Below are 228,976 nucleotides of genomic sequence, written 5' to 3' on the forward strand. Positions count from 1 at the left end.
CCAAAGCCGCCTTCGCCCTCTTCCGGCAAGGCGGCACGGGCGGTGGCCAGCGCCTGCCGCGCGGCATCGGGATAGCGCGCTTGGAGATTGGCGAGGGTGACAACACCGCCGGCGGCGCTTTCACGCAGGGTTTCGGGTATGTCCTCGACCCCGGCCTGCTGCAATTCGGCCAGCGGCGCTTCGAAGGGGCGACCGGCGCTGATCGCGGCATTCATCTGGGTCATCGCAGTCTGGGCACGGGCCGCTTCCGCCGCGGCGGCTGTTGCCTCCTCAGCAGTTTGGGCATTTTCCAGCAGGCTCTCGATTTCGCTGCGCTGTTCGGCGACAGAGGCGCGCAGGGCTTCCATCTCACGCTCAAAAGCCGCGACCGCGACTTGGTTGTCACCGCCGGTGGCGGGTTGCTTTTCAACCGTGGTGAGGCGGCTGTCGATCTCGGCCAATTGGCTTTGCAGCGCCGAGAGGGCCTCGCGGCTGGCGGTCAGTTCTTCGCGCAGCGCGTCGACCTGCGGCAGGCGTTCCGGCAGGGTGGCAGGCTCTTCGACGCGGGCTTCCAGTTCCGCGATACGAGCCTGCTGCGCTTCCATCGCGCTCTGCAATTCTGCCGCGCTTTGTGCCCGGGTGCCCAAGACATCATATTCCGATGCGGCAAAGCCGAGGCCCGCAGCGATGGCACCGCCGAGCAGCATGGGGAAGAACACGCTGCGCTTGCGCTCTTTCGGGGCAGGCTCAGGGACCGGGGTCGATGCAGGTGGGGACGTCGGTTTGGACGTGGCAGCGCTTGGCTTTTCAGCCTTTTCCGGCGCGGGTTTGGATGAGCTACCGCTCGGCTTAGACGCAGCCGCCGAGGCGCGTGAGGGCGCGGGATCAGCGGCCGGTTTGTCCTTGGCAGCCGGTTTGTCCTTGGGTGCAGCGCTGGTGGCGCTTGTCTTGGGATCGTCCTTGGGCGAAGCCGTCTGGGGCTTCGTCTCTTTAGCCGGTGTGGCGCTCTCGGGCTTGTCTTTAGCCGGCGTTGCGCTTTCGGGCTTGGCCGGGGCTTTGTCGTCCGGCTTGGCCGCAGCGGCGGGCGTTGCCGTTGCTTTATCCGTAGTGGGCGTGGTGCTGGATGTTTTCGACGGGTCGGCCTTGGCCGTTTCGGTTTTCGCCGCGTCGGTCTTCACATCCTCGGTTTTCGGCGTGTCGGGTTTTGCCGTCTCCGCCCCCTTACCATCGGTCTGGCTGGGTTTCGCGGCCTCGGCCTTCTCTGCCGTGGTTGCCTCGTCCGCCGCGGGAGGCGTCTGATCGGCTGTGGTCTTGTCCGCTTCGCTTTTGCTGACCGTCTTCTTGGGTTTTGCCACGCCTCACGCCTTTCGATTCTGAACCTGTCATTCACTCGCAATGGCGAGCTTACCCGGCATACCTATGCCCCTCAAGGCAAGGTGGTGCAGCGGAAAAGTTTTTCAACGGCCTCTGCCATGGCTTCGCCGGTGGGTTCTGCGGCGACATCATGCGCATAGAGCGGCAGAGCTTCAAGCGCCTGAGCGGCGGCGCGGCTGATCGACAGGGCCATGACCCGTTCCGTCGAGCTTGCCTCCCGGGCGAAATGCTGTGCGCTGCGCGGGGAAAACAGCGGCACGATGACAGGGTTAGGGCCCTTTAGAAGGGTCTGCGCGGCGGTGGAGAGCGGCAGAAGGGTCTGATCATAGACCGTGGCGGTTTCCACTTTCAGACCTGCGGCGCCTAAAATTCCGGCAATATCTGCCCGCCGGTGCCGCCCGGCAAGGTGCAAGAGCGGGCCGGTCTGGGCGCGCTTCGACAGGGTCGCGATCAGCGCCTCGGCATCCAGCCCGACCATCTGCGCCTGCCAGCCCGCTTTGCCCGCTGTCGCCGTGGTCTGCGGGCCGACGCAATAGGCAGGCCGCCCCTCCCCCAGAGGCGCATGGGCCACGGCATTGGCCGAGGTAAAGATCACCCCGGCATAGGGCGAAAGATCGACAGGGTCATCCGTCGCGGTAATCTCGATCAGCGGAGAGATCACGGCCCCGTCGCGCAGCGCAGGCGAAAGCCGATCCAGAAACTGCGCGGCACCGGGCTGGGGACGTGTCAGAAGCAATCTTGGCTGCGGCATCGCAAGGCTCCGGCATTGTTTGCGCGTGAGAGCGGTGTTACCTGCGGTACAGGTGCCTTGCAACGGAAAGCCCCCATGCCCTCTACCCAGTCTCAGACCCGCTTGATCCTTGGTTTGGAAAGCAGTTGCGACGATACCGCCGCCGCCGTGGTGCGCATGGAGGAGGACGGGCGCGGCAGGGTGCTGGCCTCGGTCGTGGCGGGCCAGACCGAGTTGCACGCCGACTTTGGCGGCGTCGTCCCCGAAATCGCCGCCCGCGCCCATGCCGAGAAATTGGACCACTGTGTCGAGGATGCCTTGGCCGAAGCCGGGATCGGCCTGCCGCAGATTGACGCCATCGCGGTGACCGCCGGGCCGGGGCTGATCGGCGGCGTGGTGTCGGGCGTGATGTGCGCCAAGGGGCTCTCGGCGGCGACGGGCAAACCGCTTTACGGGGTGAACCACCTCGCGGGTCACGCGCTGACCCCGCGGCTGACCGATGATGTGCCCTATCCCTATCTGATGTTGCTGGTCTCGGGCGGACATTGTCAGTTTCTACTGGTGCGCGGGCCGGAAAGTTTCGACCGTCTCGGCGGTACGATCGACGATGCCCCGGGCGAGGCGTTCGACAAGGTCGCGCGGCTGTTGGGCCTGCCCCAGCCGGGCGGGCCGTCGATCGAAAAATGCGCCCAAGAGGGCGATGCGAAACGCTTTGCCCTGCCGCGCCCTCTGCTGGATCGCGAGGGCTGCGACATGTCCTTCTCGGGTTTGAAAACCGCTGTGCTGCGCGCGCGCGACAAATGCGTGGCAGAGCGTGGCGGGCTGACGCGACAGGATCAGGCGGACCTCGCCGCAGGGTTCCAAGCCGCCGTCGTCGATGTGCTGGCCCATAAAACGCGCCGCGCCTTTGCAGAGTACCCCGCGCAAGGCGCGCGGAGCCTGTGCGTGGCGGGGGGCGTGGCGGCAAACAAGTCCATCCGCGCCGCGTTAGAGACTGTTGCGGCAGCGCAAGAGGCCACCTTTGTGGCGCCACCCTTGGCGCTTTGCACTGACAACGCCGCGATGATCGCCTTCGCGGCGGGAGAGCAAGCCACCCTGCGGGATGCCGATGACCTGACCCTTGCCGCGCGGCCCCGCTGGCCGCTGGACACCGCGCGCCCGTCGATGCTGGGCAGCGGCAAGAAGGGGGCCAAGGCATGAGCGTTTCCGTTCTCGGCGCAGGGGCATTCGGCACGGCGCTGGCCATTTCGCTTGCGGGCAAAGGGCCGGTAACACTCTGGGCGCGTGACGCGGGGGATATGGCCGCGCGGCGCGAGAACGCCAAACGCCTGCCCGGCCGCCCTTTCCCCGAGACGCTCAGCGTGACCGAAAGCCTTGCCCAAGCGGCTGAGGCCGAGACCCTTTTGCTGGCCGTGCCGATGCAAAAGCTGCGCAGCGTGTTGGAGGAACATCGCGCAGCGCTTCACGGGAAACATTTGGTCGCCTGCTGCAAAGGGATCGAACTCAGCAGCGGCGTGGGGCCGGTCAGGGTGATCGAAGAGACCATTCCCGAAGCGACCGCCGCGATCCTGACGGGGCCCAGCTTTGCCGCCGATATCGCACGGGGCCTGCCCACCGCGCTGACCTTGGCCTGTGCAGACCCTGCGGCGGGCGAACAGCTGCAAGCGGAACTCACCACGACGAACCTGCGGCTTTACCGCACCACGGATACCACCGGCGCGGAATTGGGCGGGGCGCTGAAAAATGTCGTCGCCATCGCCAGCGGGCCGCGATAGGGGCCGGATTGGGCGAAAGCGCCCGCGCCGCGCTGATGACCCGCGGCTATGCCGAAATGCAGCGCCTCGCCGCCCATCTGAAGGCCGAGCCGACAACGCTGGCCGGGCTTTCGGGCTTTGGTGATCTCACGCTGACCTGCACCTCCGAGCAATCGCGCAACTACCGTTTGGGGCAATCGCTGGGCCAAGGCACCCCTTTGACCCATCGACCACGGTCGAAGGGGCCGCGACCGCCCGCGCCGTCGATGCGCTGGCCCGCGAAGCGGCGCTTGATATGCCGATCACCCGCGCGGTTGCCGGATTGCTCGACAACCAGTTAGATGTGGCTGGTGCCATGAAATCTTTGCTGACACGCCCCCTAAAGGAAGAATGATATGTTTGTTGCCCTGATCGCCCATGACAAAGCCGATGGCCTGCCGATCCGTCAGGAAAACCGGCCCGACCATCTGGCCTATCTGAAATCCAGCGATGCCGTGGCACAGGCTGGCCCGCTTTTGGATGCAGAAGGCGGCATGATCGGTTCGCTCATCATTCTGGACGTGCCCGATATGGCCGCGGCCGAGGATTGGGCCGCGAATGACCCCTATGCCAAGGCCGGCTTGTTCCAAAGCGTTACCCTGACCCATTGGAACCGGGTGATCGGCTGATGGCCTATTGGTTGTTCAAATCCGAACCCGCAACTTGGAGCTGGGCCGACCAAAAGGCCAAGGGCGACGCGGGTGAGGAATGGGACGGCGTGCGCAACTATCAGGCGCGCAATTTCATGCGTGAGATGAAGGTCGGCGACCTCGGGTTCTTTTACCATTCGCAAAAGAACCGTGAGATCGTCGGCATCGTAGAAGTCTGCGCCGAGGCTCACCCCGACAGCAGCACCGATGACCCGCGTTGGGAATGTGTGGACATCAAAGCGGTGCGGTCGTTCAACCAGCCGGTCAATTTGGATACGATCAAAGCGGACCCAAGGCTGGAGGACATGGTTCTGGTGAAGAATTCGCGCCTATCCGTGCAGCCCGTGACCGATGCGGAATGGCAGCTTATCTGCGCCTTGGGCAAGACCGCGCCCTAATACCGGCGCGGCCATCGGAAAAACGAAAAAGGGTTCCGGCACCCCGCCAGAACCCTTCTCACCCCATGTGCTCCCATAACCACCACACATGTTCGTAACTCTTACCAGCCGCTCTGGCCGATATAAGAGAGATAGCAGAAACCGGTGATTTACTCAACTTTCGACTGTGTCAAAGCCCGCGCAAAAACGAAACGCGCGCTTAACCAAGCGCGCGTCTGAGGTAAGGTTTTAGTAGGGTTTCCCACCGCCCTTCAGGCGTAGACGGCCTCTTTGCCGAAGTGTTTGACCAGCATGTAATAGACCACCGCGCGGTATTTGTTCCGCTCGGACCGGCCATAGGTCTCGATCACTTTTTGAATGCCGCCCATAAGATGCTCATCATCCGGCAGACCGAGTTTCTTGATCAGGAAGTTGTCCTTCACGGTGTTCAACTCAGCCGTATCGCTGGAAGACACCGTCTGCGCGTCGGCGTTATAGATCGACGGACCGCAGCCGATGGTCACCTTGGTCAAAAGGTCCATATCCGGCTCCATGCCGCATTTGTTCTTCAGGTCTTCGGCGTATTTGGCGATCCATTCGTCACGCTTGCCCATAAAATCTCTCCCAATAGTGTCTTCGGCCCGTCAGGGGTTCCTGAGACCGGAGCCTAAGGCCATATCCCTGTATTGCAAAAGATTTATTTCGGGCGCGGCGGGCTGACCCCGGAGCCGCCAGAAAAAGAGGCGCCCGAATTGGGCGCCTCTCAGTCAGGATATCGGCTGTCGCTTAGGAAGCGTCGTCAAGGCGGACGTCGTCTTCGAGCCCTTCGATGTTGCCTTCATCGACCTCCGGCTGGGCTTCCAGCTCGGCTTTGGTCCAGGAGCTCAGCTTCAGGTCGTTCTCGGCTGCCATGGAAATTTCCTCAAGCGGTACGGCGACGGTGTGTTCGCCAAGGCCAAGGAAGCCGCCCACGCCAACAACGGCGGCATAGCCATCGTCGGTCTTGATGACATAGTCGACGTCACCAATGCTGTCGCCATCGGCTTCGACCACGGTCAGGCCGACCAAATCACCTACGACCATGCCGGAGAATGCGTTGCTCATGCCGGTGTCGGTGCGTGTCACATCTGTTTCCATGTCCGCTTCGGTGTTGGAAGCGACATTCTCATCCAGATCGGTCTCGGCTTCGCCTTCGATCTCGGCAGTGGTTTCATTGTCGAAATCGGCATCTTCATCGGCTGCGAGATCGGTGTCAGTCTCGGTGGTGACGGTGCCGCTGGTGTCGGTGCTGAGGGTCGAATTCGACTCTGAATCGGCGTTCCCGGCCAGATCCGCTTCGGCATCGGTTGTCGGCGTCACGCCATCGGTCTCGGCGGTCAGTTCCGCTTCGTTGTCGACTTCGGTATCACCTTCAAATTCTGCGCCCTGTGTCGGTGCGGTCAGGATTTCGTCGGTGGTGTTGGGGTCGTTGGTCCCCTCGTAGTCGTCGGAATTTTCGCGCGACATCTCAGCGGTGCGCTCGGCCTGCTGCTCAACAGTGGCGGTCAGATCGTTGGCCGTGTTGGTGACGCTCTCGCCCGAGATGGTGGCCTCGGCTTCCGCGGCGGCACCGGCTTCGGTGTCGGCGGTCTGAGCGAATGCGGTACCCGCAGTCAGAGCGAGGGCGGCGACGGTGGACTTCAGGAATGTACGTTTCATCTTCGATACTCCTTTTGAATGGTCTGGGGATGAAACACCGCCCGATTGACTATGTTCCGCCCGCCCTCCGCCGCTGGTGGATATGTGCTTGAATCCGCCGATTGAGCTGATTTTCCTATATATCGCAGTCTCTTGATAGAGAAACGCCGCCCCGGTGATCTTCGGGGCGGCGTTGAAAATTGCTGAAAGAGGGAACTCTTCGCGGCTTAGTAGCGGTAATGCTCGGGCTTGAACGGCCCCTCGGGCGTCACGCCGATATAGGCCGCTTGCTCCGGGTTCAGCTTGGACAGTTTCACGCCGATCCGGTCGAGGTGCAGACGGGCGACTTTCTCATCCAGATGCTTGGGCAGGATGTAGACATCGTTCTCGTATTTGTCGGTGTTTTCCCACAGTTCGATCTGCGCCAGCACTTGGTTGGTGAAGGACGCGGACATGACGAAGGATGGGTGCCCGGTGGCATTGCCGAGGTTCAGCAGACGGCCTTCGGAAAGCAGGATCAGACGATTGCCATTCGGCATCTCGATCATGTCCACCTGCTCTTTGATGTTGGTCCACTTGTGGTTTTTCAACGCGGCGACTTGGATTTCATTGTCGAAGTGGCCGATGTTGCCGACGATGGCCATGTCCTTCATCTCGCGCATATGCTCGATGCGGATCACGTCCTTGTTGCCGGTGGTGGTGATAAAGATATCTGCGGTGCCGACCACGTCTTCCAGCAGCACGACCTCGAAACCGTCCATCGCGGCTTGCAGCGCGCAGATCGGGTCGACTTCGGTGACCTTCACGCGGGCACCCGCACCGCGCAGAGACGCGGCGGAGCCTTTGCCCACGTCGCCATAGCCCATGACAACGGCGACCTTGCCCGCCATCATCGTGTCGGTGGCGCGGCGGATACCGTCGACGAGGCTCTCTTTACAGCCGTATTTGTTGTCGAACTTCGACTTGGTGACAGAGTCGTTCACATTGATCGCGGGGAAGGGCAACTGGCCCTGTTTCACGAGGTCATAAAGACGATGCACGCCGGTCGTGGTCTCCTCAGACACGCCCTTGATCTGGTCGCGCATCTTGGTGAACCAACCGGGGCTTTCGGCCATACGCTTTTTGATCTGCGCGAAAATTGCCTCTTCCTCTTCGGACTTCGGCACGGCGGTCAGCTCGTCTTCGCCATTTTCCACGCGCGCGCCAAGAAGGATGTAGAGCGTCGCATCGCCGCCATCGTCGAGGATCAGGTTCGGCCCTTCGGGGAACATGAAGGATTTATCGAGGTAATCCCAATGCTCAACCAACGACTGGCCTTTGATGGCGAAGACCGGCACGCCCGCTTCGGCGATGGCCGCGGCCGCGTGGTCTTGGGTCGAGAAGATGTTGCAAGATGCCCAACGCACATCTGCGCCAAGAGCGACCAGCGTTTCGATCAGAACGGCGGTCTGGATGGTCATGTGCAAAGAGCCGACGATCCGTGCGCCTTTCAGCGGCTTGCTGTCACCGTATTCATCGCGCAGCGCCATCAGGCCCGGCATTTCGGTCTCGGCGATGTCCAGCTCTTTCCGCCCGTAGGCCGCCAGATTGATATCCTTAACAATATAGTCGTGGGCCATGCGGCGCTCCTGTTTAAAGTGTTGCAGGGCGGTTAGCACCTTCGCCGCGAATTCTCAACGTGAATGGGGAAAGGCCGCGCCGGATCAGTCCAGAAGAGCGGCCAGTTGCTTATCGCCCGAAAGACCCGCCATCCAATCGTCGCCCTGGGCCAGCACGCAGGCATTGCCATCGGCCAAAGTCTTGACCAAGGTCCATGTCCCCGACTGATCCGATGCCCAAAGCTGGCTGTTGTCCTCACGCTGACCCGGCACCGGCTCTTCACCGTACCAATCGATCAGGGCAGACTTCATTTCCTTGGCGGGCATGCAGACTTCTTCTGCCTGTGCAGCACCGGCGAGGGTGGCCAAGGTAACTGCAACTATCGTACCGGAAAAAACGGGTTTCATGATCATCTCCTTCGTGGGATGAACAGGTTTGACAGGGATTTGTTCCCAAGGCTCACGAGGTAAGGACCCCGCGAATGGCGCAGAAACCACGCGCATGGCAAAGGATGCTGTCAGGTCGGCGGCTTGACCTGCTCGACCCCACGCCGGTCGATGTCGAGATCGAAGACATCGCCCATGGTCTGGCCTTTGTCGCGCGCTGGAACGGGCAGACACGGGGCGACTATGCCTATTCGGTGGCCGAACATTCGCTATTGGTGGAAACGATTTTCGCCCGCATCGCCCCCGCGCGCCTGCGAAATGGCGCCTCGCCGCGTTGCTGCATGATGCGCCGGAATATGTGATCGGTGACATGATCTCACCCGTGAAGGCCGCCGTAGGGCCGGATTATCGCGCTTTGGATGAGCGGTTGACCACTGCCGTGCATGTCCGCTTTGGCCTTCCCGCCAGCTTGCCCGTGCGGGTCAAGCAGCAGATCAAGAAAGCCGACCGCGTTAGCGCTTGGATGGAGGCCAGCCAGATCGCAGGCTTTTCCGAGGCCGAGGCGACCCGTTTCTTTGGCCGCCCCGATGCGGCGCTGATGGAGGGGCTGAGCATCCTGCTGCGCCCGCCGGTTGAGGTACGGGCCGAGTTCACCGAACGCCACGCGGCGCTGCTGCGCGAAATGGCGTGATCCACATCCGCCGTGCCGGGGCGCTCGATACCCGCGCCTTGGCCGATTTGCTGAACGCCATTATCGCCAAGGGCGGGACCACCGCCATGGTCAGCCCCGTCACCCCGCACGAGTTGCAAGGTTGGATGGCCGCGCCCGACAGCGCGTGGCATCTGGCGGAGGACGAGCAGGGCGTGCTGGAAGGCTTTCAATACATCGAACCCCACCCCGACCTGCCCGAAGGCGGTGTGGATGTCGCGACTTTCGTGCGGTTGGGAGAGACGGGTTTGGCATCGGCTCGGCCCTGTTCGAACAGACAAAGCGGGCCGCGCGTGACTTGGGCTATGCCCATATCCACGCCATCGTCCGCGCAGACAATCAGGGCGGGCTGGCCTATTATCAAAGCCGCGGCTTCGAGGATTTCAGACGGCTGCCAAACTGCACATTGGCCGATGGCACCCGCGTTGATAAAATCTGGAAACGGTTCGAGCTTTAGCGCGGCGAGCGTTTGGCCAAGATGCGCTGCAAGGTCCGCCGGTGCATGTTCAGCCGCCGCGCAGTTTCCGAGACATTGCGGTCACAGAGTTCATAGACCCGCTGGATATGCTCCCACCGCACGCGATCCGCGCTCATCGGGTTTTCCGGCGGTTCGGGCAGGTCCCCTCCGGTGGCCAAAAGCGCATTCACAATGTCATTGGCGTCAGCGGGTTTAGACAGGTAATCCGTCGCCCCGGATTTCACCGCCGCCACCGCCGTGGCAATCGCTCCATAGCCCGTCAGCACGACGACCCGCGCATCGGCGCGTTTGTCGCGCAGCACTTCGACCACGTCGAGCCCATTGCCATCCTGAAGCCGCAGATCGACCACGGCAAAGGCCGGGGGGCGCGCGGTGGCGATGGCTTTGCCCGCAGCGACAGAGCCTGCGGTTTCCACCTCAAAGCCGCGTTTCTCCATCGCCTTGGCCAAACGGCGCAGAAACGGCTCATCGTCATCGACCAAAAGCAAGCTGCGGTCCGCGCCTAAGTCAGAAATATCCTGCATCAACATCCCCTCTCAAAGGCTAATATGGGGCGGCCAAGGCGGCGGGTCAATTTCAGCGTTGATCCAGAAAACAACCGATGCTGTCGGCCATCTCTTCGGGGCGTACTTCGCGGCGGAAAAAGTCGACAACGCCTTCTTCGGGCATGACCAGATAGCTGAAGGTCGAGTGATCGACGAGGTATTCGCCATTCTCATCTTCGGGGTGCACCTTGTAATAGGTGCGATACGCTTGGCTGGCGGCTTTGACCTGCTCGGGCGAGCCGGTCAGCCCGACCATGCGCGGATGCATCACCTCGGCAAAATCACCGACCACTTCGGGCGTGTCGCGCGCAGGGTCAACGGTGATGAAGACCGGCGTGATGCTCTGGCCGCGCTCATCCAGAATTTCGGTCGCCGCCGCGTTGCGGTCCACGTCCAGCGGGCAGACATCGGGGCAGGAGGTATAGCCGAAATAGAGCAAGGCCGGCTCTTTGATGACATCGGCATCGGTCACGGTCTCGCCCGCGCTGTTGACCAGTTCGAACGGCCCGCCGATATCGCCGCCCGCCACTTGGCTCGACCGGCAAGAGGCATAGGGATCGTCCTCCCCCGCAGCACCATGAAAGCCGTCCCGGCCAAAAATACCGCCGCAACCCCAGCCGCGCCAAATGCAATCATTCGTTTCATGTCAGTCCTCCGCCGTGCTGGCCGGTCTTGATCGTGTTTCGCCGCAGACCTACGCTAGATGGCAGGTGATGCAAGACGCAATAAAGTGATGGGGCTAAGATGACGCAGGCAAATATCCGGCCCCTCGATGGGCGCACCCGCGCCAGTTGGATCCGCCTGCGCACGATGATCCTGCTGCGCTGGTTCGCCATCGCCGGACAGTTGACCGCCGTCACCGTGGCGCAATGGGCGCTTGGGCTGCAACTGGCCTTTGGCCTATGCTACCTGACGATCGGGGCCTCGGTGGTTGGCAATCTCGTGGCGGCCTTCGTCTTTCCGCAGAACAAACGCCTGTCGGAGCGCGAGAACCTCGCCATGGTGCTCTTCGACCTGCTGCAACTGACCGCGCTTTTGGCGCTGACCGGCGGGTTGCACAATCCCTTTGCGCTGCTGCTGCTGGCCCCGGTGACGATCTCGGCCACCGCGCTCAGCCTGCGCTCGACACTGGTTCTGGGCGGCACGGCGATTATCGCGGCCTCGGTGCTGGCGCTGTGGCATCTGCCGTTGGTGACGCAATCGGGCGATGTGCTGCGCCAGCCCGGCATCTTCGTCTTTGGGCATTGGGCGGCGCTGCTCATCGCCATCGTCTTTACCAGTGCCTATTCGCGGCGCGTCACGACCGAAGTCCACTCCATGGCCGACGCGCTCTCAGCCACGCAGATGGTGCTGGCGCGAGAGCAGAAACTCTCGGACCTCAGCGGCGTCGTCGCCGCCGCCGCGCATGAATTGGGGACGCCGCTTGCCACGATCAAACTGGCCAGCACCGAACTGCTGGGCGATCTGGAAGACCGCCCCGATCTGGCCGAAGACGCCGCGCTGATCCGCGATCAGGCCGACCGCTGCCGGGATATCCTGCGCGATATGGGCCGCATCGGGAAAGACGATCTGCACATGCAGCGCGCGCAGCTGACCGCCGTGGTGAAAGAGGCCGCCGAGCCGCATCTGGAGCGCGGCAAGACGGTTATGTTTTCCGACAATCCGATGGCCCGAGACCCGGCCCGCGCCCCGACAATCCCGCGCAAGCCCGAGATCATCCACGGGCTGCGCAATCTGGTGCAGAACGCCGTGGATTTTGCCGAAACCACGGTTTGGATCGAAACCGAATGGTCCGCAGAGGATATCTCGGTACGGATCATCGACAACGGGCCGGGCTTCCCGCCGCAGCATCTGGGCCGGATCGGCGATCCGTTTTTGCGCCGCCGAGGGGGTGCATCGAGCGAGACGGCGCGGCCCGAATACGAGGGCATGGGGCTGGGGCTGTTCATTGCCAAGACCTTCCTCGAACGCTCGGGCGCGCGGTTGCGCTTTGCCAATGGGTCCGACAGCGGTTGGCTGCGCGGGCTGCCCCCCGCTGGCAGCGGCGCTGTGGTCGAAGTCGTCTGGCCACGCCGCCTGTTGGACCTTGGCCCCGATGACAGCGTGATGGGCGAGAACCAGCGTCTGACGGCCTGACGGCGGGATTGGCGCGTTTGTTAACCCACCGTTAACTATTGGGGCTCAAAATAGGGCGTCGCATTTGCCGAAAGGGGTCTCAGTCATGGCATTGCCGGATGTCATCATCATGCTTGCCGCCGCCTCCGTCACCGCGCTGGCCGCTCTTTGGTGGCTCGGCGCGGCTGCGGGGCGACCTGCGACGGCACCCCCCGGCATCGACGACATGAGCCTGCTGTTCGAAGAGGGGCAGTTGGTTCATGGCTCCGACAACGCGCTGACCCGCTTTGCCCTCGCCCCCGGCTACCACCAGTGGGAGGATATTCGCGATGCGCTGCTGTCGCGATTTCCCGAATTCCCCCGCACGCCCCGGCATGGGGCCACCGGCAAGCTGACCCTCAGGGCAGAGGATGGCGACAGCCCGTCGGAGCTGCGCATCACATGGCGCGACGCGCTCTGTTGGCTGCACCTGCCCCAAACCCGCGCGGCCGAAGAGATCACGGAAGAGACGTTTCAGAAACTCGCCGCCCTGCGCCGGGCCAGCGAAACCAGCCCGAACCCCGCGTGGCAGACCGACGCAGGCGGGCGGATCATCTGGCACAACCGGGCCTACGGGGCCTTGAAACGCAAAGCTCAACCCGACCCGGACTGCGGCGGCGCCGCCCTGTTCAGCACCCCCTCGCCCGACCACCCTAACCGCGTCTGCCTGCGCCGTAGCGATGGAGAAAAGCCCGATTGGTACGCGCTCACCACCACGACCGAAGACAATGTGCAGGTCTATCACGCCACCTGCATCAATGCCGTGGTCGCCGCCGAAGAGGCGCAGCGCAACTTTGTCCAAACCCTCGCCAAAACCTTTGCGCATCTTTCTATCGGGCTCGCGATTTTTGACCGCAACGGGCAATTGGCCCTGTTCAACCCCGCGCTGGTGGACCTGACCGATCTGCCTGCCCCCTTTCTCAGCGCCCGGCCTACGATGGTCTCTTTCTTTGACCAATTGCGCGAAAGCCGCCGCATGCCGGAGCCGAAGAATTACAAGAATTGGCGTCACGAGATTGCCGAGGTTATCGCCGCCGCAACCGATGGCCGCTATCAAGAGACTTGGTCGCTGGAGAACGGCCAGACCTACAGCATCCGGGGCCGGCCCCACCCCGATGGCGCCACCGCTTTCCTGATCGAAGACATCACCGCCGAGGTGACCCTAACCCGCAATTTTCGGGCCGAACTTGAACAAAGCCAAAGCCTGCTCGACACGCTCGAAGATGGTTTCGCCGTCTTCTCTGCCTCCGGCGTGCTGACCTTTTGCAACGCCGCCTATCGCGCCCGATGGAAACAAGACCCGGACAAAAGCTTTGCCGAGATCACCATTAACGATGCGATCCGGGTCTGGCAGGAAATGTCGGCGGCCAATCCGCTCTGGCCCGATGTTGTGGAATTCGTCATGGGCAGGGGCGACCGCGCGGGCTGGAACATGCCTATCTACCCGCATCAGGGCGCGCCGCTTTCTTGCGAGGTCTCGGCCATCGCATCGGGTGCCACGCTCATACGCTTTCGTCCGATCCCCGTCGGCGCGGACCGTTCGGAGCCTACCAATGTCCCTTCGGCGGGCGACCGGCGGCAACCCTCCAACTAGGTCACTCCCAGCCGCTTTAATCTTGCGGCTGCGCGTCGGGACGCTAAGCATGGGGCATGTCCGACGATACCCTTTCCCTCCTGCTCAGCGGCCCCGATGACACCGCTGGGCGCGCCCGGCAACTGGCCCGCCGCCTGTCTCCCGGCGATGTCATCCTGCTCAGCGGCGATGTCGGCGTGGGCAAGACCCATTTCGCCCGCGCACTGATCACCGAATTGCTCGACCACCCCGAGGATATCCCCTCACCCACCTTCACCTTGGTGCAGACCTATGACACGGCAAGCAGCGCGATCTGGCACGCCGATCTCTACCGGCTGACCTCCACCCATGAGATTGAGGAGCTCGGGCTGATCGACGCCTTTCACGATGCGATCTGTCTGGTGGAATGGCCGGATCGGCTGGGCCCCCTCGCGCCCGCCGACGCGTTAGAGATCAGCCTGAGCCCCTGCACCGAAGAAGACAGCCGCAGGCTGACCGCAGAATGGTCCGGCGGCGATTGGGCCGAGAAGCTAGCCGCGTGGCGCAAATGACCGAACGCGCCGCATTGATCAAAGGTTTTTTGCGAACCGCGGGCTGGGCCAAAGCCTCCCGCAAGCTGCTGGCAGGCGATGCCTCCAACCGGCGCTATGACCGGTTGCGCAAAGCGAATGGCGCGCGGGCCATCTTGATGGACGCCCCACCGGAACGCGGCGAAGACGTGCGACCCTTCCGTCATGTCGCGGCGCATCTGGCAGGCTGTGGCCTCAGCGCGCCCGAAATTTACCATGCGGACAATGACAACGGTCTGCTGCTGATCGAAGACCTTGGCGATGACCTCTTTGCGCGGCTCATGGCGGCGGATCCGGCTCGGGAACTCCCCCTCTACCGCGCGGCAGCTGACGTTTTGGTCAAACTGCACGCCGCCCCCCTGCCGGAACTGTCGATTTGCGATGCCGATTGGCTGACCGATATGGCCTCCCCCGCCTTCGACTTTTACGCGCCCATAGGCGGGCAGAGCGCAAGCGCTGCTTTCGCGCGGGTTTTCCGCCCCCTCGCCGCAGCGCTGGATGACAGCCCGAAGGTCGTGATCTTGCGCGATTATCACGCCGAGAACCTGCTTTGGCTGCCAGAGCGCGAAGGGGCGGCGCGGGTCGGTTTGCTGGATTTTCAAGACGCGCTGCTCGGCCACCCGGCCTATGATCTCGTCTCGATCCTGCAAGACGCCCGCCGCGATGTGCCCCGGGCGGTAGAGGCGCAGATCATCGACGATTATCTTGCCCAAACCGGACAGGCGGAACCCCCCTTCCGCCGCGCCTATGCACTGCTTGGCGCCCAGCGCAATCTGCGCATCTTGGGCATCTTTGCGCGCCTCTGTCTGCGCGACGGCAAACCGCATTACGTCGATCTGATCCCCCGCGTCTGGCAGCATCTGCAACATAACCTGCGCCATCCCGCGCTTGCCGATGTGGCGGAGGCAATCGCAGACGTGCTGCCCCCGCCGACCCCGAATTTCTGGAGCAACTGAAAAGCCAATGCGCGACAATCCCGACGCCATCATGATGTTCGCGGCCGGGTTCGGCACGCGTATGAAACATCTCACCCAAAACCAACCCAAGCCCATGGTGCCGGTCGCGGGCCGCCCCTTGATTGACCATGCGCTCGATCTTGCCCGCGGGATATCCCCTGCGCGGATCGTGGCGAACCTGCACTACTTGCCCGACCAGTTAGAGGCACATCTGAAAGCGCAGAATGTGCAAACGGTGATCGAAACGCCCCAGATCCTCGACACCGGCGGCGGGCTGCGCAACGCGCTGCCGATGTTGGGGACTGGTCCGGTTTTCACCATGAACAGTGACGCGATCTGGGCCGGGGTGAACCCGCTCGAAATGCTCCACAACGCATGGGATCCGGCACGGATGGACGCGCTTTTGATGACCGTGCCGTTGGAAAACACCCTTGGCCATGGCGGCACGGGCGACTTTACCCGCGCCGCGGATGGCCGCCTGCAACGGGGGCCGGGCGAGGTCTATGGCGGGGTGCAGATCATCAAGACCGATCTGCTGGCCGATATCGACGCCGAGGCATTCTCGCTCAACCTGTTGTGGGACATGATGCTGGCACGCGGGACGCTGTTTGGCCTGCCCTATAGCGGGCGCTGGTGCGATGTGGGGCACCCGGGCGGCATCCCCCTTGCCGAAAGCCTTTTGGCAGGTGCCGATGTTTGAGCCGCAGGACAGCCCCCGCGTCTTTGGCCTTGCCCCCGGTGTCGATTTCCCGCGCGGATTGGTGCGCGGGCTGTGCGACCGGTTGGAGAATGGCCCGCCCGAGGCAATGGCCCGTGTCGAGTTGCTGGTGAACACCAACCGCATGGCGCGTCGGCTGCGCCATGATTTCGACGCGGGTCCGGCAGGATTTCTACCGCGCATCCGGCTGATCACTGACCTTGATGCACTGGCCCCCGGCATCGCGCTGCCCGCCCCGACACCGCCGCTGCAACGGCGGCTGGAACTCATTCAACTCGTGTCCCGCCTGCTGGATGCCGCACCCGATCTCGCGCCGCGCGCCTCGCTCTATGCCCTTTCGGACAGTCTTGCGGGGCTGATCGACGAAATGCAGGGCGAAGGCGTCTCGCCCGAGACGGTGGCCGGGCTAGACGTTGGCAACCTCTCGGCCCATTGGGAGCGGGCGCAGCGGTTCCTCGCCATTGCGCATGACTATCTGGGCCAAACCACCACCCGCCCGGATGCCGAGGCACGGCGACGGCAGCTGGTCGCCCGGATCATCGCCCGCTGGCAGGACGCGCCGCCGCAGCACCCGGTGATCCTTGCCGGGTCCACCGGGTCGCGCGGGACCACCGCGCTGTTGATGGAGGCCGTGGCCCGCCTGCCGCAGGGCGCGATCATCCTGCCGGGGTTCGATTTCGAGATGCCAACCGCCGTTTGGAACGAGTTGGATCAGGCGCTTCTGGCCGAGGATCACCCGCAATACCGCTTCCGCAAGCTGATGAATATGCTCGGCGTGGCGCGTGGCGCGGTCGCGCCGTGGTGCGAGATGCCCCGGTATCGACCGCCCGCAACAAGCTGGTGTCGCTCTCGCTCAGGCCTGCGCCCGTCACCCATGCTTGGCTGAACGAAGGGCCGAAGCTGGAAGACCTGCAAGGTGCCACCGCTGGCATTACCCTGATCGAAGCGCCCACCCCACGGGTCGAGGCTTTGGCCATCGCGCTGCGCCTGCGCCAAGCTGCCGAGGATGGTGTGAAGGCCGCCTTGATCACCCCCGACCGGATGCTCACCCGGCAGGTCACCGCAGCGCTCGACCGGTGGGGCATTCTGCCCGATGACAGCGCCGGGATGCCGCTGCAACTCTCCCCGCCGGGGCGGTTCTTGCGCCATGTGGCAGCGCTTTTTGTCCGGAAACTGGATGCCGAAGCGCTGCTGACCCTGCTGAAACACCCGCTGACCCACAGCGGCGCGGGGCGGAATTTCCACCAGCTCTATACCCAGCGCTTGGAGGCTGAGATCCGCCGCCACGGGCTGCCCTACCCCGACGCCGAAGGCTTGGCCGAGATTGCAGAGCGCGCCGCGAAACGGATGGAAGACCCCAGCGGTTTCCGCGATTGGGTCGCTTGGCTGGGCGAGGTTTTCCCCGGCCATGACACCCCGGAGAGCGGCCCCTGCCCGAATGCGTCGCCGCGCATTTGGCGCTGGCTGAAAGGATCGCCGCCGGGCAACCCGCCGATCCCGACCACCTGCTTTGGCAGCAGGGCGCGGGCATCGCGGCCGAGGCGGTGATGGCGAACCTCACGGAACATGCAGCCCACGGCGGGGCGATGAACGCCGCCGATTATGCCGATCTCTTGGGCGCACTCTTGGCCCAAGAAGAGGTGCGCGAGGCCGATACCCCGCATCCCGACATCATGATCTGGGGCACGATGGAGGCGCGGGTGCAGGGGCCGAGCTGGTCATCCTTGGCGGTTTGAACGAAGGTACATGGCCCGAAGCGCCGCCGCCCGATCCATGGCTCAACCGTCAGATGCGCGAGAAGGCCGGGCTGCTGCTGCCCGAACGGCGCATCGGCCTGTCGGCGCATGACTATCAACAGGCCATCGCCAGCCCCGAGGTTTGGATCACCCGCGCGATCCGCTCGGACGAGGCCGAGATGGTGCCGTCACGCTGGCTGAACCGCTTGGGCAATCTGCTGGGCGGCTTGGGCGACACCGGCGGGCCGGAGGCATGGAAGGCCATGCAGCAGCGCGGCAACCACTGGCTGGATCAGGTGCGCGCCTTGGAAGCGGTGGAGCGCACCGCCCCGGCCACGCGCCCCTCGCCCCGCCCGCCGCGCGCGGCGCGCCCCCGCAAACTGTCGGTGACCGAGATCAAGACGCTGATCCGCGATCCTTACGCGATCTATGCCAAACACAGCCTGAAACTGCGCCCGATCAACCCGCTGGTGCAATCGCCCGACGCGCCGGTGCGCGGCATCGTCCTGCACCGCATCATGGAAGATTTCGTCAAACTGGTGGCCCGCGATCCTGCGCGGCTGACCCGCGACACGCTGATGCAAGTGGCCGCCGAGGTGCTGGAGGAAGAAGCCCCCTGGCCCGCCGCCCGCGCCATGTGGCTCGCCCGTATCGACCGGATCGCCGATTGGTTCATCGCCCGCGAAAGCCAACGCGCTGAGTTCTCTAGCCCCGTCGCTTTTGAACAGGGCGCGCGGGGCAGCTACACCTTTGCCGACCTCGGCTTTACCCTCAGCGGCTTTGCCGACCGGATCGACCAGACCGATGACGGCGATGTGCTGATCTACGACTACAAAACCGGCACCCCGCCCGGCAAAAAGGAGCAGCGGCTGTTCGACAAGCAACTCTTGATCGAAGCGGCGATGGTCGAACGGGGCGGTTTTCCCGAGGTGGGCGTGGCCCATGTGGCCCATGCTGCCTTTATCGGTCTAGGGTCGAAACCCGTCGAAGTCCCCGCCCCGTTGGAGGAGGAAAACCCGCAAGAGGTGCTGGCCGGTCTGCACGCGCTGCTCTCGCGCTACCTCGATGAGGGGCAGGGCTTTACCGCGCGGCGGATGGTACAAAGCGATGCCTTTGCCGGAAACTTTGACCAATTGGCGCGGTTCGGGGAATGGGATGGCACCAGCCCCGCCCGACCGGAGGATCTGGAATGATGCGCGATTTCAACGATGCCACCCGCGCCCAGATCGAAGCGGCGCGGCCCGATGCCTCCACCTGGCTGACCGCGAATGCGGGCTCGGGCAAGACCCGCGTGCTGACCGACCGCGTGGCGCGGCTGCTGCTCGACGACGTGGAGCCGCAGCATATCCTTTGCCTGACCTATACCAAGGCGGCGGCCTCGGAGATGCAGAACCGCCTGTTCAAACGCTTGGGCGAATGGGCGATGCTGAAAGATCAGGCACTGCGCAGCGCCTTGGCCGATCTTGGCGTTCAGGGCGAATTGACGCCCGAGCAACTGCGCAATGCCCGCACCCTTTTTGCCCGCGCGATCGAGACGCCCGGCGGGCTGAAAATTCAGACCATCCACTCTTTCTGCGCGGCCCTTCTGCGCCGCTTCCCGCTGGAGGCGCAGGTCAGCCCGCAATTCACCGAGATCGAAGACCGCGCCGCCGATCTGCTGCGGGCCGAGATCGTCGATGAGATGGCCGAAGGCGAAGACGCCCCGCTGGTCGCCGAGATCGCGCGGCACTACACGGGCGAAGATTTCGCCAGCCTCACCCGCAGCATCGTGGGCCAACGCGATGCCTTCAGCACCCCCCGCACTTGGCCCGAGATCCTAGCGCTTTTCGCCCAGCCTGAAGACCTCACCGAAGACAAGATCGCGGCCTCGGTCTTCCTTGGCAGCGAAGCGGCGATGATGGCCGAGATCATCCCCCATCTGCTGGCCAAAGGCGGCAATGACGGCAAGGCGGGCGCGGCGCTGCAAGAGATCGACCGCTATGATCTGTCCGCCCTGCCCCAGCTAGAAAACATCCTTCTGACCGGCAGCGGCGCCAAGGCGCCCTTTACCGCCAAGATCGGCAGTTTCCCGACCAAGCCGACGCAAAAGGTTATCGCCGAACAGATGCCGCAGCTTGAGCAGTTGATGCAGCGCGTCGAAGATGCCCGCGAAGCGCGGCTGGCGCTGAAGGCGGCGCGCAAATCCTATGTGCTGCACCGTTTCGCGGCCCGCTTTCTTGAACGCTACGCAGATGAGAAACAAAAACGCGGCTGGCTCGACTTTGACGATCTGATCCTCAAAGCCCGCGCCTTGCTGACCGACAAGGCCGTGGCCGCTTGGGTGCTGTTCCGCATCGACGGCGGCATCGACCATATCCTTGTCGACGAGGCGCAGGACACCTCGCCCCGGCAATGGGACGTGATCGAACGGCTGACAGATGAATTTTACTCCGGCGCCGGGGCGCGTAACGAGGTGGATCGCACGCTCTTCGTCGTGGGCGATAAGAAGCAATCGATCTACTCTTTTCAAGGCGCGGACCCCGAAGAGCTGGACCGCAAAGGCACGACATTCGAACAGAAGATCGGTGAGGCCGGCCAGTTTTTCCAGCGCCGCAGTCTTGCCTATTCCTTCCGCTCCTCTTCGGCGATTCTGCAAGCGGTCGATGGGGTTTTCGACCCCGCGATCCAGACCGGCTTTACCAATGACGGCCATATGGCCTTCAAGGATCGCCTGCCCGGCCGCGTCGATCTTTGGCCCTTCATCGAAAAGGCAGGCCCTGACGAGGAAGGCGATTGGACTGACCCCGTCGACCGACGCAGCGCGCGGCATCACACGGTGCAACTGGCCGAACGCATCGCGCGGCGCATCAAGGAGTTGACGACCGAGGAGCATTACCTCCCCGACGACAGCAAGGGCGGCTTGGCGCGGCGGCGCATTCAGCCGGGGGATTTTCTGATCCTCGTGCAGCGCCGCTCGGCACTCTTTTCCGAGATCATCCGCGCTTGCAAGGCGGCGGAACTGCCCATCGCAGGGGCCGACAGGCTCAAGGTTAGGGCCGAACTGGCGGTGCGCGATCTGGCGGCGATCCTGTCGTTCCTTGCAACGCCGGACGACGATTTATCGCTTGCCACCGCGCTGAAATCGCCACTTTTCGGCTGGTCGGAACAAGAGCTTTTCACCCTCGCCCATCACCGTAAGGAGGATCACCTCTGGCAAGCGCTGCGCAACCAGACCGAGGCCCACGCCGCCACCCTCGCCGTGCTGCGCGACCTGCGCGGGCAGGTCGATTACCTGCGCCCCTACGATCTGATCGAACGCATTCTCACCCGCCACGATGGGCGCCGCAAACTGCTCGCGCGGTTGGGGCCCGAGGCTGAGGATGGGATCAACGCGATGCTGAGCCAAGCACTGTCCTACGAGCGCGGCACGGTGCCCAGCCTGACCGGGTTCCTGCAATGGATGCAGACCGATGATCTGGAAATCAAACGCCAGATCGACAGCGCGTCGAACCAGATCCGGGTGATGACGGTGCATGGTGCCAAGGGTCTGGAAGCGCCGATTGTGATCCTGCCCGACACCGGGCGGCGCGATGTGACGATCAAGGATGAGATCATCACCGTTGACGGCACCCCCGTCTGGAAAGCCCCGGCGGATGACATGCCCCAGCCCATGCGCGCCCGGCTGGACGAGATGAAAGAGGCCGCGCTGCAAGAACGGCTTCGCCTGTTCTATGTCGCCATGACGCGGGCCGAGAAATGGCTGATCGTGGCCGCGGCGGGGGAATTGTCGAAAGATGAATCCTCTTGGTATCAGATCACCGCTGCCGCTTTGGCGCGGCTCCGCGCCGAGCCTTTGGGCGACGATGGCACGCTGCGCTATCAACAGGGCGATTGGGATGCGCTTGACATCATAGAGACGCCTAAGAAAACCGTCACAACGCCCAGGTTAGACCCTGTTTTCACCCGCTCCGCCCCCTCCCCCAAGGGAGAGGATAAGACCCTCTCGCCCTCAGATCTCGGCGGAGCCAAGGCGCTTGCCGGTGAGGCCGGGCTCGATATGGACACTGCGCTGAGCTATGGCACGCTGGTCCATGAGCTGCTGGAACATCTGCCGCTGATGGGGACGGATGCCCGGGAGATCTTTCTAGAGCGGTTGGCCCGCACACACCCCGCCGAGATGATCGCCCGCGCGGAAGATGAGGCGGAAGCGGTGCTGAACACCCCTGCCCTCGCCCCGCTGTTTGCCGAGACAACCCTCGCCGAAGTGCCCGTGACCGGCAGCCTCGGAGACCAGCGCCTGCATGGCACGATCGACCGTTTGGTGATCGCCGAGGGTCGCATTCTTGCCGTCGATTTCAAGACGAACCGCGTGGTCCCCGGCGCGGCTGACGCCTGCCCCGACGGGCTGCTGCGTCAGATGGGAGCCTACGCCCATATGCTGCGCCAGATCTACCCGGATCGGCGGATCGAGACGGCCATTCTATGGACTGCCACCCCCGCGCTTATGGTGTTACCCAACGATATCGTGACAAATGCCCTGCGCGCCCTGCCATATCTTGACGCCACTGCCGCGCATTCATAGGTTCAGGCCTCAACCCATTCCTGTCAGGAGAGCATCATGGCAACCGTCGCAGTCACCGACGACACTTTCGACGCCGAAGTCAAAAATTCGGACATTCCGGTTCTGGTCGATTTCTGGGCCGAATGGTGCGGCCCGTGCAAACAGATCGGCCCTTCGCTGGAAGAGCTGTCGGATGAAATGAACGGTCGCGTGAAGATCGTCAAAGTCAACGTCGACGAAAACCCGAACTCGCCCGCCCAAGTCGGCGTGCGCGGTATCCCGGCGCTGTTCATCTTCAAGGACGGGCAGGTCGTGTCCAACCTCGCCGGCGCGCGCCCCAAGGCGGCCCTGCAAAGCTGGATCGAAGAATCCATCTAAGGCCAACGCCTTAGGCATTGAGTTACGAAAACGGGCGTCCTTCGGGGCGCCCTTTTCATTGTGGCAAAGCCGCTGGCCACTGCACCGCAAGCCTGCCCCCGCATCACAAGCGGCGCGCCTGCCCCACGCGCAACCGGCGCTGCCCTTGTCCTGCCCTGCCACGGGGGCCATATAGAGCGCCAAGCGACAGGAGGCCCCATGGCACAGAACGACGATTTCCCCGGTTGGCACGGGACCACGATCATTGGCGTCAAAAAAGGCGGCGAAGTGGTGATTGCCGGTGACGGACAGGTCAGCCTCGGCCAGACCGTGATCAAAGGCACCGCGCGCAAGGTGCGCAAGCTCAGCCCCGGCGGCTATGACGTGGTGGCGGGGTTTGCGGGCTCCACCGCGGATGCCTTTAGCCTGCTGGAACGGCTGGAGGCCAAACTGGAAGCGACACCGGGTCAATTGGCCCGTGCCAGTGTCGAATTGGCCAAGGACTGGCGCACCGATAAATACCTGCAAAAGCTCGAAGCGATGCTGATCGTGACCGACGGCAAAGACCTGCTGGTCATCACCGGTGCGGGCGATGTGCTGGAGCCGGAGCATGAGGTCGCGGCCATCGGATCGGGTGGGAACTATGCCCTCGCCGCCGCGCGCGGCATGATGGACAGCGACCGGGACGCCGAAACCATTGCCCGTGATGCCATGGCGATCGCCGCCGACATCTGCGTCTACACCAACGGCAAACTCACCGTGGAGAAAATCACCGCATGACCGACCTGACCCCCCGCGAGATCGTATCCGAACTGGACCGCTATATCATCGGCCAGAACGACGCCAAACGCGCTGTAGCCGTGGCCCTGCGCAACCGCTGGCGCCGCAAACAATTAAGCGATGACCTGCGCGACGAAGTCTACCCGAAGAACATCCTGATGATCGGCCCCACCGGCGTCGGCAAGACCGAGATCAGCCGCCGCTTGGCGAAGCTCGCCCGCGCGCCCTTCATTAAAATTGAGGCGACGAAATTCACCGAAGTCGGCTATGTGGGCCGCGACGTGGAACAGATCATCCGCGATCTGGTAGACAGTTCCATCGCCATGACCCGCGAGTTCATGCGCGAGGACGTTAAAGCCAAGGCCGAACAGGCCGCCGAGGACCGTGTCATCGACGCCATCGCCGGCACCGATGCCCGCGACGGCACGCGCGAGATGTTCCGCAAGAAGCTCCGCGCAGGTGAGCTTGACGATACGATGATCGAGCTTGAGGTCGCCGATACCTCCAGCCCCTTCCCGATGATGGACATTCCCGGCCAGCAAGGTATGGGGATGATGAATCTCGGTGATATTTTCGGCAAAGCCATGGGCGGGCGCACCACCAAGAAACGCATGGCCGTGGCCGATAGCTATGACGTGCTGGTGGGCGAAGAGGCCGACAAGCTGCTCGACGACGAAGCCGTCAACCGCGCCGCCATTGAAGCGGTTGAGCAGAACGGCATCGTTTTCCTAGATGAGATCGACAAGGTCTGCGCCCGCTCCGACGCGCGCGGTGGCGATGTTTCCCGCGAGGGGGTGCAGCGCGACCTGCTGCCGCTGATCGAAGGCACCGTCGTTTCCACGAAATATGGCCCGGTGAAGACCGACCATATCCTCTTCATCGCATCGGGCGCGTTCCATATCGCCAAGCCTTCGGACCTTTTGCCCGAATTGCAGGGCCGTCTGCCGATCCGCGTCGAACTGCGGGCGCTGACCGAGGATGATTTCGTCCGCATCCTGACCGAAACCGACAATGCGCTGACGCGGCAGTACACCGCCCTAATGGGGACCGAGGAACTGACCGTCACCTTCACCGAAGAGGGGATCGCGGCACTGGCCAAGATTGCGGCAGAGGTCAACACCTCGGTCGAGAACATCGGTGCGCGGCGGCTTTATACGGTGATGGAACGGGTCTTCGAAGAAGTCTCCTTCGACGCGCCTGATCGCTCGGGGCAAGAGATCACCGTCGATGCTGATTTCGTCGAAAAGAACCTTGGCGAATTGACCCGCTCCACCGATCTCAGCCGCTACGTTCTTTAGGGCTTTCCTTTCTTCCATGCCCCGGCGATGAAAGGGGCATGGAATACCTCTCATTTCTGCGGCGCAACTGGCTGTTTCTGCTGGCCGGTTTCCTGCTGACCTTCACCTCGTCCTATGGGCAAACCTATTTCATCTCGCTCTTTGCGGGGGCGGTGAAGGGCGACTTTGGTCTAAGCGACGGCCAATGGGGCGGCATCTATACCGTCGGCACGACATTGTCGGCCATCACCATGGTCTGGGCCGGGGTGCTGACGGACCGCTTTCGTGTGCGGGTGCTGGCCCTTGGGGTGATGCTGGCGCTGGCGGGGGCCTGTCTTGCGATGGCGGCAGTGCCGAATTGGATCGCGCTGATCTTTGTCATCTACGCCTTGCGGCTGACCGGGCAGGGGATGATGTCTCAGCTAGGGCAGGTCGCCATGGTGCGCTGGTTTGAGGCCTCGCGCGGCAAGGCGCTTTCGCTCTCTTCGATGGGTTTCGCCGCCGGTCAGGCGTTCTTGCCGGTGATCTTCGTGGCCCTGTTCGCCAGCTTTCACTGGCGCAGCCTTTGGGTACTGGCCGCGGTGCTGGTGCTGCTGACAATCCCGGTGATCCTGATGCTGCTGCGGCAAGAGCGTACCCCGCAAAGCATGGCCGATCAGGCGCAGCGCACAGGGATGAGAGGGCGGCATTGGACCCGGGTCGAGATGTTCCGCTCGGGTCTCTTCTGGATGATCATCCCGTTGGCCATCGGCCCCGCGGCATGGGGCACGGCCCTGTTCTTTCAGCAGGTGCATCTGACCCAAGTGAAGGGATGGGCCTTGGTTGAGTTCGTGGCTTTGATGCCGGTCTACACGATCTCGGCGGTGGCCTCGACCTTCCTCTCGGGTTGGGCGATCGACCGTTTCGGCGTCAGCCGCGTTGTGCCGGTGATGATGCTGCCCTTTGCCCTGTCATTCGCGGTGCTCGCCTATGCCGACACGCTCTGGATGGCCGGGATCGGCTTGCTGATTTTCGGCATGGGGCAGGGCATGCAGTCCACCGCGCCGGCGGCCTTCTGGGCCGAGTATTTCGGCACCCGCCATGTGGGGTCGATTAAAGCGGTGGCGGCGGCGCTGATGGTCTTCGGTTCGGCCATCGGGCCGGGAGTGACGGGGCTGTTCATCGACCTCGGCGTCGATTTCCCGCAGCAGATGCTGCCCATCGCGCTTTATTATCTGATTGCCGCAGGCTTGGCCGCATGGGCGATTGCGCGCTACAAACCACTGCTGCGCGGTTAACGGTTGCGCCGTAGGTAGACGTAATAGGCCCCGCCGCCGCCGTGGCTGACATGGGCCTGCGCGACCTGTAGTACGAGACCGCTGAGCGGTGGCATCGACAGCCACTGGGGCACCTGATGACGCAGCACCCCATCGCGCACGGGGATCGGGCCACCGTCATCGCGCCGCTTGCCCTTGCCGGTGATCACCAGCACCAGCCGTTTGCCCCGGGCATGGGCATCCATGATGAAACCATTGAGCGCCGGATGCGCCCGGTCGAGGGTCATGCCATGCAGGTCGATCCGGCCCTCGGGCCGCAGCTTGCCGCGTTTGAGCTTGCCGTAAGCCTTGTGGTCCATCTGAACTGGTGCGGCTTTCATCTGCTCGGCCAATGAGGGGCGCAGATCGTTGCCGCGCTTTTTCATGTTAGGCTGCGGCTTGTTGCCTTGCAGGGCGATCTTGGCGCGTCGAACCTGCGGTGGGGCAGGGGCGGGCGCGTCGATCTCGGGCGTGAACAGCTTGTTCAGCTCCAGCTTCTCGGTCCGCTCGGTCACCCGGCGCCAGAGTTCGAGATCGTCTTCGTTCAAGCGGCGCCGTTTCATATCGCGCTCTCCGGCAGGAAAGCATAGGCGCGTTGGATGGGCATCAAGACCATCATCCGCCCCGGATCACGCAGACGGCCCGCCGCGCGGCCCGCTTTGTCACCGGTGCCAAAGAATACATCCGCCCGCTGCGCGCCCTTGATGGCCGAGCCTGTATCCTGAGCGACCATCAAACGCCGCAGAGGCGCCTTCCCGTCCTTTTCGATCCAGACCGGCGCGCCGAGCGGCACATGCGACGGGTCCACCGCGATGCTGCGCATGGCGGTGATGGACCGGTTCATCGCCCCCAGCGGCCCCTTGTCGGCGGGCACGCGGCTGACTTCGCGGAAGAAGACGTATGACGGGTTGTGATAGAGCAATTCGCGGCCATCTTCGGGGTTGCGGCGCACCCAATTCTTGATGACATCGGCGCTGACCTGATGCGCCTCATAGACCCCACGCCGCACCAATTCGACCCCGACCGAGCGGTAATCATGGCCATTCGCGCCGCGATAGCCCACCCGAAGATAGCTGCCATCAGGCAGGCGAATACGGCCAGAGCCCTGAATTTGCAGAAAGAACAGCTCAACCGGGTCATCGACCCAAGCGATCTCAAGCCCGCGGTCGCGCATCACGTCGCCATCTAGGATCTCGCGTCTGGTGAGCCATGGGCGGATCTGCTCGGCCTCGGGGGCATGGCGTAGATGGGATATTGAAACCGGGCAGAGGGGTAGAGATCGCCGTCCAATTCAGGCTCGAAATACCCAGTGAAAAGCGCGTCATTGCCGTCTTCCATCAGAACGGGGCGAAAGAACAATTCGAAGAACTGCCGCGGGTCGGGGCCATCTTTGGCCAGCTGGCAGAGCGCGCGCCAATCGACGTCTTTCATGTCGCCGCAGGTGCTGGTGAAAACCTCGAAGGCAGCGGCGTGGTCATCTTCGGCCCAGCCCTCAAGCTGGTCGAAATCCATGACGGTATAATGCACCTCTGCTGCGGACGGCGTGTTCATCGACACACCGCCCAACAGCGCCAGTGCGCCAAGCGCACGCGCTACCCGTCTGTGGAAACCAACAGCCAATTCGGATCGTCCGAGCCCATGACACGGGCGAAGACCCATGTATCTTTTTGGCGTTTGATTTCGGTGCTGCTGCCCTCGACAATCTCGCCCTCACGGTTGCGAACCTCCGAGGTCAGCTCGCCGACGAAGCGGATGGTGAGTTCGGCTTCTTTCGTGGTCTCGTCCATCTTGGCGTCGATCAGTTCCATCTCGCGCACGCCGATGAAATTCGCCTCGATCGTCAGACCTTGGTCCTCCCGCGCGGCGACGCCGTCAACGAAGCTTTCATAGACGTCATCGGCCAGAAACGGCTGAATTTCGGCCAGATCGCCCCGCTCATAGCCCATGACGATCATCTCATAAGCGCCGCGCGCGCCTTGCAGGAAATCGCTGACGCCAAAGGACGGCTCGACCCGCTTCATCTCGGCCAAGGCTTTGCCCGAGGGGCTATCTTCGGGAACGTGGTCGCTGATATCGAGATCCGGGCCACCTTCGATCACTTCAAACGCGGGGCCGCTGCGCGGGCTTGGCGTTTGATCGGTCACCGGGGGCTTTTCAAAACCCTCACGCGTGCCAAGCACGTTTTTCAGCCGCAGGATCAGGAATACGGCGATACCGGCGAGGACCAGAAGCTGTATCAGGGGAGAATTCATCGAAACCTCATTCAGGGGTGGCATGGAAACATGCGAGTTAAGCTCTTATGTAGGTGTTCGACCGGGGCAAGTCCACTCTGCCCCAGCGAAAGGACTCCGCCGCATGTGGCTATTGATCGCATTTATCGCCGTGCCTCTGATCGAGATCACGCTTTTCATCCAAGTCGGTGGCGCCATCGGCCTTGGCTGGACGCTGGCCGTGGTGGTTTTGACCGCCATTTTGGGCACATGGTTGGTGCGGTCTCAGGGTGCGCTGGCGCTTGGCCAATTGCGCAGTTCCTTCAATGACTTGCGCGACCCGACCGAGCCTTTGGTGCATGGCGCGATGATCCTGTTTTCCGGCGCGCTGCTGCTGACGCCGGGGTTCTTCACTGATGCCGTCGGCTTTGCTTTCCTGATCCCACGCTTCCGGCAGGCGGCCTACCGTGCGATCCGTGACCGGGTGAAGGTCCAAAGCTTTGGCACCCCCGGCGGCATGGGGCCGCGGCCCGGGCCGCAACGCCGCGGCGATCCGCGCGGTGACGTGATCGACGGGGATTTTCACGAGATCCCCGAACAGCCGCGCCAGACCAAGGGCCCCTCGGGCTGGACTAAGGATTGAGCGGCCCGTGCCGACCTGTTAAGTCCGGGTAGATTTAAGAAATTCACCACAACAGGACACAGAAAATGGCAGAAAACGAAACCGCACAACCCAAGCAACCGCAGATGCGCGTGCTGGGCCAGTTCATCCGCGACATGTCGTTCGAAAACATCATGGCGCAGAAGGGTGCCCCGGCGGATGTACAGCCCGACGTGCAGGTTCAGGTCAACCTCGACGCGAAGAAGCGTTCGGGCGAGAACCAGTATGAAACCGCGATTAAGCTGAACATCACCTCTAAAGCGAAAGACGGCGACGCGACGCTCTTCGTGTTGGAAATCGACTATGTCGGTATCTTCCAAGTCGAAAACGTGCCGGAAGAGCAGATGCATCCCTATCTGCTGATCGAATGCCCGCGCATGATTTTCCCCTTCCTGCGCCGCATCGTCAGCGACGTGACCCGTGACGGTGGCTTCCCGCCGCTGAACCTTGAGAACATCGACTTCCTGTCGCTCTACCGCAACGAAGTGGCACGCCGTCAGGCCGAAAACCCGCCAAAAGCCGACGCCTAAGCGTTAGCCAATCTGTTTCCACAGCGCGTCGTCGCCCAGTTTACCGACAAATTCGGCATGGGCGGCGGCTTCGGCCTCAGTCAGACGCGAGGGCAGGGGCGTGGGCCGCGGTTTCGGGGTCCAGCGCGTTTCCGGCTCGCCCGTCTTGCGCTCCGGCGCCGAAGACAGCGCGAAATCCGGCTGCCGCCCCCCAATCAGTTCCAGATAGACTTCGGCCAAGATCTCACTGTCGAGCAAGGCGCCGTGCAACGTCCGCGAGGTGTTGTCGATCCCGAAGCGGCGACAGAGCGCATCAAGCGAAGCGGGTGAGCCCGGAAAGCGTTTCCGCGCAATCTCGAGCGTGTCGAGCGCCTGTTCCCACGGGATCTGCGGCAGGCCCATCCAGCGCAGCTCAGCATTCAGGAATTTGATGTCGAAGGCCGCGTTGTGAATGATCAGCTTTGAATCGCCGATGAAGTCGAGAAATTGCCGCCCGATCTGCGCGAACTTGGGCTTGTCGCGCAAAAAGTCATCGCCCAGCCCGTGCACCTGAAAGGCTTCATCGGGCATCGAGCGTTCGGGGTTGATGTATTGGTGATAGGTCTCGCCCGTGGCCATGTGGTTCATCAGCTCGACCGCGCCGATCTCAACGATGCGGTCGCCGCTTTCGGGGTCAAAGCCGGTGGTTTCGGTATCGAGCACGATTTCACGCATGGCGCTGTCTTTCCCTGATGTCGCGGATCACCGCCCGCACCTGCGCGCGGGCATGGTCGAGCGTATCGGTCACTATCACATAGTCCGAGCGGGCGCACTTCTCTTCGGCGGGCATTTGCTTGGCGCGGATGGCGTCGAACTGGGCCTCGGTCATCGTGCCGCGTGCGAGTACGCGCTCGCGCTGCACCTCTGCCGGGATCGTCACGCAGGCCACCGCGTCCATCGCAGCCTCGCCGCCGGTCTCGAACAGCAGCGGGATGTCCAGCACGGCAATGTCGCTATCCGCCTGCGCCAAAAACGTCGCCCGGTCTTCGGCCACCAGCGGATGCACGATGGTTTCGATCCGGGGCAGGGCGGTCGGATCGGCGGCGATGATCTCTTTCAGCGCGGCACGAGAGACACCACCGCCCTCGATAGCCTGCGGGAAAGCCGCCTGCATCGGCGTCACGGCAGCCCCGCCCGGGGCATAAAGCCGGTGCACCGCCGCGTCGGCATCCCAAACGGCGCAGCCTTCCTCGGCGAACATCTTTGCTGTGGTCGATTTACCCATGCCGATGGAACCGGTGAGCCCGAGGTGGAACATCAGCGCAGCACCGCCGTTCGCGTGGCGCGGTCGACCTCGGGCCGCTGGCCGAACCAACGCTCGAACGCCGGGACGGCCTGATGCAACAACATGCCCAGCCCGTCGACCGTGACGCAGCCCATATCCTCAGCCGTCTCAAGCAGATGGGTCCGCAGCGGGGCATAGACGAGATCCGTCACCACCGTGCCGGGGCGCAGCCCATCCAGCGGCACCCGCAAGGCGCCTTTGCCAATCATGCCAAGCGATGTGGTGTTCACCAACAAACTTGCGTGATCGATCATATTGCCCGCTTGCACCCAATCGACGACTTTGACCCGGCCGCCGAAATCGCGCTGCAACTGCTCTGCCCGGACGCGGGTGCGGTTTGACAGGCAGATCTCAGGCACGCCAGCATCCAACAGCGAGGAGACAACTGCCCGCGCCGCGCCCCCGCGCCCAAGACCGCCGCCGGTCCGGCCTTCGGATCCCAATCCGGCGCACCAGCTTTGAGGTTTTCGATGAAGCCGTAGCCATCCGTATTATCCGCATGAATCTTGCCATCGGCGCGAAAGATCAACGTATTGGCCGCGCCGATCAGAGTGGCCCTGTCGGTGATAAGATCCGCGATTTCCATCACCGCTTCTTTATGAGGGATTGTCAGGTTCACCCCAACAAAGCCCATCTTGGGCAGCGTTCTCAGCACCTCTTCCAGATCATCGGAGGCGACATCAAGCGGCACGTAATGACCGGCGATGCCATAGGTCTCCAGCCAATGGCGATGCAACTGCGGGGATTTGGAATGCGCGATGGGCGATCCGATCACACCGGCGAGGGGGATTTTGGGCAGGCTCATGTCGTGAGGTCTCCGCGCAGCGTCAGGTAATTCAGCAGTTCAAGAAATGGCATACCGAGGACGTGAAAGTAATCCCCCTCAATCTGGGTGAAGAGCCGCACGCCTTCCTCTTCCAGCTTGTAGCAGCCCACCGCGTGGCGAATGCTTTCCCAGTTTCGCGCGACGTAGTCTTCTATATAGGCGTCGCTGGCCTCGCGCATGCGCAGCCGCACCTGACCGACGTGCCGCCAGAGCGGTTCACCGTTTTCATAGAGCACGGCGGCGGAAAGCAAGGAATGCCGATCCCCGCGCAGCCGGTGAAGCTGCGCGATGGCTTCACCCTTATCACGGGGCTTGTGCAACATCTCGCCGCGATGCTCCAACACCTGATCGCAGCCCAGAACCAACGCGCCAAAGTGCTTTTCGCTCACCTTCCGGGCTTTCATCTCGGCCAAGGTATCGGCGATGTCGCGCGGCTTGGCCTCTTCGGCCCGCAGCGCAGCAGTTATCATCTCTTCGTCGATCTTGGCCGGGATCACCTCATGCAGGATCGCGGCCTGCGCCAAAAGCTGCGCCCGGATCTCCGAGCCGGAGGCGAGGATGATTTTCTGCGGCATGTGGATAACCCTGTGATGATCTGGCGCAAATCTTGAGGATTTGTTCTGCGAGATAAAAGTTGACAGCACAAGCCCGCAGATCTCGCCCCGAGTCGCGGTTTTTGTCGCCGATTCCCACCCCGATGAATAGGGATAAGCTGCTTGTGCGTATAACCACGAGACTTCACCGGTTATCCCCGCTTTGATACATTTTGTCCCCCAGAAAATACGCCAGCAAGATCCTGAGAAAATTCAACATTCGCGAATCGGGGCCGGCTTATCCACAGGAGGCCGCGAAGTTTGTTCACCTGTTGATAAGCGGCGGTATAAATCATTAATCCACAGGATTCAGACGCCCTACAATCAACTACATCTTTTCTCTTTTCTTATTTATTAAGAAAGAAGCACGCCCACCGGAGCCTTCCCCATGTTCGATCTTCTCAGCCTCGCTTATCCATGGATCAAAGCGCTCCATATCGTGTCGGTCATCAGTTGGATGGCAGCGCTTTTCTACCTGCCGCGGCTCTTCGTGCATCATGTCGAACAGGCGGGCTCCGCCGGGCGGATGCATGAGACTTTCGCGATGATGGAATTCAAGCTCGCACAGTTCATCATGCGGCCCGCGATGATGGCGACATGGGTTTTCGGCCTCGCGCTCGTTCTGACGCCCGGAATCGTGGATTGGACGATGATCTGGCCATGGACCAAGGGTGCCAGTGTCATCGCCATGACGGTTTTCCATGTTTGGCTGAAAAAACAGGTCAAATCCGTCGAAAGCGGCGACAGTACCGTCACGGGCCGTCAGTTCCGCCTTTTGAACGAAGTGCCAACGCTGCTGATGATCGTGATCGTCTTCTCCGTGGTCGTGAAATTCTGAGGCAATTGACTCAAGCCGCGCTGCCGCCTATATCTGCGCCACTGTCCCGTCCGGGGCGGTTTCTGCTTGCCACATTCAAATGATCGACCAGCCCGCATTCTGCTGCGGCTGAACAGGATGCTCCATGACAACCGAAACGCTGAACCTCGCTGATCTCAAGGCGCAGACGCCGAAAAACCTGCTCGCCATGGCCGAAGAGCTGGAGATCGAGAACGCCTCGACCATGCGTAAAGGCGAGATGATGTTCCAGATTCTCCGCGAACGTGCGGATGACGGTTGGGAGATTTCGGGCGACGGCGTGTTGGAAGTGCTGCAAGACGGATTCGGTTTCCTGCGTTCGCCGGAAGCGAACTATCTGCCGGGCCCCGATGACATCTACGTCTCGCCCGACATGATCCGCAAATGGTCGCTGCGCACCGGGGACACCATCGAGGGGCTGATCAAGGCGCCCGATGACACCGAACGCTATTTCGCGCTGACCGAGGTTACCAAGATCAACTTCGAGGCGCCCGAGAAGGCGCGCCACAAGGTCGCCTTTGAGAACCTCACGCCGCTTTACCCCGACGAGCGTCTGACGATGGAGGTTGATGACCCCACGATCAAGGACCGCTCGGCGCGGATCATCGATCTGGTCTCACCCATCGGTAAGGGCCAGCGTTCGCTGATCGTGGCCCCGCCGCGCACCGGTAAGACCGTGCTGCTGCAGAACATCGCCAACAGCATCGAGAAGAACCACCCCGAGTGTTATCTCATCGTGCTTCTGATCGACGAACGCCCCGAGGAAGTGACCGACATGCAGCGTTCGGTGAAAGGGGAGGTCGTCTCTTCCACCTTCGACGAGCCGGCCACCCGTCACGTCGCGGTTTCCGAGATGGTCATCGAAAAAGCCAAGCGTCTTGTCGAACACAAGCGCGACGTTGTCATCCTGCTCGATTCGATCACCCGTCTGGGCCGTGCCTTCAACACCGTGGTTCCGTCCTCGGGCAAGGTTCTGACCGGCGGTGTCGACGCCAACGCCCTGCAGCGCCCCAAACGTTTCTTCGGTGCCGCGCGGAACATCGAAGAGGGCGGATCGCTCACCATCATCGCCACCGCGCTGATCGACACCGGCAGCCGCATGGACGAGGTGATCTTTGAAGAGTTCAAGGGCACCGGCAACTCCGAGATCGTGCTCGACCGCAAGATCGCAGACAAACGTGTCTTCCCGGCGATCGACATCCTCAAGTCTGGCACCCGGAAAGAGGACCTGCTTGTCGACAAGGTGGACCTGCAAAAAACCTTCGTCCTGCGCCGCATCCTCAACCCGATGGGCACCACCGACGCCATCGAATTCCTGCTCGGCAAGCTCAAGCAAACCAAGTCGAATTCTGACTTTTTCGACTCTATGAACACCTGAGTTATTAATTAATAACAATAGGTTAGTAAAATATGGACACGATATTCGCCCAAGCGTCAGCGCCGGGCCGTGCCGGGGTTGCGGTGATCCGAATTTCCGGCCCGCAGGCCTTCGTGATCGCGCAAGAGATTACCGGGAAACGTCCTGAAGGGCGCGAGAGTGCGTTGCGTAATCTCCGCGGCACGGGCGGAGAGGTGATCGACCAAGCTCTGGTCCTGAGTTTCCCCGGGCCGAACTCCTTCACTGGCGAAGATGTTGTCGAATTCCAACTTCATGGCTCCATTGCCGTGATGCGGGCGATGCTTTCGCTGCTGTCGACCTTCCCCGAAGCTCGGATGGCGGAAGCGGGGGAATTCACCCGCCGTGCGCTAGAGAATGAAAAGCTGGATCTCGCGCAGGTCGAAGGGCTGGCAGATCTCATCGAAGCTGAAACAGAAGCGCAGCGAAAGCAAGCGCTTCGCGTTTTATCGGGCCACCTCGGCGCACGCGTCGAAGAATGGCGGAAAGACCTGATCCGCGCCGCAGCGCTTCTGGAAGCCACAATCGACTTCGCGGATGAAGAAGTGCCCGTCGATGTAACCCCCGAAGTGACGGCGCTGCTCTCGAAGGTCGGCAAGGCATTGCAGGCCGAAGCGGAAGGCACCTATGTCGCCGAGCGGGTTCGAAATGGCTTTGAAGTCGCGATCATCGGCGCGCCAAATGCGGGTAAGTCGACGCTCTTGAACGCGCTAGCCGGACGTGACGCTGCGATCACCTCCGAAATCGCAGGCACTACCCGCGATGTAATCGAAGTTCGAATGGACCTCGGCGGGCTACCGGTTACCCTATTGGATACGGCGGGCCTCCGCGAGAGCGAAGATAAAGTTGAAGCCATCGGGATCAAACGCGCAATCGAACGTGCCGAAGCGGCGGACCTGAGGGTCTTCCTTGCCGCACCAGATGAAATGCTGGTCCTTACGCCGCAGGAAGGGGATATCGTTCTTCAGCCTAAGGCAGATCTCCTTGGTATTGTCGCGAACGGTATCTCAGGGAAGACCGGGCAGGGCGTGTCAGACCTTATTGACCGCATCCAATCTACGCTCTCGGAACGCAGTTCAACCATCGGATTGGCCACCCATGAGCGGCATCGCGTCGCTTTGCAGCAAGCCGTCTCGTGTTTGGCTGAAGTAGATGTTATCCTGACTCGTGGACCGGATTTCTATGATTTGGCTGCCGCGGAGCTTCGATTTGCGATCCGCGCATTGGAAACACTAGTTGGCCGCATAGACGTCGAGAACCTGCTGGATGAGATCTTCACCAGCTTTTGCGTGGGTAAATGATGGAGTGTTTCACGTGAAACATTTTGATGTGATCGTGATCGGCGGCGGCCACGCAGGCGCGGAAGCAGCGCACGCTTCGGCACGGCTCGGCGCACAGACAGCGCTCGTCACGATGAGCCGTGATGGAATCGGCGTCATGTCCTGCAATCCTGCGATCGGGGGCTTGGGAAAGGGGCATTTGGTCCGAGAGATCGACGCAATGGACGGCGTCATGGGGCGCGTTGCTGATAAAGCGGGTATTCAATTCCGTCTACTAAACCGTCGGAAAGGTCCGGCAGTGCAGGGACCGCGTGCGCAGGCTGATCGGAAGATCTATCGCACAGAAATGCTGCGCGAGATTGAAGCGCAGTCTGACCTCGATATCATTGAGAGCGAGGTCGTCGATTTTGAGACGGATGGTGATATCGTTACAGGTGTAGTCTTGGCTGACGGTTCATCCATTACCGCATCCTCGGTGGTCCTTACAACCGGGACATTCCTCCGGGGCGTCATTCATATCGGAGATGTGTCGCAGCAAGGCGGCCGCATGGGTGATAAAGCCTCGGTTAAACTGGCCGAACGCATCGACTCCTTCAACCTTCCGATGGGTAGGTTGAAAACTGGCACGCCCCCGCGTCTTGATGGGCGAACGATCAACTGGGATATTCTAGAAGAACAGCCGGGCGATGATGATCCCGTCTTGTTTTCATTCCTATCTGATAAGGTATCCGCACTCCAGGTCGTCTGCGGCATTACGCATACCAATGCAAAAACCCACCAGATTATCCGAGAAAATCTCGAAAGGTCTGCGATGTATGGCGGGCACATTGACGGCGTAGGCCCGCGATACTGTCCTTCTATCGAAGACAAAGTCGTGCGATTTGCGGATAAAGACTCGCACCAGGTATTTTTGGAACCTGAAGGTGCAGATGACCATACGGTCTATCCCAATGGTATTTCGACTTCCCTTCCAGCGGACGTACAAGAAGCTTATGTTCGGAGTATGGTCGGCCTTGAAAACGCAATCATTCTGCAACCCGGCTACGCGATCGAATATGACTATATCGACCCGCGGGCGCTTGCATCGACCCTTGCGGTCCGTACAGTTCCCGGCCTGTATCTCGCAGGACAGATCAATGGCACCACAGGCTATGAAGAAGCCGCAGCGCAAGGGCTGGTCGCCGGCCTGAATGCAGCGCTTCATGCTCAGGGTCGAGACCCGGTAACCTTTAGCAGGTCCGAGAGCTATATCGGCGTCATGATCGACGATCTGACGACGCGTGGCGTCACAGAGCCCTACCGGATGTTTACGTCACGCGCTGAGTTCCGCTTGTCACTCCGGGCGGACAATGCAGACCAGCGGCTCACGCCCCTTGCGATCAAGCTGGGATGCGTTTCTAAATCTCGCCGTGAGCTCTTTGAAGAGAAAACTTCATGTCTAATTGACGTGAGAACACGACTGCAGAGTAGGGAGTACACCCCGAAAGAGCTTGCCAATGCTGGGATCAACGTGAATCAAGACGGTTCAAAGCGGAATGGCTATCAGATATTGGCATTCCCTGATGTTAAGTTTGAAGACTTGCTCACGCTCGATCCAGATTTAGGCGATACCCCAGTTGAGGTTCGACGTCAGCTCGAGCGCGACGCACTCTATGCGACCTACATCGTAAGGCAGCAGAAGGAGATTGATCTGTTGAAGAAAGACGAGAATGTACGCATTCCGGCCGACTTCTCCTTTGAGGCGCTTTCGGGGCTTTCAAACGAATTGAAAACTAAGATCGCAACTGCACGTCCCGAGACAATGGCCCAGGTAGCACGTGTCGATGGAATGACGCCCGCTGCGCTTACATTAATTCTGGCCCGGGTTAAAAGAGGCACCGGGAACAAGACAGCATGAGCGAATTGCGTAAACTCGATGTTTCACGTGAAACATTTGAAAAGCTCGAAGCCTTTGGGGAGCTTGTTCGGAAATGGAACCCGAGGATAAATTTGGTTTCCAAGAGTAGCTTGGAAGACCTTTGGACGCGTCACATTTTAGATTCCGTTCAGGTCTTCAACCTTGCCGAAGGCAGCGGCGTTTGGGTAGACCTCGGTAGCGGCGGGGGTTTCCCGGAATTGTCGTTTCGATCCTTAACCAAGAGGAACGACATTTCGACGTTACTTTGGTGGAGAGTGACCAGCGGAAATGCGCATTCCTACGGACTGCCATTCGAGAGCTGACGCTAGAGGCCTCTGTAAAGAATGAGCGGATTGAGGAAGTAAAAAGCCTTAATGCCGATGTCCTGTCAGCGCGTGCCTTGGCTGATTTGACAAAGCTCTTAGGGTTCGCCGAATTGCATCTTAAGCCCGAAGGAACTGCCCTCTTTCCAAAAGGTCAGAGTTGGCAACGGGAGGGCGAAGAGGCGCGGCTGAGTTGGATGTACGGCCTCGAACCGGTACCCTCCCAGACCAATCCCGAGGCTGCCATTCTAAAGATTAAGGATATCGCCCGTGTCTGACCTTTCTCGTCCGGCTGGACCTAAAATTATCGCAATCGCGAACCAGAAGGGTGGTGTCGGAAAAACGACGACGACGATCAATCTTTCGGCCGCACTTGCTGAGGCGGGTAAGCGCATATTGGTGGTTGACCTCGACCCGCAAGGCAATGCTTCTACGGGGCTGGGCATCGAAGTCGAAGACCGCGAATTTACGACCTACGATCTGCTGTTGGATGATAGCCTGCCACAGGACGTAATTCAGCGGACAGAAACGGAAGGGTTGCTCATCGTTCCGGCGACGGTTGACCTCAGCTCCGCGGATATCGAACTCTTTTCGAATGAGAAAAGAAGTTTCCTTCTGCATGACGCGCTAAGGCAAACCCAGATGGATCAGTTTGAGTTTGATTACATCTTGATTGATTGCCCGCCTTCGCTCAACCTATTGACCGTAAATGCGATGATCGCGGCGCATTCGGTTCTGGTGCCTTTGCAGAGCGAATTTTTCGCACTGGAAGGGCTTTCCCAGCTTATGCTGACGATAAGAGAGGTCCGGCAAAGCGGAAATAAAGACCTGCGGATTGAGGGCGTTCTTCTTACTATGTATGATCGCCGCAACAATCTCTCGCAGCAGGTTGAGAATGACGCGCGGGCGAACCTCGGTGAGTTGGTGTTCCAGACCGTTATCCCGCGTAATGTTCGGGTGAGCGAGGCGCCGAGCTTTGCTATGCCCGTATTGAGTTATGATCCCACATCGAAAGGGGCCCAAGCCTACCGCGATTTGGCGGCGGAGCTAACAAGAAACAATGGTTAATAAGGTGGCAGTATGGCAGACAAACAAGAGCGCAAACGGGGCCTTGGCCGGGGGCTTTCGGCACTGATGGCGGATGTAGCGGAGACCGAGAGCGTGGCCGCCAAGGGGGCCGCGGCGGCGGAGCAGTTCGTTCCGATCGAGCGGATTAAACCGAATCCGGATCAGCCACGTAAGCGGTTTGAGCAAGAGCATCTTGATGATCTGGCGGCCTCAATTAAAGAAAAGGGGGTCATTCAGCCCCTAATCGTCCGCGCTCTGGCCGATGGCAATTTCGAGATCGTCGCGGGTGAACGGCGTTGGCGGGCATCGCAGATCGCAAAGGTCCATAGCCTTCCGGTGATCGTGCGCGAGTTCACCGATGTCGAAGTGCTTGAAGTCGCGATCATCGAAAACATCCAGCGGGCAGATCTGAACTCGGTCGAGGAAGCGGCGGGTTATCGTCAGTTGATGGATAAGTTCGGCCACACGCAGGAGAAGATGGCCGAAGCCCTTGGGAAAAGCCGCAGCCATATCGCCAATCTGTTGCGTCTGCTGAACCTGCCAGATCCGGTGCAAGAGATGGTGCGCCAGAATGAACTAAGCGCGGGCCATGCGCGGGCGCTGATTCCGGCGAAGGATCCGCTGAAACTGGCGCAGCAGGTCATCAAAGGCGGCCTTTCCGTCCGCGCGACCGAGGCTTTGGTCAAGAAAGATCAGGCCGGTGAGCGCGGTAATATGGTAAATAAAGAGCGTCTCTCGCAGCGCCCAGAGAAGGATGCCGATACGCAGGCGCTTGAAGGCGACCTGTCAGCCAACCTAGGTATGAAGGTTAGTTTGGACCATAAACCGGGTCAGGAAGCGGGGAAGGTGACGTTGCACTATACCACGCTTGACCAGTTGGATGAGATCTGCCGCCTGCTGGGCGGCTCTTAAGGCAGAAGCGTTTCGATCACGGCGTTTAGAAGGATAACGCCTTGACCTGAAACGATTAACCTGTCTTTCTCGCGTGTTGCCATGCCGATGTCTTGCAGGTGATTGACGGCTTTGTCGTCAATTTCATGCCCGGCAATGTCGGCGTAGCGGATGAGGTCAACGCCTTCCTTAAGGCGCAAGCCCATGAGGAGAAACTCGGTCGCCTGTTCGCTACGGCTCAGGGCGGTCCGAGGTTTCTCCGCTTCGCCTTTTGCGACACCGTCGAGCCACCGCTGTGGATTGCTATAAGCAACTGTCGCGAATTTCTGTCCGTCCAGCGTCAGCCGCCCATGTGCGCCGGGGCCGATGCCGATATAGTCCCCATAGCGCCAATAGATCAGGTTGTGACGCGATTGGGCGCCATCCCGGGCGTGGTTTGACACCTCGTACGCGGGCATGCCCATGTCATTGCAGATGTCTTGGGTGAGGGTAAACATATCCGCGCCGAGATCTTCGTCGGGCAGGCCGCGAAGTTTTCCGCGGGCGTAACGGTCGCCAAAGGCGGTGCCTTGTTCGATCGTGAGCTGATAGAGCGAAATATGGTCTATCGTGAGGGATAGAGCCTGTTTCAACTCGGCTTCCCATTCCGTGGCGGATTGGTCTTGCCGCCCATAGATTAGATCGAAGCTCACACGGTCAAAGGTATTGCGGGCGATGTCGAAGGCGGTCATCGCTTCTTTCGCCGTATGCAGACGGCCCAAACGTTTGAGATCCGCATCGTTCAGTGCCTGAATGCCCATGGAAACGCGTGATACACCGGCTTGCCGATAGGCGGCGAAGCGGCCCGCTTCGACCGAGCCGGGATTGGCTTCGAGGGTGATTTCCAGATCGTTCGCCGTGGGCCAGTGGCCCCGGATGGCGCTGATGATGTCTGCGACGACATCGGGGTCCATCAAACTGGGCGTGCCGCCGCCGAAAAAGACCGCATTGAGCACGCGCCCCGGTGTCTCATCCGCAGCGCGCTGAAGTTCAGCGAGATAGGCATCGCGCCAAGCGGCTTGGTCGATCCGGCGGCTAACGTGGCTGTTAAAGTCGCAATAGGGACATTTCGCCTCGCAAAATGGCCAATGGATATAGAGGCCGAAGCCGCCCTGTTGCCAATCTTCAGCCAAAACAGCCCGCAATCAGTTTCGCAAAGGCATCCGCGCGGTGGCTGATGCTATTTTTCTGCTCGGCGTCCATTTCGGCAAAGGTGACCTCATGACCGTCAGGTTGGAACATCGGGTCATAGCCGTGACCCTGTTCGCCGCGCATCGGCCAAACCAGCGTGCCGTTCACCTTGCCCGCGAAAACCTCATCATGGCCGTCGGGCCATGCCAGCACCAGCGTCGCGCAGAAACGGGCGCGGCGGGGGTGTGGTGCGTTCTTCTCTTCCAGCAGATTGCGCGTCTTGGTCATGGCCATGACGAAGTCGCGGCCATTCTCCGTTTCGGCCCAATCCGCGGTATAGACGCCGGGCGCATTGTTAAGCGCTTCGACTTCGATGCCGGAATCGTCGGCCAATGCGGGCAGGCCGGTCGCCTTGGCGGCGGCATGCGCCTTGATCCGGGCGTTGCCGACGAAGGTCGTCTCGGTCTCTTCCGGCTCGGGCAGGTTCATCTCTGCCGCGCCGACCACCTCAACCCCGTGGGGGGCGAAGAGCTGGCGCATCTCTGCCAGTTTGCCGGCGTTATGGGTGGCGATCAGAATGTGATTCTCGGTGAACTTGCGGGTCATGCGGTGACCGATTTTTGGATGGTGGCCAGTTCGCCGACGCCTTTCTCGGCCAGGTCCATCAGTTGGTTCATCTGGTCGCGGGTATAGGTTGAGCCTTCGGCGCTCATCTGCACTTCGATCAGCTTGCCGGATCCGGTCATGATAAAGTTGCCATCGACGCCCGCCTCTGAATCCTCGGGGTAGTCGAGGTCGAGCACTGGCTGGCCTGCGTAGATGCCGCAGCTTACCGCCGCGACCGGATCGACCAGCGGGTCAGAGACGACATCGCCCGCTTTCATCAGCTTGTTCACGGCGAGACGCAGGGCAATCCAACCGCCGGTGATGGACGCGCAGCGGGTGCCGCCATCGGCTTGCAGCACGTCACAATCGACGGTGATCTGTCGCTCGCCCAAGGCGGAGCGGTCGACCCCGGCACGCAGGGCGCGGCCGATTAGGCGCTGGATCTCGACCGTGCGACCGCCTTGTTTGCCGGTGGCGGCTTCGCGACGCATCCGTGTGTTGGTGGCGCGGGGCAGCATGCCGTATTCGGCGGTGACCCAGCCCAGACCGGAGCCTTTGATGAAGGGCGGCACGCGGTCTTCGATGGTTGCGGTGCAGAGCACATGGGTATCGCCCATCTTGATCAGGGCCGACCCTTCGGCATGTTTGGTGAAACCTGTCTCGATCGAGACGGCGCGCATTTCATCGAGTTTCCGGCCAGAGGGACGCATGACATATCCTTTTTGATGTTGCCCGGGGATACCGCCCCACAAGGCTTTGATGCAACCCCGATTGACGTTTGCCCGGCTTGTACCTTTATTAGACAAGAGAGCGAGCACCGATGAAAAACACGCCTGAATTGCTGAAAGACATGAATGACCGATCCCGCGAAGTGTTTCGCCGGGTGGTCGAAGGCTATCTGGAAAGTGGCGATCCGGTGGGGTCGCGCACGCTGACGCGGGACTTCAGCGAAAAGGTCTCGGCGGCGACGATCCGCAATGTGATGCAGGATCTCGAATATATGGGTCTGCTGGACAGCCCCCATGTCTCAGCGGGGCGCATTCCGACGCAATTGGGGCTGCGGATGTTCGTCGATGGGATGATCGAGATCGGCGATCCGACGGAGCTTGACCGGGAGAAGATCGACGCGACATTGGGGAATAATTCCTCCGATGTCGGCGGGCTGTTGGACCGGATCGGATCGGCCCTGTCGGGCGTCACGCATGGTGCCTCACTCGTGTTGACGCCGAAGCATGAAGCGCCGATCAAACATATCGAATTCGTCTCTTTATCGCTTGATAGAGCCTTGGTGGTGCTTGTTTTCTCCGACGGCCATGTTGAGAACCGGCTGTTCACGCCGCCACCCGGGCAGACCCCAAGTTCGATGCGCGAGGCGGCAAATTTCTTGAATGCTTTCGTCGAAGGCAAAACCCTTAGCGAGTTGCAGCGCAGCATCAAGCAGGAGATCGCCAAGCGTCGGCAGGAGATCGACGTGCTGGCGCAGCAGCTTGTTGAGAGCGGTGCGGTGCTGTGGGACGCGGAAGGGGAGCATTCCGAGCGTTTGATCGTGCGCGGCCGGTCGAATCTGCTGGGCGGAGAGGCGGAGGCCGAAGACCTTGACCGTATCCGTAGCCTTTTCGACGATCTTGAGCGCAAGCGGGACATCGCCGAATTCCTCGAACTGGCCGAAGATGGGGACGGTGTGCGCATTTTTATCGGCTCGGAAAACAAACTTTTCTCACTTTCGGGTTCCTCTCTGGTCGTTTCCCCTTATATGAACGCTGATCGTAAGGTGATCGGCGCCGTGGGTGTCATTGGCCCGACACGCTTAAATTATGGACGTATCGTGCCGATTGTGAACTACACGGCACAACTGGTGGGAAAGCTGATTTCCGACCGGAACTAGAGGTGGAACATGGCAGAGCCGAAAGAAAACGACTTTTTGGACGAGATCGACAGCGCCGAAGCTGAAGAATACGCCGAAGACATGGCCGAGATCGACGAAGAAGCCCTTGCGGTAGAGGAACTGCGCGCCGAGCGTGATCAGTACCGCGACCGTTTCATGCGCGCGCTCGCCGATGCCGAGAATGCGCGCAAACGCTCCGACAAGGACCGTCGCGAGGCCGAGAACTATGGCGGCTCCAAGCTGGCCCGTGACATGCTGCCTGTTTATGACAACATGAAACGCGCGCTGGAAACCACCACCGATGAGCAGAAAGAGGCCTTTGGCCCGCTGCTGGAAGGTGTGGAACTGACGATGCGCGAGCTGCTGAACGTCTTCAAAAAGCACGGCATCGAAGTGATCGCGCCCGAGGTTGGCGACAAGTTCGACCCCAAGCATCACGAAGCGATGTTCGAAGCGCCCGTGCCCGGCACCGTGGCGGGCGAGATCATTCAGGTCGCCGCCGAAGGCTTCATGCTGCACGACCGTCTGCTTCGCCCGGCGCAGGTTGGCGTGTCTTCGACGCCCGCGAGCTAAGCGTCCAATCAGTCACTTTCGAAAGAGGCGGTCAGGAAGTGGCCGCCTCTTTCAGTTTGTAGATCAGTTCCAGCGCCTCGCGCGGGGAGAGCTCATCGGGGATCACCTCGCGTAGTTTGTCCTCGACCGGCGAGGATTTCACCGGCTGCGGCGCAGGCGTGGGGCTGACGGTAAAGAGCGGCAGATCGTCGATCAGTGTCTTTTGTGTGGCCCCGCCTTCGCGTTCGCCTTTCTCCAATGCCTCCAGCACCACGCGGGCCCGTGCGATCACCGGGGCGGGCAGGCCGGCCAGCTGCGCCACCTGCACGCCATAAGAGCGGTCCGCGGCCCCCTTGCGCACTTCGTGCAGGAAGACGACCTCGCCCTCCCATTCCTTGACTGCCACCGTGGCATTGTCGACCCCCGGCAGCTTGCCGGCCAGTGCCGTCATCTCGTGATAATGGGTCGCGAAAAGTGCCCGGGTCCGATTCACGTCGTGCAGATGTTCCAACGTGGCCCAAGCGATCGAGAGGCCATCGTAGGTGGCCGTGCCGCGCCCGATCTCGTCGAGGATCACCAGTGCGCGGTCGTCGGCCTGGTTCAGGATCGCGGCGGTTTCGACCATTTCCACCATGAAGGTCGAGCGGCCCCGCGCCAGATCGTCCGAGGCACCGACGCGGCTGAAGAGCTGGCTAACAACGCCAATATGCGCCGAACTCGCGGGCACGAAACTGCCCATCTGCGCCATCAGGGCGATCAGCGCGTTCTGGCGCAGGAAGGTCGATTTACCCGCCATGTTCGGGCCGGTGAGCAGCCAGATGTTGGCGGCCTCGGCCTCGGCACTCAAGTCACAGTCATTTGCGATGAAAGGCTCGCCCGATTGCTGGGTCAGAGCGCGTTCCACGACCGGATGCCGCCCACCTTGGATGTCAAAGGCGCGGGACATATCCACGCGGGGGCGGGTCCAATTCTCACTCCGGGCGAGGTTTGCTAGACCTGTGGCCAGATCGACTTCGGCCAGCCCGGCAGAGGCTTGGCCGATCTCTGCGGCATGCTCTAGAATAGCACTCCGAAGACTTTCGTAGAGCCGCTTTTCGATCTCCTGCGCGTGGTTGCCTGCATTGAGAATTTTCGTCTCCAACTCAGACAGTTCGACAGTGGTAAAGCGCACTTGGTTCGCCGTGGTTTGCCGGTGGATAAAGGTCTCTGACAGCGGCGGGTTCAGCATCTTTTCGGCATGGGTCGCGGTGCATTCGACGAAGTATCCCAGCACATTGTTGTGCTTGATTTTCAGCGACGAAATCCCCGTATCAGAGACGAACTGCTGCTGCATACCGGCAATCACGCTGCGGCCTTCGTCGCGCAGCTCTCGCGCGGCGTCGAGGTCGGCGTCATGGCCGGGGGCGATGAAACCGCCGTCGCGCACCATCAGCGGGGGCTCGGCCACCAGCGCGTGATCCAACAGGTCGATAAGCTCCCCATGGCCCTGCAACCCTTCGGCGGCTTCGCGAAGCAGGTCGGGCAGATCCTGTTGTGCCAGGCTTTGGTGCAAAGCCTCGGCTTCGATCAACCCATTGCGGATCGCGGCAAGGTCGCGCGGTCCGCCCCGGTCGAGCGAGAGGCGTGACAGCGCCCGGTCGAGGTCTGGCACATTGCGCAGACGTTGGCGAATGTCCTCGGCAACGCGGGCGTTGTCATAGGCAAAGCTGACCGCATCGGCGCGGGAGGTCACCACGTCGACAACGCGCGAGGGGCTTGAGATCCGCCGCTCCAACAGGCGCGCGCCCCCGGCGGTGACGGTATTGTCCATGATCGACAGCAAAGACCCGGCGCGGCCACCATTTAGGGAGTGGGTGAGTTCCAGATTGCGCCGGGTTGCCGCGTCAATCTGAACGGTGCGGGCCTCTGCCTCTTTCTGGGGCGGGCGGAGCAGGGGCAGCTTGCCGCGTTGAGTGATAGTGAGGTATTCTATTACAGCTCCCATGGCCGAGACTTCGGCGCGGGTGAAGCTGCCGAAAGCCTCTAGCGTGGCGATATCAAACAGGTCGCAGACCCGTTTTTCCGCACTGGTGCTGTCAAAGGCCGAACGGGCCAGACCCGTCAGTGCGATCCCGAAATCAGAGACGACATCGTGCAATTCCGTCTCTTTCGCCTCTGAGACGATCAGTTCCGATGGTGACAGCCGCGCCAATTCCGGCCCCAGCCGGACTTGGGCCAACGGCATCACGTGAAACGCACCGGTCGAGATATCGACCCAAGCCATCGCGCAGGCATCGCGCACCTCGGCAAAGGCGGCGAGGTAATTGTGCCGCCGCGCTTCCAACAGGCTTTCCTCGGTCAGCGTGCCGGGGGTGACCAGCCGCACCACGTCGCGTTTTACCACCGCCTTGTAGCCGCGTTTCTTCGCCTCTGCGGGGCTTTCCATCTGCTCGCAGACCGCCACGCGAAACCCCTTGCGGATCAGCGTCAACAGGTAACCTTCGGCGGCATGCACCGGCACGCCGCACATGGCGATATCCTTGCCCTGATGCTTGCCGCGTTTGGTGAGTGCGATATCCAACGCCTCTGCCGCGGCGATGGCATCGTCAAAGAACATCTCGTAAAAATCGCCCATGCGGTAGAACAGCAACGCGTCCTGATGGTCCGCTTTAAGCTCGAGATATTGCGCCATCATTGGCGTTACTTTTTCTGTCTGCACGGCTGCCCCCTGTTGCCGCGCGGACCCTACAAAACCCCCGGCGCAGCGAAAGGGGGGCGGGGCCTTGGGCGGTCTTTGTCATGCGATTTGCACTGACGCGGGGCTTGCGTTGTGCTGAAGTCGGATCGTGGCTAAGAAGATCCCAAAGCAGAAGAAGGGTAATGTCGTGACGAGAAAGAACCGTATCACCTCTGAAGAGGCGCTTGCCTTTCACCTCGAACCGACCCCCGGCAAGTTCGAGATCTCGGCCACCGTGCCGATGACCACGCAGCGCGACCTGAGCCTTGCCTATTCCCCCGGTGTGGCCGTGCCTTGCGAGGCCATCGCCGAGAGCCCCGAGACAGCCTATGACTACACCAACAAGGGCAATCTGGTCGCCGTGATCTCGAACGGGACGGCGGTGTTGGGGCTTGGCAATCTCGGCGCGCTGGCCTCCAAACCGGTGATGGAAGGCAAGGCGGTTCTGTTCAAGCGTTTCGCGGATGTGAACTCCATCGACATCGAGCTTGATACCGAGGACACCGAGGCCTTCATCAACGCCTGCAAGCTGATGGGGCCGACCTTCGGCGGCATCAACCTCGAAGACATCAAGGCGCCCGAGTGTTTCATCATCGAGCAGCGCTTGAAGGAAGAGATGGACATCCCCGTCTTTCACGATGACCAGCACGGCACGGCGGTGATCTGCGCCGCGGGTCTGATCAACGCGTTGCATCTTTCGGGCAAGAAGATCGAAGACGTGCGCATCGTGCTCAACGGCGCGGGGGCTGCGGGCATCGCCTGTCTGGAACTGCTCAAGGCGATGGGCGCGAAACACGACAACTGCATCATGTGCGACACCAAAGGTGTGATCTATCAGGGCCGCACCGAGGGCATGAACCAGTGGAAATCGGCCCATGCCGCCAATACAGAGCTGCGCACGCTCGAAGAGGCGATGCAGGGCGCGGATGTCTTCCTTGGCGTCTCGGTCAAAGGGGCGGTGACGCCCGCGATGGTGGCCTCCATGGCCGACAACCCGGTGATCTTTGCCATGGCCAACCCGGACCCGGAGATCACGCCGGAAGAGGCCCATGAGGTCCGCATGGACGCCATCGTCGCCACCGGACGCTCGGATTACCCGAACCAAGTCAACAACGTGCTGGGCTTTCCCTATCTTTTCCGTGGCGCGCTCGACATCCACGCGCGGGCCATCAACGACGAGATGAAGATCGCCTGCGCCCATGCGCTGGCGCAACTGGCGCGCGAGGACGTGCCGGACGAGGTGGCGCTGGCCTATGGCCGCACGCTGAGCTTTGGTCGCGACTACATCATTCCCACGCCATTCGACCCACGCCTCATCCACCGCATTCCGCCCGCCGTGGCCAAGGCAGGAATGGACACCGGGGCCGCGCGGCGGCCGATCATCGACATGGACGCCTATGAGGTCGGGCTGAAATCGCGGATGGACCCGACGGCGAGCATCTTGCGCGGCATCAACGCCCGCGCCCGGGCCAATCAGGCCCGGATGATCTTTGCCGAGGGGGACGATCCCAAGGTGCTGCGCGCGGCGGTCATGTACCAGCGCGCGGGCTTGGGCAAGGCGCTGGTCGTGGGCCGCGAGGACGACGTGCGCGCCAAGCTCGAAGAAGCGGGCATGGCCGACGCGGTGCGTGAGTTGGAGGTGGTGAACGCCGCCAACACCCAGCATCTGGCGACCTACAAAGACTTTCTTTATGGCCGGTTGCAGCGCAAAGGTTTCGATCGCAAGGACATCCACCGCCTCGCCTCGCGCGACCGCCATGTCTTTGCGGCGTTGATGCTGGCGCATGGTCATGGCGACGGTTTGGTGACCGGGGCCACCCGCAAGTCCGCACATGTCTTGGAGCGGCTCAACCACGTCTTCGATGCCAATGCCGAGGCCGGGGCCGCGGGCATCACGGCCCTGCTGCACAAGGGGCGCATCGTCTTTATCGCCGATACCTTGGTGCATGAATGGCCCGATGAGAACGATCTGGCCAATATCGCCGAAAGCGGCGCGCGCGTGGCGCGGCATCTGGGGCTGGAGCCTCGGGTCGCCTTCGTCAGCTTCTCGACCTTCGGCTACCCTGTCTCGGAGCGCGCCGAAAAGATGCACCTCGCGCCCGAGGTGTTGGACCAGCGCGGGGTGGATTTCGAATATGAGGGTGAGATGACCGTCGACGTGGCGCTGAACGCGGCCAGTCAGGCGAATTACCCGTTCTCGCGGCTGACGGGGCCTGCGAACATCCTCGTGGTGCCGGCGCGGCACTCGGCCAGCATCTCGGTCAAGCTGATGCAGGAGATGGCGGGGGCGACGGTGATCGGGCCGATCCTTACGGGCTTCGATAAGTCGATCCAGATCTGCTCTTCCACCTCGACGGCGAATGACATCCTTAACATGGCCATTCTCGCGGCCTGTAAGGTGGGCTGATGATCTGGAATCTCGGCTCTATCAACGCGGATAACTTCTATCTGCTGCCCCATCTGCCGGGACCGGGAGAGACCATTTCAGCCCGGAATTTCCGGCAGGGGCTGGGCGGCAAGGGGGCCAATATGTCGGTCGCCGCCGCCCGGGCCGGGACGCGGGTGATGCATGTCGGCGCATTGGGCGCCGATGGCGGTTGGGCGCTGGAACGGCTTTTGGAATACGGGGTCGAAACGGCGCATATCACCTTGATGGAGGGCGTGACCGGTCACGCCAACATCGCCGTCGATCTGGAGGGGGAGAACAATATCGTCATCTTCCCCGGCACCAATCACGAGATCACCGACGAGATGATCGGTGCCGCGCTGAGCGAGGCTTCCTCGGGCGATTGGCTTTTGATGCAGAACGAAACCAACGGGCAGCGGTTCGCGGCGCGAACGGCGAAAACTCTGGGCCTGCGACTGGCCTATGCCGCCGCCCCTTTCGATGCGGATGCGGTGACGGCGATCCTCGAACAGATCGACCTATTGGTGCTGAACGAGGTCGAAGCGGCGCAGTTGCGGGCCGCGACGGGGGGCGAGTTGCGGCAACTGCCGATCGACGACATCGTGGTGACGCTGGGGGCGGGGGCTGTGAATGGGTCTCTAACAAGGCACATCTGGTCGAAAGCTTCCCCGCCTATCAGGTCGAGGCGGTGGATACGACCGGCGCGGGCGATACTTTTACCGGCTATCTGCTGGCCGGGTTGGACCGGGGGATGACCATGCCGCAGGCGATTGATCTGGCCATGCGCGCGGGGGCCTTGATGGTCACGCGTCATGGCACGGCAGATGTGATCCCCGATCTGAAAGAGATCCGGGATCACGATTTTCGCAGTTAATCTACCGGGGCGCGGTTACTTCACGAAGGGGGCCGCGCTGCCCCAAAGCTGTTCCACGCGGGCGTCACGGCCACAGCCCTTGCGGTAGCGTTTGTAGGCGACCGATTTTTTCACAGCCACGCCGACACTGCTGAACGCCAGCCGGTCGCTGCTTTTGTAGTAGTCCTGATGATAATCATCAGCCGGGTAAAAGGGCGCATCGCCAAGGATCGGCGTCACGACCTCGGTGCCGAGGGCGGCCTGCGCTTCGGCCTTGGCAGCCTCTGCCGCGCTTTTCTGGGCGGGGCTGCCCGCGAAGATCGCCGTGCGGTAGCTTTCCCCCCGGTCACAGAATTGCCCGCCCGCATCTGTGGGGTCAATCGAGCGGAAGAAGAGATCAAGCAGTGTCTTGCGGGTGACGACATCCGGGTCGAATTGGATCTGCACCGCTTCGTAATGGCCGGTGTTGCCGCCGGTGACTTCTTTGTAGGTCGGGTTCTTGGTGCGGCCCCCGGCAAAGCCCGAGATGGCCTCTTTCACGCCTTTGACGGATTCAAAATCGGCTTCGACGCACCAGAAGCAGCCGCCCGCCACGGTCAGCACCTCGGTCTCCGCCGCTGCCGCAGGTCGGTTCTGCGCGGCGAGGCCCAGAGTGATCGCAAGGGTCAGAATGGCGGGTTTGAACATTGATTTTTGGAACATATCGGTCCTCCTCAGGCCTAGGGTTGCCGCTGGGACGGAGATAGCGCAAGGCCGGGGCGGGGAAAGTCACGCTCTGGTGAAGGCAATTTACCACTTGGCGCGCGGGCGCGTTCTTTCTAGCGTTCCGGGTTCAACGGCAATGGGAGAAGCCTTTCATGCGTATTGCGATGTGGTCGGGGCCGCGCAACCTCAGCACTGCGATGATGTATAGTTTCGGAGCGCGCGCGGATTTCACCGCGATGGATGAGCCGTTCTACGCGGCTTATCTCAAGGCGACGGGGCTGGATCATCCAATGCGCGACGCGGTACTGGCGGCGCAGGAGCAAGACCCCGCGCGGGTGCCTCTTGGCTTTGTCCAAAACGGCACCCGGCATCTCTATATGAAACATATGGCGCAGCATATGATCGACGGGTTCCCGCTTGACTGGGCCGAGGACTGCGTGAACATCCACCTGATCCGCCATCCGGCACGGGTGATCGCAAGCTATGCGGAGAAGCGCGAAGCACCCCGTTTGGCGGATATCGGGTTTGACCGGCAACTCATGCTCTTCGAGCGGTTGGGCGGACTTGTCATCGACAGCGGCGATATCCGCGCGGACCCGGAGGGGATGCTGCGCAGGCTTTGCGCCGCCATCGACTTGCCCTTTGATCCTGCGATGCTGCATTGGCCCGCCGGGCCGCGGGCGGAGGATGGCGTTTGGGCGCCGCATTGGTATGGGGCGATCCATCGCAGCACCGGTTTCGCGGGGCCGGAGGGGGAACTGCCCGAGCTTAAAGGAGCAGAGGCGGAAGTTCTGGAGGCCGCCATGCCCTACTATGAGCGGCTGTTTGCGGAACGTCTAAAAAATTCCTGAAGACCGCGAAACTATTTCGCGGGGCGGTCGTGACTACGGTGCTATTTCAAACGGAGGGAAAACCAGATGAAAAAATTTGCAAGCACCGCAATCGCCCTGTCCATGATCGCCGGTGGCGCATGGGCGGATGCCCATGCCATGGCCATGGTCGAAGCCTCGGGTCAGGATGTATCGAATGGCGTCGTCACTGCCGACAAGGTGATGGCGGGCGAGAATGGCTGGCTGGTTGTGCACCGCACCGACGCCGACATGAAGCCCGGCCCCGTGGTCGGCTACGCCCCGCTGCGCGCGGGCGAGAACATGGATGTCGTCGCGATCCTGCAAGAGGACGTGGCTTCGGGCGACATGCTGATGTTGATGGTTCATTCCGAAGATGGTGGCATGAAAACCGGGGTGTTCGAATATACGTTGGGCGCCAAGGAAGACGGGCCGATCAAACCGAATGGGGAGCTGGTGATGACGGTTGTCACTGCCGATTGACCCGGTAGGTGGCTCAGAGAAAGGCCCGGGCGGTAGCGTCCGGGCCTTTTGCGTTTCTGTTTGGGGCTGGCCGCCGGGGGCGCTGCCCCCGGACCCCCGTGGTATTTAAGAAAGGATGAAGGGGGATTGGGGTCCCGTGCTTCAGCCTTTGCTGCGTTTGTCGCGGGCGGCGAGGAGTTTGAGGCGCAGGGCGTTCAGTTGGATGAAGCCTGCGGCGTCTTTCTGGTCGTAGGCGCCGGCGTCGTCCTCGAAGGTCACATGGGCCTCGGAATAGAGGCTGTGATCGGACCAGCGGCCGACGGTGCGGACATGGCCTTTGTAGAGCTTCAGGCGCACGGTGCCGGTGACATGGGTTTGGCTCGCGTCGATGGCGGCTTGCAGCATGGTCCGTTCGGGGCTGTACCAGAAGCCGTTGTAGATAAGCTCGGCGTATTTCGGCATCAGCTCGTCCTTGAGGTGCATGGCGCCGCGGTCGAGGGTGATGGATTCGATACCGCGGTGGGCCTCAAGCAGCAGGGTGCCGCCGGGGGTCTCATAGATGCCGCGGGATTTCATGCCGACGAAACGGCCTTCGACCAGATCGAGGCGGCCACAGCCGTGTTTGCCGCCAAGTTCGTTCAGTTTGGTGAGGATCGTGGCGGGGGACATGGCTTCGCCGTTGATGCTGACCGCATCGCCGCGCTCGAAGCCGATTTCGACGTATTCGGGCGTGTCGGGGGCATCCTCTGGGTTCACGGTGCGCTGGTAGACGTAGTCGGGCGCGTCGACCGCCGGATCTTCGAGCACTTTGCCTTCGGAAGAGGTGTGCAGCAGGTTGGCATCGACCGAGAAGGGCGCTTCGCCGCGCTTGTCTTTGGCGATTGGGATCTGGTTCTGCTCGGCGAAGGCCAGAAGTTTGGTGCGGCTCGACAGGTCCCATTCGCGCCAGGGGGCGATGACCTTGATGTCGGGGTTCAGCGCATAGGCGGCGAGTTCAAACCGGACCTGATCGTTGCCCTTGCCGGTGGCGCCGTGGGCGACGGCATCGGCGCCGGTTTCTTCGGCGATCTCGACCAGACGCTTGGAGATCAGCGGGCGGGCGATGGAGGTGCCCAGAAGGTAGAGACCTTCATAGACCGCATTGGCGCGGAACATTGGGAAGACGAAGTCGCGGACGAATTCCTCGCGCACGTCTTCGATGTAGATGTTCTCAGGCGCGATGCCCATCATCTCGGCCTTTTTGCGGGCCGGTTCCAGCTCTTCGCCTTGGCCGAGATCGGCGGTGAAGGTCACCACCTCGCAGCCATATTCGGTTTGCAGCCATTTCAGGATGATCGAGGTATCGAGGCCGCCGGAATAGGCAAGCACGACTTTCTTGGGCGCGGACATGACGGGTTTCCTTTCAAGTTCGCCCTGCGAGGTAGCGGTTTTCGCGGGCGCGGGCAAGATTGAAGCCCGCGTTGACCTATGCTGGCTGCGCGCCTATCGACGAATGGCAGCAAGGAGAGCACAGATGGCGGATGAATTTGCACGAAAAGCACAGGCGGCGGCAGAAGCGCTGCGGGCATTGTTCCCGGCGACACCGCTTTTGCGCAATGAGCATCTGTCGGAGCGGTTTGGCGCGGATATCTGGTTGAAGCGCGAGGATCTGAGCCCGGTGCGCTCCTACAAGCTGCGCGGGGCCTTCAATGCGATGCGTAAGGTGATCCCGGGGCAGGGGTTTTCGTCTGTGCCTCTGCCGGGAACCATGCGCAGGGGGTGGCTTTTGCCTGTAGTCATTTCGGGGTGCGCGGCGTGATCTTCATGCCGGTGACGACGCCGCAGCAGAAGGTGCAGAAGACCCGCATGTTCGGCGGTGAGAATGTCGAGATCCGGTTGGTGGGGGATTATTTTGACGCCACGCTGGCCGCAGCGCAGGATTTCTGTCGGGAGGAGGGGGCGCATTTTCTGTCGCCTTTCGATGATGACGATGTGATCGAGGGGCAGGCGTCGGTCGCGGTGGAGATTGCCGCGCAGTTGGGCCGGGTGCCGGACCGGGTGATCTTGCCGGTGGGCGGCGGCGGGCTGTCTTCGGGGGTAGTAAGTTATTTTGGTGAGGCTTGCGATTATACATTCGTCGAACCCGCCGGTGCGCCGAGCCTTGCGCGGGCGTTGGAAGCCGGGGCGCCGGTTGATGTCTCTCCGATCGATAACTTTGTCGATGGTGCTGCGGTGGCCAAGATCGGTGCGCGGACTTTCGAGCGTTTGCGCGGGGTGAACCCGGCGGATGTGGTGCATCTGCCTGAGGACCGGATCTGCGTGACGATCAATGAGATGTTGAATGTCGAAGGCATCGTGTTGGAACCGGCAGGCGCGCTATCGATCGATGCGCTGGGCGAGGTGGCCGATCAGATCGCGGGCAAGACGGTGGTTTGCGTGGCCTCGGGGGTAATTTCGATTTCGAGCGTTTGCCGGAGGTCAAAGAGCGGGCGCAGCGCTATTCGGGTGTGAAGAAATATTTCATCCTGCGCATGCCGCAGCGGCCCGGGGCGTTGAAGGAATTCCTGATGCTGCTGGGGCCGGAGGATGACATCTGCCGTTTCGAGTATTTGAAAAAATCGGCGCGGAACTTTGGTTCGGTCCTGATCGGGATCGAGACGCGGCGGCCGGAGAATTTCAAACCGTTTCTTGAGCAATTGGGGCAATCCGGCTTTACCTATACGGATATCACCAACGACGAAACCTTGGCGCAGTTCGTTCTGTAGCAGCGGAAGGCCGGAGGGATTCACCTTCTGGTAAGGATTGGCGGGTTAACTCGACAGGGTCTGTCAGGATCGTGTCGCATGAAATTGGATATCCCCAGCCTTTCCGAAGCAGTGGCGACGCCTGCTGTGGCGCCTTTGGTTTTGGTGGTCGAGGGGGATGAGACCCGGCGGGCCTGTCTTTCGACGGCGTTGAAGGGATGGGGATATGAGGTGGTTTCTGCCGCCTCGGAAGCCGAGGCGCCGGCCCTTTGCACGCAGCGGGGGCCTGATATCGTGCTTTGCAGTGGGGCGATATCGGGGCTCGATTTTTGTCGGGCTTTCCGGGAGCTCTCGGAAGCGCGCAGTTATCTCATTCTGTTGGTCGATAGTCAGGAGGGGGTGGTGGACTGCGCTCTTGATGCGGGGGCTGATGATGTTTTGATACGGCCCGCCGGTCTGCCGGAGCTACGCGCGCGTCTTATGGCGGGGGCGCGTTTTCTGGCCATGCAGCGGGAGTTGACGCAGAAAAACCAGCTGATCACCGAGACTTTGGATATTCTGCGGCAGGTGCATGCGCGGATCGACAAGGATTTGGTCGAGGCGAAGAAATTTCAGCAATCGCTGCTTCGCGAGCGTTATCGTGCCATGGAGGGGGGCAATCTGTCGATGATGCTGCGCTCTGCCGGGCATGTTGGCGGGGATTTGGTCGGGTATTTCCCGGTGCGGCCGGGGGTCGTTGGGCTGTTTGGCTTGGATGTGTCTGGGCATGGGATCAGTTCGGCCCTGATGACGGCGCGGCTGGCGGGGTATCTGTCGGCGGCCACGCCGGATCAGAACCTTGCCCTCACGCTTTCGCCCGGGGGACCTACGCGGCGCGTCCACCGGGTGAAGTGGTTGCGGAACTGAACGATCTTGTTCTTCATGAGATGGAGACGGAGCATTATTTCACCCTGATGCTGGCCATTGCGGATCTCACGACTGGGGAGGTCACTGTCGCGCAGGCGGGGCATCCGCATCCGGCCTTGCTGCGCTCGGATGGGCGGGTCGAACAATCGGGCACCGGGGGTTTCCTGTCGGGCTGCTTTCTGGGGTGGGGTTCGAGGACTATAAACTTCAGATGGCGCCGGGGGATCGTTTGTTGATCCTATCTGATGGGGTGACGGAATGCCCCGATCCGGAGGGGGAGATGTTGGGCGAAGAGGGTTTGGCCCGCATGTTGGGCGAATTGCGCCGGTTCAGCGGCCCGGCGCTGCTGAGTGCGCTGGTTTGGAAGTTGTCGGAATTCGCTGATAGCCGCGATTTCCCCGATGATGTCTCGGGGATATTGCTTGAGTATCACGGCAACGCCTAGCCTAGGTGGCGTTGCAGAAACAAACGGTCACCTTCATTGGTGAGGGTTGCCAGCGCTTCGCTGGCCGATAGCACCAGCGTGGCGTGATGCGGCTCTGTCGGGGCGGCGATCTGGCGCACGGGATGGGCGACATAGACGTGGCAGATCTTCTGCGCCCAGAGGTCGTAGTCCTTCATATAGGTAAAGCGGCGGAAGGCTCCCAATCGGCGCGGGCGGGCGATGCGCCAGCCGGTTTCTTCCAGCACCTCGCGGTGCAGCGCTTGAAGCGGGGATTCCCCCGCCTCGATACCGCCGCCGGGCAATTGCACCTCGGTCTCCTCCGCCATTTCCAGCGTCATTAGAAAACGTCGTTGCAGCGGCAGAATGGCATAGACGCCGGGGCGTGGCGTGTAGCGTTGGCCGGGTTGCGGTGTCTCACCTGTACGTCGGATCATATGCTGCCCCTTTTTCCATGGGTTGCTGCGCCTATATAGACGCGGTATGCCAAGCGGCCCCCGATAAGGAAACCCGATGACCCAAGGAACTAAAATCGCGTGGGACGATACCGTTCTGCCCTTTCAGCTTGATGATGTCGACATGCGCGGCCGCGTGGCGCGGCTTGATGGCGTGTTGGAAGGCATCCTGAAACAGCACGACTATCCGCCGCAGGTCGAAGCGCTGGTGGCCGAGATGGCGTTGCTGACCGCATTGATCGGCCAGACGATCAAACTGCGTTGGAAGCTGTCGCTGCAGGTGCAGTCCAAAGGTGCCGTTCGGATGATCGCGACCGATTACTACGGCCCCGAGAAAGAAGGCGAGCCTGCGCGCATCCGCGCCTATGCCAGCTATGATGCGGACCGGCTGACCGATGACGCCCCGTTCGAGCAGGTCGGCGAAGGCTATTTCGCAATCATGATCGACCAAGGTCAAGGCATGACCCCCTATCAGGGCATCACGCCGCTGGCCGGTGGGTCTCTGGCCGCCTGTGCCGAAGCCTATTTCGCCCAATCCGAACAGTTGCCGACCCGCTTTTCCCTGAGCTTTGGCAAATCGTCCGGCCCGGATGAGCCGGAGCATTGGCGCGCGGGTGGCATCATGTTGCAGCATATGCCCAAAGCCTCGCCGTTGGCGGCGTCGGGCGAGGGGAGCGGTGACATTCTCAAGGCCGATGACTTGGTCGAGGGCGATGAGGCCGAGGATTGGAACCGCGTGAACATCCTGCTCGGCACCGTTGAGGATTTGGAGCTGATCGGCCCCAGCGTCCCGCCGACCGATCTGCTGCTGCGATTGTTTCACGAGGAACAACCGCGAGTCTATGACCCCCAACCTGTGCGTTTCGGATGCACCTGTTCCGAAGACCGCGTGCGGCAAAGCCTGTCGATCTACTCGGCCCGCGATATCGAAAAGATGACCACGGACGAAGGTCGGGTCACCGCCGATTGCCAATTCTGCGGCGCACATTACGACCTTGATCCGGCCACGGTCGGTTTCGACGCCAAGGCCTAAGGTGAGCGACCGGTTCCAGTCCTTTCGCGAGGCGCTTGCCCAGACCGGGGTGGAATCCTCTGATTTCGATCTGAACCCAGAGGTTACCCTCCCCGAGGGGCGTGCCCTGCGCCCTGCGGGGGTGCTGGCCCCGGTGGTGGATACCGGTGCGCGGCTGGAGCTGATCCTGACCAAACGGTCTTCGGCGCTGAAACATCACCCCGGGCAGATCGCCTTTCCGGGGGGCAAACAAGACGGCGGCGATGCGGATGTCATCGCCGCCGCCCTGCGCGAAGCCCGCGAAGAGATCGGCCTGCCGAGCGATATCGTGGATGTCTTGGGCGTGCTTCCGGCTCATGAGACGGTCACCGGCTTTAGCGTGACCCCCGTGATCGGCTATGTGACGCGGGATTTCACCGTGGTGCCTGAGCCCGGTGAGGTCGAAGAGGTGTTTCGCGTGCCGCTTGACCATGTGCTCGACCCCAGCAACTACCTTGTGCATTCCCGGCGTTGGCGCGGCCAGCGGCGGTATTATTACGCCGTTCCCTACGGCCCCTATTACATCTGGGGCGCGACCGCGCGTATGTTACGGGCATGGGCGACACGAATGAACCAATGATTCCGACCGGCACGCGCTGGCTACATGACGAAGACGCACAGCGGGTTTGCCGCGTGGTGCAGGAGGGCGGGCATCCTATCTATTTCGTCGGCGGCTGCGTGCGCGATGCGCTGCTTGGCTTGCCGGATAGCGACGTCGATCTCTCCACCGAGGCGATGCCTGAAACGGTGATGGCGCTGGCCAAGGCCGCCGGGGTCAAGGCCGTGCCGACTGGGATCGACCATGGCACGGTGACGTTGGTCTCGGGCGGCAAACCCTTTGAGATCACCACCTTTCGCCGCGATGTAGAGACTGATGGCCGCCGGGCTGTCGTCGCCTTTTCCACCGATATCGCTGATGACGCCCGCCGCCGGGATTTCACGATGAACGCGCTCTATGCCACGCCCGAGGGCCGTGTGGTCGACCCCTTGGGCGGGCTTCCCGACCTGCGCGCGCGCCGGTTGCGTTTCATCGAGGATGCAGGTCAGCGTATCCGCGAAGATTACCTGCGCACCCTGCGCTATTTCCGCTTCATGGCGTGGTATGGTGACCCTGAAGTGGGGCCAGAGCCGGATGCGCTCGATGCCATCGCGTCGAATTTGGATGGGCTCGAGACGCTCTCGGCGGAACGTGTGGGGCAGGAGTTCAAAAAACTCCTCCGCGCGCCTGATCCTGCCCCCGCACTGGCTCTGATGCGGCAAACCGGTGCTTTGCCCGTGCTTTTGCCGGGGAGTAATGACCGTTGGATCTCCATGCTGGTCCATTTCGAACAGGGGCTTGGCCTTGATCCCGATTGGCTGGTGCGTCTGGCCGCGCTGGGCGGGGAGGGTTTGACCGACCGTCTGCGGCTGAGCAAAGCAGAGGTCAAACATCTCACCCTGCTGCAAGAGCAGGGCTTCGCAGGGCCGCCATTGCCTGAGCTTGCCTATCGTCATGGGGCAGGGGTGGCCATTGGGGTGGCTTTGCTGCGGGGCTGTATGGCGGAACAGATGCCCGAAACCGGCATGTTAGAGACGATAAAAGCCGCCGCGGCGGCCCGTTTCCCGGTAACGGCCAAAGACCTGATGCCCGCATTCAAAGGCCCGGCCTTGGGCCAAGAGCTTGCCCGGCTTGAACAGCTTTGGATCAACTCCGGCTTCACCTTGACCCGGGCGGACCTATTGGCCCGGCGCAGCTAGGTCGACATCGCGGTGAAATTCGTCTATCCGAAGCGCATTACAAGGGAGATGGGCGAAATGTACCGCGGGATCTGGTTCAGCTAAGCTGGCATAACCATTGCCCCTTTGCGGCTCTGCTCTTGGGCAGCGCCGAAGATTTTGCACGTCTATTTTTCAAGGTCTCCCCATGTTCCGCTTTTTTGAAAACCTCGTCGATCCCTATGTCTCCTATCGCGAGAAGGACGTGCCGCCCCAAGGGCTCTGGCCCTTCCTGCGGGACTATGCGCAGCCGTTCAAAAAGGTATTCGCCCTCGCCGGGCTGATGGCGATCCTCGTCGCCGCGATTGAGGTTGGCCTGATCTACTACATGGGCCGCATCGTCGATCTGCTGGGCAGCGATCCCGCGCGGATGTGGGCGGACCATGGGACCGAGTTGATCCTCGTAGCGCTGGCTGTGTTGTTGCTGCGGCCCATGGTGCAGGCGGTCGATGTGATGCTTCTGAACAATGCCATCTTGCCGAACTTCGGGACGTTGATCCGTTGGCGGGCGCATCGTCATGTCTTGCGGCAATCCGTGGGCTGGTTCGAGAATGACTTCGCCGGGCGTATTGCCAACCGGATCATGCAAACGCCACCGGCAGCGGGGGAGGTGGTCTTTCAGGTCTTCGATGCGATTTCTTACTCGTTGGCCTATATGATCGGCGCGGCGATCCTGCTCTCTACCTCGGATATCCGTTTATTAGTGCCGCTTTTGGGGTGGTTCATCCTCTATGGCGGCTTGGTGGCTTGGACGATCAAACGGGTCGGCCCTGCGTCCAAAGCGGCGTCGGACGCGCGGTCGCAGGTGACGGGGCGTGTGGTGGATGCCTATACCAATATCCATTCGGTCAAGATGTTCGCGCATCATGATCTGGAGGTCGATTTCGCGGGTGAAGCCATCGAAGAGGCGCGGCGCACGTTTCAAGGTGAGATGCGTATTTTCACCATCATGGATGTGGTCCTGACCCTTCTCAACGGCATGTTGATCGTGGGCGTCGTCGGCTGGGCCTTGGTGTTGTGGATGGGCGCGGAGGCAAGCGTCGGTGTTGTCGCCGCTGCCGCCGCGCTGGCGCTGCGGCTTAACTCCATGACCGGTTGGATCATGTGGGCGCTGTCGAGCTTTTTCCGCGAATTAGGTGTCGTCGCCGAAGGGATGGAGACCATTGCCCAGCCCCTCGCCCTCACCGACCGCCGCGATGCGCCGCCGCTGAAACTCACCGAAGGGCGGATCGAAATGGCGGGGCTGAGCCATCACTACGGGCGCGACAGCGGCGGGGTTCAGGACATCAATATCACCGTGCAGCCGGGCGAGAGGATTGGCCTTGTGGGCCGCTCAGGTGCCGGGAAATCGACCCTCGTAAAGCTGATACTGCGGTTCTACGACGCCGAAACCGGTGAAATCCGGATCGACGGGCAGGACATCGCGCAGGTCCGGCAAGACAGTCTGCGGCGGCATATCGGTGTGGTGCAGCAGGATTCCGCGCTGCTGCATCGCTCGGTGCGCGAGAATATTCTCTATGGCCGTCCCGACGCCAGCGAGGCCGAGATGATCGCCGCGGCGAAACAGGCGCAGGCGCATGAGTTCATCCTCGATCTGACCGATCCTGAGGGGCGCTCGGGCTATGACGCGCGTGTGGGTGAGCGGGGCGTGAAACTGTCCGGCGGGCAACGGCAGCGGATCACGCTGGCACGGGTGATCCTCAAGGACGCGCCGATCTTGTTGCTGGACGAGGCGACAAGCGCGCTCGACAGTGAGGTGGAGGCGGTCATTCAGGAAACGCTCTATGGCATGATGGCGGGCAAGACCGTCATCGCCATCGCGCACAGGCTGTCGACGATTGCCGAGATGGACCGAATTCTGGTTCTGGATCAGGGTCGTATCGTCGAAGAGGGCAGCCATGACGCGCTTTTGCAGAAAGCAGGCCTATATGCAGCTTTCTGGCACCGTCAGTCGGGTGGTTTTCTCGCATTGGATGAAAAAACGTGAGCATTTCGAATTGGATCAACCCGTTTCGCCCCGCCGAAGGGCCGCCACCGCAGACCCTCTGGGCCTTCATCCGCTGGTGCCTTGCAGGCGCTTGGCCGGTGCTCTGGCTCGCGGCATTCCTCTCAGCCGCCGCGGGCGCGATGGAGGCGGGCACGGCGTGGATTTTGGGCAAGGTGATCGATGCCACGGTCAGTGCGGGGCCGGAGCGGTTTTTTGAGGGCAGCAGTCTGGTTTTGGTCTTGGGCGCGATTGCGTTTTTCCTTGTGGCGCGTCCCGTGCTGTTTGGCCTCTCCTCGGCCTCCAACGCGATCATGGTGCAGCCTAATGTGAACCCGCTGGTGCTGTCGCGGCTGCACCGTTGGACATTGGGGCAGAACGTTAATTTCTTTGATGAAGACTTCGCCGGGCGCATTGCGCAAAAGCAGATGCAGGCCGCGCGGGCGGTGACGGATGTGGCCGCCGAAGTGATCAACGTGGTGGCCTTTGCGCTTGCCTCTCTGGTGGGGTCGGTCGCCTTGCTTTTGGCGATCGACTGGCGTGTGGCGGTTGGGTTTTCCGTCTGGCTGGTGATGTATCTGGCGCTGATCAACTGGTTCTTGCCGCGCGTGCGCAAACGGGCCGCGGGGCGGGCCGGGGCGCGGGCGATGGTGTCGGGGCAGGTGGTTGATACGATCACGAACATCAAGACGGTGAAGCTTTTCGCCCATGCCGATCACGAAGACCGCGCGGCACTTTCCGCGATGCAGAGCTTTCGCGCCCGGGCCTTGGAGTTCGGCTATCTCGCCGCCGGGTTCCGTCTGGCGCTGATGAGCCTTGCGGGGCTTTTGCCGGTTCTGCTTTTGGGCGGGACGATCCTGCTGTGGCAGCGCGGATTGGCGAGCGAGGGCGATATCGTCGCCTCTGGCGCCATCGCGATCCGTATCGCGCAGATGACGGGCTGGGTCTCTTTCACGCTGATGGCGATCTATTCGAATATTGGGGAGGTCGAAGACGGCATGCGCACCCTGACGCCGCGCGTGCGGCTGGATGATGAGCCTGATGCGCAGGAACTGGTCGTCGAGGCCGGAGAGATCGAATTGCGCGATCTGGGCTTTGCCTATGGCCGTCAAACTGGGGGGATCGACCGGATATCGCTGACCATCCAACCGGGTGAGAAGCTGGGCATCGTCGGTGCTTCGGGGGCGGGGAAATCGACCCTCGTGGCGCTGCTCTTGCGGCTCTATGAACCGGAGCAGGGCAAGATATTGATCGACGGGGTAGATACCACGACGGTGACCCAAGAGAGCCTGCGCCGCAATATCGGTATGGTCACGCAGGAGACGGCGATGTTCAACCGCTCCGCGCGGGACAACATCCTGTATGGCCGCCCCGATGCGACCGAGGCCGAGGTCATCGCCGCCGCCGAACGCGCCGAGGCGCATGAGTTCATTCAGCAACTCGAAGATCACAAAGGTCGCTGCGGCTATGACGCGCATTTGGGGGAGCGTGGGGTGAAGCTTTCGGGTGGCCAGCGCCAGCGCATCGCCTTGGCCCGCGCCATCCTGAAAGACGCGCCGATACTGGTGCTGGACGAGGCGACAAGCGCCCTTGATAGCGAGGTGGAGGCCGCCATTCAGGAGACCCTAGACCGTGTGATGGAAGGCAAAACCGTGCTGGCCATTGCCCACCGTCTGTCGACCCTGACCGAGATGGACCGCATCATGGTGCTGGACGCGGGCCGCATTGCAGAGATTGGCAGCCATGCCGATTTGCTTGCCCAAGACGGGCTTTATGCGCGCTATTGGCACCGGCAGTCGGGCGGGTTTCTGGATGTGAAGGCGGCGGAATAGGCTTTCCCAGTCGCCTTTGCCGCGCTATGGGCAGGCTATGACTGAACATGAAATCTTGCGTCTCGGCCACCACGGCGATGGCATCGCCCAAGGTCCGATCTTTGCCCCGATGACCCTGCCGGGGGAAACCGTCACCGGCGTTGTCGATGGGCAGCAGCTTCGCGATCTGCGGATCGTCACCCCCTCCGACCAGCGGGTCGCACCGCCCTGTCGCCATTTCAAATCTTGCGGCGGCTGCCAGTTGCAGCATGCCGCGGATGATTTCGTGGCGGCTTGGAAGGTCGATGTGGTGCGCAACGCGCTTTCGGCTCATGGGTTAGAGACAGAATTTCGCCCCATCCAAACCTCCCCCGCGCAATCGCGCCGTCGGGCGACCTTTGCCGCGCGGCGGACCAAAAAGGGCGCTATGGCGGGCTTTCATGGCCGCGCTTCTGACGTGCTGATCGAGGTGCCGGGCTGTCAGTTGGTCGATCCCGCCTTGCTGCCGGGGCTGAAGGTGGCCGAAGAACTGGCGCTGATCGGCACCAGCCGAAAGGCCGAATTGGCCGTCACGGTCACCCTGTCGGAAGAGGGGCTGGACGTCTCTGTCGCCAATGGCAAACCGCTCGACGGGCCGCTGCGCCAGCAATTGGCACAGGCCTGTGAGGCTCTCTCTCTGGCGCGGCTCACTTGGGATGGCGAGGTGATCGCGATGCGCGCGCCGCCCGTACAGCGCTTTGGCGATGCGCCGGTCACGCCGCCGCCGGGCGCCTTCTTGCAGGCCACCCGCCATGGCGAAGCAGCTTTGCTAGAGGCGGTCAGGGACGCCGTGGGCGAGGCCGAGGTCGTGGCCGATCTTTTCGCAGGTTGCGGCACCTTTGCCTTGCCCCTGGCGCAGCAGGCGCGGGTGCACGCGGTGGAAGGCGATGCCGAGATGATCGCCGCGCTGGAAGGGGGCTGGCGTCGGGCCAAGGGGGCAAAACCGCTCACCGCCGAGACGCGCGATCTGTTTCGCCGACCGCTCCTTCCGGATGAACTGGCCAAGATCGACGCCGTGGTGCTCGACCCGCCCCGCGCGGGGGCCGAAGCGCAGGTGGCCGAGATCATCCGCGCCGAAGTGCCGCGCGTGGCCTATGTCTCCTGCAATCCGGTGAGCTTTGCCCGCGATGTGCAGAACATGGTCGCGGCAGGCTATCGGCTGGACTGGGTACAGGTGGTCGACCAGTTCCGCTGGTCGTCCCATGTGGAACTCGCCGCCTGTCTGACCCTGCCTGAAAGCTAATCCACGGCCCCATATGACGCCGCGGATCACCGCTTTTTGAGTGAAATTAATCCCTCTCTATGGTAACGCGGATAAAAATGGCCGGAATGGCCGGGGCGTTGAGGGCACAGTGATGAAACGCAGGACGATGATACTTGGCGGCACCGCTATGGTGGCGCTTGGCGCGTGCAGTAGCAGTAAGTTCAAGCGCTACAACGGTCCTGAAGTGACCTATGTGGTTGTGAACAAAAGCCAACGCCGCATGATGCTGTTGCACCATAACCGCGTGCTCGAAGATTACCGGATTAAACTGGGCTTCGCTCCGGTGGGTCACAAAGCCTTTGAGGGGGATGGCCGAACGCCCGAAGGGCTGTACCGAATCGACCGTCGCAACCCGAACAGCCGTTTCCACCTTTCCGTCGGGATCGATTACCCGAACGCGCGCGATATCGAAAACGCCCGCGCCATGGGCAAAAGCCCGGGCGGCGATATCTTTATCCACGGGCAGAAAGACCCGCGGAAGAAGGAAAAGCACGATTGGACTTGGGGCTGTATCGCGGTCACCAACAAGGAAATCGAGGATGTTTACGCGATGGTGCGGGACGGCACGCCGATCCTGATCACACCCTAAGGGCCGCTTGATACGACACCGGCCCCCGCAGGGGCCGGATCGGTCGGTTAATCAGACAAAGATCAGTTGCCGACGACCATCGTCCACCAGATCTTGCCACCGTTTTCCTGATGCCATGCGAAACCCATCTGGCGGCCATTTGGGGCCATCAAGATGCGGCGCGTGTCGGGTTGCTCCATCCATGCGGCGAGGGTCTCAAGCTCGGTCTCATAGGTTTCCGAGATCACCTCGCCGACCAGACCGCCGGTATAGCCCACGCGCTGGATGCGATCGATCGGCGAGGACCCGTCAGAGCCGAAATGCCAGGGGCGGTTTTGCACCGCCATATCGCGCGAATGGGTGGCGGCAGCGGCGTTCAGCTTGGCATCCAGCGCCAGCGGCGTCACCCCGGCAGAGCTGCGCAGCGCATTGACGGAGTCGAGCATGCGGAATTGGATCGTACCCGCGTCGGAGCGGCTGATGCGGTAGGTGCCGCCAGCTTTGCCGCCGGTCGTGCTGGACGGGGTACAGGCAGATAGCGCAACCGTCAGCGCCAGTAGAATGGACAGGATACGGATCATATGAGCGCTCCACGCAATGAAGTTTTTTCTGCCTTACATCGGGGCGCGTTGCAGTTCAAACGCACATAGGCATGACTCTGCCGTGCGGCCCCGGTTTCAATTGAAACTGCGTCTTTCGAGCCATATAACTGGCATTAATTAGCATAATTTCAGTTTTGGAGACGCTCCATGTCCGCTCCCCGTTTTTCGATCAAGAGCCGCCGTGGCTTCCTTGCTGGCAGCGCCGCGATGCTCGCCACACCCGCGCTGGCGCAAAGCACCTCTTCCTTCAACTCCACCGCCACGACCGAGACGGAGCGTGACCTGACCGAAGCGGTCAAGCGCAATGTCTCAAGTTTCCGGATGCTGGATTGGCGCCCCTATTTCAGCAACACGCGCAATGGCGCGGTGCTGGTCGATATCGACAGCCGGGCGGTGCACTACTGGTCTGAGGATCAGAGCGTTTACAAACTCTACCCCTCTTCGGTGCCGCTGACCGAAGACCTCACACGCCGTGGCCGGACCCGTGTCATCAAAAAGGTCGAGGGGCCAAGCTGGCGCCCGACGCCGTCGATGCTCAAGCGCAATCCCGAATGGCCGCCCTATGTCGGCCCCGGCCCGGACAACCCTCTGGGCACCCATGCGCTGTACCTCAGCTGGACCTATTATCGTATCCACGGAACCCACGACACAAGAAAAATTGGACGTAAGTCTTCCAATGGTTGCATCGGGCTCTATAACGAACATATCGCCGAACTTTTTGCCCTGACGAAGGTCGGCACGCAGGTGTTGCTTATTTGACGACATCCCCTGATTCCTTGATGCAATAGCTGATTCCGGGTTTGCAAACTTTTGCCGATACTGTTTAGAACAGGATTACGAGGTAAGTCTTGGGTGCGTGTATGTGTATGATACAGCACGCCTATTCTGGAGGTTATGTTATGAAGAAACTCGTTCTCGCCGCTGCTCTGTCCGCTGCTGCATCGACTGCTTTTGCTGGTTCGCTGGCCGAGCCGATCGTCGAAGCACCGGTCATCGTGGAAGAAACAACAGGTTCGTCCTCGGGCATCCTGGTTCCCCTGATCCTGCTGGCTCTGGTTGCCGCAGCTGTTGCTTCCGACTAATCGGAACTGACGATCAAACGGAAAAGGCGGTGCAATGCACCGCCTTTTTTGTATTCTGCGTAAGGCTTTGAAAAAGGGGCCGCCGCGGCGACCCCAAGGCGGGGCTTAGTCCAGCCAGCCGCCCAAGTTCTCGGTGATGATCGTGGTCAGCGTTTCGATATGCGCCGCATCGTCGTTCAGGCAGGGAATATAGGTGAAATCCTCGCCGCCTGCCTCTTCAAAGCTTTCCTTGATCTCTTCGTTGATCTCTTCCAGCGTTTCGATGCAATCGGCCGAGAAGGCAGGCGCGCAGACAGCGATGCTTTTCTTGCCCGCCTTGGCCTGACGCGCGACCTCTTCGACGGTATAGGGTTGCAGCCATTCCTCGGGGCCGAACTGCGACTGGAAGGTCGTGATGATCTCACTGTCCTGCCAGCCTAAACGCTCTTTCAGCAGGCGCGTCGTTTTCTGACATTGGCAGTGGTAGGGGTCGCCCTCCATCAAATAGCGCTGCGGCAGGCCGTGGTAGGAGCAGACCAGCAGATCGGGCTTCTTGTCCTTCGCGGCATAGGCCCGCTCGACCGATTGGGCCAGCGCTTCGATATAGTCAGGCCGGTCGAAATAGGGGGCCACGGTGCGCGAAGCGGGTTGCCATTTTTCCTTCGCCAAAGCGGCAAAGAAAGCGTCATTTGCCGTTGCCGTGGTCGCCCCGGCATATTGCGGATAAAGCGGGAAAAACAAGATCTTCTGGCATCCAGCGGCGACCATTGCCTCGACTTTGGAGCGGGTCGATGGGTTGCCATAGCGCATGGCGTAGTCGACCATCACATCGGCCCCGTAGCGCGCCTCAAGCGCCGCTTTGATCTTGGCGGTTTGCGATTTGGTGATCGTCGCCAGCGGGCTTTCGTTCTCGGCCTCGTTCCAGATGGATTTATAGGCCGCGCCGCTGGCAAAGGGGCGTTTGGTGAGGATCACCGTCTGCAACAGCGGTTGCCATTTCCACGGGCTATAGTCGATCACACGGCGGTCTGAGAGGAACTCACTTAGGTAACGGCGCATTGACCAATAGTCATAGCCATCCGGCGTGCCAAGGTTGGCGAGCAGAACACCAACCTTGGGACGCGGGACTTTCGGGTGATCGCCGGGGCCGTGTTCGGGCCGGGTGGCGTCGGCTTGGGCGGATTGGGGCTGGGCTGCCTGCATGGGGGTTTCCTCGCACATGTGATCCGCGCAGAGATAGCCGCTTTGCCGATTGGGTCAATCGGGGAGGGGTTCCTCGCGACTATTCAGCGCATCTGCCAGCCGTTGCTGCGCCGATCCGGGGCGCAGTGGTTTCTGCTGGCTTTCGTCCGGTGCCCAACCGGCAAGAAAGATCATGTCGAAAGTCGCCGTGATCCGGCCCGAGGCGGCGGTGAAATGCGTGGCGTAAAGCTCAGCCGCGCGGGTCAGCACGGCGCGGCCCGTGGGGCGGCGCAGGCGGGCTTGCAGGGCGTTGGTCTCTCCCATCTCGCGCAGATCACGCATCAGGGCCCATGCGTCATCATATTCCACGGTCAGCGGTTGGCTATCGGCCACGGGCAGGGCCAGCCCCGCGCGTTGCAGCAGCGCGCCCAGATCGCGCAGTTCCCCATCGGGGCGATGCGGGGCGACAGGCCACCGGTCACTTCGGCTTCGGCCTGGCCAAGGCAGGCGCGCAGCTCATGCAGGGTTTGCCCGCCAAGCGCCACGGCCTGTAACAGCCCGTCAGGGCGCAGTGCGCGGCGGCATTGGATCAACTGGCCGATGGGGTCATTCGCCCAATGCAGCCCCATGGCGTGGATCACCAGATCATGCGCCTGCGGTTCCAGCGCCAGCACCTCGGCCTCAGGGACGATCTCGGCCTTCGGAAAAGCCTCTGCCCAGACCTGCGGGAAGGCGGTCACGATGGCCGGTGCGGTAAACGTTTTCTTAACCAAACTCAGCCGATCCTGAACCTCATCGGCGGCTGCCTGTTGCAGGAACATGCCCCGCGCCGTCGCGCGGGCGCGGTGCTGGGCGAGGGCCTTGGGGTCGGTCAGGGTGGGCTGTGCTGTCATGGGGAACACATAGAATGCCGCCACGGGGACTTCAAACAGCAGTGTCGCTTATCTATCCGCCGCGTTGTCTGGGCTGCGGGGGCTTGTCGATGCGGATTTCGGCCTCTGCGGCACCTGCTGGCGCGACACGGCCTTCATCGGGGGAACGGTCTGCGATGCCTGCGGCGTGCCCCTGCCGGGCGGCGGGGATGTGGGTTCACCCCATTGTGATGCCTGTCTTGCCACGCCGCGGCCTTGGGCGCAGGGGCGCACGGCGCTCATCTACCGCGATATGGGGCGCAGGCTGGTTCTGGCGCTGAAACATGGCGACCGGCAAGAGATCGCCCGCCCCGCCGCGCGCTGGATGGCGCAAGCGGCACAAGGCATGTTGCCGCAAGAGGCGCTGATCGCGCCGGTGCCGCTGCATTGGCTGCGTTTGCTGAAACGGCGTTACAATCAATCGGCTCTGCTGGCCAAGGCGCTGTCAGCGGAAACCGGGCACCGCTGGTGTCCCGATCTGTTGCAGCGGGTCCGGCATACGCCCTCGTTGGAGGGTTTGGGCCGTGCAGCCCGGTATCGCGTGTTGGAACAGGCGATCCGCGTGCATCCTCGGCGGCGGCACCGTATCATGAGGCGACCGGTGATCTTGGTGGACGATGTCTTTACCTCCGGCGCCACATTGACCGCCTGCACGCAGGCCTGTCTGGCCGCCGGGTCCGGCCCCGTTTTCGTGCTGGCACTGGCGCGCGTGGCCAAAGAGACCTAGATCACTGTGCAACGTTAACTGTTCAAAGGGTGATCCTATGCAACCTGTCGAAATCTACACGTCGCCGCTCTGCGGTTTTTGCCATTCCGCCAAACGCCTGCTGACCCAAAAGGGCGCAGCCTTTGACGAAGTCGATGTGCTGTCGGAGCCAGAGCGCAAAAAAGAGATGATCCAGCGCGCTGGCGGTGCCCGCACCGTGCCACAGATTTTCATCGGCGATGTGCATGTCGGTGGATGCGATGAGCTTTATGCGCTGGACCGTGCCGGCAAGCTGGACGCATTGCTGAGCGACAGATGAAAATCGCGCTGCTGCAACTCAACGTCTCGGATGACCCCGCCGCCAATCTGGTCGAGACCCGCGCTCTGCTGGGCGAGGCGGTGGCGGGCGGGGCCGAGTTTGTCCTGACCCCCGAGGTGACGAATTGCGTCAGCACCAGCCGGTCCCATCAACAGTCGGTGTTGGCCTATGAGGAAGACGACGCCACCCTCGCGGCCCTGCGCGAAGAGGCGGCGAAGGTGGGCATCTGGCTGCTGATCGGCTCGCTCGGTCTGAAAACGCGCGGGGAGACGGGCGCTTTGCCAACCGGTCTTTCCTGATTTCCCCGCAGGGGGAGATCGTCGCGCGCTATGACAAGATCCATATGTTTGATGTGGATATCAACGAGACCGAAAGCTACCGCGAGTCCGCGGGCTATCGCCCCGGTGACAAAGCCGTGGTGGCCGAGACGCCTTTTGGCAAGATCGGCATGTCGATCTGCTATGACATGCGTTTTCCGGCGCTTTATCAGGCGTTGGCCGAGGCCGGTGCGCGTATCCTGACCATGCCAGCGGCCTTCTCTCCGGTCACCGGGGCCGCGCATTGGCACAGTCTGCTGCGGGCGCGGGCGATCGAGAATGGCTGCTATGTGCTGGCCCCGGCCCAGACGGGCACCCATGCCAGCGCCGCGCATAAGACCCGCGACACCTATGGGCATTCTCTGGTCGTGGCCCCTTGGGGGGAGGTTGTGTTGGATGCCGGGACGGCCCCCGGCGTTTACTTTTGTGACATGGACATGGAAGAATGTGACAAGGCCCGCGCCAAAGTGCCCAGCCTTGCCAACCGCCGCCCCTTTGCCGCGCCCTGACCGGACCGAAAATGACCGACGATAAAAACACCCTTGCGATCATGTTGTTCGGAGAATTGCTGGCCGCCGACCAATCGGTGCGCAGTCGCCTGACACGGGTGCTGCCGCGGGGGATGGAGATCTCGCATTTCTCGGTGCTGAACTCGCTTTCGTGGCACGGCGGCGAACGCTCGCCCGCGCAACTGGCCGAGACCTTCAACGTTACGCGCGGGGCGATGACCAACACGCTGAGCAAGCTCGAATGGGCGGGTTACGTTCATATCCGTCCCGATTGGGACGACGCGCGGCGCAAGATGGTCGCGATCAGCCCCGCCGGGCGGCAGGCGCGGGATGCGGCGGTGAATGCGATCACGCCGATGATCTCGAACGTGGTGGGGGAGCTTGGCGAAGAACAGGTCCGCGCCACGCTCCCGATCCTGCGCGCGCTCAGACGTCAGTTGAGCCAGGGTTGAGGCCCGGATTAAGGCTGGCGGTGACGTAGTTCACGCTTAGATCCCGATCCGAAAGCCGCCACGACCATGCAACGGGGTTAAAGACGAAACCTTTGCGATCCACCGGCTCCAGCCCGGCGCGGCTCAGCAGCTCAAAGAGTTCATCTGGGGTGATGAACTTGTTCCAATCATGGGTGCCCTTGGGCAGCCAGCGCATCACATGCTCGGCCCCGACAATCGCCATCATAAAGGACTTTGGATTGCGGTTCAGGGTCGAACAGATGTGCAGCCCGCCGGGTTTCAGCAGGCGGCGACATGCGATCAGATAGTCGATGGGAGAGGCAACATGTTCGACCACCTCCATGTTCAGCACCACGTCGAACTTCTCACCAGCATCGGCCATATCTTCGGCGGTGGTGTGGCGGTAGTCGATCTCCAGCCCCGATTGCTGCGCGTGGATCTGCGCCACGGGGATGTTGCCTGCCGCGGCATCCGCGCCCACCACTTCGGCCCCAAGCCGCGCCATCGGTTCGGACAGCAACCCGCCGCCGCAGCCGATGTCTAGGATGCGCAACCCCTCGAAAGGGGCAGAGCCCGTCAGGTCGCGGTCGAACTCCCCCGCGATCTGGCTGGTGATATAGTCCAACCGGCAGGGGTTCAGCATGTGCAGCGGCTTGAACTTGCCGTTCAGATCCCACCATTCGGCGGCCATGGCTTCGAATTTGGCGATCTCGGCGGGGTCGATGGTTGATTGATCCGCTTGCATTCTGATCTCCCTGTGCTCTTTTGGGTTCAATGACTATATAGGGCGGCAATGGACAAGTATCCCGACCAAAAACGCGGCGCGCCGCATCTTTATCCGCCGGTTGAGCCTTTCGACCAGCGGATGTTGTCCGTAGGGCAGGGGCATCAGGTCTATGTCGAGCAATGCGGCAACCCCGAGGGCATCCCCGTCGTGGTGCTGCATGGCGGCCCCGGCGGCGGTTGCAGCCCGGCGATGCGGCGGTATTTCGACCCTAAGGTTTACCGCGTGGTGCTGTTCGATCAGCGCGGCTGCGGCCGCTCCACCCCGCATGCTTCGGTTACCGACAACACGACATGGCATCTGGTCGCGGATATCGAGCTGATTCGCACCACGCTTGGCATCGACAAATGGATGGTCTTCGGCGGCTCTTGGGGCGCGACGCTTTCGCTGATCTATGCCCAAGCGCACCCCGAAGCGGTGCGCCATCTGATCCTGCGCGGCGTCTTTCTGATGACGCAGGCCGAGCTTGATTGGTTCTACGGCGGCGGGGCCGGGCGGTTCTGGCCCGAACTGTGGGCGCGTTTCGTGAACCTGATCCCCGAAGATGAGCGGGACGATCTGATCGCGGCCTATCACCGGCGGCTCTTCTCGGGCGATTTGCGGGTCGAGCAGGACTATGGCCGCGCATGGGCCGCTTGGGAGAATGCGCTGGCCTCGGTACATTCCGATGGCGTTTCGCATGGCGGGCCATTGGCCTATGCGCGGGCCTTTTCGCGGTTGGAGAACCATTATTTCACCAACAATGGCTTTTTGGAATTCGACGGTCAGATCCTCGAACATATGGGGCGGATCGCGCATATCCCGGGGGTCATCGTGCAGGGGCGCTATGACATGATCTGCCCGCCTGCGGGGGCCTATGCGCTGGCCGAACGCTGGCCCAATGCCGACCTGCGGATGATCCGGGATGCGGGCCATGCCCTGTCGGAGCCGGGGATCAGTGCCGAATTGGTGCGCACGATGGATAGGATCGGGCAGCGATGAGCGGGCGCAACTCTTTGCTGGATCGCCGGGCGCTTTTCACCACCGGTGCGGCGGCGGCCCTGCTGGCCGCGACAGGTGCGAGCGCGGGGGAGCCGCCCCGGCGGGGGGGGCGTTTGCGGTTGGCGCTTTCGGGTGCCACGCGAGAGGACACTTGGGTCAATGGCGATGGGCTCTTCATGCAGGTTGCGCGGCAGGGGATGATCTTTGACACGCTGACCGAAGTCACCGGCAATGGCATCCTCAAAGGTGAGTTGGCGACCGGTTGGCAGGCCAGCGATGGCGCCCGGCAGTGGCAGTTCGATCTGCGCCCCGATGTGCGTTTTCACGATGGCAGCCCCCTGAGCGCCCGCGATGTGGTGGCCAGTTTACGCGGTCTGCTGGCCGGGGCCGAGGTCGCCGTTCAGGACAATCTGCAAGTGCAGGTCACATTGGCGGCGGCGAATCCTGACCTGCCGCTCCTGCTGGCGCAATCGCCCTATGTGATCCGCCCCGCACATGCGCCCGAGGCCGGGATCGGCACCGGGCTTTACCGTCTGCGGCGCTTTTCCGCCGGACGTCAGGTTTTGGCCGAACGGGTAGAGACGCATTACAAGGACGGCACCGCCGGGTGGTTCGATACGGTCGAACTGGTGTCGCTCCCCGCCCGTGAGGTGCGGGCGCAGGCGCTGAGCGAAGGGCTTGTTGATGCAGCGGATTTACCCGCGCGGCCCCGTTACCGCGACCGGGGGATGTGACCCTTCAGGCTGATAGCGCAGGCGGGGTCAGCGCATTGTCGGGCGATCTGCGCCAGCCGCCGAACCCCGGACGCCAAGCGCCGATGGACAACCTGCGCGCGCCCGAGCGGTGGTGGTTCGGCTGAGAGGGGTTGCAGTTTCGCCGCATTCGGCCTATATCCCCTTCAACAGCGGCGCTTTCGGGTCCAAACCGAAGGCTCCACCGAATTCGTGAACGGGCCGCGCGCCCGTTTTTTTGTGCCCAGTGAAAATGGATGTCTCATGTCGAATGACCTGATCGCCAAAGCCGCCATCGACCGCCGCCTGGCCGAGATCATCACCCCGGTGATCGAGGACATGGGCTTTGAACTGGTGCGCGTGCGCCTGATGTCGGGCAAGTCCACCACCCTGCAAGTCATGGCCGACCGGCCCGAGGGCGGGATCGAAGTGGATGAATGCGCCAAGATCTCGCAGGCCATCGGCGCCGTGCTGGATGTCGAAGATCCGATCTTGGATGAGTATTCGCTTGAGGTCTCGAGCCCCGGCATCGACCGCCCACTGACGCGGCTTAAAGATTTCGATGCTTTCGAAGGCTATGAGGCCAAGATCGAGACGACCGAACTGATCGATGGCCGCCGCCGCTTTAAGGGTGAGCTGGCAGGTGTCGAGGGTGGCGAAGTGCTGATCAACGTCGAAGAAGGCACCATCGGATTGCAGTTCGACTGGCTCAGCGATGCCAAGCTGGTGCTGACCGACGACCTGATCAAGGAAATGCTCCGCCAGCGCAAAGCGTCTGGTGCGATCGACGAAACCGATTTTGATGATATCGAGACTGAAGAGTCTGCTGAGGGAGACACCTAATGGCCATTACATCTGCAAACCAGCTTGAGCTGTTGCAAACCGCCGAGGCGGTGGCGCGCGAGAAGATGATCGACCCCGGTCTGGTCGTCGAAGCGATGGAGGAATCCCTCGCCCGTGCCGCCAAGTCCCGCTATGGCGCCGAGATGGACATCCGGGTCGACATCGACCGCAAGACCGGCAAGGCCACCTTCACCCGCGTCCGCACCGTGGTCGAGGATGACGAGCTTGAGAACTATCAGGCCGAGTTCACCGTAGAGCAGGCCAAGCAGTACATGGCCGACCCCAAGGTTGGTGACACTTTCGTCGAGGAAGTACCCCCGGTTGAAATGGGCCGCATCGCGGCGCAGTCGGCCAAGCAGGTGATCTTGCAAAAGGTCCGCGAAGCTGAGCGTGACCGCCAGTACGAAGAATTCAAAGACCGCGCCGGGACCATCATCAACGGACTGGTCAAGCGCGAGGAATATGGCAACGTCATCGTCGACGTGGGCGCGGGCGAAGCGATCCTGCGCCGGAACGAGAAGATTGGCCGCGAAAGCTATCGCCCGAACGACCGCATCCGCGTCTATATCAAAGACGTGCGCCGCGAGCAGCGCGGCCCGCAGATTTTCCTGAGCCGCACCGCGCCTGAATTCATGGCCGAGTTGTTCAAGATGGAAGTGCCGGAAATCTACGACGGCATCATTGAGATCAAAGCGGTTGCCCGCGACCCCGGTTCGCGCGCCAAGATCGCCGTTATCTCGCATGACGGTTCCATCGACCCAGTCGGTGCCTGCGTCGGTATGCGCGGCTCTCGTGTGCAAGCCGTGGTGAACGAGCTTCAGGGCGAGAAGATCGACATCATTCCGTGGAATGAAGACCAGCCCACCTTCCTTGTGAACGCGCTTCAACCTGCTGAAGTGTCGAAAGTGGTTCTGGACGAAGAAGCCGGTAAGATCGAAGTCGTCGTGCCTGAAGAGCAACTGTCGCTCGCGATTGGCCGCCGTGGTCAGAACGTGCGTCTTGCCAGCCAGTTGACCGGTCTCGACATCGACATCATGACCGAAGAGCAGGAAAGCCAGCGCCGTCAGGCTGAGTTCGAACTGCGCACCAAGCTGTTCATGGACAACCTCGATCTCGACGAATTCTTCGCCCAGCTTCTGGTCTCCGAAGGCTTCACCAACCTCGAAGAAGTGGCCTATGTCGAAGTCGACGAGCTGCTGGTCATCGACGGTGTGGATGAAGACACGGCGGGTGAGTTGCAGGCCCGCGCCCGTGACGTGCTCGAAGCGCAGAACAAAGCGGCGCTTGATAACGCCCGCGCATTGGGTGTCGAAGACAGTCTGGTTGAATTTGAGGGGCTGACCCCCCAAATGATAGAAGCGCTGGCCAAAGACGATGTCAAAACGCTGGAAGATTTCGCCACCTGTGCCGATTGGGAACTGGCTGGCGGCTGGACCACGGTCAATGGCGAGCGTGTCAAAGACGACGGCGCGCTTGAGCCCTTCGATGTTAGCCTCGAAGATGCGCAGGCCATGATCATGACCGCCCGCGTCATGCTGGGCTGGGTCGACCCGACCGAGCTTGAGGACGATGCGGAAGAAGACGACGTAGAAACAGACGGCGAAACCGCCGAGGAGGCCGAGGCCTAAGCGGGCCTCGGGGGTTGCACATGGGACGCGGTGGCGCCTCGAATGACCGCTCAGACGGTGCGGAACGCAAGTGCATCGCTACGGGCGAGGTGCAGCCGAAACACGGGTTGATCCGTTTCGTGGTCGGCCCGGACAATCAGGTCTACCCGGATATTCCGGGTAAACTGCCGGGCCGGGGCATCTATGTCGCGGCGGATCGTGCGGCGCTGGAATTGGCCATCAAGAAAAAGGCCTTTTCCCGCTCGGCGAAACAGCCGGTCACCCTGCCCGACGGGCTGGTCGACGAGGTCGAGCAGCAGTTGGCGCGCCGGGTGGTGGAGCTGATCTCGCTCCAGCGCAAGGCGGGCAAGGCGGTCGCCGGTTACGAAAAGGTCAAGGGTTGGTTGCAAACCGAAGAGGCCGAAGTATTGATACAGGCCGTAGATGGGTCAGGGCGCGGTAAGTCCAAGCTGAGTACCCCACACTATGGTCATTACATCGGTTGGTTGACAGCCGATGAATTGGGTTTGGCATTCGGTCGCCAAACTGTGATACATGGGGCGCTCGCCTCTGGTGGACTCACGCAACGTGTTGTAGAGGAAGCCGGTAGACTTAAAGGCGTGCGCGTAAACGAGGGTGGCAACGGCCATCCGAAAGGATAGACGAGCTTCATGAGCGATAGTGACGGCAAGAAAACATTGGGTCTGCGCGGTGGCGCACGTCCGGGGAACGTAAAGCAAAGCTTTAGCCACGGGCGTACCAAAAACGTTGTGGTCGAAACCAAGCGCAAGCGTGTTGTGGTGCCCAAACCGGGTGGCCAGAAATCAACAGGTCCGGGCGCCGGGCCGATTGGCGATCCCAAGAAGCGCCCCGCGGGCATCACCGATGCCGAGATGGAGCGCCGTCTGAAGGCCGTTCAGGCCGCCAAGGCCCGTGAGGCCGAGGAAGCCGCGCAGCGTGAAGCCGAGGAAAAAGCCCGCGCCGAAGAGCGTGAGCGTCGCCGGGCCGAGATTGAGGCCAAGGAACGCGAAGAGCGTGAGCGCGAAGAAAGCCTCAAAGCCAAGGCCGAAGAAGACGCGCGTCGCAAGGCAGAGGCCGAAGCGGCTGCTGCTGCCCCCGCGCCGGAACCTGCCGCTGCACGTGAGCCGGGCAACAAACCTGCGCCCGCCGCCACGCCGCGCAAAACCACGGACCGTGACCGCGACGACAGCAAGAAGCGCAGCAAAGGTGGCGACAGCCGCCGCGCGGGCAAGCTGACCGTCAATCAGGCGCTTGCCGGTGGCGAAGGTGGCCGTCAGCGTTCCATGGCGCAGATGAAGCGCAAGCAGGAGCGTGCGCGTCAAAAAGCGATGGGTGGTCAGGTCGAGCGTGAAAAGATCGTGCGCGACGTGCAGCTTCCGCCCGCCATCGTGGTCTCTGAGCTTGCCAACCGTATGGCCGAAAAGACCGGCGCGGTGGTCAAGGCGCTGATGCAAAACGGCCTGATGGTGACCCAGAACGAAACCATCGACGCCGATACAGCCGAGCTGATCATCGAGGAATTCGGCCACAAAGTGGTGCGCGTTTCCGACGCCGACGTCGAAGATGTCATTAAAGAGGTCGAGGACGATCCGAAGGATCTGCAATCGCGTCCCCCGGTCATCACGATCATGGGCCACGTCGACCACGGCAAAACCTCGCTTCTGGATGCGATCCGCAACGCCAAGGTTGTGGCGGGCGAAGCTGGTGGCATCACCCAGCACATCGGCGCCTATCAGGTGAAAACCGACAACGGCACCGTGCTGTCCTTCCTCGACACGCCCGGCCACGCGGCCTTCACCTCCATGCGCTCGCGCGGGGCTCAGGTGACGGATATCGTGGTTCTGGTGGTTGCGGCGGATGACGCCGTGATGCCGCAAACGATCGAAGCGATTGCCCACGCAAAAGCGGCCAAGGTGCCGATGATCGTGGCAATCAACAAGATCGACAAACCCGCCGCCAATGCCGACAAGGTCCGTACCGATCTGCTTCAGCACGAAGTCATCGTCGAGAAGATGTCGGGCGATGTGCAAGACGTCGAAGTTTCGGCGGCGACAGGCCAAGGTCTCGACGATCTGCTCGAAGCCATCGCGCTGCAGTCGGAAATCCTCGAACTTAAGGCGAACCCGAACCGGGCCGCCGTGGGTGCGGTGATCGAAGCGCAGCTTGACGTGGGTCGCGGCCCTGTGGCGACCGTGCTGGTTCAGAACGGCACGTTGCGTCAGGGCGATATCTTCGTCGTGGGTGAGCAGTACGGTAAGGTTCGTGCGCTGATCAACGACCAAGGCGAGCGCGTCAAAGAAGCCGGGCCTTCGGTGCCGGTTGAGGTGCTGGGCATAAACGGCACGCCCGAGGCCGGTGACGTGCTGAACGTGACCGAGACCGAAGCGCAGGCCCGCGAGATCGCCGAGTACCGCGCCCAGGCCGCCAAGGACAAGCGCGCCGCTGCCGGTGCCGCCACCACGCTGGAACAGCTGATGGCCAACGCCAAGGCGGATGAGAACGTCAGCGAGCTGCCGATCTTGGTCAAAGCCGATGTGCAAGGTTCTGCCGAAGCGATCGTTCAGGCGATGGAGAAGATCGGCAACGACGAAGTCCGCGTTCGGGTTCTGCACTCCGGTGTGGGCGCGATCACCGAGACGGATGTCGGCCTTGCCGAAGCCTCCGGCGCGCCGATCATGGGCTTCAACGTGCGTGCCAATGCCTCGGCTCGGAACACGGCGAACCAGAAGGGCGTCGAGATCCGCTACTACTCGGTCATCTATGACCTTGTGGATGACGTGAAAGCGGCCGCAAGCGGCTTGCTGAGCGCCGAGATCAAAGAGAACTTCATTGGCTACGCCAATATCAAAGAGGTCTTCAAGGTCACTGGTGTGGGCAAAGTCGCAGGCTGTCTGGTCACCGAAGGCGTCGCCCGCCGCAGCGCCGGTGTGCGTCTGCTGCGCGACAACGTCGTGATCCACGAAGGCACGCTGAAGACGCTCAAGCGCTTCAAAGACGAGGTGCCCGAGGTTCAGTCCGGTCAGGAATGCGGCATGGCATTCGAAAACTACGAAGACATCCGTCCCGACGATGTGATCGAGATTTTCGAGCGCGAAGAAGTGACCCGCACCTTGGCCTAAGCCGAGTGCTTACAAGATGAATTCCCCAGAGGCCCGGTCGAATTGCCGGGCCTCTGCTTTTGTGAAGACCTTCTTGCTGTCATCGAAACTAATCCGCGCCAGATTGACGTGTAGGGGCGAGATATCGATCAGGTTGAAGTCATTCGGCTCCCCTCGCTGGCGCGAAGACAGGCTGGTGCCCGCGTGCAACTGGATCGCCAGATGACCGTCATGCTCTGGCGCCGGATGGGCAAAGGTGCCCGCGTGCCAAATGTGCAGATGCCCCGAGAGGATTAGGTCCGCGCCGCAGTCCAAGAGCCGCCTCAGCGCGCGTTTCGCGCCCGGAATGGGCTTTTTGTGGGTCTCGTTGGGGTGATCCAGCGGATGGTGGCAAATGGCGATGCGCAGGGTCTTTTCCCCCCGCGCGACAGGGCGCGGCAGGCGCGGCCCAAACGGCGCAGGCCCAGTTTGCCGGTCTGCCATTTGAACCGATCAACGGTGTTGATCCCCACGGCGACAAAATCCGCCCCCTCATGTACCGGTGTAAGGTCGTGATCGATCCAACGCCGGTAATAGCGCCACGGGGCGAAAAACCGGGTAAAGGGGCGGTGCAGCGGAATATCGTGATTGCCCGGCACGCTCAGCACCGGTGCGTTGATCCTGTCGATAAAGGCCCGCGCGGCGCGATATTCCTTTTCCCGCGCCCGTTGGGTCAGGTCGCCCGAGATGATCACCAGATCGGGGTCATAGCCATTCACCGCCTCTAGGAGCGGCACCAATAGGTCGGGGCGGTCTTTGCCGAAGTGCAGGTCGGATAGGTGGATCAAACGGCTCATCGCACGGCCTTTCCAGCCGTGGAGGGCACAAAGATATGGATGGGCGAACTGGCGCGAGTGAGCTGGTACGGGCCGCGCATCACCGCGATCTCCCCATCCCGCGCGACATAGCGTTTGCGCTGTTTCATGCGTATCTCAATCTCGGACCCGCAGAGCATTTCATAGTCCGTGTGATGCTTCGCGCGGCCCGTCGCCAGCGCCACTGCATGGCGCAACAAGCCGAAACGATAGGTGTCAGGAGCGACCAGCAGCACCATATCACCGCGCGCGATGCAGTCCTGCCCATCAAGCCCCATTTGATCCAACTGGAAGGCGTTGTTCACCGCGAAAACCAGCGGAGTGCGCAACTGGGTCTCTTTCCCGTCGACCACGATGGTCAGTTTGAGCGAGGTGCGGAAATCCATCAAGGCTTTGATCACCGACCAATAGGCGGCGATCCGGCTGCGTCCCCAACGACGGTAGATGCCTTCGCGCGTTTTGAGGATGGCGGGATAGGCCCCGATGCTGGCGTTATTCAAAAAGGTCTCACCATTGATCGTCGCCACATGCACCGGGCGGCTGTCGCCAGCGGCGATGACATCGACGGCTTCTTCAAGGTTCTCTGGAATGCCCATCGACCGCGCGAAATAGTTGAAGGTGCCCTGCGGGATGATGCCGAGCGGGCGGTCGTGGTCTAGCATGGCCGAAGACACGCCCGAGATTGTGCCATCCCCGCCCGCGACGGCAATGATCCCTTGGCCCCAAGACAGCGCCTCGCGCGCTGCGCCGGCAGGGTCGTTGCGTTTGTCGATGTGAATGAATTCCGCCGTGATCCCATGCCGCGCAAAGGCGGAGCGGATCGTGTTTTCGGCTTGGTCACCGTCTTGACGGCCTGAACCGCGGTTCAGAATGACGATAGCGCGCTTCGATGACATAAGTTCCCCTGCCAAATGCTCGGGGAAAACGCGGTGGAACGCCTATTTGTTCACCTCAATAGGCGTTCCGAAGAGATTTTTCAGACAGGCTTGCCTTCGTAAATCTTCCCGTCGACCTGAACGGCCATGCGACCGCCTGCCAACATTTTTACAAAGATACCCTGAACGTAAATGGAACTTCCGATTGCGATGGTTCTCAACATGTCGGCACCCTTTCATACAGATGTTACAACTATGCCTCAGGATGATGCGCATTCGGTTAAAAAATCCGCAACATGCTGAGCGATTGCCGTTCACTAGTGCAATTCTGCCACTCTGCGCTAGAGCCAATCACGCAATATTGATATAAGTGGCACGTCTGCCTCGGGCATCGGATAGGCGCGCATTTCGTTCGGGCGTACCCATTTCAGGGTCTGCCCCTCGCGCGAAACCGGGGTGCCGCCCCATTTGCGACAGGCGAACAGCGGCATCAGAAGGTGGAAATCACTGTAGCTGTGGCTGGCAAAGGTCAGCGGGGCAAGACAGGATTCCCATGTCTCGATCCCCAGTTCTTCGTGCAACTCGCGGATCAGCGCCGCCTCTGGCGTCTCTCCGGGTTCGATCTTGCCGCCCGGAAACTCCCAAAGGCCCGCCATCGGCTTGCCTTCGGGGCGTTGGGTCAAAAGCACGCGACCATCGATGTCGATCAAGGCCGCGGCGGAAACCAGCACTGTCTTCATCTGCTCAGGACCGGTAATCGGCGTTGATGTCGATATAGCCGTGGGTCAGGTCACAGGTCCATACGGTGCACTGCCCCTCGCCAAGGCCCAGATCGACGCCGATGGTGATGTTCTGACCCTTCATATGCGCGGCGGCATCCTCTTCGGAGTAGTCGGGGCTGCGCCATCCGTCGCGCGCGACTTCGATATCGCCGAACCGGATCGACAGACGATCACGGTCCGCCGCGGCACCGGATTTCCCGATGGCCATGACGACGCGGCCCCAGTTGGGGTCTTCGCCCGCGATTGCGGTCTTGATTAGGGGGGAGTTGGCGATGGCCATGGCGTGGATCTTGGCCTCGTCATCGTTGGAGGCACCGGTCACGGCCACCTCGACGAATTTCTGCGCGCCTTCGCCGTCTTTGACGACCTGATGCGCGAGGTCCATCATCACGTCCCGCAGCGCCGCGTCGAAGGCTTCATTGCCCGATACATCGACACCGGAGGCACCTGTTGCGGCCATGATCAGCGCGTCGGAGGTGGAGGTGTCACTGTCGACAGTGATGCAGTTGAACGTTGTCTCGGTATGGGTTGAAAGGCGCTGTTGCAGCTCATCCGTCGCCAGCACCGCATCGGTAAAGATATAGACCAGCATGGTGGCCATATCGGGCGCGATCATGCCCGATCCTTTGGCGATCCCCGCGATAGAGACGGTTTTGCCGTCGATCTCAACCGTGGCGCTGGCCCCTTTGGGGAAAGTGTCCGTCGTCATGATGGCGCGCGCCGCGTCCTCGATGCCCGCGGGGTCAAGCTGAGCATGCAGATCACCCAGCACGGCGGTGATGCGTTCATGCGGCAGGGGTTCGCCGATGACACCGGTGGAGGAGGTGAAGACCCGCGCTTGCGGCACGCCGCAGGCCTCTGCAGCGGCGGCGGTGATCGCTTCGACCGCGTCGGTGCCGCCCCGCCCGGTAAAGGCATTGGCGTTGCCCGAGTTCACGACAATGGCGGCGCCTTCGTCCGAGGCGCCGCCAATTTTTGCCTGGCAGTCCAGCACCGGGGCCGCGCGGGTGGCGGAACGTGTGAACGCCCCCGCCACGGCGCTGCCCGGCGCCAGTTTCGCCAACATCACATCGGTACGCCCTTGATAACGCACGCCCGCGGCGATGGTGGCGAATGTCACGCCGTCGATAACCGGCAGTTCGGGAAAACGGGCCGGGGCGAGCGGCGAGACAGCCAGGGATTTAGCCATGAGTTAGTTCAGCCATTCGATGTTGTTGAGAACGGAAGGGTCGATGCCTTCGGCCGCGCTGCGGTCAACCTCGGCAGAGTCGGTCAGGCTTTCGATCGCCTCTTGCACCTTGGTCTGGCGGATTTGGGTTTCCAGCTCTTCGCGCACGTCTTCCAGCGCGGGGGCTTCGGCGGTGCGTGTCTCGTTCAGTTTGATGACATGCCAGCCGAACTGGGTTTCCACCGGGTCGGACACGCTGCCGGCTTCCATGCCCGCGACGGTCTCTTCAAAGGCAGGCACCATCATGCCGGGGCCGAACCACCCCAAGGAGCCGCCACCGGGGCCGGAGGGACCGGTCGATTTCTCTTTGGCAAGTTCGGCAAAGTCCGCGCCGCCATCGAGTTCTGCTTTGATCGCGTCGGCTTCTTCCTTGGTTTCGACAAGGATATGCGAGGCGTTGAACTCGGGCTCAGGCTCTGCGTCGCTGTATTGCGCGTCATAGGCCGCTTGCAACTCTTCGTCGCTGACCGGCTCGGCCATGACGCCTTCGATCGCCTCACCGGCGGTGAGCGAGCGGGTCTCATTCTCGAGCGACAGGGTCACGCGCGGCGGCAATTCGCCGCTAAAGCTGTCGGCGAGGGCCGTCTGCTGCACAAGCTGGTCCAGAAGACCTTTGAACAGCACGTCCTCGGGCAGTTGTTGGTACTGCTGGGGCAGGCTCGCGCGGGCGACGATCATATGCCCGAGCGTGATTTCAGTGTCGTTGACGGTGGCAACAACCGTGTCGAGACCCGGTTCGTCCTGGGCGGCCACAGGCAGCGCCACAGCGGCGGCAAGCGCCAAAGACGACAGAAATGTGAGGGGTTTTTGCATGGTTGGGTCCAATCGCTTCCTTCGTAGCAGGGCTGCTACATTGACAGTGTATGGCACGCCCCTTACATCGCCTTATGGCGCTGAGAGGCGCGGGCTCATCCACTATCTATGGGCTGCCATGGCGCTCGGCAACCAGATCGGCGCAAGACATCATAACTTCGGCGGGAGATTACATGCTGGGTATCGGAACAATCGCCAAAAAGGTCTTTGGCACGCCAAACGACCGGAAGATCAAGGCGACCCGTCCGCTTGTGGCACGGATCAATGCGCTGGAGCCCGAGTTTGAAAAGCTAAGCGACGACGAGATCAAAGCGCGCACCGCGGAATTGGCCAAACGGGCCGACGGGGGCGAGAGCCTCGACGATCTGCTGCCCGAAGCCTTTGCCAACTGCCGCGAAGCCGCCCGCCGCACCCTCGGCCTGCGCGCCTTCGACACGCAGCTTCTGGGCGGCATCTTCCTGCATCAGGGCAATATCGCCGAGCAGAAGACCGGTGAGGGCAAGACCCTGACCGCGACCTTCGCGGCCTATCTGAACGGGCTCACGCATAAGGGCGTGCATGTGGTGACCGTGAACGAATACCTCGCCAAGCGCGACGCCGAGTGGATGGGCAAGGTTTTCGGCGCGCTCGGTCTGACCACGGGTGTCGCCTATTCCGGTATGCCGGAGGATCAGAAACGCGCGGCCTATGCCTGCGACATCACCTATGCCACCAACAACGAATTGGGCTTCGACTACCTGCGCGACAATATGAAGTCGAACCTGTCGGACATGCTGCAACGCGGGCATAACTTTGCCATCGTGGACGAAGTCGACAGCATTCTGATCGACGAGGCGCGGACGCCGCTGATCATCTCCGGCCCGTCGCAGGACCGTTCCGAGATGTACCAGATCATCGACGCGCTGATCCCCTCGCTCACCGATGAGCATTACGAGCTGGACGAGAAAACCCGCAACGTCACCTTCACCGACGAGGGCAATGAGTTCCTCGAAGAGCAGCTGCGCGCGCGGGAATTGATCGAAGAGGGGATGACCCTTTACGATCCCGAAAGCACCACCATCGTGCACCACGTCAACCAAGGTCTGCGCGCGCATAAGCTGTTCCAGCGCGACAAGGACTACATCGTGCGCGATGGCGCGGTGACGTTGATTGACGAATTCACCGGCCGCATGATGCCGGGCCGCCGCCTGTCGGACGGTTTGCACCAAGCGATTGAAGCCAAGGAAGGCGTCGACATCCAGCCCGAGAACGTGACCCTCGCAAGCGTCACCTTCCAGAACTACTTCCGCCTATACGACAAACTCGGCGGCATGACCGGCACGGCTCTGACCGAAGCCGAAGAATTCGCCGAGATCTACGGCCTCGGCGTGGTCGAAGTGCCGACCAACGTGCCAATCGCCCGTGTGGACGAAGACGACGCCGTTTACCGCACCGCGCGGGAGAAGTATGAGGCGATGATCGAGCGGGTCAAAGAGGCCCACGCCAAGGGGCAGCCCTGCCTTGTCGGCACCACCTCGATCGAAAAGTCCGAACAGCTCAGCGCCATGCTGACCGCCGCCGGGATCGAGCACAATGTGCTCAACGCCCGCCAGCACGAGCAAGAGGCGCAGATCATCGCCGAAGCGGGCAAGCTGGGCGCGGTGACCATCGCCACCAACATGGCGGGCCGCGGCACCGACATTCAGTTGGGCGGCAATGTCGAATTGAAAGTGCTCGACGCGCTGGATGCCGATCCTGAGGCCGACCCGGCCAACATCCGCGCCCAGATCGAAGCGCAGCACGCCGAAGAGAAGCAGAAGGTGCTTGAGGCCGGTGGTCTCTACGTTCTGGCCTCTGAGCGCCACGAGAGCCGCCGCATCGACAACCAGTTGCGGGGCCGTTCGGGCCGTCAGGGTGACCCGGGCCGCACCTCGTTCTTCCTGTCGCTCGAAGATGACCTGATGCGCATTTTCGGTTCGGAACGGCTTGAGAAGGTGCTGACGACGCTGGGCCTGAAAGATGGCGAAGCCATCGTGCACCCGTGGGTCAACAAATCGCTGGAGCGGGCGCAGGCGAAGGTTGAGGGCCGCAACTTCGACATCCGCAAGCAGCTGTTGAAGTTCGACGACGTGATGAACGAGCAGCGCAAGGTGATCTTTGGCCAGCGCCGCGAGATCATGGAGGCGGACAACCTCAATGAGATCGTCACCGACATGCGCGAGCAGGTGATTGACGATCTGATCGACACCTATATGCCGCCCAAGACCTATGCCGATCAGTGGGACACCCAAGGCTTCTATGCCGCGGTGATCGAACAGCTTAACGTCGACGTGCCGATCATCGCATGGTGCGAAGAGGACGGCGTGGATGATGAGGTGATCCGCGAACGTCTGATGAAAGCCACGGATGAGCTCATGGCCAAGAAGGCCGAGGCCTTTGGCGAAGAGAACATGCGCAACATCGAGAAACAGTTGTTGTTGCAAGCCATCGACACCAAATGGCGCGACCACCTGCTGACGCTTGAACATCTGCGCTCGGTCGTGGGCTTCCGCAGCTACGCGCAGCGCGATCCGCTGAACGAGTATAAGAACGAAGCCTTCCAACTGTTCGAGACGATGCTCGACAGTCTGCGGCAGGACGTGACCCAAAAGCTGGGCCAGATCCAACCGATGAGCGAAGAGCAGCGCCGCGAGATGATGCAGGAAATGGCCGCCCGTCAGGCCGCCATGCAAGCTGCGGCGAGCGAGGCGGCGGATGAGGCCTCTGAACAGGCCGAGGCCGCAGCCCCCGGTTTTGACGAGAACGATCCGTCCACATGGGGCAACCCGGGCCGGAACGATCCCTGCCCCTGCGGTTCTGGCAAGAAGTTCAAACACTGCCACGGTCAGATCACCTGAGCGGCGTCACCTTTTCGCCCATAACTTGGCGTTTCAGGGCCATACCCCGGCCCTGATCCGCGCCCATAAAGTCTCTAACGAATCCGTTGAAGGAGACTTGTCATGTGGCGCACGAAAGAAATTCTGACAGCTGTCGGCACTCTGGCCTGTGCGGTGGGCATTGGCTATGTCATGCAAAGCTCCGACACCGCGCAGCAGCGCTATGGCGCGGCTGAGGCGCAGCGCCCGGTGGCCGACAATGGCGCCTTGCTTGAGGTTGAAGGTATCACCCTGACCTCTGCCGCGCTCGACAGTCCCATTGCACTGCCAACACTGGATGACCGCGTGGTCAAGGCCGCAGCACCTCAAAGCCTGCCGCCCGCCCCGGAAAGCCACGGCGCCGCGATCCCTGCGACCTGCGATATCATTGCCGAAGCGGATGCCGTCGCCGCCGCGATGGTGAAACTCACCCTCGATGCCGCCTGCCTGCCGAATGAGCGGCTGACGGTGCACCACAACGGGATGATTTTCACCGAAGTGACCGATGACCAAGGGCAGTTGTCCGTCACCGTCCCGGCCTTGGCGGAAGAGGCTGTTTTCATCCTCGCCTTCGGCAACGGTGATGGCGCGGTGGCGCAGACTTCGGTCCCTGAACTCTCTGATTTCAACCGCGTCGTGCTACAATGGAAAGGCACCGCAGGGTTTGAGCTTCACGCCCGCGAGTTCGGCGCGGATTACGGTGAGGCGGGCCACGTTTGGTCCGGCGCGCCGCGCGATATGACCGCTGCCGTGCTGGGCGAAGGGGGCTTCATGACCCGCAATGGCGACATTGAGGCTTCTGAGCCGCTGATGGCCGAAGTCTATAGCTTCCCGGTCGCCAAAGCGGCGCAGGCGGGCGATGTCGCGCTCAGCGTGGAGGCTGAGGTGAGCGAGGCGAACTGCGGGCTTGAGATCGAAGCACAGGCGCTGGAACTGCGCGGCGATGATCCGGTGAAAACCCAGAACCTGACCCTCGCCGTGCCGGACTGTGATGCGGTCGGCAACTTTCTGGTGTTGAATAATTTGCTCCAAGACCTGAAAGTCGCGCAGAACTGACGCAACCGGGTAGGTCTAGATGAACGGGTTGAAACGTGCGGCGATCAGCGCCGCACTTTTGCTTTTTACGGCGGGCGCATCTGCGGCGCAGGACATCGCACTGACCTCGCGCGATGGCAGCGTCGAACTCAGCGGTACCCTGCTGGGGTTCGACGGCGAATTCTATCGCGTCGAGACGGACTATGGTGAGTTGACCGTCGACAGCAGCGGTGTGTCCTGCGCCGGGCCGGGTTGCCCCAACCTTGCGGATTTCGTGGCCGAGGTGCGTTTCTCGGGCTCCGCCACCATGGGGGCGGTGCTGATGCCCGCGCTGATCGAAGCCTTCGCCGCGCGCCAAGGCTATACCGTCAGCCGTGAAGAGGGGGACAGCGGGCGCTTCGCGCTGCTGCTCTCGCGTGAGGATGACGGCAAGCTCGCCGCGCGGTTCGATTTCCGGGCGAGCAATACCAACGAAGGCTTTGCCGATCTGCTGGCGGATGAGGCCGATGTCGTCATGGCCCTGCGCGAGGTGCGCCGCGAAGAGCGGATCAATGCCCGCGAGGCGGGCTTGGGTGATCTGACCGGTGCAAATCGCAGCCGGGTTCTGGCGCTTGATGCAGTGGTGCCCGTGGTCGCCCCGTCCAATCCGGTGAAACAAATCTCGCCGCTGACATTGGCGCGGGTGTTCTCGGGCGAGATCAAGAATTGGCAGCGCCTCGGCGGGCCGGACGCACCGATTGAGTTGCATCTGCCCACCGCCGATAGCGGGTTGAGCCAAGCGATCGTGGATCAGGTGCTCACCCCGCCGGGCTGGAACTGAGCACTGATGTCACCCGCCACGCCATGCCCGATGCGCTGGCCGAGGCGGTCGCGCGGGATGTTTTTGCCCTTGGAATCACCAGCTATGCCGAACAGGGGGAGACCGAGGTGCTGACCCTTGGCGGCAACTGCGGTTTTGCGCTGGATGCCGCACGGCGGACGATCAAAACCGAAGATTACCCGCTGACCGCGCCGATGTTCCTCTATTTCCCCGCCCGGCGCTTGCCGCTGATCACGCGTGAGTTTCTGGCCTTCACCCGTGGCCCTTCGGCCCAGATCGTGATCCGCCGGGCCGGTTTCGTGGATCAAACGCCCGAGGAAATCCCGGTTGAGGAACAGGGCAACCGCTTTGCCAATGCGATCATCACGGCGGGCGCGGAAACGCCGCTGGAAGAATTGCAGCGCATGACAGCGACGCTGGTGCCGATGGCGCGGCTCACCACCTCTTTCCGCTTCGAGGCCGGGTCGATCCGGCTTGATGCGCAGTCGCGGTCCAACGTGCAGCAATTGGCGCGCGCCTTGGAGCAGGGGCAATATGATGCGCGGCGGCTGATGTTCGTGGGCTTCAGCGATGGCGAGGGGGCCGCGCGGGCCAACCGCGAAATCGCCCTGCGCCGGGCCGAAGCGGTGCAGCGCGCAGTAAGCGCGGCTGCGGTCACCGCCAATCTGTCGCGCATTGATCTGCGGGTCGATGCCTTTGGGGAGGCGATGCCGATTGCCTGTGACGATAGCGAATGGGGCCGCCAAGCCAATCGGCGGGTGGAGGTTTGGGTGCGCTAAACGCACCCCGCTATAGATGCCCCTCGCTGCGAAAGCTGAGCTCGCGCGATTTTCCGATGATCAGGTGATCATGCAGGGTCAGCCCCAAGGCGTCACAGGCGGCGGCGACCTGCCGGGTCATATCAATGTCTGAGCGTGACGGGCTGGGATCGCCCGAGGGGTGGTTATGCACGAGGATGATCGCGCTGGCATTCAACTCAAGCGCACGTTTGGCAACCTCGCGCGGGTAGACTGGCACATGGTCCACCGTGCCTTTCGCCTGCTCCTCATCGGCGATGAGGATGTTTTTCCGGTCGAGGTAGAGGACGCGAAACTGCTCCATCTCCAGATGGGCCATGGTGGTGTGGCAATAGTCCAGCAGCGCATCCCATGAGGAAACGACATGCCGTTGCAGCACCTTCGCCCGGGCCAGCCGCTGTGCCGCGGCCTCAATGATCTTGAGTTCGACAATCACCGCCTCTCCGACGCCTTTGACATCGCGCAGCCGGGCGGCGGGGGCGGTAATGACGCGGTTGAAATCGCCGAACCGGTCCAGCAGTTCGCGCGCCAGCGGTTTCACATCCCGGCGCGGGATGGCGCGAAAGAGGACAAGCTCCAACATCTCATAGTCCGGCATGGCCGCCGCGCCCCCGTCGATGAAACGGCTGCGCAGGCGCTGGCGGTGATCCGCGATATAAGAGGGTTGCTTGCCCGTATTGGACGGCGGCGCTTGCGCTTCGTCCAGCAGATAGGGGAGGGGCTGATCAGCCAAGGTTCTCGGGGCACGGGTCATGCCCGGAGTGTCGCGCCAAAGTGGTTATTATTCGGTTAACGGACGGTTAAAACTTCGTTCACCACGCTGCCGAAAAAGGGGAGCCGCATCCACGGCTCCCCCAATGGTTAACCCTTCATCGAATCCCAGAAGGATTTGACGGAAGAGAAGAAGTTGCTGCTTTCGGGGTTGTTGTTCTGGGCCTCGCCCTCGAACTCCCGCAACAGTTCTTTCTGCCGGTTGGTCAGGTTCACCGGGGTCTCGACCGCCAGTTCGATGATCATGTCACCCACGCCACCGCCACGCAGCGGCGGCATGCCTTTGCCGCGCAGACGCATCTGGCGACCCGATTGGCTGCCCGCGGGGATCTGCACGCGGCCACGGCCCCATCGATGGTGGGCACTTCGATATTGCCACCCAGAGCGGCAGTGCTCATCGACACCGGAACACGGCAGAAGAGGTTCGGCCCGTCGCGTTCGAACAATTCGTGATCGGCCACCTCGATAAAGATGTAGAGATCACCGGACGGCCCGCCACGCATGCCCGCTTCGCCTTCGCCGGCGAGACGGATGCGGGTGCCGGTTTCGACGCCCGCGGGGATGTTGACCGAGAGCGTGCGCTCTTTCTCAACCCGGCCCGCGCCGCGGCATTTCTTGCAAGGATTCTTGACGATCTGCCCCATGCCGGAACAGGTCGGGCAGGTCCGCTCGACGGTAAAGAAACCTTGCTGCGCGCGCACCTTGCCCATGCCCGAACAGGTGGGGCAGGTCGAAGGTTCCGCGCCGCCTTCGGCACCGCTGCCGTCACAGGCGTCACATTGGACGGAGGCCGGGACGGTGATCGACTTTTGCATGCCCGAAAAGGCATCTTCGAGCGAGATGCGCAAGTTATAGCGCAAATCAGCCCCACGTGCGGCACGGCGTCCGCCGCCACCGCCACGTTGGCCCATGAAGTCACCGAAGAGATCGTCAAAGACGTCGGAAAAGGCCGAAGAGAAATCGCCCTGACCGCCGCCCATGCCGCCGCCGGGACGCCCGCCGCCCATGCCACCTTCAAAGGCGGCGTGGCCATAGCGATCATAGGCGGCTTTCTTGTCACCGTCTTTGAGCACGTCATAAGCCTCGCCCACTTCCTTGAACTGGGCTTCGGCTTGGGGGTTGTCTTTGTTGCGGTCGGGGTGGAGGTCCTTCACCTTGCGGCGATAGGCTTTCTTGATCTCGTCGGCAGAGGCCCCTTTGGCAACGCCAAGCACCTCGTAGTAGTCACGTTTTGCCATGGGTTATCATGCTCCTGCGCTGGAACGTGATAGGCCGGCCCGTCTGACGGACCGGCCCTTTCACAGGTTCCGTTTCACACGCTTACGCGCGCTTGTCGTCGTCCAGATCTTCGAACTCGGCATCAAGGATGTCGTCATCGCCACCTTGGGCTTGCTGAGCATCCGAAGGCTGCGCCGTGTCCTCACTGCCGCCCTCTTCCTGAGAGGCCTTATAGATGGCTTCGCCCAGTTTCATGGCGGATTCGGTGACGTTCTGGATGCCGTTCTTGATCTTGTCGGCGTTGTCTGTTTCCAGCTCGTCTTTCAGCGCGGCAATGGCCAGTTCGATCGCTTCGACGGTGGTCGGGTCGACCTTGTCGGAATGCTCTTCCAGCGACTTCTCGGTCGAGTGGATCAGCGATTCCGCCTGGTTCTTCGCTTCGATCAGCTCGCGACGGGACTTGTCCGCCTCAGCATTCTCTTCCGCGTCCTTGACCATCTGTTCGATGTCCGCATCCGACAGACCGCCCGAAGCTTGGATCGTGATCTTCTGCTCCTTGCCGGTGCCTTTGTCGAGCGCGCCGACCGACACGATGCCGTTGGCGTCAATATCGAAGGTCACTTCGATCTGCGGCATGCCGCGAGGCGCAGGCGGGATGTTCTCAAGGTTAAAGGCACCAAGCATCTTGTTGTCGGCAGCCATCTCACGCTCACCTTGGAAGACCCGGATGGTCACGGCGTTCTGGTTGTCTTCGGCGGTCGAGAAGACCTGAGACTTCTTCGTCGGGATCGTGGTGTTACGGTCGATCAGACGGGTGAAGACACCACCGAGGGTCTCGATACCGAGGGACAGCGGGGTCACGTCGAGCAGAACCACGTCCTTCACGTCGCCTTGCAGAACACCGGCCTGAATGGCGGCACCAAGGGCCACGACTTCGTCCGGGTTCACACCCTTATGCGGCTCCTTGCCGAAGAATTTAGAGACCTCTTCGGCCACCTTCGGCATACGGGTCATACCACCCACGAGCACGACTTCGTCGATGTCGGACGCGGACAGGCCGGCATCCTTCAGCGCGGCGGCGCAGGGCTTCATCGAAGCTTTGATCAGGTCACCAACGAGGCTTTCCAGCTTGGCGCGGGTCAGCTTCATGACCATGTGCAGCGGCGAGCCGTCCTTGCCCATCGAGATGAAGGGCTGGTTGATCTCGGTCTGGCTGGAGGAGGACAGTTCGATCTTAGCCTTCTCTGCCGCTTCCTTCAGACGCTGCAGCGCCATCTTGTCTTGCGTCAGGTCAACGCCGTTGGCCTTTTTGAACTCTTCCGCAAGGTAGTTCACGATGCGCATGTCAAAGTCTTCACCACCAAGGAACGTGTCGCCGTTGGTGGATTTCACTTCGAACAGGCCGTCGTCGATCTCAAGAATGGTCACGTCGAATGTACCGCCGCCAAGGTCATAGACCGCGATGGTTTGCGTGTTCTCTTTGTCGAGGCCATAGGCCAGCGCGGCGGCTGTCGGCTCGTTGATGATGCGCAGCACTTCGAGACCGGCGATCTTGCCGGCGTCTTTGGTGGCCTGACGCTGGGCGTCGTTGAAATATGCAGGCACGGTGATAACCGCCTGAGAGACTTCCTCGCCCAGATAGCTTTCTGCGGTTTCTTTCATCTTGCCGAGGATGAAGGCCGAGATTTGGCTTGGGGAGTATTTCTCACCCTTGGCTTCGACCCATGCGTCGCCGTTGCCGCCGTCGATGACGTTGAACGGCATGTTCTTTTTGTCTTTGGCCAGATCCGCATCGTCGTTGCGGCGGCCGATCAGGCGCTTGACGCCAAAGACTGTGTTTTCGGGGTTGGTGACCGCCTGGCGTTTCGCCGGCTGGCCGACAAGGCGTTCGTCGTCGGTGAAGGCGACGATCGACGGCGTGGTGCGCGCGCCTTCGGCGTTTTCGATCACACGCGGCTGGCTGCCATCCATGATGGCGATACAGCTGTTGGTGGTGCCAAGGTCAATACCGATTACTTTGGACATGTTTCGATCCCTCTTTGAATCTAAGGCGATGACACGAGGCGCGGACCCGTTTTGGCATCCTGCCCCGATCTGTTGACATCGAAGACCACGTGCCTTCGACGGTTCGGAGCGTATATAGGGAGGGTATTTGCACCCTGCAACCATTGGCTGGTCTGGATGGTCGCGATTCCGTGATGTTTTTGCTAAACGAGTGAGGAAGAACGAAAAATGACTGCTTTGCGCCTCCGGGGCTTTGATATTCACAAGGAATTTCTAGGAAGAGTGGCCCAGCAGGAGGTGCTGGAGGCGGTGCGCGGCGTGGTGCGTCAGGCGCCGTTCTTTCGCCCCGAAGTGCCGCGCGGCGGGCGCATGTCGGTCCGGATGAGCGCGGCAGGGCGCTATGGCTGGTTTTCGGATCGGCGTGGGTATCGTTACGTTACCGAACATCCCGAAGGCCAGCCTTGGCCCGAGATCCCGGCGCCGATTGTGGCGATTTGGGATCAGTTGACCGGGTTGGAGCGCCGCCCGGAATGCTGCCTGATCAACTACTACGATGCCGATGCGCGCATGGGGCTGCATCAGGACCGGGACGAGGCAGATTTTCAATGGCCGGTCGTCTCAGTCTCTCTGGGGGATGATGGGCTGTTTCGGATCGGCAACCTGACCCGAGGCGGCAAGACGGAATCGATCTGGCTGCAATCGGGCGATGTGGTGGTGATGGGCGGAGATGCGCGGCTGACCTATCACGGCGTGGACCGGATCAAGCCCGGCACCTCGACATTGCTGCCCAAAGGCGGGCGGATCAACTTGACGCTGCGTGTGGTGGAGTAGCGTTTTCTTTGAAAGAAAACGGAGACGGACTTTTTAAAAAAGTCCGTCGCTTCAGTGGCCAAGCGAACAACATCCTGTCTGATGTTGCCAGCCATCATTTCCCTGCAAAAGGAAGTCGACCGCCAGCCCATAGGCGCGGTCCGACATGCCATCGCTACAGGCACGCGCCGTGAGCGTGGCGATGGCCGTGCCCTGCGGCCCCTCGGCGATCATGTGAAAACTGTCGCGCCGCCCCTGCGCCGGGCCAGTCTGCGTGATTCGGTAATCGCGTGCGCCGCCCGCCATGGCGTCATAGCTCAACGTCTCGCCGGTCACCTCAAAAGACCAAAACGGCTCTGTCCCGCCGCAATGGGCCACGGGTGGCATCGCACGGGCCCATTGGCCCGCTTGCCGGGTGAGGAAACGCAGAGAGACCCAGCCGCTCCCTTCGCCCGTATTGACCAAGCCCCAGCCGTGATGGTCATTGGGGCGGATCACTTCGATGTTCTGGGCGTCAGGCTCAAAGCTGCCGATGATCGGGGCGCTGGCACTCGGGGCACGGCGAATGTTCAACACGTCATCCGCCGCGACACCGCTGACGTCATGCAGGGCGGGCCATGCATCCTGCGTCGCCCAGACAGGCAGTGCCCAAAGGCAGAGGAAGAGTGCCAGAAGTCTCATCGCCGGGCGTTCCAACTGATCGACGCATGGCGGCGGGTATAGAATTCGCCCATCAGCCCAATCATCAAAAGCACCAGCCCCACCCAAAGCGGATATTCCCAACTGGTATAGCGCGGGTTGTAATTGATGAAGGCAAAGCCGCGCGCTTGGTCGATGCTGTGAAACAACGGGTTCCAGTCAAACATCGCCAGCATATAGCCGGGCAGGGAGTTGGCGAGGAACATCTTCCCCGAGGCGATCATATTGGCGCGTTGATAGACGGTTGAGAAAATCGTCACGAAGGACGGAAACCACGGTTTGATCGCGAGCATCACCAGACCAAGGGCGCAGCCGGTAAACCACGCGGTCAGCATCATCCCGAAAGCGGCAAAAGGCTGATCTATGGTGATCGGCGTGACCGCCACATGATAGATGAACAAGATCACGAAGAGCGACAGAACTTGGATATAGAGCGAGCCCACCGCCGCCGATGCGATGGCGATGATCGTGTTCATCGGGGCGTGCTGCATCATCGGGCTTGCCGGTCCCTCAGACCCCGCCACCGCGCCCAAAGCTTTCACATGGGTGAGGTAGAGGAAAATCCCCGACATCAGATAGATGAGGAAGTCACCCCGCACGGCGGAGCCGCGCATCCCGAGGATCGAAAACATCACATAGAAGGCCAGTACGAACATCACCGTTTGCAGCATGTTCATCGCGATGGCGATAAAGGCATTGTTGTGCTGTTTGCGCACGTTGCGCACCACGGAATGGTAGACCAGTTCCGCGATGGCGAGGGCAGAACCGATGCCGGATTTCGGCTTTCTGGAAGACTGGAACATGCGCGCGTCCTTGACGAAGCCCTAGCGTGGCACGGAATTCTTGCTGTTCCGTTAGCTCCGCAGCATAAGGGAAACAGTGAATTGAAGCAACGACAGCCCGCAGGGCCGGAGGCAAAATGGATTACGAGAAACTGGTCGCGGAAATGCGGCGGCTGGCATTGGAAGCCGGGGACAAGATCATGGAGATCTACGGTCAGGACGATTTCGAGGTGAAATCGAAATCCGACGACAGCCCCGTCACCGCCGCCGACGAAGCCGCCGATGCGATCATTTCCGAAGGGCTCCGCGCCGCTTTCCCCGATGTGATCTTGGTGACCGAAGAGCAGGCTGCGACCCATTCCGCCAAGGGCGATACCTTTCTCATCGTCGATCCGCTGGATGGCACCAAGGAGTTCGTCCACCGACGCGGGGATTTCACGGTGAACATCGCGCTGGTCGAGGGCGGCGTGCCGACGCGCGGCGTGGTCTATGCCCCCGCCAAAGCCCGGATGTTCTTTACCCAAGCCGACGGCCAGTCGGTCGAGGAGGCCGGCGCATTCGAAAAGGGGCAGGTGAGTGAGACCAAGGCGATCTCGGTCTCTAACCCCGACAATGCGGCCCTGATGGTCGTCGCCTCCAAATCCCACCGCGATCAGGCGACCGATGATTACATCGGCAAGTACGCCGTGCGGGACATGACCTCGGCGGGGTCGTCGCTGAAATTCTGTCTCGTCGCGACCGGAGAGGCCGATCTCTACCCGCGTTTGGGCCGCACGATGGAGTGGGACACCGCCGCGGGCCATGCGGTGCTGAACGGGGCAGGCGGCTCGGTGGTGCGCTTTGACGATCTCACGCCCCTGACCTACGGCAAGGAAGACTTCGCCAACCCTTTCTTCATCGCCCATGCCCCGGGCGTTGAGTTGAAGGCGGGCTGATGTCTGTCCTGATCGTCATCCCCGCCCGCTATGCCTCCACCCGCTACCCCGGCAAGCCGCTGGTGGCGCTCACCGGGGTGTCGGGCCAGAAACAGACCCTGATCGAACGCAGTTGGCGGGCCGCCAGCGCGGTGTCGGGCGTCGACCGCGTGGTGGTGGCCACCGACGACGACCGCATTCGGGAGGCTGCCGAAGGTTTCGGCGCCGAGGTCGTGATGACCTCGGAAAGCTGCGCCAATGGCACCGAACGCTGTGCCGAGGCCCATGCCGCATTGGGCGGGGGCTATGACATCGTGGTGAACCTGCAAGGTGACGCCCCGCTGACGCCGCATTGGTTTGTCGAAGGGCTGGTGCAGGGGTTGAAAGACAACCCCGAGGCCGAGATCGCCACCCCGGTTCTGCGCTGTGACGGGGCCACGTTGAACAGTCTTCTGGCCGACCGTAAGGCGGGGCGCGTGGGCGGCACCACAGCGGTTTTCGGCGCCGACAATCAGGCGCTCTACTTCTCGAAAGAGGTCGTTCCCTATACCGGAATGCCCTACGCAGAGACGGATATGACCCCGGTCTTCCACCACGTCGGCGTCTATGCCTACCGGCCCGATGCGCTGGCCCAATATCCAAGCTGGCCCGTCGGCCCCTTGGAGCAGTTGGAAGGGTTGGAGCAGTTGCGTTTCCTTGAAAATGGCCGCGCCGTGTTCTGTGCGGAGGTCGAGGCCAAGGGGCGCGAGTTCTGGGAATTGAACAACCCCGAAGACGTGCCAAAGCTCGAAGCCATGATGGCGAAAATGGGTCTGGAATGACCGCCACCCCCGTCAGTGCCACGCTTGAAAGCGGCGTGCCTGTCAGCATCGTGATCGTCAGCCGGAAGCGGCCCGAAGCATTGCGGCGCTGCCTGACGGGGGTGGAACAGCTTCAATATACCACTTTCGAAGTCATCATCGTGGCCGATCCCGCCGGAATTGCCGTGGCCCGCGCCATGCATTTCGCCGGGGCGCTGAAACTGGTCCCTTTCGACAGGCCGAATATCTCTGCCGCGCGCAACCTTGGGATTGCCGAGGCCGCGGGGGACGTCGTGGCCTTTATCGACGATGATGCGGTGCCCGAGCCGCAATGGCTGCGCCACCTGCTGGAGCCTGCGCAACAACCCGAGGTCGCGTCGATGACCGGCTTCGTCCGAGGGCGAAACGGCATCTCTTTCCAATATCGCGCGCGTCGGTTGAGTGGTTTCGGAGAGCCGGAAACGCTCAATGTCGACCCTGAAACCCCAAGCATCCTGCACCCTCCGCCCGGGGGGCAATCAAGACCGAAGGCACTAATATGGCCTTTCGGCGCGATGTCTTGGTGGAAATGGGCGGCTTTGACCCGGCCTTTCATTACTATCTTGATGAGACCGATCTGAACATGCGGCTGGCGCGGGCGGGCCATGCCACGGCAATCGTGCCATTGGCCGAAGTCCATCACGGTTTCGCCGCCAACGCCATGCGAAGCGCCAACCGCGTGCCGCGCGATCTTTTCGATATCGGGGCGAGCTGGGCTGTGTTTCATCGCAAACATCTGCCTGCGCAGGACCGTGCCGCCCATTGGGCGCATCTGCGCGCCCAACAGCGCCACCGTCTGCTGCGCCATCTGGTAAGCGGCGGGTTGGAACCGCGTGATGTGCCAAGGCTGCTGCGAAGGTTAGATGACGGCCACGCCGAAGGGGCGAAACGCCCTATCGCCACCGTCACCCTGCCTGAGAAGGCCAACAGCGCTTTCCGTCCTTTTCCGGCCCGCGCCCGGCGCAGCGTGGCCATGTTCACCCGGCCTATTAAACTGGCGCAAGACCGGGCAAAGGCTGCAAAACGGGCATTATCGGGTGAGATCGTGACCCTGATCAACCTTTCGCCGACCGCGCTTTATCATCGCGTTGCCTTTGATCCGACCCACGCTATTTGGCTGCAAACAGGTGGAATATACGGAAAGTCCACACGGGATGACGCGGTTTTCCGCTTAACTCGGCGCCTCGACAGGCTGCAAAGGGAAGTTAAGCGAGTTGCCAGACAGCGCGGTTTCGGCGATGATCATCGCCGGTAGAAAGACGCAGGTAAATTGACCGCGGCGTTCTGTATATTTCGAATAAGTTGTAAGGATTAAAATGCGCAAGAAGGTTACAAAAGCGATTTTTCCCGTTGCAGGCATGGGGACACGCTTTCTGCCCGCCACCAAATCGGTGCCGAAAGAGATTATGACCCTCGTCGACCGGCCTTTGGTTCAATATGCAATTGATGAGGCGCGCGCCGCCGGGATCAAAGAGTTCATCTTCGTGACCTCGCGCGGCAAAGGCGCGCTGGAAGATTACTTCGACCACGCGCCGCAGCTTGAGCAGGAATTGCGCAAAAAGGGCAAGACCGAGCTTCTTGAGACGCTGCAAAGCACGAATATGGACAGTGGCGCAATCGCCTATATCCGCCAGCACAAGGCGCTGGGCTTGGGCCATGCAGTCTGGTGCGCGCGCCGTTTGATCGGCAATGAGCCCTTTGCCGTTATGCTGCCGGATGACGTGATCGCGGCGGAAAAACCTTGTCTACAACAGATGGTCGAGGCCTATGAGGAAACCGGCGGCAGCATGGTCGCTGCGATGGAGGTGGAGCCTTCCCGCACATCCTCTTACGGCATTCTCGATACCAGCGAAGAGCGCGGTGATCTGGTGAAGGTCAATGGCATGGTTGAGAAGCCTGCCGTCGACGAAGCACCGTCGAACCTCGCAGTGATCGGGCGCTATATTCTGGCGCCGACCGTTTTGAAGAACCTGAACAAGCTGAAATCCGGCTCGGGCGGTGAAATTCAATTGACCGATGCGATCGCGCAAGAGATCGAGCAAGACCGCGATGTCTATGGCTTCCGTTTCCGCGGTCAGCGGTTCGACTGCGGCTCTAAAGCGGGTTTCCTTCAGGCGACCGTGGCCTTTGGTCTTGCCCGTGAAGAATTGCGCGACGACCTTTCGGCTTATCTGCAAAGCATCTCGCAAGTCGACCGCGCGGCGCAGTAGTACTGGGAAAACGCGGAATGGAAAAGGTATTGGTAACCGGCGGGGCGGGCTACATCGGCTCGCACGCTTGTAAGGCTTTGAACGCGGCGGGGTTCATTCCCGTTACGTTCGACAATCTCGTAACGGGCTGGCGCGATGCGGTGAAATTCGGCCCTTTTGAGGAAGGGGATTTGTTGGACCGCACACGGCTGGATGAGGTCTTTGCAAAACATCAGCCGATCGCGGTGATGCATTTCGCCGCTTTAAGCCAAGTGGGAGAGAGCATGGCCGAGCCGGGTCTCTATTGGCGCAACAATGTCAATGGCTCCCTGACTTTGATTGAGGCAGCTGCCGCGGCAAACTGCAAGCAGTTCGTCTTTTCGTCGACTTGTGCGACCTATGGGGATCAAGATAACGTCGTATTAGATGAGAACAGCGCTCAGTATCCGATCAACGCTTATGGCGCGTCGAAACGCGCGATTGAGGATATTCTGCGTGATTTTGAAGCCGCCCATGGCTTGCAATATGTTATTTTCCGCTATTTCAACGTGGCCGGGGCGGATCCCGAAGGTGAGGTGGGCGAGTTCCATCAGCCGGAAACACATCTAATCCCGCTGATGCTTGATGCGATTGCCGGCAAACGCGCGGCATTGACCGTGTTTGGGGACGACTATGACACGCCTGACGGCACCTGCATTCGTGACTATGTACATGTCTGCGATCTGGTTGATGCCCATGTTTTAGGTCTGAAATGGCTTCAGCGTGATAAGGGCAGCCGGGTGTTCAACCTCGGCACCGGCAGGGGGTTTTCGGTACGCGAAGTACTTGACCACAGCCGCGCTGTGACCAATCAAACGGTGCCGCACGAGATCGGTGCGCGCCGTCTTGGGGATTGTACCAAGCTCGTGTCAGGCTCATCGCGCGCGATCGAGGAATTGGGATGGACCCCCAAACGCTCAACTTTAGATAAGATGATCGCCGATGCCTGGAGATGGCACCAGACCGGCCACTACGATGGCTAATACCCACGCGCGGCTGTTGGACCTGACGCGCAGTTTGCGTCGGGTTGGGCGGGGCGCGACGGGGGTGGATCGGGTCGAACTGGCCTATCTCTCACATCTTTTGACAGAGGACGCGCCGCTTTTTGGAGTGGCGCGCACCGCTTTGGGCTATGTCCTGCTGGACCGCGATGGGATGCGGGGCTTTCAGGATCGGGTTGCGGGCCGCGTTCCTTGGGGCGGGCGGATCTGCTTTCGCGCCTGCCGCGGGGGCGTGCCGTGGCGCTGAGCCGGGCGGAAAGCGACTTGCGGCGTTTGGCGGTCGCGCGCTGCGTTCCGGCCGGGTTGCCCGCGATGCTTGCCCGGCATCTGCCGCCGGAATTTGCCTATCTGAATGTCGGGCACAGCAATCTGACGGACCGGGTTCTGGGCGCCGTGAAACAGGCGCGGGGGCGAAGTGCCGTTCTCATCCACGACGTGATCCCATTGGAATATCCCGCCTACCAACGCCTCGGCTCCGTTGCGCCGTTTCGGGCCAAGATCGACCGGGTGAGCGCGCAGGCTGATCTCGTGATTTACAACTCGCAAGACACGCGTCAGCGCAGCGAGGCGCAGATGCGCGGGCGGGTTCCGCCTGCCGTCGTCGCGCATCTGGGCGTCGATCTGCCCGCGCCCGATGCTGGTGAGCTGCCTGCGGGGCTTCCGCCAAAGCGTCCCTATTTCGTCGTTGTCGGTACGATCGAGCCGCGCAAGAACCACGGGTTTTTGCTGGACCTTTGGCAAAAGATGGGGCCTGATGCGCCGCTCTTGCTGATCTGCGGGGCGCGGGGGTGGAACAATAGCGCGGTTTTCGACCGGCTCGACTGGCTGCCGCAGAACGGCCCCGTGCAAGAGCTCGCGAACCTTAATGACAAAGGATTGGCGGCCTTGGTGCAGGGGGCGGCGGGGATGCTTTTCCCCAGCCATGCAGAGGGGTTTGGCCTGCCCCCGGCAGAGGCGCTGAGCCTTGGAACGCGTGTTTTATGCAACGATTTACCGGTCTTGCATGAGGTCTTGGGCGACAAAGCCGTTTACGCGCCCCTGAGCGAACCCTATTCATGGATCAGAACAATCGAAGAATGGGCCGCATCTGTGCCAGACCCGCGCCCAGCGACGACTTTTATCGCGCCAACATGGGCCGAACACTTCAAGACCGTGTTAAAGTCGACGTGATAGCGCGGTAGAGGGGCGGTCAGACGCGATAGGTAAGGGGCGGTTTGGGCTTAATTCAGTCATATCGGTTGCGGCTGCAACGCAAGCGCTGGCGCATCCGCGCCTTCCGCAAGCGGCGCGAGTTGACCCCTGTGGCGAACCGGACCGCGCAGATCACAGCCGATGATATTCTGCTGTTCTGCACGCAGCGCAACGAAGCGATCCGGCTGCCCTATTTCCTGAAATACTACCGCGAGATGGGCGTCGGGCATTTCTTCTTTGTCGATAATGACAGCGACGATGGCGCGCTCGACTATCTGGCCAAGCAACCCGATGTCTCGGTCTGGAGCGCCAAGGCCAGCTACAAACGCGCCCGCTTTGGGGTGGATTGGCTGAACTGGTTGCAAATGAAATACGCCCATGGCCATTGGGCGCTGACGGTCGATCCGGATGAGTTTTTGGTCTACCCCTTTTGTGACACGCGCCCCCTGCGGGCGCTGACCGATTGGCTCGATGCCTCTTCGATCAAGAGCTTTTCGGCGATGCTGCTGGATATGTATCCCAAGGGGCGGCTTGACGAGGAACCCTATCAGGCGGGGCAAAATCCGATTGAGATCGCCGCATGGTTCGACAGTGGCAACTACACCATTTCCCGCAATCGGCGGTTTGGGAATCTCTGGATACAGGGCGGGCCACGGGCGCGGGTGTTTTTTCCCGACGCGCCTGCCAATGCGCCCGCGCTGAACAAGGTGCCGCTGGTCAAATGGGATCGGCGCTATGCCTATGTCAGCTCGACCCATATGCTGCTGCCGCGTGGGCTTAATCAGGTCTATGACGAATGGGGCGGAGAGAAAGCCTCGGGCGTCCTCTTGCACGCCAAATTCCTCGACACCTTCGGGGCCAAGGCGGCGGAGGAGTTGCAGCGTAGCGAGCATTACGCGGCTTCTGTCGAATACAAAGCCTATGCCGCACAGCTGAAAGACGACCCGCAGCTTTGGTGCAAATGGTCGGAACGCTACATCAATTGGCGACAGCTTGAGATCCTCGGCCTCATGTCCAAGGGGAACTGGGCATGAGCGTCGGGATCGTCATGTTAGTGCACAACGCTTTTGACCGGGCCGAGCAGGTCGCGCGGCATTGGGCGGCGGCGGGCTGTCCGGTGGTGATCCATATCGACAAGGCGGTGCCCCGGCGGGCGCATGATGCCTTTGTGGCGGCGCTGTCGGATCTCAAGGATGTCTGCTTTAGCCCGCGCAAACGTTGCGAATGGGGCACCTGGGGAATCGTTGCCGCCTCGCAAGGCGCGGCGGAATTGATGCTCTCGCGCTTTCCCAAGGTGCGCCATGTCTATCTGGCCTCCGGCTCTTGCCTGCCGCTGCGCCCGGTGCAGGAGTTGATCGACTATCTTGAGGACCGTCCCCAGACTGATTTCATCGAAAGTGCCACCACGGCAGATGTGCCTTGGACCGTGGGCGGGCTGGATGCAGAGCGGTTTACCCTGCGTTTCCCCTTCTCTTGGCGGCGCAATCGCTATCTGTTTGACCGCGCGGTCGAGGTGCAGCGCCTGCTGCGGTTGAAACGCCGGATGCCGCGCGGGGTCGTGCCGCATATGGGCTCGCAATGGTGGTGCCTGACCCGGCGCACCCTATCGGCGATCTTGCAAGACCCCGACCGGCCGACCTACGACAAGTTCTTTCGCCATGTTTGGATCCCGGACGAAAGCTATTTCCAGACCCTTGCACGGCTCTATTCCAGCAAGATCGAAAGCCGGTCGCTGACCCTGTCGAAGTTCGATTTTCAGGGCAAGCCGCATATCTTTTACGACGATCACCTCCAGCTTTTGCGCCGCTCGGATTGTTTCGTGGCACGCAAGATTTGGCCCCATGCCGACAGGCTCTATGATGCCTTTCTGACCGACCCTGCCGGTGCGATGAAAAAGACCGAGCCGAACCCCGGCAAGATCGACCGCATCTTTGCCAAGGCGGTGGAGCGGCGCACCCGGGGTCGCGCGGGGCTTTATATGCAAAGCCGTTTTCCCAACGAAGATTGGGAGAATGGCGTCACCGCCGCGCCCTATTCGATGTTTCAGGGCTTTACCGAGATTTTCGAGGATTTCGAACATTGGCTCAGCCGGGCCAGCGGGGCGCGCGTGCATGGGCATCTCTTTGCGCCCGACCGGGTGCATTTCGCGGGCGGGGAAACCGCGCTGAACGGTGCCTTGTCGGACAATCCGGTGCTGCGCGATCACAATGCCAGTGCCTTTCTGACCAATCTGATCTGGAACACCCGGGGCGAGCGTCAGTGCTTTCAGTTCGGCCCGATGGACAATCAAGACATCAACTGGCGTGTGGCCAAGGACCCGAACGCGCATATTTCGGTGATCACCGGCGCTTGGGCGGTGCCGCTGTTCCGCTCGAACCTTGATTTCGCCGATATCCGCCGTCTGGCCGCCAAGCTGCAAAAGACGGAAAGCACGCATTTGGATGTGCTGAATTCACCCTACACCAAGGCGCGTGTGCGGGTCTGGACCATGGCCGATTTCATCGAAGCGCCGATGGAGCCTTTGCAAGATATCCTTGACGAAATTGGCCGCCCCCGTCTGCGCCGCCTGTCAGAGGCGCCGCGCATGGTTGATCTGAACGGCTTCGGCCAGTTCCTCCAGAACCTCAAGAACCAAGGCATGCACCCCTATCTGGTCGGCGATTTTTCGGTCGCCCAAGGGGGCAGCGCCGATGCCAAACCTTCCCCCAAACCCTATCTGGTGAAATAACCCATGCGCGACAAATTCGACAGTTTCGTGGTCTTCGCCGAGATGCGGACCGGGTCCAACTTCATAGAGGCGAACCTGAACGCCTTTGCCGGGATCGCCTGTCATGGGGAGGCGTTTAACCCTTTCTTCATGGGGTATCCCAAAAGCGAGCCCATCCTAGGCGTCGATCAGGTCACGCGGGACGAAAACCCCACAAAGCTGCTGGCGGCGATTAGGGGACAGCAGAATGCTTTGGGCGGTTTCCGCTATTTCCACGACCACGATCCGCGTGTTTTCGATGAGATCGTCGAGGATCAGCGCTGCGCCAAGATCGTGCTCACGCGCAACCCGGTCGACAGCTATGTCAGTTGGAAGATCGCGCAGGCCACGGGGCAGTGGAAACTGACCGATATGAAGGCGCAGAAGGTGGCGCAGGCCGTTTTCGATGCAGATGAGTTCAGTGCCCATTTGGATGCCCTTCAGCAGTTCCAGATCACGCTGCTGAACCGTTTGCAAACCTCCGGCCAAACGGCATTTTACGTGGCTTACGAAGACCTGCAAAGCGTTGAGGTGATGAACGGGCTTGCGCGCTATCTTGGCGTGGATGAGCAGTTGGAGGGGCTGGACAAGAACCTTAAGAAACAGAACCCCAGCCCGATATCGGCCAAGGTCAGCAACTATGACGAGATGCTGGAGGCGCTGGCGCGGCTCGATCGTTTCGATCTGACCCGCACCCCCAATTTTGAGCCACGGCGCGGGCCGAATGTGCCCTCTTATGTGGCAGCGGCGACCAGCGGCTTGATCTATCTGCCGATTAAATCCGGCCCGCAGGATCAGGTGCTGGACTGGCTCGCCGCCCTCGATGGCGTTCCGCGTGAGGCGCTGCGCGATAAGATGTCGCAAAAAGAGCTGCGGCAGTGGAAACGCAAAATGCGCGGGCATCGCGGCTTTACCGTGCTGCGCCATCCCGCCCTGCGCGCGCATGACGCCTTTTGCCGCCATATCCTGACCACGGGGGAGGGCAGTTACCGCCAGCTGCGCAACACGCTGATGCGGCGCTACAAGGTGCCGCTGCCCAAGGATGGCCCCGACGCCGAATATGACCGCGAGGCGCATCGCGCAGCCTTTGTCGCCTTCCTAAAGTTTCTCAAAGGCAATCTGGCCGGGCAAACCTCGATCCGGGTGGATGCTGCATGGTGTTCTCAGGCCCAAGCCATTGCGGGGTTCGGGGCGTTCTGCCTGCCCGACCGCATCCTCCGCGAAGAGGAGTTGGCCAGCGAACTCCCCGCCTTGGCCGCGGGGCAAGGCCATGCCACCGTCCCCGCCGTACCCCAGATGGTGGAGCCCGGGCCCTTCACGCTCGGCGATATCTATGACGATGAGATTGAGGCCCTGACGGCGGAAGCCTATCAGAAGGATTATATGACCTTCGGCTTTTCGCGCTGGCGGTGAGGGGCGCAGGCTAGATTGACCTTGCCGGTTCTGACGTAAACTGGAACAACAGGGCATCTTGAGCATCCCGCCAAAGGTCGCGCCGTGAGTTTCCTGTCTGTCACCTCTGTTCCCCGGCTGCGGTGGAGTTCGCCCAAAGCCTTCACACTCAGACCACCATTGGCCTCAATGGTGTTTCTGGTTCTGGGATTGGTGATGTTTGGCTTGGGGGAGGCGCTTTTGGTCACGGCGGGCGTCGGCGTCAGCCCTTGGACCGTCTTCGCCGAAGGGGTGACCCGCATCACGGGGTGGAGCCTCGGCTTTGCGACCTTCCTGATCAGCGCCGTGGTTCTTTTGCTCTGGATCCCGCTGATGCAGACGCCCGGTATCGGCACCATTCTGAACGCGGTGATCGTGGCGCTGGTGCTGGAATATGCGCTGCCAATCCTGCCCCACTTCGACAGCTATCTGGCGAATGCCGTGCTGGCGCTGACCGGCGTCTTTGTGACCGGCTTTGGCGGTGCGATCTATCTTGTGGCAAACCTTGGCCCCGGACCACGGGACGGGTTGATGACGGGGCTGCAACGGGTCACGGGCAAACCCATCGCGCTGGTCCGCATGAGCATCGAATTGTCCGTCGTCGCCATCGGCTGGGCCTTGGGCGGCACCCTGGGCCTCGGCACGCTGCTTTTCGCGGTGGGGATCGGCCCGGCCATGGCGATTGGGATGCAGATTCTGCAACTGCGCAGCGTGGCCCGCTAGGCGGCAGCGCGCAGGCAGCGCTAGGTGACCCGTGCAAAAGGCTGAAATCCGCTTTTTCCTGAAACGACCCCACCGCATACTGCGGTATACCGTCGACCTTCGCCGCCTCTTCCGCTATCAGAGCAGCAAATGCAGCAATTTGGAGCAATCATGTCCGATATCATCTACACCAAAGTTGACGAAGCGCCGGAGCTGGCCTCTGCCTCGCTGTTGCCAATCATCAAGAAGTTCGCCGAAGCCGCCGGTGTGAGCGTCGGCACGAAAGACATCAGCCTCGCGGGCCGTATCCTCGCGACTTTCCCTGAGCATCTGAGCGAAGACCAGCGCCAGTCCGACGATCTGGCGGAATTGGGCCGTCTGGTGAAGACGCCCGAGGCCAATGTCATCAAGCTGCCGAACATCTCTGCCTCGGTGCCGCAGCTGGTCGCCGCGATCAAAGAGCTTCAGGCCCAAGGCTATGCGCTGCCCGACTATCCCGAAGAGCCGAGCACAGACGAAGAAAAAGCCGTGCGTGCCAAATATGACGGCATCAAAGGCTCCGCCGTGAACCCGGTTCTGCGCGAAGGCAACTCCGACCGCCGCGCGGCCAAAGCCGTGAAGAGTTTTGCCCAGTCCAACCCGCACCGCATGGGGGACTGGACCGCCGACAGCAAGACGCATGTCTCGTCCATGTCGGGCAATGATTTCTTCTCCAACGAAGTTTCGGCCACGCTTGATGCCGCGACTGGCGCCAAGATTGTGCTGGAAACCGCGGACGGGGAAAAGGTGCTGAAAGAGGGGCTTGAATATCCCGCCGGCACCGTGGTCGACGCGACCTTCATGAGCGCGGCCGCGCTGAAGGACTTCCTCAACACCCAGATCGAGAAGACCAAAGAAGACGGCATTCTCTTCTCGCTGCACCTCAAGGCCACGATGATGAAGGTCTCCGACCCGATCCTCTTTGGTCACGCGGTCAAAACCTACCTTGCGCCGGTGTTTGAAAAGCATGGCGCGAAGCTCAAAGATCTGGGCGTGAACCCCAACTCCGGTCTCGGCGATCTGCTGGAGCGCGTGAAGGGCGAGAGCGAGATCATGGCCGACATCGACGCCTGCATGGAAGAGCGTCCGCCGATGTATATGGTCGATTCCGACAAGGGCATCACCAACCTGCATGTCTCTTCCGACGTGATCATCGACGCCTCGATGCCCGCGCTCATCCGCGCTGGCGGCAAGGGCTGGGGCCCGGACGGCAAAGAGCATGACGCCAACTGCGTGATCCCCGACAGCTCCTATGCGCCGGTCTATGACGAGGCGATCAACTTCTTCAAAAAGAACGGCAAGCTCGACCCGGCCACCGCAGGCACGGTGCAGAACATCGGCCTGATGGCGCAGAAGGCCGAGGAATACGGCTCCCACCCGACCACGTTTGAGCTGGCCGAAGCGGGCACCGTGAAGATGATCCTCGACGACGGCACCGTGCTGCACCAGCACAAGGTCGACGCCGGTGACATCTGGCGCTCTTCCTCCGCGCGCAAGGCGCCGATCGAGGATTGGGTGAACCTCGCCATCTCGCGCCAGAAGGCCGAGGGCTGCCGCGCGATCTTCTGGCTGGACGCAAACCGCGCCCATGACGCCGAGCTGATCTCCTATGTGAAGCCCATCCTTGAGGCACAGGGCGTGGCCGACAAGTTCGAGATCATGGCCCCCGCGAAGCCACCCGCGCCTCGCTTGAGACCATCACCAAGGGCGAGAACACCATCGCGATCACCGGCAACGTGCTGCGCGACTACCTGACCGACCTCTTCCCGATCTTGGAGCTGGCGACCTCGGCCAAGATGCTGTCCATCGTGAAGCTTATGAACGGCGGCGGCTTGTTCGAGACCGGCGCGGGCGGCTCTGCCCCCAAACACGTTCAGCAGTTGATGGAGCAGAACCACCTGCGGTGGGACAGCCTTGGCGAATTCTGCGCCCTTGGCGAGAGCCTGAAGTTCCTCGCCGATGCCCGCGGCAACGAGAAGGCGCGCGTGCTGGGCGATGCCGTGGAAACCGCGACGCAGGGCATCCTCGATCACGGTCGTTCCCCTTCGCGCAAGGTGGGTGAGCCCGACAACCGCGACAGCCACTATTGGTTCGCGCGCTACTGGGCCGAAGCCGTCGCCGCGCAGAGCGATGACGCGGAGCTCGCCGCAGAGTTCGCGCCCATCGCCAAGGAACTGGCTGCCAAAGAAGCCGACATCCTGTCCGAGCTTGCCGCGGCCCAAGGCACGGCTGTCGATCTGGGCGGCTACTACCACACCGACGCGGAGAAAACCGCCCGCGTGATGCGCCCCTCTGAGACGCTGAACGGCATCATCGGGTAACTCGCCTGATATAAAAATCGCCGCGTCGCTGGTTAAGCGGCGCGGCGGATTATCATTTTAAGACTTGGCAGCGGCGCAGACGCTTTGCGGGCGCCTACCAAATTCCTCGGACATCGTGTAACCACGGGTATTCTCCTTTGAGTCTTCGAAGAGAATAGCTAATTTACGCCAAGCGTTCTCGCTATTCGTACGCCAAACCTCGTTTCCATTCTCGATACGTTCGCTGCTTTAGGACTTGGTTCATCCGCCCCTCTAATGCTGAGAACCTCAGTTCTCAAAGGAGGCCGCGATGCCCATTCTCGATATCTTCGAAGATCACCACAACGGATTAACCGGCCCTATCTGCGGCGGCTTCGACGTGACGCCCAGTGATGCGGCAGACCTTCCTCAGATGACCCGCGGGGTGATGGTCGCTTCTGCTGGCGATCTGGCAGTGGTGCTGAAAAGCGGGGACGCGGTCACCCTGCCCGCCCTGTCGCCCGGCGTGCTCTACCCGATCCGCATCGCAAGGGTGCTGGCGACGGGAACCACGGCCACAGGCATCAAGGGGTTGGTTTAATGCTGGGCGTCGGAATGCACCCCTTCGCGGCATACCGTAGCCGGGTACCTATCGCTTTTCCGGCGGGGTTCAGTTGGGATCGGGTACGCTTTGATATTGGTATCGAACAGATTGGCGGGGCCTATCGTGCGGCGGTTGAACCACGCGATCTGGTCGACCCGGCGATCTGGACCGGCGCAGCGATCCATGTGGATGGCGTGGGGGTGATGACAGCAACAGTGGCCTTGGCGGGCAGGACGGTGATTTCACCAATGCCAAGCGGACGATCCATGCAGCATTCACCGAGGGCAACGCAACGGGTGCGGCCTATCGCGTATTGGTCAAGCCCGGCGATTACGCCGAGGCGGCCTTCACCCGCAACGGCAGTGACGAGCCGAACCAGCACGTTGCCGTGATCGGATGGGGTGGGCCGCTGCGCTATCGTTCGGGGCCGTTCGATGTGACATGGAGCGATGGGGGCGGGACGTTCACGGCGAATGAAAGCTCGGTCCGGCGGGTGTTTCGCAGCGATATGCTGACCCCGGAGGAGCTCTATACCGAGTTGAGCGAAGCCCCGGATGTGGCCAGTTGCGCCGCGACGGTCAACACTTGGGTTCATGACGGGGCATTGCTGCATGTGAATATCGGCAGCGCGCCGGGGGCGCGAGATATTGCGGTGATCCGGTCCTTTCACGGAGCGCGGTTTCTGACGCATGACAAAGATTTCTATCTTGAGAACGTCCATTGTGAGGGCGGGATTACCGGGGCGCTGCATTTCGATGCCGTTGCCACGCGCAATATCGTCGGGGTGAACTGCACATTCCGCTATTCGGCACCCTCGAATCCCACGGCCTTGCAGGATGCCGCGCGGGTGCGGCGCACGAATGGACTGGTCGCGTTTTTCGATTGCGATGCCTCGGGCGGGGCGAAGGACGGTTGGTCTTTCCATGAGGACGGCACGCCGGGGATGCATGTTTTGTTGCTGGGCTGTTCCGGTTGGCGCAATGGGTTCAGCACGGCGACATCCTGCAATGGGTTCACCACGCATGACGGGGTGCGGGCGATCCTATTGGGCGGCGATTTTGGCCTGTCGCGTAATGGCACCGAAGTGCATGTAATCCAATCGACCGAGACTTGGGCCGCCGGTTGCCATGCCGTGGCGCGGGACGTGGATGGCTCATCCGTCGCGTTCAAATGTTCGAATGATGCGCTGATGTGGTTGCAAGACTGTTCGGGCGATGCTGCGGGGCAGACGGAGAACTATGCCTTACAGGCCAATGCAGGCACTGTTTTCACCCGGGGCTTTTCAGCTCTGGCGGGGGCGTGGAGGTCAGCTCGGGTGGCTCTGTTACGCCATTTTGAGAAAGCCGTTCGGCCAGTTCCTTCCAGTCTGGCACGGCCTCGGGCCTGCGCTCCCAAGTTTCGCAGCGTTCGAAGGCATGCGGGCTGTTGTAGCCGATGATCGAAGGAATGCTCGGGTGGCAGAGCCGGTCGGGCCCGAGGGTGGGCAGCCCATGGTGCCGATAGAGCAGGATGCGATTAGAGTTGGTCGTTTGATAGGCGACCCCCGGTTCGTCGCGGTAGGGGGCGAGACCAATATCGGCATGGGCGATATGGGCGAGCGTGGTGTCGAAACTCTGTTCGCCGTGCCAAGTGATGTTAGGCCGCTTGGGTGGCGTTTCTCGTAAGCGGCCAAGGACATGAATTTGCCAGTGAGGGCGCGCGTCGGCCAGCTGGGTAAGGGCAGGAGTATCAAGGAGGGTCGTCCCCGCACAGACGGCGATGGGCCCTTCGCGGGGCTTGCGGTAAGGGTCAGCAGTACTGACCTGTAATTCCGCGTGGGGGATGCCGATTGGGTCCAGCGTGACGTTGGGGTGATCCGCGAAACGGGCGGCGATATGGGGGCTGGCGGTACTGATGCGGGTGAAGGGGCGGTGGTTTCGTTCGGCCCGCAGAAGCACATCCGGCGCATTCAGCAGGCGAATATCATCTGAAACACGGTAAATGCGCGCAGCCTGCGGGGCATGTTCGGCCAAAAGCGGGCCGAGCAGGACCGGCGGGCCGCTTTCGCATATGACAAGGTCAGCTTGGGCGAGCGGCCCCGCAGGCGGCGGCGCCAGTGATTGATAAAGAGTGGGTAGCTGGATTCGAGCCAGCGGTTGAGCCGCGCGCTTTTGGTTTTGATCGGATGGATGGGCGGTAGGCTGTAGATTGATGTGAGGTCCGGTCCGTGATGGTGAGTGCCGTAGTGCGGCGGGCTGTCGAGGGCGGTCAGACGGACGTCGCCGAAGAGTTTGGAGAGCCAACTATAGCCGATGGTGACATGGGTCATATGCCAACCTTCCGCGCGGAGGTGGTGCGAGACCCAAAGCATGCTCGGGCGGCGTTTCTGGAAGGGGAAATGCCCCGTTAGGAGGACGGCGCGCTTCATGTGGCGATCTGCCTGTTGGGAATGAGTATGACTGCGCCATAAAGAGCGCTGCCGAGGACAAGTTGCGCCGGGAGGGGCAGGGGCGGCAGAAACGCGAAGAGTGCCGTCACGGCGGCCGCCGCGCAGAGCGGCAGGGCGAGGGGCGTCAGGGCTGAAACTGTAAGGCGAAGGCGCGGCAGGGCGCGGGTGAGGTGCCACAGGGCGGTCAGGAATGCGGCGATGCTGATGGATGCGGCCAGTGCCGTGGGGGTGGGCGAAAAGGCGGCGAAGGTGCAGCATAGAGGCAGCAACAACGCCGCGCGTTGCAGCATCAGTCGGGTATGGCCCGCCGCGATGAGGGCTTGGTTGATCGGCATCAACAATGCCGAAAGGAGGCCGAAGCCCGCGAGGGCCGTGAGGATCGGTGCAGCGGAGGCTGCCGGGGTCGGGCCAATGAGCAGAGCCAGCGCCTGCGGCGCCGAGAGGAGGGTGACCCCCCAGACCCAAAGGCTGAGCGTTCCGCTGAGGCGCAGCTGTGATGGCAGCACGGCTGCGCGTTCCGACACCGATAGCTGGCGCAGCTGGGGCAGGGCGAGAAAACGCAGGGGCGAGAGGGTGAGGGCTTCGATCAGGCTTACCATACGGGTGGCGATCTGGAAGGCACCGGCAGCGGGCAGGCCGAAGACGAGCGCCGTGGCAAGTTGCATGAGCGGGAAAAGGGCCGCGTTGAGGAAGTCTCGGGCCGAGATCTCGACGATTAATTCGGTCAACCGTCTCTGATATCGCCATTTCGGAAGGCTTTGGGGGCTCCATCCGGCAAAGTGGCAGGCGAGAATCGTGTTCATCCCGGCATGGGTGAGGGCGAAGGCAGCCAAGGCCCAAGGGCCGCTGCCGGTTGAGAGCATCCAGACGGCCATGGCTGCGGCGACGGACTGGCTTGCTATACTGCGCAAGGCGAGAGCGCGGAGGTGCAGGTCGCGGCGCAGGATGCCTTCGGAGACGGCGCAGAGGCCATGGAGAAACGGGATTGCGCTGAGGGCGATGAGCAGCGGGGCGTCCAGCGCGATGCCGATGCAGACGAAACCCAGCGATAGGGCGCAGCCGCTGGCCAGTGATATTGCGAAAAGCGCGTCTCGTCGGCGCCGGCGGGGGGCGTGGATGATCACGCTTTCCCCGATGCCAGCCGTGTGCAGCCCTTGGGTCAGCCGGATGGGAGCGAAGGCGGTGGCGAAGGCACCAAGCTCGGCCAAAGACAGAAACCGCGCGGCGATGAGGAAAAGCGCGGCGTTGATGCCGACGCGGGACCACTGCAGGGCGAACGACCAGAAACGGGGGCTCATGCGGGCGCTCCCTTCGGGCGTGTCATACCCCGCTGGAGAGGGCGTTCCAAAAGCAGGTGGGTTAGGAGGCCAAAGGACAACGCAAGCATGCATGTCGTGGCGACGTAGACCCAGGCGCCGAAGACGGTCGCGGGCAGGAGTGGCAACAGCAGAAGGGTTGCCGCGCGCAGGGCGAAACGGTGCGACAGGTAAAGGCCATAGGACGCGTCCCCGAGCAATTGCCCCGGGATCGGGCGGGCCGGGCAAAAAAGCGTGCCCGCCGCGACGATCAGCGTGGCGGGAAAACCCGCGGCGAGGAAGCGGGGGAGGGGAAGTGACGCAAGGACAATGAGAAGGGCAAAGCCGAAAGCCAGTGCCGCGGCGCAGAGGATGGGATGGGGGTAGGCCCAACCGCTCGCCCATAGCCGGGCGAGGGCGATGCCGAAGAGAAATTCGAGGATAAGAGGGTTCGTCCAGAAAATGAAGGACGGCGATGTGAAGCGGGCCGATAGCCCGAACGCCGCGAGGCCGATCAACAAGCTCGAAACCGCCAATAGGGGGCGGGGCAGGGCGAGGCAGAGGGCCATGAGAGCATAGAAAAAGACTTCGTAATTGAGGGTCCAACCGAGGGACAGAACCGGTGCAATCCGTCCGTCGGGGCGGGCGTAGGGAAAGAAAGCGTAGGAACTGGCGATCTGGGCAGGATCAAACGGTGTGTCTTTGATGGCCCCAGGTACTAGCAGCAGCGTTATAACCATGAGGGTTGTGAAGAAATAGTATAGCGGGGCGACGCGCAGGAAGCGCCGCCAGAAAAAGGCGAGCGGCTGGCCGATATAGCGCTGCGCGGAGAGGGTGATGACGAAACCGGAAATGACGAAGAAGATGTCGACGCCACGGGTCCAAGGAATGGCATCTCCCGGCAGGGGAAGGGCAAAATAATGTTCCGCCTCGGCCAAGATATGGCCCAGAAGGACCATCAAGGCGGCGAGCCCGCGAAGGGCTTGGAGCCCGGGGAGCCTAGGCGCGTTCATGGCGGGGATGCTTTGCTGCGGCTAAGGGGCCGGGGGCCGACAATAGCCCTATGCGGCCTATCAAACTGTTGGATGGCGCTTTGCGGCGGGACCGAAACAACGGCAGGTTTGGCGTTGGCTTAAGGCGGGGTTGTTGGTTGCACAGTTTTAAAAGGCTCAATGTCAGAACGATTGAAAACAACAGGTTATGATGCATGAGATAAGCGGAGTGGCTGGAGAAGAGCAGCGACGCGCCGATCTGCGCATAGGCGACGGCGAAGGCGATTGAATGCTGCGCTTTGCTGAAAATCCACCGAATCCCAAAACCCACGAGCGCAAGAAAGAGCGCGCCAAAAACGGGCCCGAAATCGACATAGGCGGTGGTGAGAAGCGGAAATTCTCCGCCGCCCAATACATCTTGCAATGCTTCCAAGCGGGGCGCGAGGATATGGGTGAAGTAACCGTTGGTCGCGGTGAGGAACATCATGCCCTGAAGGCTTAAACCGCCCCATGTATGCGGGATCTCGACAGCGAGCGGGGCGAAGCCGTTCCACATGTCATTGACAAGGTAAAAGGCCAATTTTTGTGTCCCGATGTCGAGGGTTGAGCGGTCAAACATCGGATTGGTGATTGCTTCCCGCGCCAGCCAGAGTGCGAGGAAAAGCGCGACTGCAAACAGGCTCCATCCCCATCCGACCAGCCGCCCCCGCATCAGGCAGGCGATGAGATAGCACGACAAGAGCAGTTGCAGGAGCAGCAACCGTTGGCTCATGACAATGGGCAGGATGAAAAGCGCCAGCGTGTTGCCGATTAGGATAGAAAGAAGCAGGCCGCGGATGTGACGGGGCAGGGGGCCAAGACATAAAAGCGCGGTGGCCAGGCAGGCGGTGCCAGGCAGGGCCGCGTAGAAAAGACGCATCCCGGTGAAAAGTTTGTTCTCCAACAACAGGTCGCGGGTGGTCAGGCTGTCGATATAGGCCGCGGCGGCAAGGTGGATCAGCCCGCCCGCTTTGGCCGCCGCTGCCGCGATCCAAAGTGCAGTCACCCCGAGCAGAATTAGGTTCAAGGCAAAGGTCAGATAGGCCGCGTAAGTCAGGTTGATCTGTGCTTTGTCGACCGGCACGCGTCTACGTGAAATACGCGCGGCCATATCCCCCACGGCATATGCGAAAAGGGCCAGCAGCAACCAAGCGGCTCCGGTGGAGGTAAAAGCCGATAGGCTGAGTTCTTCGCGGCGCATGAAGGTTTGCACGAGATCGAGGCGGTCAAGGTGGGCGAGCGTCAGGGCGACCCCAGTGCTGGAGAGACCCCAGCAAATCAGGAGCAGCGAGAGGGGGGAGAGCGCCCATCTCATGCGGCGATCCGTGTAGTTCGGGCCGCGCGATACACCGCGATATCGGCAGCGCAAAGCGCCTCGATCCGGGGGCGGAGGCCTGTGGGGATTTCCGTGGGGACCGGAGCCGCATTACGTTGCCAAAGGGGGAAGGGGCTGCCGGTATAGTGTTGTAATCGTTTTGTAAAAACATGCGGCTGACTTAGGTCGCCTACGATATCGAAACGCTTGAGGGCCGCGATGGCGCGGGCGATAAGGGGGGCGGGATCCTGCCCCGGCTGCAAGTTTTGTCCGGCGAAATAGAAGAGGTATTGCGAGGCCAGTCGCATGGCGTCGGCCGTATCGAGGAAATCCGCCAGACAGATTGCGCGTGTCGGGCTGGGATGGCGCCGCTGTAGATAATTGTAATGCGATACGAAGCGCGCCACAGGATCGCGCAGCAGGGTAATGAAAACATAGTCTTTCGCGGCTCCATCGTGGAGCATGTGATCGTATTGTACATGGCCAGAGATCATACGGGTGCCGCGCGCGACCAGCCGGTGCAACTGAGCCCGGCGGCGTTCGTAATCGGCCCGCATTCTTGGCCCGGCGGGTGCCGTTGGATCGCCGGGATCAAGGTCGATCACCGCCTGCGACAGGCAGTACCGCAGCCGAAGCGCTGTGCCAAAGCTGGAGCCGCCGCATTTGGGGACGTGGATATAGATGATCCGGGGCATGGGGGCTCCGTCGATTCGGGTCACAACTCCCCGAAGATTGCAGCGTTTGGTTAATGAGCGCTTAACGAAAGCTGGCGTCGCCGCGCGCTGCGGCAACTCGAAAATAACGGAGGATGTATCACACCGTTTTTGTGCGGTTCTTGAAAAAAATCGCTCCGGTTAAGCATTTGGTAAGATCTGTCGCTTGAAAGTGGCCGCGTTCGAAGAGGGTGGGAGCCCGATTTTCGAGGGACGCCGATGCATATTGTTCACCTGCTTACCCGCCTTCTCAGGGCCGGTTCTGAGGAGAATACGCTTGAAACCTGCCGCTGGCAGATCGCCCAGGGACACCGGGTGTCGCTGATCCACGGCGCCGCGCCCGATCCCTATTGGGAGGATCGCTTGCCACCTGGCCTGACCCGGATCCCTCTGCCCGAAATGGTGCATCCCGTCCATCCGGCGCAGGATCTACGCGCGTTGATCCGGTTGCGGCAAATTTACCGCCAGCTGGCGCCCGACGTGATCCATACCCATCAAAGCAAGGCCGGTATCCTCGGTCGCCTCGCGGCCCGGGCGGTCCCGGATGCAGTGGTGGCGCATGGGGTTCACATCGTACCTTTCGAGGGTGTGTCCCCGGCAAAACGCGCGCTTTACCTTGCTGCGGAGCGCTTGGCGGCGCGGCAGACAGATGTGTTCATCGGGGTCTCCGAAACGGTTGGTCGAGCCTATGTCGCGGCGGGGATCGCGCGGCGCGGGCGGGTGCATTGTGTGCGCTCAGGAATGGACATCGAACGCTTCCGCAACCCGGCGCTGCCCGCCGATTGGCGCGCGCTTCTGGGGGTTGCGCACGGCGATGCACGGCCCCGTGTGGTGCTGATGATGGCCGCTTTCGAGCCGCGCAAACGGCACCTCCCTTTTCTGCGCGCTTTCGCCCGCTTGGCGGATAGGTTGCCGAACCTAAAACTGCTGCTGGCCGGTGCAGGGCCGGAGGAAGCATCAATCCGCGCGGCGGTAGAGGGGCTGGGCCTGCGTGATAAGGTCGTCTTTTGCGGGCATCGGCAGGATCCGGAAGCCTTGTTCGCTCTTGCCGATCTTTCAGTGCTGACCTCGGCCCGGGAAGGTCTACCGCGGGTGGCCGTCCAGTCTATGGCGGCGGGTTGCCCGATGGTTGTGCAGGACCTGCCGGGCATTGGGGAGATTATCGACCATGGGCGGAATGGAATGGTCGCCGAAGGCAGCGACATGGGCGAAGTGGTGCGGGTGATGAACGAATTGTTGTACGACGCGCGGCGCCTCAACCGAATGCGAAAGGAGGCGCTGGCCACGGACGTCAGCGCTTGGGCACTTGACACTCTCGGGCGGCGCACGACTGCTCTCTATGGTCTTCCCGCGCGTTGCGGCGGTGCCGTGGCGGCGGATCACGAATTGGGTCTGGCATGACGGTCTACGTCAATGGCCGCTTTCTGGCGCAGCCGATCTCGGGCGTTCAACGTTTCGCGCATGAGGTGCTGGGAGCACTCGATAGGGAACTTTGCCGATCTGCTGATTTGAGGGACAGGCTCGGCCCTATAGAAGTGCTCGCGCCACGCAGGGTCGAAACACCGGGCTGGCAGAGGCTCAGGCTGCGCCATCTGCCCGGTGGGGCCGGCCACCTGTGGGAGCAGGGACCACTGTGGCGGGCAAGTCGTGATGGCGTTCTGATCAGTCTGGGCAACAGTGGGCCGCTTAGGCATCGTGCGCAAATCATCTGTCTGCATGATGCCAACTTATGGGACATTCCCGAAGCCTACAGCGCGCGCTACCGGCTTTGGCATTGCGCGCTGCGGCCCCGCCTCGCCCGCCGCGCCGCGGCCTTGCTAACGGTAAGCCGTTATTCGGCTAAGGCGCTGGCAGACCGTTTGAGTGTGGCCGAAGCTCGCTTCCGTATCTTGCACAATAGCGCGGATCATATGCTGCGGCTGCCCTCCGTGCCTGATGTCCCTGCACGCTATGGGCTGACGGCGGGGAACTATTTGTTAAGCGTTGGCAACCGCAGTCCTAACAAGAACCTGCGCGCGTTGATCAACGCGCATGCGGCATGCGGTGATGAGGTCCCGCCCTTGGTTGTTGTCGGTGGTAATGTACCCGGTATCGCGTCGCAGGCGGCCGCGGGAGACCGGGTCATCGCCCTCGGCCGGGTGCCGGACTGCGATCTGCGCGGTCTCTATGAGGGGCATCGGCATTTGTCTTCGCGGCGTTACACGAGGGCTTTGGCATTCCCCCGCTTGAGGCGATGCGGTTAGGTGTGCCGGTGATTTGCGCGCGGCGCGGGGCGATGCCGGAGATCCTGGGCGATGCACCGCTTTGGTTCGACCCTCATGATGAAGGGGAGATTGCGCGCGCGCTGAGAGGGTATTTGTACCTTGATAGAGAAATGCGTAGAAAACGCGTCGGATTAGGGCAAAAACAAGCGGAGAAATATTGCTGGCGCGAAAGCGCACTTACTATGGCACAGGTCGTGGCGGAGATGTTGCACGGGCTGGCTCCACGAAAGGAAGTCGCTCAAGCTAGCGGCCTTAAATTGAGCGTGCGTCCCATTGAGCCGTTATTCTAGTATTAATCCGTTTTTGAAAAACGCGTCTTTGATCTGTTTGAGGGTATCGGCGTCTTGCAACTTCCAGGCCGTTAGATTGCTCAGCGCAAAAAGGCGGGGGGGTGCGGTATCGATAATATGCAAATCTTGATCAAAAAACGTCCCAAGGTGGGGGAAGCCACTAGATCGAAAACCTTTCATCCAACGTCGATTGATCAGGGAGTTGCCATCAGGCGCAATCTCTAAGGCTTTCATAATTTCAGGCCGATGACTCGGTGGCGCGTTGTTCAAAAGCGGTTGCGCCCATGCTGTCTCAAGTCCGAGAAAGACCACACAAATCGTGGGTGTATAAGCAATACCGTGAGATACGCTAGCCGCGGGGTCGTAATGGTATTCTTCGCAGCTAACATTCCTCTGGCGTACCAAGTCTTCGGCGAGTGTAAGTAAATCCTCATATTTGCGCCGCAGGCCTGTCAGCCCACTACCCTCGTTTTTGAGCATTGTAAGGCCCACGTTGTGGATCTGGTCCTCCGTTTGGACGAAGAATGATGCTAGATCAGCGCCGATCATGTCTCTTTCACAGGTTTTCCGGACACTTCGCTTCAATTGCGCGCCCTTCGGTGCTTTATCCAATGCTATGAAAGCTTTTCGACAATTTTGTACCTGCCTTGCATCCAGCGGCGCATATGCGTTTGCAAAAACGATGATGTTTTCCACCTGTCGTGCGAGCAGGGGGGCGAGGCCGAGGTTGTCCTCATGGCCCCCGTCACCGTGCGCCCATTCCTTCTGATAAATATTCCCCTTCTCGGCGAAAAGTTTGATTTCGTCCCCGACAGCTTGATCTATCGGCGTATAATGTTCCGGAAAGCCGAAGTTTGAAAGTAATCCCTGAACCACTGGCAAATTTACGAAGGTCTCGACAGGGGCAGCGCCGGAAATGGCGGCCATATTAGAAAGAGAGAAATTTAATCGTGACCGATCTATACGGGCACCATACTGCGGAAGTTTTAATAAAAGCACGGTCTCTTCGCCGACGGTTTCAACACGATGGGTCACGTGATCGTACCCATGCGATTCAACAAAGCCTCCGCCAACGCCTACACCATCGTCATAGGGGAAACGCCGCACCGGCATACCGGTATATAGCGGTGTCATTTCCATCCGGAACTTATTCTGGGGATTGATGGCAATCCTTTGGGTTGACAGCGTGCCGCCAACTATCAAATAGGGCCTGTCGCGCTCGACATAGTGCACCTCGGTCGGGGGCGATTTTTTCGACTTGATCGGATGCGATCCTCATCAATGCGGCGCCACGTGAATAGACTGTCAGGGTCCGACGGCTTGGTGCGCCCCAATCCAAAGGGTTCGAGATAGATTTTGCCCAAAGTCTCGGAATAGGATTCGTCAAACCGACCTGTCTTCCACGCCTTGAACATTTTCCGGGTAACGTTTGCGCGTCCGATCGCGCCCAACATGCTTCCCGGCGCGAAGCCCGGGATGCTATTCACATCAGTCCCTTTGTTTTTGGCTAAAGTGATGATTTGCGGCAGCACTTTCCCCAAAGCCGCGGGAGAGTAATACTTTCCGAGAAAAAGGTCCTCGGCGCAATATACGTTACTGGATGGTGCGCAATGTTCCTTGAGGTAAGTATAGGGTATCGCAGTCCAGCTGCCGCCAGAGATCGCGGAGATATAGCGAATTTTCTCTATCCAACCCAGATTATGCAACGCGCGCAACTGCCCGAGTGCCGCAGGCGCCGCACGGTTGCCGCCGCCTTGGAATGCGACGCCGAACGAAGCACGACTTCGGCGAAAAGCATCATCTTGCATTTCAGGATAGTCGACGCCCCGATCAGGTGTTTTCCAATACTGAGCTGAGAAACAGGTTTCGCACGCGCCCTCGGCGAATACGGCCGAACTTAACACGGTATTCGAAAACATGAATACTCCGGAGAAAGCTATAGCCTTTAGAAGGCGTTTTCTAAGCGTTGTGTATTGCATCAATTAGGCTTCCCGCTGGTGGTATCTGAAAACGGATCGAAGGGTTGGAACGTCGGAATAGACAGAATGGAAATATCTGGATGTTTTCTCGTTAGGTCTTTCAACGCCCGGTGAGAGCGATTTAAATTTTCGTAGATCGGAATAGGAAGGTTCGGAGCTGATGGATCAATAGCAGGAGCATGCGCATCCCAGTGGATTGGAATGACTTTCGTTGCACCGCTGGCGACTACGCCGTTTTGGAGGTAGCGTTCGATTTGCTCACTGGATTGCCAACCCAGCCCGCCTACGCCAAGAAAAAGTGTATCGGCTTTCAGGTTGAGATTTCGTAGGCGGGGCCCAATGTTTCCTGCAGTGGGAAGAATTAAGATCGTTCCGTCAGGTGTCGCTACATGTGCAGCGAGGCTTCTGCCTGACTTTAGGTCTCGGATCGACGCGGGATACTCCCAAGCATCGTTCGCGGGGAGGTATTCCAGTAAAGTGGAAGCGAGGTTGCTGGAATGGGGTAGTTCAAACAACGTCAACCTGATTTCGCCTAGGAATAACTTAAGAAGGGAGGTGCTGTCGGGAAACTCTATGGGATCGGAATTTGAGCAAAGGTCCGGAAACAGCCGTCGCGTGCGCGGTACGGCGGATAGTACTTCGGAGTTCGCGATCAAGGTTGCACCGGTCAAGGCGGCGATAAGCGGAGTATCGAGGGCGTGATCATAGTGGCCATGCATGGCGACAATGGCGTCTAGGGTTTTCTGATTGCTTGCGCGCGCCTGGCAGGGCTGCTCCACGGACACCCCTGCGGCCGATAGGAGCGATGTGACAGTTGGAAGGTCTGGTTGAATTTTCTTGAAAAATGCGTTTGGCGGGCGGGTAAGAAAACCGTCGATCATCAGTGTGGAGTTTCCGCTTTGAATGAGGAAACTTGAGACCCCGAAGAACCGGACCTGCGTTCCGGATGATGAGGGCGCTAGAGGCAGCCGGTGGGCTCTGTCATTCCAAAACGCTTCGAAACCTTGGCTGCATGCGCTGACGGCAAGGGATATGGCCAAAACGTAAAGCCAATGGAGTTGTCCAAAGCTGATCATCCAGCAACTATTACACGCAATATCTACTTTGGCTATTTCGCAGATGTCCGGCTTTCCGAAAAAGTAATGCGAATAATGGGTATTTTTCGGATGCCTTCAAACGGTCTCGAACGTCACGCCATCAGATGAGACCCATGCCGCCGTTAGTCGTCCTGTGGCATAGGCACCCGTGTCGATTGATACACGGCCACGGTCAGCGTGGGGTGTATCAACGATCGTGTGACCATGAAGCACCCAGATATTGTCTTCTCGCTGGGTTGTCTCGAAGTCGGCGTGGCCCCAATGCAGGGTTTCGGTGGTCTGCATATCGATCGGTACGGCTGGGTCCGCCGCCGCATGAACGACCGCTACATTCCCTGATTGCCAAAAAACAGGGCGGTTGCGGAGCCAGAGGATTAGGTCTTCGCCCATAGCCTCGTTGAGTTTTTCGGCGATCCCATCCAGCGCAGCACCGCTTGCTGCTTCGCTTGCCCCTGGGACGCCAAAGCTTGCCAACGTTTGAAGTCCCCCGTAGCGCAGCCAGCGGGGTCCATGTTTTTGCGGATGATCCAAGAAATGGAGCATCATCTCTTCGTGGTTTCCAGAGAGGCAAACCACATCAGGGCGCGCGTAGAGCAGACGCAGGACCTCTGCGCTGTCATCCCCGCGGTCAACATAGTCTCCAACGCAAACGATTTTGGTGTCCTTAATGCTCCTTAGGGCCCGTTTGAGGAGATCCGCTCGGCCGTGGATGTCACCAATTGCGACAAAGGGTTCTTTCGGTGCGGGACGGGGGAAGGGCCTTGTAGGGGAGAATAGCCCTTTGAACCAATTGCTTAGCATAGGCGAAATGTCGTCCTTCGGGGTGTTGCAGCAGGACCGCAGTGCGGGGTTAATTATTAAGTGGTTTGCCAGTTGTTGTGAAGTCGTGGCATCAGGCTGCTATAGGTTCTTTTGAGTTCAGGTTTTTGTCTTAATGCGTGCAAGCAAGTTATTTGGCATTTTCGCTCTGGCCGCCTTGGGGGCTGATAGCATCGCTCGGGCCCAGACCATGTCGACATATGGTACCCGGGTCTTGTCGATATGCCAACGGCAGAAGTTCTGCCGGATGGGCATGTGGCGCTCACCACGAGCATGTTTGGCGCCACCACCCGAAACACAGCTACGTTTCAAGTTTTGCCAAAGCTTTATGGCACTTTCCGCTATGCGATTGTTGACGATTTTGACCCAGGCGGGCCGCAGGACGGCACACGCTATGACCGTAGCTTTGATCTTCACTATCAGATCACTGACGAGACGCTGCGCTTTCCTGCTCTTGCAGTCGGTCTGAGGGATTTTGGCGGTACGGGCATCTATTCCGGTGAATACTTTGTCGGCACCAAAAGCTTCGGCTCGAAGCTCAGAGTAACCGGAGGCATGGGCTGGGGGCGATTGGCGCAACGGGGCTCTTTTTCGAACCCGTTGGGCGTGGTCGCTGACCGGTTCGATACGCGACCGAATGTTGCCGCTGGGGGTATCAACACGACTGGCCAGCTTGATTTCGGCGCCTGGTTTCGCGGCCCGGCAGCCCTATTCGCGGGGGTGGAATATCAGGCAACGGATCGTTTGTCTTTCCAATTAGAGTATTCGTCAGATGCCTATGAACGTGAACAAAGCGTGGGTGCCATCGACATAAAAAGCCCGATTAACCTAGGGTTCAACTATAGCTATCCTAGCGGTTCCAACCTGCGCGCTTTCGTGATCGGAGGCTCTGAAGTCGGTTTACAGTATAGCCTAATCCTGAACCCGGCAAAACGCCGTGCGCCGGGGGGCAGGATGCAGCACCTATCCCACTGGTGCCGCGCGATCAAACGGTGTTTGCAAACCACGACATTCGACAGCCGGCACAAAAGGCCAGAGTGGACCGTACCTTGAAAGCCATGCTTGCGCAGGAGGGATTGGAGCTTCAAGGACTGACCGTCATTGGCCGCCGGGCGCAGGTTCGTTTGGAAAACAATCTGTGGGATATCGAAGCACAGGCCGCGGGCCGAGCTGCACGGGTGATGGCCGTGACGCTGTCCCCGAGGTCGAGGTTTTCGATGTCACGTTTCAAAGCAACGGGATGCCGATCAGCACGGTCACCGTTGCGCGCTCCGATTTAGAAGAGCTCAAGAATGATTATGACGGCGCTTGGCGCACGCTTGCACGGGCTGAGATCAAAGATGCCGCGGCTCAAAGCCGCGAAGGCGAGTTGTCCGAGGCCTATCCAACGTTCACCTATGGGCTTGGCCCCTGTCTGACGTCAGCACCTTTGGGACAGATTTGAGGATTTGAACAACGGAGGGTTTCTGGTTCATCGTAGCCTTTAAGGAGCGAAGATGAACAAGAAGCCCGGAACATCGAAAGACGCAGCTGACAAGCTGGTCAAAAACATCCGCCGCAAGACCCGCCAGACCTACTCGGCGGAGGAGAAGATCCGCATTGTTTTGGCCGGATTGCGCGGGGAGGAAAGCATCTCGGCGTTATGTCGCCGCGAGGGTATCTCTGACAGCCTGTATTATACTTGGTCGAAGGAATTCCTTGAGGCTGGAAAGCGTCGCCTTTCCGGCGACACAGCGCGTCAGGCGACATCGCCTGAGGTGAAGGATCTGCGATCCGAGGCCATGGCTCTGAAAGAATGCGTGGCTGATCTAACCCTTGAGAACCGCCTGCTCAAAAAAAGCATGACAGGGGCTGGGGAGTTCGAGGAATGAGGTATCCAGCAACCGAGAAGCTTGAGATCATTCGCACGGTTGAGGGATCACACCTGCCCACAAAAATGACCCTTGATATGCTGGGTATCCCGCGCACGACATTTTACCGATGGTATGACCGCTACGTCGAAGGCGGCCTTGATGCATTGGCGGACCGCGCGCCTCGGCCGAAGTCGGTCTGGAACCGTATTCCGCAGGACCGGCGGGATGATCTGATCGAGTTTGCGCTGGAACATGAGGCGCTGACCACACGCGAACTGGCCGTCAAATATACTGATGAGAAGCGGTATTTTATCTCTGAATCATCGACTTACCGCATTCTGAAAGCTGCCGATCTGATCACGGCACCCGAGTATGTGGTGATCAAGGCTGCCGATGAGTTCTCGGACAAAACCACGGCGATCAATCAGATGTGGCAGACCGACTTCACCTACTTCAAGATCATCGGCTGGGGCTGGTATTACCTCAGCACGATCCTGGACGATTACAGCCGGTATATCATTGCCTGGAAGCTCTGCACGACCATGCGAGCCGAGGACGTGACAGACACCATTGAGCTGGCTCTTACGGCGTCTGGCTGCGACCAAGCCGTGGTCCGACACAAGCCGCGCCTGCTCAGCGACAACGGGTCGTGCTACATATCCGGCGACCTGGCCAAATGGCTGGGGGACCAGAAAATGGATCACGTTCGCGGTGCGCCGTTCCATCCGCAAACCCAGGGCAAAATCGAGCGCTGGCATCAGACCATGAAGAACCGGGTTCTACTGGAAAACTACTACCTGCCCGGCGATCTTGAACGCCAGATCGGGGCCTTCGTCGACTATTACAACAACCAGCGCTACCACGAGAGCCTGAGCAACGTCACACCCGCTGACGTCTATTTTGGACGTGACAAAGCCATCATCAGAGAAAGGGAAAAGATCAAGAAAATGACGATCCAAAGCCGCCGCTTGCAACATCAAAAACAAGCAGCATAATCAATCACGCAAACGAACCAGAGCCTCCAAAGTTCAAGCCGCTCTGATGTCCCATTTTATATGACGACGGACATCTTCTGGGGGTACCGTTCGTATTCCAAATGGCTGATACCGCCAACTTTTTGCGCAAAGGTCCTAATCGGCTGGCGGTCTACCCGCGTGCGCCCTCGTGGAAGGTATGCGGGATCAGGAGGGTCAGAATGTATGCATACTCTCTGCCCGAAGGGGGGCATGGAAGGCGAATCGGGAGGGTTTAACCGTTGCCCGTCCATCATATCCTAAAGGAGGAGATAGCCGTCGACCGACATCAGAGAGGGAAGGACAGCAGGGGGCGGCAAAAGGTGTGACGATTGCTCGTGATCAAAGCGTATCCCCGCTCGAGTCCGCAAAGGTTATCCATGTGAGTTCCCGAGAGCATGTCTGCGGCGAGTAGGAGAGCGCCTTATGGAAAGCTTCACAACGATAAAATTTGGTCGATGAGATGAGCGAAACAGTCCGAGACAGCGCCGTTTGGGTGGCAAAAGCCGGTCTGTGGTTCTATGCAAGTTCGGCTATCTGATTTCGGCCTAACGAAATCAGAGGTTCAACGTCGTTTCGGGTCGAGAAAGCCGGCAATGGCGCAGATATATTTGCACTGTTCCATCGAAGCCATGGACCGAATGAAATGCGCGGCGCTCTGTGCGATCGCCGCGCAAACCTTTAGGCAAATCGCCCAAATTTAAGAATATCGCGCGCGGCTATACGCCTGCCTACACCCCCTCAAAAATCCAAATTCTCCACGCTCAGCGCGTTCTGCTGGATGAACTCGCGGCGCGGCTCGACCACGTCGCCCATCAGCTTGGTGAAGAGATCGTCGGCCTCAGCCATATCCTCCACGCGGACCTGCAGCAGCGTGCGCGCGTCCGGATCGAGGGTGGTTTCCCACAGCTGGTCGGGGTTCATCTCGCCCAAACCCTTGTAGCGTTGCAGCGACAGGCCTTTCTCGCCCTCGGCAAGGATCGCGTTGAGCAGGTCCATGGGGCCATAGATCATCTGGCTGCGGTCCTTGCGGATCAGCTTGGCGGGCTGGTCGTAGACCTCCTGCAGGTGTTGGGTGAAGCTGCCGGATTTCTTCGCCTCGCCCGAGCGCAGCATGCGGCCGTCGAGCGTGCGCACCTCTTCCACGCCGCGCAAGATGCGGGCGAGGCGGATGCCGTGGTCTTGCGTAATGCGGCCCTGCCAGCCGCGCTCGTATTCCAGCGCGATCAGGTTCAGACGATCGGCGACCTTGTCGGCCACGCCCTGCAGGTCGCTGTCCACCGCGCCCTCGACAAAGGCCCCGGCGATGGCGGCCTGTTCGAGGATGTGGCGCGGGTAGTGGGTCGGGAAAGCCTCCAGCACGCGTTTTAGCTGGCGCGCCATGTCGACCACGCGGGTGAGGTCTTGGCCGGTGATTTCTTCGCCGTTGCCTTGGCGCAGCATGGCGCCGTCGACACCCTGCTGGATCAGGTAGTCCTCCATCGCGGCCTCATCCTTGAGGTAAACCTCGGACTTGCCGCGCGAAACTTTATAGAGCGGCGGCTGCGCGATGTAGAGATGGCCGTTCTCGATAAGCTCGGGCATCTGGCGGTAGAAGAAGGTCAGCAAAAGCGTGCGGATATGCGCGCCGTCGACGTCGGCGTCGGTCATGATGACGATCTTGTGGTAGCGCAGCTTGTCGATGTTGAACTCGTCGCGCCCGATCCCGGTGCCGAGCGCCATCACGAGGTTGCCGATCTCCTGAGAGCCCAGCATCCGGTCGAAACGCGCGCGCTCCACGTTGAGGATCTTACCCTTGAGCGGCAGGATCGCCTGCGTCTGCCGGTCACGTCCGGTCTGGGCCGAGCCGCCCGCGCTGTCCCCCTCGACGAGGAAGACTTCGGTCTTGGCCGGGTCTTTCTCCGAGCAATCCTTGAGCTTCCCGGCGAGGAAGTTGACGTCCATCGCCGTCTTGCGCCGGGTCAACTCGCGCGCCTTGCGGGCCGCCTCGCGGGCCTGTGCGGCCTCGACGATCTTGCCGACGATCTGCTTGGCCTCATTGGGGTTCTCCTCGAACCATTCGGCGAGGCGCTCGTTCATCAGGCCTTCGACCGCCGGGCGCACTTCGGAGGAGACCAGCTTGTCCTTGGTCTGCGACGAGAACTTCGGATCGGGCACCTTCACCGACAGCACGCAGGTCAGACCCTCGCGGGCGTCGTCGCCGGTGAAGCTGATCTTCTCCTTCTTGGCGATGCCGCTGGTCTGGGCATAGGCGTTAATCGTCCGCGTCAGCGCGCCGCGGAAGCCCGCCATATGGGTGCCGCCGTCGCGCTGCGGGATGTTGTTGGTGAAGGGCAGCACCGTCTCGTGGTAGCTGTCGTTCCACCACATGGCGACCTCGATGCCGATGTCGTCGCGCTCCCCGGTGATGAAGATCGGCTCGTCCATGACCGCGTGTTTGTGCCGGTCGAGGTATTTGACGAATTCCTTCACGCCACCTTCGTAGTAGAGCTCAGTCTGCAGCGGCTCGACGGGGCGTTCGTCCTTCAGGATGATGCGCACGCCGGAGTTCAAAAAGGCCAGTTCGCGCAGGCGCTTTTCCAGCGTCTCAAAGCTGTAGTCGATGTTCGAGAAGGTCTCGGTCGAGGCCATGAAGCGCACCTCGGTGCCGGTGCGGTCGGTCTCGCCCACGACTTCGAGGTGTTTGGTGGTGAAGCCACCCTCAAAACGCGCGATATGTTCCTTGCCCTCGCGCCAGATGCGCAGTTCCAGCCAGTCCGAGAGCGCGTTCACGACCGAGACGCCGACGCCGTGCAGACCGCCCGAGACCTTGTAGGAGTTGCTGTCGAACTTCCCGCCCGCGTGCAGCTGGGTCATGATGACCTCGGCCGCCGAGACGCCCTCTTCCTCATGGATGCCCACGGGGATGCCGCGGCCATTGTCGCTGACCGATACGCTGGAATCCGCGTGGATCGTGACCGTCACCGCGTCGGCGTGACCGGCCAGCGCTTCGTCGATGCCGTTGTCCACGACCTCATACACCATGTGGTGCAGGCCTGAGCCGTCATCGGTGTCCCCGATATACATGCCGGGGCGTTTGCGAACGGCCTCCAACCCTTTGAGAACCTTGATGGAATCGGCACCGTATTCCTGTGGTGTCAGATCAGTGTCGGACATGCGGAAAAAACCCTTATCGTTTGCCCGATTTATAGTGGTTTGGCCGGGGATTGTCACGCGAATGACACAAGATTTTGTGTCAGGCGAAGGGGATGATCAGGCCCACGAAAACCAGCATCGCGCCGGAGATCAGATTGATCCGCCGCAGAGTGCGCGGGGCGGTCAGAAAGCCGCGCAGATGGCCCACCAGGAGGGCAATCACGAGGTTGCCGACAAGCGGCACGATGACCGAAGCGGCGAGGATCAGCCCGATGTCGGGGGCGGTGACCTTGCGCAGGTCGAAGAAGCCGGGCAGCACGCCCATGTAGAACAGCACCGCCTTGGGATTGCCGAGGATCGCGATGAGCCCCGCGATGAAACCGGGCCACATGCCGGGGCGGGTGAGGCGGCTGTCGGTGTCGATCTTCGCACCCGCCTGCCGGATCAGGCCCAACCCCATGGCGATGAAGACCAGCGCCGCGGTCCAGCGCAGCACCTCCATAAGCGTGTCGAAGGCCGAGACGATCCAAGTGATCCCCAAGATCGCCACCAGCGGCCAGAGCATGTCGCCGATCGCGACGCCGAGCGCCAGCGGCCACGCCGCCTGAAACCCGCCCGAAAGCGCCCGGGCCATCATCGCCAGCCAGACCGGGCCGGGGGTGAGGAAGAGGATCAGGAGTGCGCCGCAGTAAAGCAGCAGGTCGGTGGGCGAGAGGGTCATGGCTGCCGCGCCACCTGCGACAGGCCGTCATCCTCGGTGACTTCCACGTATTGCGCGCGGTCCCCGAGGCTGTCGAAAAGCTCCGGCCCCGTGCCGGTCATCCAAGCCTGCGCGCCGAGCGCCGTGATCTCGTCGTAAAGCGCCGCGCGGCGGCCCGCGTCGAGATGCGCGGCCACCTCGTCCAGCAGCAGGATCGGCGGGGCGCCGAAATCGGCGGCGATGGCGCGGGCATTGGCGAGGATGAGCGAGACCAGCAGCGCCTTCTGTTCCCCGGTGGAGCAATCCCGCGCGGCGATGCCCTTGGCGGCATAGGTGCCCTCGAGGTCCGCGCGGTGCGGGCCGATCAGCGTGCGGCCGGCGGCGACATCGCGCATCCGGTTGTCCGACAGCGCCCGGCGCAGCCCTTCGGCGCTGTCGGGCATGTCGTTTTGCAGCATCAGCGTGGCGATGGGGAAGGCGGTCTGCGCCTCCTCCTGCGCGTTCGCGAGGGCCGTGAGGGCCTGTTGCCGGTTGGCATGGATCTGCGCCCCGGTCTCGGCCATGCGGTCTTCGAGGGCGGCGTACCACGCGGGCTCGCGGACCATGTCCTTCAGCAGGCGGTTGCGCTCGCGCATGGCCTTTTCATAGCTCAGCGACAGTTCGGCGTGATCGGGCAGCATCGACAGCGTCACCCGGTCGAGAAACCGCCGCCGCCCCTCGGCGCCTTCGATCCAGAGCCGATCCATCGCGGGGATGAGCCAGAGCACGCGGGCTATGCGGCCAAGCGCTGTCTGGGCTGCAGCTTTGCCGTCGATCTTGGTCTGCCGGGCGGCGCCGCCCTCGGACCAGATCTCGGCCTCATGCAGCACGCTTGGCCCATGCAAGACCCCGGTGATTTTCCAGCCCAGAGCCTCGGGACGGCGGGTCATGTCTTGCGCGCTGCTGCGCCGCAGCCCGCGTCCGGGCGACAGGAGCGAGATTGCTTCAATGACGTTGGTCTTGCCCGCGCCGTTGGGGCCGTAGAGCGCCACGGGACGTGCGTCGACCTCGATCACCGCGCGTTTGTGCGAGCGGAAATGCGACAGGCCGAGGTTGGAGAGATACAGCTGCGCCATTCAGACCCCGTTTTCTTTCAAAGAAAACGGCGCGGAAATTTTGAAAATTTCCGCCAGCGTCACACGCGCATCGGCATGACGACATAGACCGCAGAGGTATCGGTGCCTTCGCGCATCAGGGTCGGATCGCCCGAGGAGTTGAATAGGAAGACGGCGTTTTCGCGGTCCACCTGACTTGCGATCTCCAGCAGGTATTTCGCGTTGAAGCCGATTTCGAGCCGCTCGTCGCCATAGGCTACGGCCAGCTCTTCCTCCGCCGCACCGCTGTCCGGCGCGTTGACCGACAGCACCAGGCGGTCTTCGTCGAGTTGCAGTTTCACGGCGCGGGAGCGCTCGGAAGAGACGGTCGCCACGCGGTCCACCGCGCGGGCAAAATCGGCAGCGTCCACTTCCATCTTGCGGGTGTTTCCCTGCGGGATCACGCGGGTGTAGTCGGGGAAGGTGCCGTCGATGACCTTCGAGGTCAGGGTGATGGCGGGGGTGGCGAAACGGATCTTGGTCTCGGACACGGACACCGCGATTTCCATCTCATCATCGTCGAGCAGTTTGCGCAGCTCGCCCACGGTCTTGCGGGGCACGATCACGCCGGGCATCTCAGACGCCCCCTCGGGCATCTCGGCGTCGATCCGGGCCAGACGGTGACCGTCGGTCGCCACGCAGCGCAGGGCCTTGCCACCCTCGGCGTCCGCCACATGCAGGTAGACCCCGTTGAGGTAATAACGCGTCTCCTCGGTGGAGATGGCGAATTTCGACTTGTCGAACAGGCGGCGCAGCACCGGGGCCGGGGCCGAGAAGTTCGAGGCATACTCGGACGACGCCATGACCGGGAAGTCCTCGCGCGGCAGGGTGGCCAGCGAGAAGTTAGAGCGGCCCGCTTCGACCGTCAGGCGGCCAGCGGCGCTGTCGGCGGTGAGGCTAATCAGCGCGCCGTCGGGCAGCTTGCGCACGATCTCATGCAGCAGCGTGGCTGAGACGGTGGTGGCACCTGCGCGTTCAACTTGCGCGGCGACCTTGTCGACCACCTCGATATCCAGATCGGTGGCGCGGAAGGAGACATCGCTGCCCTCGGCCTCGATCAGCACGTTGGCGAGGATCGGAATGGTGTTGCGGCGCTCGACCACGGATTGGGCTTGCGAAACGGCTTTGAGCAGTGCCGCGCGTTCGATGCTGAATTTCATATGCCTTCTCCCATACCGACTGCCGGGAGAGGCAAACTACCCGGTTCCCACGCTTACACAAGAACTTTTGTGGCTTTGTTGAAGTGAATGCAAGAGGGGCGCAAGCTGCGCCCCCGATCGCTGTTTGACCGTGTCCTGAGGACAACCCTCAGGCCGCTATGATTAGGATTCGAGCGCCCGGCGCAGCAGTTCCAGATCCTCGGCGATCTGCCCGTCCGAGACCTTGAGTTCTTCGATGCGGCGCACCCCGTGCATGACGGTGGTGTGGTCGCGCCCGCCAAAGCGGCGGCCGATCTCGGGCAGGGAGCGGCTGGTCATCTGCTTGCACAGATACATCGCCACCTGACGCGGACGCGCGTAGCTGCGCAGGCGCTTGGGGCCGATCATGTCGCTCAGGCGGATGTTGTAGTGGTCGGAAACCTTGCGCTGAATTTCCTCGACCGAAATCTTGCGCTCCGAGGCGCGCAGCACGTCGGCCAGACAATCCTGCGTTAGCCCCATGTCGATCTCGCGGCCCACCAGCGAGGCGAAGGCGAAGAGACGGGTCAGCGCACCTTCGAGCACACGGACGTTCGAGGTGATGCGATGCGCGAGGAATTCCAACACGCCATCGGCCACTTCGAGGTCGGGGTAGGTCTTGCGCTGCACGTCGACCTTGCTTTGCAGGATGCCGAGGCGCAACTCGTAGTCCGTGGGGTGCAGGTCCACGATCAACCCGCATTGCAGGCGCGATTTCACGCGGTCTTCGAGATCCTTGATCTCACCCGGGGCGCGGTCGGCGGAGATGATGATTTGCTTGTGCTGGTCGACGAGCGCGTTGAACGTGTGGAAGAACTCTTCCTGCGTGGAATCCTTGCCCGCGATGAACTGCACGTCATCAACCATCAACACGTCGACGGAGCGGAAGATTTCCTTGAAATCCATCATCTTACGGTCGCGCAGGGCCTGCACGAAACGGTACATGAACTGTTCAGCCGAGAGGTAGAGCACGTTCATCTCGGGCTTGCGCTCATGCAGCTCGCGGGCAATCGCGTGCATCAGGTGGGTCTTGCCAAGGCCGACGCCCCCATAAAGGAACAGCGGGTTGAAGGTCACGGGGCCGCCTTCGGCGACACGGCGGGCGGCGGCATGGGCCAGTTCGTTGGGCTTGCCGACGACGAAATTGTCAAAGCTGAAGCGCGGGTCGAGCGGGGCGGTGCTGAGCTGCGAATTGGCGGCAGGTTTCGCGGCAGCCGAGGTCTGACGCGCAGCCGGGGCGGGCTTTTCGGCGGCAGGGGTGGGCTGCTGATTCAGGGCAAAGTTCAGGCGCGTGGCATCGGTGCCCGTCGCGTTGATCTCATGCAGAATCAGGTCCGAGAAGTTCTGGCTGACGTAGTTGCCGAAGAAGTTCGTCGGCACTTTGAGTGTCACGATTCCGTCTTCGACGGCGCCGGGCACAAGCGGTTCAATCCAGGTGGTGTAGTTGTTCTGCCCCACGGTCTTTAGAAGCCGCTCTTTGATCTCGCCCCAGTGATCTAATGTCATCGTGCCTTACGTCCCGCTTTGCTCTTCGCACAGAGGCCGAGTGGATCCCGGCCCTTAATATTGTTTCACCCGGCAACAGGTCATCCACCCGGTCCCACACGGATGACCGACCTGTGTCCTTCGGACTTTTAAAGAATGGCCTGCCCATGAGCCTTCTGTGCCGTAAACCGGCGCAAGAGGCGCTGAACGAACCGTTCGTGTTCTCATCGACAGGGTAAACGTGCTGGCAGCAGCATTCACGATGGTGCGCGGAACCGTCTGTGAACGGTCACTTGCACCCCCCTGAATTTGGCATTCTGCCAGTTGGCTGACGCCGTGTTCAGGGCCTGTCCCCCCAAGCGAAATGAATCGCTGGACCTTTGGTAGCAAGTGTTTCCGGTTCGCTTCAACATATCTTCCATCTTGACTCAGAGATTGCCGGAAAAGAATCTCTGGCGTGTTTTTTTCGCTGCACCCGCACGAAAAAAGGCGCCGCAATGCGGCGCCTCTTGTGTTTCTAAGGGCTTGGCTATGAAGCCAAATTAGCCCAGTGCTTTGACCCGCGCGGACAGGCGCGACATTTTGCGCGACGCGGTATTCTTGTGGAAAACGCCTTTGGTGACGCCGCGCATCAGCTCGGGCTGGGCGGCTTTCAGAGCGGCGGTTGCGGCTTCTTTATCACCGGAGGTGATCGCCTCTTCGACCTTGCGCAGGTAGGTGCGGATGCGCGAACGGCGTGCTTTGTTGATCGCAAAACGCTTTTCGTTTTGACGGGCGCGCTTTGCGGATTGACGGGTGTTTGCCATGAGTATCAGCCTTCGGGTTCATATGTTGCGTAGCAATGCGTGACGCCAACCCGACCGGAAATCCGGACCCCCTTGGGGTAGGTGATTCTAGCCAGAGCGGGCTGCACGCGCATGTATTGGTGCCGCCTATAAGGCAGCGGGCGCGGCAATGCAAGCCGCGCCGGGGGCGACGCTTATTTGTCGCGGAATTGCGCTTCGCGCTTTTCGAGGAAGGCAGACATGCCCTCTTTCTGGTCTTCGGTGTTGAACAGCGAATGGAACATGCGGCGTTCGAACAGCAGCCCCTCACTCAGCGGCACCTCATAGGCGCGGTTCACGCATTCCTTGACCACGGTGGCCGAGATCATGGATTTCTCGGCGATCTTGGCTGCGGCGCCCATCGCCTCTTCCATCAGCTTTTTCACCGGCACTACGCGCGACACGAGGCCCGAGCGTTCGGCTTCTTCGGCATCCATGAAGCGGCCCGTGAGGTTCATGTCCATCGCCTTGGACTTGCCTACCAGACGGGTCAGACGCTGGGTGCCGCCGATGCCCGCCACGACGCCGAGGTTGATCTCGGGCTGGCCGAACTTGGCGCTTTCCGAACAGATGATGAAGTCGCACATCATCGCCAGCTCGCAGCCCCCGCCGAGGGCATAGCCCGACACGGCGGCGATAATCGGCTTGCGCACCCGCAGGATCTGATCGGTTTCGGGCGTGAAAAGATCCCCCATGAAGACGTCGACAAAGCTTTTCTCGCGCATCATCGCGATATCGGCCCCGGCGGCGAATGCCTTTTCCGAGCCGGTGATGACGATGCAGCGGACCTTGTCGTTTTCCTGCGCGCTTTTCAGCGCCTTGGCGAGTTCACCCAGCAGCGCCTCGTTGAGCGCGTTCAGCGCATCCGGGCGGTTCAGGGTGATCAGGGCCACATGGTTGTCCACGTCCACGGTGATCGTTTCGTAAGCCATCAAGAATGCTCTTTGTTGTTGCGCTCAGGGGAATGTGCATACCACGGCACCCCCATGTTTCAAGTTATCTTTGGCAACGCGGACAATAGAAGGAAGCGCGTCCGCTTTGCACGATGCGCGCGATTGCCCCATCGCAGCCCGGTCTGCGGCAGGCTTGGCCCTCGCGGCCATAGACGTCGAAACTATGTTGGAAATAGCCCAATTCGCCATCCGCCTGCCGAAAATCCTTGAGCGACGATCCCCCGCCGTGATCGCATCGGCCAGCACTTGGCGGATGATCGGCACCAGCCCGGCGACCCGCGTGGCCGAGATGCGCCCGGCCTTGCGGGCCGGGTGAATCCCCGCGCGGTAAAGCGCTTCGCAGACATAGATATTGCCCAAGCCCGCCACGATCCGTTGATCCAGCAGCGCCGATTTGATCGGCGTGTTGCGGCCTTTCAGCGCGGCGACCAGATGCGCTTCGTGAAAGTCGTTGCCCAAGGGTTCCGGCCCGAGCGAGGCCAGCAGCTTGTGTGTCTCGGCCCCGGCGGTGGGCATCAGATCCATCGCGCCGAAACGGCGCGGGTCGTTAAAGGTGATCCGCACACCGTTACCCATATGCAACACGACATGGTCATGTTTCTCGGGCGCGGGGTGGTTGTGCTGAAATTGCCCCAGAGGGTCGCCCGAAACGAGCATTCGCCCGGACATGCCCAGATGCACCAAGAGCGATTCCCCGCTCGCCAGATCGGCGAGGATGTATTTCGACCGCCGCCGCAGCAGGCCGACGCGCTGCCCGGTCAGCCGCTCCGCCATCCGCTCGGGGAAGGGCCAGCGCAGGTCGGGGCGGTTCACCTCGGCGCGGGCGATCACTTGGCCCTCCATCGCGGGGGCCAGCCCCCGGCGGACGGTTTCGACCTCTGGCAGTTCCGGCATCTCGGTTTCCCCTCTGGCTTGCCTGTGACAAAAGGCACGCATTGTCCCTGCCCCCCGGCACCCTATAACAAGGGACAGAACCAGAGGATCGCAAGAGCAGATGACCCAGGACGCTGACAAAACAACCCATTTCGGTTTCGAGACCGTGCCCGAACATGAAAAGGCCGGGCGCGTGCAGGGTGTGTTCAACTCCGTCGCCAGCAAATACGACATCATGAACGATGTGATGAGTATGGGGATCCACCGCGTATGGAAGGAAGCGATGATGGACTGGCTCGCCCCGCGCCCCGGGCAGAAACTGCTCGATGTGGCGGGGGGCACCGGCGATGTGTCTTTCAAATTCCTCAAACGTGCCGGTCACGGCCATGCCACTGTGCTCGACCTGACCGAGCCGATGCTGGTCGAAGGCCGCCAGCGGGCCGAGGCGGACAGGCTGACCGGCAGCCTTGACTGGGTCGTGGGCGACGCCATGGCGCTGCCGTTCCCCGACAACACCTTCGACGTTTACACAATCAGCTTCGGCATCCGCAACGTGACCCGCCCGCAAGAGGCGCTGAACGAGGCGTACCGCGTGCTGCGCCCCGGTGGCCGTCTGATGGTGTTGGAGTTCAGCCAACTGCCCAACCCGGCAATGCAGAAAGCCTATGACCTCTACAGTTTCAACGTGATCCCGCGCATGGGTCAAGCCATCGCGGGCGACCGCGACAGCTATCAATATCTGGTCGAATCGATCCGTAATTTCCCCGATCAAGAGACCTTCCTGTCGATGGTGCGCGCGGCGGGCTTTGGGCAGGCCAAATATCGCAACCTGTCGATGGGGATCGCGGCGCTGCATTCGGGTTGGAAACTCTGATGCGCGGTCCGCACAACATTTGGCGGTTGATCCGCACGGGCGCGACCTTGGAACGCGCCGGGGCGATGAATGTGGTGCTGGATGCTTTCGATGCCTCCCCGCCGCTGCGTTTCGTGGCCCGCGCGCTTGGCCTGCCGTTCAAATGGCTGGGCTACAAGGGCGACCCGACGATGCCGCCCGCCACCCGCGCGCTCACGGCGCTTGGCCCGGCCTACATCAAATTCGGTCAGGTATTGTCGACCCGCCCCGACGTGGTGGGCGACGATCTGGCGGTGCAATTGCGCGTGTTGCAAGACAAGTTGCCGCCCTTTGACATGGCGCTGGCCCGCAGCGCGGTCGAGCAAGAGTTGGGCGAGCCGGTCAGCGCGATCTTTTCCGAGTTCAGCGAACCCGTCGCCGCGGCCTCCATCGCGCAGGTGCATCACGCGCGGCTGGCCGAGACCGGCGAAGAGGTCGCCGTCAAAGTCCTGCGGCCCGGCATCGAAAAAGCCTTCCGCAAGGACATTGACGCCTTCTACCTCGCCGCCCGCATGGCCGAGATTTTCTCGCCCGGGTCGCGCCGCCTGCGCCCGATGGAGGTGATCGAACATTTCGATGGCGTCGTGCGGGGGGAGCTGGACCTGCGGCTCGAAAGTTCCGCCGCGTCAGAGTTCGCCGCCAACACCAAGGATGACGCCGGGTTTCAACTGCCCGAGATCAAATGGAATTATTCGGGCCGCCGCGTGATGACGCTGGGCTGGGCCGATGGGCTGCCGTTGGGCGACAATGCCGCGCTGGATGCGGCGGGGCACGACCGGGTGGCGCTGTCGGAGCGGGTGTTGCAACTCTTCCTTCAGCACGCCCTGCGCGACGGTTATTTCCACGCCGACATGCATCAGGGCAATCTCAAGGTCGCGGCCAACGGCGACATCATCGCCTATGACTTCGGCATCATGGGCCATATCGACAGCTACACCCGCCGGGTCTATGCCGAGATTCTCTATGGCTTCATCCGCCGCGATTACCAGCGCGTCGCCAAGGTGCATTTCGAGGCGGGTTATGTGCCCGCCGACAAGGACGTCGATGAATTCGCCCGCGCCCTGCGTGCGGTGGGTGAGCCGATTTTCGGCATGGACGCCACCCGCATCTCCATGGCGCGGTTGCTGACCTATCTGTTCGAGGTGACCGAGCGTTTCGGCATGGAAACCCGGACCGAGTTGATCTTGCTGCAACGCACCATGGTCGTGGTCGAGGGCGTGGCCCGCTCGCTCAACCCGCATATCAACATCTGGGAAGTCGCCAGCCCCATCGTGACCGACTATATCACCCAGTCACTCGGTCCGCGGGCCATCGTCTCTGATCTGCGCGACACGGCGATGGTCATGGCCCGTTTCGGCCCCCGCCTGCCCGGGCTGGTCGAGCAGGCGCTGAACCGTCAGACCGAAGAGCAGGCCGAGCGCCAACCCCGTTTCTGGGGCTATATCGCGGCGACTGCGGTGATGTCTGGCGTGGCCGGGGCCACCACAATCGCCCTAATCGGCGCACTGCTTTAGGGCAGGGGGCCGCGAGGCCCCCCGGCCTTTAGGCGATACGTTCGATGGCCATGGCGATGCCTTGCCCGCCGCCGATGCACATGGTGATCAACGCGCGTTTGCCGCCGATCCGCTCCAACTCATACAGCGCCTTCACGGTGATGATCGCGCCCGTCGCGCCGACCGGGTGACCAAGCGCGATGGCCCCGCCGTTGGGGTTCACCTTTGCCGGGTCGAAGCCAAGCTCCTTGCTCACCGCCAGCGCCTGGCTCGCGAAAGCCTCGTTGCTTTCGATCACGTCAAAGTCATCGGCCTTCAGCCCGGTGCGCTCCAGCAGGCGGCGCACGGCGGGGACCGGGCCGATGCCCATGACCTCGGGTCGCACGCCGGCGTGGGCGTAGCCGAGGATGCGGGCGCGGGGTGTGAGCCCGGCGGCCTCCGCCGCCTCCGCGCGCGCCAGCACCAGCGCCGCGGCACCGTCGTTGATGCCGCTGGCGTTGCCCGCCGTGACGCGGCCATCTTTCTGGAAGACGGGGCGCAGCCCGGCCAGCGCCTCGGCGGTCGTGGATTTGGGGTGTTCGTCGGTGTCGAAGGGCACCATGTCGCGCTTCACCTTCACCTCGACGGGCACGATCTGCTCCTTGAAGTGTCCCGCTGCGATGGCCGCCGCCGCACGTTCTTGGCTTTGCAGGGCGAAGGCGTCCATCTCCTCGCGGGTGATGGTGTGTTCATCCGCCACGTTCTCTGCCGTCACGCCCATATGCCCGGTGCCGAAGGGGCAGTTCAACGTGCCCAGCAGCATGTCGAGGCTGCGTGCATCGCCCATCTTCTGGCCCCAGCGGGCATCGGGCAGCACGTAGGGCGCGCGCGACATGCTTTCGGCGCCGCCTGCGAGCGCGAAGTCCGCATCGCCCAGCATCAGGCTTTGCGTGGCCGAGACCAGCGCCTGCACGCCCGAGCCGCAGAGCCGGTTCACGTTCATCGCCGGCACCTCATCGGGCACGCCCGCCTCACGTGCGGCGACGCGGCTAAGGTACATGTCGCGCGGCTCGGTGTTGATGACGGTGCCAAAGACGACATGGCCGATCTGCGCCGGATCGACGCCCGCGCGCGCCATGGCCTCTGCCGCGACGGTGCTGCCCAGTTTGGTGGGCGGGGTGGCGGCAAGCGCGCCGCCGAAAGTGCCGATGGCGGTGCGTGCGCCGCTCAGGATGACGATATCGTCTGACATAAAACTCTCCTCTTATCGTTGGCGGCACTATGGGGGCGGGCGCGGCAAAGTCAGGAGAAACGTCCCGTCATGCGACAGCTTGACAGGGAGGGGGCGCCGCGCGACATATCCGCCATGACGGACAACACCGACAAGATCCTGACACAGCTGCCTGCCCGCCTGAAAGAGGCGCGGCAGGGGCAGGGGTTGTCGCTCGACGCCGTGGCGAAGCTCTCGGGCGTGTCGCGCTCCATGGTCAGCCAGATTGAGCGCGGCGAATCGAGCCCCACCATCGCGACCCTGTGGAACCTCACCCGCGCTTTGCAGGTGGATTTTGCCGGTCTTCTGGATGCCGCCCCCGGCGAGCCGCAGATCGAAGTACTGCGCAGCGCCGCCGTGCCGACGATCAGCAATCTGGGCGACGGTTGCCGCATTCGCATTCTCTCCCCGCCCGAGGAAGCCGGGCATCACGAGGTTTATGAATTGCTCATCGCCGAAGGCGGCGTGCTCGACAGTGCGCCCCACACCCGCGGCGCGCGCGAGCACCTTAGCGTCTTCGAAGGCGCGGTAGAGGTCACCAGCGGCAGCGGGACCGAGCGGCTGCAGGCCGGCGACACCGCGCGCTATGCCGCCGACGTGCCCCATGCGATCCGCGCGACAGAGGGGCCGGTGCGCGCCTTTCTGGTGGTTCAAGACGCCTAGTTTCCGCAATATCGGAAAAATTCCGCCATTCCGGAAATCCTCTATTTCGGAACGGCCTCCGTTATGGTAGATGCCTTCTGAAAAGGAGAGCCTCATGACCCAAGCATTTCTGTCCCATGTCACCGACACCCTGTCCGAGATCGACGCCGAGGGCATGATGAAGCGCGAGCGGCTCATCACCACCCCGCAGGGCGGTGAGATCGCGGTGGGTGACCGCGAGGTCATCAACCTTTGCGCCAACAACTACCTCGGCCTTGCCGATCATCCCGCGCTCATCGCCGCCGCCAAGGAAGCGATGGACGAGAAGGGTTTCGGCATGGCCTCCGTCCGCTTCATCTGCGGCACGCAGGACATCCATCGGGAGCTGGAGCAGAAGCTGGCCAATTTCCTCGGCCATGACGATTCGATCCTCTTCGCCGCCTGTTTCGACGCCAACGGCGGGCTGTTCGAGCCGCTGCTGGGGCCGGAGGACGCGGTGATCTCGGACGCGCTGAACCATGCCTCGATCATCGACGGCATCCGGCTCTGCAAGGCCAAGCGCTACCGCTATGCCAACAGCGATATGGAGGATCTGGAGGCCAAGCTGAAACAGGCCCGCGAGGACGGCGCGCGCTTCATCATGATCGCCACCGACGGGGTCTTCTCGATGGACGGCTATCTGGCGAAACTGCCCGAGATCGTGGCGCTGGCCGAGAAATACGAGGCGCTGGTGATGGTCGACGATTGCCATTCCACCGGCTTCATGGGGCCAAAGGGCGCGGGCACCCCGGCGCATCACGGGGTCAAGGTGGACATCGTGACGGGCACGCTGGGCAAGGCGCTCGGCGGCGCCATCGGCGGCTATATCGCGGGGCCGCAGCCGGTGATCGATCTGCTGCGCCAGCGCGCGCGGCCCTATCTGTTCTCGAACTCGCTGCCGTCGTCGATCGTGCGCGCCGGCATCCGCGCGCTGGAACTGGTGGAAGAGGGCGACGACCTGCGCGCGCGCCTTTTCGAGAACACCGAATACTGGCGCGCGGGGCTGGAAAAGCTGGGTTTCGACCTGCTGCCCGGCGAACATCCCATCGTGCCGGTCATGCTAGGCGAGGCGCAACTGGCGCAGGACATGGCGGCGAAGCTCTTCGAGGAAGGCGTCTATGTTTCCGGCTTCTTCTTCCCGGTGGTGCCGCGCGGTCAGGCGCGCATCCGCACCCAGATGAACGCGGCCCTGACCCGCGAGCAATTGGACCGCGCGCTGAAAGCCTTCGAGACGGCCGGCAAGGCTTGCGGGGTGATCTGATGGCGACGAACGAGATGAAGGCGCTGGCCAAGCTGCACCCCCGCGAGGGGCTGTGGATGACCCATGCCCCGGTGCCCGAGATCGGCCCCGACGACGTGCTGATCAAGATCAACAAGACCGGCATCTGCGGCACCGATATCCACATCTGGAACTGGGACGACTGGGCCGCCGGGACGGTGCCGGTGGGGCTGATCACCGGCCATGAATTCGCCGGCGAGATCGTCGAGCTTGGCCGCAATGTCGAGGGGCTGGAGATCGGCCAGCGCTGCTCGGGCGAGGGGCATCTGATCGGCAAGCAGTCGCGGCAAAGCCGCGCGGGCAAGTTCCACCTCGATCCCGCGACGCGGGGCATCGGGGTGAACGAACAGGGGGCCTTTGCGCAATACCTGCGTCTGCCCGCCTTCAACGTGGTGCCGCTGCCGGATGAGATTTCGGACGACATCGGCGCGATCCTTGATCCTTTGGGCAACGCGGTGCACACGGCCCTCAGCTTCGATCTGGTGGGCGAGGACGTGCTGATCACCGGCGCGGGGCCCATCGGCATCATGGCCGCCGCGGTGTCGCGGCACGTCGGCGCGCGGCATGTGGTGATCACGGATGTGAACCCCGACCGACTGGCGCTGGCGGAAAAGGTCGCCGACGTGGTGCCGGTGAACGTGGCCAAGGAGGATTTGGCCGATGTGATCCCGCGGCTGAAGATGAAACAGGGTTTTGACGTCGGGCTCGAGATGTCGGGCAACCAGCAGGCGCTGGATCAGATGGTCGAGGCGATGACCATGGGCGGGCGCATCGCCATGCTGGGCATTCCGCCGGGCAAGTCGCCGGTGGACTGGAGCCGGATTGTTTTCAAGGCGATCACCATCAAGGGCGTCTACGGCCGCGAGATTTTCGAGACCTGGTACAAGATGATCGCCATGTTGGAAAACGGGCTGGATGTCTCCGCCATCATCACCCACCGCTTCGGGGTCGACGAATTCGAGCAGGGCTTCGCCGCGATGAAATCGGGGCGGTCAGGCAAGGTGGTGCTGGACTGGACCTGAACCGCTCAGGGGCGCAGGCGATTGCGCCCCTGTTGCGTGAGAACCCAAACGTCTTCCCCTTCGAACACCGCCGCGCAGAGCGGTTTGCCATAGCCCGCCCCGGTGTCGAGGTTCACCCGGTTGCCATAGTGCATGGCGCTGTCGACCGGCGTGTGGCCGTGGACGATCAGCTTGGGATGCGGCGCGGTGTATTGGTGAAACTCCTTGCGGATCCACAGCAGATCATTCTCGCGCTGATCGTCCAGTGGCACCTCGGGGCGGATGCCCGCATGAGCAAAGAAGAGGTCGGGCGTTTGATGCGACAGGGCGAGGGTCTTGAGGAAATCCACATGGCTCTGTGGCACCGCTGCGCGGGCTTTCTCGTGCACCTCTGACATCCGGTCGCGCCCGCTGACCGACACGCCGTAGGAGTTCAGCGTCGTGTCACCGCCCAAACGCGGGTTTAGCCAGTTAAGCTCAACCAGCAGCAGCGGATCGTGGCGGGGGAAATCCTCCATGAACCAGCTGAACATGCGGTCGTGATTGCCCATTAGGAAGGTCCAATTGCGGCCCTCGGCCTTGCCTTGGGCCAGCCGTTCGATCACCGTTTTGCTGTCGGGGCCGCGGTCGGTGTAATCGCCCAGAAAGACAATCTGCGCCTCCGGCCCGCCGTCTTCTTCGATCAGGGTCAAAACGCGCTCAAGCTCGGCGGCGTAACCGTGGATGTCTCCGATGGCATAGATGGGGCTGGGCATGATTGTTCCTGTCCTTCTGCACCCCCTCGTGATGCCGCAAAGCGGCGGGGAAGGGAAGGCTTAGGCCCGACAATGCCCCAAAAGCAAAAGCGCCCCACGAGGGGGCGCTTCCAGATTGTGCAGGTCGTGCGGGCCTTAGGCCACGTCGAATTGCAGCGGCTTGATCTGCCGGAACATGCCGGTGTCGCGCAGCTTGCCGATCACTGTTTCGGGCACCTGATCGTCGACATAGAGCAGGGCAATCGCCTCGCCCTTGGCGGTGTGGCGGCCAAGGGTGAAGTTGGCGATGTTCACGCCATTCTCGCCCATGGTCTGGCCCAGTGTGCCGATGATGCCCGGCACGTCTTCGTTGGTGGTGTAGAGCATATGCTCCCCGATCTCGGCGTCGATGGTGATGCCCTTGATCTGGATGAAGCGCGGCTTGCCGTCCGAGAAGACGGTGCCCGCGATGGAGCGCTCGCGCTTCTCGGTCACCACGGTCACCTTGACGTAGCCGTCGAAGACGCCGGATTTGTCTTGGTTGGTGGTGGAGATCTGGATGCCTTTCTCACGCGCGACCACGGGGGCGGAGACCATGTTCACGTCCGGGTTGGCCCGCTTCATGATGCCCGCCACGACGCCGCAGTTCAGCGCCTTGAGGTTCATCTTGGCGACCGAACCGTCGTAGAGGATGTTGATCGCCTTGATCGGCTCGTCCGTCATCTGGCCGATGAAGGCGCCGAGGTGGCCGGCGAGCTTGACCCAGGGGCCCATGACCTTGGCTTCTTCGGCGGTGACCGAGGGCATGTTGAGCGCGTTGGTCACGGCGCCGGTCAGCAGGTAGTCGGACATCTGCTCGGCCACCTGCAGGGCCACGTTCTCCTGTGCCTCGGTGGTCGCGGCGCCGAGGTGCGGGGTGCAGACCACGTTGGGCAGGTTGAAGAGCGGGTTCTCCTTGGCCGGTTCCTCGGCGAAGACGTCGAAGCCCGCGCCCGCCACGTGACCGGATTTCAGAAGGTCGGCCAGCGCTTCCTCATCCACCAGACCGCCGCGGGCGCAGTTGATGATGCGCACGCCGGGCTTGGTTTTTTCGAGGTTCTCACGGCTCAGGATGTTCGCCGTCTGCTCGGTGAAGGGGACGTGCAGGGTGATGAAGTCGGCACGGGTCAGCAGCTCATCAAGCTCGACCTTCTCGACGCCCATCTTCTCGGCCTTCTCCTCGCCCAAGAAGGGGTCATAGGCCACGACCTTCATCTTCAGCCCGCGCGCGCGGTCGCAGACGATGCCGCCGATGTTGCCCGCACCGATTACGCCAAGGGTCTTGCCGGTCAGCTCGACCCCCATGAACTTGGACTTTTCCCACTTGCCCGCGTGGGTGGAGGCGCTGGCCTCGGGGATTTGCCGCGCCACGGCGAACATCATCGCGATGGCATGTTCGGCGGTGGTGATCATGTTGCCGAAGGGCGTGTTCATCACGATCACACCCTGTTTCGAGGCGGCTTCCTTGTCAATGTTGTCGGTGCCGATGCCCGCGCGGCCAATCACCTTGAGGTTCGGCGCGTTGGCGAGGATCTTTTCCGTCACCTTGGTGGCCGAGCGGATGGCGAGGCCGTCATAGTTGCCGATGATCTCGGCCAGCTTGTCTTTGTCCTTGCCCAGATCGGGCTGAAAATCCACGTCGATGCCGCGGTCGCGGAAGATCTGAACGGCAGCTTCGGAGAGTTTGTCGGAGATGAGTACTTTGGGGGCCATTTGTCTGGTCCTTCATAAACGGGGTCAGCGGTGCGCAGAGACGCGCAGCCGAAGAGAGGGGGGAGTAGGGTGCGCGATCCTCGCGCACCGTCGCGTCACGCGTTGATTTCGGCTTCAAAAGCCCATTCGAGCCAAGGCAGCATCGCTTCGATGTCCGCCGTCTCGACCGTGCCGCCGCACCAGATGCGCAGGCCCGGAGGGGCATCGCGGTAGGCGCCGATGTCGAGCGCTGCGCCCTCATCCGCCAGCCGCTTGGCCACGGCCTTGGCAAAGGCGGCGCCGTCTTCGATGCGGTCGTCGGTGAACTTCAGGCAGACCGATGTGTTGGAGCGTGTCGCGGGATCGGTGGCGAGGAAGTCGATCCAGTCATGCGCCTCGACGAAATCGGCCACGGCCTTGGTGTTGGCATCGGCGCGGGCGATCAGCCCTTCCAGGCCGCCCACGGATTTGGCCCAGTCCAGCGCCAGCAGGTAATCCTCGACGCAGAGCATCGACGGCGTGTTGATCGTCTCGCCGCGGAAAATGCCCTCGTTCAGCTTGCCGCCCTTGGTCAGGCGGAAGATCTTGGGCAGCGGCCACGCGGGGGTGTAATTCTCCAGCCGTTCCACGGCGCGGGGCGACAGGATCAGCATGCCATGCGCTGCTTCGCCGCCCAGCACCTTCTGCCAAGAGAAGGTTGTCACATCGAGCTTGTCCCACGGCAGGTCCTGCGCGAAGGCGGCGGAGGTCGCGTCGCAGAGCGTCAGGCCCGCGCGGTCTGCCGGGATCACGTCGCCCGTGGGCACGCGCACGCCGGAGGTCGTGCCGTTCCAGGTAAAGCAGACGTCGTTGTCATAATTCAGCGCGGCCATGTCGACGATCTCGCCATATTCGGCGGTGTGGACCTGCGCCTCGATCTTCAGCTGCTTGACCACGTCGGTGACCCAGCCCGCGCCGAAGCTTTCCCAAGCCACCATCTCCGCGGGCCGTTCGCCCAAGAGCGACCACATGGCCATCTCGAAAGCGCCAGTGTCGGAGGCGGGCACGATGCCGATGCGGTAGTCGGCGGGCACGCCGAGCACTTCGCGGGTGGTCTCGATCGCCTCTGCGAGCTTGGCCTTGCCGGGCGCGGCACGGTGGCTGCGGCCCAGCGGAGCATCGCCAAGCTTGGTCAGGTCGAATGTGGGGATTTTGGCGCAGGGGCCGGAGGAGAAACGTGGGTTTGCCGGTACGGCAACAGGTTTCGCTTCCGGGCGCGGTGCCGGTTGGTTCATAGCCATTGATGCTACCCTCTCAGATAATCGCCCTTCGTTGGGGAAGGGTGTCCCACTTGCCGGGATACGCGGGGAGGCCGGGCTGGCGCAAGTCGCAAAATGACGCTAGGACGCCGGTCATGTCGCTTTGCGCGGCGCGAATGATGCGGATCGGAAACTTATGTTCACGGCAATCTTGTTGACCTCCCCCACCAACCCCAGCCTCGACCCCGCGCTGGTGGAAAGCCTGCGCAATGCTTGGGGCGGGGGTGACGCGCTTTGGCTGGCCCCGGATGAGGCGGCGGAGTTCTCGTTGACCCAGATGCCGGAAAACCGTTGGGATGTCTGGGAAAGCTGCCAGTCCATGGGGGTCGATCTGGTGATCGTGCCGACAGAGGGCCGCCGCAAGAAGATGCTGCTGGCCGATATGGACAGCACGATGATCCAGCAGGAGTGCATCGACGAACTGGCCGATGAGGCGGGCGTCGGGGCGCGCGTGAAAGAGATCACCGCCCGCGCCATGAATGGCGAGCTGGATTTCGACGGCGCCCTGCGCGAACGGGTCGGCCTGTTGAAAGGGTTGGAAGCCAGCGTCATCGACAAGGTCTTGGCCGAGCGGATCACTCTGATGCCCGGAGGCGGTGCCTTGGTGGGCACGATGAAGGCCAACGGCGGCTATGCCGCGCTGGTCTCGGGCGGGTTCACCGCCTTTACTGCCAAAGTGGCCGAGATGCTGGGCTTTGACGAGAACCGCGCGAATACGCTGCTGGTTGAACAGGCCGCGCTGACGGGCGATGTGGGGCTGCCGATCCTCGGGCGTGAGGCCAAGGTCACCGCGCTGGAAGAGATCACGGCAAAGCTGGGCATTGCCGAGGATCAGGTCATCGCCGTGGGTGATGGGGCCAATGATCTGGGCATGTTGGGGCGCGCGGGCATGGGCGTGGCGCTACATGCAAAGCCTTCTGTCGCGGCGGAATGTGACATCCGCATCAACTTCGGCGATCTGACCGCGCTGCTGTTCGTGCAGGGCTATGCGCGTACCGAATTTGCAGGCTGAGCTTGCCCGCGTGGCGCTGCCGCATCCTTTGAGCTAGGCGGCAGCGCGAGTGGCTTAAAGCAGCCCCGCCGCTGGTTTCAGCATCCCGGTTTCAAGCCCGCGCCAGTTCTTGATCGGCGCGTTCATCCGCTTGAGCGCGGCGGGGTGGTTGGCGTCCAGCGCCCCCAGTTTGACCATCAGCGCGGTGATCGCACATTCGGCGGCGCGGGTGGTGCCGCAGGCGGCTTTCAATGCGATGCCCAGCTTGCGCTCGGGCCAGATGGCGATGAAGAACCCTTCGGCCCCGGTTTTCAGCGCGACCTTGCCATCCATCGCCCGCATCAGTTCCGTGCAGGCGCGACCTTCGCCCGCGACGAGTTCGGGGTGCAGGCGCATGGCCTCGTGCAGGCGCGCCTCGGCAGAGCCTTCGGGGGCGGCGGCGAAATGGGCCATGGCGCGGGCCATGCCGTGCAGGGTGCAGGCGTAATTCGGGGCCGAGCAGCCGTCGATCCCATAGCCGGGGGAGGTTTCTTGCGTGACCGTCTCGAAAGCCTCAAGGCAGGCTTTTTGCACCGCATGCTCCGGCTTTTCGTAATCGGCACCGCCGCCCAGATGTTGGTTCAGCGTCAGGAAGCCTGCGTGTTTGCCCGAGCAGTTGTTGTGGATCTGGCAGGGTTTTTCATGGGCGCGGATCAGCCCCTCCATCGCGTCGCGGTCGGCGGGCTCCTGCGGGCCGCAGCGAAAGGCGTCGTCGTCCAGACCCAGCGTGTCGAGCCAGACGCCCACCCGGTCGGTGTGGATGGCGGCCCCTTGGTGCGAGGCGCAGGCAAGCGCCAGTTGCTCGGTGCTGAGCCCCGCCTTGTCCGCCGCGCCGGAATTGATCAGCGGCAGCGCTTGGATCATCTTGGAGGAAGAGCGCGGCAGAATGACCTTTTCCGGGTCGCCCCAAGCCTCGACGATCTGGCCGCTGGCATCGCAGATCACGGCGTGACCGAAATGCACGCTTTCCAGAAAGGGTCCGCGCCAGATTTCCGCAAAGGGGGCTGCTTTGGTCATGAGGTTCATCCTGTTTCTGGGCGAAAACCTGCCAATCAGGGTTTCGTCGGTCGCGCGTTTGCCGTTATTGTGGTTGGTGTCGAACAGATAACAGACACCCGCAAGAGAGCAACCCGCCCGAGGTTGCCCGGTTGGGGTCTGTGGACGTGTTGAGGTCAAGGACGGCTGGAGGCTGGACAGATGGGAATGATGAAGACATGTGGTCTTGCACTTGGGGCGCTCGCCCTTGTGGCAAGTGGCGCTGTGGCGCAGGAGCAGAGCACCAACCGGGTGGCTGCCAAGACCGACTGGAGCGTCTTTGTAGAAGATAACCCGACAGAATGCTGGGGCGTCTCTACGCCCAAGGAAGTGGTCAACACGCGCGACGGGCGTGTGGTGGCGGTGAACCGGGGCCAGACATTGCTGATGGTATTCTACCGCCCTTCGGCAGAGGCCAAGGGTCAAGTTGCTTTCACCGGCGGCTATCCTTTCGCCTCGGGCTCGACCGTGACGATGAGCATTTCGGGCAATACCTATGAGCTGTTCACCGAAGGCGAATGGGCATGGCCCGCGACAACGGCGGATGACGCCAAGATCATCGCTGCGATGAAACGCGGTGCGGATGCGACGCTGGTCGGCAAGTCTTCGCGCGGGACGCAGACCAAGGACACCTTCTCGCTTCTGGGCTTCACCGCTGCGGTGGAAGATGCGGAGAAGCGCTGCGGGGGGTGAACCTCTGCGATTTGAGAGTTTGGGACGGCCTCGCGTTTGCGGGGCCGTTTTTGTTTGGGGCGAACGTGCCACCCGGGCCCGGGACAAGCCGTAGGCGCCGGGCCATCGCCTGCCCGCCCCCCGGGTAGGCGATTTGGTGAAGCTGTGTGACTTCGCGGGCGCACACCATGGTTGAGGCATGAAGTGGTATCGAAAATATGTTGGTTCGCCGACCCGCGGGCAAGCGATGGCCCTTGCAGGAAAAAGCCGCGGCTTCCTTTCGGGAGCCGCGGCGCATAGTGCGGTAGCTATGTAAGCCTTAGGCCGCCCGCGAGAGCGGCGCCGCCACCTCTTCCTCGATAAACGCGCCATGCAGCGCCTTGATCACTGGTTGCAGGCTTTCCCGCTCGACGATGAACTGCACATCCACGTTGCGTGGCCCTTGGCTCGCGCCGATCGCCGTCTCGCCGGCCTCGGCGATGGCCACAAGGCCCCGTTGCAACACCGACAAGCCGTTCAGATCGCGCCCGATGACCGAGGCCATGGAAAGTGTGCGGGTGGTGATCTCGGCGGTGGGATAAATCTCGGCCAGATCCTTCTCCACCCGGCGCATCGTTTTCAGCGAAGCGTCCAGATAATGGGTGATCGTATTGGCGTTCGAGACCTTCGAGACGATCCGCACGTTGTGACGTGTCAGAACGTCGAGGATCGCGGTGTCATAGCCTTTGACGCCGACCATGTCCTGCTCGAACAACTCCAGCGTGACGATGTCGAGACCGGTCACGATTTCCACCGCGGGCGCCTCGGCCTGACGGTCGTCGATCAGGGTGCCGGGGTCTTCGGGCTCGAAGGCGTTGGTCACGCGCAGCGGCACGTCGGCCTGGCGCAGGGTCTTGGCTGCCTTGGGGTGAATCGCCTCCATCCCCATGTTCGACAGCTGATCCGCCACGTCGTAGTTCGTGCGACCGATCTTCTTGACAGCATGCTCGCCGACCAGTTTCGGGTCACAGGACGACAGGTGGAATTCCTTGTGAATGATCGCCTCGCGCGCGCCGGTGAGAGCGGCGAGCTTGGAGAAGGTCACCTCGGAATAGCCGCGGTCGAACTCGCGCATCAGGCCTTCGGCGCATTGCGCATAGCCTGTGACGATGGGCATTTCCGTATGAGGGTCGATGCCCTCCATCGCCTGCGCGATGCGCTCATCGAGCGTCACGTTGCCCTCGTCACGCCACCCCGAGAGGTCAACGAAACGGGCGTTCACGCCAGCGCGCTGGAGCAGGATTGTGGTGACGAATGCGGAATGCGCCTCGCCCAGACCGGACAGCAACTCGCGAATTTGCAACATGTGTTCCGACAGGCGGAAGTGGCCATAGGCGCAAAGGCGCTGCAGGTCGATCAGGCAGTTGCGGGCGCCATGGGTGCGTTCGGACACAAAGGCGTCGGCCTGTTCGATGTCACCGGGATGCTCCAGCACCTCGCGGTGCACGCGCTGCATCTCGGCCGAGACGCGGGTCAGCGCCTCGTGCCAGCCGTGATCGTTGCTGGCATTGGCCAAATGGGCGTAAACGCCCGGCTCGCCGGATTTCTTGTGCTCCAGCAACAGGTTCGTGATCCCGCCAAAGGCGGAGACCACGAAGACGCGCCCATAGATGTCCGCGCCCTTACGGTCACCGACAAAGAGCGTATCTTTGAGTTGGTTCACGCGGGACATGGACGTCCCGCCGATTTTTTCGACAGTGTGGGACGGTTGAGTCATAAAACTTAAGCGACCTCCTCGGCAGGCGCATAGGAACCATCTTCGCGGTGCACTTCGTTGCCGGTGACCGGCGGGTTGAAGCAGCACGCCATGTGCAGTTCTTCCTCTGCGCGCAGGGTGTGTTTGTCGTTCAGGTTCAGGGCGTACATGACGCCGGGGGTGATCTCATGCGTCTCGCCGGTGGCAAGATCGGTGATCGAGCCTTTGCCCTTCATGCAATAGACGCTCTCGAAGTGATGCTTGTAGTGGAACGTGTGTTCCGACCCGGCCTCAAGCACGGTGATGTGGAAGGAAAACCCCATCCCGTCATCGGCCAGAAGCATCCGTGTGGAGGTCCATTTCGCATCCGCCACGTGACGGTCTGTGCCCTGAAGTTTGTTAAAATCGCGTACAATCATCGGTATTACTCCGCTGCCAGTTTCATGTTGCCCGTCACATCGCGGGTCGCTTGAAGAAGGATATCAAAGCCTTCGCGCATAACCTTCTCCGGCGTGGTGAGCGGGGCAAGATATTTTACGATCTCGTCGTTCGCACCCGATGTTTCGATCACGAGGCCCAATTCATAGGCGCGCGCGCAGATCGCACCGGCCAGTTCGCCCGAGCCGACATCGACGCCCTGCATCAGGCCGCGGCCTTTCAGTGTGGCGCCGTCGACCAGATCGGCCACATCCTTAAGCGCGGTGGTCAGCAGCACGGCTTTCTCGGCCAGCGACTTTTCGAAGGTGTCATCGGACCAGAACTTCTCAATCGCGACGCGGGCGGTAACGAAGGCATGGGTATTGCCCCGGAAGGTGCCGTTGTGCTCGGCGGGCTTCCAGATGTCATGCTCCGGCGCGATCAGCAGGGCCGCGAAGGGCAGGCCAAAGCCGGAAAGCGATTTCGCTTGGGTGATCATGTCGGGCTTGATGCCGGAGGCCTCAAAGGAGAAGAAGCACCCCGAGCGGCCACAGCCCGCCTGAATGTCGTCGACGATCAGCAGCGCGCCATGCTTGCGGGCGATTTTTTCGATGCCTTGCATCCATGCGTCGGAGGCCGCGTTCAACCCGCCTTCGCCTTGGATCGGCTCAAAGATAAAGGCCGCGGGGGCGTCGATGCCCGACGACGGGTTCGACAGCATCGCGTCGATCATCTCAAGCGTGTCCACGTTCTCGCCCAATGCGCCTTCGAAGGGCATGTGGGTGACATCGGCCAACGAGCCGCCACCCGCGCCGCCGCGCTTGCCTTTGTTGCCAGTGAGCGCCAGCGCACCCATGGTCATGCCGTGGAAGCCGTTGGTGAAGGAAATCACGTTGGTCCGGCCCGTCACCTTGCGCGCCAGCTTAATCGCGGCTTCGACGGCATTGGTGCCGGTCGGGCCGGTCATCATGACCTTATAGTCCATGCCGCGCGGCTTGAGGATCTTCTCCTCATAGGCTTCGAGGAAGGCCGCCTTAGTCTCGCTATGAAAGTCGAGGCCGTGGGCGATGCCATCAGCGGTGATATGCTCCACCAGCGCCTGTTTCATGTCCGGGTCGTTGTGCCCGTAGTTCAGCGAGGAGCAGCCGGCGAGGAAGTCGATGTAGCGGTTGCCTTCGCCATCGAACATTTCCGAGCCGCTGGCGCGGGTGAAAACGGCGTTCATGCCACGGCAGTAGGAGCGCGCTTCGCTCTCGCGGCGGGTAAAGATGGTCGTGTTCTGTGCCATATCCTTAGGCATAGGAATTCCTTTCTCTTCTAGAGAGTCTGTCGTGTGAATTGTCAGCTGCGGTTTACGCGGCGCGTTTCAGTGCGGCGGCCTCGGGCAGCGTGATCGTCACCATATGTTCGGTGTCATGCGCGCCCTCGAAGTGGGCGTCTTTGGTAAAGTGGGGCGCATCAGAAAGATCGCCGCCGATGTGGTTCGCAAAGCTGCGGAACAGCCCCCAAGAGGCGTCGTTGTCGCGGGTGATCGTGGTTTTGAGGGTCTTGGCGTCCTCGGTCTCATCCCGGTTCACCAGTTCCATCAGCATGGTTTTCCCCAGACCAAGGCCGCGGGCCTTGGGGCTGACGGCGACCTGCCAGACAAAGAAAGCATCTTGGGCCGGGATCATATGGCCGGAGATCCAGCCCACGATATCACCGTCCAACTCGGCCACCACGCAGGTGTCGCGGAAGTGGTCGGCTTGGATCAGGTTCGCATAGAGCGAATTTTCGTCGAGCGGTTTACAGTCGCGAATCAACCGCCAGATGGCGGCTCCGTCCTCGGCATTGGGCTTGCGCAGCTTGGGTGTGCGGGCTTTTTTCATGTCGAGTTTATTCTGCATCCGTTCGTGGCTCCCTGATTGTTTCGATAGACTAAATAAGTCATGCGCGGTAATACTTCAACAATCAAAGCAAATTACTTCAAAATGCGCTTATAGCGTGCTTTAAGCGCCATAGAACTGTGCATATTTGTTTCGTTTTCCGAACGAAATTAGGCGGCTTCGCTTAGCTATACTAAGCGATCAGGCAGGTTTTGAGCGATTGCTGAGAATGCCGCCAATGTGCAATGATGCACCATGACGCAGAAACATCCCGACCGGGTCGACGAAAGTCTGATCGCTTTGCGCCGCATTTTGCGGGCCACCGAACTCTATGCGCGCGATCTGGCGCAGGCCGCGGGGGTGACCCCTGCGCAGCTGCGCGTTTTGCAGATCGTGGGAGAGAAGAAAGACCCGACGGCCAAGACCCTCGCCAACCAGATGGGGGTGAGCCAAGCCACCGTGACCGCCTTGGTCGACAAGCTGGTGGCGCGCAGCTTGGTCTCGCGCCAGCCCTCGGCGCAGGACCGTCGGCAGACCAACATCACCTTGACCGCCCAAGGCGAGGATGTGTTGGAAGAAGCCCCCGATGCGCTGCAACAGCGCTACGTCCGCGCCTTTGCGGATCTGGCCGATTGGGAGCAGGCGCAGCTGGTGTCGTCGTTGGAGCGTGTGGCGGCGATGCTGAACGTGGACAGTCTGGATGCCGCGCCGGTTCTCGCGACGGGGGAATTGCGGACAAGCAAGAAGACCTATTGAGCGCGGTCCCAGACCTCGGCGGCCAAACCCTTTTGCAAATCGCGCCTTTTCTTATATAGAGACCCATCCCTAGCCAGTGAGTCTTTGAAATGTCCGCTTCCGCGCCCATCACCCAAGACGTGATGACCCTTCCCCGTAAGCTGCCCGATGGGCCGATCAACCTTGTCGGCTTGACCCGCGACGCCATGCGCGACGCGCTGATCGCCCATGGCACGCCCGAGAAACAAGCGAAGATGCGTGTGGGGCAGATTTGGCAGTGGATCTACCAGTGGGGCGTGCGGGATTTCGACGCGATGACCAACCTCGCCAAGGGCTACCGCGCTCAATTGGCTGAGAAATTCGTGATCGAAGTGCCCGAGGTGGTGACCCGTGCGGTCAGCGAGGATGGCACCCGCAAATACCTCGTGCGGATCGCGGGCGGTCATGAGGTCGAGGTGGTTTATATCCCCGAAGAGGGGCGCGGCACGCTTTGTGTCTCTAGCCAAGTGGGCTGCACGCTGACTTGCTCGTTCTGCCACACCGGCACCCAGAAGCTGGTCCGCAACCTCACGGCGGGGGAGATCATCGGTCAGGTCATGGTGGCGCGTGACGATCTGGGCGAATGGCCTGAAATCGGTGCGCCGAAGGATGAAACCCGGCTTTTGAGCAATATCGTGCTTATGGGCATGGGCGAGCCGCTGTATAATTTCGAAAACGTGCGGGACGCGATGAAGATCGCGATGGACCCCGAAGGCATCCAGCTTTCGCGCCGCCGCATCACGCTGTCGACTTCCGGCGTCGTGCCCGAGATTCACCGCACCGCCGCCGAGATCGGCTGCCAGTTGGCCGTGTCCTTCCACGCCACCACCGACGAGGTGCGCAACAAGCTGGTGCCGATCAACAAGCGTTGGAACATCGAGGCGCTGCTGGAAGCGCTCAAAGCCTATCCCAAGGTCAGCAACTCCGAGCGGATCACCTTTGAATACGTGATGCTGAAGGACGTGAACGACAGCGACGAAGACGCGCATCGTCTGGTCAAGCTGATCGAGGGCATTCCGGCCAAGATCAACCTCATTCCCTTCAATGAATGGCCCGGTTCGCCCTATGAGCGGTCGTCGAACAACCGCATTCGGGCTTTCGCCAACATCATCTATCAGGCCGGCTATGCCTCACCCATCCGCACCCCGCGCGGCGAAGACATCATGGCCGCTTGCGGTCAGCTTAAGTCAGCGACCGAGCGCGCGCGCAAGTCGCGCAAGCAGATCGAGGCGGACGCGGGTCTGGGCGGTTAAACCAGCCCCGCGCGGTCCCGCGAAAGCGCTTCTTCAGTAACACCCTCGGCGGCGATGTCGCCGGGGATTTCCGCGCCCCGCACCAATGCCGCCGCGGCGCGGGCGAGCGCCGGGGCGGTCTGGATGCCATAGCCGCCTTGGCCAGCAAGCCAGAAAAACCCCTCACCTTCAGGATCATACCCCGCCACCGGATCGCCATCGGGCAGGAAGCTGCGCAGCCCGGCCCAGCGGCTTTCGATGCGCGGGCGCTCCAAGTCGAAGGCGGTTTCGATCCGGTCGATGCAGATCGCGATGTCCAATTCCTCGGGCTGGGCGTCGCAGGGGGCGAGGGCGTGGCATCGGCGGGCGAAATCAGCAGCTTGCCCGCATCGGCCTTGAGGTAGAACTGCTCGTCGATATCCACCACCATCGGCCAACGGTCCGGCACCATCCCCTCGGGCGGGGCCACCGTCAGCGCCGTGCGGCGTTTCGGGGTGAGGCCCGCAGGCTTTAACCCGGCCAGCGTGGCGATTTCATCCGCCCAAGCCCCTGCGGCATTGACGATCACCGGCGCGTGGAAGGTGCCTTGGTTTGTGTCGACCTGCCAGTCACCCTCTTTGCGAAGTGCCTGCACCTCGGCCTTGGTTTGCAAAACGCCGCCCGCCGCGCGGAAGGTCTTGAGGTAATGTTGATGCAGCCCGTTCACGTCGATATCCGCCGCCGAAGCGTCCTGCAGCCCGCCGGTGGCATAGCCTTTGCGCAGCAGCGGCACGCGCGTCTCGACCTCGGGGCCGCTCAGCGGGGTGACATGGGGGCCCAACTCCTCAGCAGTGCGGGCGAGCGATGCCTGCTGGTCCTGCCGCGCCACGAAGACCGCGCCGCGGGGTTCCAGCAGCGGATGCGCCAGATGCGGGCTGGCAGGGTCGTGAAAGAAAGCGGCAGAGGCACGAGAGAGGGCGCGGATCACCTCCGGCCCATAGGTCACCGTAAACAGCGCGGCAGAGCGGCCCGTGGTGTGATAGCCCGGCTGGCTTTCGCGCTCCAGCAGCAGCACCCGGCGGTCGCTGGACAGTTCAGCGGCGACAGAAGCGCCCGCAATGCCCGCACCGATCACGATGCAATCGAAACCTGTCGTTGAATTGTTCATACTCTGCCCTCTCTGCGCGGAGGCTAGCACCGCCCGCGGCGGGGCAAAAGGGCCGAAGCGCGGTCCGCCTCTGCCCCTGCGGGCAATCGTATAAATCCGCCATATTGTTGCAATTGCATGAAATTTTCGCCCGGCGCGGCAAAGCCGTTGACCGAACGCCCCGCCCGGCGCAGTCTGTCACAAAGGGCGCATGCGGTGATGCCGAACGCGCCCCGACCCACAGGAGTGCTGCCCCATGTCCGAACTGACCCTTTCCCGAACCCTTCCCGCGCTGACGCTGGCCTTTGGCCTGATGGCCTCGGCCTCCGCCGCTGCCGAGCTTGTCATCGGCATGCAGCAGGAGCCCACGTCGCTCGATCCCACGGCGGATGCCACCGCCTCCATCGACAGCATGATGACGCAAAACGTCTTCGAATCGCTGACCACCGTGGCCGAGAATGGCGAAGTGCAGCCGAACCTCGCAACCTCTTGGGAGGTCTCTGAGGACGGTCTGACCTATACCTTCATGCTCGCCGAAGGCGTGACCTTCCATGACGGCAGCACGCTGGATGCCGAGGATGTGGTCTATTCCTTCAACCGCGCTATGAGCGAAGACAGCGTGAACCCCTCGAAGGATATTTTCGAGCCGATCGAAAGCGTCAAGGCTGTCGATCCGCAGACGGTCGAGATCACGCTCACGAACAAGGATGCCTTCTTCCTGTTCAACATGGGGCAAGGCGACAGCGCCATCGTGGCTTCGGAAAGCGTGGAGACCAACAACGCCAACCCGGTGGGTTCCGGCCCCTTCAAGTTCGACAGTTGGACCCGCGGCGACCGGCTGACGCTGGTCAAGAACCCCGATCACCGCGACGCGGATGACGTGGCGCTCGACAAGGTGGTCTTCCGCTTCATCTCCGACCCGGCCGCCGCCACCGCGGCGATGATGGCCGAGGAGCTCGACGCTTTCCCCGGCTTCCCCGCGCCGGAACTGCTGCCGCAGTTCGAGGCCGACCCGCGCTTCCGCGTCAACGTCGGCTCGACCGAGGGCGAGGTGATCCTTGCCATGAACAACGCCAAGCCGCCTTTCGACAATGTCGAGGTGCGCCGCGCCGTGGCCACCGCCATCGACCGTGACGAGATCATCGAGGGCGCGATGTACGGCCAAGCCGTGCCGATCGGCAGCTTCTACCCGCCGCATGGCACCGCACATGTCGACCTGACGGACGCCTATCCGCATGACAGTGCAAAGGCCGAGGAGATGTTCGAGGCGGCGGGGGTTGCGGGGGCCACCATGACCCTGCGCGTGCCGCCGTTCCCTTACGCCACACGCTCGGCCGAGATCATCCAGAACCAGCTCGCCGAGGCCGGGATCAACGCCAAGGTCGAGAATGTCGAATGGGGCTTCTGGATCGATGAGGTCTACAAGAAGAAGAACTACGACATGACCATCATCGCCCACACGAGCCCCAACGACATGGGCAATTTCGCCCGCGGCCCGGACTACTTCTACGGCTACGACAATGCCGAGATGACCGCGCTTTGGGAGAAGATCCAAACTGAGGTCGACACCGAGGCGCGCAATGAACTGCTCAAGCAGGGCCAGCAGATGCTGTCCGACCAGTCGGTGCATGGCTTTCTGTTCCAACTGCCTCTCTTGGGCGTCTTCCGCCAAGAGGTCGAAGGCTACTGGTCCTCCTCGCCCGTCCTCTACATGCCGCTGAAGAATGTGCGCATCGCCAACTGACCTGAAACGGCTGCGGCGCCCCCGGTGCCGCGGCCTTTGGACCTGACTTCGTGGCCTATTTCCTTTTCCGCCGCACGCTCGGTTTCGTGCTGACGCTGCTCGCCGTCTCGCTCGTCGTCTTTGCCGTGATGAACGTGCTGCCGGGCGATCCGGCGCTGACCATCCTTGGCATGGACGCGAGCGAGGACGCGCTGGCGGCGTTGCGCGAGCAGCTGGGGCTGAACGAGCCGGTGGTGACGCGCTACCTCGCTTGGGTCTGGAACGCGGTGCAGGGGGATTTTGGCATCAGCCATTCCTTCCGCGTGCCGGTCTCGGAACTCATCGCCGAACGACTGCCGATGACGATTTCTCTCGCGGTGGCGGGGATGCTGGTGACGCTGGTGCTGGCGCTGGGCCTTGGCATCACGGCGGCGGCGCAGCATGGGCGCGCGGGCGACTGGGGGGTGATGTTTCTCAGCCAGCTTGGCATCGCCGTGCCCGCCTTCTGGCTGTCGATCCTGCTCGTTATGCTTTTTGCCGTGAAGCTGCGCTGGCTGCCGCCGGGGGGCTTTGCCGGGTGGGACGATCCGGGGGCGGCGCTGCGCTCGCTCATCCTGCCCACGGTGGCGCTGGCGCTGGTGCAATCGGCGGTGCTGGCGCGGGTCACGCGGTCCTCGGCGCTGGAGGTCATGCGGCAGGACTTCGTGCGCACCGCCCGCGCCAGCGGCCTCTCGCGGCGGCGGGTGCTTTGGCGGCATGTGCTGCCCAATGCGCTGGTGCCGATCGTGACCATCGTCGGCATGCAGTTCGCCGCCCTAGTGACCGGCACCATCGTGATCGAAAACGTCTTCTACCTGCCGGGGCTGGGCCGGCTTATATTCCAGTCCATCGCCAACCGCGATCTGCCCACGGTGCAGGCGCTGGTGATGCTGTTCGCCGCCATCGTGGTGACGGCGAATTTCGTGGTCGATCTGCTCTACGTCGTCATTGACCCTCGGCTGAAGGCGCGGGCATGAGGCGGCTTCCGGCGAATTTCCTGCTGGGTGCGGTACTGGTCAGCCTCGTCGTCGGGGTGGCGGCGCTCTCGCTTGTCTGGACCCCGCATGACCCGCAGGCGATGTCGATCTCCACCAAGTTCGCCCCGCCGTCTACGGAGCATTGGCTGGGCACCGATCAGTTGGGCCGCGACGTGGTGGCGCAGTTGATGGCGGCGGCGCGAAACTCGATGACCGTGGCGCTGGTGGCGGTGCTCTTGGGCGGCAGCATTGGCGTGGGGCTGGGGCTTCTGGCCTCCGCGCTCGGCGGCTGGGTCGAGGATGCGGTGATGCGGCTCGCCGACTTGGGCTTTGCCTTTCCGGCGCTGTTGTTCGCGATCATGCTGGCGGCGGTCTTCGGGCCCTCGCTGACCAATGCGGTGCTGGCGATCTCCTTCATCAACATTCCCATTTTCGCCCGAGTCACCCGCGCCTCGGCGAACCAGATCTGGACGCGCGATTATGTCGCCGCCGCGCGGGCTGCCGGGCGCGGGCGCTTCGCGATCAGCCGCGATCACATCCTGCCCAACATCGCCGCGGCGGTGATCGTGCAGGCCACCATCGAGTTCGCCGTGGCGATCCTCGCCGAAGCGGCGCTGAGCTATCTCGGCCTCGGCGCGCAGCCGCCCGCCTCAAGCTGGGGGCGGATGCTGTCGGAGGCGCAGACGCTGATGTATCTCGCCCCGCAACTGGCGATCTATCCGGGGCTGTGCATTGTCGTGGCCGTGCTGGGCTTTGGCCTTCTGGGCGACGGGTTGCGCGACATCACTGATCCCCGACTGGTGCGTGCGCGATGATTGAGCTTAGCAATCTTTCGATCCATTTCGGCACTGCCGCTGCCCTGCGCGACGCCAATCTGGTGATCGAGCGCGGTGACCGCATGGGGGTCGTCGGCGAAAGCGGTTCGGGCAAGACGCTGCTGGCGCTCTGTCTGATGGGCATGGCCCCCGAAAGCGCGCGGTTGACCGGGCAGCTGCGGATTGACGGGCAGGACATGGCCGACGCATCTGAGCGCGATTGGCAGAGGCTCCGCAGCCGCCGCGTGGCGATGGTGTTTCAGGAACCAATGGCGGCGCTGAACCCATTGCGTCGGGTGGGCGACACGGTGATGGAGCCGATGTTGCTGCATGACGGGCTGACACGCAGCGCCGCCCGTGCCCGCGCCCTGAGCCTGTTCGAAGAGGTGGGCATTCCCGATCCCGACCGTCGCCTGCGGCAGTTCCCGCATGAGATGTCGGGCGGCCAGCGCCAGCGGGTGCTGATCGCGCTGGCGCTGGCCTGCAACCCCATGCTGCTGATCGCGGATGAGCCGACAACCGCGCTCGACGCCAATGTGGCGCTGCGGATCACCGACCTGCTGCAACGGCTCGCGCGGGAGCGGCAGATGGCGCTGGTTTTCATCAGCCATGACCTCGCCGCCGTGGCGCGGGCGACCGAAGACATCGTGGTGATGTATGCGGGCGATATGGTCGAGCGGGGCCGCACGGCAGAGGTGCTGGGCAGGCCTGCGCATCCCTATACCAAGGGGCTTTTGGGCGCGCGGCCCGATCCGGGCGTGGCGGGGCGGGATGCCCAAGGAAAACGGCGCAGGCTGCCGACCATTCCGGGCGCGGTCCCGCCGCTGCAGGGGCTGCCGCAGGGCTGCCGTTTTGCGGGGCGCTGCCCGGTGGAGCTGCCCCATTGCGCCACGCAGCGCCCGGACTTTGTGCAGACCGACGCAGAGCGCGCTGCCGCCTGCCACCTGCTGACGGAGCGGTGCCATGACTGACGCGCCGCTTCTAGAGGTCCGCAACCTGACCCGCCGCTACAAACTGCCGCGCCAAAGCCTGCTGCGGGCCCCACCGGTGCTGACGGCTTTGGAAAACGCCTCCTTTTCGCTGCACGCAGGCGAGACCTTGGGCGTGGTCGGGGAAAGCGGCTCGGGCAAATCCACTCTGGCGCGGCTGATCATGGCGTTTGAGCGTCCGGACGCGGGCGCGGTGCTGTTTCGGGGGCGCGATCTGCATGGGCTCGGGGGCAAGAACTGCGCAGCCTGCGGCGCGATTTTCAGATGGTTTTCCAAGACCCTTTCGGCTCACTCAACCCGCGCCGCCGCGTCGGTTGGTCCATCGCCGAGCCGCTGCGCGCCAATGGTGAGACCGAGGATATCCCCCGCCGCATCGCCAAAGCTTTGGAGCAGGTCGGGTTGCATGCCGCGGACGCGGGTAAATATCCGCATGAGTTCTCGGGCGGGCAGCGCCAGCGCATCGCCATCGCGCGGGCCATCGTCACCCGCCCCGCGTTGTTGGTCGCGGATGAGGCGGTCTCGGCCCTCGATGTCTCGGTGCAGGCGCAAATTCTCAACCTTCTTATGGACCTTCAGGATGATCTGGGCCTTGGCATGGTCTTTATCAGCCATGACCTTGCGGTGGTCGGATCGATCTGCGACCGGGTGCTGGTGCTGCAGCATGGCAAGACCTTGGAAAGCGGTGCGGCGGCAGATGTGTTGCGCAGCCCCGAGCACCCTTATACGAAAACCCTGCTGACAGCCGCAGGAGTACGCCCATGACCCGTTTCGTCCACCTGACCGACCTGCATATCTCGCATCCCGATCTGAACGACCCACATCTGCACAGCGACACGCCCGCCACCCTGCGCCGCGTGGTGGAGGTGATCAACGCGATGGAGCCCCAACCCGATTTCGTGGTGGCCAGTGGCGATTTGACCAACCATGGCGACCAACAAAGCTATGCCCTTGTGCGCGAGATCATGGAACCGCTGAAAGCGCCGCTGGTCATGGCCCTCGGCAACCATGACAAACGCGATGGGTTCAACGCGGTCTTTGCGCCGGGGCTGGCCGATGCGCCCTATTTCCACGACGCGCCGCAGGGCGATCTGCATGTCATTACGTTGGACAGCAGCGTGCCGGGCAAGGTGGCCGGGGCGCTGGACGACGCGCAGTTCGAGTTTCTGGAAGCCGCGCTTCAGCGTCATGGCGATCTGGCGAAACTCTTGGTGATCCACCACCCGCCGCGCGTCGATCCCGCGGCCCTCGCATGGGGCAGTCTGGACGCGGCGAGCAGTGCGCGTTTGGCCGAGATGTTGAAGGGGCAGCGCGTGGCGGGCCTCCTCTCGGGCCATGTGCATGTGAATCGGGTGAGCCATTGGCACGGCATTCCGGTGGTCATTTCCAACGGTCTGCATTCCACCATCGACCTGACCGAAACCCGCGACCTGCGTATCGTGGAGGGCACTGGATTCGGCCTTTGCGAATGGCATCCCAGCGGCTTGAGCGTCTCCTTTGCTCCGCTTGACCCGACGGCGTCTGAATTGGCGCGGATCGACCGCGCGCAGCTAAAATCCTTTGAGTAGAATGACATCCACCCCCGTTGGCCGCAGCCTCGCGCCCTGCGCCGCGGTGCAGTAAAAAAATTATTGTTGACCCTCAACCTTTTTAATTTCACACAGCGAGACATGAAAAGGCTATACCCGGCATGAGATCGGGCCGCTGTTCACGGGGAGGGTGAATTTGCTGACTGCCAATGGCGACAGTGTATCGACGCTTGGCGCACGCATGCGCAAGCAGCGTCATCGTTTGTCCCTGACTCTACAGCAGTTGGGCGAAGCCTCCGGCGTGTCCGTGGGCTATCTCAGCCAAGTCGAACGGGGCCGGGCCACGCCGTCACTGGGCACCCTGTCGCAGATCGCCGTGGCGCTTCAGGTCGATGTCAGTTTTTTCATCTATACGCCCAAGACCCAAGACAGCCTGACCCGTGCGGCTGAGCGTCCGCGCTTTGCCGTCTCGGGCTCATCCATCGAATATGAGAAGATCGGCGCGGATTTCCCGGGCCATGAGCTGTCCTCCTACATCATGAACGTGCCGCCGGGCTATGCCTCGGAAGAGGTCGTCCATGAGGGGGAAGAGGTGATCTATATCCTTGAGGGAGAGATCGCGCAGGTCGTCGATGGGGGGGAGCATATCATGCGGCCCGGCGACAGCCTGCATTACCTCGGCAGCAGCCCGCATTCGTGGTCCAACAAGACCGACAAGCCCGCCCGCGTGCTTTGGGTGGGGCGGATGCAATATGAACAGGCCGCTGGCGCCAATAGAATACGTCCGAATGAAGGGGCAGTCGCCACCGCATTCGCGTCGTCTCGCCCGTAAGGGCGTATCACCTGCGGCGGATACCCCGCTGCCAAGAAACAAACCAACCAGGAGAGAGAATATTATGTCTTTTACAACGAAATTGGCCACCGGTGCCATGCTGGCGGCCCTTGGGGCCTCGGCGGTATCGGCCCAATCGCTGGTCTATTGCTCCGAAGGCTCGCCCGAGGGTTTTGACCCCGCGCTGTACACAGCCGGCACCACATTCGACGCTTCCAGCCACCCGATCTACAACCGTCTGGCCGAGTTCAAAGTCGGCACGACCGAAGTCGTGCCCGCGCTGGCCGAAAGCTGGGAAGTCAGCGAAGACGGCATGACCGTGACCTTCAAGCTGCGCAAAGGTGTGAAATTCCACTCCAACGACCAGTTCACGCCGACACGCGATTTCAACGCCGACGACGTGATCTTCAGCTTTGACCGTCAGGGTAACGAAGAAAACCCCTATCACACCGTCTCGGGCGGCACATGGGAATACTACGGCGGCATGTCCATGCCCGATCTGATCGAAAGCATCGAGAAGGTCGACGACTACACCGTGGCCTTCAACCTGACCCGTCCCGAAGCGCCCTTCATCGCGAATATGGCGATGGACTTCGCTTCGATCGTGTCCAAGGAATATGCCGACGCGATGATGGAAGCGGGCACGCCTGAAATGGTGAACCAAGCGCCCATCGGCACCGGCCCGTTCAAGTTCCAAGCCTACCAGAAAGACGCGGTCATCCGTTACCTGCGCAACGACGACTACTGGGGCGATGCGGCCAAGGTTGAAAGCCTAATCTTCGCGATCACGCCCGACGCCTCCGTGCGCTACCAGAAGGTGCAGGCGGGTGAGTGCCACGTCATGGCATATCCGAACCCGGCCGATGTTCAGGCGATGAAAGACGCCGAAGACATCGTCGTGATGGAGCAAGAAGGTCTGAACGTTGGCTATCTGGCCTATAACACGCAGGTCGCGCCCTTCGACAACGCCAAGGTCCGCAAGGCCCTGAACATGGCGATCGACAAGCAGGCGATCATCGACGTGGTGTTCCAAGGCTCCGGCGAAATCGCCAAGAACCCGCTGCCGCCGACCATGTGGTCCTACAACGACGCCATCGAAGACGACAACTATGACCCCGAGGCCGCCAAGGCGATGCTCGAGGAAGAGGGCGTCAGCGATCTGTCGATGAAGATCTGGGCGATGCCGGTTCAGCGTCCCTACAACCCCAATGCCCGCCGTATGGCCGAGCTGATGCAGGAAGACTTCTCCAAGGTTGGCGTCGATGTCGAAATCGTCTCCTACGAATGGGGTGAGTATCTGGAGCGCTCCAAGTCCAAGGACCGTGACGGTGCCGTGCTGCTGGGTTGGACCGGCGACAACGGTGACCCAGACAACTTCCTCGCGGTTCTGCTGGGCTGTGACGGTGTCGAGAAATCCAACCGCGCCCAGTGGTGCAACGAGGAATTCGACGCGCTGATCCAGAAAGCCAAGGTTCTGCCGACCCAAGAAGAGCGTGCGCCGCTTTACGAAGAAGCGCAGGAAATCTTCAAGGATCAAGCGCCTTGGGCCACCATCGCGCATTCGGTCGTCTACATGACCATGCGCCCCGAGGTTGAGAACTATGTCGTGCACCCGCTGGGGGGCCACATCTTCAACCAAGTTGGCCTGAAGCAGTAACACTGCCGCTTTGACCAAAGGGGGCGGCATCATGTGCCGTCCCCATTTTATTAACCTCGCCAGCCCGAAAGCCAGCCCATGTCCCCTTCGCTGAATGATCGCCTGTCGGCCTATGCCGATATCGCCGCCGACCTATCGGTCGATGCCGTGGCGCTGGTGCCCGGCCCGAATTTCACCCGCGCCGTCGACCATGCCTTCATGAGCCACGAACGCCCCTTCGTTCTGGTGATCCCCGCCCGCGGCCCCGCCGCCGCCTTGGTGCCGAACCTTGAACTGGGCAGTTGGGAGTTGGTCGGTTTCGACGGGGCCGTTTTCGATTGGCGCGACCAGACGGGCTACGACGATGCCTTCGCCGCGCTGATGCAACATTTGAACATCACCTCGCTTGCAGTTGAAGGCCAAGTGATGCGCGTCTTTGTGCATCACGCGCTGAAGAAAGCGCAGCCCGATCTGCGGATCATCGATGCCGAGCGTGAGATCTCCGCCCCCCGCATGATCAAGACCGAGGCCGAGGTCGCGGCGCTGCAAAAAGCCATCGACATTTCCGAACGCGCCCTGCGCGCCACGCTGGATAGCGTGAAGCTCGGCCAGACCGAGAAAGAGATCGAGCAAAAGCTGGTGCAGATGATCTTTGCCGAAGGGGCTGATGATTTGTCCTTCGCCCCCATCGTCGCCGCCGGTGACGGCTCGGCCCGCCCGCATGCCAAGGCGCGTGAGGATTACCACGTCAAAGCAGGCGATGCGCTGCTGATCGACTTCGGCGCGCGCAAGGACGGCTTTGCCGCCGACATCACCCGCACCGTTTTCCTTGCCCATGTCAGCGACGAGGGGCGCGCGGTGTACGACACTGTGCTGCGCGCCAACCTTGCCGGGCTGGAGGCCACCCGCGCAGGCGTCACCGCGCATGAGATCGACGATGTGGTGACCGGCGTGCTCGAAGCCTCTCCTTTTGCCGACCGCATCCGCACCAAGACCGGCCACGGTCTGGGCCGCGATGTGCATGAAGCGCCTTATATCATGCGCGGCAACCACATGACTTTACCCGCCGGAACGGTGTACACCAACGAACCCGGTCTCTATGAGATCGGCAACTTTGGGGTGCGCATCGAAGATGACGTGCTGATCACCGAAGATGGCTACAAATCCCTGACCAACTTTCCGAAGGAACTGATGGTGCTCCCGTGCTGAAATATGTCTTGTCGCGCCTTGCGACCTTCATCCCCACTTTTATCGGCGTCACGCTGATATCATTCGCCTTCATCCGCTTGCTGCCCGGCGACCCGATCGTCGTCATGGCCGGTGAGCGCGGCATTTCCGAAGAACGCTATCTCGAACTGCAACAGCAGTTCGGCTTTGACCGGCCGATCTATGTGCAGTTCTGGGATTACTTCACCGGCGTGATACAGGGGGATTTAGGCACGTCCTTCGTGACCAAACGCCCGGTTTGGGATGAGTTCTTCTCACTCTTCCCCGCCACGCTGGAGCTGTCGCTCTGTGCGATGATCTTCGCCGTGGCCTTAGGCCTGCCCGCAGGGGTGATCGCGGCGGTGAACCGGGGCAAGTTCTTTGACCGGGCGCTGATGTCGACCGCGCTGGTGGGCTATTCGATGCCGATCTTCTGGTGGGCCTTGCTGCTGATCATCGTCTTTTCCGGCAATTTGGGCTGGACCCCGGTCTCGGGCCGGATCGACCTTCTTTACTATTTCCCCAATGCCACCGGCTTCATGCTGATCGACAGTCTCGCCTCGGGGCAGGACGGGGCCTTCCTCTCGGCGCTGCGGCACCTGCTGCTGCCGACCATCGTGCTGGGGACCATCCCGCTGGCGGTGATCGCGCGGCAGACCCGTTCGGCGATGCTTGAGGTTTTGGGCGAGGATTACATCCGCACCGCCCGCGCCAAGGGCATGTCGACGGGCCGGATCAACGGCATCCACGCCCTGCGCAACGCGCTTATCCCCGTCATCACCGTGATCGGCTTGTCGGTCGGCACGCTGCTGGCGGGCGCCATCCTGACCGAGACGATCTTTAGCTGGCCGGGCATCGGCAAGTGGATGGTCGATAGCATCTTCCGCCGTGACTACCCGGTGGTTCAGGGTGGCCTTCTGCTCATCGCCGTCATGGTCATGGTCGTGAACCTTACCGTCGACATGCTCTACGGCATCATCAACCCCAAGATCAGGAAACGCTAATGGACGACGCACTCTCTGCCGAAGCCGAAATGGTGCACGACCGCCCCGGCCGCTTGCGCGAATTCTGGTTCTATTTCCGTGAAAACCGCGGGGCCGTGATCGGCCTGTGGATCTTTGCCATCTTCGCCGTGCTGGCGCTGTTCGGCCCGTGGATCGCGCCGCATGATGCGACCGAGCAGTTCCGCTCGGCCATCCTGCAACCGCCCGCGTGGCAAGAGGGGGGACGTGGAACCACATCCTCGGGACCGATCCTCTGGGCCGGGACATGCTCTCGCGGCTGATCGTCGGCGCGCGCTATTCCTTCTTCGTGGGCATCGTGGTGGTGACCATCGCCGCCTCGGGCGGGATCATCATCGGCCTCATCTCGGGCTTCGCGCCGAAATGGGTCGACACGATCATCATGCGGATCATGGACATCATCCTCGCCTTCCCGTCGCTCTTGCTGGCGCTGGTGCTGGTGGCGATCCTTGGGCCCAGCCTTACCAATGCGATGATCGCCATCGCCATCGTGCTACAGCCGCATTACGTGCGTCTGACCCGCGCCAGCGTGATCTCCGAGCGGCAGAAGGACTATGTCACCTCGGCCCGCGTCGTCGGCGCCAGCACGCTGCGGCTGATGGTCGTGACGGTGCTGCCGAACTGCCTTGCGCCGATCATCGTGCAGGCCGCGCTGTCCTTCTCGACCGCGATTCTTGACGCCGCCGCCCTGGGCTTCCTCGGCATGGGCGCACAGCCGCCCACCCCGAATGGGGCACCATGCTGGCCGAGGCGCGCGAGTTCATCCTGCGCGCATGGTGGGTCGTGACTTTCCCGGGTCTTGCGATCCTCGTCACCGTGCTGGCGATCAACCTCATGGGCGACGGTCTGCGCGACGCCCTCGATCCGAAACTGAAGCGGAGCTGATTGATGTCTCTATTGCGTATCCGCAACCTCTCGGTCGATTTCGCCACTGCCTCGGGCAAGTTCCGCGCGGTCGACAGTGTCGATCAGGATGTCGACACCGGTGAAATTCTTGCCATCGTCGGCGAAAGCGGCTCGGGCAAGTCGGTCTCCATGCTGGCGCTGATGGGGCTGCTGCCTTGGACCGCCACCGTCACCGCCGATGAGCTGACCTTCGACGGCCACGACCTGCTGACCATGGACAAACGCGCCCGGCGTAAGATCGTCGGCAACGATCTGGCGATGATCTTTCAAGAGCCGATGTCCTCGCTCAACCCCTGTTTCCCGGTGGGCTGGCAGATCAAGGAATCCCTGCGCGTGCATCTGGGCCTGAACCGGGCCGAGCGGCACAAGCGGGCCATTGAGCTGTTTGAACAGGTCGGCATTCCGGACCCGGAAAAGCGCCTTTCGGTCTTCCCGCACCAGATGTCGGGCGGGATGAACCAGCGCGTGATGATCGCCATGGCGATTGCCTGCAAGCCGAAGCTTTTGATCGCGGATGAGCCGACGACCGCGCTCGACGTGACCATTCAGGCGCAGATCCTCGACCTGCTGACCTCGCTGCGCGACGAGACGGGCATGGGGCTGGTGCTGATCACCCATGACATGGGCGTGGTCGCCGAAACCGCCGAGCGCGTCAGCGTGCAGTATGCCGGTCAGAAGATCGAGGAGCAGCAGGTGCTGCCACTCTTCCGCGAACCGCACCATCCCTATACGGCGGCGCTGCTGGACGCGCTGCCCGAGCGCGCCACTGAGAAACGCCTGCCGACGATCCCCGGCGTGGTGCCCGGCCAGTTCGACCGGCCCGCGGGGTGCCTCTTCTCTCCGCGCTGCAAGTTCGCCAACGATAAATGCCGCGCCGAGAACCCGCCGCCCTTGGGCGAGGATCTGGGCAAGGCGCGTTGCTTCTATCCGCTCAACACCAATGAAAGGGCCGCGTCATGACCGCCCCCGTAATGACCGCCGACGCGCTGCAGCGTCACTATCAGGTTGGTGGCGGCTTCCTGCGCAAGACCCAGACGCTCAAGGCCGTCGCGGGCCTCGATTTCGAACTGCACCCCGGCAAGACGCTGGCCGTGGTGGGTGAAAGCGGCTGTGGCAAGTCCACACTGGCGCGTATGGTCACGATGATCGAAGAGCCGACCGCAGGCTCGCTGACACTCGACGGCAAGCCGGTGCGGCCCGAGGATTGGGCCGACCTGCGCCAGCATGTGCAGATCGTCTTCCAAGACCCCTATGGCTCGCTCAACCCACGCCAGCAGATCGGCACGATCCTGCAAGAGCCGTTGGTCATCAACCGCAAGGACATGTCCAAGAAAGAGCGCGAGGAAAAGGCGCGCGAGATGCTGCGCCTCGTCGGTCTGCGGCCCGAGCATTACGACCGCTACCCGCATATGTTCTCGGGCGGGCAGCGCCAGCGCATCGCGGTGGCGCGCGCGCTGATGCTCGACCCCAAGGTGCTGGTGCTGGACGAGCCGGTCTCGGCTTTGGACCTGTCGATTCAATCGGCGATCCTGAACCTGCTGGTGGACCTGCAGGAAAAGATGGATCTGGCCTATCTCTTCATCAGCCACGACCTGTCGGTTGTGCGCCATGTGGCCGATGACGTGATCGTCATGTACCTCGGCCGCGCGGTGGAGAAGGGGCCGAAGGACGAGGTCTTCGACAATCCGCGCCATCCCTATACGGCGGCACTTCTGTCGGCCACGCCGCGCGCCGACCCCGAAGGCGGCAAGGAGCGGATCAAGTTGCAGGGCGAGCTGCCCTCGCCGCTGGCGATCCCCGAGGGCTGCCCCTTCGCGCCGCGCTGTTGGAAAGTGCAGGATGTTTGCCGCAAGGAGCGCCCCCCGTTGGAGGGCGCACCGCATCCGGCAGCTTGCTACTTCCCCGTCGACGAATGAGGCGGGCGCGGGTGGCTCAGACCACCTGCGCCACCACGCCGATGCAATCGCCCATCTTGACCAGCCCCGGCACATGCCGGGCGGTTAGGATGCCGCTAAGCTGCGCATGGGCGAGGATCGCTGGCTGACCGCTGCGGTCGCTGGGCCAGAGCCGGGCGATGGGCTGGCCCTCGGTCACCGCGTCACCCAGATCGACCAGCGGCTCCAACAGGGCCGTGGTCTCACTAAAGGTGAAGCAGCGCCCGTCGGGCATGTCGAGCATCACGCTTTCGGCCACCTCCGGCTCCCCTTGCAAAATGCCCGCATGGATCAGCAAGTTGCGCGCGCCTTTGCGCGCCACGGCGATGCTCTTGGCCGTCGATGTGCCCGCGCCCCCCAACTCGGTGGTGACAAAGACCTTGCCCTGCTCCTCGACCTCGGTGTCGAACATGCCGCGGTTGTCGATCTCTAGCATTTTCATGGAGTAGGGCGCGTTGAACGCCTCCATCGCGGCCATGCAAGCGGCCTCCTGCCGCTTGTCGGGCAGGATATGCGCGGCGGCGAAGGGCAGGAAATCCAGCGTCCGCCCGCCGGAGTGGTAATCCAGCACGATATCGGCCAGCGGCACCAGTTCGGTGGCGATGTAATGCGCGATCTTCTGGGTCACCGTGCCGCCCGGGCTGCCCGGAAAGCTGCGGTTCATATTGCCCCCGTCGATGGGCGAGCAGCGTCGGCCTGCGGCGAAGGCGGGTTGGTTCATCATCGGCAGGATGATGACGCGACCCGAGACCTGCGCCGGGTCCAGCGTGGCGGCCAGTTCCTGCAAAGCGATCGGGCCTTCGTATTCATCGCCGTGGTTGCCGCCGGTGAGCAGCGCCGTGGGGCCGTCGCCGCCATTGATGACGGTGATGGGGATCATCACGGACCCCAAGCGCTGTCGTCGCGGCTGTAGGGCAGGCGCAGGAAACCGTGATGCGCGCCGGGTTGGTCGAGCGAGATGGTCGGGGTAATGGGATTGCTGGTCATGCGGAAACAAACAACTTTCGCGGTGTGGTGCAGAAACATTCATGGCCGGTCTCGGTGATGCGGATCGGCTCGGTGATCTCAAGCCCGCCATCGTCAAGCCAAAGCGCGGGCATGAAATGGAAGGTCATGCCGGGCTCTAGGATCGTCTTGTCGCCACGGCGGAAAGAGATGGTGCGCTCCCCCAGTCGGGCGGGTAGCTGATGCCGATGGCATAGCCGCAGCGGCTGTCCTTCTCGAATCCCGCCTTGTTCAGCGTGGCGTTAAAGGCATTGGCGATATCCTCGGCCCGGTTGCCGGGTTTGGCCTGTTCGAGACCCGCGTCAATCGCATCCAGCACGGCGTTTTCCGCATCGCGGTATTTCTGCGGCACATCGCCAAAGAACAGCGTGCGCGACTGGGGGCATTGGTAGCGCCGATGCGCGCCTGCGATCTCAAAGAAGGTCGCCTCATTGGGCTGCATGGGGCGGTCGTCCCATGTTAGATGCGGGGCGGTGGCATCCATGCCCGAGGGGGCCATGGGCACGATGGCCGGATAGTCCCCCAGAACCCCTGTGCGCCGCGAATGCCGGTGGCATAGATCTCGGCCACCAGATCGTTCTTGCGCATGCCGGGCACGGCGACTTCGAGGATGCGGACGTGCATTTCCTCCACGATCCGCGCAGCGCGTTCCATATATTCGATCTCGCGCTCGGATTTCACCGCGCGTTCCCAGTTCACCAACGCCGTGGCATCCATGAAGGTCGCCTTGGGCAGTTTGGCCTTGAGCGTGTCATGGGCGCGGGCGGAGTAATAGTAGTTGTCCATCTCGACGCCGATGCGCGCCTGTTCCAACCCCATCTCGCTCAAGAGGGTTGAGAGGTCTTCCATCGGGTGTTTTTCGGGATTCTGGACGTAGGTATCGTCATAGCCGCGAATGCAGTCGTCCTCCATGAAGACCGTCCGCCGGGCACCGAGCGCGTCCATGCCACGGCCCCACCAGACCGGCTCCCCCTCATGGGTCAGGATCACCGCTTGGTAGACATAGAACGACCAACCGTCATAGCCCGAGAGCCACGACATGTTCGACGGATCGCTGACGACGATCGCATCGAGATTGCGCGCGGCCATGGTCTTGCGCGTTCGGTCGACCCGGCGCTGGTACTCGCTGTTTGTAAAATTCGCCTCATAAGTGGTCATAGGCCAGCCCCTTTCATGTCTGGTTACCCGAATAATGCGATCCGGCCAGAGGGGCCGGGATCACGGAATGATGCCTTGTGCATGGGCGCTTGGCATGTCGCAGTCGAACAGACGGCCATAGCCATCGGGGCGGCCCGAAAGCCCGCCCATCCGTTGCAACGCCCAGCACAGCGCTTGGTTAGAGGTCACGACGGGCTTGCCCAGCCGTGCTTCGATCCGGTCGATCACGTCAACGCCGCGCAGGGAGGTGCAGGAGAGGAAAAATGCCTCTACTTCCGCGCCATCCAGCGCAGCGGCGCCGTTTATGATGCTTTCGTCGTCGATCCGCGCCATGTCGCGGTCGTCTTCCAATGCGAAGGCCCCGTTGCGCATGACCTCTAGCCCCTGATCGTTGAAATAGGTGGCCAGCGGCGCGGCAGTTTCCGGCAAATAGGGGGTCAGCATCGCCACCCGCGTCACGCCAAGCGCGGCAAAGCCCGCGATGGCGGCAGAGGCGGGGGTGATGACGGGCACGCCGGGCAGCCCCTCGCCAATCGCCTCGCGCACCGCCGGGTTGCCGATGGCGACCGAGGCCGAGGTGCAGCAAAAGGCGATGGCCGACAGCTGAATGCCCGGCACCAAGAGCGCCGCGGTGCGGGCCATATCGGGGGTCATGGCGCGCAGCCGTTCGGGGTGGTGGGGTTCTCAAAGGCGATCCGGGCCACATGCAGCGCGGCCTGCGCCGGGTCGATCAGCCGCGCGGCGTCGCGTTCAAAGGTCATGTCGGTCGACAGCAGCATCGCCCCCAGCCGCACGGGGTCATCTTCACGCAAACGGCAATCAAGCGTCTCGCTTTGCACAGGGGGTGTCACCTGAATATTCCTTTGACCTAGACGACAAGCACGGGGCATTTCGCGAGCCCCGTAACCTTGTGAGAGACCGAGCCCAAGAGATAGCTGTCGCCCGTGGCACCAAGGCCGCGCGAGCCGATGACGATCAGGTCAACCTCATGTTTCTTGGCAAATTCCGTCACCGCCCGCGCGGGGCGGCCAGAGCGGACGAAGGCGCGGACATTCTCGACGCCCGCGTCTTTCATCAGTTGCTTGCCGTGGGTGATAATCTCGGTCGCATGGGCCTGCATCGCGTCGTCGATATTGCCCGGATCGTTCACCCGCACCATCGAGAGCGACGCCTCCAGCATTGAATGATGCCGGTAGATCGTCAAAAGCGTCACCTTCGCCCCGGTCAGCTTGGCCATCTCTGCCGCCTTCATCAGCGCGCGGTCGGCATTCACCGAGCCGTCATAGGGGGCGAGGATATGGGTGAACATGACGCTCTCCTCTTATTTCGCAAAGGCCAGATCGCGCAGGAACAGGGCGATCTGCGGGAAAAAGATCAGGGCAACCGAGACACTCAGCAGCATGATGATGAAGGGCGGGGTGCCGCGGATGACCTCCATATAGGGCCGTTTGAAGACCGCGATGGCGGTGAAGATGTCACAGCCAAAGGGCGGTGTGGCCGAGCCGATGGCGACTTGCAGCGTGATGACGGTGCCGACCAGCACCGGGTCGAGGCCGACCGAGTCCACCACCGGTGCGAAGATCGGCACGAAGACGAGGATCACGACAATGGGGTCCACGAACATACAGCCGATGAAGAAGGCCGCCGAGATCACGAAGAGCACGCCAATCGGCCCCATGCTGTCGATCCCGATGCCGGTCAGCACCGCTTGCGGAATCTGCGCGAAAGAGATCACCCAAGAGAATGCCGCACCCGCGGCGACGAGAATGAAGACCACAGCGGTGATCAGCCCGGTCGATTTCGCGGTTTCATAGATGCCGGCAAAGTCGATTTCCCGAAAGACGATCATCTCAAGGAAAATGGCATAGAGCACGCAGGCCGCCGCCGCTTCAGTTGGGGAGAAGACACCGCCGTAGATGCCGCCGATGATGATCGCCGGGAAGCCCAGCGGCCAAAGCGCTTGGCGCACCGCGCGGAAACGCTCGCCCCATGTCGCTTTCTCTTCGGTGGGGACGTTATGGCGGTAGGCGTAGATCACGGAATAGACCGAGAAGAGCGCGAGGATCAGCAGCCCCGGCCCGATGCCCGCGATGAAGAGTTCGGCAATCGACGTGTTGGAGACGACGCCGTAGATGATCATCCCGATGGAGGGCGGGATCAGGAAGGCGATGTCGGAGGAGTTCACGATCAGCGCCAGCACGAAACTGTCTTTGTAGCCCGCCTTGAGCATCCGGGGCCGCAGCGGCGAGCCGACGGCGACGACCGTCGCCTGTGTGGAGCCCGAGACCGCGCCGAACATGGTGCAGGCCGCAGCGGTGGCGACCGCGAGACCGCCCTTCATATGGCCGACGAAAGACATCACCATATCGATCAGCCGCCCGGCGGATTGGCCCCGTGTCATGATGTCGGCGGCAAAGATGAACATCGGCACGGCGATCAGCGAGGCGGGGCGCACCCCCGCCATCATCTGCTGCACCATCGTCTCAAGCTGGCCGAACCCGCCGAAGAGCGAATAGAAACCGACGAAAGCCCCCACGATCAGCGGGATCATCATGGGAAAGCCGAGCAGCAGCAGAACGACCATGACAGAGAAAATGGTGACGGCCATGGCTCAGACCTCCCGCTCGTTGTCGTCGTAGCCTTCGAGAACGCTGGTCGACAGGTAAATATCTGGTTCGATGATGTTTTTGATCGCGGTCAGCAGGTATTGCAGGCCGGTCATGAAAAAGCCGAAAGGCACCCAGACCAGCGTCCACCAGACCGGCACTTGCAGCGCGGGCAGCAGACGGCCGCGTCCGGCTTGGGTCATGATGTATTGCAGGGCGTACCAGGCGAGGCCGAACATGAAGACGGCGGTGACGAAGGCGATGAAGATCATCAGCACTTTGCGCGGGCGCGGGGGCAGGGCGTCGAAAATCGCCGACATGCGGATATGCCGCCCATGCCGCGCGGCATAGGAGATGCCCGCAAAGGTGATGAGAATGATCAGAACGCTGTTCAGTTCTTCGGAAAAGAAGATCGAGCTTTGAAAGACGAAACGGCCCACCACATTGGCAATCGTATTGGCGGCCATCAGCAATACCCCAGCGGCGAGCATTACGGACTCAAGCCAGCTGATCGCGTTGTCGATCGTGCCCAGAGGGCCGGGGAGGGTGGATTTATAGGTGCCCACGGGGGCGTCATCGGTGCCGGTGGTATCTGTCTGAGATTGCAGTTGCGAACTGTGGTTGTCTTCCGTCACCGGCGTCATCCCGTAGATGGTTCAAATGGATCGCGTCAAAATAAGGTCACCCCCGGCGATGCCGGAGGGTGAGAAAGTCGTTTACTTGACGGCTTCGAGGTCTGCCTTGAATTGGTCAAGAATTTCCTTGCCGCTGTCGCCTGTCATTTCGATGAAGGCTTCTTCAACCGATGCGGCCTTATCTTTGAAGGGCTGACGCTCTTCTTCGGACAGGATGTTGATCTGCATGTCGGGCTTCGCCTTGGCGATGTTATCCAGCGACTTTTCCTGCAGGCCGGACTGGTATTCGAGGATGTATTCGAATGCCGCGTCAGAGGCGTTCTGAACCACCTCTTTGTCTGCGTCGGACAGGCCATCATAGAAATCCTTGTTGGCCATCACAGCGGTGGTGAAGTTGTTGTGGCCGATGCAGGTGATGACCTCGGTCACCTCATACATCTTGGTGGATTCCAGATAGAAGCCGGGGTTTTCCTGACCTTGGATGATGCCGGTCTGCATCGCGCCATAGACTTCGCCCCATGGCAGCGGTGTCGGCGTGGCACCAAAGGCTTTGTAGCTTTCGACCAAGAGCGGGTTGGTCATGACGCGGAACTTGACCTCGTTAAGGTCTTCGGGCGTTTTGACCGGCTCTTGCGTGGTCATGCAAACGTCACCCTCGGGGAACATCTTGAGCAGTTCCAGACCCTGCTCTGCATAAAGCTCGGGGAACATTTCGTTGATGGCCTTGGAGGTGCGGAAGAACTCGAACAGTTCCTCGTCGTCCTGCGGCAGCAGGTAGGGCACGAAGAAGACCTGCGCCTCGGGGATCAGCGCGCCGGTGAAGCCGGGGGACTGGTCCACGAACTGAAGGATGCCGGCCTGCGCCTGTTCCATCGTGTCAACGGATTCACCCAAGGTGCCATAGGGGAAAAGCTGCACTTCGTGGTCGGAGTTCGCTTCGACTTCTTCCTTGAATTTCTGGGCGTATTTGCCCTGCACCTCGTCCAGTGCCTCTTCAAATGCATAGCGCCATGTGTCGGCGGAGGCCGCGCCTGCGACGCTTGTCACGGCTGCGAGGATACCCCCGGTGATAACGGTCTTGAAATTAGCCATCTGTCTCCCTTTCATTTATTGCCCGCGCAGCACAAAGGCCGCAGCGAAACTAATGTCCTGACTGCTAGATCATTTAAACCGATCCCAATCATGTCAATGTGAATATTGATCCATGACAATTTGAGACGCTCTCACAGTCATTCCGCCCTACCCCTGTTGCGTAATCTTGCATCGATCATGCGAATCCCCCGGGCGAATTCAGGAAAGGATTGCCCCCCGATCGAGACGCGAATCCCCGGGTGGCGGTCTGGTGGGCCGATGGCGAAACTGGCCCCATTGGCCACGGCGACCCCGCTTTCGCGGATGGATTTGACCAGTTCGGCCTCTTCGTAAATGTCATGACAGGGCAGCCAGAGGTGCAGCCCGTTCGAACTGGTCCGCATGTCGAGGCCGCGAAACACATTGGCGGCGAAATCGGCGCGGTCGCGCAGGGCCAATTGCTGACGGTTGAGCAGGGTTTCGGCGGTGCCTTCTTCGATCCAGCGCCCGGCGATCTCGGTCATCATATTGGTGGCCATCCAACTGGTCACCATATGCCGGTTGGCCGCCGAGGCGCAGAGGTGATCCGGCACCACCAGATAGCCGACCCGCAGCCCCGGCAGCAGGCATTTGGTGAGGCTGGTGAAATAGAGCACCCGTTCCGGGGCCATGGCCGCCATTGGCGGTGGCGGCGCGTCTTGCAGCGGCCCCCATGACTGGTTTTCGATGATCAGCAGGTCATGGCGTCTTGCCACCTCGATCACCGCAGCGCGGCGGCTTTCGGTCATGGTAAAGGCCAGCGGGTTGGCCCCGTTGGGGATCAGGTAGACGGCCTTCACCGGCTCTTTTGCGCAGACCCGCTCCAGCGCTTCGGGGCAGATGCCGCCCGCGTCGACGGTCACACCTTGCAGGCGGATGCCCAAAAAGCGGGCGAGGGGGCGCAGGGTGTGATGGCCGATGTCTTCGCTGACGATCAGATCGCCCGGTTGCGCCGCGGTCATCATCGCCACGGTCATCGCGCTGGTGCTGCCATTGGTGGGGATCACCGCCATCCCCTCCAGATCCAGCCCGCAGAGCGAGAGCCAGCGCCGCACTGCGCTGCTACTGTCCCCGGCGCGGAGGTCTTGGCGAAACCCGCCCATCATCGCGCGGGGCAGGGAGCGGGCCATGGCGCGGAGTGTTTTTTGCATCGCCTCTTCATGGGCGTGATCCAACACAGGTTTCAGGATCGACATATCCAGCAACCGCCCGGCGGCCTTGCGGCTGACGAAGGGCATGGAGATCTCATCGCTCGCCGCGCGCACGAAAGTGCCGCGCCCGACCTCTCCGACGATTTTGCCCGCCTCAACCAGCTTGTCATAGGCGCGGCTGACGGTCTGCACGCTCAGCGACAGGTCAAAGGCCATCTGCCGCTGCGTCGGCAGGCGGTCTCCGGGTTTGAGCACGCCGTTCTGTATCGCCGTTTCAATCGCCTGAACGAGTGAACGATAGGCAGGGCGGGTCAGGGATCCGGGGTCTGGGCGCCATTTTGTCATGATCTGGATGATCACCACAATCATGACAATTGACAAGTCCGGCATGCGCTCGCATGAAGCGGATATGAGCTTTGTCAAACTCGATAAGCGCGATATCGCGGTGCTGTCGATCCTCTCTCGCGAGGGGCGCATCGCCAAATCCGCGCTTGCCGACAAGGTCAACCTGAGCGCCACCGCCTGCGGCGAACGGCTCTCGCGGCTGGAGGCTGCGGGCATCATCACCGGCTATCAGGCCCATGTCGCCCTGCGCCGCATCGCCCCGCATGTCACTGTCTTTGTGCAGGCCGAATTGGGCAACCATCGGGCCGAGGCATTTCAGCGGTTCGAGGCCGTGATCGCGCAGCATGATGAGATCGTGCAGTGCTGGGCCTTGGGCGGCGGCTTTGACTATCTGCTACAGGTCGTCACCCGCGACATCGACAGCTACCAACGTCTGATGGATGCGCTGTTGGATCAGCAGGCCGGGCTGAGCCGCTACTTTACCTATGTCGTCACCAAATCGGTTAAATCGGCACCGTTGCCGCTGTCGCTGCTGCTGCCCGAGGGCGAAAGCTGAGCCGCCGTAGTTTTTCCGGCGGGCCGGGGGCTGCGCCGCAAAACCTCCTGCCGATCGGCTGATATTCGGTCAAACCCGCGCCGCATCCTGCCTTACCTTTGGGGCAATTCATCCCAAGGAGGTGCCCGATGACCAAGATGATCCCAACCCCCGCCGATGGTCTGCCCGCGCTGACGCGGGGCGCGCTGGCCCGCCACTTTGCCTATGTCGATGGCGCATGGGTCGCGGGGGCGCAGAGCGATGATTTCAACGTGACCGATCCGGCCAGCGGCGCGGTGCTGGGCGCGGTGGCCAAGCTTAGCGCCGAGGACAGCCGCGGCGCGGTGGATGCCGCCCATGCCGCATTTCCCCATTGGTCGGGCCTACTGCCGCAAGAGCGCGGCGCGATCCTGCGCCGCTGGCGCGATCTGATGCTGGAGAACCGCGAGGATCTGGCGCGGATCATGACCGCCGAACAGGGCAAACCCATCTCCGAGTCGCGCGGCGAGATCGACTATGCCGCCTCCTTCTTTGAGTTCTATTCCGAAGAGGCCCGCCGCCCGAACATCGAAGGCGTCACCTCGCATTTGCCGGATGCCGAGGTGGAAATTTGGCGCGAGCCGGTGGGCGTGGCCGCGCTGATCACGCCGTGGAACTTCCCATCTGCCATGCTGACCCGCAAGGCGGGCGCGGCGCTTGCCGCAGGCTGCACCGTGGTGGCGCATCCTTCGGCAGAGACGCCCTTCTCGGCGCTGGCGCTGGCCGAATTGGGCGAACAGGCGGGGCTACCCAAGGGGGTGTTCAACGTCGTCACCGGCGAGGCGCCCGAGATCGTGAAACCGTGGATGGAGGACACCCGCGTGCGGGCCATCTCTTTCACCGGCTCCACCGAGATCGGCAAGCTGCTGTACCGTCAGGCATCGGACAGCGTGAAACGTCTGGTGCTCGAACTCGGCGGCCATGCACCTTTCATCATGTTCGATGATGCCGATATGGACCGGGCCGTCGAAGAGGCGATCAAGGCCAAGTTCGCCACCTCCGGTCAGGACTGCCTCGGCGCGAACCGCTTCTTCATTGCCCGCGACAGCTATGCCACCTTCTGCGCGCGTTTCACCGCCGCGACCGAAGCGCTCACCGTCGGCATCGGCGCGGATGACCCCGACATCGGCCCGTTGATGAACGAAAAGGCCGTGGCCAAACAAGAGGAACACGTCAAAGATGCGCTTGACCGTGGGGCGCGACTGCTTTGTGGTGGCAAGCGTCACGCGGCGGGGCCGCTGTTCTTTGAGCCGACGGTGCTGGCGGACGTGCCGCCCGATGCGCTGATCATGCGCGAGGAAACCTTTGGCCCCGTGGCCGCCATCGCGGCTTTCGACAGCGAGGATGAGGCGATCCAGCGGGCCAATGACACGGAGTATGGCTTGGTGGCCTATGTCCACAGCCAAGACCCCCGCCGCATCTACCGCGCCAGCCGGGCGCTATGTTTCGGCATGGTGGCGGTGAACCGCACTAAGGTGACCGGCGCGCCGATCCCCTTTGGCGGCACGAAACAATCGGGGATCGGGCGCGAGGGATCGCGGCTGGGGCTCGAAGCCTTTACGGAAGTCAAATACGTCTGCCGTGACTGGGCCTAAGATTTGAAAGACATGGCGCAAAGCCGCGCCGGTAGAAAGGAAAGACCAATGCTGAAGAACGATATGCTCGAACAATGGGACCGTGAGAATTTCTTTCACCCCTCCACCCATCTGGCGCAGCACGCCCGCGGCGAAAGCCCGACCCGTGTGATCAAGACCGCCAAGGGCAGCCATATCACCGACCGCGACGGCAACGAATTGCTCGACGCTTTCGCGGGCCTCTACTGCGTGAACGTGGGCTATGGACGCACCGAGATTGCCGAGGCGATTGCCGAGCAGGCGCATGAACTGGCCTATTATCACTCCTATGTCGGCCATGGCACCGAGGCGAGCATCACCCTGTCCAAGATGATCCTTGACCGCGCGCCCGACGGCATGAGCAAGGTCTATTTCGGCCTCGGCGGGTCGGACGCGAATGAGACGAACGTCAAACTGATCTGGTATTACAACAACATCCTTGGCCGCCCCGAGAAGAAAAAGATCATCTCGCGCTGGCGTGGCTATCACGGGTCGGGTCTGGTGACCGGCTCGCTCACCGGGTTGGAGCTGTTTCACAAAAAATTCGACCTGCCGTTGGCGCAGGTGGTCCACACCGACGCGCCCTATTACTACCGCCGCCCCGACGCCAACATGAGCGAGGCGGAGTTCACCGCCCATCTGGTGGGCGAGTTGGAAGCGCTGATCGAACGTGAAGGGGCCGACACCATCGCCGCCTTCATCGGGGAGCCGGTTCTGGGCACCGGGGGCATCGTGCCGCCGCCCGAGGGCTATTGGGCCGCCGTGCAAGAGGTGCTGAACAAGCATGACATCCTGCTGGTTGCGGATGAGGTCGTCACCGGCTTTGGCCGTCTGGGCTCGATGTTCGGCTCGGATCACTACGGGATGAAGCCCGACCTGATCACCATCGCCAAGGGTCTGACCTCGGCCTATGCGCCGCTATCGGGCTCCATCGTGGGCGACAAGATGTGGAAGGTGCTGGAGCAGGGCACCGATGAAAACGGCCCAATCGGCCACGGCTGGACCTATTCGGCCCACCCCATCGGCGCGGCTGCGGGGATCGCGAACCTCAAGCTGATCGACGATCTGAAGCTGATCGAGAATGCCTCGGACGTGGGCGGCTATCTGAATGCGCAGATGAAGGCCGCATTGGGCGATCACCCCAAGGTGGGCGACATCCGGGGCGAAGGCATGCTCTGCGCCGTGGAGCTGGTCGAAGACCGCGATGGCCGCACGCCCTTTGATCCTTCGCGCAAAGTGGTGCCGACCATCGTCGGCGATATGGTCAAGGCCGGTGTCATCGCCCGCGCCATGCCCCAAGGCGACATCATCGGTTTCGCGCCGCCCTTCTGCCTGACCCGCGAAGAAGCGGATAAGGTCGTGGGGGTCACCGCCGACGCGATCAAGGCGAACTTGGGCTAAGGCTCAAATCTACGAGACATTTAAGCGGCCCGGCGGAAACGTCGGGCCGTTTGCATTGAAGGGAATCACACCCCGCAAGAGGTGCCGCGGCTAGACCGATCAGAAATGAAAAAACGGTAAAGGGGGCCGTTCATCGGGCCAAATTCCCCCGATATGGAAACAGTGCCCCGGTTTGTCGCCTATTTACTAAGAATTCGCCAAAATTAGGCCACAGTTCCCAGAGAAATTAGAAGAAAGCAGCGGTCCGTCCAGTTTGGGGCCCAAAGATTTTTATCTGTGGAGAGATGTAATGAGAATTCTGGCGGTGGATGACGATCCGATTATCCTCGAATTGCTTGGGCAATTTGTAGAGATCATCGGCGCGCATGACCTGACGACCGCCCCATCGGCTCTGCATGCGGTTGATATGTTGGGCGATCCCAACCTCGGGCCGATTGATTGCTTCATGCTTGATATTCAGATGCCGGGCATGGATGGGATCGAACTGGCGGAGCACATCCGCAATTCGGCGCGCCATGCCGATACGCCGATCCTGATGCTCACCGCGATGTCCGACAAACGCTATATCGACGCGGCCTTTGCCGCCGGGGCGACCGACTATGTGACCAAGCCTTTCGAGATTGCCGAACTGAAAGCCCGCATCGGGCTGGTCGAAGGCATGGTGAAAGAGCGTCAGCAGCGGACCAAGAAGATTTTCGCCGCCAAGACAATCGCCGATCAGGCGACGCATATGGAGCTGTTCGAGCCGGTCCCGATCTATGACGTGGACAATGTGATCGACTATACCGCGATGGAGAACTACGTCGCCCAATTGTCGCGCAGCGCGCTTTTCGGCTCCACCGCCTTTGCCTTCACTATCCGCGAGGTCGATGCCTTCCACGCGACGATGACCTCTTTCGAGTTCTATAGCCTTGTCTCCGATGTGGCCGAAATCCTGTCCGATACGCTCGTCGATCACCAGGTGCTGATGTCCTACGCGGGCAATGGCACTTTCGTATGTGTCACGGAGAGCGGCTGGCGTCCGAATATGGGCGGTTTGATGGATGCGGTTAACTTTGAGTTGTCTCAAACCGAATTGTTCGACAATAATGGCGAGCGTGTTCACCCGCGCGTCAGCGCGGGAGAGGCCGTGCGGCTGATCTGGAAGAGCGGCAATTCCGTCATGGATGCGCTGGCGCAGGCCCATGCGAGTGCAGAAGCCGCCAGTGAGGCGCATACGAGATCGCTCAATGATTTTTGGCAGAATGATCAACAGGCATGACTAAAATGTTAGCGGAACTTCCCGGCATAGAGCGCATCAGGCAGCGCTTTGTCGAAATGCTGGACGAGCGTCAGACGCTGATCGCAACCCATGGGTTGGCCGCCTGGGACGGGACCACCGTAGACGAAATCAAAAGCAATCTGGCCAGCGCGCAGGCCATTCTGCACCAGATCGCGGGCAGCGCCGGCTCGCTCGGCTTCGAAGAGCTGGGCCGTCTGGCGCGCAAATGCGAAACGCAGATTGTCGAGCATCTGGCCGGGCCACGCGCCAATCACGCGGATTGCCCGATCGAGATCATCTCGGAACTGGATGGGTTCGTCGCCCATTGCCGGCAGGAAATCGACGCCCACGCCTAAGGGCGCGGCGACCGGTATTGAGCCGGACCGAAACTTACTGACAATTTATCGAAAACCCGCCCGCAAGGGCAGGCCAAAGGCAAGTCGGCTTAGCCTGCTTGCATTGCCGCCTTGACCTGATCCGCCAGCGAGATCGGATCGAAGGGTTTGCTGATCACGTCAGCCGCCCCCAGATCACGCAGTTCTTCGATCTCGTTATGCTGGGCGCGGGCGGTCATGAAGATCGCGGGCACGTCGCGCAGGCTTTCCATCTCGCGCATCTTCTCTAGCGTCTGGCGACCGGTCATGCCGGGCATCATCATATCGAGCAGGATCACATCGGGCGTGTAGGACTGAACCTGATTCAGCGCCGCTTCCCCGGTCTCGCATTGGACGACGTCAAAATCGCCGCTCAGCTCAAGCGCCATCAGCGCGATTTCACGAATATCGGCGTCATCCTCGACGTGCAGCAGTTTGATCATTCCATACTCTCTCTAGGAGGCTTCGCGCAGCAACGCGGCCGGTTCCTCTGCCGCTACCTGAGAATTTTTCTTCGGCAGGGTAAAGTAAAATGTCGTACCAAATCCCTCACGGCTGTCAAAACCTATTTTACCGCCGAGATTCTCGACGATGGCTTTGCAAACGCTAAGTCCCAGCCCGGTGCCGCCTTTGTCGGCCCGGTTGGAATTGGACAGATCGGCAAACCGCTGGAACACCTTGTGCTGCTCGGAAGCCGGAATGCCGGGGCCACGGTCCGCCACGGAGATGCGCAATTCGTCGTCATTCTCTTCGGCGCGGATGGTCACACGCTCCCCAGGTTTGGAGAATTTGGCCGCGTTCGACAGGAAGTTCGTCAGCACCTGAATGACCCGGTTCGGGTCCGTGGTGACCTTGTTTAAGTCCTCCGTCCCTTCGACTTGAATGCGCACGCCATGGCGCTGTTCGAGTGAGGCATTGGCGGCGCTGGTCTCGTGCAGAAGTTCCGCGATGTCGACTTCCTCAAGATTGAATTCCAGCCGCCCGTTGGCGATTTTCTCAAGATCGAGGATGTCGTTGATGATCAGCACAAGCCGGTCGGCGTTGCGGTGAGAGATCTCCAGCAAGGCGCGCGCCTTGCTGGGCAATTCGCCCGCCGCCCGCGACAAGAGCAGCCCCATGGAGCCTTTGATCGAGGTCAGGGGCGAACGTAGCTCGTGACTGACCATCGAGATGAACTCCGACTTCATCCGCTCTTCGTTGATGATATCCGAAATGTCATGCAGCATGATCAGGAACCGTCCCGCCGCCCCACCGGTGGGCAGCAGCTTGATCGTAACTTGGAAATGGTTGCCAAACAGTTGCGTGTCGAACTGCGTCATCGCTTTGCCCGACTTTTTCAGCGCGCGGCAGGCGTCCAGCAGGGCCGGGTTGTCGCTTTCCTCGGTCAGGGTTTCGAGCGTTTGCGTGCGGTAGCTGTCCTTGCTCCAGCCGGTGCGGCTCATGGCGACGCGGTTCATATAGCTGAACCGCTCTGTCTCGGCGTCGACGATCCAGATGTCATCGCGCAACTCATAGAGCGTTTCCGCCGTGTCGCGTTCGGCCAGAAGTTCGTTGGCATGGGTCACATCGGTACGGGCCGAGATCGACCCGGCCCAAGCGCCCTTTTTGTCGAAAAGTGGCATCACGGTGCACTGCGTCTGGATCACCCGGCCATCGGCGCAGCGCAGCGGGGTTTCGCCCTGCCACGTCTTGCCTGCCATCAGGGTGGCGCGGATCTCTTCGGCAAGTTCGCGAAACTCTTCTTGATAAAGCATCGACACAGGCTGGCCGATCAATTGATCGCGGGTGTAGCCCGTCAGTTCGATGAAACGGTCGTTGACCTGTTCCAGCATCCCGCCTGTATCTACGATGTTCACAATGGCATGGCTGTCGAACGCCTTAAGCCTTTGTTCCATATCTGAATTATCGGCAGGAGCCTGCGGGTTTGGTTGCAATGCGGTCGCGGCAAAGGGCGTGAGCCCCGCCAGAATGATCGCACCGACGACGGGGATAACCTCCCCCATTTGGCCCGCGAAAATTGCGGATGTTGCGGTGTACCAGCTGCCGGAAATGGCAGTGCCCAGAAAAAATGTGGCGGCGGTACGCTTGGTAAATGGCTTTGACGACACTTGGAATTCCTCGCCCCGAAGCGGACATGCTTAAAACTATAGCATGACTTGTGCATTGTAATTTAATCAAAATGCCAGAGCATATTGGCAATAATATGGCATGTCGCACTTTAGCGTCACTCCGCTGAAATGCCACGGTTTATAATGCGCCGGTTAAGAGGCCCGGGCGGTTGTCCCCGTAATTGAGTTGACCACCGAGCTGATCCCGCTCCGTGATTTGACAAGGTTGATCCCCACGCGGGGGTCGGGTTCGCGGTTGTTGTCCGCGGAAAGGCTGATGATCTTGGCCGCGGGATGCAGGCGGGTGATATCTTCCAGCAAAGAGCGTGCATCGCCGTCGGGCAGGGACCAATCAAGGATCACGACGTCGAGTTCATCCTGGCCGATCAACTGTCGCGCTTGGGCGAGGTTGGTGACATTGGTCACCTCTGCCACGCTGTCCAACCCGGTGCGGATCACCTCGGCGAAGTCGATGTCGTCTTCGATATGCAGCACGCGCAACTTGGTGTCCCGCTCCTCCACTTCCACGTCGGGGCTGGCGGGCGTTTGCGCGGTCTGCGCCTCGGCGATGGGGCAGGTGAACCAAAAGACGGTGACGCCGTTGGGGATGCTTTCGAACCCGATGGTGCCGCCTTGGCGCTTGATGATCTGCCGCGTGATGTTGAGCCCCAGCCCGGTGCCGCCCTTGGCGCGGGTGTCGGAGCCATCAGCCTGCGAGAAAGCCTGAAAGATGCGCGGGCGGAAGTTTTCCGGCACGCCGGGGCCGGTGTTCTGGATAAAGACGATGGCCCGGTCCCCCAGCCGCTCGGCGCGGATTTGCACCTCGCTCTCGGCATCGGAGTATTTGCAGGCGTTCGAAATCAGATTGGCCAGCACCTGCCGGGTGCGGCTTTCATCCACCCGAACCGTCAGCGGCTTGTCGGGCAGTTGCAGGCCCAAGGTGTTGCTATGGGTGATCGCAAAGGGCGACATTTCGTTGACCGAGTCGGTGATCACCTTGTTCAGATCGACATCATGGAAGTCGAACTGCACTTCGCCCGATGAGATCTTCTCAAGGTCGAGAATGTCGTTCACGATATGCGACAGGCGGTCGGCATTGCTGCGGGCGATGTCGATCAGCCGGATATGCGCGGGGAGGAAGCGGCTGTTGTCCGTGGTGTCGATCAGCCCCAAAGCGCCTTTGATCGAGGTCAGCGGCGTACGCAGCTCATGGCTGACGGTCGAGACGAACTCGCTCTTGATCTGTTCCAGCTTCTTTTGGTCGGTGATGTCGTTGATCTGAACGATAAAGACATAGCCGCGGGCGTTCTTGTCATAGGTCCAAGAGACGTTGAACAGGCCCCAGCGTTCATAGCCCAGCTTGTGGGTGATGCGGTATTCGGCCTGATAGGTCTGCGAACTGCGGGAATCGACCAGCCCGCGCACCTCACCGTAGAGCTTTTGCAGATCGCCCTCGGGCATCAGATCGCCCAGTTTGGTGTTCGACAAAAGCTCTTCTTCGCTATAGCCGCAAAGGGTGCAAAGCGCGCTGTTGACGCTGTTGAATACGCCGCCTTCGCCCAAGATCGCCATGCCCACCGGGGCCGCGGCCAGCACTTGGCGAAACCGCCGCTCGCTGGTTTCAAGGGCGTTGCGGGCGTGGACGATGTCGGTCACATCGGTCTGGGTGCCGACCATCCGCAGGGCGGTGCCGTTTTCATCGCGTTCGGTCACCACCGCGTCAGAGCGCATCCAGCGCCACTCACCGGTGCCGATCTTCAGCCGGTATTCGGTGACGGAACGTTGTTGCTGCCCCGAGATGCAGGCCTGATCAGTCTGGGTCAGCAGGGGCAGGTCATCGGGGTGAACACGTTTGAGGAATTCCCCCTGCGGGTCGGGCAGCCGCTCGAAATCCGCCATCCCCAGAATGCGCCGCCACGTGTCGGACACCTCGGATTTGCCGGTGCGCAGGTCGATGTCGAAAACCCCGATCTGCGCGCCTTCGAGGGCGAGGTCATAGAGCGCCTTGTTCCGCGCCAGCTCATCCTGCACCGCCAGTTCCGAGGTCAGGTCACGCACGATTGCAGTCACCCGCCGTTCGCCGGTGTGGGTGGTCCAATTGTTGCGTTGCAGATCAAGCTTGAGGTCTTGGCCAAAGCAGGTCTTGCCCGCCGCGTTGACCTGTTCGTGGTCGTGATCCTCAACCAGATCGGTGACGAGTTCGCCGAACTCCATCCCCTTGAGCGCCTCATGCCCATAGCCAAAGCAGACCAGCGCCGCTTGGTTGGCAAAGAGCACCCGGTCATTGCTGTCGAGCAAGAAGATGGGCGTTACCGCGTTCTCAATAACGGCGCGGTTTTCCTCTTCATGGGCGTCGATCTGGCGTTCGCGCAGCACGGCAAGCTCGCTCAGCGCGGCGCTGCGCTGGCGCAGGCTGCGGAAGGCCACGAAGAACAGGATCGCCAGCAGGATGCCAGAGACCAGCAGGATTTCCGGCACCGCGCTATGGGTGGCGCGGTCAAAGCTGGCGGTGCTGACATGGACAACGGTCCAAGGGCGGCCAAAGCGTTCGATGGTCTGGGTGATGCTGTGGTGGCCGGTGGCGATACCTTCGGGCGTGCTGTCGAAAATCCGGTTTTCGGGGGCCGTGGTCAGCCCATCGTAGACTTGGATGTCATAGGACTCTCCCTGAGCCGGGGTCAGCCCGGACAGCAGGTTCGCCCCCACAAAAGGCGCATAGACCCAACCGATGAAACCGGCGGTCTCCTGCGCCGGGCTGTTGTCGGCGGCAAAGACCGGGCGCAACAGCAGGAAGCCGGGCTGGCGGGTCTTGTCCTGCACCAGCAGGATGCGCGGCGTCAGCTTCGGCTCTCGCGTCTCACGGGCGCGCAGGGCGGCCCGGCGGCGGTCTTCGTTAAAGCTGATATCAAGGCCCACGGCCTCTGCATTCGGCCCTTGGGGGTAGATATACTGGATCACCATCTTCTCGGCATTGCCGGTGTCGGGGTGAATGCGGAAATCCTCGATCCCCAGGGCGGTGACCTTTTCGATGAACGCCTCTTCGGTGCCTCTGGCGACGGGGGCAACAAAACCGATGCCGTTGATGCCGGGCAGGAAGCTGTCGATCTCCAGCGTATCGACATAATGCGCGAAATCGCTGGCTGTCACCTCGTCCGAGGCGTTCATGAAGGCGGCAATGCCATTGAGGCTTTGCAAATAGGTATGCATTCGCGCATCAAGGCTTTTCAGGCTTTCCTCGGCGATGCGATCAAAGGCCCGGTCGGCGGCGGCATCATTGCTGCGACTGCTGTAGAGGAACACCCCAAAGGTGATGGCGAGACATCCGAGAAAGAGTATGAATTCGGGTCGCCGCACCAGTTCAAGCCTTTGTTTCTGGCCACCAATTGGCGGCAAAATCTTTCCCCGGAATGAGCGTCGCGCATCGCGGGAGGGGTATGTCCAATCCGGTCATATTCACTCATGGGTCGAAAAAATCAACAAACGGATTCGCCGCGCATGCAAAGCGCGGTGATTGTGGCTTTGCGGCAAAAGCCGCGGGAGGCCGGGCGATTTACGGCAGGGATTGTGACCCGTCACCGCGCGCTCTACCAATAACGGGCCGGGGAGGCGGGGCAGAATATCGGGAGAGAGCGCCATGAACGACGAGACGCAGCTAGAGGGCCGCTATGTCGGTGCGGGCACCGCGGGCTGTGTCTTGGCCAACCGTCTCAGCGCCGATCCGGCCAATCGGGTTCTGCTGCTCGAAGCCGGGGGGATGACAACTATCACTGGGTGAAGGTGCCGGTGGGATATCTTTACTGTATCGGCAACCCGCGCACGGATTGGATGATGAAAACCGCGCCCGAGGCGGGGTTGAACGGGCGCTCTTTGGCCTATCCGCGGGGCAAGGTGCTGGGCGGCTGCTCTTCGGTGAACGGCATGATTTACATGCGCGGGCAGGCGGCGGACTATGACCATTGGCGGCAACTGGGCAATGCCGGGTGGAGCTGGGACGACGTGCTGCCCTATTTCCTGAAATCCGAGGATCACCATGCGGGCGGCAGCGCGATGCACCGCGCGGGGGCGAGTGGAAGGTCAGCAAGCAGCGCCTGCGGTGGGACATTCTGGAGGCCGTGCAAGACGGCGCGCGGGAGTTCGGGATCGAGCCGCGGGCCGATTTCAACGATGGCAACAACGAAGGTTCGGGCTTTTTCGAGGTGAACCAGAAGGGCGGGGTGCGTTGGAACACGGCGCGCGGTTTCCTGCGCCCGGCGATGAAACGCCCCAACCTGCGGGTGATCACCCATGCCCATACCGATGGGCTGGTCTTGGACGGCAAGCGCGCGACCGGCGTGCGTTTCACCCATAAGGGCCGCGCGATGCGCGCCGAGGCCGAGGGCGAAGTGTTGCTTTCGGCAGGGGCGATCAATTCGCCCAAGATCCTTGAGCTGTCGGGGATCGGGCAGGGTGACCTTTTGAGCGGCATGGGGATCAACACGCTGCACGATCTACCCGGCGTTGGGGAGAACCTTCAGGACCATTTGCTAATCCGCACTGTCTACAAGGTACAGAACACCAAAACGCTCAACACGATGACCCATTCGATCTTGGGCAAGGGCCGGATGGGGTTGGAATACCTCCTGCGCCGCAGCGGTCCCTTGGCGATGGCGCCCAGCCAGTTCGGCATGTTCACCAAGTCCGACCCCGCGCTTGAGACGCCGGATCTGGAGTATCACGTGCAACCCCTGTCGACCGACAAGCTGGGTGATCCGCTGCACCCGTTCCCGGCGATCACCGTCTCGGTCTGTAACCTGCGGCCCGAAAGCATCGGCAGTTGCCATCTCACCAGCCGCGACAGCGCGGTGCAGCCCGATATCCGGCTGAACTACCTTTCTGCCGAGAATGACAAACGCGTGGCGGTCACGGCGATGAAACAGGCGCGTCACATCATGACGGCCAAGGCGCTGCACCCCTATGCGCCCGAGGAAATCCTGCCCGGCCCCGCCGTGCAGAGCGACGAAGACCTGCTCGACAAGGCGCGCGACATCGCCACGACGATTTTCCACCCCGTCGGCACCTGCAAGATGGGCAGCGATCCGATGGCGGTGGTCGATAGCGATCTGCGGGTGCATGGCTTAGGCGGTCTGCGTGTCGTGGATGCGTCGATCATGCCCAAGATCGTCTCGGGCAACACGGCTTCGCCGACGGTGATGATCGCCGAAAAGGCTGCCGATGCCATTCTGGCGGGGCGGTAGGCGATGCTGACCACGCGGCTAACCAAACGGCTGGGGATCGACCACCCGGTTATCCAAGCGCCGATGGCCTTTGCCGCAGGCGGGCGGTTGGCGGCGGCGGTTTCAGGCGCGGGCGGTTTGGGGATGATCGGCGGGGCCTATGACGCCGGCGATTGGATCGCCGAGCAGATGGATGTGGCGGGCAACCAATCGGTCGGCTGCGGTTTCATCACTTGGAAGCTGCGAGAGCATCCGCAGGCGCTGGAACAAGCGCTCGACCGTGATCCGGCGGCGATCTTTCTTTCCTTCGGCGACCCGGCAGAGTTCCTCCCCGCGATCCGCGCGACAAAGGTGCCGTTGATCTGTCAGGTGCAAACCCTGCGCGATGCCGCCCATGCGATTGATCTGGGGGCCGAGATCATCGTCGCCCAAGGGGCCGAGGCTGGCGGCCACGGCGAGAAACGCGCGACCTTTACCCTCGTGCCCGAAGTCGCGGATCACATCGCCCGCCATGCGCCCGAGGTGCTGCTTTGCGCCGCAGGCGGCGTCGCGGATGGGCGCGGGTTGGCGGCGGCACTGATGTTGGGGGCCGACGGTGTGGTCGTCGGCTCGCGCTTCTGGGCCTCGGAAGAGGCGCTGGTGCATCCCGCGATGCGAGAGGCCGCGCTCAAGGCCAGCGGCGACGACACGCTGCGCAGCACCGTGACCGACATCATGCGCGGCTATGATTGGCCCAAACGCTACACGGGCCGTGTTTTGCGCAACGATTTCACCGACCGCTGGCATGACGACCCCGACGGGCTGCGCGCCGCGCTGGCGCAGGAGCTGCCGCGCTGGCAGGCGGCGGTGGCCGCGGGGATGCCCGCACCGCCAACGCTTTTGTCGGAGAGGTGGCGGGGCTGATCTGTGCGGTCAGCCCCGCCGCCGATATCCTGCGCGATATCGTCCAAGGGGCCGAAACGGCCTTGGGCCAGACCTTCACCCGGTAACGGGTCTGGGGTCGGGCCAAGGCGGCTTAGCTGTGATCTTCGACCTCTTCGCGGCCCGGCACATGTTCGCGGGCGGGGGCGGTCTCCCAATTCTCGATCACCTCCATCGCTTCATCCGCGCTTTCGACAAAGCGGAACAGCTCGAGGTCTTCGGCTGAGATCGTGCCCGCATCGGCCAGCGCGTCCCAGTTGATGATCTTTTCCCAGAACTCACGGCCAAACAGCAAGAAGGGCACCCGGTTCATGCGGCCCGTTTGGATCAGCGTCAGCGCCTCAAAGAGTTCGTCCATCGTGCCGAAACCACCGGGGAAGACGCAGATCGCGCGGGCACGCATCAGGAAATGCATCTTGCGGATCGCGAAGTAGTGGAAGTTGAAGCATAGCTCGGGCGTGACATATTCGTTGGGCGCCTGCTCGAACGGCAGCACGATGTTGAGCCCGATGGAATGGCCGCCCGCGTCCAGCGCGCCGCGGTTGCCCGCCTCCATCACACCCGGCCCGCCGCCGGTCACGATGACATTCTCGGTGCCGCCGCTTTCCATCGACTTTTCGGTCATCAGCCGGGCAAAGGTGCGCGTCTCGTCATAAAAACGCGACAGATCGGCCAGCGTCTTGGTCCGAGCGGTGTGTTTTTCGGCCGGTTCGGGAATGCGCGCGCCGCCAAAGAGCACGATGGTGGATTGGATGCCATGGGCGTCCAGCAGCAGCTCGGGCTTGAGAAGCTCCAGTTGCAGGCGCACCGGGCGCAGCTCATCGCGGCACATGAAGTCATCGTCGGTAAAGGCCAGACGATAGGCAGGCGCGCGGGTTTGCGGCGTGTCGGGGGCGTCTTGGGCTTTGGCGCGGTCCACATTGGCGCGGCGCAGGGGGTGGCGGTGTTCGTCGGTCATCCTCGGGTCTTTCCTTGGTCTGGGGCTTGGCTCAGGTGGCACGATGGCCGCTTAGGTCAAGATGCCCTGTTGTTCGGCGAATGACCACGCCCCTCATCGCCCGGCAATTGCACCCTAGGCAGTGCAAGGCTATAGCCCTCAAAAGGCCTTTTCATCATTCGGAGACTTGCCCCATGTCCAACGCCCAACTTGAAACCGCCATCGAAGCCGCTTGGGATACCCGCGATCAGATTACATCCGCCACCACTGGCGAAGTGCGCGACGCCATCGAAGAGACGCTGAACGCGCTCGACAGCGGCAAGCTGCGCGTGGCGGAAAAGCAGGACGACGGTCAGTGGCACGTCAATCAGTGGGCCAAGAAGGCCGTGCTGCTGGGCTTCCGCATCAAGGACATGGAACATCAAGAAGGCGGCCCGCAGGGCGCTGGCTGGTGGGACAAGGTCGACAGCAAGTTCAAAGGCTGGGGCGATGCCGAGTGGAAAGAGGCGGGCTTCCGCGCCGTGCCGAACTGCGTCGTGCGCCGCTCGGCCTATATCGCGCCGGGCGTGGTGCTGATGCCGTCTTTCGTGAACATCGGCGCCTATGTCGATTCTGGCACCATGGTCGACACATGGGCCACCGTCGGCTCCTGCGCGCAGATCGGTAAGAACGTGCACCTTTCCGGCGGCGTCGGCATCGGCGGCGTGTTGGAGCCGATGCAGGCGGGGCCGACCATCATCGAAGACAATTGCTTCATCGGCGCACGGTCGGAAGTCGTCGAAGGCTGCATCGTGCGCGAAGGCTCGGTGCTGGGCATGGGCGTCTTCATCGGCCAGTCGACCAAGATCGTCGACCGCGAGACCGGTGAGATCATGTATGGCGAAGTGCCCGCAGGTTCGGTCGTCGTGGCGGGCACCATGCCGTCGAAGAACAACGTGAACCTCTACTGCGCCGTGATCGTGAAACGGGTGGACGCCAAGACCCGCTCCAAAACCTCGATCAACGAGCTGCTGCGCGACTGAACGGAACCAAATACCCCGTCATGGCGTTGAGACCTGAATTTAAAGGAGATTGACGACATGACGGGTATCGGTTGGTTTGCCGCAATCATCGTGGGCGGCCTTGCGGGCTGGATCGCGGAAAAGATCATGAAATCGGACATGGGTCTGATCATGAACATCATCCTCGGCATTCTGGGTGCCTTGGTCGCGAACTGGCTCTTGATGCTGATCGTTGGCAGCACGCTGGGCGGTTGGTTCGGTCAGTTGGTGGTGGGCGTCATCGGTGCCTGCCTGCTGATCTGGGTCACACGGATGGTCCGCGGCAAGACTTAAGGGCAGGGGCGCGGCCCCTTTCCAAATCCAAGTGAAAAGGTTAGGGCTGCCGAAAGCAATCGGCGGCCCTTATCATGTCTGAACCCAAGAAAACCAAGAAACCTTCGCGCCAGCAGGTCTTTACCCTTTTGGTTCAGATTGGCCGCAAAGACGGTGACGGTCTGCCCGACAAGGCCACGGGTGCTGCGCTGATGTGTTTCGCCTCCGGCATTGATGAGGCCGAAGCCGTGCGCGAGACGGTGGCGATCCTCAAACAGGCCGATACCAACCCGCTTGACGTGACCGGCTATGGCACGCTGGAAGAGCGCGAGGCCGAAGGTCAGGAGATCGACGCCGAGGAGCGCGCCCTGATGCAGCGCGCTTTGGAAGAAAACTCGGTCATCGTCGCGCAGATGACCCCCTTTTACGACTGACCCTCGCCCCACACGGGGAATTGCAATGCGCCCCCTTGGCATTGGCGCGATTTGCCCACACAAGTTACCGGACAAGCGATAACCCCTGAAAAGGAGCCGATATGTCCGGTCTCGACCCTGTTGATCTTACCGCGAAACTGGTGCGCTGCGCCTCTGTCACCCCCGCGAACGATGGGGCGCTGGAAGTGCTCGAAGAGGTGTTGGGCGCGGCGGGTTTCGACTGTACGCGCGTCGACCGGGGCGGGATCTTCAACCTCTTTGCCCGCTGGGGCAACAAGGGCAACACCAAGTCCTTCGGCTTTAACGGCCATACCGATGTCGTGCCCATCGGGGATGAGGCGGATTGGTCGATGCCCCCTTCGGGGCCGAGATCAAGGACGGCATCATGTATGGCCGCGGCACTACGGATATGAAATCGGGCGTGGCGGCTTTCGTCGCAGCGGCGGTGGATTTCGTGAAGGACACGCCGCCCGATGGCTCCATCGTGCTGGCGATCACCGGGGATGAAGAGGGCGATGCCCTCGACGGGACCACGGCGCTCTTGGACTACATGACGGAGAACGGCGAGCGGATGGATGTCTGCCTTGTGGGGGAGCCGACTTGCCCCGAGACCATGGGCGATATGATCAAGATCGGGCGGCGCGGCTCGATGAACGCGCATTTCAAGGTGACTGGCAAACAGGGCCATGCGGCCTATCCGCACCGCGCCAACAACCCGCTGCCCGCGATGGTGCGGCTGATGGATCGTCTGGCCAGCCATGAGTTGGATCAGGGCAGCGATCACTTCGACCCTTCGACGCTGGCCGTGGTCACCGTGGATACTGGCAACAAGGCAACCAATGTGATCCCGGCGCAATGCCGCGGCGCGGTCAACATCCGGTTCAACGACCACCATTCGGGCGCGAGCCTCAGCGACTGGCTGCGGGGCGAGGCGGATAAGATCGCCGAGGAATTCGGCCTGCAAGTGGATGTAGTGATCAAGATCTCCGGCGAGAGTTTCATCACCCCGCCGGGCGCCCTGTCCGATCTGGTCGCGGGCGCTGTTGAGGCTGAGACGGGCGTGAAGCCCGAGCTTTCCACCACCGGCGGCACCTCGGACGCGCGTTTCGTCAAGGCGCATTGCCCGGTGGTGGAGTTCGGTCTGGTGGGGCAGTCCATGCACCAAGTCGATGAGCATGTGCGGGTCGAACATATTGAACAGCTCAAATCCATCTACGGGCGCGTGCTGCGGAATTATTTCACGTGAAACCAACGCTCATTGTCATGGTGAAAGAGCCGCGCCCCGGTCGGGTGAAAACCCGTCTGGGCCGCGACATCGGCATGGTCGGCGCGGCTTGGTGGTTTCGCCACCAAACGCGCCGCCTGTTGCGCCGGATCGAAGACCCTCGTTGGCAGGTGGTGCTGGCCGTGGCCCCGGATGTGGAAGGGCTGCAAAGCCGTGTCTGGCCCGCGCATCTGCCGCGCTGGCCGCAAGGGCGCGGCAACCTCGGTGACCGTATGGCGCGGATGCTGCGCCGGGCGCCGGGGCCGGCCTGTGTGATCGGGGCGGATATTCCGGGCATCAACCGCGAGGAACTGGCGCGGGCATTCGATGCGCTTGGCAACCATGACGCGGTGTTTGGCCCGGCGCCCGATGGCGGCTATTGGCTCGTGGGGCTAAAACATCCCCGCCGCGCGCCGCCCAGCCTGTTTGACGGGGTGCGCTGGTCTGGCCCCCATGCGCTGTCCGACAGCCGCGCGACCCTGCCGGGCTACCGCATTGCCGAGGTCGCCACCCTGCGCGACGTGGACGAAATTCACGATTTGCCATGACGACAGGGGGCTGCGTGCTACCTGCTGAGGTATGAGCAAGATACCCAGCAAATCCGAGATCCTCGACTGGATCGAACAGAACCCCACGCTGACCGCCAAGCGGGACATCGCCAAAGCCTTTGGCATCAAAGGCGCGGCGCGGATCGACCTGAAGCGCGTGCTGAAAGAGCTGGAGGCCGAGGGCCATCTGGAAAAGCGCAAGCGCAGCTATCAGGATCCCGACCGCCTGCCGCCGGTCTCGGTCTTGCTGGTCACGGGGCCGGACAGCGATGGCGATCTTTTTGCCAAGCCGATGGAGTGGCATGGCGAGGGGAAAGAACCCATCGTGCTGCTGATCCCGCGCGAGAGTGACCCGGCGCTTGGCGAAGGTGACCGCATTCTGGCCCGGCTGACGCTGGTAAAGGGTGAAGATCACCACTATGAAGCGCGGCTCATTCGCCGCATCGGCTCCAACCCGCGCAAGGTGCTGGGCATCTTCCGCAAAGCGGCCGAAGGCGGGCGGATCGTCCCGATCGACAAGGGCACGGATCGGGAATGGCGCGTCGGTGCCGACCATACCCATGGCGCGAAAGACGGTGAACTGGTCGAGGCCGAGCAGGCCGGACCGAAGGCGCGTATGGGATCGCCCCGCGCACGCATCGTCGAGCGGCTGGGCGATCCGTCCGAGCCGCGCGCCGTCTCGCTCATCGCGATCCACCAGCATGGCATCCCCGACGACTTCCCCGACGATGTGATCGCACAGGCTGATGCCGCCAAGCCGCAGGGGCTGAAGGGCCGCGAAGACCTGCGCGACCTGCCGCTCATCACCATCGACCCGTCCGATGCGCGCGACCACGATGACGCCTGCTATGCCCATGCCGACGAGGACCCGAAGAACGAAGGCGGCCATGTGCTCTGGGTCGCCATCGCGGATGTCGCCGCCTATGTCACCCCCGGCTCGCCGCTGGACCGCGAGGCGCGCAAGCGCGGCAACTCCACCTATTTCCCCGACCGCGTGGTGCCGATGCTGCCGGACCGGCTCTCGGGTGACCTCTGCTCGCTGCACGAGGGCGTGCCGCGCGCCTGTATCGCTGTGCGCATGGTGCTGGATGCCAAGGGCAACAAAATCGGCCATACGTTCCACCGTGGCCTCATGCGCTCCCCCGCCTCGCTGCATTACGAGGAAGTGCAGGACGCCATCGACGGCAACCCGAACGACCGCACCGGGCCGCTGTTGGAGCCGGTATTGAAGCCGCTCTACGCCGCCTATGACGCGCTGAAGACCGCCCGGGCCGAGCGCCAACCGCTGGAGTTGGACCTGCCCGAACGCCGCATCGAATTGGGCGAGGATGGCAAGGTGAAGTCGGTAAACTTCCGCGAGCGGCTCGACGCGCATCGGCTGATCGAAGAGTTCATGGTCTTGGCCAATGTCGCCGCCGCCGAGACGCTGATCAAAAAGAAAACCCCGCTGCTGTTCCGCATCCACGAGGAACCCTCGCCGGAGAAGCTCGAGTCCCTGCGTGAAACCGCACAGGCGGCGGGTTTCACGCTGGCCAAGGGGCAGGTGCTGCAAACCGCGCATCTCAACCGGCTGCTGGATCAGGCGGCGGGCACCAATGACGCAGAGCTGATCAATCTCAGCACTCTGCGCTCGATGACGCAGGCCTATTATGGCCCCGCCCATATCGGGCACTTCGGCCTTGCCCTGCGCTCCTACGCGCATTTCACCTCGCCCATCCGCCGCTATGCCGATCTCATCGTGCACCGCGCGCTGATCACGGCGCATGGCTGGGGCAAGGACGGGCTGACGCCCGAGGAAATCGAGGGGCTGGAGCAGACCGGCGCGCATATCTCCGACACTGAGCGCCGTTCGATGGTGGCCGAGCGTGACACGACCGACCGTTACCTCGCGGCCTTCTTGTCGGAGCGCGTGGGCAACGAGTTCACCGGTCGGATCAGCGGCATCGCGCGTTTTGGTGCCTTTGTGAAGTTGGACGAGACGGGCGCGGATGGTCTGGTGCCGATGCGCTCGCTCGGGCGGGAGTATTTCCACCACGACGCGGAGGCGCAGACGCTGATGGGCGCGGACACCGGCATGACAATCGGCCTTGGCCAGCGTGTCACCGTGCGGTTGGCCGAGGCGGTCCCCGTGACCGGGGGCATCGCGCTGGAGTTGCTTGAGATCGAAGACCAAAAGGTCAAACAGGGCGGGGGTGGGGCCGCCGCAGCCCGGCGGGCCGTAGCAAGCCGCGCGGCAAGGCCGTGAAGGCCAAGCGCAAGAAGGACAAGATCAAACGCAAAGTGACCCGCACCCGCCGCTGAGACGGCAAACCGGCGGAGCTTCGCGGATGGCCGCCCCCTCCCTTTCCACCGGGGCGGGGCGGGCATAGGATTTGCCGTAACTCTATGAGGTGAGGCGATTATGATCCGGCACTACGCGATGATTTCAGGCATTCTGGCGACCGCTGGCATGGGGGCTCCGGCCTTCGGGTCTGGCCCGACTGAATCCCTGCGCCCCGCGCCGCGCGCGCCGCAGGCCGTGCTGGCCGCCGTGGCGCCAGTAGCGCAGGAACCCGCGGCAGAGGCCGGCGGTGGCGATGCCGGGCTGCGCGCTTGGGTGAAAGACTTCCGCCCGCGCGCCCTGCAACAGGGCATCGACCCGGATGTCTTTGACCGGGCATTGGATACGGTCAGCTATGATCCGGAGGTGATCCGCCGCGACCGCAATCAATCGGAATTCACCAAAACGATTTGGGATTACCTCGACACCGCCACCTCGGATTTGCGGGTGCAGAATGGGCAGAAGGCGCTGGCCCAATGGCAGCGCACGCTGGAAGAGATCGAAGCGGAATACGGTGTCGAGAAAGAGATCGTCACCGCGATCTGGGGGCTTGAGAGCGCCTATGGCAGCTTCCGGGGCGGGGATCGGGTGTTGGATTCACTGGCCACCCTTGCCTATGACGCGCGGCGGGCGGAATTTTTCGAAGGCGAGCTCTTCGACGCCCTGCGCATCCTTCAGGCGGGCGATACCGATGCCGATCAATTGCGCGGCTCTTGGGCGGGCGCGATGGGGCATACGCAGTTCATGCCCTCGTCCTTCCACGCCCATGCGGTCGATTGGGATGGCGACGGGCGGCGCGACATCTGGGGCGATGACCCCAGCGATGCGCTGGCCTCTACCGCCGCCTATCTCAAGCATTTTGGCTGGACCGAAGGGCAGCCTTGGGGTGTCGAAGTGGCTCTGCCCGAGGGGTTCGACTATCTGCTGGCCGACCGCGCGGTGACCAAGACCCCGGCGGAATGGGCCGATCTTGGCGTCACCGCGCTGGAGGGCGGGGCGGTGGCGGATCATGGGCCCGCGTCGATCTTGCTGCCCGCGGGCGCCGCGGGGGCGGCCTTTATGATCTTCCCCAATTTCGCGGTGATCGAGCGCTATAACACCGCGGATGCCTATGTCATCGGTGTGGGCCATCTGGCCGACCGTATCGGCGGCGCGGGCGAGATACAGCAGGACTGGCCGCGCGAAGACCGTGCACTGAGTTTTGATGAGCGGATCGAATTGCAAACCCTGCTGACCGAAGCGGGCTTTGATACGCAAAAGATCGACGCCAAGATCGGGCCGCTGACCGTCAATGCCGTGCGCAGCTATCAAAAGTCTGAGGGGATCGCGCCCGATGGCTATGCCTCCCCCGGCTGCTGGCCCGACTGCGCGCCGAGTGAGGGGCCGCCCCCGATTGGGGGCAGCCCGATGTTTTAGGACGCGGCTTTGAGCATGTCCTTGTCTTTCAGGTCAGCATAGGTCGCATCCAGCGCCTTGGTCGCCCGTTCGGCGAAGATCTTGATCTCTTCCGGGGTGATAATCAGCGGCGGAGAGATGATCATCCGGTCGCCGACATGGCGCATCACCAGATTGTTGGCAAAGCAATGTTCGCGGCAAATGTACCCGGCGGTGCCGCTATCGTCGAATTTTGCACGGCTTTCCTTATGCGGCGTCAGCGGGAGGGAGGCCATCAGGCCCGATACGTTCACCCCGCCCACCAGCGGATGCTCTCCCAGCTTGTCCAACGCCTCTTTCAGCGCGGGGCGGCGACGTTTTGCACATGACCGACAATGTTCTCTTCCTGCATGATCCGCAGGTTTTCCAGCGCCACGGCGGCGCAGACCGGGTGGCCGGAGTAGGTGTAGCCGTGGTTGAACTCGCAGGCGTTGATGACCTCAGCCACCTCGTCGCAAACGATCGACCCGCCGATGGGCGCGTAGCCCGAGCTCAGCCCCTTGGCGATGGTCATGATATGCGGCTTGATGCCCATGGTCTGCGAGCCGAACCAATTGCCCGTCCGACCAAAGCCGCAGATCACCTCGTCAGCGATCAGCAGAATGTCGTGTTTGTCGCAAATGCGCTGAATCTCGGGCCAATAGGTGCTGGGCGGCACGACGACCCCGCCCGCGCCTTGAACCGGTTCGGCGATGAAGGCTGCGACCTTGTCCGCGCCCAGCTCGACAATCTTCGCTTCCAACTCCTGCGCGCGTTTCAGGCCGAAGTCTTCGGGCGACATATCCCCGCCTTCGGCATACCAATCAGGCTGGCCGATGTGGTGGATGCCGGGGATCGGCAGCCCGCCTTGCTCATGCATATAGGTCATGCCGCCCAGACTGGCCGAGCCGACGGAGGAGCCGTGATAGGCGTTCTTGCGGCTGATGATATGGCTCTTTTCAGGTTTGCCCTTTTGCGCCCAATAGGTGCGGACCATGCGCAGGTTGGTGTCATTCGCCTCTGACCCCGACCCGGCAAAGAAGACGTGGTTCAGATCACCGGGGGCCAGATCGGCCAGTTCCTTGGCCAGCGCGATCGCGGGCACATGGGTCGTTTGGAAGAAGGTGTTGTAATAGGGCAGTTCGTTCATCTGCCGCGCGGCGACATTGCCCATCTCTTCGCGGCCATAGCCAAGGTTCACGCACCACAGCCCGGCCATCGCGTCGAGAATCTCATTCCCCTCGCTGTCGGTCAGGTAGATGCCCTTGGCCCTTGTGATGATGCGCGCGCCCTTGTCGCCCAATTCATCATTGGTGGTGAAAGGATGCATGTGATGCGCCGCATCCAGCGCCTGAAGATCTGCGGTGGGGAGGTGATTCGTGATGGGCGGCATGGGTGTGCACCTTCTATTTGCATGAAAAATGAGCTTCGCCGCAGAATATGATCAAATTATAGCATGTCAATCGAATCAACGCGGAACGGGCAGACCATCAAGGGCTGCGCGAATTTGGGTCATTCCTTGGGCAACATCGCCCGCCATGACCTCACCCGCCAAAGCGGCGTTGCCCTCGGCAAAGGCTGCCAAAAGCTCTGCGTGTTTATCGGGCAGATTGCTGGTGCCGTATCGCCCGCAAACCACCCGAAGCGAGGGGCCGAAACGCAGCCACAGACGGTCCACCGTCGCGGCCATGATCGGCGCTTCGGCAAGGTCGTAAATCATTCGGTGAAAGCTGTAGTTCTGCATCAAATAGCCGCCGACATCGCCCCGGTCGATGGCATGGTTCAGCGCGTTGTCACAGGCTTTCAATGCGTTCAAACGCTCATCCGTCATGCGGTTTGCAGCGCGTTTGGTCAGTTCCGGCTCTAGCGTTTCCCGCATGAATCCCAGCTCTTCCAGCCCCGCATGGGTCAGTTCCGGCACGGTGACCCGGCGGTTGCCCAAATGGGTCAGCGCCCCTTCCGAGATCAGGCGGCGGATGGCCTCGCGCACCGGCGTCATGCCCGCATCCAAAGCGGCGGTCAGACCTTGGATCGTGACCCCCTGTCCGGGGGCCAGATCGCCGAAGAGAATCATTTTGCGCAGGCGTTCGTAAACATGCTGATGGATCGGTGTCTTGGCCGCCGCATCGGCGGCGGGAAGCAATCTCGGATCGGTTTTTTCTGAACCCATGGGAGCGGTCTTTCCGTCTTGTTTCGCCGTGTCTTGCAGCATTTCATTCTGCATGAAAGCATAAACCATCTTGCCCGAAGAGGCAAAACTTGATCAAATTGACGAAAGGTGGGGATCAACCCGACCTGTCTAACGGGAGTATGAAATGAAACATGTGCTACTAAGCAGCGTCGCCGTTGCCACCTTGATGGCAGGTGCCGCCACTGCAGAAACGGTCCGGGTCTACAACTGGTCCGACTATATCGACGAATCCTTGCTGGATAAATTCGAAGAAGAGACCGGCATCGAATTGGTCTATGACGTGTTCGACAGCAACGAGGTGCTGGAGACCAAAATGCTTGCCGGTGGCTCGGGCTATGACGTGGTCGTCCCCTCGGGCACCTTCCTGCAGCGCCAGATCACGGCCGGTGCATTCCAGCCGCTGGACACGTCCAAACTGCCCAATCTCGAAAACATGTGGGACGTGGTTTCCTCGCGGACCGAACAATATGATCCCGATAACGCCCATTCCATCAACTATATGTGGGGCACCACCGGCATCGGCGTGAACGTTGGCAAGGTGAAAGAGATCCTAGGCGAAGACGCCCCGATTGACTCTTGGGACTTGGTTTTCGACCCGGCCAATATGGAAAAACTGGCCGACTGCGGCGTGCATTTTCTTGATGCCCCGGCAGAGATGATCCCCGCCGCGCTGAACTACATCGGCGAAGACCCAAACAGCCATGACCCCGATGTGATCGCCAAGGCCGAAGAGGTCTTCATGCCCGTCCGCCCCTATATTCAGAAGTTCCACTCTTCGGAATATATCAACGCTTTGGCCAACGGTGACGTCTGCGTCGCGGTGGGTTGGTCCGGTGATATCCTGCAGGCCCGTGACCGCGCGGATGAAGCCGACAACGGTGTTGAAATCGCCTATAATGCCCCTCCGAAGGCGCGCAGATGTGGTTTGACCAGATGGCCATCCCGGTTGACGCGCCGAACCCCGAGGGCGCGCATAAGTTCCTGAATTTCATCATGGACGCCGAGAATATGGCCGCCGCGTCGAACTATGTGTACTACGCCAACGGCAACAAAGCCTCGCAAGAGCATCTGGTCGAGGATGTGATCGGCGACCCGGCGATCTACCCCTCTGAAGCGGCGCTGAACAACCTGTTCACCACCACACCTTACCCGCCGAAAGTGCAGCGCGTGGTGACCCGGCTCTGGACCAAGATCAAGTCCGGTACCTGATCTGAGACAGGGGGTGCGGCCAGTCTGGTCGCGCCCCTTTTTCTTGCCCCGCGACCCGATCAAAGCCTGAGCAAAGCCCGATCAAAGGATCTCTCAACCGTGAGCCCAACCGTCTTCGCCCCCTGGAACAACCCCGACGAAAAGCCGCTCATTCGCTTTGAGAATGTGACCAAGAAATTTGGTGAATTCGTCGCCATCGACGATCTGTCTTTGGATATCTACGCGCAGGAATTCTTTGCCCTGCTTGGGCCTTCGGGCTGTGGCAAGACGACGATGATGCGCATGTTGGCGGGTTTCGAAAGCCCGACCACCGGGCGCATCGAATTGGCGGGGCAGGACATCGCCCCGGTGCCCCCGAACAAACGCGCGGTGAACATGATGTTCCAATCCTACGCGCTGTTTCCGCATCTGAGCATCTGGGACAACATCGCCTTCGGCCTGCGCCGCGACAAGATGGAGAAGGACGCCATCGCCGCCCGCGTGGCCGAGATGCTGAAGCTCACCCGGCTAGAGAAATTCGCCCGCCGGAAACCGCATCAGATTTCCGGCGGCCAACGGCAGCGTGTGGCGCTGGCGCGCTCACTGGCCAAAGCGCCCAAACTGTTGCTGCTCGATGAGCCCTTGGGCGCGCTTGATAAGAAGCTGCGGCAAGACACCCAGTTCGAGCTGATGGACATTCAAGAATCCACCGGCACCACCTTTGTCATCGTGACCCACGACCAAGAAGAGGCGATGACCGTCGCCTCCCGCGTGGCGGTGATGGACGAGGGGCGCGTGATTCAAGTGGCCACCCCCGCCGAGATCTATGAAGCGCCGAATTCCGTCTATGTCGCTGACTTCATCGGTGACGTGAATATCATCGAAGCCAGCACCAAGGCCATTGGCCAAGATCAATACCATCTGAACTGGATCGAGGGGCAGCCGCCGCTGACCGCCACCTCTGCCGCGCCGTTCAGCGAAGGGCAGCAGGCCCATCTGGCGATCCGGCCCGAGAAAATCCGCATTTCGACCGAGAGGCCTGAGGATGCGCCTAATGCGCTACAGGGCAAAGTGCTCGACATCGCCTATTTGGGGAACCTCTCTACCTATCACGTCGAACTGCCCGGCGGGCAGGTGATCAAGGCGCAGACGGCCAACACTCGCCGCATCGCACGCCGTGACATCACATGGGAAGACCCGGTCTGGATTTCATGGAGCGCCACCGCAGGCGTTTTGTTGGCGCAATGAACATGCGTCGTTTCGCCCTGATCGCGGTCCCGTACCTCTGGCTGCTGGCGCTATTTCTGGTGCCTTTCCTGATCGTTTTCAAAATCTCCCTCTCCGATACGGCGCTGGCGATCCCGCCCTATACGCCGACGATCAAGGACGGCATCAGCGCCCTGATCGCCCAGTTGGATTTCGAGAATTTTACCTTCCTCGCCTCCGACGATCTTTATTGGAAAGCCTACCTTAGCTCCCTGCGCATCGCCGTTGTATCGACCGCGCTGACGCTCTTGGTCGGCTATCCCATCGCCTATGGCATGGCCCGCGCCCCCGAAGAGTGGCGCGCCACTTTGATGATGTTGGTGATCCTGCCGTTCTGGACCTCCTTCCTGATCCGCGTCTATGCGTGGATGGGCATTCTCAGCAACGAAGGGCTGCTGAACCAACTCTTGATGGGGTTGGGTCTAACGGCAGAGCCTTTACAGATCCTTAATACCAATACGGCAGTCTATATCGGCATCGTCTATACCTACCTGCCGTTCATGATCCTGCCGATCTACGCCGCGCTGGACCGCTTGGATGAATCCCTGAACGAGGCGGCGGAGGATTTGGGCTGCTCGCGTTTGCAAGCCTTCTGGCTGGTGACGATCCCGTTGTCTCGCAACGGCATCGTGGCGGGCAGCTTCCTTGTCTTCATCCCCGCTTTGGGTGAATTCGTGATCCCCTCGCTCTTGGGCGGGTCGGGCACGCTGATGATCGGCAAGGTGCTGTGGGAGGAGTTCTTCAACAACCGCGACTGGCCGGTGGCGAGCGCGGTGGCGGTGATCCTGCTGCTGATCCTGATCATTCCGATCATCCTCTTCCAGCGCAACCAGCAGAAACAGGCGGAGGCTGAACAATGAAGCGGATGACATGGTTCAACGTGACCTCGCTCACCTTGGGCTTCGCCTTTCTCTACCTGCCGATGATCATTCTGGTGATCTACAGTTTCAACGCCTCGAAACTGGTGACGGTCTGGGCCGGATTCTCGACCCGCTGGTACGGCGAGCTGTTGCAAAACGAAGCCTTCCTGAACGCAGCATGGGTCACGCTGAAGGTCGCGGTGATCTCGTCGTCCATTGCCACGGTGTTGGGCACGATGGCGGCCTATGTGCTGGTGCGCGGCGGGCGGTTCATGGGGCGGACGTTGTTCTCCGGCATGATCTACGCGCCGCTGGTGATGCCCGAGGTGATCACCGGTCTGTCGCTCCTCTTGCTCTTCATCGGCATCGGGCTGGACCGGGGCGTGCTGACCATCGTGCTGGCGCATACGACCTTTTCGATGTGCTATGTCTCGGTCGTCGTCTCCTCGCGGCTGGTGTCCTTCGACCGTTCGTTGGAAGAGGCCGCGCTCGACCTCGGTTCGTCCCCTTGGGAGGCCTTCCGCCTCGTGACCCTGCCGATCATCGCGCCTGCGGTGATTTCGGGCTGGCTTCTGGCCTTCACGCTCAGCCTTGATGATCTGGTCATCGCCTCCTTCACCGCGGGGCCCTCGGCGACGACGCTGCCGATCAAGATCTTCAGCGCCGTGCGTTTGGGGGTTTCGCCTGAGATCAACGCGCTGTCGACGATCATGATCGCCATCGTGACCGTGGGGGTCATCACCGCATCGCTGGTCAGCAAACGCTCAAGCCTGCGCGCGCAGGAGGAGGCGCGCGCGGCGGAACGGCCCGCCGCATGAAGCGTATCTACGCGGATTTCGCCTATTCCGAAGCGCCGCGTGCGGGCTGCTGGTGGGACCAGACCCATGGCGCGCCGGAGCGGCCGGCGCTGCAAGGCGCGGCGCAGGCCGATGTGGTGATCATCGGTGGCGGTTTCACCGGCCTTAACGCCGCGCTGCATCTGGCGCAGGCCGGGGTCGGGGCCACGGTGCTGGAGGCCGAACGCGTGGGCTTTGGCGCCTCGGGCCGCAACGGGGGCTTTTGCTGCTTGGGCGGCGGGATGCTGGATGACGCGGCGCTCGACCGGAAATTCGGGCGGACAGAGCGGCTTGGCTGGCGGCAGGCCGAGGTGGCGGCGATCCGACAGGTGGAGGATTTCATCGCCGCCCGTGGCATCAATGTCGACCGGCATTCCCAAGGGGAAACCCAGCTGGCCCACCGCCCGCGCGATTTCGAAGAGATGCGCGGGAGGCTCGATTACTACGCGGAGAATTACGGCGTCACGGCGCGGCTGACCGAAAAGGCCGATCTGGCCGCCGAGGGGCTGAACGCAGGCTTCGAGGGCGCGATCACCGTGCCGATTGGCTTTGGCCTCAACCCCCGCAAATATGTGACCGCCCTCGCGCAGGCCGCAGAAGAGGCGGGGGCCGCGATCTGTCACAACAGCCCGGCCACCGGGGTGACAGGGCGCAAGGGCGCGTTCGAGGTCACGACGCCGCAGGGCCGCATCTGCGCAGAGCGGGTGATCATCGCCACCAATGGCTATTCCTCCGAAGACCTGCCGCCATGGCTGGCCGCGCGCTACATGCCGACGCAATCCAGCGTGATCGTGACCCGCCCGATGACTGAGGCAGAGCTTTCCGCCCAGGGCTGGACCAGCCAACAGGCCTGCTATGACAGCCGCCATCTGCTGCATTACTTCCGGCTGATGCCCGACAATCGTATGTTGTTCGGCGTGCGCGGCGGGCTGATGTCCAACCCCAATTCCGAGCGGCGCGCGCTGGCCCGGGCCCGGGCGGATTTCGAGGCGATGTTCCCCGCGTGGCGTCATGTCGAAACGCCGCATGGCTGGTCGGGCATGGTCTGTATCGCGCGCAATCGCATGCCTTTCGTGGGGCAGGTGCCGGATCAGCCGGGGGTGTTCGCGGGGCTGTGCTACCACGGCAATGGCGTGGCGATGGCCAGCTATTCCGGCGCGCTCTTGGCTGATCTGGTGCGCGGCAAAACGCCCGAGCGGCCCTATCCCGCCCCCATGCGCGCCCCGCTTGCGCGGTTCGAACTGGGTCGTTTTCGCCGGGCGGTCATGCCCTTTGCCTATGCGGGTTTCGCGCTATCGGATCGCTGAGGCGGGCGGTCAGCCCTCTTCCCGGGCCGCGCGTTCCTTGGCCAGCGTGATCTGGCGCTGGCGTTCGCGGAACCGTTCCTTATCCTCTGCCGAGGTCTCATCCACGCATTGATGACAGGACACTCCGGCCTCATAGGCGGGGTGCTGCGTGTCCTCAGGCAGGATCGGGCGGCGGCAGCCATGGCAAAGCATATGCGGCCCCTCGCGCAGCCCATGGCCGACGCTGACGCGGTTGTCGAAGACGAAACAGTCGCCTTCCCATGTGCTTTCCTGTTCGGGCACCTCTTCGAGGTATTTCAGGATGCCGCCTTTGAGGTGGAAGACATCCTCGACGCCCTGACCGATCAGATAGTTGGTCGATTTCTCGCAACGGATGCCGCCGGTGCAGAACATCGCGATCTTCTTATTGTGGAAGCGGTCTTTGTTCGCCTCCCACCACGCGGGGAATTCACCGAAACTCTCGGTCTCGGGGTCGACCGCGCCTTCGAAGGAGCCAATCGCCACTTCGTAGCTGTTGCGCGTGTCGATCACCGCCACATCGGGGAGCGGATTAATTCGTTCCAGTCCTTCGGGTCGACGTAATGGCCCACCTTGGCGCGGGGATCGACATCGGGCTGGCCCATCGTCACGATCTCGCGCTTGATGCGCACCTTCATCTTGCCGAAGGGCGGCTTGTCACTAGTGGCCTCTTTCCACTCCAGATCCGCGCAGCCGGGCAGGGCGCGCAGATGGGCGATCACCGCGTCGATCCCGGCGCGCGGCCCGGCGATGGTGCCGTTCACCCCTTCGGGGGCCAGCAGCAGCGTGCCCATGACTGATTGCGCCTCGCAAAGCGCCAAGAGCGCGGGTTTGAGCGCGGCGGGATCGTCGAAGCGGGTGAAGTGATATAGGGCGGCGATGGTATACATGAGCGTCAAATAAGCGCTTCGGCGGCAAAGCTCAATCCGGCGCGTGCCATTGACCTACCCCATCCGCAGCCCTACCCCTTTCGGTAAGGAGAATGCCCATGACCCATGCCCTGATCGTGATCGACGTTCAAAATGATTTCTGCCCCGGCGGCGCGCTGGAAGTGCCGCAGGGCGATGAGATTCTGCGCGGCATCAACGCGCTGACGCCCGAGTTTGACGCCGTGATCCTGACGCAGGACTGGCATCCGGCGGCGCATTCGTCTTTTGCCTCATCGCATAAGGACAACGGGCCTTATGAGGTCATCACCATGCCCTACGGCCCGCAGGTGCTTTGGCCCGATCACTGCATCCAAGGCAGCATTGGCGCGCAGTTCCACCCCGAGTTGCAAACCGACCGCGCCGATCTGATCATCCGCAAGGGCTATAACCCCGACATCGACAGCTATTCGGCGTTTTTCGAGAATGACCACCGCACGCCCACGGGGCTCGAAGGCTACCTGCGCACACGCGGGATCGAGCGGCTGACCATGGTGGGGCTGGCGCTAGATTTCTGCGTGAACTTCTCGGCTGTGGACGCGGCGAAGCTGGGGTTCAAGGTCGACGTGCGCGAAGATCTCTGCCGGGCGATTGATCTGGACGGATCGCTTGCCAAGGCCCGCGAAGGCATGCGCGCGGCGGGGGTGACGCTGGCCTGATCCGCCGCTTTCCCCTTGCCCATCTGTCCGCCCCCTTGGCATGAAGGGGCACGCAATAAGGAACCTCCCATGGTCGACATCGCCACCCGCGTCTATAACCACAAGTGGAAGATCGACCCCATTGTGCGGTCGCTGATCGACACGGATTTCTATAAGCTCCTGATGTGCCAGTCGGTGTTCCGCAACAAGCCGGACACGCAGGTCACCTTTAGCCTGATCAACCGCTCCACCCATATCCCGCTGGCCAAGCTGATCGACGAGGGGAGTTGCGCGAGCAACTCGATCACATCCGCTCGCTCAGCCTCAGCCGGGGGGAGAGCACATGGCTGCGCGGCAATACCTTCTACGGCAAGCGCCAGATGTTCCGCCCCGATTTCATGGAGTGGTTCGAGGGCATGCGCCTGCCGCCCTATCATCTGGAACGGAAGGGCGATCAATATGAGCTGACCTTCGAGGGCAAGTGGCATGAGGTCATGCTTTGGGAGATTCCCGCGCTGGCGGTGTTGATGGAGCTGCGCAGCCGCGCCGCGCTCGACCCGATGGGCAAGTTCGAGCTTCAGGTGCTTTACGCCCGCGCCATGACCCGCGTTTGGGAAAAGATCGAAGCGCTGCGCGAGGTCGACAACCTTTCAATCGCGGATTTTGGCACCCGGCGGCGGCATTCCTACCTTTGGCAGGATTGGTGCGTGCAGGCGATGCATGAGGGGCTGGGCGATGCCTTTACCGGCACCTCCAACTGTCGCATCGCCATGATGCGCGAACTTGAGGCCATTGGCACCAATGCTCATGAATTGCCCATGGTCTATGCCGCTTTGGCCGAGGATGACGCCGCCCTTGCCCGCGCGCCCTATGACGTGCTGTCGGATTGGCATGATGAGCATGAGGGCAATCTGCGGATCATCCTGCCCGATACTTACGGCACCAAGGGGTTTCTCGATCACGCGCCGGATTGGCTGGCGGGTTGGACCGGCATCCGCGTCGACAGCGGCGATCCGGCCACGGCGGCGCAGACGGCCATCGACTGGTGGCGCGCCCGTGGCGAGGATCCGACGACCAAGCGGGTGATCTTCAGCGATGGGCTGGATGTGGACAAGATCAAGGAGTTGCACGCGCAGTTTGCGGGCAAGGCCAAGGTCTCTTTCGGTTGGGGGACGTTGCTGACCAATGACTTCCGCGGGCTGGTGCCGAATGATGCGCTGGCGCCCTTTAGTTTGGTCTGCAAAGCGGTCAGCGCCAATGGGCGGCCCACGGTCAAACTCTCGGACAACCCGAACAAGGCGATGGGTCCGGCGGATGAAATCGCGCGTTACAAGCGTGTTTTCGGGGTCGGAGAGCAGGCCGCACAGCAGGTGATCGTCTGACGGTCAGCCTTCGCCAAGGGCGGCCACGGGGAACTCCGCCGTGGCAATCAACCCTTCGGGCTGCCAATCGTAGTGCAGGGTGCCACCGACCGCGCGGGTCAAGGACTGGATGATCCGCGAGCCGCTGTTGCGCGGAGATTTGATGACCTCTGGCCCGCCGGTTTCGCGCCAAACAAACCGCAGGCGCGCAGGCTCCTGAAGGATGGTGATATCCAGCGATACCCGCCCGGTATCGGAACTGAGCGAGCCGTGTTTCACCGCATTCGTCGCCAGCTCGTGCAAGGCCAGCGTCAGGGGGAAACGAGGCGGTGCGAGATCAGCGGATTCGCCCCGGTGAGGTTGATCTGATCCTCGGTGGCCGAGGTATAGGCCCGCATGATCGGCCCCATCAGCGTCTCGAAATCCACCTCATGCTGGTCGCTGCGGCCAATCGTGTCGAAATGCGCCGCGCCCAAGGCGGCAAGCCGCTCGATCACCTTGTCGGCAAAGGCCGCGGGGGTCGGCTCCTCACGGGCGGTCAGTCGCACCACGGCGGTCATGACGTTGACGATATTGCGCAGCCGGTGCAGCAATTCGTCATCGGCCAATTGCCGGTGCTCACGTTCCACCCGGCGGCGTTCGGAAACGTCGAGTTGCGAGCCGAAGAAGTAGATCAGATTGCCATCTTCGTCATTGATCGGCCCCAGTTGCAGGGCGTTCAGGAAGCGGCTGCCATCCTTGCGGTAGTTTACGATCTCAACCGTATCGACCCGGCGCGCCAGTAGGATTTCGCGCACCGCATCGACGCTTTCGCGCGTGGTTTCCGGGCCTTGCAGGAAGCGGCAGTTCTGGCCCACGATCTCATCCAAGCCATAGCCGGTGAGATCGGTAAAAGCGTCATTCACATAGACGATGGGATTGTCCGGCAGGGTCGGGTCGGTGATGCACAGCGGCAGGCGGGCATAGCGCACGACCTTGCCTAGAACGTCTTCGGTCAGGGTCTGCCGAGCGACGGAGACCGTGTTGTCGTTCATGAATTCCCGCCCCTTGATCGAAACTGGCCGTCAATGTGCCCTGCACGTGGCTTTTGGGTCAACCCGCATACTGGGGGTTGGGGCATATTTATCTACTAAATGCTGTATGCGCCTTAAGGTTTCGCGAGGTTCGATAAATGCGGCTTGTCAGGAAGGGCCGAAAATGCGTAATTGAGGGCGCTTGGTGTCCCGAAAAGCGCCTTTGAGTGTGGGACCGAAAAGGGAATTCAGTAAGGGGTCGCCCGACCCTGAAGCCGAAGCCGCCCCCGCGACTGTAAGCGGTAAGCCAATGCCCCTCGTGCCACTTGTCCTTTCGGACGGGGAAGGCGGGCAAAGGCCACGACCCGCGAGCCAGGAGACCTGCCAGGCAAATGAAACGCTAGATGCCGTCGGGTGTGACGGTAAGGAGATTGAAGATGACGACGATGATTAAGACCGCCGGTGCCACGCGCAGCAAACTCGTACCGGCGCTGTTTGCCGCCGTATTGGGTGTGGCTCTGATGGCGCTGACCGGCCATGTGCAGGCCGCAGCACTGCATGATGCCGCCCATGACGTGCGCCACGCGACAGGCTTTCCCTGCCACTAAGCGCCGCGTTCGGTATCACAGGGGTCCGGGCTGCCATGCCGCAGTCCGGCAGTCTGTGATTCTGGCTTTCTTTCCATGCCCGCCTCTTGCCGTTTTACCTGCCTCCGCCCTTTACCGTGTGGGCAGTGCTTTGGCGCATCTTGAGGCTGGCTGATGGCTCGGCCCGCGTTTCGCGCGGCGCCGGGTGTTATTTCGCATCCAAGGATCATTGCGATGTTTTCACGTTTTCTGACTTCCGCCCTGTTTGCCGGGGCCTCTGCCGGCCTGTTGACCGGCTTGCTGCAACTCTATTTCGTGCAGCCCGTGCTGCTTCATGCCGAGCTTTATGAGACCGGCGCGCTGGTGCATTTCGGGGCCGACCCCGTCAGCGCGCATCCCGATTTGCCCGGTTTCGATGCCGTCCGCGATGGGCTGAGCCTGATCTTCACCATGCTCACCTATACTGCCTATGCGCTGATCCTTCTGGCCGCGATGAGCCTTGGCGAAGAGCGCGGCGCGGTGATCGATGGCCGCTGGGGCATCCTTTGGGGTGTCGCCGGTTTCGTGGCCTTCCACCTCGCGCCGGGGTTCAGCCTTGCGCCCGAAGTGCCCGGTGTGGCCGCAGCGGACATCACCGCGCGGCAAATCTGGTGGTTCGCCACCGCAGCGGCAGCGCTGGTGGCGCTTTGGCTGCTGGCCTTTGGCAAGGGGTGGGGTGCGTGGATCGGGGCGGCGGTCCTGCTGATGGCCCCCCATATCATCGGCGCGCCCGAGCCCGAGAGCTTTAGCGGCCCGGTGCCGACCGAGATCGGCGCGCTTTTCGCCGCGCGTGCGCTTGGCATCGGCTTGGCCGCATGGGTGTTGCTGGGCAGTTTCGCTGGGTTCTTTTGGCAACGTGAAGGCGCGCAGAGCGCCTGAGGGAGGTCGAAATGGACAGATCACTGGCGCTATTCGCCATTGGATTGGTCTTTGGCGGTGGCATCGGTTTTGCCATCGCCGCAAGCAACGGGGTGACCTTCGACGGCCATGACCACGGCGACCCTGCCGCCCATGGCGGCGGCGGGCATGCGGCCATGGATCACGGCGGTGCGGATCACGCGCGGATGCATGGCCAGCCCATCGCGCTGGCCGCCGAAGAGGCCCCCAGCCTTGCCATCCGCGTGACCCCCGACCCGATGTCGGGCCACAACCTTTTTGTTGAGACCGAAGGCTTCGCCTTTGCCCCGCAGAACGCCAGCGGCGCAAATCAACCGGGCGAGGGCCATGCCCATGTCTATGTCAACGGTGCCAAGATCGGGCGGCTTTATGGCCCATGGCTGCATCTGCCAAATCTGCCCAAAGGCGAGGTCACGGTGGAGGTCACGCTCAACGCCAATGACCACCGCCCCTTGGCGGTGAACGGTGCGCCGATTACGGCCCGCGAGGTGCTGACGGTTGAATAATCGCACCGCCTCCCCTTTTCATGGCGGGCCGAAGCGCATACCCGGCACGCATAACCCGATGGGACAAGATCAATGAGCGCAACCCTACATGTCTGCATGACCTGCCGCGCCGGTGAGGTGCTGGAGGAAGACGCCCCGCGCCCCGGCGCGCAGCTTCATGCCGCCCTCGACGCCGCAGGCGCGCCCGAGGGCGTGACCATCGTGCCGGTGCAATGTCTTTCCGCCTGTTCGCAGGGGGCCGCCGTGGCGCTGTCTGCGCCGGGCAAATGGTCCTATGTCTATGGCCGCTTGACCAAGGAAGACGCCGCCGACATCCTTGCCGGAGCCGCCGCCTATGCCGCCACCCAAGACGGGCTGGTGCCATGGCGCGAACGCCCGGTCATCTTTCGCAAGCAAAGCCTTGCGCGTATCCCCCTTTGACCCTGCCGCAGGAGCCTACAGCATGAGCGATCTCGCCAAAATCCCCGTTACCGTCATCACCGGCTTTCTCGGCGCGGGCAAGACCACGTTGATCCGCCACCTGATGACCAATGCAGGCGGGCGTCGCCTTGCCGTTTTGGTTAATGAGTTCGGGACCGTGGGGGTGGATGGCGACATCCTGAAATCCTGCGCCATCGACGACTGCCCGGCGGAGAATATCGTCGAGCTGGCCAATGGCTGCATTTGCTGCACCGTGGCGGATGATTTCATCCCCACCATCGAAGCGTTGATGGCCCTGCCCACGCGCCCCGATCACATCCTGATCGAAACCTCTGGACTGGCCCTGCCGAAACCGCTGCTCAAAGCCTTCGACTGGCCCGCGATCCGGTCCAAGATCACCGTCGATGGCGTCATCGCGCTGGCCGATGCAGAAGCCGTGGCCGCTGGCACTTTCGCCGCCGATGTCGCCGCCGTGGACGCGCAGCGTCTGGCCGACGACAGCCTCGACCACGAAACGCCGCTCTCCGAAGTGTTCGAAGATCAGATCTCCTGCGCCGATATCGTGCTGATGTCCAAGGCCGATCTGGCCGGTCCCGATGGCCTCGCCAAGGCCCGCAAGGTGATTGAAGAGGAAAGCCCGCGTGAGATTCCGATCCTTGAGATGACCGAAGGCGTGATCGACCCCAAGGTGGTGCTCGGCCTCAACGCCGCCGCCGAAGACGACCTCGCCGCGCGCCCCTCGCATCATGACGGCCACGACGATCACGAGCATGACGATTTCGAAACCGTGGTGATCCCGATGCCGGAGGTGTCGGATGTCGATGCGTTGGTGGCCTCGATCGAGCGGCTCGCGCGTGAGCAGAACATCCTGCGCGTGAAGGGCTATGTCGCGGTCGAGGGCAAGCCGATGCGCCTGTTGGTGCAGGCCGTGGGCGCGCGGGTGCGTCAGCAGTTCGACCGCCCTTGGGGCAGCGACACGCGCGCCGGGCATCTGGTGGTGATCGCCGAGCATGACGACATCGACCTTGCCAAAATCCGCGAGATTTTGGGAGCCTGACCGCCCATGCATGTCGTCTTTCGCGAAAGCCACGGGTTGGAGGATACCGACACCCCCTATGATCCGGGGCAAACCCCCGCCGATCTGGTGATGCTGTCGTTTTCCGACAGTGACCTCGGCGCTTTCGCGGCAGGCTGGCATCGCGGCGGCGGCAAGGAGGGCAAGCTGCCCTCGCTGCGTCTGTGCAACCTCGTGGCGCTGCGGCACCCGGCCTCGGTCGACAACTATATCGAACAGACGCTGACCGGGGCCAAAGGCATTCTGATCCGCCTCATCGGGGGGAGAATTACTGGCCCTACGGCATCATGCAGGTCCAAGACTTCGCCCGCCGGAAAAACATCGCGCTGGCCGTCTTGCCCGCCGATGGGCGCGAGGATCCGGGGCTCGACGCGCATTCGACTTTGCCGGTTTCCACGCTGCGCCGTCTTGCGCATCTTTGTGATGCGGGCGGGCCGGTGGCGGCGCAGGCCGCGCTGGCGCAGATGGCGCTGGCGGCGGGCTTTTACGCCGGGCCGGTCATGGGCACGAAAACGGTGCCTGATTGCGGCTATTACGACCCCGATCAAGGGGTGCTCCCCCTCGCCGACGCGGCGGGGCAGACTGTCGCGGTTACCTTTTACCGCAGCTATCTTCTGGCCGCCGATACCGCGCCCGTCGATGCGCTGATCCGGGCGCTGCGGGCGGCGGGGCTGAACGCCATCGGGCTTTTCGTACCCTCGCTCAAATCCGATCCCGCGCGGCGCTTTCTGGACGATGCCTTGGCGGCGATGAAACCCGTGGCCATCGTCAACGCCACCGCCTTTTCGGGGCGCGGGGATGATGGCACCTCCCCGCTCGACGCGCCGGGCTGCCCGGTGTTTCAAGTGGCCCTCTCTACCGCCCGGCGGCGCGATTGGGACGAGAGCGAGCGCGGCCTTTCCCCCGCCGATCTGGCGATGCATGTGGTCTTGCCCGAGGTCGATGGCCGCATCTTCGGCGGCGTCGTCAGCTTCAAGAGCCCCGGAAAGCGCGACCCCGATCTGCAATATTCCCGCTTTGCCCACCGCGCCGAAGAGGCGCGGATCGAGGCTGTCGTCGCCCGTGTGCTGGGCTGGCATCGGCTGGCGCAGACCCCGGCGGCCACGCGCAAGCTGGCACTGGTGCTCTCGACCTATCCGGGGCGGGACGATCAACTGGCCCATGCGGTCGGCCTTGATGCGCTGGCCAGCGTCGAAGACATGCTGATGCGGCTGGCGGGTGAGGGCTATGGCGTCACGCCGCAGATCGGCTTTGGCCGGAGCCTGACCGAGCAGCGCATCACTTGGCCCCTTGCCGACTATGAGGCGGCGCTAGCCGCTCTGCCGCAGGCGCTGCGCGATGACCTTCGCGACGCGTGGGGCGCGGCGGCGGATGATCCGCTGGTGCAGGACGGTGCCTTTCACTTCGCCGCGCAAACCTGCGGCAACGCACTAGTCGCGCTGCAACCCGAGCGGGGCGATCTGCAAGACCGCGAAGACAGCTATCACGACCTCGCCCGCACGCCGCGGCATTCCTATGTGGCCTTCTACCTCTGGCTGCGGGATCAGGGCCATCACGCGCTGGTGCATATCGGCGCGCATGGCACGCTGGAGTGGCTGCCGGGCAAGGCGGTTGCCCTCTCGGGCGATTGCTGGCCCGAGGCGCTGACCGGCGATCTGCCGGTGATCTACCCCTTTATCGTCAACGATCCGGGGGAGGCGGCACAGGCCAAGCGGCGCATCGGGGCGGTGACGCTCGGCCATCTGCCGCCCCCGCTGAAAGACAGTGAAACACCCGATGGGCTGTTGCGGCTGGAACGGCTGTTGGACGAATATTCCACCGCCGACGGGCTCGACCCCGCGCGCCGCGACCGGCTGGTCGATACGATCCGGGCGGAGGCGCAGGCGGCGGGGGTGGAAGATGACCTCGGCCTCGATGCCGCCAGTTCCTCGGCCGAGGCCCTGACCCGGATCGACGCCTTCGTTTGCGACATCAAGGAAAGCCAATACGGCGATGGCCTGCACGTCTTCGGCGCGGGGGCGGGCGAATGGGACGGGCTGCTGACCGCGCTTTCGGGGCGGCGCGTCACCTCCGGGCCTTCCGGCTCGCCCTATCGCGGGCGGTCCGATGTGCTGCCGACGGGGCGCAACCTCTATGCCGTCGATCCGCGCGGGGTGCCCAGCCGGGCCGCCCATGCGCAGGGGGTGAAACTGGCCGAGGAACTGCTCAGGCGGCATCTGCAAGACAATGGCGACTGGCCGCGCGGGCTGGTGATCGACCTTTGGGGCTCGGCCACCATGCGCACGGCGGGCGAAGAGGTCGCCATGGCGATGCATCTCGCCGGGATCGCGCCGAAATGGGACGAGGGCAGTGAGCGGGTTTCGGGCTTTGAGGTAATCCCGTTGACCCTGCTGGACCGTCCGCGCATCGACGTGACCCTGCGCATCTCGGGCCTGTTCCGCGATGTCTTTCCCGGCCTCGCGCAGCTTTTCGAAGCCGGGGCGGCGGCATTGGCCGAACGCGAAGAAGCGCCGGATATGAACCCCTATCTCACCCGCACCCCCCGTGTCTTTGGCCCCAAGCCGGGCCTTTACGGCGTGAATATGGAAGCGGCCTTGCAAGACTATTCCGACGCCGGTCGCGCCGCGGCGGGCGAGGCGTGGCTCGCGGGGTCGGAATGGGCGATCAACGCCCAAGGCGAGGCGCATCAGGACCGCGCCGCGCTGGAGGCGCAGTTGCAGCGCGCCGATGGCTTTGCTCATGTGCAGGACTTGGCCGAAAGCGATATCCTGCTCGCCTCGGACTATGCCAGCCACGAAGGCGGCTTTGCCGCCGCGATGGCGCATCTCGGCGCGCAGAAACCGGCGATGTACCACCTTGACCACACCCGCGCAGGCAGCCCCCGCGCACGCTCCATGCCCGAGGAGATCGCCCGCGTCGTCCGCGCCCGTGCGGCCAATCCCGGCTGGGCCAGCGGCATGATGCGCCACGGTTTCCGCGGCGCGGCAGAGGTGGCGGCGACACTCGACAACCTTGCCGCCTTTGCGCATCTGACACGCGAGGTGCCTGCGCATCTCTTTGACCTCTACTTCGACGCCACGCTCGGGCGCGATGATCTGGTCGCCTTTATGGAGGCCGAGAACCCCGCGGCCTTGCAAGCCATGCGCGACCGTTTCGCGGCGCTGCGCGAGTCCGGCCTCTGGCTGACCCGCCGCAACTCGATCTCGGCCACATTGGACGGGGTGACGTGAGCGCGGCCCCGGCGATCAAGGGCTGGTGCCCCGGTGCGCTGCGTCCGATGCTCTCGGGCGATGGGCTGGTGGTGCGTCTTCGGGTGCCGCAGGGGCGCTTGACCCCGGCCCAAGCCCGCGGCGTGGCGGGGCTGGCCACGCGCTATGGCAATGGCATGCTCGACCTGTCGAACCGGGGCAATCTGCAACTGCGCGGCGTCGATCCCGCGCGGCACGAAGGGCTGATCGACGCGCTGCGCGCGCTGGCGCTGATCGACGTGGATGAGCGGACGGAGCGGCGGCGCAACATCATGGTCAGCCCCTTTTGGCAGGCGGGCGATGATACGGATTTCCTTTGCCAAGCCCTCTCTGCCGCCGCGCAGGCCCATGCGCTGCCGGATGTCTCCGCCAAATTCGGCTATGCGGTCGACGCAGGGCCGCAGCCGGTGTTGCAGGCCGATCCCGCCGACATCCGGTTCGAGCGCTCGGCGCAGGGGCAACTGCTGCTCTGCATTGAAGGGGCTATGCGGGGCAAACCCGTGACCCGTGCGACTGCGGTGACCGAAGCCATCGCGCTGGCCGAATGGGTGCGCGCGCAGGGGGTGACCCGCGCCGCGCGCGCCACGGCCACGGGGGCGCCGCTTCCCGCCGGTTTTGACTGCCCGCGTCAGGCGGGGCAGGGCACACCCGCCCCCGGCCTCTACCCATCCGGGGCGCTTGTCGCCTGTGCTTTCGGGCAGATGGAGGCCGAGACGCTTGCCGCGCTCGCGGAGCTTGGTCCGCTGCGCCTGACCCCGTGGCGGCGGGTGCTGATCGAAGGTGCCCCGCGCCTGCCTGATCTGGCCGGTCTCATCACCGCCGCCGATGACCCGCTGTTGCGCGTCGTTGCCTGTATCGGCGCGCCGGGCTGTGCACAGGGCCGGGGTGAGACGCGCGGGCTGGCCAGTCGCCTTGCCGCCGTGGTGCCGAAGGGGCAACGCCTGCATGTCTCCGGCTGCGCCAAGGGTTGCGCCGCGCCGCGCGCTACCGACCTCACCCTGACCGCCACCGCGCCAGAGCGCTATGACCTCATCCACGATGGCCGCGCCGATGCCATCCCTGATCTGCGCGGGCTGACCCCCGCCGCCATCGCCTCTCACCTTAGAAAGTCCGCCGATGCCCCATAGCTATATCACCGACGGTGCCGAGATTTACCGCCAGTCCTTTGCCACCATCCGCGCCGAAGCGGCGCTAGCGCGTTTCACCCCGGAGGAAGAGATCGTCGCCGTGCGCATGATCCACGCCGCGGGCATGGTCGGGCTGGAGGAGCACATCCGCTTTTCCGAAGGCATGGCCGTGGCCGCGCGGGCGGCACTGGAGGACGGCGCGCCGATCCTTTGCGACGCCTATATGGTCAGCGAAGGTATCACCCGCAAACGCCTGCCGCGCGAGAATGAGGTGATCTGCACCCTGCGCGACCCTTCGGTGCCAGCACTGGCCGCGAAGATGAGCAACACCCGCTCTGCTGCCGCGCTGGAACTGTGGCGGCCCCATCTGCAAGGCGCCGTGGTGGCCATCGGCAATGCGCCCACGGCGCTGTTTCACCTGCTCAACATGCTCGAAGACCCCGATTGCCCGCGCCCGGCGGCGATCATCGGCTGCCCGGTGGGCTTCATCGGCGCGGCGGAATCGAAAGAGGCTTTGATGCAGGACCTGCCGGTGCCCTCGATGATCGTGCAGGGGCGTTTGGGCGGCTCGGCGATCACCGTGGCGGCGGTGAACGCATTGGCCAGCAGGGTGGAATGAAGATGGGCAAGGTTATCTGCGCGGGCCTTGGCCCCGGCGACCCCGAACTGATGAGTGTGAAATCCGACCGTGCCATTCGCGGCGCGCGGCATCTGGCCTATTTCCGCAAGAAAGGCCGCGCGGGCCAAGCGCGCCGGATCGTCGAGGGGATGCTGCGCGACGACGTGGTGGAATATGCGATGGAATATCCCGTCACCACTGAGTTGCGCTTTGATTCGCCCGAGTATCGCGCCCAAATGGTCGCCTTTTACGAGGAATGGGCCGACCGGCTAGAAGCCTTGGCACGCGATCACGAGGTCATCGTGCTCTGCGAGGGTGATCCTTTCTTCTACGGCTCCTTCATGCATCTGCACACCCGGCTTCAGGGCCGCGCCGAGGTTGAGGTGCTGCCCGCGATCCCCGGCATGGTGGGCTGCTGGAACGCGCTCGATACGCCCTTCACTTGGGGCGACGACGTGGTAACCGTCTTGATGGGCACGCTGCCCGAGGCCGAGTTGACCGATCACATGAAGCGCGCCGATGCGCTGGTGGTGATGAAGACGGGTCGCAACCTGCCCAGCGTGCGCCGCGCGTTGGCGGCGGCGGGCAAGTTGGAGGACGCTTGGCTGGTCGAACGCGGCACCATGCCCGACCAGCGGGTGGCGCGGCTTTCTGACGTGGCGGATGACGACTGCCCCTATTTCGCGATCATCTTGGTCCATGGCCAAGGCCGCAGACCGGAGGCGGAGACATGAGCGGCATCCTTCATATCGCGGGCCTCGGCCCTGGTGATGACGCGCTTGTCACACCCGAGGTGACCGAGGCGCTGGCGCAGGCCACAGACGTTATCGGCTATATCCCTTACGTCGCCCGCGTCGCCCCGCGCGAAGGGCTGACCCTCCACCCCAGCGACAACCGGGTGGAGTTGGACCGCGCGACCCATGCGCTGCAACTGGCGCAGGCGGGCGCGCGGGTGGTGGTGGTGTCTTCGGGCGATCCGGGCGTCTTTGCCATGGCCTCGGCCGTGTTCGAAGCGGTGGAGCGGGATGGGGCGTTTGAAAGCGTCGACATCCGCGTGTTGCCCGGCATCACGGCGATGCTGGCGGCGGCGGCGCGGCTTGGGGCGCCCTTGGGCCATGATTTCTGCGCGATCAACCTCAGCGACAACCTCAAGCCCTGGGCGATGGTGGAGCACCGTTTGCGGATGGCCGCGCGGGCGGATTTCGCGATGGCCTTCTACAACCCCCGCAGCAAATCCCGCCCGCATCAATTCACCGAGGCGTTGGAGATTTTGCGTGCCGAATGCGGGCCGGACCGGCTGATTACCTTCGCCCGCGCCGTGACCACGCCGGAAGAGGCGTTCAACACCGTCACACTGGGCGAGGCGACGCCTGAAATGGCGGATATGCGCACCGTGGTGATCGTCGGCAATTCCGCGACGCGGCGGGTCGGGCGCTATGTCTATACGCCGCGCAGCGCGGTATGATGTAGCCAATGCATCACTTCGGTCACATCATTGGCGGCCACTTCGCCCGGCAGTTTCGGCCGCTCGGCCAAGATCACCGGCAGGCCAAGGCTGCGGGCGGCATCCAGCTTGGCCCGCGCGCCAGCGCCTCCGGCGTTCTTGGCGACGACATGGGTGATCGCATGGGTCTGCATCAGCGCGGTATCCCCCGCCACGTCAAAAGGCCCGCGCGCCAGCACGACCGTCGCCCGCGGCAGCGGCAGCGGGTCGCGTGGCGGATCGACGAGGCGCAGGAGGTAGCGGTGCTGCGGTTTCGCGGCGAAAAGCGCCAGTTGCTGCTTGCCGATGGCCAGAAACACCCGCGCCGGGCTGTCGGGCAGGGCGGCGGGCAGCGCGGTGAGGTCGGGCACGAAGGTCCAGTCGTCCCCTCCTGCGGCTCCCAAGCGGGGCGCTCGAACCGCACCAGCGGCAGGTCCTGCCGGGCGCAGGCAACGAAGGCATTGTTGCTCATCCCTGCGGCGAAAGGATGGGTGGCGTCGACGACATGGGTGATCGCCTCGGTCTCAAGATAGGCCACCAGCCCCGCCACGCCCCCGAAGCCGCCGACGCGGGTGGGCAGGGGCTGGGCCACGGGGCTGTCTGTGCGTCCGGCATAGGAAAACACCGCGTCGATCCCGGCTTTGGCCAAGGCGCGGGCCAAGGCGCTGGCTTCGGTGGTGCCACCCAAAAGAAGGACGCGCATGATGGGTGATCCTTGGCTCAGCATCATCGGAATGCCCGACGATAGCGCGGATGCCTTGCCCGCGGCAAGCCGCGCGGCGCTGGCAGAGGCCGAGGTGATCTTTGGCGGGCCGCGTCATCTGGAGCGGGGAGGCGCAGGTGCGCGCGGGCGCGCTTGGCCGGTGCCTTTCTCGGTCGAGCCGGTGTTGGCCGAGCGTGGCAAGCGCGTGGCGATGCTGGTGTCGGGCGATCCCTTCTGGTTCGGCGCGGGCGGCAGCATTGTCGGCGCGTTGCAGCCCGACGAATGGCACAGCCTGCCCGCGCCCTCGACCTTCTCGCTGGTGGCCAATGCGCTTGGCTGGCGGTTGGAGGAGGTTACCTGCCACGGGCTTCACGCCGCACCGCTGGCGCAGCTGCGCGGTGCCCTGCGTCCCAAGGGGCGGATGATCTGCCTGCTGCGCGATGGGGAGGCCCCTGCGGCGTTGGCGGAGTTTCTTTGCACACAAGGCGGGGGCACGGCCACGCTGTATGTGGCCGAACGGCTGGGCGGCCCCGATGCGCGGGTGCGGGAGGTGCAGGCGGATGGCTTCGATCTGACGGATGTGCAAGCGCCGGTGGCGGTCGGGGTCGCGCTGCCCAAGGGCATCGGCCTGCCGCGCACCCCCGGCCTGCCGGATGACCATTTTGCCAGCGACGGCCAAATCACCAAGGCGCCGGTGCGGGCGCTGACGCTGTCGGCCCTCGCCCCTCGGCCCGGCGAGTTGCTGTGGGACATCGGCGCGGGGAGCGGCTCGGTCTCGGTCGAGTTCTGCCTCGCCGGTGGGCGCGCCATCGCCTTTGAGCAGCACGCCGCGCGGGTCGAGAATATCACCCGCAATATCGAAGATTTCGGCCTGAACGCGCGTATGCAAACAATTCATGGCCGCGCGCCAAAAGTCTGGGCGGGGCAGCCTTTGCCGGATGTGGTCTTTGTCGGCGGCGGCGGGAACGCGGCGCTTTACGATGCCCTCCTGCCTGCGCTACCAGCGGGCACGCGGCTGGTCGCCAACGGTGTGACGCTGGAAACCGAGGCGCTTTTGGCGCAGCTTCACGCTGCGCATGGGGCAGTCTTTTGCGGATCGAACTGGCGCAGGCCGCCCCGCTTGGCACAATGCGCGGCTGGCAGCCGCTGCGGCCCGTGGTACAATGGAGCGTGACTTTATGAGGATGGCCGGGATCGGATTTCGGGGCGCGGCAAGCGTCGCCTCGCTGCGCGACGCGCTGGCGCGGGCCAACCCCGATGGCACCAAGATCGACGCGCTGGTGACCGAAGCCGCCAAGGCCCGCGCCACCGTGTTCCGCGAATTCGCGCAAGAGTTGGGCGTGCCGGGGCTTGGCATCACCACCGAAGACTTGGCCCGCATGATAACTCCCACGCAATCGGCTCGGATCGAAGACCGTTTCGGCACCGGCTCCCTGTCCGAGGCCGCCGCATTGGCCGCCGCCGGGCCGGGGGCGGTATTGGTTGCCGAACGCGTCGTTTCGGGCGATGCCATGGCCACCGCGGCGATTGCCGAGAGGAAAGGATAGATACCGTGACTGTACATTTCATCGGGGCCGGGCCGGGGGCGGCGGATCTCATCACCCTGCGCGGGCGCGACCTGATCGCGGCCTGCCGGGTCTGCCTCTACGCCGGGTCGCTTGTGCCCGAGGCGTTGCTGAGCCACTGCCCCGAGGGGGCGCGGATCGTCAACACCGCGCGGCTGTCGCTGGACGATATCATGGAAGAGATCGCCGCCGCCGATGCCGCAGGACATGACGTGGCGCGGCTGCATTCGGGCGACCTGTCGGTCTGGTCGGCGATGGGCGAACAATTGCGCCGCCTGCGCGAGATGGGCATCGCCTATGACGTGACGCCGGGGGTGCCATCCTTTGCAGCCGCCGCGGCGGAACTGGGGGCCGAGCTGACCCTGCCGGGCGTGGCGCAATCGGTGATCCTGACCCGCACCTCGGGCCGCGCCACGGCGATGCCCGAAGGCGAGACCCTGGCCAATTTCGCCCGCACTGGAGCGACGCTGGCCATCCACCTGTCGGTGCATGTGCTTGATAAAGTCGTCGAAGAACTGACCCCGCATTACGGTGCCGATTGCCCCGTCGCCGTGGTCTGGCGTGCAAGCTGGCCCGATCAGCGCATCGTCAAGGCGACGCTTGCCACCCTGCGCACTGAAGTGGGCGAGGAAATGGCCCGTACCGCGCTGATCCTCGTGGGCCATGCCATCGGGGCCGAGGATTTCGGCGAGAGCCGCCTTTACGCCGCCGATTATGACCGCCGCTTCCGCCCTGTCGGGGCCGAGCCGCGCTTTCCGGAGACTTCCTCATGATCCCGCCCGGCCTGCTGATCTCCGCCCCGGCCTCCGGCACCGGCAAGACAACCTTGATGCTGGGGCTGCTGGCCGCGCTGCGCGCCGAAGGTGTCGCGGTGCAGCCGTTCAAAAGCGGCCCTGATTACATCGATCCGGCCTTTCACACGGCCGCCTCGGGCCGGGCGTCTTTCAACCTCGACAGTTGGTCGATGGACCGCGCGCGGATCGAAGGGCTGGTCGGCAATGCCGATGGGGCCGAGTTGATCCTTGGCGAGGGGTCGATGGGACTGTTTGACGGGGTGGCCAAACCGGGGGCCTGTGGCAATGGCGCCAGCGCCGATGTCGCGGCGCTGATGGGCTGGCCGGTGGTGCTGGTGCTCGACGTATCGGGGGCGGCGCAATCGGTGGCGGCCACGGCGCTCGGCTTTCGCGAGATGCGGCCCGATGTGGAACTGGCGGGCGTGGTGTTGAACCGCGTCGCCTCCCCCCGGCATGAGACGCTGGTGCGCGCGGGGATGGGGGCTGTCGGGATCAAAGTCTTCGGCGCGCTGCCGCGCCGGGTGGAGATCGAAATGCCCGAGCGTCACCTCGGGCTGGTGCAGGCCGGAGAGCAGGAAAACCTGCCCGATCTGCTGGGGCAGGCGGCGGCATTCGTCGCGGCCCATGTCGATGTCCCCGCCCTGCGGGCCGCCGCGCGGGGCACGTTGCAGAACCCGCCCGCTCCGGCGCAGATCACCCCGCCCGGGCAGCGCATCGCGCTGGCGCAGGACAACGCTTTCGCCTTTGTCTATCCGCATCTTTTGGCCGGGTGGCGCGCGGCGGGGGCAGAGGTTCTGCCCTTCTCCCCGCTCGCCGATGAAGCGCCGGACGACAGCGCCGATTGCTGCTGGCTGCCGGGCGGCTACCCGGAACTTCACGCCGGCAAGCTCGCTGCCGCCGCGCAATTCCGCGACGGGCTGCGCGCCTTTGCCGAGACCCGCCCCGTGCATGGCGAATGCGGGGCTATATGGCGATGGGCGCGGGCCTCATCGACAAAGAGGGCGCCCGGCACGAGATGGCGGGGCTTTTGGGGCTCGAGACCTCTTTCGCCAAACGCAAGATGCATCTGGGCTACCGTCAGGCCGACCTCAACGCGCCGATCCCCGGCCATTCCGCACGGGCCGAATTGCGCGGACATGAGTTCCACTATGCCACGATCCTTGCCGAGCCGGACGCCCCGCTGGCCCGGATCACCGATGCCAATGACCTTGAAGTGCCCGAGACCGGCTCGGTCCGCGATTTCGCGGGGGGTGGGCGTGCCACGGGCACCTTCTTTCACATGATCGCGGCGCTGTGATGGGGGATTCGTTTCCTTCGTCTCCTCCGGCCCCGGCGACCCGGAGCTCTTGACCGTCAAGGCCGTGGCGCGGTTGCAGGCGGCGGATGTGGTGCTGTTCGATGACCTAAGCGCGGGCCCAATTTTGGAGCACGCGCGGCCCGATGCGGACCTGATCGGCGTCGGCAAACGGGCCGGGCGCGCCTCGCCCAAGCAAGACCATGTGAGCCGCGTGCTGGTCGATCATGCGCAAGCCGGGCTGAAGGTCGTGCGGTTGAAATCCGGCGACAGCGGCATGTTCGGACGGCTGGAGGAAGAGATCATCGCCCTGCGCACGGCGGATATCCCTTTCGAGATCGTGCCGGGCGTGACCGCCGCCTCTGCCGCCGCCGCCACCGCAGGCATCCCGCTGACCCGCCGCATGACCGCGCGGCGCGTGCAATTCATCACCGGCGCGGATGTGACCGGAGGGTTGCCGCGCGACGTGAACATGGCCGCTTTGGCCGATCCGATGGCGACCACCGTGGTCTATATGGGCAAACGCACCTTTGCGGGCCTTGCCGCACGATTGATCGAACACGGGCTGCCAGGCCACACGCCCGCGCTGCTGGCCGAGGCGGTCTCGACCCCGGCGGAGAAAGTGCAGCGCTTCACGATTGAAACGCTGGCGCGCCATCTGGAAAGCACCAGCAGCACCACGCCGGCGCTGATCTTTTACGGACCATTGGCCGAGTTCGAGACGTGAAAGCGTTCGTCTGCACCTCTTGCACCGCCGATGGCGGCTTTCTGGACGTGGTCCGCGCAGGCCTGTCCGAGGTGGAGGTCGAAGGCATCGACTGTATGTCAGGCTGCACGCGGGCGCAGACCGTCGCCTTTCGCGCGCCGGGCAAGGTGGCCTATCTGTTCGGCGAAATCACCGAAGCCGACATGGATGATTTGCGCCGTTTCGTGACGCTCTATGCCGCCTCTGCCGACGGAAAATTCGCCGATGCGCGGGTGCTTGGCGGGCTGCGTTTAAAGGCAATCGCGAGGATACCGGGATGACTGATCTGGAACTGACTTTGATCGGCATCGGCACCGGCAACCCTGAGCATCTGACCCTGCAAGCGATCCGGGCGATGAACGCGCAAGACCTGATCTTGATCCCGCAAAAGGGCGCGGGCAAGGATGATCTGGCGGGGCTGCGGCGGAGCATCTGCGACGAGGTGTTGACCAATGAAGCGGTGCAGATCGTCGGCTTCGATCTGCCCGTGCGTGACCCGGCGATCGAAGATTACCGGGCGCGCGTCGACCACTGGCATGATGCGATTGCCGAGGCATGGCGCGGGGCGATGGCCCAGCATCCGACCGCCCGGCGGGTGGCGCTGCTGGTCTGGGGCGACCCGTCGCTATATGACAGCACCCTGCGCATCGCCGCGCGGCTGGAACCTGCGCCCCGCATCACCGTGATCCCCGGCATCACCTCATTGCAAGGGCTGACGGCGGCTCATGCGATCCCGCTGAATGAGATCGGTGCGCCCTTCATGGTGACCACCGGGCGGCAGTTGCGCGATCACGGTTGGCCCGAAGGGGTCGATACGCTGGTGATCATGCTCGATGGCGATGGCGCCTTTCAGGCGTTGGACGCGGAAGGCGTGACGATCTGGTGGGGCGCCTATGTCGGCATGGCCGAAGAGATCATCCGCCATGGCCCGTTGGCCGAGGTTGCCGAAGACATCATCGCCACCCGTGCCGCCGCCCGCGCGGCGCATGGTTGGATCATGGACATCTACCTGCTCCGGCGCGGCTGATTCTTAACCGTCGGGATCGACCTTGCCGCGCATCGCTTTGACCTCGCCGCGCACCTTCTTGGCCTTGAGGCGGCGCTTTTTCGACCCCAGCGTCGGGCGGGTGGCGATGCGGCGTTTCGGCGGGGTGAGGGCGCGGCGGATCAACTCGGCCAGACGCTCGCGCACCAATTCGCGGTTGCGGGCCTGACTGCGGGTCTCGTCACATTGCAGCACCAATGCGCCTTCGGTGGTCCAGCGCCGCCCGGCCAGACGGCGCAGCCGGTTCTTGACCGGTTGCGGCAGGGAGGGCGAGGTGGCAGCTTCGAACCGCAATTCCACCGCCGAGGAGACCTTGTTCACATTCTGCCCGCCGGGGCCGGAGGCACGCATGAAGCTTTCCGTCAGCTCCCAATCCTGAATGGCGATGTCATCGTTGATGTGCAGCATGGGCTCTCCTTGCCCCCGCAACATGCCAGCCCGCGCGGTGAGGGTGAAGGGGGAATGCGAAATGGGCCGCCCCTTGGGGAGCGGCCCAATCGAATGGTTTCAGGAGGGGGATCGGTTAGACCGACGTCCACCAGGTGGTTGCATTGCCAGGGGCTGCCCTAGCAGGAAACCCCGCTGGCTGTTCCGACACCTCGCTCCAATACCTTTCTTGACACTGGATCACCTCCTTTACATTTGTTGAACTCACCCTGAGCGTTGCACAGGTTTTGAAATTCGCAAAGCGTTTTTTTTAAGGGGCGCGGCGGCAGGGGGTGGCCCCCTGCGCCGGTATCATGCGCGGGCGGTCAGCCGTGCGGTCAGCAGCCGGAAGGGGATCAGCGCGAGCAGCGCGATGGCCAGTTTGACCGACCAATCCGCCACGGCGAGCGAGACCCAAAGCGGCGCGCGCGGGCCCGTGCCCAAAAGCGGCAGCGTCTCGGCGGCCCAAGCCACATCGGTGGCGGGGTGGATGAACGACAGGCTGGCCGAAAAGGCGATGGAGAAAAACAGCGCCGTGTCGATCGCGCTGCTGATCAAGGTGCTGACCAAGGGCGCGCGCCACCATGCGCCATCGCGGAAACGGTTAAAGATCGTCACGTCCAACAGCTGCGCCACGAGGAAGGCGGTGCCCGAAGCCACGGCGATGCGGATCGTCACCAGCGGGCCGAACTCGCCCATGATCTGCGTGCCAATGAGCGAGCAGATCAGGCCCACGACAAAGCCCACCAACACGACCCGGCGCGCGGCAGAGGCGCCGTAGAGACGGTTCATCACATCGGTGACGAGGAAGGCCAGCGGATAGGTGAAAGCCCCCCAGGTCAGCCATTGGCCAAAGAGAAACTGAACAAGGATATTCGAGGCCACGACGATGGCGGCCATGGCAAGAATGCCGGGAAGATAGGTGCGTGTCATATGTGAACCGTTTTGTGCAAGGGTGCGGCGACTTGGCCTGCGGGGATCGCAGACCGGACGGCTTTAGCCCTCGGAACCCGGTTTGGCAAGGATCAGCTCGACCACCTCATTGCGCTGCATGACGAAGAAGTTGTCGTCCGACAGCAGGGTCAACCGGGTTTGCCCCG

At 62.3% G+C, this 228,976-nt stretch carries 196 protein-coding genes, 34 pseudogenes and 1 riboswitch (2 of these 231 only partly in view); of the genes and pseudogenes, 142 read left to right on the plus strand and 88 right to left on the minus strand.

All coding sequences use genetic code 11. The annotated features are described in order from the left end of the window. Together CUR85_RS07620 and CUR85_RS07625 are read right to left on the minus strand one after the other, a co-directional pair. Nucleotides 1–1,334: the 5' portion of a hypothetical protein gene (locus CUR85_RS07620; RefSeq protein WP_231886451.1), read on the minus strand. The gene continues 247 nt to the left of window position 1, outside the view; only the first 1,334 of its 1,581 coding nucleotides appear in the window; it begins with the start codon at nt 1,332–1,334; the stop codon falls past the left edge of the window. A 71-nt stretch (nt 1,335–1,405) separates the two neighbouring features. Continuing rightward, a complete protein-coding gene (locus CUR85_RS07625) occupies nt 1,406–2,104 on the minus strand; it encodes a uroporphyrinogen-III synthase (protein ID WP_067268295.1) in 699 nt (232 codons plus the stop codon). A 75-nt stretch (nt 2,105–2,179) separates the two neighbouring features. Here CUR85_RS07625 and tsaD point away from each other — a divergent pair, with 75 nt between their 5' ends. The 4 genes and pseudogenes from tsaD to CUR85_RS07645 all read left to right on the plus strand — a co-directional run bounded on the left by tsaD (nt 2,180) and on the right by CUR85_RS07645 (nt 4,924). Then, nucleotides 2,180–3,283 (plus strand): tRNA (adenosine(37)-N6)-threonylcarbamoyltransferase complex transferase subunit TsaD, encoded by a 1,104-nt coding sequence (gene tsaD / locus CUR85_RS07630; RefSeq protein WP_067268297.1) that lies wholly within the window; start codon nt 2,180–2,182, stop codon nt 3,281–3,283. Further along, a pseudogene (locus CUR85_RS07635) lies at nt 3,280–4,231 on the plus strand (NAD(P)H-dependent glycerol-3-phosphate dehydrogenase). The gene tsaD and the pseudogene CUR85_RS07635 overlap by 4 nt, the downstream one beginning before the upstream one ends. Before the next feature lies 1 nt (nt 4,232). Further along, nucleotides 4,233–4,505 carry a YciI family protein gene (locus CUR85_RS07640; protein WP_067268301.1) on the plus strand — a complete coding sequence of 91 codons (273 nt, stop codon included), beginning with the start codon at nt 4,233–4,235 and terminating at the stop codon, nt 4,503–4,505. Next, nucleotides 4,505–4,924 carry an EVE domain-containing protein gene (locus tag CUR85_RS07645; RefSeq protein ID WP_067268303.1) on the plus strand — a complete coding sequence of 140 codons (420 nt, stop codon included), beginning with the start codon at nt 4,505–4,507 and terminating at the stop codon, nt 4,922–4,924. The genes CUR85_RS07640 and CUR85_RS07645 overlap by 1 nt, the downstream gene beginning before the upstream one ends. A gap of 251 nt (nt 4,925–5,175) precedes the next feature. Here CUR85_RS07645 and CUR85_RS07650 read toward each other — a convergent pair whose 3' ends face one another. From CUR85_RS07650 to CUR85_RS07665, 4 genes are all read right to left on the minus strand, one after another. Continuing rightward, nucleotides 5,176–5,517 carry a DUF2853 family protein gene (locus CUR85_RS07650; protein WP_067268305.1) on the minus strand — a complete coding sequence of 114 codons (342 nt, stop codon included), beginning with the start codon at nt 5,515–5,517 and terminating at the stop codon, nt 5,176–5,178. A 172-nt stretch (nt 5,518–5,689) separates the two neighbouring features. Then, nucleotides 5,690–6,601: a PRC-barrel domain-containing protein gene (locus tag CUR85_RS07655; RefSeq protein WP_067268307.1), complete on the minus strand. Its 912-nt coding sequence runs from the start codon at nt 6,599–6,601 to the stop codon at nt 5,690–5,692. Nucleotides 6,602–6,807: 206 nt separating this feature from the next. Beyond that, complete coding sequence (ahcY, locus tag CUR85_RS07660) at nt 6,808–8,199, minus strand: adenosylhomocysteinase (RefSeq protein ID WP_067268309.1); 1,392 nt, start codon at nt 8,197–8,199, stop codon at nt 6,808–6,810. Nucleotides 8,200–8,283: 84 nt separating this feature from the next. Next, the gene (locus CUR85_RS07665; protein WP_231886452.1) at nt 8,284–8,586 is read right to left on the minus strand and encodes an S-adenosyl-L-homocysteine hydrolase; all 303 of its coding nucleotides are present in this window, start codon (nt 8,584–8,586) and stop codon (nt 8,284–8,286) included. A 74-nt stretch (nt 8,587–8,660) separates the two neighbouring features. On the opposite strand from CUR85_RS07665, the pseudogene CUR85_RS07670 reads away from it, so the two are divergent. After that, nucleotides 8,661–9,256 (plus strand): annotated as a pseudogene (locus CUR85_RS07670) (HD domain-containing protein). 316 nt (nt 9,257–9,572) lie between these two features. Next, the gene (locus CUR85_RS20120) at nt 9,573–9,731 is read left to right on the plus strand and encodes a GNAT family N-acetyltransferase (RefSeq protein ID WP_343245421.1); all 159 of its coding nucleotides are present in this window, start codon (nt 9,573–9,575) and stop codon (nt 9,729–9,731) included. On the opposite strand, the gene CUR85_RS07680 is transcribed toward CUR85_RS20120, so the two are convergent. Both CUR85_RS07680 and CUR85_RS07685 read right to left on the minus strand, forming a co-directional pair. Further along, nucleotides 9,728–10,282 carry an ActR/PrrA/RegA family redox response regulator transcription factor gene (locus tag CUR85_RS07680; RefSeq protein WP_067268317.1) on the minus strand — a complete coding sequence of 185 codons (555 nt, stop codon included), beginning with the start codon at nt 10,280–10,282 and terminating at the stop codon, nt 9,728–9,730. The two genes, CUR85_RS20120 and CUR85_RS07680, sit on opposite strands and share 4 nt — an antisense overlap. Nucleotides 10,283–10,328: 46 nt before the next feature. Next, nucleotides 10,329–10,942 (minus strand): annotated as a pseudogene (locus CUR85_RS07685) (SCO family protein). A 99-nt stretch (nt 10,943–11,041) separates the two neighbouring features. Here CUR85_RS07685 and regB point away from each other — a divergent pair. From regB to CUR85_RS07740, 11 genes and pseudogenes are all read left to right on the plus strand, one after another. Beyond that, complete coding sequence (gene regB / locus CUR85_RS07690; protein WP_067268322.1) at nt 11,042–12,433, plus strand: sensor histidine kinase RegB; 1,392 nt, start codon at nt 11,042–11,044, stop codon at nt 12,431–12,433. 85 nt (nt 12,434–12,518) lie between these two features. Further along, nucleotides 12,519–14,045 carry a PAS-domain containing protein gene (locus CUR85_RS07695; protein WP_136720280.1) on the plus strand — a complete coding sequence of 509 codons (1,527 nt, stop codon included), beginning with the start codon at nt 12,519–12,521 and terminating at the stop codon, nt 14,043–14,045. 56 nt (nt 14,046–14,101) lie between these two features. Beyond that, nucleotides 14,102–14,575 (plus strand): tRNA (adenosine(37)-N6)-threonylcarbamoyltransferase complex ATPase subunit type 1 TsaE, encoded by a 474-nt coding sequence (gene tsaE / locus CUR85_RS07700; protein ID WP_067267716.1) that lies wholly within the window; start codon nt 14,102–14,104, stop codon nt 14,573–14,575. Further along, on the plus strand, nt 14,572–15,549 hold the full coding sequence (locus tag CUR85_RS07705) for an aminoglycoside phosphotransferase family protein (RefSeq protein ID WP_280322552.1): 978 nt from the start codon (nt 14,572–14,574) through the stop codon (nt 15,547–15,549). The genes tsaE and CUR85_RS07705 overlap by 4 nt, the downstream gene beginning before the upstream one ends. A 7-nt stretch (nt 15,550–15,556) precedes the next feature. Continuing rightward, the gene (locus CUR85_RS07710) at nt 15,557–16,249 is read left to right on the plus strand and encodes a nucleotidyltransferase family protein (protein ID WP_067267720.1); all 693 of its coding nucleotides are present in this window, start codon (nt 15,557–15,559) and stop codon (nt 16,247–16,249) included. Then, nucleotides 16,242–19,196 (plus strand): annotated as a pseudogene (gene addB / locus CUR85_RS07715) (double-strand break repair protein AddB). The gene CUR85_RS07710 and the pseudogene addB overlap by 8 nt, the downstream one beginning before the upstream one ends. Further along, nucleotides 19,193–22,564: a double-strand break repair helicase AddA gene (addA, locus tag CUR85_RS07720; RefSeq protein ID WP_067267723.1), complete on the plus strand. Its 3,372-nt coding sequence runs from the start codon at nt 19,193–19,195 to the stop codon at nt 22,562–22,564. Before addB ends, addA begins: the two are co-directional and overlap by 4 nt. 36 nt (nt 22,565–22,600) lie before the next feature. Further along, complete coding sequence (gene trxA, locus CUR85_RS07725) at nt 22,601–22,921, plus strand: thioredoxin (protein WP_007118424.1); 321 nt, start codon at nt 22,601–22,603, stop codon at nt 22,919–22,921. Nucleotides 22,922–23,119: 198 nt separating this feature from the next. Beyond that, entirely contained in the window at nt 23,120–23,680 is a 561-nt protein-coding gene (hslV, locus tag CUR85_RS07730) for an ATP-dependent protease subunit HslV (protein ID WP_067267725.1), read from the plus strand. Continuing rightward, nucleotides 23,677–24,978 (plus strand): ATP-dependent protease ATPase subunit HslU, encoded by a 1,302-nt coding sequence (hslU, locus tag CUR85_RS07735; RefSeq protein ID WP_067267727.1) that lies wholly within the window; start codon nt 23,677–23,679, stop codon nt 24,976–24,978. Before hslV ends, hslU begins: the two co-directional genes overlap by 4 nt. 38 nt (nt 24,979–25,016) lie before the next feature. Continuing rightward, entirely contained in the window at nt 25,017–26,234 is a 1,218-nt protein-coding gene (locus CUR85_RS07740; protein WP_067267728.1) for an MFS transporter, read from the plus strand. Here CUR85_RS07740 and CUR85_RS07745 read toward each other — a convergent pair. The 3 genes and pseudogenes from CUR85_RS07745 to CUR85_RS07755 form a co-directional block, all read right to left on the minus strand. After that, complete coding sequence (locus CUR85_RS07745; protein ID WP_067267730.1) at nt 26,231–26,815, minus strand: Smr/MutS family protein; 585 nt, start codon at nt 26,813–26,815, stop codon at nt 26,231–26,233. The genes CUR85_RS07740 and CUR85_RS07745 overlap by 4 nt on opposite strands. Beyond that, nucleotides 26,812–27,803: pseudogene (gene mltA, locus CUR85_RS07750) on the minus strand (murein transglycosylase A). The gene CUR85_RS07745 and the pseudogene mltA overlap by 4 nt, the downstream one beginning before the upstream one ends. Before the next feature lie 41 nt (nt 27,804–27,844). Further along, nucleotides 27,845–28,504: a Tim44/TimA family putative adaptor protein gene (locus CUR85_RS07755; protein ID WP_067267732.1), complete on the minus strand. Its 660-nt coding sequence runs from the start codon at nt 28,502–28,504 to the stop codon at nt 27,845–27,847. Nucleotides 28,505–28,607: 103 nt separating this feature from the next. Between CUR85_RS07755 and CUR85_RS07760 the strand changes: the two genes are divergently transcribed. Both CUR85_RS07760 and secB read left to right on the plus strand, forming a co-directional pair. Further along, entirely contained in the window at nt 28,608–29,105 is a 498-nt protein-coding gene (locus CUR85_RS07760; protein WP_067267734.1) for an FxsA family protein, read from the plus strand. Nucleotides 29,106–29,170: 65 nt separating this feature from the next. Then, complete coding sequence (gene secB, locus CUR85_RS07765) at nt 29,171–29,653, plus strand: protein-export chaperone SecB (protein WP_067267736.1); 483 nt, start codon at nt 29,171–29,173, stop codon at nt 29,651–29,653. 3 nt (nt 29,654–29,656) lie between these two features. Here the strand turns inward: secB and dnaQ are convergent, their stop codons facing one another. The 4 genes and pseudogenes from dnaQ to CUR85_RS07785 all read right to left on the minus strand — a co-directional run bounded on the left by dnaQ (nt 29,657) and on the right by CUR85_RS07785 (nt 32,357). Further along, nucleotides 29,657–30,346, minus strand: a complete 690-nt coding sequence (gene dnaQ, locus CUR85_RS07770; protein ID WP_067267737.1) for a DNA polymerase III subunit epsilon — start codon at nt 30,344–30,346, stop codon at nt 29,657–29,659. Beyond that, entirely contained in the window at nt 30,339–30,932 is a 594-nt protein-coding gene (gene coaE / locus CUR85_RS07775) for a dephospho-CoA kinase (protein ID WP_067267897.1), read from the minus strand. Before coaE ends, dnaQ begins: the two co-directional genes overlap by 8 nt. Further along, nucleotides 30,929–31,761, minus strand: a pseudogene (locus CUR85_RS07780) (shikimate dehydrogenase). Before CUR85_RS07780 ends, coaE begins: the two are co-directional and overlap by 4 nt. Continuing rightward, on the minus strand, nt 31,758–32,357 hold the full coding sequence (locus CUR85_RS07785; RefSeq protein WP_067267856.1) for a Maf family protein: 600 nt from the start codon (nt 32,355–32,357) through the stop codon (nt 31,758–31,760). The pseudogene CUR85_RS07780 and the gene CUR85_RS07785 overlap by 4 nt, the downstream one beginning before the upstream one ends. Before the next feature lie 406 nt (nt 32,358–32,763). Between CUR85_RS07785 and CUR85_RS07790 the strand changes: the two genes are divergently transcribed. The 7 genes and pseudogenes from CUR85_RS07790 (at nt 32,764) to CUR85_RS07820 (ending at nt 40,107) form a co-directional block, all read left to right on the plus strand. Further along, a complete protein-coding gene (locus CUR85_RS07790; RefSeq protein WP_067267858.1) occupies nt 32,764–33,213 on the plus strand; it encodes a CopD family protein in 450 nt (149 codons plus the stop codon). 124 nt (nt 33,214–33,337) lie between these two features. Then, nucleotides 33,338–34,609, plus strand: coding sequence for a transcription termination factor Rho (rho, locus tag CUR85_RS07795; RefSeq protein WP_067267859.1), 1,272 nt, complete (start codon nt 33,338–33,340; stop codon nt 34,607–34,609). A 32-nt stretch (nt 34,610–34,641) separates the two neighbouring features. After that, a complete protein-coding gene (mnmE, locus tag CUR85_RS07800) occupies nt 34,642–35,928 on the plus strand; it encodes a tRNA uridine-5-carboxymethylaminomethyl(34) synthesis GTPase MnmE (RefSeq protein ID WP_067267860.1) in 1,287 nt (428 codons plus the stop codon). Between the two features lie 13 nt (nt 35,929–35,941). Beyond that, nucleotides 35,942–37,804, plus strand: coding sequence for a tRNA uridine-5-carboxymethylaminomethyl(34) synthesis enzyme MnmG (gene mnmG / locus CUR85_RS07805; RefSeq protein ID WP_067267900.1), 1,863 nt, complete (start codon nt 35,942–35,944; stop codon nt 37,802–37,804). Further along, nucleotides 37,801–38,405, plus strand: a pseudogene (gene rsmG / locus CUR85_RS07810) (16S rRNA (guanine(527)-N(7))-methyltransferase RsmG). Before mnmG ends, rsmG begins: the two are co-directional and overlap by 4 nt. Beyond that, on the plus strand, nt 38,398–39,195 hold the full coding sequence (locus CUR85_RS07815) for a ParA family protein (RefSeq protein ID WP_067267863.1): 798 nt from the start codon (nt 38,398–38,400) through the stop codon (nt 39,193–39,195). The pseudogene rsmG and the gene CUR85_RS07815 overlap by 8 nt, the downstream one beginning before the upstream one ends. Before the next feature lie 12 nt (nt 39,196–39,207). Continuing rightward, nucleotides 39,208–40,107, plus strand: coding sequence for a ParB/RepB/Spo0J family partition protein (locus CUR85_RS07820; RefSeq protein ID WP_067267864.1), 900 nt, complete (start codon nt 39,208–39,210; stop codon nt 40,105–40,107). Here CUR85_RS07820 and hemW read toward each other — a convergent pair. The 3 genes from hemW to rph are packed head-to-tail and all read right to left on the minus strand — an operon-like array spanning nt 40,104 to nt 42,572. Next, a complete protein-coding gene (hemW, locus tag CUR85_RS07825; protein WP_067267865.1) occupies nt 40,104–41,258 on the minus strand; it encodes a radical SAM family heme chaperone HemW in 1,155 nt (384 codons plus the stop codon). The two genes, CUR85_RS07820 and hemW, sit on opposite strands and share 4 nt — an antisense overlap. Next, nucleotides 41,251–41,862, minus strand: coding sequence for an RdgB/HAM1 family non-canonical purine NTP pyrophosphatase (rdgB, locus tag CUR85_RS07830; protein WP_067267866.1), 612 nt, complete (start codon nt 41,860–41,862; stop codon nt 41,251–41,253). The genes hemW and rdgB overlap by 8 nt, the downstream gene beginning before the upstream one ends. After that, complete coding sequence (rph, locus tag CUR85_RS07835) at nt 41,859–42,572, minus strand: ribonuclease PH (protein ID WP_067267868.1); 714 nt, start codon at nt 42,570–42,572, stop codon at nt 41,859–41,861. Before rph ends, rdgB begins: the two co-directional genes overlap by 4 nt. 110 nt (nt 42,573–42,682) lie before the next feature. Here rph and hrcA point away from each other — a divergent pair, with 110 nt between their 5' ends. Beyond that, nucleotides 42,683–43,747 (plus strand): heat-inducible transcriptional repressor HrcA, encoded by a 1,065-nt coding sequence (gene hrcA, locus CUR85_RS07840; RefSeq protein ID WP_067267870.1) that lies wholly within the window; start codon nt 42,683–42,685, stop codon nt 43,745–43,747. Nucleotides 43,748–43,756: 9 nt separating this feature from the next. Continuing rightward, nucleotides 43,757–44,320: a nucleotide exchange factor GrpE gene (locus CUR85_RS07845; RefSeq protein ID WP_067267873.1), complete on the plus strand. Its 564-nt coding sequence runs from the start codon at nt 43,757–43,759 to the stop codon at nt 44,318–44,320. A gap of 31 nt (nt 44,321–44,351) precedes the next feature. Here the strand turns inward: CUR85_RS07845 and mutS are convergent, their stop codons facing one another. Beyond that, nucleotides 44,352–46,973 carry a DNA mismatch repair protein MutS gene (gene mutS / locus CUR85_RS07850; RefSeq protein ID WP_067267875.1) on the minus strand — a complete coding sequence of 874 codons (2,622 nt, stop codon included), beginning with the start codon at nt 46,971–46,973 and terminating at the stop codon, nt 44,352–44,354. A gap of 190 nt (nt 46,974–47,163) precedes the next feature. Between mutS and CUR85_RS07855 the strand changes: the two genes are divergently transcribed. Together CUR85_RS07855 and CUR85_RS07860 are read left to right on the plus strand one after the other, a co-directional pair. Next, a complete protein-coding gene (locus CUR85_RS07855; protein WP_067267876.1) occupies nt 47,164–49,422 on the plus strand; it encodes an NADP-dependent malic enzyme in 2,259 nt (752 codons plus the stop codon). Next, nucleotides 49,422–50,296, plus strand: a pseudogene (locus CUR85_RS07860) (ribokinase). Before CUR85_RS07855 ends, CUR85_RS07860 begins: the two are co-directional and overlap by 1 nt. 15 nt (nt 50,297–50,311) lie before the next feature. On the opposite strand, the gene msrA reads toward CUR85_RS07860, so the two are convergent. Further along, nucleotides 50,312–50,977: a peptide-methionine (S)-S-oxide reductase MsrA gene (gene msrA, locus CUR85_RS07865; protein ID WP_067267880.1), complete on the minus strand. Its 666-nt coding sequence runs from the start codon at nt 50,975–50,977 to the stop codon at nt 50,312–50,314. Between the two features lie 155 nt (nt 50,978–51,132). On the opposite strand from msrA, the gene CUR85_RS07870 reads away from it, so the two are divergent. Then, nucleotides 51,133–51,831, plus strand: a complete 699-nt coding sequence (locus CUR85_RS07870) for a sulfotransferase-like domain-containing protein (RefSeq protein WP_067267882.1) — start codon at nt 51,133–51,135, stop codon at nt 51,829–51,831. Between the two features lie 66 nt (nt 51,832–51,897). Then, nucleotides 51,898–52,311, plus strand: a complete 414-nt coding sequence (locus CUR85_RS07875) for a DUF7282 domain-containing protein (protein ID WP_067267884.1) — start codon at nt 51,898–51,900, stop codon at nt 52,309–52,311. 141 nt (nt 52,312–52,452) lie between these two features. On the opposite strand, the gene CUR85_RS07880 is transcribed toward CUR85_RS07875, so the two are convergent. After that, on the minus strand, nt 52,453–53,679 hold the full coding sequence (locus CUR85_RS07880; RefSeq protein WP_067267886.1) for an argininosuccinate synthase: 1,227 nt from the start codon (nt 53,677–53,679) through the stop codon (nt 52,453–52,455). A gap of 103 nt (nt 53,680–53,782) precedes the next feature. Between CUR85_RS07880 and ilvA the strand changes: the two are divergent. The 3 genes and pseudogenes from ilvA to CUR85_RS07895 all read left to right on the plus strand — a co-directional run bounded on the left by ilvA (nt 53,783) and on the right by CUR85_RS07895 (nt 56,364). Further along, a pseudogene (ilvA, locus tag CUR85_RS07885) lies at nt 53,783–55,034 on the plus strand (threonine ammonia-lyase IlvA). Nucleotides 55,035–55,112: 78 nt separating this feature from the next. Beyond that, entirely contained in the window at nt 55,113–55,919 is an 807-nt protein-coding gene (locus tag CUR85_RS07890; protein ID WP_280322577.1) for a PP2C family protein-serine/threonine phosphatase, read from the plus strand. Between the two features lie 20 nt (nt 55,920–55,939). Then, nucleotides 55,940–56,364 (plus strand): annotated as a pseudogene (locus CUR85_RS07895) (PP2C family protein-serine/threonine phosphatase). Here CUR85_RS07895 and CUR85_RS07900 read toward each other — a convergent pair. Then, nucleotides 56,361–56,798, minus strand: a complete 438-nt coding sequence (locus tag CUR85_RS07900; protein ID WP_067267889.1) for an NUDIX domain-containing protein — start codon at nt 56,796–56,798, stop codon at nt 56,361–56,363. The pseudogene CUR85_RS07895 and the gene CUR85_RS07900 sit on opposite strands and share 4 nt — an antisense overlap. Before the next feature lie 76 nt (nt 56,799–56,874). Here CUR85_RS07900 and hslO point away from each other — a divergent pair, with 76 nt between their 5' ends. The 7 genes from hslO to CUR85_RS07935 all read left to right on the plus strand — a co-directional run bounded on the left by hslO (nt 56,875) and on the right by CUR85_RS07935 (nt 65,309). After that, entirely contained in the window at nt 56,875–57,849 is a 975-nt protein-coding gene (gene hslO / locus CUR85_RS07905) for an Hsp33 family molecular chaperone HslO (protein ID WP_067267891.1), read from the plus strand. Between the two features lies 1 nt (nt 57,850). Further along, nucleotides 57,851–58,447 (plus strand): CoA pyrophosphatase, encoded by a 597-nt coding sequence (locus tag CUR85_RS07910; RefSeq protein WP_067267892.1) that lies wholly within the window; start codon nt 57,851–57,853, stop codon nt 58,445–58,447. Beyond that, nucleotides 58,423–59,604: a CCA tRNA nucleotidyltransferase gene (locus CUR85_RS07915; RefSeq protein ID WP_231886443.1), complete on the plus strand. Its 1,182-nt coding sequence runs from the start codon at nt 58,423–58,425 to the stop codon at nt 59,602–59,604. The genes CUR85_RS07910 and CUR85_RS07915 overlap by 25 nt, the downstream gene beginning before the upstream one ends. A 166-nt stretch (nt 59,605–59,770) precedes the next feature. Further along, entirely contained in the window at nt 59,771–61,609 is a 1,839-nt protein-coding gene (locus tag CUR85_RS07920) for an ABC transporter ATP-binding protein (protein ID WP_067267896.1), read from the plus strand. Further along, on the plus strand, nt 61,606–63,438 hold the full coding sequence (locus tag CUR85_RS07925; protein ID WP_136720281.1) for an ABC transporter ATP-binding protein: 1,833 nt from the start codon (nt 61,606–61,608) through the stop codon (nt 63,436–63,438). The genes CUR85_RS07920 and CUR85_RS07925 overlap by 4 nt, the downstream gene beginning before the upstream one ends. Before the next feature lie 37 nt (nt 63,439–63,475). After that, complete coding sequence (locus CUR85_RS07930) at nt 63,476–64,699, plus strand: class I SAM-dependent RNA methyltransferase (protein ID WP_067261132.1); 1,224 nt, start codon at nt 63,476–63,478, stop codon at nt 64,697–64,699. Nucleotides 64,700–64,811: 112 nt separating this feature from the next. Next, nucleotides 64,812–65,309 (plus strand): L,D-transpeptidase family protein, encoded by a 498-nt coding sequence (locus CUR85_RS07935; RefSeq protein ID WP_067261130.1) that lies wholly within the window; start codon nt 64,812–64,814, stop codon nt 65,307–65,309. A gap of 62 nt (nt 65,310–65,371) precedes the next feature. On the opposite strand, the gene dalA is transcribed toward CUR85_RS07935, so the two are convergent. Continuing rightward, nucleotides 65,372–65,869: a divisome-associated lipoprotein DalA gene (gene dalA, locus CUR85_RS07940; protein ID WP_067261128.1), complete on the minus strand. Its 498-nt coding sequence runs from the start codon at nt 65,867–65,869 to the stop codon at nt 65,372–65,374. 168 nt (nt 65,870–66,037) lie between these two features. Here dalA and CUR85_RS07945 point away from each other — a divergent pair, with 168 nt between their 5' ends. Together CUR85_RS07945 and CUR85_RS07950 are read left to right on the plus strand one after the other, a co-directional pair. Beyond that, entirely contained in the window at nt 66,038–66,649 is a 612-nt protein-coding gene (locus CUR85_RS07945) for a L,D-transpeptidase (RefSeq protein ID WP_067261126.1), read from the plus strand. Nucleotides 66,650–66,789: 140 nt separating this feature from the next. Beyond that, nucleotides 66,790–66,972 carry a hypothetical protein gene (locus CUR85_RS07950; RefSeq protein ID WP_067261136.1) on the plus strand — a complete coding sequence of 61 codons (183 nt, stop codon included), beginning with the start codon at nt 66,790–66,792 and terminating at the stop codon, nt 66,970–66,972. Nucleotides 66,973–67,077: 105 nt separating this feature from the next. Here CUR85_RS07950 and hemH read toward each other — a convergent pair whose 3' ends face one another. Further along, nucleotides 67,078–68,154, minus strand: a complete 1,077-nt coding sequence (hemH, locus tag CUR85_RS07955) for a ferrochelatase (RefSeq protein ID WP_067261125.1) — start codon at nt 68,152–68,154, stop codon at nt 67,078–67,080. 54 nt (nt 68,155–68,208) lie between these two features. Further along, nucleotides 68,209–69,026 (minus strand): annotated as a pseudogene (locus CUR85_RS07960) (methyltransferase domain-containing protein). A 64-nt stretch (nt 69,027–69,090) separates the two neighbouring features. Here CUR85_RS07960 and CUR85_RS07965 point away from each other — a divergent pair. The 4 genes and pseudogenes from CUR85_RS07965 (at nt 69,091) to CUR85_RS07980 (ending at nt 71,347) form a co-directional block, all read left to right on the plus strand. After that, complete coding sequence (locus tag CUR85_RS07965) at nt 69,091–69,771, plus strand: ComFC family protein (RefSeq protein ID WP_343245422.1); 681 nt, start codon at nt 69,091–69,093, stop codon at nt 69,769–69,771. A gap of 37 nt (nt 69,772–69,808) precedes the next feature. Beyond that, on the plus strand, nt 69,809–70,069 hold the full coding sequence (gene grxC / locus CUR85_RS07970) for a glutaredoxin 3 (RefSeq protein WP_067265371.1): 261 nt from the start codon (nt 69,809–69,811) through the stop codon (nt 70,067–70,069). Then, nucleotides 70,066–70,895 (plus strand): annotated as a pseudogene (locus CUR85_RS07975) (carbon-nitrogen hydrolase family protein). Before grxC ends, CUR85_RS07975 begins: the two are co-directional and overlap by 4 nt. Nucleotides 70,896–70,906: 11 nt before the next feature. Beyond that, complete coding sequence (locus CUR85_RS07980) at nt 70,907–71,347, plus strand: MarR family winged helix-turn-helix transcriptional regulator (protein WP_067265366.1); 441 nt, start codon at nt 70,907–70,909, stop codon at nt 71,345–71,347. Here the strand turns inward: CUR85_RS07980 and ubiG are convergent. Next, nucleotides 71,322–72,092: a bifunctional 2-polyprenyl-6-hydroxyphenol methylase/3-demethylubiquinol 3-O-methyltransferase UbiG gene (gene ubiG / locus CUR85_RS07985; protein WP_067265363.1), complete on the minus strand. Its 771-nt coding sequence runs from the start codon at nt 72,090–72,092 to the stop codon at nt 71,322–71,324. The genes CUR85_RS07980 and ubiG overlap by 26 nt on opposite strands. A 48-nt stretch (nt 72,093–72,140) precedes the next feature. Between ubiG and pip the strand changes: the two genes are divergently transcribed. From pip to infB, 7 genes are all read left to right on the plus strand, one after another. Next, nucleotides 72,141–73,112, plus strand: coding sequence for a prolyl aminopeptidase (gene pip, locus CUR85_RS07990; protein WP_067265361.1), 972 nt, complete (start codon nt 72,141–72,143; stop codon nt 73,110–73,112). Then, nucleotides 73,109–73,846 carry an ABC transporter substrate-binding protein gene (locus CUR85_RS07995; RefSeq protein WP_280322578.1) on the plus strand — a complete coding sequence of 246 codons (738 nt, stop codon included), beginning with the start codon at nt 73,109–73,111 and terminating at the stop codon, nt 73,844–73,846. Before pip ends, CUR85_RS07995 begins: the two co-directional genes overlap by 4 nt. Then, on the plus strand, nt 73,843–73,971 hold the full coding sequence (locus tag CUR85_RS08000) for a hypothetical protein (RefSeq protein ID WP_280322579.1): 129 nt from the start codon (nt 73,843–73,845) through the stop codon (nt 73,969–73,971). Before CUR85_RS07995 ends, CUR85_RS08000 begins: the two co-directional genes overlap by 4 nt. A 136-nt stretch (nt 73,972–74,107) precedes the next feature. After that, entirely contained in the window at nt 74,108–74,686 is a 579-nt protein-coding gene (rimP, locus tag CUR85_RS08005) for a ribosome maturation factor RimP (protein WP_067265355.1), read from the plus strand. Next, nucleotides 74,686–76,314 carry a transcription termination factor NusA gene (gene nusA, locus CUR85_RS08010; RefSeq protein WP_067265353.1) on the plus strand — a complete coding sequence of 543 codons (1,629 nt, stop codon included), beginning with the start codon at nt 74,686–74,688 and terminating at the stop codon, nt 76,312–76,314. Before rimP ends, nusA begins: the two co-directional genes overlap by 1 nt. Before the next feature lie 20 nt (nt 76,315–76,334). After that, a complete protein-coding gene (locus CUR85_RS08015) occupies nt 76,335–76,955 on the plus strand; it encodes an RNA-binding protein (protein ID WP_067265350.1) in 621 nt (206 codons plus the stop codon). Between the two features lie 9 nt (nt 76,956–76,964). Next, on the plus strand, nt 76,965–79,433 hold the full coding sequence (gene infB / locus CUR85_RS08020; RefSeq protein ID WP_067265348.1) for a translation initiation factor IF-2: 2,469 nt from the start codon (nt 76,965–76,967) through the stop codon (nt 79,431–79,433). Nucleotides 79,434–79,442: 9 nt separating this feature from the next. Here the strand turns inward: infB and CUR85_RS08025 are convergent, their stop codons facing one another. The 6 genes from CUR85_RS08025 to CUR85_RS08050 all read right to left on the minus strand — a co-directional run bounded on the left by CUR85_RS08025 (nt 79,443) and on the right by CUR85_RS08050 (nt 83,964). Then, nucleotides 79,443–79,727, minus strand: a complete 285-nt coding sequence (locus CUR85_RS08025; RefSeq protein ID WP_280322580.1) for a hypothetical protein — start codon at nt 79,725–79,727, stop codon at nt 79,443–79,445. Nucleotides 79,728–79,735: 8 nt separating this feature from the next. Then, nucleotides 79,736–80,248 (minus strand): metallophosphoesterase family protein, encoded by a 513-nt coding sequence (locus CUR85_RS08030; protein WP_280322581.1) that lies wholly within the window; start codon nt 80,246–80,248, stop codon nt 79,736–79,738. Next, nucleotides 80,245–81,162: a diacylglycerol/lipid kinase family protein gene (locus tag CUR85_RS08035; RefSeq protein ID WP_067264289.1), complete on the minus strand. Its 918-nt coding sequence runs from the start codon at nt 81,160–81,162 to the stop codon at nt 80,245–80,247. The genes CUR85_RS08030 and CUR85_RS08035 overlap by 4 nt, the downstream gene beginning before the upstream one ends. Nucleotides 81,163–81,482: 320 nt before the next feature. Then, on the minus strand, nt 81,483–81,881 hold the full coding sequence (mutT, locus tag CUR85_RS08040; protein WP_067264286.1) for an 8-oxo-dGTP diphosphatase MutT: 399 nt from the start codon (nt 81,879–81,881) through the stop codon (nt 81,483–81,485). 4 nt (nt 81,882–81,885) lie between these two features. Continuing rightward, complete coding sequence (gene argJ, locus CUR85_RS08045; RefSeq protein ID WP_067264284.1) at nt 81,886–83,112, minus strand: bifunctional glutamate N-acetyltransferase/amino-acid acetyltransferase ArgJ; 1,227 nt, start codon at nt 83,110–83,112, stop codon at nt 81,886–81,888. A 3-nt stretch (nt 83,113–83,115) separates the two neighbouring features. Continuing rightward, nucleotides 83,116–83,964: a peptidylprolyl isomerase gene (locus CUR85_RS08050; protein WP_067264281.1), complete on the minus strand. Its 849-nt coding sequence runs from the start codon at nt 83,962–83,964 to the stop codon at nt 83,116–83,118. A 173-nt stretch (nt 83,965–84,137) separates the two neighbouring features. Between CUR85_RS08050 and secA the strand changes: the two genes are divergently transcribed. From secA to CUR85_RS08065, 3 genes and pseudogenes are all read left to right on the plus strand, one after another. Next, the gene (gene secA, locus CUR85_RS08055; protein ID WP_067264279.1) at nt 84,138–86,840 is read left to right on the plus strand and encodes a preprotein translocase subunit SecA; all 2,703 of its coding nucleotides are present in this window, start codon (nt 84,138–84,140) and stop codon (nt 86,838–86,840) included. A 102-nt stretch (nt 86,841–86,942) separates the two neighbouring features. After that, a complete protein-coding gene (locus CUR85_RS08060) occupies nt 86,943–87,914 on the plus strand; it encodes a hypothetical protein (protein ID WP_067264276.1) in 972 nt (323 codons plus the stop codon). Between the two features lie 19 nt (nt 87,915–87,933). Continuing rightward, nucleotides 87,934–89,492, plus strand: a pseudogene (locus tag CUR85_RS08065) (phosphate ABC transporter substrate-binding/OmpA family protein). Between the two features lie 10 nt (nt 89,493–89,502). On the opposite strand, the gene radC reads toward CUR85_RS08065, so the two are convergent. The 3 genes and pseudogenes from radC to dnaK all read right to left on the minus strand — a co-directional run bounded on the left by radC (nt 89,503) and on the right by dnaK (nt 93,524). After that, nucleotides 89,503–90,264 carry a RadC family protein gene (gene radC, locus CUR85_RS08070; RefSeq protein WP_067264271.1) on the minus strand — a complete coding sequence of 254 codons (762 nt, stop codon included), beginning with the start codon at nt 90,262–90,264 and terminating at the stop codon, nt 89,503–89,505. Nucleotides 90,265–90,371: 107 nt separating this feature from the next. Continuing rightward, a pseudogene (dnaJ, locus tag CUR85_RS08075) lies at nt 90,372–91,519 on the minus strand (molecular chaperone DnaJ). 82 nt (nt 91,520–91,601) lie between these two features. Then, entirely contained in the window at nt 91,602–93,524 is a 1,923-nt protein-coding gene (gene dnaK, locus CUR85_RS08080; protein WP_067264265.1) for a molecular chaperone DnaK, read from the minus strand. A 207-nt stretch (nt 93,525–93,731) separates the two neighbouring features. On the opposite strand from dnaK, the gene CUR85_RS08085 reads away from it, so the two are divergent. Continuing rightward, entirely contained in the window at nt 93,732–94,334 is a 603-nt protein-coding gene (locus CUR85_RS08085; RefSeq protein ID WP_067264262.1) for an alpha-ketoglutarate-dependent dioxygenase AlkB family protein, read from the plus strand. 51 nt (nt 94,335–94,385) lie between these two features. Here the strand turns inward: CUR85_RS08085 and CUR85_RS08090 are convergent, their stop codons facing one another. Further along, nucleotides 94,386–94,994: a COG3650 family protein gene (locus CUR85_RS08090; RefSeq protein WP_067264259.1), complete on the minus strand. Its 609-nt coding sequence runs from the start codon at nt 94,992–94,994 to the stop codon at nt 94,386–94,388. Further along, entirely contained in the window at nt 94,991–95,815 is an 825-nt protein-coding gene (locus CUR85_RS08095) for an ABC transporter permease (RefSeq protein WP_067264256.1), read from the minus strand. The genes CUR85_RS08090 and CUR85_RS08095 overlap by 4 nt, the downstream gene beginning before the upstream one ends. 116 nt (nt 95,816–95,931) lie before the next feature. On the opposite strand from CUR85_RS08095, the gene cysQ reads away from it, so the two are divergent. From cysQ to CUR85_RS08165, 14 genes and pseudogenes are all read left to right on the plus strand, one after another. Then, on the plus strand, nt 95,932–96,729 hold the full coding sequence (cysQ, locus tag CUR85_RS08100) for a 3'(2'),5'-bisphosphate nucleotidase CysQ (protein ID WP_067264254.1): 798 nt from the start codon (nt 95,932–95,934) through the stop codon (nt 96,727–96,729). Further along, complete coding sequence (locus CUR85_RS08105) at nt 96,729–97,529, plus strand: 3-deoxy-manno-octulosonate cytidylyltransferase (protein ID WP_067264251.1); 801 nt, start codon at nt 96,729–96,731, stop codon at nt 97,527–97,529. Before cysQ ends, CUR85_RS08105 begins: the two co-directional genes overlap by 1 nt. Further along, the gene (locus CUR85_RS08110; RefSeq protein ID WP_280322582.1) at nt 97,526–98,128 is read left to right on the plus strand and encodes a glycosyltransferase family 2 protein; all 603 of its coding nucleotides are present in this window, start codon (nt 97,526–97,528) and stop codon (nt 98,126–98,128) included. The genes CUR85_RS08105 and CUR85_RS08110 overlap by 4 nt, the downstream gene beginning before the upstream one ends. Continuing rightward, nucleotides 98,047–98,802, plus strand: coding sequence for a glycosyltransferase family 2 protein (locus CUR85_RS08115; RefSeq protein ID WP_280322583.1), 756 nt, complete (start codon nt 98,047–98,049; stop codon nt 98,800–98,802). The genes CUR85_RS08110 and CUR85_RS08115 overlap by 82 nt, the downstream gene beginning before the upstream one ends. A 61-nt stretch (nt 98,803–98,863) precedes the next feature. Next, nucleotides 98,864–99,757 (plus strand): UTP--glucose-1-phosphate uridylyltransferase GalU, encoded by an 894-nt coding sequence (gene galU, locus CUR85_RS08120; RefSeq protein ID WP_067264244.1) that lies wholly within the window; start codon nt 98,864–98,866, stop codon nt 99,755–99,757. A 17-nt stretch (nt 99,758–99,774) separates the two neighbouring features. Next, complete coding sequence (gene galE, locus CUR85_RS08125) at nt 99,775–100,758, plus strand: UDP-glucose 4-epimerase GalE (RefSeq protein WP_067264241.1); 984 nt, start codon at nt 99,775–99,777, stop codon at nt 100,756–100,758. After that, a complete protein-coding gene (locus tag CUR85_RS08130; protein WP_280322584.1) occupies nt 100,751–101,023 on the plus strand; it encodes a hypothetical protein in 273 nt (90 codons plus the stop codon). Before galE ends, CUR85_RS08130 begins: the two co-directional genes overlap by 8 nt. Then, the gene (locus CUR85_RS08135; protein ID WP_280322585.1) at nt 101,014–101,946 is read left to right on the plus strand and encodes a glycosyltransferase family 4 protein; all 933 of its coding nucleotides are present in this window, start codon (nt 101,014–101,016) and stop codon (nt 101,944–101,946) included. The genes CUR85_RS08130 and CUR85_RS08135 overlap by 10 nt, the downstream gene beginning before the upstream one ends. A gap of 68 nt (nt 101,947–102,014) precedes the next feature. Beyond that, complete coding sequence (locus tag CUR85_RS08140; protein ID WP_197470881.1) at nt 102,015–103,001, plus strand: glycosyltransferase family 2 protein; 987 nt, start codon at nt 102,015–102,017, stop codon at nt 102,999–103,001. After that, complete coding sequence (locus tag CUR85_RS08145; protein ID WP_067264234.1) at nt 102,998–104,695, plus strand: DUF5927 domain-containing protein; 1,698 nt, start codon at nt 102,998–103,000, stop codon at nt 104,693–104,695. The genes CUR85_RS08140 and CUR85_RS08145 overlap by 4 nt, the downstream gene beginning before the upstream one ends. Before the next feature lie 3 nt (nt 104,696–104,698). Further along, nucleotides 104,699–106,126, plus strand: coding sequence for a nodulation protein NodH (locus CUR85_RS08150; RefSeq protein ID WP_280322586.1), 1,428 nt, complete (start codon nt 104,699–104,701; stop codon nt 106,124–106,126). Between the two features lie 168 nt (nt 106,127–106,294). Further along, nucleotides 106,295–106,867 (plus strand): membrane protein YczE, encoded by a 573-nt coding sequence (gene yczE / locus CUR85_RS08155; protein ID WP_280322587.1) that lies wholly within the window; start codon nt 106,295–106,297, stop codon nt 106,865–106,867. 150 nt (nt 106,868–107,017) lie between these two features. Then, a pseudogene (locus CUR85_RS08160) lies at nt 107,018–109,206 on the plus strand (NADP-dependent isocitrate dehydrogenase). 289 nt (nt 109,207–109,495) lie between these two features. After that, entirely contained in the window at nt 109,496–109,765 is a 270-nt protein-coding gene (locus CUR85_RS08165; protein WP_067264225.1) for a spike base protein, RCAP_Rcc01079 family, read from the plus strand. Between the two features lie 121 nt (nt 109,766–109,886). Here CUR85_RS08165 and CUR85_RS08170 read toward each other — a convergent pair whose 3' ends face one another. Continuing rightward, nucleotides 109,887–110,036: a hypothetical protein gene (locus tag CUR85_RS08170; RefSeq protein WP_280322588.1), complete on the minus strand. Its 150-nt coding sequence runs from the start codon at nt 110,034–110,036 to the stop codon at nt 109,887–109,889. A gap of 45 nt (nt 110,037–110,081) precedes the next feature. Between CUR85_RS08170 and CUR85_RS08175 the strand changes: the two genes are divergently transcribed. Both CUR85_RS08175 and CUR85_RS08180 read left to right on the plus strand, forming a co-directional pair. Next, nucleotides 110,082–111,206, plus strand: coding sequence for a hypothetical protein (locus CUR85_RS08175; RefSeq protein WP_280322589.1), 1,125 nt, complete (start codon nt 110,082–110,084; stop codon nt 111,204–111,206). A gap of 376 nt (nt 111,207–111,582) precedes the next feature. Continuing rightward, nucleotides 111,583–111,738: a hypothetical protein gene (locus tag CUR85_RS08180; RefSeq protein WP_280322590.1), complete on the plus strand. Its 156-nt coding sequence runs from the start codon at nt 111,583–111,585 to the stop codon at nt 111,736–111,738. On the opposite strand, the pseudogene CUR85_RS08185 reads toward CUR85_RS08180, so the two are convergent. The 5 genes and pseudogenes from CUR85_RS08185 to CUR85_RS08205 form a co-directional block, all read right to left on the minus strand. Beyond that, nucleotides 111,736–112,175: pseudogene (locus tag CUR85_RS08185) on the minus strand (GumK N-terminal domain-containing glycosyltransferase); the annotation flags it as partial. The gene CUR85_RS08180 and the pseudogene CUR85_RS08185 overlap by 3 nt on opposite strands. After that, nucleotides 112,172–113,494, minus strand: a complete 1,323-nt coding sequence (locus CUR85_RS08190; protein WP_067264214.1) for an oligosaccharide flippase family protein — start codon at nt 113,492–113,494, stop codon at nt 112,172–112,174. The pseudogene CUR85_RS08185 and the gene CUR85_RS08190, both read right to left, overlap by 4 nt. Then, complete coding sequence (locus CUR85_RS08195; RefSeq protein WP_067264212.1) at nt 113,491–114,504, minus strand: acyltransferase family protein; 1,014 nt, start codon at nt 114,502–114,504, stop codon at nt 113,491–113,493. Before CUR85_RS08195 ends, CUR85_RS08190 begins: the two co-directional genes overlap by 4 nt. After that, complete coding sequence (locus tag CUR85_RS08200; RefSeq protein WP_280322592.1) at nt 114,491–115,669, minus strand: hypothetical protein; 1,179 nt, start codon at nt 115,667–115,669, stop codon at nt 114,491–114,493. Before CUR85_RS08200 ends, CUR85_RS08195 begins: the two co-directional genes overlap by 14 nt. Nucleotides 115,670–115,833: 164 nt before the next feature. Next, nucleotides 115,834–116,532 (minus strand): sulfotransferase family 2 domain-containing protein, encoded by a 699-nt coding sequence (locus tag CUR85_RS08205; RefSeq protein ID WP_067264209.1) that lies wholly within the window; start codon nt 116,530–116,532, stop codon nt 115,834–115,836. 237 nt (nt 116,533–116,769) lie between these two features. On the opposite strand from CUR85_RS08205, the gene CUR85_RS08210 reads away from it, so the two are divergent. From CUR85_RS08210 to CUR85_RS08220, 3 genes are read left to right on the plus strand one after another with little or no spacing between them, the layout of a single operon-like run. After that, nucleotides 116,770–117,951, plus strand: a complete 1,182-nt coding sequence (locus tag CUR85_RS08210; protein WP_067264207.1) for a glycosyltransferase — start codon at nt 116,770–116,772, stop codon at nt 117,949–117,951. After that, nucleotides 117,948–118,793, plus strand: coding sequence for a glycosyltransferase family protein (locus CUR85_RS08215; protein WP_280322593.1), 846 nt, complete (start codon nt 117,948–117,950; stop codon nt 118,791–118,793). The genes CUR85_RS08210 and CUR85_RS08215 overlap by 4 nt, the downstream gene beginning before the upstream one ends. Beyond that, on the plus strand, nt 118,784–119,104 hold the full coding sequence (locus tag CUR85_RS08220) for a glycosyltransferase family protein (protein ID WP_280322594.1): 321 nt from the start codon (nt 118,784–118,786) through the stop codon (nt 119,102–119,104). Before CUR85_RS08215 ends, CUR85_RS08220 begins: the two co-directional genes overlap by 10 nt. Here the strand turns inward: CUR85_RS08220 and CUR85_RS08225 are convergent. The 4 genes from CUR85_RS08225 to CUR85_RS08240 form a co-directional block, all read right to left on the minus strand. Then, nucleotides 119,096–120,337 carry a hypothetical protein gene (locus tag CUR85_RS08225; protein WP_280322595.1) on the minus strand — a complete coding sequence of 414 codons (1,242 nt, stop codon included), beginning with the start codon at nt 120,335–120,337 and terminating at the stop codon, nt 119,096–119,098. The two genes, CUR85_RS08220 and CUR85_RS08225, sit on opposite strands and share 9 nt — an antisense overlap. Continuing rightward, the gene (locus CUR85_RS08230) at nt 120,304–121,023 is read right to left on the minus strand and encodes a hypothetical protein (RefSeq protein WP_280322596.1); all 720 of its coding nucleotides are present in this window, start codon (nt 121,021–121,023) and stop codon (nt 120,304–120,306) included. Before CUR85_RS08230 ends, CUR85_RS08225 begins: the two co-directional genes overlap by 34 nt. A 59-nt stretch (nt 121,024–121,082) precedes the next feature. After that, nucleotides 121,083–122,159 (minus strand): MBL fold metallo-hydrolase, encoded by a 1,077-nt coding sequence (locus tag CUR85_RS08235; protein WP_082852046.1) that lies wholly within the window; start codon nt 122,157–122,159, stop codon nt 121,083–121,085. A gap of 96 nt (nt 122,160–122,255) precedes the next feature. Beyond that, nucleotides 122,256–122,981, minus strand: a complete 726-nt coding sequence (locus CUR85_RS08240; protein ID WP_067264202.1) for a metallophosphoesterase — start codon at nt 122,979–122,981, stop codon at nt 122,256–122,258. 216 nt (nt 122,982–123,197) lie between these two features. On the opposite strand from CUR85_RS08240, the gene CUR85_RS08245 reads away from it, so the two are divergent. The 3 genes from CUR85_RS08245 (at nt 123,198) to CUR85_RS08255 (ending at nt 125,847) form a co-directional block, all read left to right on the plus strand. Next, complete coding sequence (locus CUR85_RS08245) at nt 123,198–124,052, plus strand: YjbH domain-containing protein (protein ID WP_280322872.1); 855 nt, start codon at nt 123,198–123,200, stop codon at nt 124,050–124,052. Between the two features lie 85 nt (nt 124,053–124,137). Continuing rightward, nucleotides 124,138–124,443, plus strand: coding sequence for a YjbH domain-containing protein (locus CUR85_RS08250; RefSeq protein WP_280322597.1), 306 nt, complete (start codon nt 124,138–124,140; stop codon nt 124,441–124,443). 52 nt (nt 124,444–124,495) lie between these two features. Then, a protein-coding gene (locus tag CUR85_RS08255; protein WP_280322053.1) for an IS3 family transposase occupies nt 124,496–125,847 on the plus strand; the annotation gives its coding sequence in 2 pieces (ribosomal slippage) (nt 124,496–124,832 and nt 124,832–125,847; 1,353 coding nt in all). A 759-nt stretch (nt 125,848–126,606) separates the two neighbouring features. Here the strand turns inward: CUR85_RS08255 and gyrB are convergent. From gyrB to mutM, 8 genes and pseudogenes are all read right to left on the minus strand, one after another. Continuing rightward, nucleotides 126,607–129,021 carry a DNA topoisomerase (ATP-hydrolyzing) subunit B gene (gene gyrB / locus CUR85_RS08260; protein WP_067263758.1) on the minus strand — a complete coding sequence of 805 codons (2,415 nt, stop codon included), beginning with the start codon at nt 129,019–129,021 and terminating at the stop codon, nt 126,607–126,609. Between the two features lie 79 nt (nt 129,022–129,100). Then, a complete protein-coding gene (locus CUR85_RS08265) occupies nt 129,101–129,721 on the minus strand; it encodes a LysE family translocator (RefSeq protein ID WP_067263759.1) in 621 nt (206 codons plus the stop codon). Further along, complete coding sequence (gene recF, locus CUR85_RS08270; protein ID WP_067263771.1) at nt 129,718–130,815, minus strand: DNA replication/repair protein RecF; 1,098 nt, start codon at nt 130,813–130,815, stop codon at nt 129,718–129,720. The genes CUR85_RS08265 and recF overlap by 4 nt, the downstream gene beginning before the upstream one ends. Nucleotides 130,816–130,874: 59 nt before the next feature. After that, entirely contained in the window at nt 130,875–131,993 is a 1,119-nt protein-coding gene (dnaN, locus tag CUR85_RS08275) for a DNA polymerase III subunit beta (protein WP_067263773.1), read from the minus strand. 162 nt (nt 131,994–132,155) lie between these two features. After that, nucleotides 132,156–133,517 carry a chromosomal replication initiator protein DnaA gene (gene dnaA / locus CUR85_RS08280; protein WP_136720544.1) on the minus strand — a complete coding sequence of 454 codons (1,362 nt, stop codon included), beginning with the start codon at nt 133,515–133,517 and terminating at the stop codon, nt 132,156–132,158. A 521-nt stretch (nt 133,518–134,038) separates the two neighbouring features. Beyond that, entirely contained in the window at nt 134,039–134,302 is a 264-nt protein-coding gene (rpsT, locus tag CUR85_RS08285; RefSeq protein ID WP_067261164.1) for a 30S ribosomal protein S20, read from the minus strand. Nucleotides 134,303–134,475: 173 nt separating this feature from the next. After that, complete coding sequence (locus CUR85_RS08290; RefSeq protein ID WP_067261165.1) at nt 134,476–135,252, minus strand: enoyl-CoA hydratase; 777 nt, start codon at nt 135,250–135,252, stop codon at nt 134,476–134,478. Nucleotides 135,253–135,316: 64 nt separating this feature from the next. Then, nucleotides 135,317–136,167 (minus strand): annotated as a pseudogene (mutM, locus tag CUR85_RS08295) (bifunctional DNA-formamidopyrimidine glycosylase/DNA-(apurinic or apyrimidinic site) lyase). A gap of 100 nt (nt 136,168–136,267) precedes the next feature. On the opposite strand from mutM, the gene ubiE reads away from it, so the two are divergent. Both ubiE and ubiB read left to right on the plus strand, forming a co-directional pair. Beyond that, complete coding sequence (gene ubiE / locus CUR85_RS08300; protein WP_067261168.1) at nt 136,268–137,020, plus strand: bifunctional demethylmenaquinone methyltransferase/2-methoxy-6-polyprenyl-1,4-benzoquinol methylase UbiE; 753 nt, start codon at nt 136,268–136,270, stop codon at nt 137,018–137,020. Further along, complete coding sequence (gene ubiB, locus CUR85_RS08305) at nt 137,020–138,552, plus strand: 2-polyprenylphenol 6-hydroxylase (RefSeq protein WP_067261170.1); 1,533 nt, start codon at nt 137,020–137,022, stop codon at nt 138,550–138,552. Before ubiE ends, ubiB begins: the two co-directional genes overlap by 1 nt. A 28-nt stretch (nt 138,553–138,580) precedes the next feature. Here ubiB and CUR85_RS08310 read toward each other — a convergent pair whose 3' ends face one another. Beyond that, nucleotides 138,581–139,762: an acetyl-CoA C-acyltransferase family protein gene (locus CUR85_RS08310; RefSeq protein WP_067261172.1), complete on the minus strand. Its 1,182-nt coding sequence runs from the start codon at nt 139,760–139,762 to the stop codon at nt 138,581–138,583. A 114-nt stretch (nt 139,763–139,876) separates the two neighbouring features. Here CUR85_RS08310 and CUR85_RS08315 point away from each other — a divergent pair, with 114 nt between their 5' ends. From CUR85_RS08315 to tdh, 3 genes are all read left to right on the plus strand, one after another. Continuing rightward, a complete protein-coding gene (locus tag CUR85_RS08315) occupies nt 139,877–140,443 on the plus strand; it encodes a helix-turn-helix domain-containing protein (RefSeq protein WP_067261174.1) in 567 nt (188 codons plus the stop codon). A 94-nt stretch (nt 140,444–140,537) separates the two neighbouring features. Beyond that, complete coding sequence (locus CUR85_RS08320; protein WP_067261176.1) at nt 140,538–141,722, plus strand: glycine C-acetyltransferase; 1,185 nt, start codon at nt 140,538–140,540, stop codon at nt 141,720–141,722. Further along, nucleotides 141,722–142,762, plus strand: a complete 1,041-nt coding sequence (gene tdh / locus CUR85_RS08325; RefSeq protein ID WP_136720545.1) for an L-threonine 3-dehydrogenase — start codon at nt 141,722–141,724, stop codon at nt 142,760–142,762. The genes CUR85_RS08320 and tdh overlap by 1 nt, the downstream gene beginning before the upstream one ends. Before the next feature lie 5 nt (nt 142,763–142,767). Here tdh and CUR85_RS08330 read toward each other — a convergent pair whose 3' ends face one another. From CUR85_RS08330 to CUR85_RS08340, 3 genes are all read right to left on the minus strand, one after another. Further along, nucleotides 142,768–143,496, minus strand: coding sequence for a metallophosphoesterase family protein (locus CUR85_RS08330; protein ID WP_067263796.1), 729 nt, complete (start codon nt 143,494–143,496; stop codon nt 142,768–142,770). 135 nt (nt 143,497–143,631) lie between these two features. Then, a complete protein-coding gene (serA, locus tag CUR85_RS08335; RefSeq protein WP_067263789.1) occupies nt 143,632–145,227 on the minus strand; it encodes a phosphoglycerate dehydrogenase in 1,596 nt (531 codons plus the stop codon). Between the two features lie 95 nt (nt 145,228–145,322). Beyond that, on the minus strand, nt 145,323–146,486 hold the full coding sequence (locus CUR85_RS08340; RefSeq protein WP_067263787.1) for a phosphoserine transaminase: 1,164 nt from the start codon (nt 146,484–146,486) through the stop codon (nt 145,323–145,325). A 154-nt stretch (nt 146,487–146,640) separates the two neighbouring features. Between CUR85_RS08340 and serB the strand changes: the two genes are divergently transcribed. Next, nucleotides 146,641–147,516 carry a phosphoserine phosphatase SerB gene (gene serB, locus CUR85_RS08345; protein ID WP_067263784.1) on the plus strand — a complete coding sequence of 292 codons (876 nt, stop codon included), beginning with the start codon at nt 146,641–146,643 and terminating at the stop codon, nt 147,514–147,516. A 54-nt stretch (nt 147,517–147,570) separates the two neighbouring features. Here the strand turns inward: serB and CUR85_RS08350 are convergent, their stop codons facing one another. Next, nucleotides 147,571–148,551 (minus strand): asparaginase, encoded by a 981-nt coding sequence (locus CUR85_RS08350; protein ID WP_067261591.1) that lies wholly within the window; start codon nt 148,549–148,551, stop codon nt 147,571–147,573. Nucleotides 148,552–148,737: 186 nt separating this feature from the next. Between CUR85_RS08350 and CUR85_RS08355 the strand changes: the two genes are divergently transcribed. After that, nucleotides 148,738–149,262 (plus strand): invasion associated locus B family protein, encoded by a 525-nt coding sequence (locus CUR85_RS08355; protein ID WP_082851954.1) that lies wholly within the window; start codon nt 148,738–148,740, stop codon nt 149,260–149,262. Nucleotides 149,263–149,560: 298 nt separating this feature from the next. Here CUR85_RS08355 and CUR85_RS08360 read toward each other — a convergent pair whose 3' ends face one another. From CUR85_RS08360 to ectA, 4 genes are read right to left on the minus strand one after another with little or no spacing between them, the layout of a single operon-like run. Then, entirely contained in the window at nt 149,561–150,997 is a 1,437-nt protein-coding gene (locus CUR85_RS08360) for an aspartate kinase (protein ID WP_067261587.1), read from the minus strand. Between the two features lie 5 nt (nt 150,998–151,002). Next, nucleotides 151,003–151,395 carry an ectoine synthase gene (locus CUR85_RS08365; protein ID WP_067261585.1) on the minus strand — a complete coding sequence of 131 codons (393 nt, stop codon included), beginning with the start codon at nt 151,393–151,395 and terminating at the stop codon, nt 151,003–151,005. Nucleotides 151,396–151,400: 5 nt separating this feature from the next. Continuing rightward, complete coding sequence (gene ectB / locus CUR85_RS08370) at nt 151,401–152,693, minus strand: diaminobutyrate--2-oxoglutarate transaminase (protein ID WP_067261583.1); 1,293 nt, start codon at nt 152,691–152,693, stop codon at nt 151,401–151,403. 52 nt (nt 152,694–152,745) lie between these two features. Next, on the minus strand, nt 152,746–153,279 hold the full coding sequence (gene ectA / locus CUR85_RS08375) for a diaminobutyrate acetyltransferase (RefSeq protein ID WP_067261582.1): 534 nt from the start codon (nt 153,277–153,279) through the stop codon (nt 152,746–152,748). Nucleotides 153,280–153,513: 234 nt separating this feature from the next. Between ectA and CUR85_RS08380 the strand changes: the two genes are divergently transcribed. Both CUR85_RS08380 and rlmN read left to right on the plus strand, forming a co-directional pair. Next, the gene (locus CUR85_RS08380; RefSeq protein ID WP_067261580.1) at nt 153,514–154,014 is read left to right on the plus strand and encodes a MarR family winged helix-turn-helix transcriptional regulator; all 501 of its coding nucleotides are present in this window, start codon (nt 153,514–153,516) and stop codon (nt 154,012–154,014) included. An 89-nt stretch (nt 154,015–154,103) separates the two neighbouring features. Further along, complete coding sequence (gene rlmN, locus CUR85_RS08385; protein ID WP_067261578.1) at nt 154,104–155,285, plus strand: dual-specificity RNA methyltransferase RlmN; 1,182 nt, start codon at nt 154,104–154,106, stop codon at nt 155,283–155,285. Here rlmN and CUR85_RS20125 read toward each other — a convergent pair. Both CUR85_RS20125 and CUR85_RS08395 read right to left on the minus strand, forming a co-directional pair. Next, complete coding sequence (locus tag CUR85_RS20125) at nt 155,282–155,701, minus strand: FAD-dependent oxidoreductase (RefSeq protein WP_343245471.1); 420 nt, start codon at nt 155,699–155,701, stop codon at nt 155,282–155,284. The genes rlmN and CUR85_RS20125 overlap by 4 nt on opposite strands. Continuing rightward, nucleotides 155,656–156,411 (minus strand): annotated as a pseudogene (locus CUR85_RS08395) (NAD(P)/FAD-dependent oxidoreductase); the annotation flags it as partial. The pseudogene CUR85_RS08395 and the gene CUR85_RS20125, both read right to left, overlap by 46 nt. A gap of 235 nt (nt 156,412–156,646) precedes the next feature. Between CUR85_RS08395 and CUR85_RS08400 the strand changes: the two are divergent. From CUR85_RS08400 to CUR85_RS08460, 13 genes and pseudogenes are all read left to right on the plus strand, one after another. Next, the gene (locus tag CUR85_RS08400) at nt 156,647–158,134 is read left to right on the plus strand and encodes an ABC transporter substrate-binding protein (RefSeq protein ID WP_067261575.1); all 1,488 of its coding nucleotides are present in this window, start codon (nt 156,647–156,649) and stop codon (nt 158,132–158,134) included. Nucleotides 158,135–158,184: 50 nt separating this feature from the next. Then, nucleotides 158,185–159,129, plus strand: coding sequence for an ABC transporter permease (locus CUR85_RS08405; protein WP_067261573.1), 945 nt, complete (start codon nt 158,185–158,187; stop codon nt 159,127–159,129). Further along, nucleotides 159,126–159,944 (plus strand): ABC transporter permease, encoded by an 819-nt coding sequence (locus CUR85_RS08410; protein WP_067261571.1) that lies wholly within the window; start codon nt 159,126–159,128, stop codon nt 159,942–159,944. The genes CUR85_RS08405 and CUR85_RS08410 overlap by 4 nt, the downstream gene beginning before the upstream one ends. After that, on the plus strand, nt 159,941–160,915 hold the full coding sequence (locus tag CUR85_RS08415) for an ABC transporter ATP-binding protein (RefSeq protein ID WP_067262578.1): 975 nt from the start codon (nt 159,941–159,943) through the stop codon (nt 160,913–160,915). Before CUR85_RS08410 ends, CUR85_RS08415 begins: the two co-directional genes overlap by 4 nt. Further along, nucleotides 160,908–161,695, plus strand: a pseudogene (locus CUR85_RS20130) (ATP-binding cassette domain-containing protein). The gene CUR85_RS08415 and the pseudogene CUR85_RS20130 overlap by 8 nt, the downstream one beginning before the upstream one ends. Continuing rightward, entirely contained in the window at nt 161,692–162,498 is an 807-nt protein-coding gene (locus CUR85_RS08425) for a metallophosphoesterase family protein (protein ID WP_067262574.1), read from the plus strand. Before CUR85_RS20130 ends, CUR85_RS08425 begins: the two are co-directional and overlap by 4 nt. A gap of 202 nt (nt 162,499–162,700) precedes the next feature. Continuing rightward, the gene (locus CUR85_RS08430) at nt 162,701–163,291 is read left to right on the plus strand and encodes a helix-turn-helix domain-containing protein (protein WP_067262572.1); all 591 of its coding nucleotides are present in this window, start codon (nt 162,701–162,703) and stop codon (nt 163,289–163,291) included. A gap of 64 nt (nt 163,292–163,355) precedes the next feature. Then, the gene (locus CUR85_RS08435) at nt 163,356–164,948 is read left to right on the plus strand and encodes an ABC transporter substrate-binding protein (RefSeq protein WP_067262570.1); all 1,593 of its coding nucleotides are present in this window, start codon (nt 163,356–163,358) and stop codon (nt 164,946–164,948) included. Nucleotides 164,949–165,026: 78 nt separating this feature from the next. Further along, nucleotides 165,027–166,136 carry a M24 family metallopeptidase gene (locus tag CUR85_RS08440; RefSeq protein WP_067262567.1) on the plus strand — a complete coding sequence of 370 codons (1,110 nt, stop codon included), beginning with the start codon at nt 165,027–165,029 and terminating at the stop codon, nt 166,134–166,136. Continuing rightward, nucleotides 166,130–167,137 carry an ABC transporter permease subunit gene (locus tag CUR85_RS08445; protein ID WP_067262564.1) on the plus strand — a complete coding sequence of 336 codons (1,008 nt, stop codon included), beginning with the start codon at nt 166,130–166,132 and terminating at the stop codon, nt 167,135–167,137. Before CUR85_RS08440 ends, CUR85_RS08445 begins: the two co-directional genes overlap by 7 nt. After that, nucleotides 167,137–168,040: pseudogene (locus CUR85_RS08450) on the plus strand (ABC transporter permease subunit). Before CUR85_RS08445 ends, CUR85_RS08450 begins: the two are co-directional and overlap by 1 nt. 3 nt (nt 168,041–168,043) lie before the next feature. After that, nucleotides 168,044–169,021, plus strand: coding sequence for an ABC transporter ATP-binding protein (locus tag CUR85_RS08455; RefSeq protein ID WP_067262560.1), 978 nt, complete (start codon nt 168,044–168,046; stop codon nt 169,019–169,021). Beyond that, nucleotides 169,018–169,977 carry an ABC transporter ATP-binding protein gene (locus CUR85_RS08460; protein WP_067262557.1) on the plus strand — a complete coding sequence of 320 codons (960 nt, stop codon included), beginning with the start codon at nt 169,018–169,020 and terminating at the stop codon, nt 169,975–169,977. Before CUR85_RS08455 ends, CUR85_RS08460 begins: the two co-directional genes overlap by 4 nt. Before the next feature lie 16 nt (nt 169,978–169,993). Here CUR85_RS08460 and doeB read toward each other — a convergent pair. The 9 genes and pseudogenes from doeB to ehuR form a co-directional block, all read right to left on the minus strand. Beyond that, nucleotides 169,994–170,982, minus strand: a pseudogene (doeB, locus tag CUR85_RS08465) (N(2)-acetyl-L-2,4-diaminobutanoate deacetylase DoeB). After that, nucleotides 170,979–172,158 (minus strand): annotated as a pseudogene (gene doeA, locus CUR85_RS08470) (ectoine hydrolase DoeA). Before doeA ends, doeB begins: the two co-directional pseudogenes overlap by 4 nt. A 60-nt stretch (nt 172,159–172,218) precedes the next feature. Continuing rightward, the gene (locus CUR85_RS08475) at nt 172,219–172,812 is read right to left on the minus strand and encodes an aspartate racemase/maleate isomerase family protein (RefSeq protein ID WP_280322599.1); all 594 of its coding nucleotides are present in this window, start codon (nt 172,810–172,812) and stop codon (nt 172,219–172,221) included. Next, on the minus strand, nt 172,809–173,009 hold the full coding sequence (locus tag CUR85_RS08480; protein WP_280322600.1) for a hypothetical protein: 201 nt from the start codon (nt 173,007–173,009) through the stop codon (nt 172,809–172,811). Before CUR85_RS08480 ends, CUR85_RS08475 begins: the two co-directional genes overlap by 4 nt. Before the next feature lie 17 nt (nt 173,010–173,026). Continuing rightward, a complete protein-coding gene (locus CUR85_RS08485; RefSeq protein ID WP_067262549.1) occupies nt 173,027–173,467 on the minus strand; it encodes a universal stress protein in 441 nt (146 codons plus the stop codon). Between the two features lie 12 nt (nt 173,468–173,479). Then, entirely contained in the window at nt 173,480–174,766 is a 1,287-nt protein-coding gene (locus CUR85_RS08490) for a TRAP transporter large permease (RefSeq protein ID WP_067262546.1), read from the minus strand. Between the two features lie 3 nt (nt 174,767–174,769). Next, the gene (locus CUR85_RS08495; protein WP_197470835.1) at nt 174,770–175,408 is read right to left on the minus strand and encodes a TRAP transporter small permease; all 639 of its coding nucleotides are present in this window, start codon (nt 175,406–175,408) and stop codon (nt 174,770–174,772) included. Between the two features lie 72 nt (nt 175,409–175,480). Continuing rightward, nucleotides 175,481–176,491, minus strand: a complete 1,011-nt coding sequence (gene dctP / locus CUR85_RS08500) for a TRAP transporter substrate-binding protein DctP (protein WP_067262544.1) — start codon at nt 176,489–176,491, stop codon at nt 175,481–175,483. A 137-nt stretch (nt 176,492–176,628) separates the two neighbouring features. Beyond that, entirely contained in the window at nt 176,629–178,005 is a 1,377-nt protein-coding gene (gene ehuR / locus CUR85_RS08505; RefSeq protein ID WP_067262581.1) for a MocR-like ectoine utilization transcription factor EhuR, read from the minus strand. 22 nt (nt 178,006–178,027) lie between these two features. Between ehuR and CUR85_RS08510 the strand changes: the two genes are divergently transcribed. From CUR85_RS08510 to CUR85_RS08530, 5 genes are all read left to right on the plus strand, one after another. Continuing rightward, a complete protein-coding gene (locus CUR85_RS08510; RefSeq protein ID WP_231886306.1) occupies nt 178,028–178,561 on the plus strand; it encodes an Lrp/AsnC family transcriptional regulator in 534 nt (177 codons plus the stop codon). A gap of 128 nt (nt 178,562–178,689) precedes the next feature. Beyond that, on the plus strand, nt 178,690–180,174 hold the full coding sequence (locus CUR85_RS08515) for an NAD-dependent succinate-semialdehyde dehydrogenase (protein ID WP_209273779.1): 1,485 nt from the start codon (nt 178,690–178,692) through the stop codon (nt 180,172–180,174). Nucleotides 180,175–180,222: 48 nt separating this feature from the next. Next, complete coding sequence (locus CUR85_RS08520) at nt 180,223–181,593, plus strand: aspartate aminotransferase family protein (RefSeq protein ID WP_067261061.1); 1,371 nt, start codon at nt 180,223–180,225, stop codon at nt 181,591–181,593. 289 nt (nt 181,594–181,882) lie between these two features. Beyond that, a complete protein-coding gene (locus CUR85_RS08525; protein WP_067261063.1) occupies nt 181,883–182,854 on the plus strand; it encodes a response regulator in 972 nt (323 codons plus the stop codon). Continuing rightward, nucleotides 182,851–183,210, plus strand: a complete 360-nt coding sequence (locus tag CUR85_RS08530) for an Hpt domain-containing protein (protein WP_067261064.1) — start codon at nt 182,851–182,853, stop codon at nt 183,208–183,210. The genes CUR85_RS08525 and CUR85_RS08530 overlap by 4 nt, the downstream gene beginning before the upstream one ends. An 89-nt stretch (nt 183,211–183,299) precedes the next feature. Here the strand turns inward: CUR85_RS08530 and CUR85_RS08535 are convergent, their stop codons facing one another. The 3 genes from CUR85_RS08535 to CUR85_RS08545 form a co-directional block, all read right to left on the minus strand. Continuing rightward, a complete protein-coding gene (locus CUR85_RS08535) occupies nt 183,300–183,671 on the minus strand; it encodes a response regulator (RefSeq protein WP_067261066.1) in 372 nt (123 codons plus the stop codon). Between the two features lie 12 nt (nt 183,672–183,683). Next, a complete protein-coding gene (locus CUR85_RS08540; RefSeq protein WP_280322601.1) occupies nt 183,684–185,123 on the minus strand; it encodes a PAS domain-containing sensor histidine kinase in 1,440 nt (479 codons plus the stop codon). Nucleotides 185,124–185,489: 366 nt separating this feature from the next. Continuing rightward, complete coding sequence (locus CUR85_RS08545; protein ID WP_247738133.1) at nt 185,490–188,543, minus strand: CHASE domain-containing protein; 3,054 nt, start codon at nt 188,541–188,543, stop codon at nt 185,490–185,492. On the opposite strand from CUR85_RS08545, the gene CUR85_RS08550 reads away from it, so the two are divergent. The 3 genes and pseudogenes from CUR85_RS08550 (at nt 188,538) to CUR85_RS08560 (ending at nt 191,452) form a co-directional block, all read left to right on the plus strand. Next, complete coding sequence (locus CUR85_RS08550) at nt 188,538–188,747, plus strand: hypothetical protein (RefSeq protein WP_197470800.1); 210 nt, start codon at nt 188,538–188,540, stop codon at nt 188,745–188,747. The two genes, CUR85_RS08545 and CUR85_RS08550, sit on opposite strands and share 6 nt — an antisense overlap. A gap of 223 nt (nt 188,748–188,970) precedes the next feature. Then, nucleotides 188,971–190,570 (plus strand): annotated as a pseudogene (locus CUR85_RS08555) (GMC family oxidoreductase). Nucleotides 190,571–190,573: 3 nt separating this feature from the next. Beyond that, a complete protein-coding gene (locus tag CUR85_RS08560; RefSeq protein ID WP_280322602.1) occupies nt 190,574–191,452 on the plus strand; it encodes an NAD(P)H-dependent flavin oxidoreductase in 879 nt (292 codons plus the stop codon). A 112-nt stretch (nt 191,453–191,564) separates the two neighbouring features. On the opposite strand, the gene CUR85_RS08565 is transcribed toward CUR85_RS08560, so the two are convergent. Next, entirely contained in the window at nt 191,565–192,428 is an 864-nt protein-coding gene (locus CUR85_RS08565) for an LOG family protein (RefSeq protein WP_067261073.1), read from the minus strand. Between the two features lie 173 nt (nt 192,429–192,601). On the opposite strand from CUR85_RS08565, the gene dapD reads away from it, so the two are divergent. From dapD to CUR85_RS08600, 7 genes and pseudogenes are all read left to right on the plus strand, one after another. Beyond that, nucleotides 192,602–193,429 (plus strand): 2,3,4,5-tetrahydropyridine-2,6-dicarboxylate N-succinyltransferase, encoded by an 828-nt coding sequence (gene dapD / locus CUR85_RS08570; RefSeq protein ID WP_067261075.1) that lies wholly within the window; start codon nt 192,602–192,604, stop codon nt 193,427–193,429. A gap of 57 nt (nt 193,430–193,486) precedes the next feature. Next, nucleotides 193,487–193,741, plus strand: coding sequence for a GlsB/YeaQ/YmgE family stress response membrane protein (locus tag CUR85_RS08575; RefSeq protein ID WP_067261077.1), 255 nt, complete (start codon nt 193,487–193,489; stop codon nt 193,739–193,741). Between the two features lie 74 nt (nt 193,742–193,815). Beyond that, a complete protein-coding gene (locus tag CUR85_RS08580) occupies nt 193,816–194,154 on the plus strand; it encodes a hypothetical protein (RefSeq protein WP_067261079.1) in 339 nt (112 codons plus the stop codon). 101 nt (nt 194,155–194,255) lie between these two features. Then, a pseudogene (dapE, locus tag CUR85_RS08585) lies at nt 194,256–195,400 on the plus strand (succinyl-diaminopimelate desuccinylase). Beyond that, entirely contained in the window at nt 195,397–195,966 is a 570-nt protein-coding gene (locus CUR85_RS08590) for a TIGR04282 family arsenosugar biosynthesis glycosyltransferase (protein ID WP_136720237.1), read from the plus strand. The pseudogene dapE and the gene CUR85_RS08590 overlap by 4 nt, the downstream one beginning before the upstream one ends. 31 nt (nt 195,967–195,997) lie before the next feature. Continuing rightward, a pseudogene (gene rnr, locus CUR85_RS08595) lies at nt 195,998–198,267 on the plus strand (ribonuclease R). Nucleotides 198,268–198,367: 100 nt separating this feature from the next. Then, the gene (locus CUR85_RS08600; protein WP_280322603.1) at nt 198,368–199,702 is read left to right on the plus strand and encodes a lytic murein transglycosylase; all 1,335 of its coding nucleotides are present in this window, start codon (nt 198,368–198,370) and stop codon (nt 199,700–199,702) included. On the opposite strand, the pseudogene CUR85_RS08605 reads toward CUR85_RS08600, so the two are convergent. Further along, a pseudogene (locus CUR85_RS08605) lies at nt 199,699–201,092 on the minus strand (aspartate aminotransferase family protein). The gene CUR85_RS08600 and the pseudogene CUR85_RS08605 overlap by 4 nt on opposite strands. A 75-nt stretch (nt 201,093–201,167) precedes the next feature. Beyond that, nucleotides 201,168–201,869 carry a GntR family transcriptional regulator gene (locus CUR85_RS08610; RefSeq protein ID WP_082852089.1) on the minus strand — a complete coding sequence of 234 codons (702 nt, stop codon included), beginning with the start codon at nt 201,867–201,869 and terminating at the stop codon, nt 201,168–201,170. Between the two features lie 145 nt (nt 201,870–202,014). On the opposite strand from CUR85_RS08610, the pseudogene CUR85_RS08615 reads away from it, so the two are divergent. The 5 genes and pseudogenes from CUR85_RS08615 (at nt 202,015) to CUR85_RS08635 (ending at nt 207,347) form a co-directional block, all read left to right on the plus strand. Continuing rightward, nucleotides 202,015–203,099 (plus strand): annotated as a pseudogene (locus CUR85_RS08615) (polyamine ABC transporter substrate-binding protein). Between the two features lie 99 nt (nt 203,100–203,198). Further along, nucleotides 203,199–204,326: an ABC transporter ATP-binding protein gene (locus CUR85_RS08620; RefSeq protein WP_067265722.1), complete on the plus strand. Its 1,128-nt coding sequence runs from the start codon at nt 203,199–203,201 to the stop codon at nt 204,324–204,326. Nucleotides 204,327–204,328: 2 nt separating this feature from the next. After that, nucleotides 204,329–205,204 (plus strand): ABC transporter permease subunit, encoded by an 876-nt coding sequence (locus tag CUR85_RS08625; RefSeq protein WP_067265718.1) that lies wholly within the window; start codon nt 204,329–204,331, stop codon nt 205,202–205,204. Continuing rightward, the gene (locus CUR85_RS08630; RefSeq protein WP_067265716.1) at nt 205,201–206,022 is read left to right on the plus strand and encodes an ABC transporter permease; all 822 of its coding nucleotides are present in this window, start codon (nt 205,201–205,203) and stop codon (nt 206,020–206,022) included. The genes CUR85_RS08625 and CUR85_RS08630 overlap by 4 nt, the downstream gene beginning before the upstream one ends. Continuing rightward, a complete protein-coding gene (locus CUR85_RS08635; RefSeq protein WP_067265714.1) occupies nt 206,019–207,347 on the plus strand; it encodes an NAD(P)/FAD-dependent oxidoreductase in 1,329 nt (442 codons plus the stop codon). The genes CUR85_RS08630 and CUR85_RS08635 overlap by 4 nt, the downstream gene beginning before the upstream one ends. Before the next feature lie 9 nt (nt 207,348–207,356). Here the strand turns inward: CUR85_RS08635 and trhO are convergent. Beyond that, nucleotides 207,357–208,255, minus strand: a pseudogene (gene trhO / locus CUR85_RS08640) (oxygen-dependent tRNA uridine(34) hydroxylase TrhO). A 98-nt stretch (nt 208,256–208,353) separates the two neighbouring features. Here trhO and pncA point away from each other — a divergent pair. Both pncA and pncB read left to right on the plus strand, forming a co-directional pair. Further along, a complete protein-coding gene (gene pncA / locus CUR85_RS08645; RefSeq protein ID WP_067265708.1) occupies nt 208,354–208,950 on the plus strand; it encodes a bifunctional nicotinamidase/pyrazinamidase in 597 nt (198 codons plus the stop codon). A 69-nt stretch (nt 208,951–209,019) separates the two neighbouring features. Next, a pseudogene (gene pncB / locus CUR85_RS08650) lies at nt 209,020–210,311 on the plus strand (nicotinate phosphoribosyltransferase). Nucleotides 210,312–210,314: 3 nt separating this feature from the next. On the opposite strand, the gene CUR85_RS08655 reads toward pncB, so the two are convergent. Both CUR85_RS08655 and CUR85_RS08660 read right to left on the minus strand, forming a co-directional pair. Continuing rightward, entirely contained in the window at nt 210,315–210,593 is a 279-nt protein-coding gene (locus tag CUR85_RS08655; protein WP_280322604.1) for a sensor histidine kinase, read from the minus strand. An 8-nt stretch (nt 210,594–210,601) separates the two neighbouring features. Continuing rightward, complete coding sequence (locus tag CUR85_RS08660; RefSeq protein ID WP_280322605.1) at nt 210,602–211,324, minus strand: PAS domain-containing protein; 723 nt, start codon at nt 211,322–211,324, stop codon at nt 210,602–210,604. Nucleotides 211,325–211,489: 165 nt separating this feature from the next. After that, a riboswitch (cobalamin riboswitch) is annotated at nt 211,490–211,706 on the plus strand. A 34-nt stretch (nt 211,707–211,740) separates the two neighbouring features. On the opposite strand from CUR85_RS08660, the gene CUR85_RS08665 reads away from it, so the two are divergent. The 10 genes and pseudogenes from CUR85_RS08665 (at nt 211,741) to cobJ (ending at nt 221,286) form a co-directional block, all read left to right on the plus strand. Beyond that, nucleotides 211,741–211,911 carry a CbtB domain-containing protein gene (locus CUR85_RS08665; protein ID WP_082849519.1) on the plus strand — a complete coding sequence of 57 codons (171 nt, stop codon included), beginning with the start codon at nt 211,741–211,743 and terminating at the stop codon, nt 211,909–211,911. Nucleotides 211,912–212,124: 213 nt separating this feature from the next. Then, nucleotides 212,125–212,808: a CbtA family protein gene (locus CUR85_RS08670; protein ID WP_067265703.1), complete on the plus strand. Its 684-nt coding sequence runs from the start codon at nt 212,125–212,127 to the stop codon at nt 212,806–212,808. A gap of 11 nt (nt 212,809–212,819) precedes the next feature. Further along, entirely contained in the window at nt 212,820–213,332 is a 513-nt protein-coding gene (locus tag CUR85_RS08675; RefSeq protein ID WP_067265700.1) for a hypothetical protein, read from the plus strand. Nucleotides 213,333–213,404: 72 nt separating this feature from the next. Then, a complete protein-coding gene (locus CUR85_RS08680; protein WP_280322608.1) occupies nt 213,405–213,752 on the plus strand; it encodes a DUF1636 family protein in 348 nt (115 codons plus the stop codon). A 22-nt stretch (nt 213,753–213,774) separates the two neighbouring features. Then, nucleotides 213,775–214,809, plus strand: a complete 1,035-nt coding sequence (gene cobW / locus CUR85_RS08685) for a cobalamin biosynthesis protein CobW (RefSeq protein ID WP_067265695.1) — start codon at nt 213,775–213,777, stop codon at nt 214,807–214,809. Between the two features lie 6 nt (nt 214,810–214,815). Beyond that, nucleotides 214,816–218,057 (plus strand): annotated as a pseudogene (cobN, locus tag CUR85_RS08690) (cobaltochelatase subunit CobN). Further along, nucleotides 218,054–219,202 carry a precorrin-3B synthase gene (gene cobG, locus CUR85_RS08695; protein ID WP_231886376.1) on the plus strand — a complete coding sequence of 383 codons (1,149 nt, stop codon included), beginning with the start codon at nt 218,054–218,056 and terminating at the stop codon, nt 219,200–219,202. Before cobN ends, cobG begins: the two are co-directional and overlap by 4 nt. Continuing rightward, nucleotides 219,192–219,821, plus strand: a complete 630-nt coding sequence (locus tag CUR85_RS08700; protein WP_067265689.1) for a precorrin-8X methylmutase — start codon at nt 219,192–219,194, stop codon at nt 219,819–219,821. Before cobG ends, CUR85_RS08700 begins: the two co-directional genes overlap by 11 nt. A 2-nt stretch (nt 219,822–219,823) precedes the next feature. Beyond that, on the plus strand, nt 219,824–220,555 hold the full coding sequence (cobI, locus tag CUR85_RS08705; protein WP_067265686.1) for a precorrin-2 C(20)-methyltransferase: 732 nt from the start codon (nt 219,824–219,826) through the stop codon (nt 220,553–220,555). After that, complete coding sequence (gene cobJ / locus CUR85_RS08710; protein ID WP_067265684.1) at nt 220,552–221,286, plus strand: precorrin-3B C(17)-methyltransferase; 735 nt, start codon at nt 220,552–220,554, stop codon at nt 221,284–221,286. The genes cobI and cobJ overlap by 4 nt, the downstream gene beginning before the upstream one ends. Here cobJ and CUR85_RS20535 read toward each other — a convergent pair. Continuing rightward, nucleotides 221,262–222,007, minus strand: a pseudogene (locus CUR85_RS20535) (cobalt-precorrin-6A reductase). The gene cobJ and the pseudogene CUR85_RS20535 sit on opposite strands and share 25 nt — an antisense overlap. Nucleotide 222,008: 1 nt before the next feature. On the opposite strand from CUR85_RS20535, the pseudogene cbiT reads away from it, so the two are divergent. The 7 genes and pseudogenes from cbiT (at nt 222,009) to cobF (ending at nt 227,432) form a co-directional block, all read left to right on the plus strand. Next, nucleotides 222,009–223,189, plus strand: a pseudogene (gene cbiT / locus CUR85_RS08725) (precorrin-6Y C5,15-methyltransferase (decarboxylating) subunit CbiT). After that, nucleotides 223,186–223,554, plus strand: a complete 369-nt coding sequence (locus CUR85_RS08730; protein WP_067267847.1) for a cobalamin biosynthesis protein — start codon at nt 223,186–223,188, stop codon at nt 223,552–223,554. Before cbiT ends, CUR85_RS08730 begins: the two are co-directional and overlap by 4 nt. Before the next feature lie 5 nt (nt 223,555–223,559). After that, entirely contained in the window at nt 223,560–224,345 is a 786-nt protein-coding gene (cobM, locus tag CUR85_RS08735; RefSeq protein ID WP_067267845.1) for a precorrin-4 C(11)-methyltransferase, read from the plus strand. Beyond that, nucleotides 224,342–225,663: pseudogene (locus CUR85_RS08740) on the plus strand (cobyrinic acid a,c-diamide synthase CobB). The gene cobM and the pseudogene CUR85_RS08740 overlap by 4 nt, the downstream one beginning before the upstream one ends. 4 nt (nt 225,664–225,667) lie before the next feature. Beyond that, nucleotides 225,668–226,387 (plus strand): annotated as a pseudogene (gene cobA, locus CUR85_RS08745) (uroporphyrinogen-III C-methyltransferase); the annotation flags it as partial. Further along, nucleotides 226,384–226,686 carry a DUF1636 family protein gene (locus CUR85_RS08750; protein ID WP_082852156.1) on the plus strand — a complete coding sequence of 101 codons (303 nt, stop codon included), beginning with the start codon at nt 226,384–226,386 and terminating at the stop codon, nt 226,684–226,686. The pseudogene cobA and the gene CUR85_RS08750, both read left to right, overlap by 4 nt. After that, nucleotides 226,683–227,432, plus strand: coding sequence for a precorrin-6A synthase (deacetylating) (gene cobF / locus CUR85_RS08755; RefSeq protein WP_067267839.1), 750 nt, complete (start codon nt 226,683–226,685; stop codon nt 227,430–227,432). Before CUR85_RS08750 ends, cobF begins: the two co-directional genes overlap by 4 nt. A gap of 3 nt (nt 227,433–227,435) precedes the next feature. Here cobF and arfB read toward each other — a convergent pair whose 3' ends face one another. The 3 genes from arfB to CUR85_RS20135 form a co-directional block, all read right to left on the minus strand. Then, nucleotides 227,436–227,858, minus strand: coding sequence for an alternative ribosome rescue aminoacyl-tRNA hydrolase ArfB (gene arfB, locus CUR85_RS08760; RefSeq protein WP_067267837.1), 423 nt, complete (start codon nt 227,856–227,858; stop codon nt 227,436–227,438). Between the two features lie 330 nt (nt 227,859–228,188). Continuing rightward, nucleotides 228,189–228,809, minus strand: a complete 621-nt coding sequence (locus tag CUR85_RS08765; protein WP_067267835.1) for a queuosine precursor transporter — start codon at nt 228,807–228,809, stop codon at nt 228,189–228,191. Nucleotides 228,810–228,872: 63 nt separating this feature from the next. After that, nucleotides 228,873–228,976: the end of an esterase-like activity of phytase family protein gene (locus tag CUR85_RS20135; protein WP_343245424.1), read on the minus strand. 187 nt of this gene lie beyond the right edge of the window; only the last 104 of its 291 coding nucleotides appear in the window; the start codon falls outside the window, past its right edge; it ends in the stop codon at nt 228,873–228,875.

Origin of the sequence: Sulfitobacter faviae (genome assembly GCF_029870955.1) — a bacterium.
Classification (GTDB): Bacteria; Pseudomonadota; Alphaproteobacteria; order Rhodobacterales; family Rhodobacteraceae; genus Sulfitobacter; species Sulfitobacter faviae.

Coding starts and splice junctions, on each gene's coding strand:
- CUR85_RS07625 (WP_067268295.1), bottom strand. CDS start 2,104: ATGCCGCAGCCAAGATTGCTTCTGACACGTCCCCAGCCCGGTGCCGCG.
- tsaD (WP_067268297.1), top strand. CDS start 2,180: ATGCCCTCTACCCAGTCTCAGACCCGCTTGATCCTTGGTTTGGAAAGC.
- CUR85_RS07640 (WP_067268301.1), top strand. CDS start 4,233: ATGTTTGTTGCCCTGATCGCCCATGACAAAGCCGATGGCCTGCCGATC.
- CUR85_RS07645 (WP_067268303.1), top strand. CDS start 4,505: ATGGCCTATTGGTTGTTCAAATCCGAACCCGCAACTTGGAGCTGGGCC.
- CUR85_RS07650 (WP_067268305.1), bottom strand. CDS start 5,517: ATGGGCAAGCGTGACGAATGGATCGCCAAATACGCCGAAGACCTGAAG.
- CUR85_RS07655 (WP_067268307.1), bottom strand. CDS start 6,601: ATGAAACGTACATTCCTGAAGTCCACCGTCGCCGCCCTCGCTCTGACT.
- ahcY (WP_067268309.1), bottom strand. CDS start 8,199: ATGGCCCACGACTATATTGTTAAGGATATCAATCTGGCGGCCTACGGG.
- CUR85_RS07665 (WP_231886452.1), bottom strand. CDS start 8,586: ATGAAACCCGTTTTTTCCGGTACGATAGTTGCAGTTACCTTGGCCACC.
- CUR85_RS07680 (WP_067268317.1), bottom strand. CDS start 10,282: ATGTTGATGCAGGATATTTCTGACTTAGGCGCGGACCGCAGCTTGCTT.
- regB (WP_067268322.1), top strand. CDS start 11,042: ATGACGCAGGCAAATATCCGGCCCCTCGATGGGCGCACCCGCGCCAGT.
- CUR85_RS07695 (WP_136720280.1), top strand. CDS start 12,519: ATGGCATTGCCGGATGTCATCATCATGCTTGCCGCCGCCTCCGTCACC.
- tsaE (WP_067267716.1), top strand. CDS start 14,102: ATGTCCGACGATACCCTTTCCCTCCTGCTCAGCGGCCCCGATGACACC.
- CUR85_RS07705 (WP_280322552.1), top strand. CDS start 14,572: ATGACCGAACGCGCCGCATTGATCAAAGGTTTTTTGCGAACCGCGGGC.
- CUR85_RS07710 (WP_067267720.1), top strand. CDS start 15,557: ATGCGCGACAATCCCGACGCCATCATGATGTTCGCGGCCGGGTTCGGC.
- addA (WP_067267723.1), top strand. CDS start 19,193: ATGATGCGCGATTTCAACGATGCCACCCGCGCCCAGATCGAAGCGGCG.
- trxA (WP_007118424.1), top strand. CDS start 22,601: ATGGCAACCGTCGCAGTCACCGACGACACTTTCGACGCCGAAGTCAAA.
- hslV (WP_067267725.1), top strand. CDS start 23,120: ATGGCACAGAACGACGATTTCCCCGGTTGGCACGGGACCACGATCATT.
- hslU (WP_067267727.1), top strand. CDS start 23,677: ATGACCGACCTGACCCCCCGCGAGATCGTATCCGAACTGGACCGCTAT.
- CUR85_RS07740 (WP_067267728.1), top strand. CDS start 25,017: ATGGAATACCTCTCATTTCTGCGGCGCAACTGGCTGTTTCTGCTGGCC.
- CUR85_RS07745 (WP_067267730.1), bottom strand. CDS start 26,815: ATGAAACGGCGCCGCTTGAACGAAGACGATCTCGAACTCTGGCGCCGG.
- CUR85_RS07755 (WP_067267732.1), bottom strand. CDS start 28,504: ATGAATTCTCCCCTGATACAGCTTCTGGTCCTCGCCGGTATCGCCGTA.
- CUR85_RS07760 (WP_067267734.1), top strand. CDS start 28,608: ATGTGGCTATTGATCGCATTTATCGCCGTGCCTCTGATCGAGATCACG.
- secB (WP_067267736.1), top strand. CDS start 29,171: ATGGCAGAAAACGAAACCGCACAACCCAAGCAACCGCAGATGCGCGTG.
- dnaQ (WP_067267737.1), bottom strand. CDS start 30,346: ATGCGTGAAATCGTGCTCGATACCGAAACCACCGGCTTTGACCCCGAA.
- CUR85_RS07785 (WP_067267856.1), bottom strand. CDS start 32,357: ATGCCGCAGAAAATCATCCTCGCCTCCGGCTCGGAGATCCGGGCGCAG.
- CUR85_RS07790 (WP_067267858.1), top strand. CDS start 32,764: ATGTTCGATCTTCTCAGCCTCGCTTATCCATGGATCAAAGCGCTCCAT.
- rho (WP_067267859.1), top strand. CDS start 33,338: ATGACAACCGAAACGCTGAACCTCGCTGATCTCAAGGCGCAGACGCCG.
- mnmE (WP_067267860.1), top strand. CDS start 34,642: ATGGACACGATATTCGCCCAAGCGTCAGCGCCGGGCCGTGCCGGGGTT.
- CUR85_RS07820 (WP_067267864.1), top strand. CDS start 39,208: ATGGCAGACAAACAAGAGCGCAAACGGGGCCTTGGCCGGGGGCTTTCG.
- rdgB (WP_067267866.1), bottom strand. CDS start 41,862: ATGACCCGCAAGTTCACCGAGAATCACATTCTGATCGCCACCCATAAC.
- rph (WP_067267868.1), bottom strand. CDS start 42,572: ATGCGTCCCTCTGGCCGGAAACTCGATGAAATGCGCGCCGTCTCGATC.
- hrcA (WP_067267870.1), top strand. CDS start 42,683: ATGAAAAACACGCCTGAATTGCTGAAAGACATGAATGACCGATCCCGC.
- CUR85_RS07845 (WP_067267873.1), top strand. CDS start 43,757: ATGGCAGAGCCGAAAGAAAACGACTTTTTGGACGAGATCGACAGCGCC.
- mutS (WP_067267875.1), bottom strand. CDS start 46,973: ATGATGGCGCAATATCTCGAGCTTAAAGCGGACCATCAGGACGCGTTG.
- msrA (WP_067267880.1), bottom strand. CDS start 50,977: ATGTTCCAAAAATCAATGTTCAAACCCGCCATTCTGACCCTTGCGATC.
- CUR85_RS07870 (WP_067267882.1), top strand. CDS start 51,133: ATGCGTATTGCGATGTGGTCGGGGCCGCGCAACCTCAGCACTGCGATG.
- CUR85_RS07875 (WP_067267884.1), top strand. CDS start 51,898: ATGAAAAAATTTGCAAGCACCGCAATCGCCCTGTCCATGATCGCCGGT.
- CUR85_RS07880 (WP_067267886.1), bottom strand. CDS start 53,679: ATGTCCGCGCCCAAGAAAGTCGTGCTTGCCTATTCCGGCGGCCTCGAT.
- CUR85_RS07890 (WP_280322577.1), top strand. CDS start 55,113: ATGAAATTGGATATCCCCAGCCTTTCCGAAGCAGTGGCGACGCCTGCT.
- CUR85_RS07900 (WP_067267889.1), bottom strand. CDS start 56,798: ATGATCCGACGTACAGGTGAGACACCGCAACCCGGCCAACGCTACACG.
- hslO (WP_067267891.1), top strand. CDS start 56,875: ATGACCCAAGGAACTAAAATCGCGTGGGACGATACCGTTCTGCCCTTT.
- CUR85_RS07915 (WP_231886443.1), top strand. CDS start 58,423: ATGGGCGACACGAATGAACCAATGATTCCGACCGGCACGCGCTGGCTA.
- CUR85_RS07920 (WP_067267896.1), top strand. CDS start 59,771: ATGTTCCGCTTTTTTGAAAACCTCGTCGATCCCTATGTCTCCTATCGC.
- CUR85_RS07930 (WP_067261132.1), top strand. CDS start 63,476: ATGACTGAACATGAAATCTTGCGTCTCGGCCACCACGGCGATGGCATC.
- CUR85_RS07935 (WP_067261130.1), top strand. CDS start 64,812: ATGAAACGCAGGACGATGATACTTGGCGGCACCGCTATGGTGGCGCTT.
- dalA (WP_067261128.1), bottom strand. CDS start 65,869: ATGATCCGTATCCTGTCCATTCTACTGGCGCTGACGGTTGCGCTATCT.
- CUR85_RS07945 (WP_067261126.1), top strand. CDS start 66,038: ATGTCCGCTCCCCGTTTTTCGATCAAGAGCCGCCGTGGCTTCCTTGCT.
- CUR85_RS07950 (WP_067261136.1), top strand. CDS start 66,790: ATGAAGAAACTCGTTCTCGCCGCTGCTCTGTCCGCTGCTGCATCGACT.
- hemH (WP_067261125.1), bottom strand. CDS start 68,154: ATGCAGGCAGCCCAGCCCCAATCCGCCCAAGCCGACGCCACCCGGCCC.
- grxC (WP_067265371.1), top strand. CDS start 69,809: ATGCAACCTGTCGAAATCTACACGTCGCCGCTCTGCGGTTTTTGCCAT.
- CUR85_RS07980 (WP_067265366.1), top strand. CDS start 70,907: ATGACCGACGATAAAAACACCCTTGCGATCATGTTGTTCGGAGAATTG.
- ubiG (WP_067265363.1), bottom strand. CDS start 72,092: ATGCAAGCGGATCAATCAACCATCGACCCCGCCGAGATCGCCAAATTC.
- pip (WP_067265361.1), top strand. CDS start 72,141: ATGGACAAGTATCCCGACCAAAAACGCGGCGCGCCGCATCTTTATCCG.
- CUR85_RS07995 (WP_280322578.1), top strand. CDS start 73,109: ATGAGCGGGCGCAACTCTTTGCTGGATCGCCGGGCGCTTTTCACCACC.
- rimP (WP_067265355.1), top strand. CDS start 74,108: ATGTCGAATGACCTGATCGCCAAAGCCGCCATCGACCGCCGCCTGGCC.
- nusA (WP_067265353.1), top strand. CDS start 74,686: ATGGCCATTACATCTGCAAACCAGCTTGAGCTGTTGCAAACCGCCGAG.
- CUR85_RS08015 (WP_067265350.1), top strand. CDS start 76,335: ATGGGACGCGGTGGCGCCTCGAATGACCGCTCAGACGGTGCGGAACGC.
- infB (WP_067265348.1), top strand. CDS start 76,965: ATGAGCGATAGTGACGGCAAGAAAACATTGGGTCTGCGCGGTGGCGCA.
- CUR85_RS08030 (WP_280322581.1), bottom strand. CDS start 80,248: ATGAGCCGTTTGATCCACCTATCCGACCTGCACTTCGGCAAAGACCGC.
- CUR85_RS08035 (WP_067264289.1), bottom strand. CDS start 81,162: ATGTCATCGAAGCGCGCTATCGTCATTCTGAACCGCGGTTCAGGCCGT.
- mutT (WP_067264286.1), bottom strand. CDS start 81,881: ATGAAGACAGTGCTGGTTTCCGCCGCGGCCTTGATCGACATCGATGGT.
- argJ (WP_067264284.1), bottom strand. CDS start 83,112: ATGGCTAAATCCCTGGCTGTCTCGCCGCTCGCCCCGGCCCGTTTTCCC.
- CUR85_RS08050 (WP_067264281.1), bottom strand. CDS start 83,964: ATGCAAAAACCCCTCACATTTCTGTCGTCTTTGGCGCTTGCCGCCGCT.
- secA (WP_067264279.1), top strand. CDS start 84,138: ATGCTGGGTATCGGAACAATCGCCAAAAAGGTCTTTGGCACGCCAAAC.
- CUR85_RS08060 (WP_067264276.1), top strand. CDS start 86,943: ATGTGGCGCACGAAAGAAATTCTGACAGCTGTCGGCACTCTGGCCTGT.
- radC (WP_067264271.1), bottom strand. CDS start 90,264: ATGACCCGTGCCCCGAGAACCTTGGCTGATCAGCCCCTCCCCTATCTG.
- dnaK (WP_067264265.1), bottom strand. CDS start 93,524: ATGTCCAAAGTAATCGGTATTGACCTTGGCACCACCAACAGCTGTATC.
- CUR85_RS08085 (WP_067264262.1), top strand. CDS start 93,732: ATGACTGCTTTGCGCCTCCGGGGCTTTGATATTCACAAGGAATTTCTA.
- CUR85_RS08090 (WP_067264259.1), bottom strand. CDS start 94,994: ATGAGACTTCTGGCACTCTTCCTCTGCCTTTGGGCACTGCCTGTCTGG.
- CUR85_RS08095 (WP_067264256.1), bottom strand. CDS start 95,815: ATGTTCCAGTCTTCCAGAAAGCCGAAATCCGGCATCGGTTCTGCCCTC.
- cysQ (WP_067264254.1), top strand. CDS start 95,932: ATGGATTACGAGAAACTGGTCGCGGAAATGCGGCGGCTGGCATTGGAA.
- CUR85_RS08105 (WP_067264251.1), top strand. CDS start 96,729: ATGTCTGTCCTGATCGTCATCCCCGCCCGCTATGCCTCCACCCGCTAC.
- CUR85_RS08110 (WP_280322582.1), top strand. CDS start 97,526: ATGACCGCCACCCCCGTCAGTGCCACGCTTGAAAGCGGCGTGCCTGTC.
- CUR85_RS08115 (WP_280322583.1), top strand. CDS start 98,047: ATGGCCTTTCGGCGCGATGTCTTGGTGGAAATGGGCGGCTTTGACCCG.
- galU (WP_067264244.1), top strand. CDS start 98,864: ATGCGCAAGAAGGTTACAAAAGCGATTTTTCCCGTTGCAGGCATGGGG.
- galE (WP_067264241.1), top strand. CDS start 99,775: ATGGAAAAGGTATTGGTAACCGGCGGGGCGGGCTACATCGGCTCGCAC.
- CUR85_RS08130 (WP_280322584.1), top strand. CDS start 100,751: ATGGCTAATACCCACGCGCGGCTGTTGGACCTGACGCGCAGTTTGCGT.
- CUR85_RS08145 (WP_067264234.1), top strand. CDS start 102,998: ATGAGCGTCGGGATCGTCATGTTAGTGCACAACGCTTTTGACCGGGCC.
- CUR85_RS08150 (WP_280322586.1), top strand. CDS start 104,699: ATGCGCGACAAATTCGACAGTTTCGTGGTCTTCGCCGAGATGCGGACC.
- yczE (WP_280322587.1), top strand. CDS start 106,295: ATGGTGTTTCTGGTTCTGGGATTGGTGATGTTTGGCTTGGGGGAGGCG.
- CUR85_RS08165 (WP_067264225.1), top strand. CDS start 109,496: ATGCCCATTCTCGATATCTTCGAAGATCACCACAACGGATTAACCGGC.
- CUR85_RS08170 (WP_280322588.1), bottom strand. CDS start 110,036: ATGGATCGTCCGCTTGGCATTGGTGAAATCACCGTCCTGCCCGCCAAG.
- CUR85_RS08190 (WP_067264214.1), bottom strand. CDS start 113,494: ATGAGCCCCCGTTTCTGGTCGTTCGCCCTGCAGTGGTCCCGCGTCGGC.
- CUR85_RS08195 (WP_067264212.1), bottom strand. CDS start 114,504: ATGAACGCGCCTAGGCTCCCCGGGCTCCAAGCCCTTCGCGGGCTCGCC.
- CUR85_RS08205 (WP_067264209.1), bottom strand. CDS start 116,532: ATGCCCCGGATCATCTATATCCACGTCCCCAAATGCGGCGGCTCCAGC.
- CUR85_RS08210 (WP_067264207.1), top strand. CDS start 116,770: ATGCATATTGTTCACCTGCTTACCCGCCTTCTCAGGGCCGGTTCTGAG.
- CUR85_RS08215 (WP_280322593.1), top strand. CDS start 117,948: ATGACGGTCTACGTCAATGGCCGCTTTCTGGCGCAGCCGATCTCGGGC.
- CUR85_RS08220 (WP_280322594.1), top strand. CDS start 118,784: ATGCGGTTAGGTGTGCCGGTGATTTGCGCGCGGCGCGGGGCGATGCCG.
- CUR85_RS08230 (WP_280322596.1), bottom strand. CDS start 121,023: ATGTTTTCGAATACCGTGTTAAGTTCGGCCGTATTCGCCGAGGGCGCG.
- CUR85_RS08235 (WP_082852046.1), bottom strand. CDS start 122,159: ATGATCAGCTTTGGACAACTCCATTGGCTTTACGTTTTGGCCATATCC.
- CUR85_RS08240 (WP_067264202.1), bottom strand. CDS start 122,981: ATGCTAAGCAATTGGTTCAAAGGGCTATTCTCCCCTACAAGGCCCTTC.
- gyrB (WP_067263758.1), bottom strand. CDS start 129,021: ATGTCCGACACTGATCTGACACCACAGGAATACGGTGCCGATTCCATC.
- CUR85_RS08265 (WP_067263759.1), bottom strand. CDS start 129,721: ATGACCCTCTCGCCCACCGACCTGCTGCTTTACTGCGGCGCACTCCTG.
- recF (WP_067263771.1), bottom strand. CDS start 130,815: ATGGCGCAGCTGTATCTCTCCAACCTCGGCCTGTCGCATTTCCGCTCG.
- dnaN (WP_067263773.1), bottom strand. CDS start 131,993: ATGAAATTCAGCATCGAACGCGCGGCACTGCTCAAAGCCGTTTCGCAA.
- dnaA (WP_136720544.1), bottom strand. CDS start 133,517: ATGACATTAGATCACTGGGGCGAGATCAAAGAGCGGCTTCTAAAGACC.
- rpsT (WP_067261164.1), bottom strand. CDS start 134,302: ATGGCAAACACCCGTCAATCCGCAAAGCGCGCCCGTCAAAACGAAAAG.
- CUR85_RS08290 (WP_067261165.1), bottom strand. CDS start 135,252: ATGGCTTACGAAACGATCACCGTGGACGTGGACAACCATGTGGCCCTG.
- ubiE (WP_067261168.1), top strand. CDS start 136,268: ATGACCCAGGACGCTGACAAAACAACCCATTTCGGTTTCGAGACCGTG.
- ubiB (WP_067261170.1), top strand. CDS start 137,020: ATGCGCGGTCCGCACAACATTTGGCGGTTGATCCGCACGGGCGCGACC.
- CUR85_RS08310 (WP_067261172.1), bottom strand. CDS start 139,762: ATGTCAGACGATATCGTCATCCTGAGCGGCGCACGCACCGCCATCGGC.
- CUR85_RS08315 (WP_067261174.1), top strand. CDS start 139,877: ATGACGGACAACACCGACAAGATCCTGACACAGCTGCCTGCCCGCCTG.
- CUR85_RS08320 (WP_067261176.1), top strand. CDS start 140,538: ATGACCCAAGCATTTCTGTCCCATGTCACCGACACCCTGTCCGAGATC.
- tdh (WP_136720545.1), top strand. CDS start 141,722: ATGGCGACGAACGAGATGAAGGCGCTGGCCAAGCTGCACCCCCGCGAG.
- CUR85_RS08330 (WP_067263796.1), bottom strand. CDS start 143,496: ATGCCCAGCCCCATCTATGCCATCGGAGACATCCACGGTTACGCCGCC.
- serA (WP_067263789.1), bottom strand. CDS start 145,227: ATGGCCCCCAAAGTACTCATCTCCGACAAACTCTCCGAAGCTGCCGTT.
- CUR85_RS08340 (WP_067263787.1), bottom strand. CDS start 146,486: ATGGCTATGAACCAACCGGCACCGCGCCCGGAAGCGAAACCTGTTGCC.
- serB (WP_067263784.1), top strand. CDS start 146,641: ATGTTCACGGCAATCTTGTTGACCTCCCCCACCAACCCCAGCCTCGAC.
- CUR85_RS08350 (WP_067261591.1), bottom strand. CDS start 148,551: ATGACCAAAGCAGCCCCCTTTGCGGAAATCTGGCGCGGACCCTTTCTG.
- CUR85_RS08355 (WP_082851954.1), top strand. CDS start 148,738: ATGATGAAGACATGTGGTCTTGCACTTGGGGCGCTCGCCCTTGTGGCA.
- CUR85_RS08360 (WP_067261587.1), bottom strand. CDS start 150,997: ATGACTCAACCGTCCCACACTGTCGAAAAAATCGGCGGGACGTCCATG.
- CUR85_RS08365 (WP_067261585.1), bottom strand. CDS start 151,395: ATGATTGTACGCGATTTTAACAAACTTCAGGGCACAGACCGTCACGTG.
- ectB (WP_067261583.1), bottom strand. CDS start 152,693: ATGCCTAAGGATATGGCACAGAACACGACCATCTTTACCCGCCGCGAG.
- ectA (WP_067261582.1), bottom strand. CDS start 153,279: ATGCAGAATAAACTCGACATGAAAAAAGCCCGCACACCCAAGCTGCGC.
- CUR85_RS08380 (WP_067261580.1), top strand. CDS start 153,514: ATGACGCAGAAACATCCCGACCGGGTCGACGAAAGTCTGATCGCTTTG.
- rlmN (WP_067261578.1), top strand. CDS start 154,104: ATGTCCGCTTCCGCGCCCATCACCCAAGACGTGATGACCCTTCCCCGT.
- CUR85_RS08400 (WP_067261575.1), top strand. CDS start 156,647: ATGTCCGAACTGACCCTTTCCCGAACCCTTCCCGCGCTGACGCTGGCC.
- CUR85_RS08410 (WP_067261571.1), top strand. CDS start 159,126: ATGAGGCGGCTTCCGGCGAATTTCCTGCTGGGTGCGGTACTGGTCAGC.
- CUR85_RS08415 (WP_067262578.1), top strand. CDS start 159,941: ATGATTGAGCTTAGCAATCTTTCGATCCATTTCGGCACTGCCGCTGCC.
- CUR85_RS08425 (WP_067262574.1), top strand. CDS start 161,692: ATGACCCGTTTCGTCCACCTGACCGACCTGCATATCTCGCATCCCGAT.
- CUR85_RS08430 (WP_067262572.1), top strand. CDS start 162,701: ATGCGCAAGCAGCGTCATCGTTTGTCCCTGACTCTACAGCAGTTGGGC.
- CUR85_RS08435 (WP_067262570.1), top strand. CDS start 163,356: ATGTCTTTTACAACGAAATTGGCCACCGGTGCCATGCTGGCGGCCCTT.
- CUR85_RS08440 (WP_067262567.1), top strand. CDS start 165,027: ATGTCCCCTTCGCTGAATGATCGCCTGTCGGCCTATGCCGATATCGCC.
- CUR85_RS08455 (WP_067262560.1), top strand. CDS start 168,044: ATGTCTCTATTGCGTATCCGCAACCTCTCGGTCGATTTCGCCACTGCC.
- CUR85_RS08460 (WP_067262557.1), top strand. CDS start 169,018: ATGACCGCCCCCGTAATGACCGCCGACGCGCTGCAGCGTCACTATCAG.
- CUR85_RS08475 (WP_280322599.1), bottom strand. CDS start 172,812: ATGACCCCCGATATGGCCCGCACCGCGGCGCTCTTGGTGCCGGGCATT.
- CUR85_RS08485 (WP_067262549.1), bottom strand. CDS start 173,467: ATGTTCACCCATATCCTCGCCCCCTATGACGGCTCGGTGAATGCCGAC.
- CUR85_RS08490 (WP_067262546.1), bottom strand. CDS start 174,766: ATGGCCGTCACCATTTTCTCTGTCATGGTCGTTCTGCTGCTGCTCGGC.
- CUR85_RS08495 (WP_197470835.1), bottom strand. CDS start 175,408: ATGACGCCGGTGACGGAAGACAACCACAGTTCGCAACTGCAATCTCAG.
- dctP (WP_067262544.1), bottom strand. CDS start 176,491: ATGGCTAATTTCAAGACCGTTATCACCGGGGGTATCCTCGCAGCCGTG.
- ehuR (WP_067262581.1), bottom strand. CDS start 178,005: ATGACAAAATGGCGCCCAGACCCCGGATCCCTGACCCGCCCTGCCTAT.
- CUR85_RS08510 (WP_231886306.1), top strand. CDS start 178,028: ATGACAATTGACAAGTCCGGCATGCGCTCGCATGAAGCGGATATGAGC.
- CUR85_RS08515 (WP_209273779.1), top strand. CDS start 178,690: ATGACCAAGATGATCCCAACCCCCGCCGATGGTCTGCCCGCGCTGACG.
- CUR85_RS08520 (WP_067261061.1), top strand. CDS start 180,223: ATGCTGAAGAACGATATGCTCGAACAATGGGACCGTGAGAATTTCTTT.
- CUR85_RS08525 (WP_067261063.1), top strand. CDS start 181,883: ATGAGAATTCTGGCGGTGGATGACGATCCGATTATCCTCGAATTGCTT.
- CUR85_RS08530 (WP_067261064.1), top strand. CDS start 182,851: ATGACTAAAATGTTAGCGGAACTTCCCGGCATAGAGCGCATCAGGCAG.
- CUR85_RS08535 (WP_067261066.1), bottom strand. CDS start 183,671: ATGATCAAACTGCTGCACGTCGAGGATGACGCCGATATTCGTGAAATC.
- CUR85_RS08540 (WP_280322601.1), bottom strand. CDS start 185,123: ATGGAACAAAGGCTTAAGGCGTTCGACAGCCATGCCATTGTGAACATC.
- CUR85_RS08550 (WP_197470800.1), top strand. CDS start 188,538: ATGCATTCGCGCATCAAGGCTTTTCAGGCTTTCCTCGGCGATGCGATC.
- CUR85_RS08545 (WP_247738133.1), bottom strand. CDS start 188,543: ATGCATACCTATTTGCAAAGCCTCAATGGCATTGCCGCCTTCATGAAC.
- CUR85_RS08560 (WP_280322602.1), top strand. CDS start 190,574: ATGCTGACCACGCGGCTAACCAAACGGCTGGGGATCGACCACCCGGTT.
- CUR85_RS08565 (WP_067261073.1), bottom strand. CDS start 192,428: ATGACCGACGAACACCGCCACCCCCTGCGCCGCGCCAATGTGGACCGC.
- dapD (WP_067261075.1), top strand. CDS start 192,602: ATGTCCAACGCCCAACTTGAAACCGCCATCGAAGCCGCTTGGGATACC.
- CUR85_RS08575 (WP_067261077.1), top strand. CDS start 193,487: ATGACGGGTATCGGTTGGTTTGCCGCAATCATCGTGGGCGGCCTTGCG.
- CUR85_RS08580 (WP_067261079.1), top strand. CDS start 193,816: ATGTCTGAACCCAAGAAAACCAAGAAACCTTCGCGCCAGCAGGTCTTT.
- CUR85_RS08600 (WP_280322603.1), top strand. CDS start 198,368: ATGATCCGGCACTACGCGATGATTTCAGGCATTCTGGCGACCGCTGGC.
- CUR85_RS08610 (WP_082852089.1), bottom strand. CDS start 201,869: ATGGGTTCAGAAAAAACCGATCCGAGATTGCTTCCCGCCGCCGATGCG.
- CUR85_RS08625 (WP_067265718.1), top strand. CDS start 204,329: ATGCGTCGTTTCGCCCTGATCGCGGTCCCGTACCTCTGGCTGCTGGCG.
- CUR85_RS08630 (WP_067265716.1), top strand. CDS start 205,201: ATGAAGCGGATGACATGGTTCAACGTGACCTCGCTCACCTTGGGCTTC.
- CUR85_RS08635 (WP_067265714.1), top strand. CDS start 206,019: ATGAAGCGTATCTACGCGGATTTCGCCTATTCCGAAGCGCCGCGTGCG.
- pncA (WP_067265708.1), top strand. CDS start 208,354: ATGACCCATGCCCTGATCGTGATCGACGTTCAAAATGATTTCTGCCCC.
- CUR85_RS08660 (WP_280322605.1), bottom strand. CDS start 211,324: ATGAACGACAACACGGTCTCCGTCGCTCGGCAGACCCTGACCGAAGAC.
- CUR85_RS08665 (WP_082849519.1), top strand. CDS start 211,741: ATGACGACGATGATTAAGACCGCCGGTGCCACGCGCAGCAAACTCGTA.
- CUR85_RS08670 (WP_067265703.1), top strand. CDS start 212,125: ATGTTTTCACGTTTTCTGACTTCCGCCCTGTTTGCCGGGGCCTCTGCC.
- CUR85_RS08675 (WP_067265700.1), top strand. CDS start 212,820: ATGGACAGATCACTGGCGCTATTCGCCATTGGATTGGTCTTTGGCGGT.
- CUR85_RS08680 (WP_280322608.1), top strand. CDS start 213,405: ATGAGCGCAACCCTACATGTCTGCATGACCTGCCGCGCCGGTGAGGTG.
- cobW (WP_067265695.1), top strand. CDS start 213,775: ATGAGCGATCTCGCCAAAATCCCCGTTACCGTCATCACCGGCTTTCTC.
- CUR85_RS08700 (WP_067265689.1), top strand. CDS start 219,192: ATGCCCCATAGCTATATCACCGACGGTGCCGAGATTTACCGCCAGTCC.
- cobI (WP_067265686.1), top strand. CDS start 219,824: ATGGGCAAGGTTATCTGCGCGGGCCTTGGCCCCGGCGACCCCGAACTG.
- cobJ (WP_067265684.1), top strand. CDS start 220,552: ATGAGCGGCATCCTTCATATCGCGGGCCTCGGCCCTGGTGATGACGCG.
- CUR85_RS08730 (WP_067267847.1), top strand. CDS start 223,186: ATGAGGATGGCCGGGATCGGATTTCGGGGCGCGGCAAGCGTCGCCTCG.
- cobF (WP_067267839.1), top strand. CDS start 226,683: ATGACTGATCTGGAACTGACTTTGATCGGCATCGGCACCGGCAACCCT.
- arfB (WP_067267837.1), bottom strand. CDS start 227,858: ATGCTGCACATCAACGATGACATCGCCATTCAGGATTGGGAGCTGACG.
- CUR85_RS08765 (WP_067267835.1), bottom strand. CDS start 228,809: ATGACACGCACCTATCTTCCCGGCATTCTTGCCATGGCCGCCATCGTC.